The sequence below is a fragment of the Methylomonas sp. 2F7 genome, from assembly GCF_057126975.1.
The window spans coordinates 691,216-921,901 of sequence record NZ_CP195203.1 but is presented as its reverse complement, the minus strand read 5'-3'; the positions used below and the strand labels follow the sequence as shown (position 1 = coordinate 921,901).

The window sequence follows — 230,686 nt, the reverse complement described above, 5'->3', positions numbered from 1 at the left end:
CTCGACCGCCGCCCATCGACGAATCGACACCGGCATGCCCAAATTGATCGTAAGCCGCACGCTTTTTGGGGTCGGACAAAATCTCGTATGCTTCCTTAACCAGCTTGAATTTCTTCTCCGCCTCTTCCGGATTGTCCTTATTTCTGTCGGGATGAAATTTCATCGCCATCTTGCGATAGCTCTTCTTGATCTCGGCTTCGCTCGCGTTGCGATCCAGTTCCAGCAGTTTGTAAAAATCTTCTTTTGCGGCCATTTAAATGTCTTAGGTATTATTATTCAGTGTGGATATATTCAGTTATAACCGGCCCAACCAATAATCGGGCCTTCTTTTTTTATGTGAAACCGCCAAAACTTGTACGCCGGCGTGATCATCCCTAAAGATAATTCGATAAGGAAACTTAAGCAGGGAAACCGCCCGGATGTTAGGTTTTTGCTCAACTCGACAACGTCCCGGCATATTGGCAAGGCTAATCATAAAACTCTCAAACTCCGCCAAATAAGCAGCACCTAAACCCGGCTGCCTTGATTCGTAAAATGCGATAATTTCTAAATGTTCATGCTGAGCGCCGGGGTGAAATCGATAATTCATTTCAACAATAACCGCGCTTTAGCGCTGACTTCCTCCGCAGAAATTAATTCGACCAAACCTTGATCTATTTCATCGGCGCGTCGTTGAGCTTCATCCAGCCAAGCTTCACGCAATTCAGCATCTGAGAGGTTTTCTAAGCTTAACAATAAATTATGAGCCAGTTTGGCGCGTTCCGCCGCAGGAAGATGAAGCGCTTCGCTTTCGATTGTCGAGGTATCCATAAATGCCACCGTTTAAATTCAAGAAATCAGTATGGACCAACGTCATAAAACCCATCGTTCGCGACCCACATTATCAGAAAGGTATGCGATGTGCACCCTACCTGACTTAAGAAGAAATTAGTTCCATAGCTATTTTAATTGCAACCGACTTAATCACATCAAAAGTCATCGAGCTAGACTTATTCAATATTGTTGACTTAGTTTTTTCCCAAATATTATTATTTCTTATCGAATCAAGAAAATCGTGACCAGTCCATGTAAGTCGGTGTATATCAAAGTGACAATGCGAAGAGCCTAAATACGGAAGTATTTCAGCATCAATTAACTCGGCTTCCTTTAAAAGCTGTACGTGATAGGCAATTATTTCAGATTCAGTTCCATCAAAATCTGATGCACGCAACGTCTTGCCGGCTACTAATCCCTCGGTTTTAAGTAAAATGTTTCTGATTATTTCCCAATCTCTTTTCATAATATTCTAACCATGAGGATGCTAAGCAAGTAGAATAGGTAAATCAATCTTACCCAAGCCTGTAAGGTGCAAACCGCTATGGCTTCAGAAACATTTTACTTAAATACGCCATCTATAAACTTGTAAATGGCGGACAGCTTTCGCCATCCGCCTTGTATTTACATCTGTTACTTCTTATCGTCCTTAACTTCTTCAAATTCCGCATCGACCACATTGTGATCATGCTCCGCGGCAGCTTCCGCAGCGCCTGCGGCATGTCCGGCCTCAGCACCGCCTTCCGCGCCTTTCTGGGCATAAACGCGCTCGGCTAATTTGCCGGACAGTTCGGTCAAGGCATGGGTTTTCGCTTCAATCGCATCTTTATCGTCAGACTTAATCACCGCCTGCAGATCTTTGATCGCCGATTCGATAGCCGATTTTTCGTCGCCGCCGACTTGGTCGCCCAATTCCTTCAGGGATTTTTCGGTGGCGTGGATCATGCCTTCCGCCGAGTTACGCGCCGAAACTAATTCTTTCAGTTTCCGGTCTTCGTCGGCATGTAATTCGGCATCTCTCACCATGCGTTCGACTTCTTCATCCGACAAACCACTGGAGGCTTTAATCACGATGGACTGTTTCTTGCCGGTGGCTTTGTCTTTGGCCGATACGTTCAAGATACCGTTGGCGTCGATGTCGAACGACACTTCGATTTGCGGGATGCCGCGCGGCGCTGGCGGAATGTCCTGCAAGTCAAAACGACCCAAAGATTTATTACCCGCAGCAACTTCCCGCTCACCTTGCAACACGTGCACGGTGACCGCAGTTTGGTTGTCGTCCGCAGTCGAGAAGGTTTGCGAGGCATTGGTCGGGATCGTAGTGTTTTTCTCGATCAATTTGGTCATCACGCCGCCCAGGGTTTCGATACCCAAAGACAGTGGCGTAACGTCCAGCAACAATACGTCTTTGACGTCGCCGCCCAATACGCCGGCTTGAATTGCCGCACCCAGAGCTACCGCTTCATCGGGGTTAACGTCTTTGCGTGGCTCTTTACCAAACAACTCTTTAACGAAGGCTTGCACTTTCGGCATCCGGGTTTGACCGCCGACCAAGATCACGTCGTTGATTTTAGATGTCGAAATACCGGCATCTTTAATCGCTTGCAAGCAAGGGCCTTTGGTTCTTTCGATCAGCTCGTCCACCAGCGATTCCAGTTTGGCGCGGGTCAGTTTCACATTCAAATGTTTCGGACCGGAGGCATCTGCGGTGATGTAAGGCAGATTGATGTCGGTTTGTTCGGCTGATGACAATTCGATTTTGGCTTTTTCCGCTGCTTCTTTCAGACGTTGCAGCGCCAATGGATCGTTGTGCAGATCGATGCCGCTGTCGCGTTTAAATTCGCCAGCCAGGAAATCGATGATCCGCAAGTCAAAGTCTTCACCGCCCAGGAAAGTATCGCCATTGGTGGCCAATACTTCGAATTGGTGCTCGCCTTCGATTTCGGCAATTTCGATGATGGAAATATCGAAAGTACCACCGCCCAAATCGTAAACCGCGATGGTAGTGTCGCCTTTCGGTTTGTCCATACCAAACGCTAACGCGGCAGCGGTCGGCTCGTTGATGATCCGTTTCACATCCAGACCGGCAATCCGTCCGGCGTCTTTAGTCGCTTGACGTTGAGAGTCGTTAAAGTACGCAGGCACGGTGATAACCGCTTCGGTCACTTCTTCGCCCAAAAACGCTTCCGCGTCTTTTTTCAGCTTCATCAGCACCCGTGATGATACTTCTGGCGGCGCCATTTTTTTACCGTGACATTCCACCCAAGCGTCACCGTTGTTGGCTTCCATAATTTTATAAGGCACCATTTTGATGTCTTTTTGTACCGCGTCTTCTTTAAAACGGCGGCCGATCAAGCGTTTGATCGCGAACAAAGTATTCTCAGGGTTGGTCACCGCCTGACGTTTAGCCGATTGACCGACCAATACTTCGTTGTCGCCGGTGAAAGCGATAATGGAAGGCGTGGTGCGCGCGCCTTCGCTGTTTTCGATAACCCGCGCGGTGCCGTTTTCCAGAACTGCTACGCAGGAGTTAGTGGTTCCTAAATCGATGCCGATCATTTTGCCCATTGATATTCTCCAGACTTGATTTGGTAATAAATTAAAAAGTTGTTAGCGATATGCGGTTGATCGTCTTAATTTCAAGCCTGCTCATCGATTTTTGCGCTATCGGCTGGTTTATCGTCGGCTTTGGCCACCACCACCATGGCAGGGCGCAATAAACGGCCGTTCAATACATAACCTTTTTGGAAGACGTTTAACACGGTATTGGGTTGGGCGGTGGCGCTGGGTTGCATCACCATGGCCTGGTGCAATTCCGGATTGAACACTTGACCGATGGGGTCGACGGTTTCGATATTAAACTTGGCAAATACCGACTCGAATTGTTTGATGGTCAATTCGCTGCCTTCGCGCAATTTCACTATTTCCGGGCTATCGCCGGTCGCCGCTTGCAGGCCTAATTCCAGACTATCCAAAACACTCAGCAATTCTTTCGCAAATTTCGCCAGACCGTATTTGCGTTCGTCGTCCAAGTCTTTTTGCACGCGTTTTTTTAAATTTTCCATCTCGGCCATGGTGCGGATGGCTTTATCCAGATTGGCCGCAGCCTGTTGCTGGGCTTGCTCCAGTTGTTCCTGCAAGGCTTCCACAGTGACTGCGGCGCCGGCGCCAGACGCTTCGGTTGGCTGTTCGTCCGCGTCGATTGGCTTGGTTTGTTCCAAGACTTCGGCGATCAAATCGCTATCCGATTGTGGTTCGTGGCTAGATTGCTGATGACTCATTACTTACTCCATGGTTCTAAATTTTTTTGTTGGCCTAACGATAGGGCCATTTATTTCGGATTCAAGGCCGCGCCCAATAATTTTGCCGTCACATCCACGAACGGAATCACTTTTTCGTAAGCCATGCGGGTCGGTCCGATCACACCCAACACCCCAACCACTTCGTCATTCACTGAATAAGGCGCCGTCACCAGGCTACAATGATCGAATGCGCTATAGCCGGATTCTTCTCCAATAAATATCTGCACACCTTCGGCCTGTAGACACTGATCCAATAAATGAATGACGCCACGCTTTTGGCTAAAAGCTTCGAACAACTGCTTAAGACGCTCCATGTCCGACAACTCGGAAAAACCCATTAGATTGGTTTCGCCGCTTAATACATAATCGTCGTTGGGCTGTTCGCTGAAGGTAAGCTGTGCCATGTTCACCGCGTCCATCATGCCTTGATTGACCTGCCGCTGATCGTGTTCCATCTCCCGCACGATCAAATCGCGAATTTTCGCCAAGCTGCGGCCGGAATAAACCGAATTCAAATAGTTGGCAGCCTGTTGTAATTCCGCAGGACTGAATTGCTTGTGGGTATGAATAATTTTGTTGTGCACTTCCTGGTCGTCGGTGACGAAAATCACCAACACCCGGGTATTGGACATCGGTAGAAATTCGATGTGCCGCAAGGTGACGCTTTCTCTGCGCGGCAAAGTCACCACGCCGGCCATCCGCGTCACGTCCGACAGCAATTTAGAGGCCTTGCTCAACACGTCGCTAGCCTTATCCGCCTCTCCTTTCAAGCCATGTTGCAGTTGATCCAATTCGCTGGATGCCAAAGGCTTGACGGTTAACAAACTGTCGACGAATAAACGATAGCCGCTCACGGTCGGTACTCGGCCGGCGGAAGTGTGCGGGGAATGGATCAAGCCCATCTCTTCCAGATCCGCCATCACATTGCGAATACTGGCCGGACTAAGCTTTAGCTGCGGATCTTTAGACAACAATCGCGAACCAACAGGCTGGCCGTCCTGGATATACCGCTCAACCAAGGTTTTCAATAAATACAGCGATCTTTCGTTTAAATCTTGTCCGCCAGCCACGTCATCCCCCAAATTCCGTTAGCACTCGATATTGGTGAGTGCCAGACAGCAAAGCTATCAGCTGGGTCCAGCATTGTCAACGGCTTGAACAGGTTATCAATAAACTAAGCATAGCCTGCACATTCAAGGGCTGGGATTGAATCTCCGAAACACCAATCTTATCAAGAACTGATAGACGGGCAGTTTTTCCGGAACTGCAATTTTTAGACGCATCCTCGATATTGTCCAACAACGGGCAATAAAAAACCCTGCAAGCCTTGCGACTTGCAGGGTTTTGATTCGATCTAGCGTTTGGTTATCCGGACTGTATAACGGGAACGCAAACTGACAATAAACCGCTACTGCCAGTGATCTCAAGCGCCCATTTGGGAGAAAGACAACACATAGTAGCTGTAATAGACAACGACAAAAAACAACAATACATTCAATAACTTTTCCACTCTACTGTATTGCTCTTGTTGATATTTTTTACCATTTTTTATTCTCATTTTGTCCTCCTGTCGCATGAGCATCCAAAAATTCAAAGCCGGTTAATTAATTGGCGGTAGCTGATTAACGACTCATACTGTTGCCGATCCAAGCGCCCGCGGCGGCACCGATGCCGGCTCCCAACGGATCGCCCTTACTCATCTCGTAACCCGCTACACTACCTAACGCGCCGCCTACCAAGCCCTGAGTGGATCGTTGGTCGTTACTGTTGTAGCGCGGTGCAGGCGTCGGTGCCGGGACGTATTGCACAACCCGCTCCGGTACATACACCCGCTCGACCTCGACGTACCGGTCATGGTGGTGATGTTTGTGATGACCTCGTCCATGCCCATCAGCCATTGCTAACGGCGAAACCAACAGACTAATTACAACGACACTTGCCACTCTAAACATAAATCCCCTTTATCGAGAATAATTCATCTATGAGTTGATTCTAGAGCGCAATGTTTAAGTCTTGATTAGGAAAAGATTAAGAACAGATGAAGACAGCAAAGCCAACGCTGACATCGCCAATTTTTGTGAACTGTGCACGCTAAGCGAGCGCTGGAGCCGCCAATAGCCTTGCTTCCGAATACTCGGCAGCGTGCGAATATCCGGAAACTGACAATCAATAAAGCTAAAAGCTGTAAGAAATTTCCCCATAAACCGTGCGGCCGGCTTGTTGGTAAAACGCCGAATACTCCCTATCCAACAAGTTATTCACCGAAAACGACAAGTCGATATTCTTCGTGGCCTGATACGCGATGCGGGTATCAACCAGAAAATACGGGTCGTAGCTACCCGGCACATTAGTGTATTGGTCCAGGTTCTGATCGTTGAAGTACGGCTGACTGACATAGCGGCCAATGATGCCACCGCTCCATTTGTCATATTTAACGTCCAGTGCGCCGCTAAACATGGTTTCCGGCAATTGCACCATTTGCTTACCGACGATTAACGGATTGGCGGTGTTTTCGGTGATGATCGAATCGTTCAGCGTGTACGTGCCGTTGAAGTGCAGCCAATCCCAATACAGTTTCTGCCGCAACTTAACTTCCACGCCTTCCACCTCGGCCTTGCCGGCGTTCTGCCTTTCGGTGAGGGTTTGCAGCAATCCGGGGATCGGAATTCCGCTTTTGGCGTAGATCAGATCGCTGATGTAATGATGAAAATAGCTGGCTGCTATAGTGGTGCCCTCGATAGGCTTAGCCTCGCCGCCCACTTCCCAGGAATGCATGGTTTCCGGTTCCAAGTTCGGATTGGGTTCGGTCAGTACCGTTGATGTTTGCGTGTTGCCGTACAACTCGAAATTGGTGGGCGGACGAAATGCCCAACCAGTGGACGCAAACAGCTTGTAGCCGTCGACTGGCAACCAAGTCAGGCTAAACTTGGGATTAAACTGTCCAACCGAGCGTTCCTGATAGCTGCGGTTCACTGCGGGACTGGTACTTTGATTCAAACCCGAGGTCGACCAATCGTCATAACGCACCCCTAAATGCGCGATCAGATTGCTCATGATCCACAGTTCATCCTGCAAATAGGCCGAATAGATACTGGACTCACCGCTACCAAAAGCGGTACGACTGGTGATCGAGTCCCAGTTACGCCAGTTCCCTAGCGCATAGCGCGATTGGCCTTCCAGCTCGGCGTGCGTGGCGCCAAAGCCCACGGTCAGGAAATTGCGCTGCGCCCAAAGAAAAGGAAAACGCAATGCCACATTGCCGTCAATCCGGTTGCTGGGCGTCACCGTCAACTGACCGGTGCCGCCGCTTAGCGAATCCGAGGTAACGTTGGCGAACGGCGAGTAAGTCTCGTGTTGCATGTATTGGAAGTCGATATTCAACTTCACATCATGACCAAAATCGTGCTTCAGATGCGTGAAATAACGCCGCGTGTCTTCGATTGACGGCAAGGAATGCAGGAATAATTGTTCGTAGACGTTGTAACGGCGACCGTCGATATTAATATTGTTGCTGGGATTGCCGACATTACCGATACCTATCGCCAGTGGACTGCCGTTGCTACGGGTCAAATAACTGTTATAGCTACCGGTATCGCTAGTTTCGCTGCGGCTCCAACTCATGCCGCTGTCGATTTGGGTGTTGGGCGTCAGATCATAATACAGATGCAGCGACGCGTTATTTTGCTCCCAGGGGCGCCTGCCCTTGTCGCCGATCAGATACACCGGGGCGCCCTGGTTGTTGATGGTCGGCGTTGCGCCTAACACCGGCACCGACGCACCGTTGGTGGCCGTGGTGCTGCGCGCGACCGTGACATAATCCGAGACCGCCCAATTGTCGCTATCCATATGGTTAAAGGTTAATGAAATCCCTAAACCGTTTTCGAAGCGGTCCCGATAACGGCCCTTGATGCCCCATTGATCTACCGCCGCGCCGCCAGCACCAAACGACAAGCGGCCCTCGCGTTTGGTCGGCACCTTGGAGATCACATTCAATACCCCGCCCATCGCCCCGCTGCCGTACAAAGCCGAGAACGGTCCCGGCACGTACTCCACTTGCTGGGCGTCGTCCATGTTCAGGATATTCCAATCGACGTTGCCGTTGCTGCCAGTATTGACCGGCAGACCATCGATTAAATACAAGGAGCGGTTAGTGCCGCTGACACCGTGAAAACTTGAAGACGCCACGCTGGATCCAGGAAAGTTAGTACCGTAAGCACTCCCGCGCAAATACACCCCCGGCACGTCTTTCAACGCATCGCCGATACGTTGGGTCAGGCGGTTTTCAGTATTATCGGTGGTGATGATACTGACATTGGCCGGGGCCATCGCCGCGCTCATTTCCGAGCGGGTAGCGGTCACCACGGTTGCACCCAACGTGTCATCGTCGCCGGCCGATTTGTCGGTCTTCACGGTTTCGGCTGACCCCGCCGCGGCTTGATCGTTTTCTTCCGCCAGGATTTGAGTGCTGTAGGCCAAATTGCTCAAGGCCAACAGCGTTATTAAAGATAAACGAGACAAAGTACTCCTCCTGTAATCAACCGCCAAACGAGATGGCTGCTTATGGTTTGTTGGATATATTTTTAATTTTTCTTACATCAAGCGCGGACCAGCCCTCGAATTTCGTCTATCAAGGCGCCACGCCGTTATTCATATAGGGCCTAAGTCGGCCCCTAAATCCCCTGTAGCCGTCATCCCCGCGAAAGCGGGGATCCAGACTTCCGACTTTCCTGGGTTACCGCCTTGGCTGGAACGACGAAACCAAAGTTTTTCTAGTCGACCTCTAGGTTTTTTGCTTGTGTTGCTCCCAACTGCCGCGCAGATAACCGGCAACAAATAACAGCAAGATCGCGAAACTCAACCACCAACTTTGCGCCGAACTCAACGGTTGCTGTTGCTCGGCGCTGTCGCTGGCGGCTTTTTTCTCTTCCATCTCATAGCCTTCCAAAGGCTTGGCGACGTCCGGCGCGGCTTGCGCTTGAGCCTGCGGTTGCTGAGCAGGTGGCGACTGTTGAGATTGAGTGGGCTGCAGTGGCGTTTGAGCCGCTGCCGGTGGCTGGGCTTGCGCGCCCGGTGCGGCAGCCTTGGTGGCTTTGGCTGCATCCTGCTGTTCGGCCAGTTTGGTGATTTCCGGGCTGCTGCAAGTGTCCTTGTTGCAAGCTACGCCGGCTTTGGCAATGACTTCCTTGTTAACTTGTTCCAGCTTGGCTTTCACCGCCGGATCGGCTTTCCAGTAGCCTTTGTTGATCGCTACCAACATCCGATCCACCATCGCTTGGTAGGCCAGCAGGTTGTCGGCCTGTTCGAACTTTTTCTGGATATCCAGCTGGTATTTGTCCTCGACATAGGTCTCGTACATCGCTTGCCATTTTTCGGCACCGACCGCTTCCGGCACCGTCACCTGCCAGCCCCACAGGTTTTCGGCTACCATATTGATGAAGCGCGCACCGGAGTAACCTTCCTTCAACATGGATTCAATCCATTTCGGGTTCAGGTAGCGGGTTTGCATTTCCCGGCCTTGATAACGCTCCAAGGTTTCGGTTTTAGCGGCAGTGGGATCAGACAAATCGGCGACCAACACTTCTGGCGTTTTTCCATTCACCTGCCTTGCCGCCATTGCGGTGCCGCCCAGATATTGGAAGAAGTCGTCACCGTCCAGCGTGGCGTAGACGTTGCTGGAGCGGCTGTGAATCACCGCGTCGGTATCCTTTAACGACATTTTGAATAAGTCCACCGCCAGCGTCGCGTCCTGGCTGGCTGCTTCCCCCCAATGGCCGCGGCCGTAGACATGATGCATGCGGTTGAAGAACACGTCGGCCAGTTGCTTTTCGTCGGTCCAGGTGTTGGACAGCGGAATCGCCCGATCCAAATTGGTGCCGTAGGCACCGGACGGCACGCTAAACAAGCGGGCCGAAGCCATGTCCAACGCTTCCTCAGCTTTCATTCCGCGCTTGACCAATTCGGCCTGGGTTTCCTGGATATGCCGGCGCAACGGGTTGTCCGGCTCGTCTTGTTCTTGAGCCTTGGTTTCGGCCTGATCCAACAGCTTGATGACTGAGGCGAACAAATCCCGATACAAACCAGACGGAATGATGGTGACATCGACACGCGGCCGCCCCAATTGCTCGCGAGCAATCATGTCCACACCCTGAATACGCCCCCGTTCGTCCCAATGCGGCTTCACGCCCAACAGATGCATGATTTGCGCTTCCATCACGCCTTCGTGGCGCGAGCTTTCCACGCCCCACAAATTGAATACCAGCCGCTCCGGATAGTGGCCGTGCTGCTTTTTGAAATCGGCGACCACTTGCTCCGCCAGTCGTGCGCCTTCGTTATAAACCGACTCGCTGGGAATCCGCGACGGATCGAAACCGTACAAATCCTTGCCGGTCGGCAACGCGTCCGGGTTACGCAACGGGTCGCCGCCGCTGCCGGCTGCGATATAGCGGCCGGCCAGCGCATCCATCAGCGCGTCCATTTCGGCGTTGACGCTGTCGGCTATGATGTTGGCCATGGCCTGGATTTTCTGCTTGCGGGCCTCACCTTTCAGCTTGGTGTCGCGCGAGACGATGGCTTCGGCAAAACGCAAGCGGGTTGCTTCGTCCGGCGCCTTGCCAAAGGTATGCAAGCCCATCGGCACTTTTTTCTCGCGGATTTCCTTCAAATAATGTTCCAGCTCTTCCAGCTGGTCGCCGGTTTCGGCGCGTTGCATTTTCAGGTCTTTCAGCAGCCCGGCCTTGCCGGCGATCTGGTTGATCTCATCCAGCCTGATCTTTGCCAGCTGTTCGCTTTTTTGCGCGGCGACGTTGTAGTCGTCCAGTAAACCCGCCAGCTTAGCCAGTTCCGGATTCAGATCGGCTTTGTCCAACGGCGGCGTCATATGCGAAATAATCGTCGCCATCGCTCGGCGCTTGGCCTGCAAGGCTTCACCCACGTCGTCCATGATGTAGGGGTAAATCTGCGGCACGTCGGCCATCAAAATCTCGCCTGGATCGGCGGCGGTGAAGCCGACTTCCTTACCTGACAGCCATTCGTGCGTGGCATGCGTGCCCAAATGGATCATCGCGTGTGCGCCAAAGCCTTTTTGCAGCCATAAGTAGAACGCGACGTATTGGTGGTGTGGCGGCATGGTCACGTCGTGGTAGAGTTTCTTGATGTCCTGCTCCCAGCCGCGAGACGGTTGCGGAGCCAGCAGCAGATTGCCGTATTGCAGCGCCGGTAGGATCAAAAAGCGCTTGCCCTTGGCGTCGGTCCAGGCGCCGATCTTGCTGTCTTCCGGTTTGCCCCACGACTTCAGCATCGCCGCCTTGAAGGTTTCCGGCAAGGTGTCGAACCATTTTTGGTAGTCTTCGATCGGCAGCAACACCGCGCGGCCGCTGGCGGCGGCTTCGGCAATCGCGCCGGGCTCCCAGTTGCCTAGGTTGATGCCGTGATTTTTGACAGCGGCTTTCAACGCTTCGCCATCTTGCGGCGCATTGCCCAATTGATACCCTTCCTTACGCAGTCTCTCCAAGATTTGCAGCAACGATTCCGGCAACACGTTCAAATAGGAGGCGCCGATGTTCTCCTTGCCCGGCGGGTAGTTGTAGTACATCAAGGCGACTTTTTTGTCGGCGTTGCCGGTACTGCGCAATTTCACCCACTTGTCCAGGCGGTCGGCGTAGCGGGCGATGCGTTCCGGGATTGGGGTTTCGCGGACGAAATCCTGACCAGTGGTTTTGTCGTGCACGCTTTCCTTGCTGGCGACCACGGTCGGGGCGATTTCGCCGGCGAATTCCGGTAGCGCCACCTGCCAAGCCCGCTCCATCACGTCCAGACCGGTGACGGACTCGGTCCATTGCGTCTGGCTTTGGCTATTCAAGGCAATGCCGTTTAACACCGGCACCCCCAAACGCGTCAGCGTCGGTACGGTTTTGTCCGGGCTGGCGCCGATCTTCAAGGCTAGCGCGGCGATGGCTTCGACCCGGGATTTGCCGTCGGCATTGATCAGCATTTTTTCCAGAGTTTTGTCGTAGGGGTAGCCGAACACCGGCAGTACGTTGTAGCCTTTGGCCTCCAGATTTTCGGCCAAAGTTTTTACCGTATCGGTTTGCCCGGACAAAGCCGAGGAGCGATAGAACAAAATGGCTATCCACGGTTGGCCTGCTTTGAAACCCGCGTAAGCTTTTTGGTAGCTATCAAAATCGGCGAACAATTGCTTGCTGCGCACGTCGAAGGCGCCGATTTCCGGCTGGGCTTGCGGCGGCGCGATGTCGGCCTGGACGTTTTTGAATTTGGCCAAGGCCAGCCGGATCATGTTGGCGGCATTGTCGGCGCCGCCCGCCGACATATAGGCTTGCAGGGCTTTGTCCAGTTGCAGCCCGTAATCGGCGAAATCGGCGTCGTAACTCAAACCGACCGCATACAGCTTGCCACCGTTAGCGGCGATCTGTTTAAAGACGTCGCCGCCTTCGCGCAGAATGCCGCGGCCGGTGATTTGCGCCAACACTAAGTTAGATTTTTGCAATTCAGCGTTATCGGCTTGCGCGAGTTTAGAGCTGGAATAGACGCGGATCGACACGCCTTTTAACAGCGGATCGTTTTGGAGTTTGGCGGTCGCTTCGACGGCAGTTTGTGAATCCAAATCGCCGAGAATCAGGCTCAAATTCAGTGTCGCCGACTCGGCAAACACCCGCCCCGACAGCAACATTAAGCCAAGCGCCAACAGATAGGCCCACATTTTATTCCGGTACATAAACCACCTTACCGTCGTTCAAGCGATAGGCGGTACCCAAGCGTTCGCCGGAACCGCTGAGTTTACGGTCGGTAACTTTGGATACTTTGATTTGCGAGCCTTTCTTGCTGACGATTTCCATGGTGCCATCGGCATTTTCCTTGGTCATCGTCACGGTCGATTCCGGGTTCATGAGATCCAGCATGTTGTAGGCCATAAACAAGGCAACCATCATGCTGACGATGAATACCACGCTGGCATCGAACAGATTGGCGACGCCGGCAATCGGGTCTTCCAGCGGTTCGCTATTGCGATGCAAACTAGAGCGTCTCAGATAGCGCATGGCCGTCCTCCTCGATTGCCAAGTCTTGCGCATCCAATACCCGACTGGCGGCCAGTTCGGCCAGATGGCGCATCGCCGCAAAATCGGCACGCAGCCATTGTTCGCGTACCAATGCCACCAGATAGGTAATCACGCCGCAACCTAAACCGGTCACGGTGGCGGTAAACGCGGTGACCATGCTGCCGGCCATGCTGGGAATATTGCCTTGCGCCAAGGCGGCCAGGGAAATACCCATCGGAATCAAAGTGCCCATCAAGCCCAGCGCCGGCCCCAATTTAATAACAAAGCGAACTTGATCGAGCTTGATTAATTGCCGATGTTCGTGGGTTTGCAGCAGCAACTCCAATTCCACGTCCAGCGGCGCGGCATTGGCGCGTTGCTGGCGCCCCAGCGCGACGGCCAGATCGAGATTGAACAAGCGCACGGTGCGCGAGCCGGCCTTGCGTCGTTCCAGCCATTCCTGCGCCAAACGACCGCAGACATAGACCGAATAAGCGGCCAGCAAAGTGACGATCAGCAATACCGGCAGGTAGAGCGACGACGAGATCATGTACAGAATTTGTTCTAGCATATGGGTGAGTTCCACGGCCTTCCTCCTCTATAAAATTGTTGTTGTTTTATTAAAAAATCTTTTTTACTCAGACGCTTACCTGAAAACCCATCACCGCGTTACCCAAACGACAGGCAATAGCAATCCGTGGCCCGGATGAACCATTTTTTTGGATCAGGATTGAATCAGGCCAGTTTAGGTGGCCTTGAGGCAGCAACTGCGGGCTTGGATCCCGCCATTCGGTTGTATTTACAGCATGGTTCGCTCCACCAACCAGAACGCGCCCATCAAGCTGACGGCAATCGAACCGGCTTTTAGAAACTTCTCGGCAGTCTCGACTTTATTATTCAGCCACCAGATCATCGGCAACACGATAGCGGCGACGGCGATTTGCCCGGTTTCTATGCCTAAATTAAACGACAACAAAGGCAGCAAGATGCCGGTATCACCGGAAGAAATGTCCATTTCCTGCAAGACTCCGGCAAAACCGAAACCGTGAATCAAACCAAAGCCAAAGGTCAGCCAGTGCCGACCCTTGGGATGGTCGCCACGGATGATGTTCTCCACACCCACATAAATAATCGTCGCGGCGATGAACGGCTCGACGAAACTGCTGGGCAGCTCGATCAAGTTAAGTCCGGCGCAGGCCAGCGTGATGGAGTGGGCTATCGTGAAGAAAGTGATGATTTTCAAAGCAGGCCAAAAGCTGTGAGTGACCGCCAACAGCGCAAACAAAAACAGCAAATGGTCGTAACCGGTGACTATATGCTCGATGCCCAGCTTAAAAAAATCGCCAAACGCCGCAAACGGAGCTTGGGGGGACTCCCCCGCCGCGTTGGCGATGGGTAAACTGATTTGATCGTCGTGTTTGCCCAGCATTTTCTCGGTAAGCGCTTTGCCGTTGGCATCCCTGACCGTCAAATACTGCTGATGGCCGTCGGGCAGCAAAGCCAAAAACTTCGACTGTAGCAACAAAGCTGTTTGCACATGCGCCGCATAGTGCAGTTCCACCCGCGCATTATTTTGATCGTCGAAACTGACCTGCCTAGGTTCGCTAGGCTGAACATCCCGGCTATCGACACTGACGCGCAGTTGCGCGGCCAGCAGTTTGGCAATCGCTGGCTTGGCCGCTTCACGCTCAGCATCGGTCACCTCCGCGTCCAAATCGCTATCCATCGGCGCGAAGGCTTCGATGTCTTGCAAGGCAAAGGTCACCTTGGCATCGATTTGCGCGGGTTTAATCGTCACATCCAGCGAGCTCAGGCCCGGCGGATGCGCGCAAACCCAAGCCGATTGGCACATCAACAATGCCGCCATCAGCCATCTACCATTTTTAAAGGTGCGAAATATCATCAGGCTGTCCTTAGAAATTGACCGTGATGGTGCCGCGTACCATGCGCGGCTCTACAGGATGTTTCATTAGGCCTGCCCCGGCGACGCCGTTCGGATAGTTATATTCGTAGTTGTAGGCAATATCGTTGCTTTGCGAACCCAGGATATTGAAGATATCGATCTCGAACTTGTATTGCTTTTGCTTATAGCCCGCGCCCAGGTTAACGATATTGGTATCGCCGGCCCAAACATTGCCCGATTCATCCAAGGGTACGCTGCCGAAATGCCGAAACCGCAAGGTGCCGAACAGGCCGTTGGGCGCTTCGATCAGGGCGCCGGCACTGATCACCCGGCCCACCGAATTAGGGATGAACTTATTGGTGGCGCCGTCCGGGGCTTTATTAAATTGCGCCGTGGTCAACGCATAGTCGGCGTCCAGCGTCAGCCATTCAGTGGGTTTGTAATAGTTGGTAAACTCGATACCGTAACGTTGCGATTTACCATTCACTTCGGTAGTACCGGCATCGCCGACGAACACCAACTCTTCGCTGGATTGCAGCCACCACAAGGCAAAGGTACTGTTCAAACCGGGGATGATATTCGTGCGGGCGCCAACCTCGCCGCCGCGCGACCACGCCGCCGGACGAATCCGTGGACTAACCGCATTGCCGTCCGGGTCCAAATCGGTGCCGGTCACTGGATGTACTTGCAGCGTGGTGCCGCGCGCATCGTTGGAGTGATAGCCGTAACCGATATTCGCGAAGTATTCGGTGTTGTACCAGGGGCCGACCACCAGACTCAGCTTCGGACTGATCATGGCCTTGCCACGACTGCCGGAGTTGGCAGCATTGGTCTCGGCTGTGCCGCTGCCGCTAGCCAAAACCTCAACCTCATTATTGATGAAATCGCCGCGCAAACCGGCGATGGTGCGGACTTTATCGTGCCAGTGGGTGGTGTTTTTGAAATAGGTGCCCACGGTGGTCACGCCGACATTGCTCTTGCTGACAGTGTTGACGATTTGCCGAGCTTCGGTTTCGTACAAACCTAAATCCATGATCTGGTCGTTGCGAAATTGCAGGCCGATGCTGTTGTCCATTTCAAAACCGAACAGCTTGTTGTAGCGGGTATGCTCGAAATGACCGCCGGTTTGTACTCGGCGCTCGGTTTGCAAAATCTGGTCGCCACCGGCGCCGCGGGTAAAGCCGCTGAAATTGGAGAATAAATTCAAATCGGTATAGACCGCGTAGATATTCGCGTCGTTTTTCCAGTTGCCGCCCTGGTTCCAAAAGCTGGCCGAGGCGCTATAGCGGTTGGTCTCGCCGCCGTCGGTTGGGTCCATGCTGCCGTACAAACCGATGGCGCCGCTATCAATCGCGGCTTGCGGGATCTGGTTGGTGGCAGTCCAGCTGTTGGTATAGGCTTTGCCGTTGATTGCCATGCCCCAATCGCCGCGATCCAGCGTGTAGCGCAATTGGCCGTTAAATTTCTTCGAATCTTCCGGCACTTCCCAAACGCCGTCGTACAGATTGAATTCACCGGCATAGAGCAAATCGCCGTCGCCAATTTTATGGGAATTGGCCACCAGCGTTCGGTAGTAATCAAACGAACCGGCGGTAAATTTGGCGATACCTTGATCCAGCCTGTCCATACTGAACATTTTGGCGTAACCGGCCGCCGAGAAGTCCCCCACTTCCGCGTAATACGGGCCCTTGCCGTATTCGACTTTTTTCACCAGCTCCGGAATGATGCTGTTGATGTCCATATAACCTTGGCCGTGGGCGTGGGTAGTCATGTTCATCGGAATACCGTCGACGTAGGTCGTAAAATCGGTACCGTGGTCCAGGTTAAAGCCGCGCAGGAAGTATTGGTTGGCCTTGCCGGAGCCGCTATGCTGGGTGGCGACGGCACCCGGCACCACTTCGACCAATTCGCCGTTACGCGAGAACGGCCGGTATTCGAATTGCTTCTGGCTGACTTCGCCTTGCGAAGCCGACGGTGCAATACCGATCAAATTCTTGCCGCGGCCGTCTTCTTCCACTTCCACCGCGCCCAGCTCTTCCGTGTTATCGGCTTTGGCCTTCACCTTGGCTTTAGCCGGTTTGTCGGCAGTATCGGTAGCTTCGGACTGCGCCTGTTGTTCCGGCTGCTCTGTGCCGGGTGCAGCCTGGAGCGTCGCGCAGCTTAGGCCCAAAATGATTTCCAGGGCGACAATCAAAGGTTTCTTTTTCATCATTGCGGTATACGGATTCATTTCAGCTCCTTTACTGACCGTTAACAGGTGTTAGCGCACAAAAGACATGGGCACAGCGGACGTGGGTTAGGGTGTGCATTGCTTTCCTCATAAGTTGAATATGTGGTTGATTGTTATTGTTATGTTTGGAACGGGAAACACTCGGTCGAGCGGTTTTACTGACATTGCAAACGGCAAGCTAATTCGGCTTACCGGAAGCACATGAATACTGAAAATGCCGCCTGTAAACTTAGCGTCGGCGGTTAAGTACGATAGAAATTTAGTGGGGCAGAAAAAGCTGCCACGAGCGGATTGCCAGGTAAGATCTTGATTACGAACGGCGCAATCAGGCCTGGAGTATTCGAGCGTTTGGGTATGGAGATTGCCGCTATGAGGTTGGGCAAATTTCGATTGAAGATCAGACTCTTCAAGGAATGAATTCGGGGTGTTGCAGGAATTTTGGAGCGCTTGCGGGGCTAAAACACTGGAAACGGGCGGCGAAGTGAGGCCGACGCCGTTGCTGAGCAACTGTTTGCCGGGGGTGTGGTTGACATCCCGATAGTAATGCTTGAAATCCAATCCGGCATCGACCAGATGATCGCCATCGAATATGGCCCTATCCCGGCAAATAGCCAGCCCCTGAGCAGGCTCGGTTTTGGCCAGCAGCTGATGACTGTTTGGCTTATCTGTAGCATGCGCGGTGCTGATCAATAACTTTAATTCACTGTAAGCGCTGTGTGATCGGACACTGCCTAGCTGGTCTCGACAACATTTCGATTCGGCATCGAGTATTCGCTGCCGGGAGAACGCGTTATCATTCCCTGCCCCTCCTGCAATCTGCATGGTCAGCCAGAACGGCGCGGTTTGCTGCAAACCGGAATCGTGAACCAGTTTGACAGACGCATTCAATTGACCTTCATCAAGGGAATCGGCAGATTTAGCCAGCGCCGCATTGGCGAACATGGCCGTCAACAGGCAAGTGGCACAGAACACCACCAATTTGGCTACCAAGATGCCGGCGCCATGCAGCAGCAAAGTCGCCAGCATGAATCCCAAAGTGTATGAAATCAGACTGGCCGAGGTGGATATTTCCTGACCGTGCGCATAACCGTGGAAAAACGCAAAAAACGCCACGATCAACACGTTGACTTTGGCGCTGAAACGCACCTTGCGGGTAATCAGGACGCTGAATACCGCGCACGATAACAGGATGATGCCTTCGACGCTGGGCAGCGCGATACCTGCAGCGCCGGCCAAACCGCCAAGACTCATCACCCCAACGAAGGCCAGCGGCAGCATCCAGATAGCCTGTCCGCGCAATTGCGCAGCCCAGATACCGACGGCCAGCATCGTCACCAAATGATCCCAACCGTTCAATGGGTGGCTAAAACCATTGCTCCAGCCGATACTATCGAAACCGACGATTTGCTTACCCAAAAACGCCAACAACAAAACCAAAGGCAACCCAAAAGACAGCAGCTTACTTAGCTTACGTCTGGCAGTTGATTGTTTGTTAAGGAGGTTGGCTGGCATGGTGCGGTGATGGATTAGTATTTAGTCTGATTAAATGTCGGTTAAAAAATAGCCAATAGAATTTGCGGAATTATGATACTGGTTTTTATGTGATGAACCTAAAACTTTCTTGCGCGTGGCCGGCAGACCTAGTTGCCAAACCTGACACTCCAAACTGCTTACGTCGAAGCCATTTTCGAACGATCAACGCCGAGGGCCTTGCCGCCTACTTATAGCGTTTCGCCATTTCGCTTAATGGTTTGGCTTTAATTTTACCGGCATGCCCAGCGGAACCGAATGCTTCGTAACGTGCCCGACAAAGCGTCTGCATGGCGTCTCTGGCGGCCTGATAAATCTTGCGCGCGTCCAACTCCGCAGCATTTTCCGGTTGGGCGACAAAGCGGCGAATCGCGCCGGTGGAGGCCATGCGTAAGTCGGTATCGATATTCACTTTACGAACGCCGTATTTAATCCCTTCTACAATTTCCGCAACCGGTACACCATAGGTTTCTGCAATATCGCCACCGTATTGATTGATGACTTGCAGCCAATCTTGCGGTACCGAACTGGAGCCGTGCATGACAAAATGCATATTCGGCAGACGCCGTTGCAGGGTTTTTAAGCGACTGATCACCAACACTTCGCCGGTGGGCGGCTTGCTGAATTTATACGCTCCATGACTGGTGCCTATGGCCACCGCCAGCGCATCGACTTGGGTTTGTTCGACAAACTCCACCGCCTCATCGGGGTCGGTCAGTAAGCGGCTGTGATCCGAATCCTGCTGATTTTCCAACGAACCCAGGCAACCGATTTCTCCCTCCACCGAGACCCCACAAGCATGCGCCATGCTCACAACACGGCGGGTCACCTCAACGTTGTAGTCAAAAGAAGCCGGAGTTTTCATGTCCTCCAGCAAAGAGCCATCCATCATCACCGAGCTAAAACCGGATTGAATCGCCTGGGCGCAGATGTCGGGCGAAGGCCCGTGGTCTCGGTGCATCACCACCGGAATATGCGGATATTGCTCGACGGCAGCCAATATCAAATGCCGCAGAAATACCTCGCCGGCATAACGATTCGCCCCAGCCGAGCCTTGCATAATCACCGGACTGTCGCAGGCATCGGCCGCCTGCATAATAGCCTGCACTTGCTCCATGTTACTGATATTGAAAGCCGGCACGGCAAAGCTATGTTCCGCCGCGTAATCCAAAAGTTGTCGCAATGATATTAAAGCCATATTCGGCTCTCCTTAGCTTTGATTTATAAAAAGGAAAACTCTAAAACCCAACTTGATTGATAAGCTGCTTCAGTTAATTCAAAGGCACTTCCCGTAAGTCGTTATTTCGGCAGGGATTGCCGAAATCCAGATTGCATGGACAGCTCGAAGCTCGCCATCCATGGCAGAGGATGCCCGGTATCCCCGCGAGCATGACGGCGTTTTTTTGGTTTGGCTGGAACAGCTTGCCAATTAGGAAACCCAATGCCGCTAAATTAAAGCTCTTCCCACCGTTGAAAAAATACCCACTGGCCATAAACGGGAGCGGCGGGGATTTATTTAGAAAATCTCCCCTGCCCCTCTTTTTAAAGAGGGGATTGAACAACGCAAAGCTTACGAGTATTGGGGATCGAGCCAGGCAGTCTCTAAAATATCCGCCACCCCGGACACCGTCATTCTCGGTTCAGAAGCTCTCTGCGTCGCGGCGAATCAGGCGCTTGTTTAGAGCCTGCCGACTAATGCCCAGCAAACCGGCGGCAACACCCTGATTGCCTTGGGCGCGCTGTAATGCTTCGGCAATCAGCGCTTCTTCGGCTTCCTTCAAAGTCGGCAAACGCTCCGGAAACTGGCCGGTCAAAGCGGTCAGTCCGTCCATTGCCTCGCCATCTGCATTCATCGGCGCTTGGTCGGCAATGGCCTCCTTGAAGCTCTGCAAGGACAACACCGCGCCCTGACTGCGGGCCACAGCATCGAAGGCCATGCCTTCGAGTTCGCGGATATTGCCGGGGAACGCATAGTTATGCAACCACTGAAATAGCGCTGGCGGCACGCTGGGCGCGGGCTTACCCAGGCTGTCGGCGGCTTTTTCCACGAAATGCAGCGTCAGTTGCGGTAGATCTTCACGGCGTTCGCGTAGCGGCGGCAGTTGGATATGATGGGTCCGCAAGCGAAAATATAAATCCTTGCGAAAAGTGCCGAGTTCGACCTGGCGTCTGACATCGCAATGGGTAGCGACGATAATCCGCGCCCGGTTTTGCCGAGGCCGATCCGCACCTATTGGGTAAAACGAACCATCCTGCAATAGGCGCAACAGCTTGACCTGCGAAGCGATGCTGAGGTCGCCGATTTCATCGAGAAAAAGCGTACCCTCGCCGGTACTGGCGAGCAAACCGTCGCGAGCCCGTTCGGCGCCGGTGAACGAGCCCTTGGCATGGCCGAACAGCGTGTCGGAAAACAGCGTATCGTCCAAACCGGCGACGTTGACCGCCACCAAGTCGCCCGCTCGCCCGGACAGCCGATGCAAGGCCCGAGCAATCAATTCTTTGCCGGCCCCTGTTTCGCCTGTGATCAGCACCGGCTGCGGAGAGGCGGCAATGGCTTCGATGTAACGAAATATCGCAAACATGGCCGGGCTTTGGGTAACGATGTCGGCAAATCCGCCGGGTTCGTGCGGGCTGTTGGTTAACAGGCGGTCTTTCAGCGACAAAAACTCCGCGCGCAGCACCCTGGCCTCCACAGCCCGCCGCACCGCAGCCACCAGACAATTTTGCTCCACCGGTTTTAGCAAATAATCGCTGGCGCCGCTACGCATACACTGCACCGCGATTTGCAAATCGTTGGTAGCGGTCATCATGATCACCAGGATTTCCGGATACTCGGCGGCGATCTGCTCCAATAGCTCCTTGCCGGACAGATGCGGCATGGTTAGATCCAGCACTATTACGCCGATGGACCGGGTTGCCAGCAAAGGCAGCACCGCCCGGCTGTCGTCCAGTGTTAACACCTCGGCGAAACCGGCGCTACGCAATACCAGACTAGCGCTGTGCAACAATTGCGCTTCGTCGTCCACCAGCAGGATAGGCAGGTTACCGAGGTCTTTACATTGCATGATTCGCTTCCATAGCTGGCACCGGATTTAGCGGAAAAATGACCCGGGCGCAGGTGCCTTGACCCGGCGCGGATGAAAAACTTAAGCGGCCGCCCTGGGCGCGCAGCAAAGAGGCGCTGATCGCCAAACCCAGCCCGGTGCCGCCATTGGCCTGCTTCGTGGTAAAGAACGGGTCGCACAGTTGCTCGATATGCTCGGCGGCGATACCAATCCCTTCGTCGTGGACTTCCACACACACGTGCCCGCCGTTGTCCAGCAGTTTGGTGGCAACGCTAACAGACTTTTGCGGGTCCGGAAGTGCTTCCAGTGCATTGATCAGCAGATTGACCAGCACTTGCTCCACCTGCTGCGGATCACCGTGCAACAAGGGCAAAGCTTCAGCCAAATCGGTTTTGAAATGCTGCGTTTTTTGGTCTATCAAATGTTTCAATAAGCGCACTGCCCGTTCCACCACCTCATTGATAGCAAAAGACACTGAGGCCTCCGCACTTTGCGGGCGCGCATAATTTTTCAGTTCGGCGACGATGCGTTCGATACGTTTTGCGCCATCGTTAATGTCATGGATCAGCACCGCCGCACTATTACGCATTTCGCTATAAGGCAAACCGCCCAACGAAAACTCACCGCTCGCCTGATAGCGATCTTCCAGAATTTCCAGCGCATCGCTCCAAATATCGGCGAGCAAACCGGAATTAAACAAAATCAGTTGATTGGGGTTATTGATTTCGTGGGCGACGCCGGATACCAAGGTACCTAAGGCCGTCATCTTATTAGCCTGGATGAGTTGCAGTTCTTGCTGCCGGGCTACTTGTTCCAAGTGTTTACGGGCACTAATGTCGCGGATGATGGCAGTCAGATAGCGCTCGGTGCCGCGCGTCCAACTGGATAGCGACAATTCGACCGGAAACTCGCTGCTGTCCTGCCTTAAAGCTATCGAATCCAGCATCGGGCTATTGAGTCGATTTATCTCCCCTTCTTCCCGAATTTGGTCGAAAAAGTCTGGCGACGGGTTTGCCAGTAACTGCTGAAATGGCTGCCCCAACATCCGGTCGGCCTTAAACCCAAACATTTGGTGCGCGCCCTGATTCCAGGAAACGATGTTGCCTTGCATGTCCACGGAGATAATCGCTTCATGGGCTGAGTCGGTGATGGCGCGCAGCCGGGCTTCGCTTTCCCGCAACCAGGATTCCGCTTGCAAGCGTTCGTTGGTTTCTAGTTGCAAATTGGCGTGAGCCTTTCGTAACGCCAGTGTGTTCGCCCTGAGCCGTGCAAATTGATACAGCAAATACGCCAGTAGGACCACAGCGACCAAATACAGCGCCAAACGATAGGCTCCGGCTTGTTGCTCCACACTGTCGCTGTATTGGCGCAAGGCTTGTTGCAAGTCATCAACCCGGCTGACGATAGGCTGGGCAATGATCTGCCGTAATAGCGTATCCACCTTGGGCGAGACTTCTATGATCAGCCGGCCGTGGGCAATCAACAGCCGATTGTCATCTGACAGCGAAGCAAGCCCGGCCAACCGATCAAGCTCCTGCTGGATTTCGTTGGCTAATTCCGGCTGCGGGCTGTCCATGAAACTGAACATCAAGCGCCATAAATTGCCCAGCTTTGCGCTGTCAGCGGGCTTTGCTGCGGCCCGCAAGTTTTTACCGATCTCGTCGAAGGACATCACCGAATTGCGCAGCAAGGCATTGTCCGATTTGAGATACTCGATTTGCACCAAGCTATCCTGGACAGTCGCGGTGAGCTGGTCCGCGAATTTACCCATTAGTTTTTCGGCGTCAGCATTTGCCGGTTGCAATTCGGTTTGCAAACTCTGCGATAGACGCAGCAGCTCCTGACCGGCTTTGGTTAGTGAATCGTAGTTAGCGAGCAGACCGGCACGGGCCAGCAAAATATCGCGCATCAATTCGGCATCGCGCAATTCGATGATGCGCAGCGTAGTTTGCAGGCGGTTACGCCTTTCCAGTTCCGGACTGGCGCTTTGTAGCCAGAGATAGGTCAAGGCCAGCAACAGACCGGCGACGATCAGCCTGGGCTGCCAGGAAATAGCAGTCATGGATTGGTTGTGTTCTTGACGACCAAAGCCTTGCCAGCATATTCCCCGGTCAATGTCCGCAGAAATTTGACGATAGCATCGCGCTGTTTCGCCGCCAGCCGTTTACCTAATTGATGCTCGGCCATCGTATCCACCGCCGCTTCCAGATTGGCGGCACGACCATCATGAAAATATGGCGCTGTGACGGCGACATTGCGTAAACTGGGCACCCGAAACACGCCCCGATCCCGCTCGTTGCCCGTCACGCTATAACGCCCCTGATCTACCGGGCCCGGCTGGCCTTGCGGTGCGCCGAATATGCCGAACTTCTGGAATAAATTGCCGCCCAGATTGACACCCTGATGGCAGGCCACGCAACCCAGGGCATTGAATAGTCGATAACCTTCTTGCTCGTCGCTATCGAGTGCGTTTATTTCGCCGCGCAGAAAACGGTCGAAGCGCGCATTGGGCGTAATCAAACTGCGTTCGAAATTGCTCAAGGCATCGACCACATTGGCTTTGGTCAATCCGTCCGGATAGATCCGGTTAAACGCATCGACATAATCAGGCACCGCGCGCAGACGCTCGATCAACTCCGGCCATTTGGCATTCATGATTTTCGGATTGAGCATGACTTTTTCGGTATGCGCCTCCAAAGTGGTGACTACCCCATCCCAATTGAAAAAGTAGTTAAAGGAAACGTTGAACAAGCTGGGAGTATTGCGCAGCAGCGAAACACCGTCCGCCGATTCGGCGCGGACCTTACCGTCCATGCCGCCGCTGTCTAGCGGATGACAACTGGCGCAAGAGCGCTGACCTTGGTCGGACAGTTTAGGATCGCGGAATAAGCGCTGCCCCAACACCACACGCGGTGTATTTAAGTCCACCGTGAGCGGCAACGGTGCCAGCGGTTCCGGCGTTTGAGCTTGCGCGGCAACCGATAAGGCTATCCCTATACATCCCGCTAAAAAAAGCCCAGGATTACTTTTCTGCGTCATTTTTACTGATGTCAATGCTTGATTTATCAATCCGATCTTCATTCTATCCTCGATTGAAATAGCGGTAAGCCTAAATTTCGCACTGGCTCAACTGCCTTTTGCGCCGCGAGTCCGCCATATTTAAGGCCCGGGCAATAGCTATGCTAATCCTCTCCAAAGCCACCCAGCGACAAAAGTTGCTGAATAATCGGTTCGGTCAACCGCCCTCCGTCGCTAAACGCCTCGCATCGCACCGCTTTCAAGCACTTTAGCTGCAACTTTCGTCGCACCCCTTCGCCAGCACAATCATGCGAGAAAAAACACTAACACACTGATTTTAAAAAATTATTTATAAAAAACATTCCTGGCACGCTACTCGCATTGTTAGAGACAGAAGCTGCCAGCAGTTTCTTTACCCGAGACCAGTTCTCCGCACTTTAACCAATTTAGGAGTATCCCCATGCAAACCAAATTAATCCCCATTCTGGCCATTTCCACACTATTTGCCGCCAACGCCGACGCCGCAGCCTTCTCGTTTAGCACCGGCAATTCGGATTACAGAATCGCCACAGGTGCGCAAGCCAGCGGCGGTAGCAAAGAAATAGAATCAGCGGACGATTTCGTGTTGACGCAACACACCCAGCTAAACCAAGCCACCTTCACCGGTTTACTGGCCAACGGCGCCACGCTCGGCGACATCGCCAACGTCAATGTAGAAATCTACCGGGTGTTCGGAAAAGATTCGGTCAATCCGCCATCCGGCCGCGTCCCGACCCGTGTCAACTCACCTTCAGATGTGGCTTTTTTGGGCCGTGACTCGGCCAGCAACTCGCTGAGTTATAGCATCACTTTACTCAATGGTAACGTCTCGGCCGCCAACTCGGTAATAAACGGCATCCATCCGTTGCCCGATCAAACCACCGGCGGCGAAGGTGCGGTTTCCGGGCAGGAAGTCAGATTCGAAATTAATTTTAACGACGCCATCTCACTGGCGGCCGACCATTACTTTTTCGTCCCGCAGGTGGAATTGAAAAACGGTAATTTTCTCTGGTTATCTGCCGCCAAACCGATAGTCGGTGGCACTGGCCCGTTCACCCCTGATCTGCAATCCTGGATACGCGATGAAAATCTGGACCCGGACTGGCTGAGAATCGGCACCGACATCGTCGGTGGCACCACCTTCAACCAAGCCTTCTCGGTATCCGGCGTTTCCGCGGTACCGCTGCCCGGCGCGACCTGGCTGTTCCTGAGCGGCATGCTGGGGGTAATGGGTTTGGGTAAACGTCGAAAAGCCGCCGCGTAAATCATCCTGCGCTCCCTTCCTTCCTACCTGCCATGCCGTTGGCGATCATCTTGCTGGCGGCATGGTTTTTTTGCCTAGAAAGCTACTCAGCGATGCCAAGAAGACGTTTATTTATTTGCTTGCCACAACGTAAAAAAGCCGGCACTTGGCCGGCTTTCTGATCAGAACCTCTTACTTTACGAAGAAGCCGATCTCAGCGGGTGGTAACGGTTGGGGATTAAGGCTTACCATATTAAGCCTGCTAACCGCGCTATTGAACAGGTCGGGCAGAGGGCCGGGTTTTGGTCCTTTCCAAAAACCGGGGTAAGTAGTTCCGCACCAACTGCCGGATACGTTTTGCAGTTCTTCAGCATTCAGAACTCTGAAACTTTGATTTAATTGAGCGTTCATTTGACTGGCTCCTTTGAAATATCGAAAAATTACCACCTGTAAAAAGGTGGCTCCAAACCGCAAGCCGAACCGATCATCCTTGAAACCGATCACGAAGGCAGGACGATGCAGCTGGCTATTGCTCGTGACCGGAAAGGTCCATTTTCTGCCCAGAGCCAGAAAGTAAGGCCTATTTCTATCCGACCGGCAACGAACGTCTATCAGTCCTGTCATCAATCCCTGTGATGTCGGCATAGTCACTGTACGACTGCCGCACCCTTAAATCTGTGGAAAAATACCTGCTGCCGCCGGCAATAGTCCCTAGCGTCCCAATTACCCTGCTCTGACCATAATTTCGAAAGCTTTCGGTTCATCGAGTAACATTGATACAGTCGCCCTGAAGCGGTGCTGGCCCCTAAAACACACAGGAGAAAAATATGCAGCAGTTTATTTTCGGTTTATTGATAAGCATTGCAGCAGCCACCGCCAACGCCCTGCCGCCACCGGAGGCGAGATCGTTGCCACTGGAAGAGATAAGCCTGGAGCACATCAATATTCAAGGCCAGATCCAAACCTGGCGTTTACATAAGGTATGTATCGACGGCCAAGCCTATCTGCTAATCACCGGCGCCACTGGTCCGGGCGGCATCTCGGCGGCGTATAAGGACGGCAAACCGGAACAATGTCAGATAAACGCCGCCGGAAAATAACGCCTAATTATAAAAACCCTTCAGCATGTCAAAAATCGTCATCTCGAGGGTTTGCCGAGATCCAGAAGCCAAGGATGGCAAGCGTCGAACACCTCCATGTGATCTGGATCCGGTAATCCCTGCCGGAACGACGTTGTCGCTGAAGCAGCTTTATAGCCCGGAAATAACTGCTTATCGAGGCCAAAAAAAAGATGTTATGAAAAAAAGCGGCGGCGACTGCTGGGTAGAGATTTAATGGCTTTTGGCAAGGATCCATCTATTACCCTTGCCCACCCACAGCCCTTACTTGGCTATAAACCGCGCGCAGCAGATACCCTGATGCAATGCTACGAAACGCCTCGTCATTCATCAGCCGGACAAAAAATATCTTCGTTACCGTCCATGCGTTCAACAAACAAGTTTTCTAGTTGCTTATTAAACACCGGTGCAAAATTCTCCAGAGTGTTGGCCATCACCGCCTGCCGCAATTGCTCATTGGCGACGGCTGTTTCTCTAACTTGATCAAAAAACAGTTGGTCGGCAGGCGTAAATTCAGTACCAAAGCGTTCATTCAGTTTGTCCACCAAAGTCGATAACTCCACGTCTTCATCCGGTTGGCCGGTGCCAACAGCTGTTGGATGTTGCTGACATTGGATGCACCTCGTTGTGCTAGTTGAGACGTCCGTAGTCTGCGTTGGATTTTCGGGCCGATTTACGCCGTTTTCCTGTTTTGAATCACTCAAAGTCGGCAAGCTGTAAGCCATTGATATTTAATAAATAGATTTTTAGTGTACGCTCGATAAATTTACATAAACCCAGTAAATTCGCATAAAGCGAGCTAAGATGGTTTTTGGCCTTTTTTAACGATTTGGTGAATTCGTTGACGAGTTAATTTGGTGCCATCCTCGAGTTTGCGAAAAGCCGTTTCCTGCTTTTTTAGATTGGGACCGCCGCATTGATCAATGAGAAAAGCGATAGACTTTAGAATTTCTGCCTTTTCCATAGAGCCGCTGGAAAGATAAAGGTAAGCCCGACAAATCTCTTTGTCGCGCTGCTCGGTTTTGGCGCGTCGATTCTTTGCAGCTATGCGCGCTGCATTTTGGGCGCGTTCGATTCGGCCTTTTGCGTCGAGTGTCATATATTATTGAGAAGTCGGTTCTAGCGGTGAAAGCAATGGGCTCATCTTGTTGATGTTAGTGCAAGCCGGTTAAACTAGGATTTTGCCGCTTTACTTTGGTTGTCGTCGGATAAGCCGCTAAATATTACCAACATGCGCTACGCAGCAAGATTGATGCTTAATCAGGGACTACCAACTCACCTACAAAATGGATTTTCCGCTATGAACCAACAAGAAGTCTTTAAAGTTCCTATCTGGCTGGCCTGGCTCAATCATACGGCGGTCAAATTCCAGCGCCGTCGCCCAGATCATTTGCTATTGCTATGAGAATGCAGCGAACGGCATCAGTCCGAACTGCACAGCAATTAGACTGGCTGATTTACCCTTCTCACCCAAAACAATAAACATGACCGCAACCCTCAACATCAACACTATTCGCTCGCGCGCCGCTTCTTTTGCCAAGGACTTTGCCGGCGAAACCTACGAATCCGGTTTTGATCAAAAATTCGTCAATCGCCTGTGCTGGGTGTTTGGTATCTCCGACTATCGACTAGTGGATTTTCAGACGAGAGTGCAGAAAAAGGGTGGTAGAACCGGCCGTATCGATGCCTTCTTGCCGGGGAAATTGCTAGTGGAAATGAAGTCTGGCAACCAAAACTTGGATAAAGCCTATGTGCAAGCCAGCCAATATGTTCAGGCCATAAAAAACGACGATGAGTTGCCCCGCTATGTGTTGGTCAGCGATTTCGCCAACCTACATCTGTACGACCTGCAAACCAAAGCACCTCGGCTTGAAATAAAGCTGGCGGACTTTCCGCAACACATTGAGCCATTCCTGTTTCTGGCAGATTACGAAGCCATTGCCGTTCAGGAGGAGCTGGCCGCCAATGAGAAAGCCGCCGACAAAATGGCTGGCTTACACGATGCCATCAAAGCCACCGGTTACGAGGGCAAGGATCTGGAGACCTATCTGGTCAGGTTGCTGTTCTGTCTATTTGCCGACGATACCGGTTTATTTGGTGAAAACGGTCGTTTTCTAAATGTATTGATCAACCATGCCAAAATTGACGGTTCCGATTTGCATGGCGCTTTGTCCGGGTTGTTTGACACGCTCAACAAGGCCGAAGATAAGCGACCCAAAAATCTACCGGAACATCTGGCTAGCTTCCCCTACATCAACGGTGCCTTGTTTCAAGACAGTTTGGCGCAATGCTACTTCGACGAAGCCGCACGGAAAACCCTGATCGAATGCGCCCAACTGGATTGGAGCAAAATCAGCCCGGCTATTTTCGGCTCATTGTTTCAAGCCGTCATGCACTTTGATGACGAAGCCGGCAAAGCTAAAACCAAAAAGCGCCGCGAATTCGGCGCTCACTACACCAGCGAAGCCAATATCCTCAAGGTGATACGCCCGCTATTTTTGGACGATCTGCAAGTCGAATTCCAAAAATGCCGCAAGGACAAAAAGAAGCTGGCTGCCTTTCAACAAAAGCTCGCCAGCCTCAACTTCTTTGATCCGGCCTGCGGCTGCGGTAATTTTTTGGTGATCGCCTACCGTGAGTTACGCTTGCTGGAAATGGAAGTCATCGAAGCGCTATGGGGCAAAAAGCTCAGTGGCCATCTTGATGTCGACACCCTGATTCTTTGCAACGTCAACCAATTCCACGGCATCGAAATCGATCCGTCCGCCGCGCAAATCGCCACCGTCGCGTTGTGGTTGACCGACCATCAAATGAACCTCAGGGTACAACAATTCGGCAACTATTACAGCCGGATTCCGTTGGTCAAAAAGGCTAATATCGTTTGCGGCAACGCCCTGCAAATCGATTGGAACAAGGTGCTACCGGCGGAACAATGCAGTTTCGTGATGGGAAATCCGCCGTTTTTAGGAAAAAAAGAACAATCTCCAGCGCAAAAAGCAGACCTTGAACCTTTGTTGAAAACGATCAAAGGCTCTGGTGTACTTGATTATGTCACTGGATGGGATGTAAAGGCCGCTGTCTATATCCAAGAAAACAAGAGAATACCCGTAGCATTTGTTTCTACCAATAGTATCTGCCAAGGCGAGCAAGCTGGGGTACTGTGGCCTTTTATGCTGTCGCAAGGCTTAAAAATTCATTTTGCCCACCGTACATTCCGCTGGAGTAATGAAGGTAAAGGCGTAGCTGCGGTTCATTGCGTTATCGTCGGTTTTGGTTTGGAGAAACTCAATCAGTGCTATCTATATGACTATGGTGATGATATTTCGGGTGAACCCAAAGTAATTGCAGCAAAAAACATCAATCCGTACTTGGTCGATGCATCGGATATTTGGGTTGAAAAACGAACTAAACCAATTTGCAAAGTTGCAGAAATCAACAAAGGTAGTGAGGCTACCGACTTTGGTTTTCTAGTTTTATCGCCAAAGAAAAAAAAGGGAGTTATTGGTAAAAAAACCTCAAGCAGAAAAATGGGTAAGGCGCTTTGTGGGAGGTGATGAATTGATTAACAACCTGGAGCGCTATTGTCTTTGGTTAGTCGGCATAGCTCCGAATGAATTGAAAACCTTACCGGAAATCGCTCAACGTGTTGAGCAAGTTCGTAAAACGCGCTTGGAAAGTGGAAAAGCCAGAACACGTGAATGGGCGCAGTATCCAACTTTATTTAGTGAAAACAGAAAACCTAATACCGATTATTTAGCAATTCCAAAAGTTTCATCTGAGCGCCGAAAATACCTGCCAATTAGTTTTGTTGAGAAACATTGGATAGCTAGTGGAAGTTTGTTAGTTGTGCCGAATGCCACACTATATGAATTTGCCATTTTGCACTCTAATATGCACAACGCCTGGATGCGAACGGTTTGCGGGCGAATGAAAAGCGATTATCAATACTCTGCTGGGATTGTTTACAACAATTTCCCGTGGCCGGAAAATATTACCGAAAAACAATATCAAGTTATTCAGGTCGCCGGCCAATCCGTCTTGGAGGCGCGGAAGAATCACAAAACAGCAACACTTGCCGATCTTTACGATCCCGTCACGATGCCTCCCGACCTGGCAAAGGCTCATGCACAACTCGACAAAGCCGTCGATGCCGCCTACAGCTACAAAGGCAAAAAAGACGACGCAGAACGGGTAGCGTTTTTGTTTGGCCTATATCAGGCACTGACAGCAAAAACAGACAGGGTCGCTAGCGGCGACGCAGCGGACTCAACGGATATTCACGCCGAAGCAACGCCCAAACCTAAAGCTGCCCGGAAACCAAAAAGTGCCTAATCACCTCTGCCACGCAGACGACTGGCTCTACTTCGTGGAAAGCCAAGTCAATAAATCGTTACCCGAACGCTTGGAGCTTTTGCCGGGTCTTCGGGCTCGTTTCGGCAATCTATTACGCGATGAAATCGTTTCCGTGATGCTGGAGTTTGACGAACGACAGTATGTCGTTGCAATTGCCGCCATTGGGGATTCCGTCATTAACAGGCCAATCGACCATTACATACCCGCTCAATTGCTGAACCGTCCCGATCCGTTTGAATGGCAAAGCTTGTTACCGGTTGCCCATGAATGGGTAATCGCGCTGGATGGCGTTGATGCGGCCCACGAGTTTGGGTTGTTTACCCGGCATGCGCTGGCGCTTATCGAGCGGGTTAGTAGCAATTTAGAAGAGTCGGCGTATGAATACACACAAAAATCCGGGCAGTTTTATGTGTCCTTGGCCCAAGACATGGGAATGGAATTTGCCCCCGCCATCCGGAAAAAAATCGAGGCGACAGTTCGCGCGCAATACAAGGCCAACCCGGCTAATGATATGGCGGGTGAATATCCGGAGAATGAATGGCAGGAGTTGGGAGCCATGCTGTATGACGGCTCACATGTATTATTGGAAGCGGGATTAGAGCAACTGCGGAGTGCGGTTTACAGCAAGATTAAGGCATTATCCAATGCTGAAAAACTCACGTTATGGTTTGGGCTTTGTGAAAACCAGGAAGAGCGCCTTGGTGGCCGCACATTGGCGGACGATTTCAATGTTCTGCACGATACCGATACGTTTGATCCGTTTCTTGAGTCGATATGCGATGACTTGCAGTCCGCCATGCAATCAGACTGGGAAAAGCGGCTCCGTGAAATCGAAGCTAGTGACTTAGAAATCGATGAATAGTCATTCATTACATCCTAAGAAGATTCAAATACCAAAGGGAGCGCCTACTTGTCAGCCACCCCATGGTGGTTATAATACACACCATGAATAGCAGACAACTAATCAAGCTTCTCGAAGATGATGGGTGGACGCTGCGTAGCGTTAAAGGCAGTCATCATGTCTTTGTTCACCCCGTTAAGCCGGGGCATTTGACTGTGCCGCATCCAAAGAGCGATTTAGGCAAAGGGTAGGTAAGCAAGCTGTTAAAACAAGCGGGGTTGAAGGTATGAGATTTTTTGTTGCGATAGAGCCTGGTGATGAGGATCATGCTTTTGGCGTAGTGGTGCCCGATTTGCCGGGTTGCTTTTCGGCAGGCGACACCCTGGACGAGGCATTCGAAAACGCAAAAGAAGCCATTGATCTATGGTGCGAAACAGTTATCGAAGATGGTGCAATGATTCCACCCGGCAAAACGCTAGCGGAACACCAAGCAGACCCAGAATTTGCCGGTTGGGTGTGGTCTATCGTAGAGGTACCGGTAGAACGGTATTTAGGCCCCGCCGAGAAGGTCAATATTACATTGCCAAAGCTGTTGCTGACTCGTATTGACGAATACGCCAAAGCTCACGGCGCTACCCGTTCCGGGTTCTTGGCTCAAGCCGCGCGGCAGGCGATGCGCTAAACCTTATCCTTGCTTTCGGAACGGTATCACTTGGGCCCCGGCCTTCAAGCTATCGAGGTAATCAGCCCAGCTCTGCATCATCCGCCGCCGTTCTTCGAGGTATTGCGCTCGATTATAGGCAGCCCTTACCTGGTCACGTGGAGCGTGAGCCAATTGTCGTTCAATAGCATCCGGTGACCAACCTTGTTCATTTAGCAGGGTTGATGCCGTGGTTCTGAAGCCGTGTGCTGTCATTACGTCTGAATCATAACCTAATGATTTCAGTGCCGTTCTGATAGTGTTATCCGACATTGGCCGTCCATCGCCCCGGCTGACGGAAAGACATACTGCCCACCACCTGTGAGCGTTTGGACGGCTTCCAGTATGGCAATAGCTTGCGTTGATAACGGCTCGATATGATGACAGTCTGTTTTAGACGGGCCGCCATTCCCGGGCCACTAAATCAACATCAGACCAAAGCATTTGCCGGATTTCGCCGGGACGTTGAAACAACAGCGGCGACAGCCTGAATGCCGATTGCACTACAAAGGTGCCCTGATAGTTGCTTATATCCCTGAGCAATTGCGCTACAAGTTTTGGGTCGATAATTGCAGCGCGGTGTTTAACCTTTTGCGCCGGTATCTGTTTGGCGACAGGTTGCGCTGGGTCGTATTCAGTAAAGTTATGGACAATGGCATAGGCAAATATTGAACCGATTTCAGCGTGGAGCCGGTTGGCCGTTTCAAGCTGCTGTTTATCAATCATCGGCTTTAGCACTGCCAATATTTCAGACAATTTGACTTCCTTGATTGGCTTATCCCCTAGCAATGGCAAAGCTAAGCGTTCAATCCTGCTGGTTTTTTTGGTGTGGGTTTTTCGCTGGTAAGGTGGGCGATAGAAGCCAGCCATTGCCGGGTAATATCCGCAACGCTATTCAATATCGGCAAACCTTCACTAACGCGTTCCTCATTAGCCTTGGCAAGTTGCTTGGCTGCTTTCGCTTCTTTTCTGATTTCGCCGGGGTCTACGCTATTAGCTATTTGTTCGCGCGCTTCTTCGGCCTTGCGTCTGGCATTCTCAAGGGTTGTATCAGGATAAGCCCCGAAAGCTATTTTTCTCCGCTTGCCATCGAAGGAGTAAACAAAACGCCAAAGCTTAGTCCCTGTTGCTCCAACGAATAGGAACAATCCGCCACCGTCGTTGATGGTGTAATCCTTGTCTTTTGGCTTAGCCGACCTGTAGACCGTGTCTTTATTGAGATTAACCGCCATTTTGTTACCTTCGCCCCTTCAAATTGTTACCTTTTTTCAGGAATTATAGGCTCGGTAACAAAAAAGGCACCACTTTTAGGTGTATGTCCCTGTATCTAGCTGCATGTCGCTGGACAATAAAAAACCCGCTAAGCCAGATAACTTGCGGGCTTTTGCACTTCTTTGCACTTCCGTGCATTCTCAAATGGTACCGACGGGCGGACTTGAACCGCCACGACTTGCGTCACCACCCCCTCAAGATGGCGTGTCTACCAATTTCACCACGTCGGCTTAATTTGTTGCTAACTTACTTTGCCGCTGGTTTTTCTACTTCTTTGATAGCCGGCGCGTCAGGTAAGGTAAGGTCCTGAATTGGCAAGCTGCCGTCTGCGGGCATGCCTTGTGTTAGCGGCACATCAGACTTAACCGGTTCAGCAGCAGGTGTCGAATCCAATATGACGTCGGTTTTTTTGCCTTGATAGCCGCTTAATACTGCCAAGCCCAAGCTGGTAATAAAAAACAAGGTGGCGAAAATAGCAGTGGTCCTGGATAAAAATGAGGCAGAACCTTGAGCACCGAATACTGAACCGGATGCGCCACCGCCGAAAGTCGCACCGGCATCGGCGCCTTTTCCTTGTTGCATCAGGACCAAGCCCACGATGCCTATACCCAGGAAGATATGAATAATTATTATAATTTGGTACAACATAAAGACCTTAATCGGATGAAACTAAACCGAATGGCAAATTTGCAGGAAGCCTTTTGCATCCAGCGATGCGCCACCCACCAAACCACCATCAATGTCGGGCATAGCAAACAAGCCTTTTGCGTTATCTGGCTTGACGCTACCGCCGTATAAAATTTGTACTTTTTCCGCGATTACCGGATTTCTATCGGCAATCCGTTGACGAATGTACTTGTGTACTTCTTGCGCTTGCTCATCGGTCGCCACTTTACCGGTGCCGATAGCCCAAACGGGTTCGTAGGCGATCACAGCGATTTCGAATGCTTCGATGCCTGCGGCGGCGATCACGGCATCCAATTGCTCGTCAACCACTTGGAAGGTTCTGTCTTGTTCGCGCTCTTCCAGCGTTTCACCAACACACAGCACAGGCACTACACCTTTGCTTAGGGCTTGGCAAAAACGTTTGGCGACTGATTCATTGGTATCGCCGTAGTAGCTGCGACGCTCGGAGTGACCAACTAATGCATATTTGCAGCCGACTTCGCTCAGCATTGCCGCTGATACTTCGCCGGTATAAGCACCGGACGCTTGGTCTGCAACATTCTGCGCGCCAAGTGCTATAGGGGATGCAGCCAAGACGCTACGAATATCTGACAAATAGACGAATGGAACGCAAACCGCGACTTCTTGCTGAACATTACCAAGACCATCAGCTAAAGCTTGAGCAAGTTTTTGCCCATCTTCCCGAGAGCCGTTCATTTTCCAGTTACCCATAATCAAAGACCGACGCATTACATCCTCCGAGCTAAATAAGACCGCATATAATATCGAGTTAAACCTTTTAGTTCAAGCCGGAATCGCTTTCTTGACATCGGCGGCCAGTTGATTGGCAAACCTCACCACCTCGTCTTCGTCAACGCCTTCGACCATCACTCTGATCAAAGGCTCGGTGCCTGAGGATCTGAGCAATACCCTGCCCCGCTCTCCCAGTTTTTTCTCTACTGCTTCCACGGCTTTTTTGATGCTGTCGATCTCTTCGATTTTGACTTTTTTATCGATTCTGACGTTAACCAACACTTGCGGATATTTGCTCATGCCGGATTTAAGCTCGTTCAGGCTTTTACCGGTGTGTTGCATTTCCGCGAGCACTTGCAAGGCGGAAACGATGCCGTCGCCCGTGGTGGTTTTATCCAGACAGATGATATGTCCGGAGCCTTCGCCACCCAGCATGCCTTTGTGCTCCGTCAACATTTCCATTACATAACGATCGCCGACGTTTGCGCGCAACAAGGGCACACCGACGGCTTTCAGCGCATGCTCCATACCCAGATTTGACATCAGGGTGCCGATCACGGGGCCGAACAGCTTGCCTTCTTCTAGGCGTGATTTAGCAATGATGTAAATCAACTCGTCGCCATCGACGATTTCGCCTTTGTGATCGACCATGATAATCCTGTCGCCGTCGCCATCCAGTGCTATGCCCAGATCGGCGCGAAACTCGAGTACTTTAGCGGCCAAATTTTCCGGCTTGGTGGCGCCGCACTCGTCGTTGATGTTCAAACCATCCGGCTCAGCACCAATCGTAACCACCTCGGCTCCGACTTCGCTGAATACATGCGGCGCAATGTGATACGTGGCGCCGTTGGCACAATCGATGACGATCCGCATGCCTTTAAAGTCCAATTGCGGCGGCACGGTTGCTTTACAAAATTCGATGTAGCGACCGGCGGCATCGCTGACCCGTTTGGCTTTACCTAATTTTGCCGATTCGACAGTGGTCATAGGTGTATCCAGATATTGTTCGATCTGATGTTCTACCTCATCCGGCAATTTGGCGCCGTCCACCGAAAAAAACTTGATACCGTTGTCGTAGTAAGGATTGTGGGAAGCGCTGATCACGATGCCAGCTTTGGCTCTTAAGGTGCGGGTCAAATAAGCAATACCTGGCGTAGGCATGGGGCCTAACATCCGAGTATCTACGCCAGCCGCCGACAAACCCGCTTCCAGAGCAGACTCAAACATGTAGCCGGAAATGCGTGTGTCTTTACCCACCAACACAAAGCCACTGCCTTCTTTTGCAAAGACCCTGCCCGTCGCCCAACCCAGCTTTAGCATAAAGTCGGCAGTGATGGGGTATTCTCCAACCTTGCCGCGAATACCGTCGGTACCGAAATATTTTTTTGCCATACTCAAAAACTCTCTTAACTAAATCCCAAAAAAAAGAGAGGCCGGAGCCTCTCTCGCTTTTGCCGTTAAGGCATCAGCCCTGCTCGGCCGCGCCTCCGATGGACGGATCGGTATCTTTCTGATCCCAATGATCGCTTTTGATACCTCCGCTGGAAGACGGGGTGTCGTCCCAACCTTTTGGCTCTCTCACCGGCTTTCTTTCCATCAAATCATCGATTTGATATTTATCGATGGTTTCGTACTTCATCAAGGCATCCGCCATTGCATGCAGAATGTCTTCGTTTTCTTTCAGAATCTTTTCCGCTCTTTCATAATTTCTATCAATGATAGACCGGATTTCTTCGTCGATGGTGTGAGAAGTCTCTTCCGCCACAGATTTATGTTGGGTGACGGAGCGACCCAAGAAAATCTCGCCTTCTTCTTCGCTGTATGCCAATGGTCCAAGACGTTGCGACAAGCCCCATTTGGTGACCATGTTTCTGGCCAACTCGGTAGCACGTTCGATGTCATTGGAAGCACCGGTGGAAACTTGTTCCCAGCCAAAAATCAATTCCTCGGCAATCCTACCGCCGTATAAACTGGAGATCATGCTGTCTAATTTACGTTTGCTGGCACTGTATTGATCGCGTTCCGGCAAGAACATCGTCACACCCAACGCACGGCCGCGCGGCATGATACTGACTTTGTAGACAGGATCGTGCTCAGGTACCAAGCGACCGACGATAGCGTGACCGGCTTCGTGGTACGCAGTCATTTTCTTTTCTTTCTCGTCCATCACCATGGAACGTCTTTCCGCACCCATGATCAGCTTGTCCTTGGCTTTTTCCAAATCAACCATGCTGACCAAACGCTTGTTATAGCGCGCGGCGAACAAGGCAGCTTCGTTAACCAGATTGGCTAAATCGGCACCGGAAAATCCTGGCGTACCTTGCGCAATGTATTTGATTTTGACATCGTCGGCCGCCGGTACTTTTTTCAGATGCACGTTGAGGATCTGCTCACGGCCTCTGACATCAGGCAATCCCACTACCACTTGACGGTCGAAACGACCTGGACGCAACAAAGCCTTATCCAGCACGTCGGAACGGTTGGTAGCCGCGATAACGATAATACCTTCGTGACCTTCGAAGCCGTCCATCTCAACCAGCAATTGGTTCAAGGTTTGTTCGCGCTCGTCGTTACCGCCGCCTAAACCGGCGCCGCGTGAACGACCAACCGCATCGATCTCATCGATGAAGATAATGCACGGTGCATGTTTTTTGGCCTGTTCGAACATGTCGCGCACCCTGGAAGCACCGACACCGACGAACATTTCCACGAAGTCCGAACCGGAAATAGTGAAAAACGGCACTTTCGCTTCGCCGGCAATCGCTCTGGCCAACAAGGTTTTACCGGTACCCGGAGGACCGACCATCAAGGCGCCGCGCGGCACTTTGCCACCCAGCTTTTGGTATTTCGCCGGGTCTTTAAGGAAGTCGACCATTTCTTCGACCTCTTCCTTAGCCTCGTCGCACCCCGCCACGTCAGCGAAAGTCACCTTGTTCTGATCCTGATCCAGCATCCGCGCTTTGCTTTTACCAAAGCCCATCGCGCCGCCACGACCACCCACACCGCCGCCTTGCATTTGGCGCATGAAGAATACCCATACAGCGATCAGCAACAAAATCGGGCCGAATGACACGAATATTTGCATCAGCATGGAAGGTTCTTCGGGGGGCTGAACGGATATTTCCACACCGTTAGCCAACAAATCGTCGATCAAATGCGGATCGTTAGGCATATAAGTCTTAAACTTATCGCCGGAGACCATTTTGCCTTTGACAGTATTATCGGAGATCGCAACCTGCTGAACTTGTCCAGCTTTGACAGCGTCGATCAATTGCGAGTACGAAAAAGTCGCGTCGCTACGAATCGCCCGCGACCCGAAACTGTTGAATACAGCCATCAACACTACGGCGATGACCACCCACAAAATTAAATTTTTAATCATATCGCTCAAGTTACGCGCTCCGGCCTGGATTGGCCTCAAAATTTAAAAACCGAGTAATTGTATCAGGACTACTCGCATCCCACCGCCATCATAGCCCTATGAACGGCGACTATCGCATATTTATTTAAAACCTTTCGCCAAAATATACACTTCGTTACTTCTGGGCCGCGAAGCTTTCGGCTTTCTAATCACCACACTGCTGAACTGCTGACGCACTTGATTATAGTATTCATCAAATCCGGCGCCCTGAAACATCTTGATCAAAAACGTACCGCCCTTAGCCAATATATGTTGCGCGGCATCCAGGGCCAATTCGCCCAGGTAAATGGCCCGTGGCTGATCCATTTCCCGGCTACCACTCATATTGGGGGCCATGTCCGACAATAACAAGTGAACCGGTTCGCCATCAAGCACTTTATAGAGTTGCTCAAGCACTTCGTCTTCCCGGAAGTCGCCTTGAATAAAATCCACACCGTCAATAGGATCGATAGCCAACAAATCCAGCGCAATCACCTTATTTTTTTTACCGACGATTTTGCTGACATATTCCGACCACCCGCCCGGTGCGGCGCCTAGGTCAACTATATTAATACCAGGTTTTATGATTTTGTCTTTTTCTTGGATTTCTATCAGTTTGAACACGGCACGAGAGCGATAACCCATTGCCTGTGCTTTCTTGACATACTCGTCTTGGAAATGTTCCTGCATCCATTGCTGGCTACTTTTGCTGCGTGCCATATTTTCTATTCGTGTAAAATTGCCGGGTTTATAAAGTTAAGGAAACAGAGTGAATCCTATTCAAAAGAAAAAGCTGAAAGCTCAGGCTCACCCACTTAATCCCGTGGTGATTATCGGCCAGGCCGGCTTGACCGACGCGGTTATTAAAGAAATTAATGTGGCGCTTGACGCTCACGAGTTGATCAAAGTCAAAATTCGCGCGGAAAGAGATGAGCGTTCCGCCATTAGAGAACAAATCTGCGCCCAAACCAAGGCCGAACTGGTGCAATCGATTGGTCAAGTAGCCGTTATTTATCGTTTGAACCCAAAAAAATAAAGCCAATGGGGAGGCGCTCCTCCCCATCAACCAATCAGCTTAAATATACTGAACCGAGAGAATCTCGTATTCGATATTGCCACCCGGCGCTTTTACCGTCACGACATCTTCCACTTCCTTGCCGATTAATGCCCTGGCAATCGGCGACCCCACCGAAATGCGGCCTTCCTTGATATTGGCCTCGTCTTCGCCGACGATCTGATACGTCACCGTCTTGCCGGAATCGAGATCCTCGATTTCTACTGTCGCCCCGAATACGACTTTGCCGTTGGCTTCGGTTTTTGTGACATCAATGATATTGGCATTGGATAACTTGCCTTCAATCTCCGCGATCCGCCCCTCGGCAAAACTTTGCTGCTCGCGCGCCGCGTGGTACTCCGCATTTTCTTTTAAATCGCCGTGTGCACGCGCTTCAGAGATAGCCTGAATGATACGCGGTCTAACCACGGTTTTAAGTTCTTCCAATTCGGCGCGCAATTTATTGGCACCCACCACTGTTAGTGGAAACTTTTGCATTTACTGCTCCCCTCTTGAATTCAAATTCATCCGTTAAAATGTTTTGTGCAAGTCTTGCAGACAATTCACATCGCCCGCATCGAGTTCACCCAAGGCATAACAAGCCGCACGCGCACCCGCCATCGTCGTGTAATAGGTAACTTTGCGCTGCAAGGCTTCGCGACGCATCGTAAACGAATCAGCCACGGCTTTAACACCTTCGGTGGTATTGACGATTAACTGCACCTCGCCGTTTTTAATCATATCCACGGTATTGGGCCGACCTTCGTTGACCTTGAAGATTTCCTTGCAAGGAATGCCGGCTTCTTTCAACACCCTGGCCGTACCGCGGGTCGCGACGATTTCGTAGTCTTTGGCAATCAGCATTTTGGCCAATTCCGGCAACTTCGGTTTGTCGGCGTCGCGGATACTAATCAAAACTTTGCCGCTGTGGCTCAAATCCACGCCCGAAGCACGTTGCGATTTGGCGAACGCTTCGCCGAAAGTTTTACCAACCCCCATCACCTCACCGGTCGATTTCATTTCCGGCCCCAACAACGGATCGACGCCAGGGAACTTAATGAATGGGAACACCGCTTCTTTCACCGAGAAATATTCCGGAATACGCTCTTCGGTGATGCCCTGTTCTTTCAAGGATTTACCGACCATAACCCGCGCGGCGATTTTCGCCAGCGGATAACCGGTAGCCTTGGACACGAACGGTGCGGTACGCGAGGCGCGCGGATTGACTTCCAACACGTAAATGGTTTCCCCTTGAATCGCAAACTGAGTGTTCATCAAACCGCGCACACCCAGCGCTTCGGCCATTTTCGCCACTTGCGCACGCAATTGATCCTGCATATGCGCGGGCAAATCATAGGGCGGCAAGGAACACGCGGAGTCGCCGGAATGTACGCCGGCTTGCTCGATATGCTCCATCAAGCCGCCGATCAACACGGTCTCACCGTCGTAAATCGCATCGACGTCCATTTCCACCGCATCGTCCAGGAAGCGGTCCAGCAGAACCGGCGAATCGTTGGATACGCTGACCGCTTCTTTCATGTAGCGACGCAAGCCTTCCTCGTTGAATACGATTTCCATGGCTCTGCCGCCCAGTACGTAAGATGGACGTACGACCAAGGGATAACCCAGCTCGCGAGCGGAATTAACGGCTTGCTCGACCGAACGCGCAGTGGCGTTGGGTGGCTGCAACAGATTCAGGCGCTCCAGCAATTTCTGGAAGCGTTCGCGGTCTTCGGCCAAGTCTATGGAATCGGGCGAAGTGCCGATAATCGGCGCACCAGCGGCCTCCAAGGCCCGGGCCAGTTTCAACGGTGTTTGTCCGCCGTACTGGACGATCACACCCTTCGGCTTTTCCAGCTCGATGATTTCCAGCACGTCTTCCAGGGTCAAGGGCTCGAAATACAAACGGTCAGACGTATCGAAGTCGGTGGAAACAGTTTCCGGGTTACAGTTGACCATGATGGTTTCATAACCATCTTCGCGCAGCGCCAACGCGGCATGCACGCAGCAATAGTCAAACTCGATACCCTGACCGATTCGATTCGGACCGCCGCCCAGAATAATGATTTTTTCTTTATTAGACGGATTGGCCTCGCATTCCTGTTCGTAAGTCGAATACAGATAAGCCGTATCGGAAGCAAACTCCGCCGCGCATGAATCGATACGCTTGTAAACAGGACGCACGCCTTTCTTGTGGCGCACGCTACGCACTTCCGATTCCTTGGTTTCCAGCAGTTTCGCGAGGCGTCTATCGGAGAAGCCTTTGCGTTTCAGACGCAATAATTCTCCCGGCTCCAGCGTTGCCAGGGTCTTGGTGGACAAGGTTTTTTCGGTGACAATCAAATCCTCGACCTGCGCCAGGAACCATGGATCAATCTTACAGGCCTGATGAATATCTTCGAAACTCAAACCGCTGCGAAAGGCGTCAGCCAGATACCACAAGCGCTCAGGACCGGGATAACGCAACTCCCTAAGTATAATATCCTCGCTGTTGGCATCGCTTAGATCGGCGATTTCATCCAGACCATCCACACCCACTTCCAAGCCGCGCAAGGCTTTTTGCAAAGATTCCTGAAAAGTACGACCAATCGCCATCACTTCGCCGACCGACTTCATCTGCGTCGTCAGACGGTCATTGGCTTGCGGGAATTTTTCGAAGGCAAAACGCGGCACCTTGGTAACCACGTAGTCAATAGACGGCTCGAACGACGCCGGTGTCGCACCGCCGGTGATTTCGTTGCGCAGTTCATCCAACGTGTAGCCCACAGCCAATTTGGCCGCGACTTTGGCAATGGGGAAACCCGTAGCTTTGGAGGCCAATGCCGACGAGCGCGACACCCTGGGGTTCATCTCAATGACGATCAAGCGGCCGGTATCGGGATTGATGGCAAACTGCACATTGGAACCACCAGTATCGACGCCGATTTCCCGAAGTACCGCCAACGAAGCGTTACGCAGAATTTGATATTCCTTGTCGGTGAGGGTTTGCGCCGGGGCGACGGTAATCGAGTCGCCGGTGTGCACGCCCATCGGATCGAAGTTTTCGATCGAGCAGATAATGATGCAGTTGTCCTTTGAGTCGCGCACCACTTCCATTTCGAACTCTTTCCAGCCCAGAATGGATTCTTCGATCAACAATTCGCTGGTCGGTGATAAATACAGGCCACGTTCGCAAATCTCGATGAATTCTTCGCGGTTATAAGCAATACCGCCGCCGCTGCCGCCCATCGTGAAGGAAGGACGGACTACCGTGGGGTAACCGACTTCTTCTTGTGCCGCAAACGCTTCTTCCATGTTATGAGCGATTTTGGCTCTGGACACTTCCAGACCAATGCGGGCCATTGCTTCATTGAACAGCGCGCGATCCTCAGCCATGTTAATGGCTTCCTTGGTCGCGCCTATCATTTCCACGCCGTATTTTTCCAGTACGCCGTGCTTGTCCAGCGCCAGCGCGCAGTTCAACGCAGTCTGACCACCCATGGTCGGTAACACTGCGTCAGGACGTTCCTTTTCAATGATTTTTTCGACGGTTTGCCAATCGATAGGCTCAATGTAAATCGCATCGGCCATATCCGGATCGGTCATGATCGTCGCCGGATTGGAGTTAACCAGAATCACCCGAAAACCCTCTTCCCGCAAGGCTTTGCAAGCCTGGGTACCGGAATAATCAAACTCGCAGGCCTGACCGATGACAATCGGTCCGGCGCCCAGTAATAAAATCGATTTTATGTCGGTTCTTTTTGGCATATCACTCTGTATAAAACTTAAGCGGAACGAGGCTGGTTCATCAAATCGATGAAATCGTCGAACAAGGACTCGACATCGTGCGGACCGGGACTGGCTTCGGGGTGACCCTGAAAACTGAAGGCCGGCACGTCGGTACGGGCGATACCTTGCAAACTACCGTCGAACAGCGAAACGTAGGTTGCTTTTAAATTGGCAGGCAATGAATCAGGGCTGGCCGCAAAGCCGTGATTTTGGCTGCTAATCATCACCCGACCGGTTGCCAGTTCTTGCACCGGGTGGTTGGCGCCGTGATGACCGAATTTCATTTTCTCGGTTTTTGCGCCGCTGGCTAAGGCCAATAACTGATGCCCCAAGCAAATGCCAAACACCGGTACTTTTTTATCCAAGATGGTTTTAATCGCCTCGATGGCATAAGTGCATGGCTCCGGGTCCCCTGGGCCATTGGAGAGAAATACACCGTCGGGATTCATTGCCAAAACCGTTTCGGCTGGCGTAGTAGCCGGCACAACCGTCACCCTACAGCCGCGATTGGCCAGCAAACGCAGGATATTGCGCTTAATACCAAAATCGTAAGCCACCACATGCTTGGTCAAATCAGGCGCTTGCTTATGACCTTCACCGAGCTTCCAGACATTTTCGGTCCAGACATAGGCTTGCGCGGTAGTCACTTCCTTCGCCAGATCCATGCCTTTCAGGCCCGGAAAGCCTTCGATGGCTTGTTTCGCAGCGTCTAAATCAACGGATTCGCCAGCAATGATGCAACCGCGTTGCGCGCCTTTGTCGCGTAGCAAGCGGGTTAATTTGCGGGTGTCGATATCGGCAATCGCCACCACTTTATGCTCGCGCAGATATTCCGGCAGGGTTTTCGCGTTACGCCAGCTGCTGGCCAGCAAAGGCAAGTCGCGTATCACCAGACCACTGGCAAACACTTTTGCCGATTCGTCGTCTTCAGCGTTGGTACCGACATTGCCTATATGCGGATAGGTCAATGTGACGATTTGCCGTGCGTATGACGGGTCGCTGAGTATTTCTTGATAGCCGGTCAGTGCCGTGTTAAAAACCACTTCTCCCACGGAACAGCCGTCGGCACCGATCGAAATGCCGTGAAACACTGTCCCGTCTTCTAGTACCAGTAATGCAGGTTTGTTCAAGATTGGCCACCTTAGATGTAGAAAACGGGATAAGTCTTGCGACTCATCCCGTTCCTGATAGATAAAAACTTGAGTGATTTTACGAAATTATGGCTGTTTGGTCATTAACAATTTTCTAACTTGGTGCGTCGCTAAGATTCTGATCGTTCACAAAGACGCTGTATTTATTGCCAATTCCACCTTAGCCGGACTGCCCGGGTGCCAGCAGCCACTGCAACGGGCTATGCAGGGACAACAGGTTCATTCAGTGTTCGAATTTGCCGATTTCAGCTTTCAGTTTTTCTTGCTGTTCAGCCGTTAACAACATAAAAATCTCATGATCAAGCTTGGATTTTTCCAAAGCCATCTGCTGATGCATAGCGGTAGATTTCTCAAGCAAGGCTTTGGTCTTTCCCTCATCGTAATCTGCGGAAAAGCTCAAAGCGTGCAATTCGCCTCTCAATGCATGCTCTTCTTTAAAACGGGCCTGCCCGTCGCCGAATCGGGTCTTCATTAAATCTTTGATATCGGCTTCCTGCTTTTCGCTGAGATCAAGTTTCTTCAAATACCGCGGCAAATGTTGCTCGCCGTCCGCTTCGCCGAACATATGCATCGGCGGTTTGCCGCCGCCGTGGTGTTCGCCATGCGGTGGCTGAGCCATCGCGGTTAAGGGTAACAAGCCGAGTAACAATACTATTTTTTTCATAAAAAATGCCTCAAAAATGATGATAAACATAAGGACAAAACCTGTTCGATTTCGTCGTAGTCAGTATTTCAAATCAGAGGTTAAGTGCTGTTAGTGCCGTGTAAAATCAGGTAAACCCCGCTGGTTGTCGGCGGAAGCCGGGGCTATGATGATGACCACACAGCCAACGAGCGACAATCATGCACAAAGTGTTAATTATCGATGACGACGTAGAACTGGCCACATTATTCCAGGAGTATCTGGCGCAGGAAGGTTTTGCGGTGGACGTCAGCCATACCGGCGCATCCGGACTGCAACATGCCCTATCCGGCGAATATCAACTGGTCATTTTGGACATCATGTTTCCGGATATCAAAGGCACCGAGATATTGACGCGCATCCGCCTGGAAAGCAGGGTTCCGGTACTGATGTTCACCGCCAAGGGCGATGATGTGGACCGAATCATTGGCCTGGAATCCGGCGCCGACGACTATGTCCCCAAGCCTTGCACGCCCAGAGAACTGGTCGCAAGAATCCGCGCAATTTTGCGCCGAACCCACCCTGCCGCGAATGTATTGCAAGGACCGATTGTGGCCGGCCCTTTACAACTGTGGCCGGAAAAACGCAAAGCCGTGTGGTTTGAACAAGACCTGAACTTAACCAGTACCGAATTCAATTTGCTGGAAACCTTGGCCAGCCAGGTAGGCCGAGTCGTCAGCAAAAACGAGCTCTCCGAAAAAGCCCTGGGACGGCCACTGGCACGTTTCGATAGAAGCATCGATGTGCATATGAGCAGCATCCGCCAGAAACTCGACAACCAGCCGGACGGCCGCTCTTACATTCAGACCGTGCGCGGCCAAGGCTACCAGATGGTCAAGGAATAAGATGGGCAGATTGTTCTGGAAGTTTTTCTTTGCGTTCTGGCTGGCGTTGTTAACGGCGGGCATTGGTGTGGGTACCGCCGTTTGGCTCAGACACTCCGCACAGCAAAACCTGTCGTCCAAGCAAGCCGATGTCGTCGATGTCAGACGCGCCTCGCTGGTCAAGCTGGCCGCCAGCACCTTACCGCATGGCGGCGTCAAGGGCCTACACGACTTTATTCAGACCTTGCAAAACACCCGCTTTCCACCGATATACGCGTTAGACGATACGGACCGGGAGTTGTTGGGCAGGCCGTTAGCGGCAGAGGTATTGCAACAGGCCCGAGCCTTACATCGAAAAAATGCCTACCCGGATGCCATCCAAATGATTTCGGCCGACGACGGTCACCGTTATCTGCTTTTTGTACCCTTGCCCGAGCACGGTTTTGGCGACCTGTTCAGGCCGTCATTTCCGGGTCATCCCGGACTACCTCCCTTTGGCTTCGACGGCGCTATGCCTGGAGATCGGCCGCCCCCGCCGAGCGGTAACCCGGAGGAGCATAGCCCTCGCCCGCACCGCGAACCGCCCGCGCCGATTTTACCGATAATCTCCGGCTGTTTGGCCAGTCTGCTGTTCAGCGGACTGTTGGCCTGGTATTTCGCCAAACCCATTCGCAACCTGCGCGATGCGTTTAGCGCTGTGGCTCAAGGCCGGCTGAATACGCGAATCGGTAATGCAATGGGTAGACGGAGCGACGAATTGGCGGACCTGGGTCGGGACTTTGACCATATGGCGCAAAAAATCTGCTCGCTAATCAGTGCCCAGCAACATCTGCTGCACGATGTGTCTCATGAACTGCGCTCACCGTTGGCGCGTATCCAAGCCGCTATTGGTCTAGCCCAACAACAACCGGAAAAATTGCCGGCTACGCTGGAACGTATCGAACGCGAATCGCAACGCATCAGCGATTTGGTCGGCGAATTATTGATGCTATCGAAGCTGGAAGCGGGCGTTGCGCCAGGAAAACTTGATCTAATCAATCTCGACGACCTAATGGCCGACATTGTCGCCGACGTGCGTTTCGAGGCGGAAGCAAAGCGTATCGCAATGAGCTATCACGGCGATATTGACGTGATAGTCGAATGCCAAAGCGAACTATTGCATCGCGCTATCGAAAACGTGCTGCGTAATGCGGTGCAGCACTGTAAAGCCGAAGGCACGGTATTAATTGCCGCCGATTTTGATAGCGATAATCGTCGCTTAAGAATTCGGGTGGACGATGACGGCCCTGGGGTACCCGATCAGGATTTGACGGCTATTTTTCAGCCGTTTTTCCGTAGCGGACAAGCACAAAAGCCGCACAGCACCGGCCTGGGACTCACCATCGCGCATCGCGCCGTTGAGGCGCATGGCGGCAGCATCAGCGCCAGCAACCGGCCGCAAGGCGGTTTAAGCGTGCTGATTGAGATCCCGTTTCCAACCCGGCAAGCAAACCAGAGGTAAGTATGTTTAAATTCAAAAAGTGGATGACAGCCCCGCTGATCGCTTTACTGTCGGCATGGGCACTAAGCGCGAACGCCGACCCGTTTCACCATCACGGCGGTCGGCATTTTGGCGGCCATTTCCGTCCGGGTTTTGGCTTTTACTTTGGTGCGCCACTCTATCCCAGACCGTTTTACCCGGCTTATCCTTACTACCCGGCGTATCCGTATTACCCGCGGGAAATTATCACCGTACCAGTGCAACCCCCGGTCTATATTGAACGCGAGCGCAGTCAACCCCAGAACGGTCCCTTAGCCGAAGGCTACTGGTATTACTGTAACGATCCGGCCGGCTACTATCCTTACATAAAAGAGTGTGCGAATGGCTGGCAACAAGTCGAGCCCACGCCGCAAAATTAAAGGGAGACCGCAAACATGAACACTAAAAAGAAAATGGCGGAAATCTGCGCGGCACTGGCCTTGAGCGGCTGCGCCCATATGCCCTCCGGCCCCAGCGTAATGGCGCTGCCCGGCACTGGCCTATCGTTCGAACAATTCCGCCAGGACGATTATCAATGTCAGCAATACGCGGCCGGGCAAGTCGGCGCCACGCCGAACCAGGCCAGCGCCGATAGCCAAATTGGCAGTGCAGCGGTCGGCACGGCAGTAGGCGCAGCAGCCGGCGCCGCAATTGGTGGGGGCGGCGGAGCGGCAATCGGCGCGGGCTCCGGTTTAGTAGCCGGGACTATCGTCGGCAGCGGCGAATCAAGACGCTCCGGCTATGCCACTCAACAAGGTTACGACAATGCCTATGTGCAATGCATGTATGCCAAGGGGCACAGAGTACCGGTATCCGGGCAATTTTCTTACCAATCGCCAGCCCCTAGAACGGCGCAACCGAGCATTCCGCCACCACCGCCCGGATTACCGCCGCCGCCACCGTATCAGTAACGGTCAAGAAGAGCTTGCGGAGCTAGAAAGTCATCCGCAGGCCCGCTTCCAGGATATGGTCAGAAATATTGGCTTGACCTAAGCGGGTTTCGTAACGCACGAATCCGGATCCGCCATTGGGTAATGTTGCACTAACCGAACCGCCGAGGTTGAGGTAATCGCGGTCGGGTTCGCCGGTCTGAATCGTAAAATTGCCCTGCCCTGGCTCGGCCTGCGCCAAACGCATGTGGATCAAACGATTGTCGTTAAGGTATTGATGCTCCCATTCCACGCGAGCTGCCGGCGTGAACACCCCCCATGGCGTGCTGAGCGCATAACTGATTTGGGTACCGAGATTACTGACGAAGGAATGATTGATCTGCTCCCCGGTGATGATGTCGAAGCCGTTGCCGCTTTGCTCCTGATATCGGGCGATGTTCATGCCCAAATACTCCAAACGCAGATAAGGGCCGATGGCCCATTCGTCCCAATTAAAGTCTTTGCCGCCGCTCAAGGCAAAACCGTATTGATTGCCGGTGGTTGTAGACGTGGATTGGCCGGCGAAGCCGGAATAAGCATATTGGCGATTGAAGGCATAGTCATTAGCGCCATAATTTCCCACCCAATCCAGATAAATATCCTCGGGCAAATAATAGCTACCGTAAATCGCACCCAGATAGGTATCGCTACTCATATTACCGGCTGAATCGGCGTACTGCGTAGAAGAGTGCGTGTAGTTAAACGCCGCGCCAACCACCAATTTATCGCTAAGCCGATAATCCGCTCCGCCCGTCACGGTGCGCGCTTGCGAATCGAAGCCGCGATCCCAGGCGTCACCTTGCAGATTGGCAAAATTAAACCGGGTTTGCAAAAACAGACCCAACGGCGAATCGCGGAACAACTCGTCATCGCCGGCCGCGCCGCCTAGCCCCTGAGCGCCCAAGGTATTGGCGGATAATTGGATACCGTTAAAGTTAACCGACAATGGCGCACTGCCGCCGCCAGCGCGTAAACTCGCCAACCGGGTGAGCGGACCATCCATGCGCGTCGCCCCCAATTTCACCGGCCCGGCCATCTGGCTCGGCACTTGATCGGGAGTCAAAGCGGCAACAGCACTGGTTTGCTCCTCCGGACTGAGCGCCTGTAGTTGCAAGCACCGGGTAGCCAAAATGCCGCTTGGAGTAGTGCAAGCCTCGTTTAGGGCTGGCGCAAAGGTCTGTTGATTAAAGGTTAATTCCGACGCGGTAGTAGTCTCTTCGGCAAAAGGCTGCAAGCTCCAGGGCGCCAATTGCCCCCTACCGCCACCAAAACTGCGTATCGCCCCCAAAAGATACTGATTTTCGGGCAAAGTCGGATCTACGTAGATATTGTAATCGCTGCTGATGTTGCTTAATTGGTTTACACCATCCGCCAATACCAGCCGGCTGGCATACAGCGCAGCACCGGGCGTGCTATTGCCATCGATTAACTGCAAGCCGTTGCCGCTCGCCACTGTCACCGACCCCCAGGCAAAATTATTGATCGCACCGCTGGTGGTTTGTCCTTGGTCGCTGCCCGTCAAGCTCATTGCGTGTTGCGTGGCGTTGGGTCCGCTGAAAACCAGATCGGCATTCGCGGTATTCCATAGCGTATTTTGCGTACTGGCATTATTGAAATCACCGGTCACAATGAAAACATCGCCGGCACCGCCCACCAAATAGCCGCTGGAACCTATCGAAAGATTGTTGAACTGATTGGTCGACGGATCGCTCTCATAGCGGCCGTTATTCGTAAAGTTGCCGGTAAAAGCCACCGAGGTGTTAACCGTTCGAAAAACACCGTCGTTACTGACATTGCCATCAAACCGATGCGTATGGGTACCGGAAATATCGACGCGTCCTTGCGCACTATTATAGAAATCGCCGGCCCCGGTAATGAGTCCGGTTTGCGCCAGATTGAATTGGCCGTTATTGCTGATGGTCCCGGTATTGTTAAGCACGCCGTGATTGCTGAAAGTACCCTGATTACTCAGTTGTCCGGCATTGCCGAAACTACCCTGATTAACCAGTTCGCCGACGTTTGTCAGCGTATTGCCGGTAACATTGTCAATGCTGCCGCTATTGACCATCTGTCCAGCATTCTCAAGTACGCCTTGATTGTTGATGGCGCCAAAGTTGGAGAAAACCCCTGAACTATGACTGAGCGTGGCACTGTTATTGATCAATGTGCCGTGGTTGCTGAAATTGCCGCCGGTGCTGTAATAGTAACCAGGCAGCGTGCTGAAGCTGTCGCTGGACGTAATGGGACTCAGCGCTAAGGGTGTAACAGTAACCTGGAACGGCGCGAAACCGGAAATGCCATTCTGATCTTTTCCGAACCCACCGGCAGTATTCGGTTGGTAAACAAAATCCAGCGTTGCGCCAAGACCAATAAAGTAAGTGCCAGGAGTTTTAGGGGCAGTGAGTTGGTTCGAGAAGGATCCGCTTTGGCTACCAAAACCGGGATAGATTACTCCCGAGAAAAAGCCCGCAGAACCGGCTTGAGCCGGGGCAATCCAAGCGTTATAAAGCTGGATGACGCAGCCTGGACAATAACTGGTATCGCCTTCCTGGATGTTGTAACTACCAGCCAAATTGACGCTGGACCCCGAACCTACCGTTGCCGAATTACCGGCAAAACTGCCCCTGCCCACGCCGGCAAAGGACGGTTGAGTAATGGTGATGTTGCGCCCAATCACCGACCACGTCACGTCGGACGACAACGAATCGGCTAGCGAAGACTCCGAGGCGCAAGCCAGCAAAAACCCAATCCGCATTGGACCATTTAATTTCATCGCACTATTAATTTGCTACGCGCTTGGATTGTGGGATTCGGACAAATCTGCGCACTAGATTAGCCGAAACATTCAACAAAGCAACCGCATCGCTCCGGTACTCTAAACGATGCGGAACATGACAATAATCTACAAAGACCCCAAATAAGCCGCCACAGCCTTGATGTCATCATCACTGAGTGACTGCGCCAGGGCATTCATTTGCGGCGCCTTGCGCGCGCCTTTTTTAAAATCGGTCAGCTGTTTGGCCAAATATTGCGGGTGCTGTCCGGCCAATTTCGGCACCATACCCATACCTTGCGCATTATTGCCGTGGCAACCCAGACACATTGCAGCTTTGTCTTTGCCCAATTTGACCAAGTTGGCGTCGCTGCTACCGGCCGATTTGCCGTGCAAGCTGGCGTAATATGCAGAAATATTTTGAATATCAGTATCGCTCAAACCTGACGCCAACGGCTTCATTACCGGGTTTTCGCGCTGGCCGTTGCGGAATTTATTCAGCTGGCTCTCGATATACACCGCGCTCTGCCCCGCCAGACTGGGCCATAACGGGCTGCTGCTGACGCCGGCCGCACCGTGGCAACCTTGGCACGCAGCGGCTTTCGCCTTGCCCGCTTCAATATCCGCCGCGTTGACGCCGGCGGCAAACAGCCCCAGCATGACGATATACTTGATTTTATGATATTTATTATTCATCGAGATCACCCTTGGTTGGCTTGTTGTACAATCCTGGCGACATAATGCGCTATCAGGCTTCTGCATCATAGTCAGGCAACATTGACTAAGCAAACCTAAAATTTCCTCAACCCACTCGAACCAAAGGAATAGGCCATGTCGTGGTTGCTATCACTTTTTAATCAAGATTCCGTACCGCACACACTACTAATTATCAGTTTGGTAGTGGCTAGCGGCCTGGTTTTGGGCAGAGTATCGCTGGCCGGCATCCAACTGGGTATTGCCGGCGTATTGTTTTCCGGACTACTGTTCGGACATTTCCAGTTCACTATCAATCCGGAAGTCATGCATTTTTTGCGCGAATTCGGCTTGGTGCTGTTCGTCTATGCAATCGGATTGCAGGTCGGCCCCAGTTTCGTCAGTTCGTTTTTTCGTTACGGCTTGCGCCTGAACGGCATGGCCGCCGCGATCGTGATACTGGGCGCCTTGATTACGGTATTGATCAGCATTTTAGGTGATATTCCCATGCCCGTAGCGGTGGGCCTGTTTTCCGGCGCCACAACCAACACCCCGTCGCTGGCCGCCGCCCAGCAAGTATTGAGCGGAATTGCCGGCATCGATAGCGAAACCTTGAAAATGCCGGGTCTGGGGTATGCGGTGGCCTACCCATTCGGTATCGCCGGCATCATTCTGGCAATGCTGTTAAACAAACGCCTATTTAAGGTAGATATTGCAGAGGAAGCCAAAAGTTTTGCCGACAGACAGCAGCAAGATGCGCACATCCCAATCTGGAAAGATTTACGGGTGGAAAACCCCAATCTAAACGGTTTGACGCTAAGCCAAATTCCGTTTTTCGAAGGCATGAACGTGGTGATGACACGGATTCTGCACAATGGTGCGGTGGATGTGGCCGGTCAGGAAAGCCACTTGGCAATTGGCGACACCATCCGGCTGGTCGGCGAACGCGAACCCTTGGAACAACTGAAAATTCTGATCGGTCCGGAATCGGATATCGATCTGAAACAAATTGCCACCAATTTGCAAAGCAGACGGCTGGTAGTCACCAATAAATCAGCGATCAATCAAACCGTTGGCAATCTGTGCATGCTTTACGGCGTCACCATTTCCCGGATTCATCGTCCCGACGTCGAGTTTTCTCCCACCAGCAACGTGCATGTGCATTTTGGCGATGAATTGAATGTCGTCGGCAGCCAGGAAGCGCTGAACAGCATCGAAAAAGCCCTGGGTAACTCGCTGGAAGAACTGGCTCACCCGCAAATCATGCCTATCTTTATCGGCATTTCGCTGGGGGTGTTATTAGGCAGTGTGCCTATGTATTTGCCGGGCATTCCCTCGGCGGTCAAACTGGGCATGGCCGGCGGACCGCTGCTGGTAGCCATTATGCTGAGCAGAGTCGGCAACTGGGGGACGATGACTTGGCATTTACCGAAAAGCTCCAACATCATTTTAAAAGACATCGGCATCGTGTTGTTTCTAGCCTGCGTCGGCTTGCACTCCGGCGATCAATTTGTCGAGACGCTGGTGAAAGGCGACGGTTTTTACTGGATGGCCTGCGCGGCGATGATCACCTTACTTCCGCTCCTGATCATCGCCGCCGTGGGCCGGATAGTCTACAAACTCAACTTCCTGACGCTTTGCGGCTTGCTGGCCGGCAGCATGACCGATCCGCCGGCTTTGGCATTTGCCAACAATCTCAGCCCGGCGGCGGCAGTGTCGATGGCCTATGCAACCGTTTACCCCTTGGTCATGATTCTCCGGATCATTGCCGCGCAGTTGATTATTTTGTTGGTACATTAAAACCGACTCATTTGTCTGATGGACTGGTTCGGCGGCTAAAGTCGCCGAAGCTGTCCAAACTCCTGCTGCGATGACATCGACCTTAATCGTCAAGTACCAGAATCTGGCTCCCTGCGATGGCGAGCTGTACCTGCTGCAAGCTTTCTACCCACAAACCATCGCAGACAATTACTTCAACAGCCTGCGGCAAAACCTGGCCTGGCAAACCGAGCAAATCCATATCTTCGGCCGCTGGGTGGAGGTACCGCGCTTGATGGCCTGGTATGGCGACGCAGGCGCAGAATACCGTTATTCCGGGGTCGATCACCAACCCTTGCCCTGGACCAACGAGCTACAAACCTTACGCAGCGACGTCGAAGCTGTTTGCCTACAACCATTCAACAGCGTTTTGGCCAATTTATATCGCGATGGCCGCGATTCGATGGGGTGTCATGCCGACAATGAAAAAGAACTAGGACCAAATCCGCTGATTGCTTCGCTGAGCTTCGGCGAGACGCGCTTGCTGCGTTTCCGCCATGCCCGCAGCCGCACGACGCTGGATATTGAGCTGAGTCACGGCGACTTGTTGATCATGGCCGGCGAGTTGCAACACCACTGGCGCCACGAACTACCCAAAACTCGCCAAGCCAAGCAAGCCCGTATCAATCTGACTTTTCGGCGGATTGTGTCAATGCCCACTTCGCCCGCGCTATCCGCAGCGCGTTAATCTTATCGACCAACAGCTGCCTGACAGTCTGCTCCGCCGGTAGCTTGCTGGTTACCCTGGTATTATCGCCATCCAGTTTCACCAGAAAATCATCGTTTTCGCCAAACACGCTAACCATATCCCGATTGTCGCCGCGCCTATGAATGATGTATTTGGGTGAGGCTTTCGCTACGCCGAACAATACCCCATTCCAATCCGAATAACATTGCTTGCCGGCGATCAAACCCTGCAAACTATTAAAGACATCAATTTGTTGATATTGATTGTTTTCCACGCTTGCCGGCTGATAACCATCGGCAATCACTAAGGGCACTTTTGCCGAAGCTTTATACTGACCATATAACTCAACCTCGGCTTTTTTTAAGGGCGTCATCGAATGATGGTCGCCGACAATAATCAAGAGGCCATTCTTGAAAAAGCCGTTATTTTGTAGTTCTCGATAAAACCGGCCTATTTGCTTGTCGGTATAAGTAATGGCCGCTGATTCGGATTTTTCCTTCGTCTCCGGATTAATATACGGATGATGACTACTAACCGTTTTGATAAACAGCAAAAAATTATTTTTTTTATTTTTATCGATCCTGTCCAAGGCTCTTAAATATAGCGCCTCATCCGGCGCGGCCTCAAAATGAAACCGTTCCCATTTATCGTATTCCGGCTGATCGTGGCCTTCGATATAATCAAAACCTACGCTTTTTGCCCAGACTCCGGTATTGCCGAACTCCAAATCCGCGGTGGTTAAAAACTCGGCTTTATAACCGTGCTTTTTAAGGATATTGGGTAGGGAATCTTTTATATTATAAAAACTATAAAACGACGTACCGCCGTCGTCGGTATAACTGGAGGGCGGATAGAGCGGCTGCAAGCCAGTCAGCAGTGCGACTTCGCCGTCTTCGGTTATAAAACCATTGGCGTAAAAATTCTTGAACGCTTGATGTTGGCTAGCAATCTCGTCCAGATTAGGCGTCCAATCGTGGATGCCGGAGAAATACCGGCTTTGATAAGCGGAAAGCGACTCTACCATCAACATAATAATATTCTTAGGTTGAGCCGGCTGAGTTTGGCAGTTTATATGCTCTTGAAAACTAAAAGTATCGACATAAGCGGCGCTATACGGCGCAGCCTCAGACAATATGGTTAAATTATAATCAATGACATTTTTATAAATCCAGGCATGGGCGTATTTTTCATTATCGGCAAACGCGGCCGCCAACGGCAAACCAAGAATTAAGAAGATGGGCCACTTTTTGACATGAGGATTTACGGATTTAAACCTTACCCACGAAAAATATAAAGGTATAGCCAAGATTAATACGCTAAGCGCAAGCACACCAAATTCGCTTAAACCGTAAATTTGCTGAATATATTTGTACGAATAATCCGCATATTTTATGGCGTCGCCCAAAGCCAGATGCGTATTGAAATTAACGATAATGGCGTAATCGATAATATAAACCGCAAACAACAGCACAGCCGCCAAGCGTAATGATGCCGCCAGCCAACGCATCATAGTCGGCAGCAGCGATAAATACAGTAATATTAAAATACCGCCATAAATCACGGCATCGTTAAATAAAACCTGAGTAAATCCCAGCAAACGGGTACCGGTATAGTGATAAATGAAATTATCGACATACCAGCCTTTCAGCAGCAACGGCGCCACCAAAATAAGCAACCAAACAATCTTTCTCATGCTTGGGAAACCGCTGAAAATGGCGTTGGGATTAATCGCGCGTCAACTTCAGAAAATGAAAAATATCGACTTCAATCACGCCGAATGCGGCGATCCACAGCAGCGCATCGTAAGCATCCAGCCACTCTGACTGCATCAGCCAAGCCACGACCATACCGACTAAACCCGCAAATACAGCGAGAGTGATCAACCAAAACAGCTGCCGGTGTCGAGCAACCAAAGTCGGCCAGCGCACTTCCAACTCGAGCAGCACAATCAACCCAAACCAGAGCAGAGAGTTGAGCACATCCAACCATTCGTTATCGCGGACGTAGCTGCCAAATACCAAGGCAATCACCACAATCAACACGTTCCTCACCGCGTGCAAGGTCGTCTCATTAAACGGCGCGGCCTTGACGGTTTCCAGTTCGAACATCACCAACAAGATCACCCAAACCAGCGCATCAACCGCAGTGGTCAGCGTATCGACCGCTGCGTAAATACCGATATTCAGCGTCAACAAGGCCAGTATCGCCAGTTTGAATTTGGGGTAAGAAAGAAAAAACTCGGCGTTGGGCATAACGGTAAGATTAAGTGAGTCCGACGGCAAACGCCAAACTGCTCGTATAGCGATGGTTTGACGGAAAAGACATGAACCATGATGACAACCCGGCCGGGGCCATCATGGTCAACAGGAATTATTTAACGAAACAGGCTTTTTCCGCTTCGGCGTCAGCATCTTTCAACTTGGTGCGCAAATCCTTGGATTGTTTAGGATCGCGAAACGCAGCACCGGCCTCGCCAGGGGTTTTTTGCATCTGGGTAAAGGTTTTGGCTGACTCGTATTCTTCGAAACTGAGTTTTTCAGCAATTTTATCGATTTTGCAGCCGCAGGCATATTGGCTGATATAGGTTAAGCCGCCGTGCTTGGCGACGCATTCCAGCACATATTCCACGCGGTCGCGGGTGGGATAGTCATTGACCAATACCGCCGGCTCGCCTGCGGCGGCCTGCGGCTTTGAGTTTTCCTGGGTAGTGGCACAGCCGCTTAGCAGCGTTACAACAGCGAGAGTAGCGAAGAATGATTTTTTCATGATGCTCGGTTTTTATCGTTGTAGGGATATTTATTGTTCGGCGGCGAAGTCGACAATCTGTCGCAGTTGCGGGTTCATTTCCTTGGCGAAGTTATTCAAGGCCGGATTGCCAGTATCTTCCGGTAATAAATGCGTCCTGACGATGGTTTTGCCTGCGAATTGGTAGGTCACCACATTGCAGGGCATATAGCCTATCGCGTGCGGGGTGATTTCCAGCACCACTTTTGCCAACGTCAGATTGCAAAACTGTACCGTATCGTATTCTGGAAAATTCGTGGCCCCTCTATCGCGGATCACCTTCCCCACACGACTATGGCCGGTAATGCGAAAGTTATGTTCGGCAATCGCTACTTCCAGTTCGGTCAATACTTCGTCGTAGGGTTTGCTGGTTTCCACCTGATAATACGTCACTTCTTCGGTATGCTGAGACTGCGCAGCACAACTTGCAATCAACGGCAGGCTTGCGAAAATGACGGCTCTTTTAAACATCGGCAAAGCTTACCATCATGAACGGGCAAAACAAAGTGAGCGGCGCAGTGCTGGCGGGCGGTATGGCCCGACGCATGCAGGAGCAAGACAAGGGCTTGATGTTGTGCAATAACCGGCCCTTGGTTAGCTACGCACTGGCCGCCATAATGCCACTGGTCGACGATTTGTTGATCAGCGCCAATCGCCATCAAGACCTCTACCGGCAATTCCATTACCCCGTCATCAGCGATGCCGAACCAAGCTTTGACGGTCCGCTAGCCGGCATTCTGGCGGCGATGCAGGCCGCGCAACATGGGATATTACTGGTAGCGCCGTGCGATTCGCCGTTGGTTGCAAGCATGCATTTGCAACGCTTGCTCGACGCATTAATTAGCCAGGATGCGGACATCGCCGTGGCGTTTGACGGCGAACGCCTGCATCCGGTTTTCGCCGCACTGAAAACCAGCTTGCAAACTGATTTACAGAATTACTTGCGCAGCGGCGAGCGTAAGTTGCAAACCTGGTTTCACCGGCATTCGCTGGTCGAGGTAGATTTCAGCGATACACCGCACATCTTCGTCAACATCAATACGCCGGCGGAATTGTTGGCGGTCGAGCAATCGTTAGCCGAAATCTTGCCTTAATAGCAAGTTGATATTAGCCGCTCAGTGCACCGCTTTTTCACTGCTGACGATTAACAGCGCTTCTCCCGAGCGATTACCCAAAACCGTTGCATGCATGCGTACCGGGATAATTTTCTGATCCTTGGTAATGCGTTTGGTCTTGATACTTTTCACGCCGCCACCGACTATCAATTCCTGAATCAACTGTTGAGTAATGGCCCGTTCATCCTCCGAGACGATCTCTGTAAACGTCATACTGGCTGCATCCAAGCTATCCCAGCCGTATAAGGTTTCGGCGCCCTTATTCCAAGCCGTAATTTTACCCGACACTTCAAATAGAATTATCGCCTCATCGGTGTCCATCACTATCGTTGCCAGTTTTTGCAAACAATTTAAACATTCCTGTTTTTCAACTTGATGTTGGTGAACGTAGTCGCGCTCAGTCAAAGCGATTAACTCTCTGGCGGAGTTCTCCGCTTGAAACATGCAAGCCGACGCCGAAACGTGCACCACCTTTCCGGATTTGGTTAGCCGTCTGGCCTGAAAAGACGGCAAGGTGTTACCCACTTTCAGGTTGTTCAGACCTTGCTTCGCAAAATATTTTTCCTCTTCCGGAATTAAATTGTAAAAATTCATCCCCAGCGCATCGTGCGCCGACCAACCATAGAGCTTCTCGGCGGCGTGATTCCAGGTCACAATGGTACCGTCCGGATCGAGCAAGGTGATCGCATCATTGGAAAACTGTACAAACTTGGCCAGCCTCAGCGTTTCTTGCTCCTCACGCTTATGCAATTCCAGTTGCGCACTTTTCAGCTGATTGATGTCCACAAATGTCAGAATGACACCGGCATTGACTTTAGCGGAAACTACATAGGGAATAACCCGCAATAAATACCAGGTACCATTTTCCAGCTGAATTTCTTGATCAAAACAGTTGTGCCTATCATTGACACTTTTAACCACTGCAATCACATCCAGATTTTTAATGGTATGGGTTAGATGGTAAAACGGTCGCCCGAGATCGGTTTCCAAAATATGGAATATCGACTGTAGTTTCGGGGTAAAACGCCTGATATCCAGATTCTCGTCTAAAAACAAGGTAGCGATATTCGTACTATTGAATAAATTATCCAAATCGTTATTCAATAAGGTCAGTTCGACTATCTTGCCCTGGTGTTCGGCGTTAACGGTGTAAAGCTCTTCGTTAACCGATTGCAATTCCTCATTCGTACTCTGCAATTCCTCGTTACTCGCCAACAATTCTTCGTTGGTGGCCTGAAGCTCTTCGTTGGAGGTTTCTAATTCTTCCACCGTGGCTTGCAGGTTTTCGCGGGTAAATTGTAATTCTTGCTCCAGATCGATGATGCGTTGTTTGGCATCTAAATTGACATCGTAGACCAAGGTTTCCGTCTCGCTGAAACAGGAAGGATCGACCGTCTCCGTGATCATCGCCGCCACTAAGATTTCTTGGCCCTTCTTACCCGGCAGAGGTTTAAATTGCAGTCTAAACGTCCGCAAACTGTCCTGCTCTCTGACCCGAATATTGGACAACACAATTTCGTTATTCGTTTTTAAGGCTTTTTGAATACCTGTGGAAATAGGTATGGATAAATCTTTTTTGACAATTTTACTGACATTACTCACCAGTTTGCCGCTGGGATAACTCAAATAATCCTTAGAGTCTCCGAAAATATGGGATATTTCCATATTCTCGTTGATTATCATCGTAAACGGCAATACATCATTGGATATTGCCCTGATAAACCTATCCAATACTCTTTCTTCCTGGCCACTAAGCGCATTCGATGAGCGCACAGAAGTCGGATACGGCGAGTAAGTCATTAAAGCACTGGGAGATGCAGTAAAACCCAAGGATTTATATTTGCCTTTAGAGCGATATAGTTTTGATTTGGCACTTGCCACATCGAAATACTCACCCATATCGCCTATCGTTTCACTGGTACCCAACACCAACAAGCCGTCCTTTACCAGAGAAAAGTTGAATAACTCCAATATTTTCTTTTGCAATACCGGCTGTAAGTAAATCAACACATTTCGACAGCTGAGTATATGAATATTGGTAAACGGCGGATCTTTAATCAGGTTATGCTGGGCAAACACCACCATTTCCCGAATTTTCTGGCTGACCTGAAAATAATCTTCCCGGCGAATAAAATATTTTGACAAAAGCTTAGGTGGAATATCCGCGATAATACTTTCCGGATATTTGCCATTACTGGCTTTCTCGATGGCCGTAAGATCGACATCCGTCGCAAAAATCTTCACGCGAAAATAATGTCCGGAATACTCCCGGTATTCCGACAACAACATCGCCAAGGAATAAGCTTCCTCGCCGGTGGAACATGCGGTCACCCAAACTCGCAACTCATCTTCTTGTAATAATTTGACGACTTTTTTCAACCAATGTTCGCGAATATCATCAAATACGTGCTCGTCGCGAAAAAAACTGGTAACGCCTATCAACAATTCCTGAAATAAAATCAAAACTTCGTGAGGATTTGTTTGTAATAAGTTTAAATATTCTGATATATCTTTTAAATGATTGATAGATATGCGCCGCTCAATGCGTCTAACCACCGTATTGGGTTTATAAAAGGTAAAATCGATTTTGCACTTTTCCCTAAGAATCGAAAAAATCCGCGTGATGTCGCTATCGTCGGAAGAAACGATATGCTTTTCCTGCAAGGTGGCATAGGGATGCTTAACAAAAGCCAACAACTGATCGGGCATCTTCTCCGGCGGCAAACTAAAATCCGCCAAACCGGTAGCAAAAGCATTCTTGGGCATACCGTCGAATTTGGCGGAGTTTTCATCCTGCACCATGACCATGCCGCCAAATTCCTTGATGGCGCGAATACCACGCGTGCCATCACTACCGGTGCCGGACAAAATAATGCCTACAGCCAGTTCTCTGGCGTCCTCGCTCAAGGAGCGCAAAAATATATCGATCGGCAGATTAATCCCTTTGCTGGGGTCTTGCTCGGCCAGCAACAGCTGATTGTGAAACACCGTGACGTTTTTCCGGGGTGGAATCAAGTAGACGGTGTTACGCTCGATTTTCATACCGTCCTCGATGCGCTTTACCGGCATAGCAGTATGTTTGGACAATAGTTCAGCCATCAAACTTTTATACTGCGGTGACAAGTGCTGAATCACTACAAACGACAAGCCGCTATTGGCAGGCATATTCTTGAAAAATGCCTCAATCGCCTCCAAGCCTCCGGCGGAAGCGCCGATCCCGACAATGTACTGCGGCGGCACTTTTACAGTGTTTTCATTATCCATAAAACCATGTTAGTTAATATCAATCGTTTAAATTAATAAAGCCTCTGGACAACTTTACCCGTCACGCTGCGACAGTACACTCAAGTCTTATTTGCGTCTGTTTTCACGTCGCTAATATCTGTGATAGTCACGATTAATTTACGCGTCTTCAAATCGAACGATTCGCTCGCCGTATCGCTACCGTCATCCGCATTACCTTTGATTAAAGCAGGGAAAGCAAAATTCTTATCCCCTTGCAAACGCAGCTGTAAACTTTTATTGGTTGGCGCTTTGAAAAAAGCGTCAAAACGGTGAATAAATATATTCTTGTCTTCTTCGAAAATCAGCTTGGAAAAATGCGTTTTCTGCAATTTACTGGCTTTATAGCCCAACATATCTGCAAAGGTATGATTCGCTTGTTCTATGAAGCCTTGATAATCTAGGGTTATAATACCCACTGGAACACAATGGTAGGTAAAATTTAATTTATTATTTAAGCGAGACAATTCAAATTGCGCTTTTTGCAGCTCTTCATTCTGCATTTGCAACTCAATTTGATAAACTTGTAAATCATAAAATAAACGTTGAATTTCTTCCGGCGTAATACTACTGATTTCTTGAGGCGTAAAATCTATAATTTTCTCCGCCATTTCTTTTAATTTAGCAGCATGAGAATCTAATGTCATAACGGCATTTCCTTATTAATCTATTAATTTTTTGAACAATTTAGCGGAAAAATTCTAGTTCCCACTATTTATACTCCCTATCGATTCGTCCACTTCTACCCTCTTCGGATTTTACCGATACCCTGCTGGCAACTTATTGACTTAAAACAGCCTGATTCAGCACCCAGCCGCCCAGCGCACTGGGATTGTAGTACAGAACATATATTCGAGCGCTTGCTACGTGGTGTTTGCCGGCCTCAATATCCCTATTTTTTGCTTGAAAATTTATTTCAAGCGGTGAATTTTTTTGGTTCCCGAACACATAAACCGCTTCCTTTTCGGATCAAACACCAGGAAGCACAACCTAGTTTTCCGCAAATTAGCAGCACTGGCAAACACTACAAATTAGTGGCGTTAAGGTCCGGCTAATCAAAGGTTGTGTCATTTACGCCGCATTATGCTAACGTAATTTTCTTTTTGCTTGGAACCACGATGAAACGAACGACTCTCGCCATCATTCTGACATTCTGTTCGTCGGGTGTTTTTGTCCAATCAGCCTTTGCACTCACCACGCCGGCAGAGCAGGATAAATTGCGCATTCATACCAGCATGCCTCGCAGAACCAGCGATTCGCTGTTTTCATACACGGCGGAATGGCGTATCGACGATGGAGAGCTGTATCGCTCTACCGGCTTGAGCTTTCTCAATGCACACAAATTTGATGATGCGACACAGCCTCACGCGGTCACAAAAAAACTGCTCACATCGATGAAGGACGGCATGATACAGCTGGATCCGAATTGGCGCGGCATCACCATTACCCAGCCGCCGGAACAAGCAGAATTAATCATCGCCAACAAAACCGGCTATTCGTTGACGACGATAACAGTGAGAGATTACAGCAACCAAGGCTTGCGTTTCGATCTTGCCGATAAAAACTTCAACGCCGACGGCGTGCAAGTGGCTTTTGATCTGGTGTTCAGTGCGGATGTGGAATATCTGGACGGCTTTTCCTCGAAAAAAGCTCTCACCGCCTCGCAAGGCGAAATCGAGATTAAGATAGACGACCAAAAACCGATTCATATCAAAACCGACGGCAAAACCACTCGCGAGCTTGAGCAAGAAATCGCCAAGCAGTTAAGCATCTCTCAACTTGCTGAAACACCGCTGTATCCTGGCATGGTCAGCAACGATACCCGTAACAACAAGCCATTCGATGGCAGCGAAGTGCAATTTTTAAATCTTGCCGCCAAATCGATTGCCATTGACATTACCGACCCCGCCTTGGGCGTACTCGCCAAGTTCAAATTCAAAGACGAAAATCATTCGGTGAAGGTCGTGGAACCGCGTTTCATGCTTGGCGCGTTGGCCTTGACGGTACTTTTAGCCATTGTCTATTTTCGGCGCAAAAACCAGCAGAAATCGATATAACAGTTCTAATCTCCGGGTGGCCGCCAGCGCACGCGGCCACCCGGCTTAAGGTTTAAATCAATGCCCGGAATGTTCAGGCTGCTTATCGGTGACGCTGGTTCTACGCAAAATATAGCGATCCGCAAGTTTGCCGGTGAACCGGTTGCCGCTGTTATCCAACTGAATCAACGCATCTTTTTCAACCAGATATTGCTGCGACGTTGAGCCATTCTTTGGCGTCAAAACCAGAGTATTGGCTTTTTCGCCAGGGGCAAACTTACCCTTTTCAGTAAACTCCCGTTCCGATTTCCCCAAAAACTGGGTCATCAGCAGATAACTGCTGTTTTTGTTCAAGGCCAGTGTGGTTTTCACGCCGATACAGTCGGCACAAGGGGTTAAGCCAGTATAAATCCCTGGCCAATCCATACTCTTGTGTTCGTGATGAACATCCTTATCATCAGCCCCAGCCGTTTCGGCAAGCGCTGGATTAAATGCAGAAAAAGCAGCCATCACCAGAAAAATGACCAGATTTTTTTTTAATTTTGATTTAACTGTTCGCATATTTGCTCCTGAGCAAACCATCGCTAATAATAATTATTGAGTAGGTACCACGCTGGAAATCTTTTGTGCGCCGGCGTTCATTCGTGAAAAGCCGCCAAGGCAAAAACGGCCTGTTAACAACCAATGAGCATCTTTTTTACCGACCTTCATCAACTGATCGACGCACACAGTTGCTCTATAAAGCCCCGCTTACAAACACAGATGATTCCAACCGCCTATTGTGGCATAGCTGCAAAGGATTAACTGATTTCATATCGCTAAAGCCCCCCATTAAGCAATCAGCCAACTGCGCTAGAGGGCTAATAATCGGCGCGCAAACCGTTCGTTAACACTCGTCCGTACAATACCCTCACCAAAAATTAAACCTATTCGTGCGCTTTACCAGTATCGGCTGGGACATTTTTGTGCACCAACCCGGACTTTTCGCAGACGTTTTTTGACTGAACACTTAAAAATTGGACCGTATTTCACCGAATATATTTTTGGATGTTACATTGCCGCCCGATTAGAAAATTTAATCGTTTATTACCGGTACCAAAACGGTAGCACTATTTTTACCCCGAGACGCCGCTAGGCGATCTCGCTTCAGTAAGTTGGCTCGGTTGGTGTGCTTGCTGAAGTTAAACTCCAAAGGTGACCGATATGACTACTCATATCCTTAAAAAACCCAAAACTCTGGCATCCGCTATTTCCGCCGGACTACTTTTTTCCACAATGGCGTTTGCCGCAGATACGTCCCGCCTGATCGGCAAGGATCTCGACCAAAATCGCGATCTGGTTGCCACTGTGATGCAGGGCCGCAACTACACGGTACAAATCGACGACCAAGGAAAAATCAAACAAGTCATCGACACCGGCGCCAACGGCGACGGCAGCGATCCGCTTTCAATCGCCAGTAACGCCTCTACTACGCCGTCTAACACAGGTGGGATGGTCGAATTGCCGGTCAATTATCAAGGCCAATACGCTATCGATATGCTGGGTGCCGATTTGCCCAAAGTGGCGTCAAATCATGGTTTGACACCGGAAAAATTCAAGGAAATGTTGACTCAAGACGAGACGATGCGGGTCGACGGTAACGGCAGAGTATTGTATGTGGACAATACCGCCGATCAGCAAAATCAAACGCAAGCCGGCAATCTGGTCTCGCCCAATAATGTCGCCGGCACAACAGGCACCAGCAATCCGCCGGTACCTATAGCATCGAAAGCGGCGCTGGCAAACGCCTTTGTATTGCACAGCAAGCCTGGTGCAAGCAAAACCATTTACCTGGATTTCGACGGTCATATCGCTCAGGGCACTGCTTGGTCAGCCTCTACCATCAACGCGCCAGCTTACGATCTGACCGGCAACCCCAGTGTTTTCGACGATACCGAGCGCAGTAATATCATTAGCATGTGGAATCGGGTCGCGGAAGATTACATCGCCTTCGATGTGGACGTGACTACCCAACTGCCGACTAACGATACCTTATTCCGCACCAGCGCGGCGGATACCAATTATGGAATACGCGTGGTGGTCACCAAAACCGTATTTAACTGCGGTTGCGGCGGTGTTGCCTATGTCGGCGTAGTCAATTTCGTCAACAACGCTTATTACCAACCGGCCTGGGTGTTCCAAGACGGCTTGGCAAATAACGAAAAATACATCGCTGAAGCAATCTCTCACGAAGCCGGCCATAACCTGGGCCTGCAACACGACGGCCAAAATCCTAGCACCGGCTATTACACTGGCCACGGTACCGGCGTCACCAGTTGGGCTCCAATCATGGGCGTGGGCTACTATAAAAATCTGACGCAATGGAACCCAGGCAGCTATCCAAACGCCAACAATCAACAGGATGATATTGGGACCCTTGCCAGTTACGGCATTCTGGCTCGAAGCGACGATTACGGTAATACACCAAGTACAGCAAGCTCTCTGAAAAATATCGGTACTGCCACTGCACTGAATATTCAAACTTTCGGCGTCATCGAAACATCAACCGATACTGATATTTTTGTGGTCAGCACTGGTGGCGGGCTTATTAACTTGACAGCCAGTCCGGCAGCGGTAGGTCCAAACCTGGATATTAAGCTGACTTTGTATAACGCCAGCGGTGCCGTGGTTGCTACCAACGCGCCGGAAACCACTTTAACGGCCGCAATCAACCAATCGGTACCGGCAGGCACGTATTATTTGGCTGTAGCAAGTTCAGGTCGCGCAGCAATCAGCGGCGACGCGGGCTACCCGGTTTACGGCAGCTTGGGGCAATACCAGATCACAGGAAATTACGTGCCAGCCGGCACAGTCCTGACAAAACCTCCAGTTGGCAGCATATCCGCCTCAACTTTGTCAGGCCCTGCACCGTTAACGGTTAATTTCTCGGCCAATAACACAGTTGGCAATGGCAACATCACCAGTTATCAATGGTCATTTGGGGATAACACCAGCGCGACCGGGTCGAATCCAGCCCATACCTTCACGACAGTGGGCACCTACACCGTTAAATTGGTGGTTACCAACCAATATCAATTAACCGACACCAAAACGGTGCAGATTACCGTCAGCGCACCGCCTCTGCCAACCATGTGGGTGTCTACAATAGGTATGTCAATCGTTAAAAGCACCAATGTCCAGGCCAGAACGACAGTAAGATTGATCGACTCTAAAGGCAAACCGGTGCCAAATGCGACGGTTGTGGGAGTTTTCAGCGGCTCAATGACCGGCACCATCACCAGTAAAACCGACGCGAATGGCATCGTTATTCAATCGGCCACCACCGCTAAGCGAACTGGCGGTTCAGCTACCTACACACTAAAAAGCATTGCCGCGACGGGTTACACCTACAACCCAAGCAAAAATGTCAGGTCGGTTATAAGCATGACTTGGTGAGGCACCTCTCCCGAAAAAGGGGGCGCTTACCCCCTTTTTCATAGCCCTTCGGACCCCATCGCCACTTAGCTGGCTAAATAAAAAGCCTGTAGCGTTTAGCTACAGGCTTTTTCCTTTGCGCGATTGCCAACTCTTTAAAACGGAAATACCGAAAGATTTAAACCTATCATCGCGACATTAAGCACAAATCCGTAGTTAGCCATGGTTTTGCGGAGTTTCGACTTGAACATCGCCACGGAAGCCAATCCTAAGCCGACCAGATCCATCACGATAAAAGACACAACTAAGAAGCGTAAGCCATCGCTGTTGGACACGCCATCCGTAGCCGCATAGATCGGAAATAAAATAAATAACCAGATCACAAAGTTACAAGCTGCAAGCAATAACGCCGCATTCGAAAACCCGAGTAATCGATATTTCACATGACGGGGCGGTGTTTCTTGAAATTCGTTGATCGGTTGATTCATTGTGGCTACCGCTGGTTAGTGATTCGGCACGGACTCTTGCAAGCACTTTTCCGGTATTTCATGCTTGCGGGTCGTGGTAATTTTTATAAGGTCTAACTATCTATTTGCACCAAATAGTGACATGCCGACTTCGCCATTACCAGTTTTTTGGCTTTTTGACATACGCATCGGAGATTTCCAACCGCGCAGGGTTTCTAAATCTCCCGCTCTCCATCGTATTCCCCGCCCCATTAAAAGCCGAGGCCATTCTCAGCAAGCTTTCAGCCAATCCTCCTCTAACAATTCGTACCACTGATTTATCGCTTTCGATTAGTCCGAAGCTAAGGGTATGATTACCCCAGCAATCAGATGGTAAAGTCATCGGTAAGAATGACAAAGCCCCTGCTGTTCATGCCGTTGGTTGCCAACATAATTCCTATCAAAACGCATACAAGAAGGAAGGATATGAACAATCTCTCTGAAGAAGAACGTAAAGAAATTCTGCAAAGCGCCCCAATCGGCACCTGGGCATTAATGCTGATCGTCAGCGGCGGCATGGTGATAGCTTGGCTGCTGATGTATTACGGGGTGTTCTTACCTCGTGGCCATATCGGTTAGGGGGTCCAATGCATATTCATCAACTGGAAAAACAGTGGGCAGCTATTGCCCTAATGATCGCGGGACTATTTGTAGTAGTCATTTTATCTTCCGCATTATTCCATGGCATTCATGCCCCGAGTAATGTTGAAGCCATCGATTCGGCCAAACTGCATCTGTCGGCAGAATTTGCCGAAGATAAGCTCGGGGTGCAAGAGCATCCCGACGGGAGCATCACTGTCCGTATGGTGGCCGGCCGTTACGGGTTTTACCCTAAAGACCTGGTTTTACCCGCAGAAACCAACATTACCTTCCGCTGGGTCAGCCTCGACGTCATTCATGGCGTGCATATCCCTATGACCAACATGAGCACGATGATTGTGCCCGGCTATGTCGCGCAAGTCAAAACCCTGTTACACCATACTGGCGACTATCCGCTGCTGTGCAACGAGTATTGCGGCATGGGCCACGCCCACATGTGGAGCAATATTAAGGTAGTCGGCAAAGCGCAGTGGGAAGCGCTCAACAAACAAGGGGGAGTAAATCATGGATAACGTAGCGGAAAAAAAACTGGCGCTGACCCATTTCTGGGTGGCGTTTGGCGCGTTCGCGTTGGCCTGTGTAATGGGCGGCTATCAAGTCATCGAACGTAGCGGCTTTTTCAAAATTCTGGAATCGCGGGAAGTGTATTACGCATCGGTCAGTACTCACGGCGTTTTGATGGGTTTTGTACTGACAACCTTCTTTATCATGGGTTTTGGCTATTACGTAGCCACCAGCAGCTTGAAATTGCCGGTCTGGAATAAAACCTTCGCCTGGACCGGCTTCGGTGTGGCATTAACCGGCGTGGTTCTGGCTGCATTGCCGTTGTTAGGTGGCGCGGCCTCGGTGATGTTTACCTTTTACCCGCCCTTGCAAGCGCATCCTTTGTTCTACATAGGGGCAACCTTACTGGTGGTGGGCTCCTGGTTTTGGGCCGTGACGATGATCGTCATGTACATGCAATGGAAAAAAGCAAATCCTGGTAAGCCGGTGCCGCTGGCAATGTTTGCCACCACTGCCAACGCAATATTATGGCTGTGGACCAGTGCCGGGGTAGCCGCTGAAGTATTATTTCAATTGATTCCCTGGGCTTTGGGCTTGATTGACACTATAGACCCCGGTCTGGCCCGGACGCTCTTCGCTTGGACCCTGCACCCCATCGTCTATTTCTGGTTAATTCCTACATACACCGCTTTTTATACCTTGGTACCAAAGCAGGCTGGCGGCTATTTGTTCAGTGACATCATGGCGCGTGCCGCCTTTATTTTGCTGGTGGTCTTCAGCCTGCCGATCGGTTTCCATCATTTGTACATGGACCCGGAACAGAATCACGGCTGGAAGATTTTGCATGCCATCGGCACATTCGTGGTGACCTTGCCGACCTTTGTTACCGGCTTTACGGTGATTGCCTCACTGGAAATTGCCGGTCGTTTGCGCGGGGGTAAAGGCCTGTTCGGCTGGATAGCCGCCTTGCCTTGGCATAATCCGATGGTACTGGCGATTATCCTGGGTTTGTTGATGCTGATCTTCGGCGGCTTCGGTGGCTTGGTCAACGCCAGCTACGCGATGAATGCCATGGTGCATAACACCGCCTGGATTTCCGGTCACTTTCACCTGATCTTCGGCGGCACGACCATTATCATGTATTTCGGGATTGCTTATTACTTCTGGCCGGTTTTGACCGGCAAGCCCCTATTTAGCAACTCGTTGGCTACCACTCAATTGTGGACCTGGTTCGTTGGCATGGTCATCATGACCACGCCTTGGCACATCTTGGGCTTGTTGGGCCAACCGAGACGCATCGACAGTGTCAATTACAATAATTTATTGACCTTGTCATGGGAGCCTTATGAAGTAACCATGATATTCGGCGGCCTGATCCTGATCTTTTCTGCGGGATTGTTGATGTATAACCTCTATAAAACTCAAACCGGCACTGAAGTATTCAGCGGTGAAGTCGAATATGCCGAACAGTTCGACAGCCCTGACTACTTGCCCGGCTACCTAAACAGCTTCACCTTATGGAACATCGTGATAGGCGTATTCATGCTAATTGCCTTCGGCTATCCGATCCTGCAATTTTTCTTGATGGAAACCTTTGGTTCAGGCAGATGGGGGGTCTGATCATGAAAAAACTCATTTTAAGCGCAGCATTATTGTTGCCAAGCGCCGCGTTTGCACAACCGTCGTCGCAAGTCGCCTGGACCGCCGATCAGTTAAATTTCGTGAAAGCCGGCAACCCGCAAAAAGGCGAAGCACTGGCCAAGACTTGCAACGCCTGTCACGGCGAAAAAGGCATCAGTACCTCGGCGGCTTTCCCGTCACTGGCCGGGCAATTGCCAACTTATTTATATAAGCAATTGCAGGACTACGCTGACGGTAGCCGGGATAACGCGATGATGTCCGGTTTGGCTAAAACGCTCAGCAAACAAGACGCCGCCGATTTGGCGGTATGGTTCGGCTCGCAAACACCAGCGTTCCAATCAAAGACTGTCATGGTCTATGAAAAAGCCGAAACTCTGGTTAAAGGCGGCAGTAGCGAACGGGTGTTGCCGCCTTGCGAAGTGTGTCACGGCGGTGACGGCAAGGGCCAAGTGGTCGACATTCCAGCGCTGTCCGGCCAAAATGCGGATTACATCTCAGCCACACTGCATGCATTTAAGGATGGTACACGTCACAACGACATCTACAGCCGGATGCGCATCATCGCGCAAACCTTAACCGACGAAGAAATCAGCGAACTGGGTTATTACTACCAAAACATCAAAAAATAGTAATATGCTTGGCACGGGAGGCAAGGCTTTTGCCTCCCGCTTAAAGCCTTGCTCGAAGCGATAACTTTCCCAACAACCCGGATTGCAACTATGCCTGATCGCAACGAAACACCCGTTAAATATGCCTACAAAGGCGCTAATCTGATCAGTTTCGGCCTCTCGATCAAACTGCTGTTCACCGGTTATCTAACCACAATAGCCGCCGGTTATTTGATGGCATTAATCCAGATTTTGTTTACCCACGGTATGGCCGACGGCAAATTCGGTTTGTCGATGGACGATATTGTTTACAGCTATTATGGCGACCGCTCCGGTTCGGTATTGGAATCCAAACTAAACGGTTCGATGAAATACAACGCGCCTGAACAGGAGCGCTTCAAAATCATTCAATGGGTCCGGGATGGCGGCGACGAAGCGGTTTACAACAAGGAAATTAAACCCATCATCGAGCAATTTTGCACTGGCTGCCATGGCGCCAATGCCGGTTCGCTGCCCGATTTCACCAAATTCGAAAACTTAAAAAAGCTGACGGAATCGAATGAAGGCGCAACGTTTCAATCGCTGACACGGCTATCGCATATCCATTTGTTCGGCATCAGTTTTATTTTTATGTTTGTCGGCATCATTTTCAGCTTTAGTACTGGGGTACCGTGCAAGTACAAATATCCCGCTATCGTGATGCCCTATTTGTTTCTACTGATCGATATCGCCTCGTGGTGGCTGACTAAACTCAATCCACACTTTGCCTTGTTGGTGCTTTTTGCCGGCGCAGGCTTGGGCGTTTCCTTCGCGTTTATGTGGACCGTGTCCATGTATCAAATGTGGATACTAGGCGGCATACTGAAGCAATCGGACCGCCGCAATGCGATATTGCGCGATTAAGTACTGAGTTGATTGATGGGGCGCCGAAGAATTTCTAAGCGCCCACTTTACGATAACAGGCGGCAAATTTAATCGGTAAGTTGTTCCGCAGTCGCTAGAATTTTCACTAAATCGTCATTCTGGCTATCGAGTATTTCCAGACAAACAGCCTCATCCAAACCCAGCAATCCCGGCACGTCTTCCGGACACACCTGGTTCGATGCGTCGCCTATGCCTAAACGTCCCAACAGACAATCGCTATAAAACGTCAACAAATTCAGTTGGTGGTTTTCGCCGCGATAGTAGGGGTTGTGATGGTGATAGACAATATCGGTAATCATGCGCGGCATCGACCAGACATTCATCAGCCAAGCGCCGATTTCGGCATGATTGAGGCCGAAGGCAAAAGTTTCCAGATTGAAAATAGCCAGACTAGGGTTCGCGTTGATCAAGCCGCTCAAATAACTAAATTCGTCAGGAAAACGATGACCCAGCAATGGGAAACCGATATTGTGCATCAAGCCGGATAAAAACAAGGCTTGCGGCTCCGGCCGTGCGGCGACAGGCATAACGGCGGCCAACTGCGCCATCAAGCGGGTGCTGGCCAATGCATGGGTCCAGAACATCCGCGTGCCTATCTGCCCTTCCTTGGGCGATTTCAACGGTGCCAGCACCGCCAACCCCAAAGCCAAATCCAATACAAAATCAAACCCCAACACGCGAGTGATCGCATCATGCACGGTCGTGATCTGACCACGATAACCGTACAGAGCTGAACTGGCCCAGCGGGTAATTTGCGCTGTTAATAAAGGGTCGAGTTCGATGATGTCGGCTAATTTACGAGCATCCGCACTTGGATCGGCGATCAGGTTCAATATGCGCAGCGCGCTGCCGGGCAAGGGCGGCAAGGCTTTAATCTGGGCGATAGTCTCGCGCATATCGCGCGGCGGGGTCAAACCGTTGCGTTGCCGGCTACCAATGTTATCAAGCGTCCAGTTTATCAGGTTAGATTCCATCATTGCTCCGCCGCTTAATTCAGATTGAGTCGGTTAAGTTTACGGTACAGCGTTCGTTCACTGATATTCATTTCCGCCGCTATCAACTTGCGATTCCCCTGATACTTGCTGATCAAACTATTGATAAACTCCGCCTCGAATTGCGCCATGCTGTTAATCGGTAGGGGATGCGCATCGCCACTTGCCTCACTGGCGGCGGCCGACTCAACGCCGCCTTGGCGCTGCATGAAATGAATGTCGGCTTCTTGAATACTCTTGTCCTTACACAAGCCGGCCGCCAATTGCAGACAGTTTCTCAGCTCACGGATATTGCCGGGCCAGGCATATTGAATAAGCTTGATTAAGGCCGATTGCGTAATCGCATAGCCGCCATCGGCCTCGGTGTTTAACTGCGCTAAAAAATGATCGATCAATAAGGGCAAATCCTGTCTACGCTGCCGCAGTGGCGGTACTTCGACCGGAAACACCGACAAGCGGTAGAACAAATCTTCGCGAAACCGGCCGGCTTTGACCATGTCGGCTAAATTTCTATGTGTGGCGGAGACCACTCTGACATTGGCTTTTTGCATCGCAGTGCCACCTACCCGCCGAAATTGACCGCTTTCCAGGGCTCGCAATAACTTGGGTTGTTGCGATAGCGGCAGATCGCCAATTTCATCGAAGAACAAGGTGCCATTATTGGCTAATTCGAACAAGCCTTTTTTCGCGGATGTCGCGCCGGTAAAAGCGCCCTTTTCATGCCCAAACAATTCGCTTTCAAATAACTCTTCGCCGAGAATCGTACAATCGACAATCACAAAATCGCCATCCGCCTGCCTGGAATGGCTATGCACAAATTCGGCGGCCAATTCTTTACCGGTGCCTGTTTCACCAAGCAATAATACCGGTGCTTGCGTATCGGCCGCCTGTTGCAACCGGGTTTTATATTGTGCAAACGCCGCTGACTTCCCGATCATGGCCGGTGCCTCGTCGCCTTTAGCCGCGGACCTTTTTAATACGGTTAACGTTTCGCCCAAATATAAAGTCGCGTCGGCATCCAGCAACGGAAAACCGCGCGCACTGAATGAGCGCTGGGCACTAGTATCGCTGGTGTCGGCAAAGATACCGGCGTAGGCTTCCAGAGTTTGAAACAAACGCTGATGGCGGCAATTGCGGTTTTCGGCGCAGCACGGTTGACCGACCAGATTCTGTCGCATGACGCCAAAACTATGTTCCCAAGCGCGATTCACTGCCACGATGCGTAAATCGGCGCCGATGATGATCAGCGGCAGATCATGAGTTTCCAGCAACGATTCCAGCGTAAAAGCACTTTGCGGCATAAATTCCTATCAATGTTTTCGGTGTTGTCAGCGTATTAAGGGCCATTTTAACCAAAAACGGCCCAAACCAAGGCCTAAAGCCCTTGGCATGGATGTTGTAATACCGCTAAGGATAACTCATTCATCATCATGGAACATCTATGAAAGTTGGCCACCTGCCGATAAGAATGCGCCTATGTTTTAACCCTAGGGCAAGAGAGGCAGCATAACTATAGACGGAGATGTGTCCACTTGGAGGGGTACATCAAAACCGGGATGGCGAGAATGAGCGTCTCATTCATCCGGCAATGATCAAGTCTCACAGTATTCGGACCGCGGCTACATACCGCAATCCGTTAAAGAAAAGGGGGGTGTTCAAGAATTTCAAGAAAATACAAAAGACGATGGGCAACAACGATATTACAACCATTGACCTAATACTGAAGTGCCGGGGCTTACTATCCGAACAGGGCCGGCAACCGGCCCCGCAAAGTTTTTTTGAATGGCGCGTTTTTTTACATCTGCGATTGCAGATAGTTTTGAATACCGATTTTTTCGATCAGCTCCATCTGGGTTTCCAACCAATCGACGTGCTCTTCTTCGTTTTCCAGAATATGCTCGAACAACTCTCTGGTGACGTAGTCGTTGATGCTTTCACAATAAGCAATCGCATCTCTTAATAACGGCAAGGCCAGGTGCTCCAACTTAAGGTCGCATTCCAGCATTTCCTTGGGATTTTCGCCTATCATCAATCGGCCTAGACTTTGCAGATTAGGCAAGCCTTCCAGAAACAAAATCCTCTCGATCAATTGATCGGCGTGCTTCATCTCGTCAATGGATTCGTGATATTCCTTTTCATTCAGCTTTTGAAAGCCCCAATTTTTAAACATCCGGGCATGCAAAAAATATTGATTGATGGCGGTTAATTCGTTTTCTAACGCTTTATTTAAAAATTCGATAACTTTTTTATCGCCTTGCATGTCAAATCTCCCGGGTTTTAGTGATTAGTTGTGCATCATTGGCAGCCTGCAATAGCCGACATGCATTTTTTCTATCCAAAATTTGCGTAATGTCCTTGTTACATTTACCGCAATCGCCACCGACGCCGAAACATTTAACCAACTGTTTCCGCGAACATAAGCCGCTGTCTATAGCAGCATCGAGCTGACTGTCGGTTACCGCTTTGCAGACACAAACGTACATGGTCTATGCCACCCGCCTGCGCTGGACTTGCGCGGGATCGGCGGTGATTTTACGATAAATTTCTACTCGGTCGCCTTCCTTGACCGGCGCATCCAACTTTGCCAGTTTACCGAAAATCCCGACTTTTTGGCTTTCCAGATCGATCTCCGGATACTGCGTCAACACGCCGGACAATTCGATAGCTTCGGCAATGGTACTACCCTCCGGCACTTCCAGCCGCAACCAGATTTGCCTGTCGGCCTGCGCATAACATACACCCACATTCATAGTTTACGCTCCTTCTTCCAAGACAATCGCATCAGTAATGATAGGTTCGGTAATTTTGGCTGCCGCTTTCCGGTCCAACAGCCGCTTCAGCGCCACCATGAAACCCAGCATGATGAAACCACCCGGCGGCAAAGCCATCAGCAAAAAGCCTTTGTATTCCGGAATCAAAGTGGTTTCCAAAAACCGGAAACTTTCGCCCAACAACACAGACGCATTGGCGAACAAGGTGCCAGCCGAACTAATCTCCCGCATGGCTCCCAGCACCACCATCGCAGCGGTAAACCCCACACCCATCATCAAGCCGTCCCACATCGACGGCATCACCGGTTGTTTGGAGGCAAAGGCTTCGGCCCGGCCGAGAATGACGCAGTTGGTAACAATCAGCGGAATAAACAAGCCCAGCACCTTATGCAATTCGTGCATCCAGGCGTTCAGAAAAATATCCACCAAGGTTACCAATGCGGCAATCAGCAACACGAAAATCGGGATACGGATTTCCGACGGAATCAGATGCCGGCTCACCGACACGGCGGCATTGGATGCCACCATTACCACCATGGTCGCTAGGCCCATGCCCAAGCCATTGGTCGCCGTCCCGGTTACCGCCAGCAACGGGCACAAGGCCAGATTCTGTGTCAGCACCACGTTATTGTCCCACAGGCCGTCGCGGGCGATTTTTCTATATTGTTCTGAAAACAGAATCGAAAGATTCATAGCAAGGTCTCCTTGCAGAGATGTTCGTAAGTTTGACTTCGTGTCGCTATCGCGACGAATATTTGAAGTCGGTTCTCGCACCGACAAGCGAGATACTTTTCTTTGCTTGTCCAAAGAAAAGTATCCAAAAGAAAAGACACCCGGATGCCGCTTATTCCCTGCGCTCCGAAGCTTTTGAACGTGGTTGCCGAAGGGGCTTACGCCCCTTCGGCAACGTGCGGCATCCATGCCGCCCCCCTACGGGCTGATCCGTTCAAAAGCTCCGGTGCTCGGCGCGGCATACGGGAAAAAACCTTCTCCACCGAAAATAATTGCCATACATTGAATAAGCGTTATTTCTCAGCCAACAATTCCGCCTGATGCACCTTATAAAACTCCAATCCCCGCTTGATTGCCTGTACGACTTTGCGCGGCGTAATCGTCGCCCCACTAAACTGATCGAACACGCCGCCATCTTTTTTTACCGCCCATTGCTCAACGGTCAGGTTATTTAAGGATTTGCCGTTGAAGGACAGTACCCATTTGGACTTGGTCACTTCAATCTTATCGCCCAGCCCCGGTGTTTCGACATGAGCGATAACCCGCACTCCTAGGATTTCGCCTTTGCTGTCGATACCCATCACCAAACTGATCGGCCCGGCATAACCGTCAGGTGCGACGAATTTAAAACAGACCGCGTTAACCAAACCAGCCTTTTTAGCCAGATAGACCTCAGTTTGTTCAGCGCCCAGATTGGCATCGGCAGAAGGCAGCAGCACGCTGTCTTTCAACAAATTATTATCGTAAAGCTCTGCCGGAACCACTTGCTCCAAATTAGCCTGTAGATCTTCCTGCAAGCGCAGCTCAATTACCCCGCGCGTCGCCAGATCGGCCACACCTAATAAAATTGCCGCCAACAGTGCGAATCCACCCAACACGCCGGCCTGATACTGTAATAGCGGTCGCAGCTGCTCCAAATTTCCTGGTTCCAGCCACACGGCCAGTTTTTGCCTAAAGTTACTCACGGTACGCAAGGCGTACTCTACATATTGGTTCGCTTTAGGGGGTGATTTCGCGGGTTCGGAATTCATAGCCTGTCTCAGGAATTGGAAATATCGAGCGGCTTGCCGTTACGGTAGCGGCCATAAATTCTCGGACGAATGTAATGATCGATCAGGGGCGTGACTGCATTCATTAATAAAATCGCAAAACCGGTGCCTTCCGGATAGCCGCCCCAAGAGCGAATCACAAAAATCAATAAACCGCAGCCGGCACCGAAAATCACTTGGCCTAGTGGCGTGTTAGGCGAAGTGACGTAATCCGTCGCGATAAAAAATGCCACCAGCATCACCGCACCGGAATTCAAATGCACCCACGGTCCCATATAGTGCTGACTATCCCAGGTATGAAATACCGTCGACAACAGAAATATGCTCAGCAGTAACGAGACTGGAATGTGCCATTTGATGACGCCCTGCCGCATCAACCAGATACCGCCGGCCAACAACAATAACGAAGAGGTTTCCCCCAGACTACCGCGCTCCCAACCAAGAAACGCTAAAAACCCAGAGTACTCGATCAAACTGCCGGGCAACAGCCGGTTTTGCGAAAACTCGGTCTTGACCCAACCCAACGTCGTGGCGCCGGTCACCGCATCGGGATTCTCCAAACCGCCAAAGGTTATTGCCAAGCTATCGATCACGCCGGGCCCGATGAACAGCGGGGATACGTTGGCCCAGGTAGTCATCTCGATGGGAAAGGAAATCAGCAAAGCCACCCTGGCCAGCATGGCCGGATTGAACAGGTTTTGCCCTAAACCGCCATAAACATGCTTGCCCAATACAATCGCCAACGCCGAACCTACGACGCCTATCCACCAAGGCGCCCAAGGCGGCAAGGTCATTGCCACCAGCAAACCGGTGACTATCGCCGAGCCGTCGCGCAGATAAGGCATCGCCGCCACGCCTTTCATCTTCAAACACAAACCTTCAAAAGCCATCGCCGACAATACAGTTACCGCCAGCAAATACAGCGCTGGCCAGCCGAACAACAACACACCGCAGGCCGTGGCCGGCGCCAGGGCAATAATGACCAAGCGCATGATTTGATCGACGCGGCGGGTAGCCGCAACGTGAGGCCCGCTAATCGGTTTATTACTCATACGGTTTCCTCTGCTGGCGCTGCTTGCGCCTGTTGTGCGGCAGCCAGACGGGCGGCCCTGGCTTCCTGAGCGCGCAGGGCTTCCGCTTCGGCTTCCAATCTAGCTCGTTCCATCCGATTATTTCTATCCTCGACTAAACGCTTGGTTTGTTCAGCTTTGTGCTCGGCTTGTTGGCGTTTAACTAACTCGCCGGAAGCGAATTTAAAGTAATGCACCAAGGGTATATTCGACGGACAGACATAAGAACAACTGCCACAGCTAATGCAGTCCTTTAGGCCCAAATCAACCGCCGAGTCTAATTGATTGGCTTTGATGCGGCTGGCCATTTCCAAGGGCAACAAGCCTACCGGACAAGCAGTCACGCAACTGGAGCAACGAATGCAAGGCTGTACCGGCGGTTCGTCAATATCTGCGGCGGACAGAGCCAAAATGCCATTGCAGGCTTTGACGACCGGCACTTCGGCCAACGGCAACGCATCGCCCATCATGGGTCCGCCCATCACCAAGCGAGCCATTTTCGATTTTTCCAATTCGCAAAACGCCAGCACTTCCGACATCAACGTACCGATGGGTACTTCCACGTTTCTGGGCTTGGCGACGGCGGCACCGGAGACCGTAACCACACGGCTGATCAAGGGCTGCCCCAAACATATCGCTTGATAGACTGCGAAGGCGGTGGCGACGTTATGCACCACTACGCCGATGTCGGTGGCTCGGCCATCGGCGGGAATTTCCTGGCCTGTCAGATAACGCAACATTTGCCGGTCCCAGCCCATCGGGTAACGCGTGGGCACTTGGGCCACGACGATATTGGCAAAATCCCGGCTGGCCGCCTGCATGGCCACAAAAGCCTCGGGTTTGTTATCTTCGATTCCCACCAAGGCCTTAGGAGCATCCATACCGCGCAACATTAACCTGATACCGGCAACGATTTGTTCGGCGCGCTCCTGCATCAAGCGGTCATCGCAAGTCAGATAAGGCTCGCATTCGCCGGCGTTGATCAAAAGGGTGTGAATCTTGTTTTTGCGGCCCAAACTGAGTTTGACCGCCGACGGGAATACCGCCCCGCCCAAACCGACCACGCCGGCGGCGCCGACGCGTTGACAAATTTCTTCCGGTTCGAGTTGAAACGGGTCTTCCGGCACCACTAATTCGGCCCATTGTTCTTTCCCGTCGCTTTCAATCACCACGGTACGTATCGGCAAGGCAGACGGATGCGGGGCCGGAAAATCCTTCACATCAGCGATAACGCCCGATGTTGGTGCATGCACAGGCGCCGAAATGGTGCCTTGACTATAGGCCAGCAATTGTCCCTTCAATACTTTTTCGCCGACTTTAACTACGGGCTCGGCAGGCTTGCCGACATGCTGTTGCACCGGAATGTACAACTTCTTAGGCAATGGAAAATCGGTAACAATGCTGAGCGGAGAGGTTTCGGATTTGTGCTCTTCAGCGTGGATGCCGCCGCGCAAGCGGGGATTCTCGAACAGGGCGAACATAGGTGTCTCCGTCTCAGGCGGCCAGCGGTTTGGGCCAGCGCCAGTTGCGCAAGGTCACTTCAACAGGGTGCATTTGCAGACATTCGGTAGGGCATACTTCCACGCATTTTTTGCAACCGATGCAGGCATCCGCTACTACGGCGTGGATCTGTTTTGGTGCGCCGACGATGGCGTCGGTAGGACAAACCTTGAAGCAGCGGGTGCAGCCGGTGCAGGTTTCTTCGCTAACCCTAGCCACCATTGCTTCTTGATCTTGCGTTTGGCTTAAGTCGACATCAACGCCCAGTAACTTGGCGAGCTGTTCGACGAGAGACGTGCCGCCTGGCGGACACAATGTGACAGGCGCCGCACCCGACACCAGCGCTTCGGCGGCTGGCCGGCAGCCGGGAAAGCCGCACTGACCGCATTGCGAACCGGGCATTAAGGCTTCGATGGTTTCTATTAAAGGGTCCGATTCCACCTTCAGATATTTGGCGGCAATCCCCAAAGCCACGCCCAGCAACAACCCTAGCGATGTCAAAATAACAATGGCAGATAAAACGTACATGATGTGCCTCTTATTTGCTGTAAAGCCCCGCGAATCCCATAAACGCCAGCGACAGTATGCCGGCGGTGATAAATGCGATGGGGGTGCCGGAAAAAAGCGCCGGTACTGCCATGAGCGCTAGGCGTTCACGTAGACCGGCGAAGAGCACCATCACCAGGGTAAAACCCATTGCCGAACCAAAGCCGAACAGCAGGCTTTGCACGAAATTGTATTTCTCTTGGATGTTAAGCAGTGCCACACCCAAAACCGCGCAATTAGTCGTAATCAGCGGTAAAAATATCCCTAAAACCTGGTACATGACCGGACTGGTTTTGTGTATCACCATCTCGGTAAACTGCACCACTGCGGCGATCACCAGAATAAAACCCAGCACTCGCAAAAAACCGATATCGAACGGTATCAATAAGCGATGTTCCAACACCCAACTGGCCGCAGAAGCCAGGGTCAAGACAAACGTGGTCGCCAAACCCATGCCCAATGCGGTATCCAGCTTGTTGGAAACCCCCATGAACGGGCATAAACCTAAAAACTTGACCAACACGACATTGTTGACCAAGGCCGTACCCAATATCAGTAGTAAGTATTCGCTCATCGTTTTAGACCCGGTGTTTTGTAACAAGACAGCATCATTTATGCCAATGCTGCGAAACCCCCACAACTCCCCGATTTAGTGCAAAGCCAGGAGATTTAGCGCCAACATCTCTGTCCTAAAAAACACAGAGCTGAAACAAGTCCGCTAAAATTTGTCGTAAACCATACAAATAGCCGGGATTTTCCAACAGCAGCTAAGCCGAAACGCATTTGGCTCTCAAATTGCATGTAGTTTTCCAACTTAAGCCTAGAAAAACACGCGAGAACCATTTGCCATGACCAAATCCACCCCTGACTACCTGCAAGGCCAGATTGAGATTGATACGGCCGATATGCTATCGCCAGCCCAAAATGCCCTCGGGCAATCGCTCAAAGGCGGTAAAGCCTCTAAAACCCTGCCGTTTTCCTTATTCGTTAAGGCTGTGGAGCAGGCGCCGGTCGCCATTTCGATTACCGATAAAAAAGCCAACATCCTTTATATCAACCAAGCCTTCACCGATGTAACTGGTTACAACGCCGCTGAAATACTGGGTAAGAACGAATCCGAGCTGTCAGACAAGTCTACGCCCCGACAAATTTACTACGATCTGTGGCATACCATCTCCCGCAAACAGGTGTGGCACGGCCAACTGATAAACCGTCAAAAGATGGGTCAGCGTTATCTGGCCGACCTGACTATTGCGCCGATGTTCGATGACCGGGGCGCCATTAGCCACTACATAGGTATGCACCGCGACGTCACCCAGGCGCATTACGCGGAACAGCAGGTCAGCAACCAGAAACAGCTGATCGAATCGGTGTTGAACGCCTCTCCCGTAGCAATGGTGGTCATGGATAGCGACAAACGCGTTGTCCTCGACAATCAGATGTACAAAATGCTGATCAGCGAACTGGACAAGAAGGAACCCGCTTTATTTTTCCTGGAGGCTCTGGAACAGGACATGGGCGACCTGTGGGGCGAAAACATCGACAGGCAACAAGGTTTCGCCAATCGCGAAGTACGGATTGAAAGTGCCGGGCTCAAAGGTACGCGCTGGTTTTCCTGCTCCGGCAACTGGTTTATTGAAAACGATGTCTGTGCAGACAGCTTCTTCGCCAGGCAATCCAAGGACTATTTGTTGCTGACGATTAACGACATCAGCCCCTTGCGCCGGCAGCAGGAAAAGCTGCAGATACAGACTTTACGCACCATGTTGGCGGAAGAAGAACACATTCGCAGCATCCGCGAAACTCTGCTGGGCGCAATGCACCAGATTCGGCAGCCGTTGAACCAGATCCACGCGGCGATTCAAATCATGACCCAACGCAATGACGCCAACAACAGTCCGATCCGCGACCTGTTGGGCCAAGTGCAAAAAATGGGGGAAGAAACGCTCGCCACATTGCAACGCTGTGTGCCGGAAATTCCGGAATCGGCAGTGGTGCCTGTCAATTTGAATCAGCTGCTGCACGAAGTCATGCTGCTGTACAGCACCAAATTTCTGGCAAACGGCATCGTAGTGGATTGGCTGCCCAACCCGGTGTTACCGAATATTTTGGGCGCCGAGAACAAGTTACGCATGCTATTCAAACAATTGATCGACAACGCGGTCAATGCGATGAACCGGGCCAGCAGCCAGGAACGCATCATCAAAATCAGCACGACTATCGAGCATGATTGGGTGTGCGTCTCGGTAGCCGATTCCGGCCCCGGCATACCCGCCAATCAACGGAGCAAGGTGTTCGAACCGTTTTTTACGACAAATCAAAGCACGGCCGGCGTCCAGGCCGGCATGGGACTGGTCATGAGTAAGGAAATCGTCAATCAGCATAACGGCATGATAGAAATCGACCCGCAATATAAAAACGGCTGTAGTTTTAAAATCCGCTTTCCCTGTCAAAAAAACCTAGCCATGGTGAACATCCATGAGTGATCGTTTATTACTGGTTGAATCCGAGCTGGATACCCTGTTTCTGGTCAGTCAATTGCTGAATAGCACGCATGACTTACGCACCAAACTAAAGGGTATTCTGGAGATTTTGCACAAGCGTAACGGCCTGCATTTCGGCATGATTACCCTACGCGATGTCGATGACGACAGCATGAGCATTTGCGAGATCTACGGCGACGGCATAGACCGTTCGGTCCGTTACCAACCGGGTGAGGGACTGGTCGGCGCTATCCTCGACGAAGGCAGCACCATCGTTGTGGAGCGCATCGCCGACGAACCGCGCTTTTTAAGCCGCTTGGGCGTGTACAACCCTGATTTACCGTTTATTGGCTCCCCACTGGCCATCGAGCAAGGCGAAGTGGTCGGCATTTTGGCCGCGCAGCCTTGTACTTCGACGTTTTTGGGCGAGCGTGCCCGCTTCATGGAAATGGTCGCCAATCTGATCGCCCAAAGCGTGAACATGTTGCGAGTGATGGAGCGCAAGCAAAACGAACTGGCCAGCGAACGCGATTACTTAAAACAAACGCTGGTCAAAAATTACCGCTTCGAAAACATCATCGGTCATTCCGAGCCGATGCTGAAAGTGTTCGACATCATCCGTCAGGTGGCCAAATGGCATACCACGGTGTTGATTCGCGGCGAATCCGGCACCGGTAAGGAAGTCGTCGCCAGCTCGATACACTTTAATTCGGCCTGTGCCAACGGCCCGTTTCTTAAATTGAACTGCGCGGCGCTACCCGACACGTTACTGGAATCCGAATTATTCGGCCATGAGAAAGGCGCTTTCAGCGGCGCAATCGGCCAACGTAAGGGCCGTTTCGAATTGGCGGACAACGGCACACTATTTCTCGACGAAATCGGCGAGATTTCCGCGTCTTTTCAAGCCAAGTTATTGCGTGTGCTGCAAGAAGGCGAATTCGAGCGGGTCGGCGGCGTCCGCACCCTGAAAGTAAACGTCCGCATCATTGCCGCTACCAACCGCAATCTGGAGCAGGAAGTAGCGGAAGGCAATTTTCGGGAAGATTTGTATTACCGCTTGAACGTGATGCCCATCAATATGCCGCCGCTCCGTGAGCGCATCGAGGACATCCCGGAACTAGCCAGTTTTCTCTTGAACCGAATTTCCCGCCAGCAAGGCGGTCGGCCCCTGGAAATCAAGGAAAGCGCGATCCGGATTTTGATGAAACACGATTGGCCGGGTAACGTCCGCGAATTGGAAAATCGCCTGGAGCGCGCAGCGATTATGAGCCAGGAAGGGATTATCGACCGCGACGTCATCGCCAGCACCGGCCTGGAAAACGAAATCGGCATCAGCCGCACCCCACAATCGATCAAACACATCGATCTGCACGACGAGAACATGGACGAACGTGAGCGAGTGATCGCTGCGCTGGAGCAAAGCGGCTGGGTGCAAGCCAAGGCTGCCAGGTTATTGGATATGACGCCTAGGCAGATTGCTTATCGGATTCAGACTTTGAATATCAACGTCAAGCAGATTTAGAAAACCTGCCACTTACTTTTGTCAGAGACAGTAGGGGCGACTTCAATCGCCCCTGCCCACAAGATGCATGATTTAAAGCTTTTCTCGGACTATTCGGTAAATTTGCTCGGCAGCCTGTTCGCCGGCTTGCAACAAAGTATCCAGCTCGGCGAGCTGCGCTTCGGCAAACGGTCTGTCCTTCAAACTCGCGGCATTGATTTGTACATTCAGCGCCGCGCTTTTTAATCCGGCATAGCCCGCCATCACAGCAACACCGGCATCGCTGATTACACCCAGGTTGCCGTGTTCGGCAGCCACCCGACTCAAATCGATAGCCTTGGCACAGGCTTTGGCGCATTCCAGCGGCACTAGGGTAGCTTCTCTTAATACCGCTTGGATTTGCCCGGTGCGCAGAGTTTTCTCGTCGTCAGTGCTCTTAGGCAAGCCGTAACAGGCCATCAATTTGTCGAACACATCGACATCGGCTTTAATCATACCGATCAAGGTATGCCGCAAGGCTTCTGATTCGGCCAGCAAGGCCTGCATCTGCGCTTCCACCGCCGCGTATTTGGGTTTACCGATGGTCAGGTGACAAACCATGCTGGTCAAAGCCGCCGCTTGCGCGCCCATCACCGCCGCCGCACTACCACCACCGGGGGTAGCTTGCTTGCTGGCTAATTCGTCCAGAAATGTTTCTACCGATTTATCTTTGATTTCGCTCATCGCCAGTCCCTTAATTTTCTCGGCGCCAAATGGTGTTACCGCCCGCCACATCCTCCAAAACAATGCCCTGCGCCTTCAATTGATCGCGAATTTGGTCGGCTTGCGCCCAGTCTTTGCTGGCCTTGGCCTCTTTTCTGGCGCCGATTAGCTGTTCAATTTCTGCTTCACTAAGGCCATCGACTGTTGCGCCGCCTTGCAGAAAACTGTCTGGACTTTCTTGCAACAAGCCCAAAATGGCCGCTAACTGCTTCAAAGTCGCGGCCAGCACAGTTTTGTCTTCGGCTTTGTTCAATTCGCGCGCTAAATCGAACAGCACCGCCAAGGCAACCGGCGTGTTGAAATCGTCATCCATCGCCTGCTCGAAACGCAGAAGGTAGTCGGCATCAATGGTCACCTCGACAATCTCGACGCCTCTCAAGGCAGTATAAAGACGCGTCAACGCCACGCCGGCATCGTCGAGCTGTTCATCGGAATAATTCAGCGGGCTGCGATAATGGCTGGAGAGAATAAAGAAGCGAATCACTTCCGGGCGATATTGCTTTAACACCTCACGCACGGTAAAAAAATTACCCAAGGATTTGGACATTTTTTCTTCGTTAACCCGCACGAAACCGTTATGCATCCAGTAATTGACGAAGGGTTCGCCAGTGGCGCCTTCTGACTGAGCGATCTCGTTTTCGTGATGCGGAAATTGCAAGTCCATGCCGCCGCCGTGAATATCGAAATGATTGCCCAGGCAGCATGTGGACATTGCAGAACATTCGATATGCCAACCCGGCCTACCCTGCCCCCAAGGCGAATCCCAATAAGGCTCGCCGGGCTTGGCCATTTTCCACAGCACAAAATCCAGCGGGTCGTGTTTGGCGGTATCGACATTCACGCGCTCGCCGGCCTGCAAATCCTCGATATTTTTACCGGACAATTTGCCATAGCCGTCAAAGCGGTTTACCGCGTAAAACACATCGCCATTGCTACCGACATAGGCAAAATCACGCTCTATTAATGTCGAAATCATCTTCACGATGTCGGCGATGGATTGCGTGGCTTTGGGTTCGATATCCGGCGGCAACACCGACAAAGCCCGCTCATCTTCGTGCATCGCTTCGATAAAGCGTTCGGTCAATGCGGTAAACGCCTCGCCATTCTCGTTGGCTCGCTGGATAATTTTGTCGTCGATGTCAGTAATATTTCTGACATAGGTAAGCTGATAACCGGCATGCCGCAAATAACGGGCGACCGTATCGAACACCACCATGACCCGCGCATGGCCGATATGGCAATAGTCGTAAACCGTCATGCCGCAAACATACATGCCGACTTTGCCGGGCTGCTTGGGAATAAATTCTTGTTTACTTCGGGTTAGCGTGTTGTAGATTTTCAGCATGTCGATGGTAGATGGATGCAGCGAAACATCTGGCAATCTATCAAGATTTCGGCTTCTCTTTCAAGATAAAAACACATAGAATTCGCGGCTTGCAGCGAGATTAAGGAGCTTTTATTGCGCACCACCCTGGTTTACCTGATGCTGTTTTTATTCTCAACCCTTTCATTTGCAACAGAAAATAAAATGTCAAACACACATAGCAAAGTCAAATTAACCACTTCACTGGGCGACGTCGTCATTCAATTGGAAGACGAAAAAGCGCCGGTTTCCGCCGCCAACTTTTTGGCCTATGTAAAACAGGGCTTCTATTCTGGCACCATTTTCCACCGGGTAATCCCAGGTTTTATGGCGCAAGGCGGCGGTTTTGACAGTTCTTTTAAGCAAAAAGAAACCAATGCACCGATCAAGAACGAAGCCGACAATGGCCTAAAAAACAAACGCGGCACCTTGGCAATGGCTCGCACTAACGATCCGCATTCGGCTACCGCGCAATTTTTTATCAACTACAAAGATAACTCGTTTCTTGACCATACCAGCCCAAGCCCCAGCGGCTGGGGTTATGCAGTATTCGGTGAAGTGGTCGAAGGCATGGATGTAGTCGATGCCATGGCCAAGCAAGCCACCGGCAATCGCGGTCCGCATCAGGATGTACCGAAAACTGACATCGTCATCGATAAAGCCGAAGTTATCGAGTAACGATTAGCGGTTTCCGCCGACTACCGGCGGAAACCGCTCTTACTTAACGTGAAACAAGACGTACTCTTCATATCCGACCTGCATCTGGCCTTAGAAAAGCCTGAGATCACCCGGCGTTTCCTTAGCTTTTTGCAGCAGCGGGCTATCGCAGCAAAATCCCTGTATATCCTTGGCGATTTATTCGATGCCTGGATCGGCGACGATGACAGTACCCGGCCTATCCCGGCCATCAAAAAAGCGCTCAGACAGCTTGCCGACTCCGGCACCGAAGTTTTTCTGCTGCAAGGCAACCGTGATTTCCTGCTGGGCCAAAAGTTTTGCCAGGAAACCGGCCTCCGTTTGCTGGACGAATATGCGACGATTGAATTGGGCGGCCAGCGAATCTTGCTGACCCACGGCGATTTACTGTGTAGCGACGACCTGGCCTATCAGACCTTTCGCATTAAATCACACAGCCCGGAATGGCAACAAAATGTGCTGTCCAAACCCTTATGGCTGCGGCTGATAGCGGCACGTTGGTATAGGTTCCGCAGTTTTTATCACAAACGCGGCAAAACGCTGGACATTATGGATGTCAATCAAGAGTCGGTGGCGGGATCTCTGCGTAAATATGCCTGTTATACATTGATTCATGGTCACACACACCGGCCGAGACTACACGAATTTATGCTTGACGGTTTGCCGGCCAAACGTTACGTGCTGGCGGATTGGAAACCGGATGGAGCGGAGATTTTGTGCTGGAAGAACGACGACTTTCAAACAGAATCGGTCTGATCTAAGCACAAAAAAACCGGTAGCGATTTAACAGATTCCAGCGACCTGCGTTTTCTAATCTCAAACCCGCTGATACGTCACTGCCAGACACTACCGGGAATTGACTTACTATCTCCAAAAAGTGGGACTAAATAGAAACCAACTAGTTCACTCGGCATATGATTTTACTTGGTCAATGCCCACTCGCGTTGTTCCAGGCAGAAATTAAGCGCTATGTATGCCGGTACCTGTCTGTCAAAGTGTAAACAACTGTTAATTCACGACGACGCCCGCATTCATGCTAAGTTAGACTAAACTTTCCAAGCTGTGCCAATTAAGGCCCCATAACTCCTCTTGCCATGAAAAACCAAACACTGTATCTCTTGGCGCTATATATCGGAATATCCACCATCGCCACCAGCCATGCCGATGAAATTAACCTCCCCGACATTCTTACCCGAGTCAAACCCGGAATAGTAGCCATAGGCACTTATATGCCAACACGAAACCCGCGTGCGGTTTTCCTGGGCACCGGCTTCGCCGTTGCCGACGGCAGAAAAGTGGTTACCAACGCTCATGTAACGGCAAAAAAACTAGACGAAGAGCACCTCGAGCGTTATGCGGTTTTTTATCGCCACGAGCAAAAAGAGCAAATGCAAATTGCCGAACTGACCGTGACCGACGAAGATCACGATCTGGCACTTTTAAAGGTAGACGGCGGAGTATTACCCGCGCTGGAAATCGGTGACTCCCTGAGAGTGCGGGAGGGCGAGCAATATGCATTCACCGGTTATCCTATAGGTATGGTGCTGGGTTTGTATCCTGTCACCCACCGAAGCATTATTGCGGCTATCTCGCCGAATGCCATACCGGCAATCGCCACGCGACAGTTAAATGTCAATATGCTGAAGCGGCTACAGACGCCTTTCAATGTGTTCCAATTAGACGCCACTGCCTACCCCGGCAACAGCGGCAGCCCCTTATACGACATCAATTCCGGAAAAGTTATTGGTATCATTAACAAAGTCTTTGTACAGGGGAGCAAAGAAAATGCCATATCCAATCCCAGCGGCATCACCTATGCTATTCCCGCTGAACATATCAAGACGCTTCTAAACCAGAATGCCGTCAAATAGTTATTATTCAGGAGTTACACGGTAGCCGTATATGATAAGAATTTTTCGACATTACATTTCCACTGCCTATCTGTGGTTGCTCATGGCGGAATCGTTAGTGTTTTATTTAGCCATGTATTGCGGCGCGGGCCTAAGATTTTTATACACAGCGTCCTGGTACTCCCAACCCGAGCTTGCCGCCTCAGCAACGGTTTATTCCATCGTATTCATCGCTAGCTGCTCCGGCCTAGGCTTATATCGGAAAACACTGGATAAAGAAGAATACAATATCCTACAGCGTATCAGTTTCAGCTTCGCCGTTGCGGTATTCATACTGGCTTTCATCTATTACATCATTCCGGATTTGATGCTGGCGCGTAGCGTCTTGATTTCCGCAATTATTTTTTCTTTTGTGGGCTTGCTGTTAACACGTTATTTATTTTATCGCTTCGTCAATCTGGATAATTTAAAACGCAGAGTGTTAGTGGTGGGTTGCGGCCAAAGAGCCGGAGAACTCAGCGTCGTTAATTCCAGCTATATTTATAGAGGATTTGAAATAGTCGGTTACATCACGCTGGAGGACGAACCAATAAGCGTGCCCCATGCGATTGCGCTCAACGAAAAAATCAGGCTAACCGATATTGTCGAAGCCGCTAACGTCGATGAAATAGTTATCGCTGTGGATGATCGTAGAAAAAAGCTGCCCGTTGAAGAACTGTTGGATATAAAAATGTCCGGCGTGCAAATCATGGACTTGCAAACCTTCTACGAGAGAGAGCAACGATTGGTTTTTCTAGAGGCGCTGAGCCCTAGCTGGCTGATGTTTTCCGATGGTTTTGTGAGCGGCGGACTGCGTCCTATCGTCAAGCGCAGCTTCGATATTCTAGCCAGCCTGTTGCTACTCTCCGTAAGCTGGTGGCTAATGATCCTCACCATGCTGGCAATCTATATCGAAAGCGGCTTTGGAGCACCGGTTTTCTATCGACAAAAACGTGTCGGCTACCGAGACATACCCTTCGATGTCATTAAGTTTCGCAGTATGCGTATCGACGCTGAAAAAAATGGCGCGCAATGGGCGAGCCAAACCGATGATCGCGTGACTCGCGTCGGCAAAGTGATTCGTAAATATCGGATAGACGAGCTGCCTCAGCTGCTAAACGTATTAAAAGGCGATATGAGCTTTGTTGGCCCGCGCCCGGAGAGGCCGGAATTCGTTAAAGGCTTTGAAGAAAATATTCCCTACTACAAAGAACGGCACCGGGTAAAGCCAGGCATTACCGGCTGGGCGCAATTGTGTTATCCCTATGGAGCCAGCGAATACGACACCCGACAAAAACTGCAATTTGATTTGTATTACGTCAAAAACTACAGCCTGTTTCTGGACTTGACGATAATGCTGAGCACGGTGGAAGTCATTTTGTGGGGTAAGGGAGCAAGATAATTTCTTGGCTCTGTAGTAAGAGAAACTAGCAATCAGCTTCACAATCTAAAACTACAATTTTTAACTGGCTTTACTAGTTTAATTACTCGCAAAAACTAAATTCATTCGAGGCCTGCAAAAACCTCTTAACCTTAAAAATTTACCAATTTCCGGCGAGGTGAACATGGCCAGCTGTAAACAATGCTTGATTTCCGATGCAGTACCCGAAATAACCCTGGACGCGAATCGCGTTTGTAATCTTTGCCGGGATTTTAATCCTCAAGACCAAAGACAAGAGGAAGAGAGCCGCAAGGAGCGAGAGCTCGACCTGGAAAAGGCGCTACGAGACTGTAAAGGTCAAGCGGAATATGACTGCCTAGTGCCAGTCAGCGGCGGTAAGGATAGTCTTTATTTGCTTTACAAATTAAAGGTCGAACACGGTCTAAAAATCCTGGCATTCACCACCGATATTAATATTCCTCCAATCGCCTGGGATAATATCCGGCGCACACTCGGTAAACTCGACATTGACCATCTGGTATATCGCCCATCCGATAACTTCTACCAAAAGGCTTTTCGCTATCTCTTAAAACACCAAGAACCGAGAGGCGCCGTCTACACAGTATCGTATGTCTATGCCCCGCTATTCGAAGGCGATGCAATCAAACTCGCCATGCAAAAAAACATACCGCTAATTCTTGCCGGATACTCGCCCGGGCAACCCGAACCGGAAAGAATGCTCTACGAATTCTCCAGAAAGCTGATTTGCGAAGTTGACTGGACGCCGCCGGCATTGAAAACCTGCGGCGAATTCGATGAATATGAATTGTCCCGCTTCTTCAATCCCAACAACTTCCCCAAAGGTACTCTGTTTCCACGCTATTTAGCCCCTTATCATGCTTGGGAATATAATCAGGAAGAAGTGATGCAAAAAGTGGTCGAATTGGGCTTGGTCAAGTCAAGTAAGCACGCCAGTCCGATCTTTAGCAACTACCCGATTAACTGGTTGCTAATGTACTCCGACTTAAAACACTTTGGCTACAATCCTTATCTGCCGGAATTCGCCGCGTTAATTCGTGAAGGCAAAGCCAATCTGAAAGAGTGGAAAATTTTAATCCCGTTGGTCGACTTTATGATCAAAAACAAAGTCTTCTTGGGCAAGGATGTCAGAACTAGTCTAAATTGGTTGGGAATGTCGGAACACGAACTAGCTATTACCGAGCCTAAAGGGGCTTACGACCCGCCTGTATGACTTAAATGGAGACCGTATGAGTCGATATAAGACACTTCCCGATTTATTAAAACTCAGAGCGAAGGAACATCCGGACGAGACAGCGCATTGGATTCTTAATACTGATGGTACTTGGCATGCGATAAGTAACTTAGAGTTTTATCGGAAAGCGATGGATTTATCCTGGAAACTCAAAGACCTTGGCGTTAAAAAAAATCAAGTGGCAGCGATCATGGCTACCACCTCGCACGATTGGGAACTAGTCCATCATGCCTTTTTAGCAATGGCTGGGATTGTGGTCGGTATCGATCCGAACGAGAATCCCGACCAGTTAAACGCCATCGTAAAAATTGCAAATACTAAAATACTGGCAGTAGACCACATCGAATACTTGGGTAAGTTTCAAGACCTTAGCCAATTCGAAACCATTATTGTGTTTAATGCTGCCCCATTGGAGGATCAACCAGATAAGCTTAAATATATAGACCTCTCCCTGACCGCAACAGGCAAACTCAACGACACTCCGCAACCCGATATACTTCAGCCTTCGGATATCGCCACCATCCTTTTCACTTCAGGCACTACGGGAACCCCAAAAGGCATAGCCTATCGACATGATCAAATCATTGCCGCTATCGACGCAATATTGCAAACTTACCCTGAGTTAAACCATCAGCCGTGTCATTTAGCTTGTTGGCTGCCGCTTTCCAACCTTTTTCAACGTATTGTAAATTTATGTGCTTTAGCAGGCGGAGCCGAAGTCTACTTTGTGGAACAGCCGCAAAAAATCATCGAATACCTGCCAACAATAAATCCGCACATATTTATTGCCGTTCCGCGTTTTTATGAAAAACTTTATCAGGGATTTGAAACTAAGCTAAATCAACAACCGCAGCTTATTTCTCAATGCCTACGATATTCCCTTAAAAAGGGTGAAAGCCAAACTGCTATCGGCTTGCTCTTCCGAACCGCCAATCGCCAAATTTTTAAATCATTTACCGCCCTTTTTGGCAAAAACATAAGGTATATGGTGAGCGGATCGGCAGCCATGCCACTATGGTTGTTACATCGCTACCAAGCCTTGGGTCTGTTGATTCTAGAGGCTTATGGCCTGAGCGAAAATGTGGTGCCTATTGCCGCAAATAGACCTTCGGAATACCGTTTTGGCACGGTAGGCAAGGCCTTACCCGGCAATACCATAATCTTGGCGGAAGATGAAGAACTACTGGTTAAAGGCATAGGCGTTTTTGATGGCTACCTTGACGACCAACACCCGGAAAAGAGTGCCAATGAATCGAAATTCCTTCCGACAGGTGACTACGCAAAAATCGACACACAAGGCTTTATAAGCTTGACTGGACGCAAATCCGAAGTTTTTAAAACGTCAACCGGTAGAAAAATAGCACCCGTTGCGATCGAGTCGGTACTCCAAAACAACATGGCTGTAGAGCATGCTGTTGTTTTTGGCGAAAACAGAAAGTTCTTGGTTGCTTTGATAACCGTTGGCGATTCAAATATCATTAAAGACCAATCTATAACCACTTATGCGCAAAAAGTCGCTATCAATCTAACGGCGGCCATTGCCGGTCTACCTGAATATAAACGCCCGGTCGGCATCATTTTTTCGTTTAAGACCTTGTCGGTTGCTGAGCAAGAGCTAACGACAAACCTGAAGCTTCGGCGTAAAAATATCCGACACAAATACGAAAATTGGATAAACGAACTTTATAACTTGTTGGAAGACCCAAAATCGACCCTCCATTCCCAACCAATTTCAGCTAGTCCCGATATCGTGCTATTGAAACTTTAGTTTCAATTACAATACAGATCAGCTAAAAATTCACCACTACTGCGAAAGCGGTGATTCTGGATTTTTAGACGTCGGCAATATTCAATCCATCAAGGAGTGCCCTCATATGGCAAAAAGAATTTTTGTTACTGGTGCCACGGGTGCAGTCGGCAGTGCCTTGGTGCCCTTACTTTTGGAGGAAGCTGATAACTTCGTGTGGCTGCTGATCCGCGCTGAATCCTCTGAGCATTTAAAAAATCGTCTCGAAGAACTATTCCTTTTTTGGAATCTGGATAAGGAACAAGAAACAAGCGCCAGACACCGTGTCATCGCTTTACAAGGCGATGCCGATCTTGAAAAATTTGGAGTATCTGAAAGTGTTTACACCGAAATATCTAGCCAATGTACCCACATTATTCATTGTGCGGGCGTTGTAAGAATGAATTTGCCCTTGGAAGTGGCCAGACACCATGCGCTGGGCTCCGCAAAAAGCGTTGTAGAACTTGCCCTAGCCTGTCAAGCGTCGGGAAATTTACAAAAAGTTGAATATGTCAGTACCGTTGGCGTTGCCGGCAAAATGTCGGGGGTCGTCCCGGAAACTTGGATCACCCAACCGAGGAGCTTTCACAACACCTATGAGCAATCCAAAGCCGAGGCCGAAGATTATCTTCGCCAAAAAATTGAACTTTACAATTTGCCGGTAACCGTTCACCGGCCCAGCATGGTTGTGGGCGACTCAAAAACCGGAAAGATTATCCACTTTCAAATTTTTTATTACTTGTGCGAATTCATTTCAGGATCCAAAACTCATGGCCTGCTACCTAATTTAAAAGACGCCACGCTTGATACAGTGCCGGTAGATTATGTCGCACGCGCGATCCAATGGAGCGCCGATCAGAGGACGGTTGCAACGAACAATATCCTTCATCTTTGTTCGGGTCCGCACCTATCCATGCAATTGATCAATTTGCAAAATTTGGTGCGCGACAAGATGCGTGAAGTTGATATGCCTTTGCCGGCTGTTATTGCCGTATCGTCAGTATTTTTTACAGTACTTCTGCGAGCGATGATGCCAATTGTTAGTCAAGCTACTTTGCGCCAACTAAAAACCGTTCCGATTTTTCTTGATTATTTGGCTGATAGGCAGATTTTTGGCAACGATAAAACAATCCATCTGTTTCAAGTAAATGGTGGTCCAGACTTGCCGCCGGTTAAAAACTGTTTGGAGCTTGCTATAACCCATTATTTACAAACTAAAACGGGTAAAAAATAAACTCTCGTAACGCCAGCGGCCAAAATCACTCTGCATTAGGAAACAAGAGCAAGCCTGTCGGGAATTTTTACATCTGAAATTCTTAAAAAAATAACTTATTGTTTTATAGGTATTTTTTATATGGCACGCTTTCTGCTTTAAGTAAAACGTAAACCAACACTCTTAACAACCCATTAAATCAGGAAATTTTATGAAACACTCAATTGCAAAGCTCACATTGGTGGGCGCACTAATCGCACCAAGCGTATCTTTTGCTGCCAGCGTCGGCGGAGTAACTTGGAACGAGGCTAGCGGCTTCGACTTTACTATGAATGGCACAATCTGGGAAACAGAAGCTAACGCTGTTGGCGATGTCGTTAACTTTTACGGCACTGTTTCAAATGTCAACGGCGCAACAAATTTCGTTGCTCTTGGTGCAGAGCTGAGCTATTCCGGTTCATTTACTTTGTCTCAACAAGGTAACTTCGACGGCGATGCTTTCGGCGAAGCGATTTTCAATGCGGCGACCATGACGTTTTATTATGATTCATCCGCAGATTTCGATGCATCAAATTTAGCCTCAGCGACAGACGGTAACATCTGGCTGACACTGACCGGACATAATTACGACGCATACGGCTTGGGCGCTGCCTTCTTGGGTGCTATCTATGCTGATTTGAATGGCGCATCCATTACAGCAATCGGTGACACAGGTAGCGGCTACGGCGCATGGGACGTGTTGGGCGGTCAAGCAGCACCATTCTTTGATACAAATACAATCGCTGCTATCAATGGCGTCTCAGTTGGCGCGAGCAATGCAGACTTCACATTCTCCGACAGCTTTCAACCATCTGGCGTTCCTGGTCTGCTGACCGGTACTGGTGAACTAAGGGGCAAAACTGGTTCAGTTCCTGAGCCAGGCTCACTGCTTTTGCTGTCTGTTGGTTTGTTGGGAATGGGCTTACGTAAAAGCTACCGCTAATAAATCTGGCGGGATACATTTGCTATAACGCAATTAATCCCGCTTTTTGTTAAAGCTTAAAGAGCCACTTAAGTCCTTAAAAAACTTAGGTGGCTTTTTATTGGCTTGCTACATGTACATGTCCTAGCCACTCTCATACATACCACGCTATATTGAAATGGTCTAATAATCCCGGACACTTATAAAGGCAGAATTTATACTGCTAGCGGAGGTGACCATGAGTAACGACAAAAAATACAATAGATCCAAATACAGCCTGGAATTCAAACAAAATGCCACCAGACTGGTTCTGGAAAAAGACTACAGCCAGCAACAAGCGGCCGATCATCTGGGCATATCGCAAAGTGATCTTGCCCGGATTTGAAGGACACTAAACTAAGGGATTTTTTTAGCTACAAATACTTCCGGGCTGACATAGCCCAATTTGGAATGAAGCCATCTTCGATTGTAATACACTTCGATATATTCGAACGCTTGGTACTTGGCTGCTGATCGGGTTAAAAACCGTTCACCATGAATCGCTTCGACTTTAAAGCTGTGGTTCCAACTTTCCATGGCGGCATTATCATAGCAATCGCCTGTCTTGCTCCTGCTACAAATCAATTGGTGTTTGGTGAAAAGCTTCTGATAAGCGGCAGAGCAATGCCGACTCCCCGCTCCGAATGGACAACCACACCTTTTGGAATTTGTTGACGCGATAACGCCATGATCAAGGCATCACAAACCAGCGTTGCCGTCATTCGCTCGCCGATGGCCAAACCGATTACTCGACGTGAATAAAGCTCAAGCACCACCGCTAAATACAACCAACCTTCTTCCGTCCAAATATAGGTGATATCCGACACCCATTTTTGATCAGGGCCGTATGCCGTGAAATTTTGTTCCAACAGATTCGGTGCGGTAATCCCCCCCTGAAAAAAGCAGCGTTTAAAAGTAGAATTTTCTCGTAACAGACGAAGGAAGTTTTACATGAAGACCTCACGATTTAGTGACAGCCAGATTCTGGCGATTTTGAAGCAAGCGGACGCCGGCACGCCAGTGCCTGAGATTTGCCGGGAACACGGTGTTAGCTCTGCCACGTTTTACAAATGGCGTTCCAAATATGGCGGCATAAATGCGTCCTTGATGGCACGCCTGAAAGAACTCGAAGACGAAAACCGGCGACTGAAGAAAATGTATGCCGAAGAACGGCTAAAGGCCGAAATTATCAAGGAAGCCTTGGAAAAAAAGGCCTAACGCCATCTTGCCGACGCGAGATGGCGCAAACCCTGTTGCAAGCTAAGCGGGCCAGTCTTCGGTTGGTGTGTTCGGCTTTAGGCATCAGGCAGAGCGGTTATCGCTATCAGTCTAAGCTCTCGACGGAAAACGCCGAGATTGCCGACTGGCTGAGGCGTCTGACGGACACCCATCGCACGCGGGGCTTTGGATTGTGCTACTTGTATTTGCGCAATGTGAAAGGCTTTCGTTGGAATCACAAGCGGGTCTATCGGATTTATCGAGCACTCGAACTCAACCTGCGGATCAAGCCTAAAAAGCGTTTAGTGAGGGAAACCCCGCAACCCTTGGTTGTTCCGGACCGCATCAACGCCGTTTGGTCGATAGATTTCATGCACGATCAACTGGCTGATGGGCGCGCGTTCCGCTTGCTCAATGTCATTGATGACTTTAATCGGGAAGGCTTAGGGATAGAAGCGGATTTTTCGTTACCAACGCTGCGGGTCACCCGCACCTTTGATCGCATCATCAAGCACCCATAGGGCATAAATGGCGCGGAAAACCTGACGCCATTCGCTGCGACAATGGGCCGGAATACATCAGCGAGACGCTAAAAACCTGGGCCGAGCAACAGGGAATCCAGATCAACTATATCCAACCGGGCAACCCGTAACAGAATGCCTACGTTGAGCGCTATAATCGAACGGTGCGTTACGAATGGCTGGCTAAGTATCTGTTTGACTCAATCACCCAGGTTCAGGATTTTGCCCAACGCTGATTATGGACCTACAATCATGAACGGCCCAACATGGCTATTGGCGGCATCACGCCAAAACAAAAGTTGGCACTCGCCGCTTAACCTCTACTTTTAGACTCTGCTCAAAATGGAGGGATTACCGTGCGACCAGTATCGAGTGGTTTCTGTTCGTTATCGCCTTGTATTTCTTAGCCGCTTTCGCTCTACAGTCATAGCTTCGCATGATTCTGGCTACGCGGTGTCGGCCCGCTGATTTGCCTTCGTCTTTTAGCCGTTGTGTAATTCTGGGCTAACCAAGACGGCCTTTCTCATCCTCAAAAATACGTTTAATATCATTGGCTAGCCATTTATTGGCTTCGCCTCTGCGGAAAGCGGCTTGTGTTTCCAGAGTCGTAGTAGCCACTCCGTGAGACCGCTAACAGGCGACACATGAGACCCATGAGACCCACAGGAAATTGATCTTCATTGGCTTTGATCATGGCGTACTTCACTTGGGCTGTTTGGCAAACTACCCACAGGGCATAAATACGCTGCCGCCTTTTTTAAAAAGGCGACTTCCTCTTCCAGTCGGGCGTTTTCTCGTTTAAGCCGCGCCACTTCGGCTTGCTGTAGCGTTGATCTTCGAAGGGCTGTCCCGTTTGGCGACTTTTGGCTCGCCAGTTGTACAGCATCGATTCGGCGAGCCCTAAATCTTTGGCCTTCTTTGGTATGCCATCCTTGTCGGCACGCTCCAGGGCCTGTTCTTTAAACTGCGCGGTATATTTGTTGCGTACAACGGGGATCTTTGATTTGTTTTCAGCTTTCATGATTTTCCTCGGGGTTAGAGATTACTCTCTTAGCCGAGTGTCCGATAGATGGGGACAAGATCACTCTGATCGAATTCGAGCGGGAGTTTTCGAAACACGCTGCCTAAACCGGTGTCCGGTTTTTATTGACCATTTCAGCCGCTGACAGACCGATAGGGGCAAGTTCAATAGCAAGAACCTATCCCGACTTTTTCCATCAAAAGATGTACAAGATTTCTTAATGTTTTTGGAGGCGCAGTTATCTTAAATCTTGCTTAACAAAAAACCTGAACATCCGCCAAACCGAACCAAATCCCATTAATGCCAATAAGCTGTATATAAAATTCTTTATCGTCAAGTATTCTAAAATATATTGAAGTCGCCCAGTGTCGACATCTTCTTTTCTTGCGAAATTACGTTGAGAAAAGTCAAGTATAACCTTGGAATTAGTATTGGAATCTTGATTTTTACTACCCCCATCGCCGTCAGGTTTCCCAGTTATCCCAAGACTGCTCTTGAAAACCATCATAGCATTCAGATTCTCATCCACCCCGATAAATTGTTGTAACTTTCCCAACAAACTGCTGCTACTTAAATCATACCCGACCATGCTAGCATATATTCTGTCATCAATATCTTTAAGATCGTAATACGTCCAAACTAATTTGCTATATATTCCTTCCCCAAGACCATCTCGTACTTCATCCAGGAATTTTTTAGACGAAAATACATCATCGGAGTAATTGTAGTTTTCTATACCCCCAACAAAATTGGTATCAAAAAAATCTCGAATAAAAAAGGAATCCTGCGTAGTTTTATTAATTTTTTCCTGCTGACGAAATATAGGTCGTGAAATCGAATAATCATCAACAGCGGGTTCGCCCGGAGAAACCTTGCCTCTGATGTTTTCGACGCCTATTTCATGATCATGGATTTTAGCAATATCTTTTTTAATACCAACCGAACTTAGAATATCTTTAACACCATCTGGAGCTGATTGAATCTTCTCTTTGTCATCTTTTTCTTTAACATTATCTACGACAAGATCAGCCTGAACACCCATCGCTACCACATTAGTAAAGAATATGCTCAACAATGCCATCAGCATAAGTGCGAATGGAAAACCTCTAAATATCATGCAAGACTACCCAATCGCAAAAATACATATCAATTTAAAAAACAGAATAAAAAATTAAAATTGCCACTTGGCAAACAAAAGAACGACTAAGTACTTCATTACACGCCTCTTTGACTATTTAATTGCGATGAATATCTTGACGCAACTACGTTACGAAAAATCATACACAGCGGAGCCTGAGCCATAAAAACCAATGAAATCAGCCCAAAGTGCGCCACAAAAAAACGCGCCTTTAATATATCGCCAGAAATTAAATGACTTCTATCAGTACTTAACAAAAATTGCATAGCCGAAAAAACAGTATCATATTTTAGAATAAACTGTTCAGTCCCCCAACTTAACAACTGATAGCCTAACCAAAAAGAAATTATAAATAATAATCCGATAACAATAATGCGCCGATTTTTATTAAAAACTGATAAAAACAAAATGGACGAACCTAGCCAGCCGACCAGAAAAAAATAAATACCAATACAGATGACCGAGAAAGAATAGCCACTATTGATCATTAACTCTGTTAGGTTGTCCGTCGCAGCTTCAATAACCACGACCCAATACCCAAATGGCAGTAACAAAACTATCCAAAACAAACCCAAAATAAAAAGCCGCACCAACTGTCGGGTTGAAACCACCCAAAAAAGCGCCGCATGAGTGGCTATCAATGAGATTAAGGAATAAACACCAAACAAACCTAAAAACCGAAACGCTAGCTCTAGCTCTGCGGGGACACTCAAAATTGGGGATCCCAACACATCATGTATACTTTCTAGGGGAACAATAACCCTTACCAATATCCATGCTATCAGCGTATGTACTGCTAAAAAACGAGCATAAAAAAAAACTTCTCCCCTATCGTTTTTCAATATATTCATCAAAGAAAATAGCGGATATGCAAAGCACCAATAAATCAATATAGCTATGCCTAAAGCACTGACGATTCGGTATTCTTTCGAAAATAACTCCCTCACATTGTAAGGCATAGCCTCAGAGCCACTGACAAATATCAACGCACCAAAAGTCACAAATACAGATACCACTGCCAGCAAAAATAGGAGACTCCCATTGGTGTAGCTTGTTTTATTTATTGGACGACTCACGGGAGCCGAGCCTTCAGTAAAATTAGTCTGCGATCTTGAAATCGTAAACAAAACCTCATTTTCCAGCTTGTTTTTAGACTCCGGCAAAGAAGGTTTATTCAATTGCAGCAGTTTGACCACCGAATAACCGAGATATCCTCCAAAAGACTCTAAAATAACATCTGTGATATCAACATTTTTATTTGGCAAAAACAATTGCACAAATTCAATGCTCAAAGCCGTCAAAACTATTACTGCTAAGAAAATGATGTTTACTTGATGACGGCCAATAACAGACAGAAAAGCATACCCCCCTATCAATCCAAAAGGCATAAAAAATAAAATTTTATGAAAAACCTCTGTAATAGCTCTGAATTCCGTACCATAATAATAAGCGTAAAAAGGTACTCTAAAAAACTTATCACTCCAAGTTGAAAGCCTTATATAACTCCATTCAAAATCGTAAGGGTACAAAAATACAAAGCCGACAACCAATACCCATAAAAAATACGCTAAACACGCATATAAAACAGTGAATCTATGATAAGTTTTCAAACCACTACTGCTTCCAACCAAAGCAAGTCTATTTGAATCTAAAACTATCAATTGCACGCCAATAAAACCACCCACCAACGCAAGGAAAATGTCCGTAACATCGGTAACCCTGCTGTATACAAACAGTTGGAAAAACTCAATTATAGCTGCCGAGAAAAAAACTCTTTTTAATAGATCGCCTTTACCCAAAGGCTTCAACTTATACCATAGCCAAGGAATTGGCAGCCATAATATGACGTCAGACAAGCAATCATATATATCTCGAAAAGCGTCTCCTTTTAACCCAAAAAATGGCAGTAAAATAACGCGCCCTTCATGCCATTTATGATAAAACTCAACAGGACTTAGGGTTAAATCCAGCGGCATGACACTGTAAAAAAACATACACCCCAAGTAGATTTGCAAATAGGGAACTGAATTGGTTTTATTTATTTGCCAATTTTCCAACCAATTGACAAATCTTTCACCAAGAATCCACCAAGCAAAAACACCAATAATGGCTCCCAAAGTTTCGGCTATTATGTCGTTTAAGGACACTGTTCTGGGAGGAAAAAATAACTGAGCAAACTCAATAGTCGAACAAAGCAAAAAACTGCCTATCAATACAAAAAATGACGACACGCACCTGCCAAAAATTTGTTGTTTTAGGGAAAGCATACCCAGCCAAAGAAAGGCAAGCGGTATAAATAGCAGAATATTGGCAACCCAATCTGCTCTTGAGGCAATACCCAGTGTCAAATACTCAATATTCTGAAAACGAAACCAAGCATCGCTTAACGAAATACTATTAAATTGCCATGGCACCAAACTGCCATAAACGACAAAAATCGTATAAACAACACAAGAAATTAATAAGCTATTTTTCACAAAAAACTTGGCTCATTGATATTGGCTTTGAAAAGCGGCTACAAAATTGCTCAACTGCTGGTATGGAATATGATTAATACCTGCCGCTGCCTTACGGCCGCCACCGGAAAATAAGGCACATAACACATCTGCGCCAACTTTATTATTCAATGGGGCTCTAACACTAATTTGATAACCTCCCCTTTGATTGTTGCTAACGATTGCGTGAGCCCTATCCGGGTACTGATTAGCCAGTTGATTCCCCCACACACCAGATACCCGCCTTGCCCATTTTTCATCGGGCAAAATATATACCGAGATGCTGTCTGTCTTATATTCAGCGTCAACTTGTGCAGCTAGACGCATATCCTCGTTATAACCATTAAATAATTGCTGACAAACTTCCGCCTTATCTCTGATAAAGTCAAACGGCGATATATAACCTTCCAGCTGCCTATAGAGCATATCCGGAGCAAAATATAGATCATCGATACACGTACCGTAAGCGTTGTAATTGATAGCGATTCCCAGTTGCTTTAGTTGAAGCAATTCTTGGGCCGTTAAATTAAGTAACTTAGCGGCTTCGCTTGCCGAAGCATCCAAATTATCACCAAAAGCCCCTGTCACAGCCCACTCGGTAAAGCGTTGCTTTAAATGTATGTTCATCAATAAACTTGTGCAAACATTCGCATCAGTGCTTATTAAAGAGGTTAGACCCTGGTGAACTGGAATTTCACCTGCATAATGGTGATCCATGTAAAAAATACTGACACCTTTGTTAAGGAGTTCGCACAGAGGCAGGCGATTCTTATCGAGAGAGATGTCTAGCACAACTATCTGATCGCCTACTTCAGCGCAAACTCGACTTAGCAAATCGATGTCGCGCTTGACCCCCGTAACAAGTGTCGACTCCAAGGGACAAGCCAGGCGCAACTGTAACAACGCACAAATACCATCCGCATCGCCATTAAATACGTCGATATTCACTTTACATTTCTCTTTGAGTAGGAGCGATAACACCACGCAGTTCGAGCATGTTCATCACTTGATCGGCACACATTTCCAACTCATAAATCCCGGTATCTATTATCAAATCGGGTTTTTCCGGCACTTCATACGGCGAAGATATACCGGTGAATAGCTTGATATCGCCTTGCCGCGCTTTTTTGTATAGGCCTTTTACATCCCGCTGTTCGCACACAGACAAATCGCAGTTGCAGTAAATTTCGATAAAATCGCCGTGCGGTACCAAATTTCGCGCATACTGCCGTTCGGCCCGGAAGGGCGAAATAAAGGCAGTTAACGTTATCGTACCGGCTTCCAGCATCAGTTTGGCGACTTCGGCAATTCTACGGATATTCTCCTGCCGGTCTTGATGACTAAATCCCAGATCGCCACATAACCCTTGGCGAACGTTATCGCCATCCAACACAAACGTTCGACACTTTAATTGATGCAAACGCTCTTCGACGGCATGAGCCAAGGTTGACTTGCCGGCCCCGGACAAGCCGGTAAACCACAAAATAGCGGATTTATGCCCGTTTAGTGCCTCTCGGCGACTACGCGTTACCGTGGCATGATGCCAAACAGTATTTGAGCTTTGTTTATCCATTTAATTGAACTCCATAATTGTTCCACCAAGACTACTTCATCGCAGGCAAACGATGCAATCCTCTTCAACAAATCCGGAAATCTCTCCGATTGCTTAAGCTTCTGCTTCATTCCCGGATTTCGCGGCAAGGATGGTCACAGAATATTTAAAAGCCAAATTAACAATCAGGACTTACTCCCAAATCAACGCCATCAACGATTTTCAAGAACATTCCTCTAACCGTCGTTAATCCGCGCGTTTTCGGGTATCATTTGCCGCCTTTTTCGACTAGCTTGGCTTTTCATGCGAATTGGCCCTTACGAACTTCCCAACCAAGTATTATTAGCACCGATGGCGGGCATTACAGACGCGCCGTTTCGGCAAATATGTAGCGAATTTGGCGCGGGCCTCACTGTGTCGGAAATGGTGATTTCTAATCGCAGCTTGCAACATCACCCGCGCACTCTGAAAAAGCTCGATTACAACGGCGGCGTTAGCCTGCGCTCGGTACAAATTTTGGGTACCGATCCTCGGCAAATGGCTGAAGCGGCCAAATTAAACCAAGACCGAGGCGCGCAGATTATCGACATCAATATGGGCTGCCCGGCAAAAAAAGTTTGCTCGGTGGCGGCGGGTTCAGCGCTGCTGAAAAATGAGTCATTAGTGGCTAAAATTTTAGATGCGGTAATTAATGCAGTGGAAATTCCGGTAACCCTGAAGATTCGCACGGGCTGGGACTTAGCCAATAGAAACGCGCCAAGCATCGCCAAGATTGCTGAGAGCTGCGGCATTCAAGCGCTCACCATCCACGGACGCAGCCGAGCCTGCAAATTTAGCGGAAATGCCGAGTACGACACGATCAAACAGGTCAAAAAAAGCGTCAGCATTCCGATTGTCGCCAACGGCGATATCGATAGCGCCGCCAAAGCCAGGCAGGTCTTGGCATATACGGGTGCCGATGCGGTGATGATAGGGCGAGCTGCACAAGGCAATCCCTGGATATTTAGCGACCTAGTCGCCCATCTCAGCAACACCACATATTCACCACTTTGCTTGACCGACATCAAAGCCGTCATTAACCGACATCTGGAAAATTTATACAGTTTTTATGGCAACGACAGTGGTGTTAGAATCGCCCGCAAGCACATCGGCTGGTATTTCGATCATCTCGGCGCTTTGCCTGCCGACCAAAAGACTGCGATTAACCAAGCCCAACACGCTGCGCGGCAACTCGCGCTCGTCAATGCCTCTTTCAATTTGCTGACACCACGAGCCGCCTAGATGGGAAAACACCTTACACATAAAGTCACCGGCAGCGAGCAAACGCTGTCTGACCATGTCCGTCATTGCGTCGAAGACTATTTCGCCCACCTAAACGGGCACGATTCCAGCGGCTTATATCATTTAGTGTTAGCAGAAGTGGAAAGACCTTTATTGGAAACCACACTGAAACACTGCGATTACAATCAAAGCAAAGCCGCGATTATCCTCGGCCTCAGCCGCAGCACCTTACGCAAAAAACTTGAACATTACGGCATAGGTTAATTTCCACCCCATCTTTTTACCCTTTCTTGAGGTTTGCATGAATCCCGCTTTGGGCATAAATAAAAGAGTGACCCGCGCCTTGGTCAGCGTCTCCGACAAAACCGGTATTCTGGAGTTTTGCCGGGAACTAAACCACCTGGGCATCGAGTTATTATCCACCGGCGGTACGGCTAAACTGCTAGCCGACAATAATATTGCCGTTACTGAAGTTTCCGACTACACCGGCTTCCCGGAAATGATGGACGGCCGCGTTAAAACCCTGCATCCCAAAGTTCATGGCGGCATTCTAGGTCGGCGCGGCATCGATGACGGAGTGATGGCCGAGAACGGCATCAAAGCCATCGATATGGTGGTGGTGAACTTGTATCCGTTCGAACAAACCGTCGCAAAACCCGATTGCGACCTGGAAACCGCGATAGAAAATATCGACATCGGCGGCCCAAGCATGATCCGCGGCGCAGCCAAGAACCATAACGACGTGGCTATCGTTGTCGACCCTATCGATTACCCGAAAATTTTGGCCGAGTTACAAGCTAATGCAAGCGCCCTAAGCCACGATACCCGTTTTAAATTGGCGCTAAAGAGCTTCGAGCATACCGCGCGTTACGATACGATGATTGCCGCTTACCTCAGTAAAGTCCTCGATGGCGGTGATTTCCCGGAAACTCTAAATCTGCAATTCCATCGCCTACAGAACATGCGTTACGGCGAAAATCCGCATCAAAATGCAGCTTTTTATGGCGAAAAAAATCCACCGGCTGGCAGCATCGCAAGCGCCAAGCAATTGCAAGGCAAAGAACTGTCTTACAATAATATTGCCGATGCCGATGCGGCATTGGAATGCGTCAAAGCATTTAACGACCAACCGGCCTGCGTGATCGTCAAGCACGCCAATCCCTGCGGTGTCGCGGTAAGCGGCGACATTTTTGACGCCTACAATCTGGCGTACGCGACCGACCCGACCTCTGCTTTTGGCGGCATCATCGCTTTCAACCGCGAATTGGACGAAAATACCGCGGCGGAAATCGCAGGACGCCAGTTCGTCGAAGTCATCATCGCGCCGGCCATATCAGCGGGTGCGCAAGCGGCGTTGGCCAAAAAGCAGAACGTCCGGGTCCTGGAGACTGGCTATTGGCCGAATACCGATGAATCAGCCCTAGAGTTTAAACGCGTCGCGGGCGGTTTGTTAGTTCAAGAGAAGGACATCGGCAAGATTAGAGCTGCCGATTTGAAAATAGTCAGCAAACGCGCACCGACTGAACAAGAATTGGCAGATCTACTATTCGTCTGGAAAGTCGCTAAATTCGTCAAATCCAATGCCATCGTTTACGGTAAAAACGGCCAGACCGTCGGCATTGGCGCCGGCCAAATGAGTCGGGTCTATTCGGCAAAAATCGCCGGTATCAAGGCCGCCGATGAAGGCTTAACCGTGCCGGGCTCGGTAATGGCCTCCGACGCCTTCTTCCCATTCCGCGACGGCATCGACGCGGCAGCGGCGGCAGGCATAACTGCGGTAATCCATCCAGGCGGCTCGATGCGCGACGCAGAAGTGATCGCAGCGGCTGACGAGCACAATATTGCGATGGTATTGACTGGCATGCGGCATTTCAGACATTAATACGGGACAACCTAATATGAACATTTTGATCGTAGGTAGTGGCGGCCGAGAACATGCCTTGGCCTGGAAAGTCAGGCAATCCGCACAAGCCGACAACGTCTACGTTGCGCCGGGTAACGCCGGTACTGCCCTGGAACACGGCATAAGCAATGTCGATATTCAAGCCGACGATATCGAAGGTTTGCTGAGTTTCGCCCAGGCCCGAAACATAGAACTAACCATTATTGGACCGGAGGTACCCTTAGTTAAAGGCATAGTCGACCGATTTTCCGCCGCAGGTTTGAAGTGCTTCGGGCCGACGGCTCAAGCAGCGCAGTTGGAGGGCTCTAAATCGTTCTGCAAGGATTTTATGATCCGCCACAACATCCCGACAGCCGCATATAAAAGCTTTACCGAAGTCGAACCGGCCATCGCTTATATCCGCGAAAATGGCGCCCCCATCGTCGTGAAAGCTGATGGTTTGGCTGCCGGTAAAGGTGTGGTCGTCGCCCAGTCTGAACAACAGGCGATAGATGCCGTCCAAGATATGCTATCCGGCAATACGTTTGGCACGGCCGGGCATCGGGTAGTAATTGAAGAATTTTTGGATGGCGAAGAAGCCAGTTTTATCGTCATCGCCGACGGTTTGCATGCCTTGGCCATGGCCACCTCTCAGGATCACAAGGCTCGCGACAACGGCGATCAAGGCCCCAATACCGGAGGCATGGGGGCTTATTCTCCCGCACCTGTCGTGACGCCGGAGATCCACCAACGTGTCATGGATGAAGTAATTTTGCCCACCCTACAAGGCATGCGGGAAGATGGTAACGAATATACCGGCTTTCTCTACGCCGGCCTGATGATAGGTAAGAGCGGTAGTATCAAAGTATTGGAATATAACTGCCGCTTTGGCGACCCGGAAACGCAACCGATTATGATGCGTTTAAAAAGCGATTTAGTTGAGCTTTGTCTGGCGGCCATAGACAAAAATCTTGATCAGACGGCTACAGAGTGGGACGAACGCCCCTCATTGGGTGTGGTGCTGGCAGCGGGCGGCTACCCCGACGAGTATGCCAAAGGCCATCCGATCAGCGGCTTGCCAAACGATATCAGCAGCGAATACAAAGTATTTCATGCCGGCACCATACAAGTCGGCGACCAAGTAGTCACTGCGGGCGGCCGAGTATTGTGCGCCTGCGCGTTAGGCGACAGCATCGCTCAAGCTCAACAAAAAGCCTACGAGCTATGCCGACATATCGACTGGCAGGATGTGTATTTTCGAACGGATATTGGTTTTAAAGCGATTAGATCAGAAACCATTTAACAAGGCTTCAGAATAAGGTAGGTAAAATGTAATCCGGCCGATAGACCGGATTACATCGTGACAGACAACTTAGGCGTCGCCTACACGCAGTACTTCGAGTTTTATTTTCGCCAAGCCCGCTTGGATGAAACCAAGTTCGCTGGCTGCCCTTTTGGACACATCAAGCAACCGTTTATTGGCTTTGTGAGCGCGGCTATTTATCCGCAACTCCACACTACGATTATTGCTAAGATTAACGACACGCACCAAAGAGCCAAACGGCAGGCTCGCATGAGCCGCAGTTAATGCGTTTTTATCATAAAATTCACCGTTTGCTGTCCGCTGACCATGCATTTTGTCGCTGTAATACGATGCGACGCCGCTTTGTTCAAGGGAAAGAAAACCGTTCCTTTCTGTTTTCGCTAAACCTACAGAGCTAAAAGACGCTAGACTCGCTGAAAGCAATAAAATTGCCGTCAATTTCGTTTTTCGCATCCTACCCTCCTTACGTTGAGTATTGACAGGAGGTTTGAGGTTATCCGAATAAAAACGCTTTGACAAGCTTTTTTCGTTAGCCTACAGGTTTTACAAATTGTCAATAACTATTTTTATGCCAGCCAAAACTATCTTAAAACTGCTAAAAACAGGGCCTCCAGCATAAATCTCAACTTATAAACCAACACTTAAAAAAAGAAAAAAACTTGTTTAGTCACAGCGACCTTGGAGATGTAATACAGACAAAACAATGCACCACCGAAAGCCAACCAGCGAGTACGTCCCGATTGGCGAATCGCCAAAATCCCCAAGCCTATGTAAACCAGCAACATCAATAATTTGGCGACAATCCAAGCAAATTCGCTTGATAACCAACCCCCTTGAAAAACCAAGGCAAATCCAGTCAACAAGACCAAACTCGCAATAATGTGCGGACTAATTTTTAGCCATTTCTGCTCCAACAGAGCTGGCTTTAATTCGGCGAGCGCCACTCGACCGATAAAACTGATAACCAAAACTGCCACGAAAAGAAGATGTATATGTTTAAGCATGAATACCCCCTAGTTAATTAACGATTGTTTTCCCCGTTCCACCCGCTCGAACAGCACACTCGGCGAGAACAAACAGGCTGTCAGATTTAAAGCTCAATCCTATCATGCAACCTGCGCGATGACCGAGTTTACAGCCCCCCCTTCTTCATCGCATTGCCGAACACCCCGACAAGCTACGCGGATTCCCCACGACATTCCTCGACTTATGCCCCGCATTATCGACTTAGGGTTTGTTGACTTTATGCGTCACAAGCCGCGCCGAATCAGATATTCAACAACTATAGCGCATGAAGACAGGATGACTTTCTATCAGAAGAATCCGGTAATCATTTGATTTTATTAGAAATAAAAAATAAGCATAGAACAGCAAGATTAATCGCAAAAATATTGTTTTGACACAAAACAGTTTTGAGTGTAAAAAATGCACCGTCGACCAACAATAATACTAACTTCGACATACAACTCGAGTTGCCCCTTTTAGGGCTAATTATTACAACAACAAGATGAGGATTATAAAAATGGCTGAACAAGAAAAAGACAATACCTTTACTGTAGTTGCTGTCGTTACTGCAATTGCTATTGCCGGCGTCGTTATGCTGAAAGCTGACGAAACCAAACATCTTCAATACGGCGGCGAAACTTCTGCCCAAGCTGAAGCTCAAGTTTTGGCAAAGCACAAAGACTTTAACAATGACGTTTTAAGCCAAGCAAAATAATTTTTGCTTAGCAACTTAGGCGCCATCCGAAATTTCGGTTGGCGCCTTTTTTATGCCCGCAAGTTTCTCACTACGTTTCTGATAGTTCGCTTTTTCAAGAACCCGCCCTAATGTAGAATTGAACCTTTTACCAATTCTATTTCACCTAAAAGATGGACGTTATCCAACGAATTGCCGAAGAACTTTCAGTCAAGCCGCAACAAGTTGCAGCCGCTGCAGCCCTGCTCGACGACGGCGCCACAGTGCCGTTTATTGCTCGTTATCGCAAAGAAGTAACTGGCGGCTTAGACGACACGCAATTGCGAAACCTCGAGGAAAGATTGATATATCTGCGGGAGCTTAACAGCCGCCGCGACTCAATTCTCGATACCATTCGCTCGCAAGGAAAGCTTACGCCGGAACTGGAAAGAGCAATACTCGACGCCGACACCAAAACACTGCTCGAAGATCTATATCTCCCGTATAAGCCCAAGCGCCGCACCAAAGCGCAAATTGCTCGCGAAGCCGGCCTGGAACCATTAGCCGACGCCATTCTTGATAATCGCAGCGCAATTCCCGAACAAATTGCAATTAACTACATCGATGCTGAAAAAGGTGTCGCTGATGTCGCAGCAGCCCTGGACGGCGCTCGACAGATCATCATGGAACGCATTTCGGAAGATGCCGAACTACTAACAGAGTTGCGTGAACGTGTTTGGAATAAAGGTATCCTGCACTCTAGCGTCGCGACCGGCAAAGAAGCAGAGGCAGCAAAATTCAAGGATTATTTCGACTACAGCGAAGCGATCAACAAGATTCCATCACATAGAGCCTTGGCCCTATTCCGCGGCCGTAACGAAGATTTACTGTCTTTAACCCTGAAACCGGCAGAATTGGATCAGGAAGAACATCAGTTATTCGCCCAGTTCGTCAGCCAACGCCTGCAAGTGAAAGACACAGCAAAACCCGCCGATGCTTGGCTAGCCGAAACCGCTCGCTTTGCCTGGAAGATCAAGCTGTTTACCCGTATCGACATGGATCTAAAGTTACGACTGCGTGAAGCAGCCGAACAGGAAGCCATTCGTGTGTTTGCCAGCAATTTGCGTGACTTGATGTTGGCGGCGCCAGCCGGCCCGAAAGCAACCATGGGCCTCGATCCCGGCATTCGCACTGGCGTCAAAGTAGCTGTTGTTGACCCCACCGGCAAATTGTTAGCGACGGAAACCATTTACCCGCATCAACCTAAAAACCAGTGGGATCAATCGATAGCGGTTCTGGCTAAATTGATTAAGCAGCACCAAGTACAGCTGGTTAGTATCGGTAACGGCACTGCTTCTCGGGAAACGGATCAATTGGTTGCAGACTTAATGAAGCAACATAAAGAACTGTATTTTCAGAAAATCACCGTTTCCGAAGCTGGCGCGTCGGTGTATTCAGCATCCGAATTGGCCGCCAAGGAGTTTCCAGATCTCGACGTATCGTTACGCGGTGCGGTATCGATAGCACGCAGACTACAAGACCCATTGGCCGAGCTGGTAAAAATCGATCCAAAATCAATAGGGGTTGGCCAATATCAACATGATGTCAACCAAGTGCAACTGGCTCGTATGCTCGATACCGTGGTAGAAGATTGCGTGAACGCGGTCGGCGTAGACGTAAATACAGCATCGGTAGCTTTGCTTAAACAGGTATCCGGACTAAGCAGTAGCATCAGTGAAAACATTGTTGCGTTTCGCGATGCCAATGGCCCGTTTGCGAACCGCAATCAACTAAAAAAAGTACCGCGCCTGGGCGATAAAGCGTTCGAACAAGCCGCCGGCTTTCTCAGAATCATGACCGGCGACAACCCGCTTGACGCCTCGTCCGTTCATCCGGAAGCCTACCCCGTGGTCAATGCAATCCTTGATGATACCGGCAAGTCAATCCGCGACTTGATCGGTCAAAGCCAATTTTTACGCAGCCTGAATCCGGCAAACTATGCCAACGCAAATTTTGGCGTTCCCACCGTCTCGGATATTTTGCAGGAGTTGGAAAAGCCAGGCCGCGACCCACGCCCGGAGTTTAAAAGCGTACAATTCAAGGATGGGGTCGAAAAAATTACCGATCTAGAACCCGGCATGACACTAGATGGCGTCGTGACCAACGTCGCCAATTTCGGTGCTTTTGTCGATATTGGCGTACACCAAGACGGCTTAGTGCATATCTCGCATTTGGCGGACGACTTTGTCAAGGACCCGCGTAGCGTGGTAAAAACCGGCGATATGGTAAAAGTACGCGTATTGGAAGTCGATGTGGCACGCCAGCGTATATCTCTGAGCATGCGGAAAAACGTCGACGCCAGCGATATTGTTCCAAAAGAAAAGCCGCAAAAAACAGCTCATAAGCCTAAACCGCAACCCGTGCTACAAAACAGTATGAGCAATGCATTTGCCAAGGCATTGAAAAAGTAAACAGTTCAGGGCTCTGCTATACTTTTTAGAGAATGCTGGCCGAGCCGGTTAATCCGGCTCGGCCAGCAGATCTTACATCCGTTCTAATATACAGGATAAGTCATGAAACGAAATACCCGCACCCTGGCCACTGTTTTATTGGCAGCCTTCCTATTGACCAGCTTGCCAACCCAGGCGGAAGAGGCCGAAACCTACGGCGCAACCTTCGGGCGAAAATTGACCACCGGCTTGGCGAACATAGCGACATCTTCTCTGGAAATACCGAAAAACATTATTTTAATCAACAATCAAAGCAATGTTATTTACGGCTTTATCGGCGGTACATTTAAAGGATTATTGAACATGGGCGGGAGAATCGGCGTCGGTGTGCTGGATTTGGTTTCCTCGCCAATCCCCACGCAGCCTATCGTCTATCCTTTATATGTTTGGGACAATTTCAACGCTGAAACTACGTACGGCAAAGCCTTCCGCCCCAGCAATTAATCGCATAATTTTGTGGTGGAGCGCTCGCCGACTCCACCATTTCATCAAGCAACCATTTTCAACTCGCTCATACCGTTAGCTTTTTTTACCAATTCGATCTGCGTTTTAATGCGCTTTTTGACCGCTTCGACATGAGAAATGACGCCAACCGTTTTACCTTGAGTTTTCAAGCCTTCTAAGGCACTCATGGCCAGATATAAGGCTTCCGCATCTAAATTGCCAAAGCCCTCATCCAGAAACAACGAATCGATAGCCTTGCCATTGTTGGCAATCTCGGATAAAGCCAAGGCTAAGGCCAAACTCACCACAAAGCTCTCGCCGCCAGACAAGGTTTTCGGCAAGCGACGCAGGTTTTTTTGCTTGGTGTCTTCAACCTCCAACGCTAACCCGTTATCGCTGGCTAAACTACGAATATAGTAACGCCCGCTCAGTTTTTCCAAAATTCGGTTGGCTTGCGACAACAAATTATCTACCAACAACTGTTGAATACGCCGCCGGAAACCACCCTGCTCGTCGTTAATCAACTTCATTTCCGCTTCGGCTTGCGCGTGTATCACCAATTGCTCAGCCAAAAGCGCCTGGAGGCTCTGATGTTTTTCTTGATAAGAAGATTGTTTATCCAGCTTAGTATCCAACGTAGCCACTTCTTGTTCGGCAATATCGATTTTCTGGGATAGCTGACGTTGCATTGCTAAAAGATCCGCTTCGTTTAAGTGGACCGGCGCAACGGCCAACTCATTTTGTAAATCAGCGGATACTTTGGCCATTTCTTCGCCAATTGCAGCCAATTGCCGATTTTGCTGCTCCAGTGTCTGCTCTATTTCCGCCCGTCTATCGATCAGCTCTAAAGCCGAGCGCAAGCTGTCTACGTCAGCAAAAACGCCACCCGCAATTTTATTAGCCAGTACTCGCCGCATTGCATCCAGTTCGAGTTGCTGGGTAGCTATTTGTCGCTCCAGTTCTACAATGAGTTTTTGCTTCTCCAAGATAAGCAAATGCAAACCCAGCGATTCTTCAGTTTGCAAGCTACTCAAAGCGTCTGCCATCTGTTCCTGATAACTGGCTATTTTTGCTTGGCTAGCGTGCAGTCTATCTTGCAAGCTAGCAATTTCCTCCAGCAAGCCCTTCTGACGCAACTCTCTGATTTGGTAATCCTGGCGCCGGGTATTGAGCTTATCGAAGACTATATTTTCTTTGCCTTTTCCAGGTAGCTTCTCACCCAATAGAGCCAACTGCTTTTCAAGTTTATCGACAAGCGCTTTTTGTTCCGCCGTGCGACTAGCGAAAAGCTGTTCGGATTCGATGTATTCCTGCGGCCGATTACGCCAGGTCGTATCAAGCTGCTCCACCGACGCCGTTAGTTTTTCCACCAAAGCTTGCTTGGCTTCTACTTCGGCCGTCCACTTAGCCACATTACGCTGCAACTGCGCGTGATCATTGACCAGGTTTTTGATTTTCTCCAACTCCTGGGCTTCTGCGTCCCACAAGTGCTTTTGCAACGACAAATTGTTTATGTCCAACTCTGCACTGACGACATTTAAACGGTTACTCAAAACCAACCATTGCGAGCGCATTTGCTGCAATCTTTGCTGTCGCGCTGACAATTGTGTGCCTTGCTTTTTTGCTACTGCCAACTGGCCGGAGACACTATCAATCGCAGCTTTTAAAGCCTGCATCTTGCCGCGCTGGTCGACTAAGGCCTTTTTAGAGTTGGTTTGGATTGGCGGTTTAGAGACATAAGGATGATCTAATGAGCCACATAAAAAACACGGTTTACCGACAATCAACTTGCCACGATCACCGCTAAATTTTTTCAGCAATGCTTCATTAAGGACAGCTTGCTCCAGTGCTTTGCCGATATTCTCTTCACGGTCCATCTCGTCTCGCAGCGCATCCAATCTGGCTTGCAAGCGGGCCTCATCGGGCAGTTCCGACGTTTTATTACGAGAGAACCAACTAAAAAAACTTTTTTTGGTAAATTTGGCGTTAACCGCAGCCAGCGAGTGTAGCTCCTGAAAATCATTAACCCGTGTTTGCTGTTCTACCAGTAATTCCTTCAACTCCTCGAAACTTTTGCCTTGCGCCAACTCCAGCACGGTTTTGCGTGCAGCTTCAATACGCTCACTCAATTCGGCAACCGCAGTTTTAGTATCGCGCAAAGCTGTCTGGTTTTTTTTCAGCGCCGCTGTCGTGTTTTTAGTCCAATTGGCTTGTGTCTTCTGCTTACCGGCCAACTCCGCCAGTTCTGTCCGGAGATTACGTAACTGCACCACGTCGGGAAAGTCAGACTGCAAACTAGCGTCCACCTGATGTTCTTGCAACCAGCCGTCTATTTCCGCTAGACTGGCCTTTCTTTCATCCAATTGCAGTTGCAGCGTTTGCGCCAGCTCGGTTTCACGCGGCAACTCCAGCTTCAGATCACCCACTTTCAACTTCAGCGCGTCGATGGCCTGCTTTTGTTCCTCCATGGTCTTGCCATTCAAGCCTGGGGCGATTGCGTTACTGACATCTTCACCAAGTTGGCGCTGTAGCGCATTCAGCTCCTGACGATATGCATCCAAGGTCGCCTGACTTTGGACAATCTGCCCCTGCTTACCATCCAATAAAATTACTTCTTCGCGAAACTGCGTCGCTTGCTGAAAGTCGGCAATTTTCTGTAAATCGTCTTGTAACAGCTTAATGTGCGCTTCTACTTTTTTTGACTTTTCGAGAAGTTGTCTTTGGCGGCCTTCAAGTGAATGAATGTTCTCGATTGTCAGTAGTTGCTGTTGCAACTGCTTTTGTTGGATTTTTAACTCAGCAACTTGATCCTTGAAATCCTGTAAGTCTTGCTCACCAGCTTGCAAGGCCTCCGGACTGAGTAAAGGAATCAGATCAATATCCTGCTGTAGTTGCGTTAAACGATTAAGCGATTTATGAAAGTTATCTTCGGTCCGTTGCCGATACTCAACATAGATGTTGGTACCGCTGATTTTTTCCAGAATATCCATGCGCTCGCTATCAAGCGCATTCAGAAAAGCAGCAAAGTCGCCCTGCGGCAAGACCATGGATTTGCTGAATTTATGAAAGTCCATGCCCGTCAACTCGGCAATTTTGGTCCGTACTGTATTTGGTGTCCTGGCTAGTAACTCCGAATCATCGCTTAGCTTAGTCAAGCTCATTTCCGGCTGTAAGACCTGATCTTGATTAGCGTCAGCCGGCCGTTTTACATGCCAAGAGGAACGAAACCTCTCGCCATCCAAAGCAAATTCAACCTGTGCGAAGCTATCGTTTGCCTGCTTGGTGATTACATGCTCGGCAGGCTTGTCGAAACGAAATGTTTCACCGTATAGGCCTAGCGTGATGACATCGAGGATACTGGTCTTGCCGGAACCGTTGGGACCAGTAATAGCAAACACACCACTGTCGGCAATAGGTCCCTGGTCGAAATCGACTCGACCTTCGCCTTCCAGTGAATTGATATTTTTAAAGACTATATTGAGTATCCGCATAATCCCAGGCCTTGGGCTGTTCTAACTAGCTGAATGCCAATTCACCGCTAAAAGAGCGTTGTCGATGAACCGGGGGCAAAACAAAGAGGTATTTTAGTGAATTTAAGCCGGGACTGCTCGACAATAACAAGACCGAAAGCTGATGTTTACTTTAAGGCTGCAAATTCGCTTGTAGGGAGACAATGATATCGCGAAGTTTTTGAAATTCTTTTCTGTCAGCTCCGTTTGCCACGCCGCGAGACTCGGCTTCACGCATCACCTGTTCCGCCATATCGAATTTCTTGAGCACCAAATATAAATGCGCCTTTTCGGCGTAGAAATACATTCGGTCTGGAGACATCGCAATAGCCTGATCGACCCCTTCCCAAGCTTTATCAAGCCGCCCTTGAAAGAAATTCAGCTTGGCTTTAATAATATGCATCATGGGCTTATCAGCAAAATCAGCCTGATTCAAGGTGCCATCTACCCACTCCAGAACATCCGGTGCCATGTTAATGCACATTGGATTTTCATTGAGCACACAGTTAGCGGCGGTCCGAATCGTAGTCATGGTACGTAATGTGTAGGTTCGATTTGCTATCCGCCTCAAAATCTCCTGATGAACCAATTTCTTTAAGGCTTGCATGTATTTTTTGTTTAAAATCAAAGGGTCATCATAATATTTTGGCAGGGGAACGTCTTGGCTATCTGGATTGAAGTGATACAAATCGAGCAAACTATTTAACTCGATAAAAACATCGACCAGCGTCGACATTTCAAAGGTGTCGAGCTGCGAAGCGATTAAAAAATACCGATAGCTTTCCTCATTTGCCCCGTACTTTAGCTCCAGAACTTTTGCATACGCACTGGTGGCACGCAGCGACGCTGGGTGATTGCGCATTTCAAAATAGCTAAAACTATTCGCATTAGACCAGACCGCTGATCGGGTATAGGTTGCAAAGGCCAGGCTGATTGTAATGCAAGCATACAAGACGTTGAGCAAACCATTGGAAATTTTTCCTGCGAGCCATTGATACAGTAAAGCTACAAAGCCAATCACAATACCAATACTGGGCAAATAATTACGATGTTCATAGACCAACTCCAGTGCAAATACACTGGACTCCATGACATGCCCTACAAAAAACCAAAGTATCGCAAAATTCAAAAATGCTAATCTTTTTCGGTGACAGTTGTATAGAGCAACTGCAATTAACCCGACAACGCCACCTATTGCCAGTACAGTATTAAAGGGCTGAAACAGGTCTGTGCTCAACGGAAAATCGTCATGCGCCAAGCTTAGTTGGGTGGCATCGGGATAGATAATTAGACCCAGGTAGTAAAACAAAACTCTAGCCTCAGTCATTACTCTTTCTGTGATTGAAAAATCCCTGATCAGGTAGCTGTTTAATAAGTATTGTGGATTAATGATTAAGTAAGCCACTCCCAATAAAACCGGAAGAATCGTGCTAACTGCGTAATACCCGTATACTTTATTGCGGGCTGCCGAAGGGATGGTTGGCAAAAGAGTCAATTCGGCGATAAAGATCAGGGCAGGCAACAGCAGGGCATTTTCCTTACTTAATACACCTAACACGGTGCCTAGTGCACAGCCCGATAGCATTAGAATGATACCAATAGGTTTATCGGCTTGAAATCTACCTTTTAAAAACAACAAAAAACCGCTCAACATGAATAAGCAAGACATGCTGTTCATCCTCTGCACTACGTATAACACCGAAGTGAGTTGCAGGGGATGTAATGCCCAAATTGCGGCGGATAGAAACGCTAATTTTCGTGAGGGAAAAGCTGGAGACACTGCTTTAAAAAGTAGTCGACTCAGAAAAAACACCAAAAAACTGTTGATGATATGAAGTCCAATATTAGTGAGCTTAAAAGCGGTCGGACTGAATTGCTGTCCAGAAAAATAATAATTGAACGCAAAACTTAGACTAGCTAGAGGACGCTTAAAAGGCCCGCTAGTATTAGCACTCCATGCGGCGGACAATTCCTGGCTATTGAAATGCTTCAGTAGCACGCCACTGTTATCGACAATATTTGGATAATCATCCGCTAGAAATGGACCTGCCTTACCAGGATTGTAGATAGCAATCACCGCCATGGCCAAAACCAGCAATATCAAGCCAGTCGACCAAAATAGCGAGGGCCGAACCAGCCATTCCACTAATCGCTTCATTACGGATAAAGGAAAATTGATACTTTCAGTAAACTTTACAAAAAACAAAGGGGGCATTCGCCCCCTCTGCACCTTTCAACTTATAGAATAGCTATCAGGATTTAGGCTGGTATTTGGGGTTGACATTACCCCAAGGAGTGGTTGAGTTTGGCTGCGTTGTAGACCATTGCATTCCAGAGCCGGTATTGCATGTGCCGTGATAAACAACAGTTTGACCACTATTGACCGAGGTACCAATTTGCTTATATGAAATAGACACACTTGCACCCGTGCCGCTCGTACCGGTAAACGTTACCGCACTAACATATTTCCCTGTGATTGCTGTTGCTGTATTAAGCCCAACAGAACCGTTAGTCAGAGAACTAGTCAGAGTTTGTTCGCTACAAGCCACACCACCAGCTGTCAGCGCCGGCGAAGCCAAGCTAGGACCTTCGGATACCTTGGATTTAACGGTGTAATCTTGGTAAGCCGGAATCGCGATAGCGGCCAGAATACCAATGATGGCGACCACGATCATTAACTCGATCAAGGTAAAACCTTGTTGTACTTTTTGCATTTGCTTATTCATAACCACCTTCTTTTTTATGATGAACGGGATTTAAAACTCTTAAAGATATAAACAATTAGCATGCCAACTACTTGCCCAACAAGATTAAAGAATGAAATAAAGAATATTTCACATATCTTTCAATAAGCTACAAAAAATGCTTTCTATAAAAAACCATGACAATATGGAAATATACCTGTAGCCACAACCCTATAAAGCAAGTAGTTTTTGTTCATAACTGACGTTTTTTGTCACTCTCTATAAATCGCTAGTTAATACGGGGATTGTTTGACTACAAACCCTTACCGGCAAACCAAAGCTCCAGCATCATCAACATCCACACTAAATCACCGTAATAGGCGGCATGCACACTTTGATGCATCTCGATAGCATGATCCAAAAAGTCCGGTTTAAAAAACTCGCGCCGCTTCAAATCATTTATTGCGCCATAAGCCAGTTGCTTAAGCGGCTGATGGTCCTTCAGCCAAACGCCGAAAGGCAACCCAAAGCCGTGCTTAGGCTTATTGATAATCCGCTCCGGAAGGAAATCCATCATGGCCTGTTTGTAAAACCAGCGCAGTTTTTGTCCACGCAACTTGTCATTCGAGGGAATTCGGCAAGATAAGTCGAGAATGCGTCGATCCAACAAGGGGTAGCAAACTTCAACACCTGCCATTTCGCACATTCTATTGACTTTGACCAAATCGTTATCGTGGAGCGTATTTTTCCAATCCAGATACAACATACGGTTCAAGGTACTAGCAGACTCCGGCCGCCAATAGTCTTCCCTAAACTGGCGCAAGGGCGCAGAAGTATCAATTTCCGCTAAAAAATCAGCTTGAAAAATGTCTGCCGCAGCATGCCTATGCAAAAAATTGTAGTCCTGTAAGCGGTCTGGCATCGCTGCGTTCGCTTGATCAATATAGCGTTTTGCCTTAAACGGCAACTTCTGCTTAGCTATGACGTCTGGCAGGGCATTTAATGTCGCTTCGAGGCCGGCGCTGAGAAATTTTGGTAAGCGGTGATAATTCTCAAACAACATTTGCTTGGCGTAACGCTCGTTACCCGCAAAAATCTCGTCCCCACCATCACCCGCAAGCAAACGGTCAACACCGTGATCCTTAGCCAACTTCGCGCAATAATACGCTGCCAAGGCCGACGCATTCCCAAACGGCTCATCGTAGTAAGCCGCTATTGCCGGCACGGCATTAACGGTATCCTCGGGAGTGACGTAATACTGGTGTTGCCGCGTATTGAAACGTTGCACTGCAATATTGGCGTACTCGATTTCATCATAGCCGTCAGCGTCAAAACCCATCGAAAAGGTTTTCGCCTTGCCTGGAAATACCTTAGCTAAGGCTCCCGCAACACTGGAACTATCTAGCCCGCCACTCAGAAACGCACCGGTGTTGTCTTCGGTATCGGCCATACCTCTAACCGCTTCGATCAACTGCTGCTGCAATTCCAGGCCGGCTTGCTGCAAATCGCAGGATTGCTCATGAAATACCGGCAGCCAGTAGCGTTTTAAGCTGATTCGTCCGTTGTGATAAACCAGGCATTGCCCGCCTTCCAGCTTTTTAACCTGCCGATAAATCGTTGTGGGGCTGGGACAATGATTGAGATAGATGTAATCAAATACCGCTTGCGGCGCAATGCCGTTACTGACCTGAGGATGACGCACTACAAAATCAGCACTTGAGCCAAATATTAGGCCGTCGGCAATTTCTGCGTAATAGATGTTACTGAGACCGATCGGATCCGTAGCCAACATCAGCAGTTGCTGATTGGTATCAATAAGCAGAAAGGTATCAGCTTCCGGCAAACCGACTAAAAAATCGACGCCGCGACTTAAATAGGCGTCCAACAAACCCTGTGAGCAACCTAATCGCGAACCGGATTGCGGAGCAAGCAACAACGTCCCATTACGGTCCGCAATATCGGTCGCGGTGGTTGAAAAGGCATAATTCTGACCATGCCGAACACTAAATGTCGAATCTGCCGCCGTCATTTGCCCCAGCAAGGCGATAGATTCATCTTTCTGGAGACCGCTCCCCATCCATCCCGCAAATTTTGTCATAGTGGTAGGTGTAATTAAGCCTTGACGTGACTGATCACATAACGGAACTTTCCTGAGCGTTCCTTGGGAATGTAATCAGTGTATTCGATCTTGATAGTAACTGCTTGTCCCAAACGTTTTTTAAATTCGTCGATGATTTTTTGTTCGTAAGTAGCTTGATATTTAAGGGTTTTAACAATTTGTACGGTAGTTTTATCCAAACTATCCTGGGTGATTTTAAATGAATCAACGCCTTCTAAATCGCGCAGCACATAAATCAATGCCAAGCCATGTAATACCGTTCCATCCTGAGCAACTACAAAGTCGGTGGTTCGACCTTGAATCTCCTCCAGTACTGGTAATCCGCGCCCGCAGGCACAAATTTTATCCGACAATATTCCCATATCGCCGGTACGATACCGAATAAATGGAAAATCTCTGGTCGCCATATGCGTAACCACAATTTCACCGAGCTCTCCATTAGGTAAAAGCTGCCCTTGTTTGTCTACAATCTCGACGACAATGTCTTCAGCGGTAATATGCATACTGCCTTCGGGACACTGATGCGCGATAAAGCCGGCATCACGCCCACCATAACCATTCGCGACCGGACAAGCAAACACGCTTTCTATTTTTGTCCGCTGGTGATCATAAAGCCGTTCTGATGTCACGAAAGCCACTTTAATCCCCAAATTATTCAATGCCACGCCCCTCTTCTCAGCATGACTGGCAATGTGAGCCAATGCGGAAGGATAACCAAATAACATTTTCGGGCGAATCTGCTGGATTTGTCGAACAAAGCCGTCCAACTTTTCCGACGACATTTCGAACGCCGGAATCAGATGCGTACGCAACAATTTATCGCGTAACAGGCGAATTTTATCCTGCGCACCTAGTTCAATTGGAGACCCCCAGATTACTGCTTCCGGATCGCCTATATCGACATCCCACCAACGGGTAGCTCGCCATTTTGCCGCGACATCATGACTAACTCGGCGGCTACCTATGTAAAAAATCAATGGCTCTCCACTGGAACCGCCAGTGTTGAAACGCGCGAGCCTTAGAGCATCGTCGGCTTTCATTTCATCAAGATGTTGCCTGATTTCCGGCTTACTCAACAACGGTAGCTCGGCTAATTGTTGCACACTATCGATGTTCGCCGGCTCAAACCCCAAGTTAGCGAACAACTGCCTGTAGTAAGGCACATGAATTTGTACGTCTTGCAGAAAAGCGCGTAAATGTTGCAATTGCAACTGTCTAATCTCGTCGGGTTTTAGCCACTGACTGCGCTCCATGCCGCGCCTAACCTGGACGGTAGTGTGCTTTTTTAAGGCTTCGTGAAGCGGAAAGATCACCGTTGAACAAAAAGACGTATAAAAGCTCATGACTCCACCAGTTTTTTGAATTCCGCCAACAAAATATCCACCCGCTTATCCCAAGAGTTATCAGCCGCATAATTTACAATAGCTTGCCGGCCCCACTGCCGCTGCAGAGCATCATCAAGCGCTAACAATAATGCCTCAGCATCCCCAAACGGCACGATAGTGCCCAGCGCTTTATCAGCAACCACCTCGCGATTGCCGCCAACATCGGTGCTAACCACCGGCAAACCGCAAGCCATGGCTTCCAGAAACACGTTTGCCCAACCTTCGTTAGCGGTCGCTAGCACGAATATGTCAGCCGCCGATAAGGGACCATGCAATTGTTCGGCAGGCATCGCCCCCAGAAAACGAACATGCTGACGAAGATTAAGCGTTTCAACCTGCTGCTCCAGGCGATTACGAATATCGCCTTCCGGACTGGCGCCTCCAACGATCAAGTATAGCAATCTCGGATATTTTTCGATTAATGCCGGCAAAATTTCGATCACCCGATGGAAGCCTTTTCTATCAACCAATCCGCCGACCGAAATCAAGACCTGAACGTCTTCAGGAATTTGCCAATGTTGCCGAGCCTGTTTCTTGTCGACAGGAAAAAACTTTGCGGTATCGATGCCGTTGCCCACCACCCGGATTTTTTCGGCGTCGGCCCCCAAATTAACCACATGCCGTTTTAAGGAATCCGATACCGAAAATACTCGGGCGGCATCGCTGAGGGCTTTCAATAGTCGTTGGCGACGACTGGGTATTTTAGACAACGGTACTTCCGTACCGCGCAACGTAATGGTGACCGGCACCTTAAACCGTTTGCCTAGCAGCGCAGCGGCATAGCCGTCCGGGTAAGCAAAGTGTGCATCGATCAAATTAAACGCAAAGTGCTTTTTTAATCGATAGCAAATTGCCAAGCTGCCAAGCGCCATAAAAAAGCCGTCCCAGGAACGCCCTACGCCAGGTATCGATAAAAAGCGTGGAAAATACACTGAGATACCGTCTTGATCTTCGTATTTATCCGGTTGTGGCCGGTAATCGGGTTTAATCCGTTGAATCAGGCTTTGCAGTGGAAACCAGGGAACCGGCGAAATGACAACCAAAGGGCAATGACGAGCCACTTTGGACATACGCTCGCGAATAAAAACGCCTGCGTTAGGTCTGACTCGACTGGGATACAAAGAACTGAAAACAATCAGTCTTGGCGAGTTATCTGCCATCTTTACCCGCCATTATCCGGCCGTAAACAGCTTGATAATGACTAACGCTTCGCTCCCAATTGCGCTCATCTTCGACATAGCGTCTGCCGGCGCGCCGAACTTGGTCCCATTGATCTTGCTGATTTAGGGCCGCCAACACCGTTTGCGCCAATGCTGCTTTATCGCCAGCCTTGAATAGATAGCCGGTTTCCCGGTCGCGAATCAATTCGTGATGCCCACCGACATCGGACGCCACCAACAATCGGCCTTGGGCCATGGCTTCCAGCGGTTTTAAAGGGGTCACCAGATCGGTTAAGCGCATCGCCAAGCGCGGATAAACGAAGATATCGACCAGATTGTAATAGCGCTGCACTTGATCGTGAGCAACGCGTCCGGGAAGGATTACCCAATCCCGCAAGCCCAACTCCTCAATTTTCTGCACAATCTGTTGCTGTTGCGGCCCACCACCCACTAACAACAAGCGCACATTTGGCTGTTGTTCGATAATCGCCGGCAACGCATCTAACAATAGCAATAAACCCTCGTAGGCATAAAAAGACCCAATAAAGCCGAGCACGATTTTGCCACTCAAACCTAGTTCTGCTTGCAAACTAGGCTCTGCGGCCTCGCCATAGGTAAACTTATCGATATCGACGGCGTTGGGAATCACGGTAATTTTTTCCTCAGCGACTCCGCGCCCGATAATATCTCGGCGCAAACCTTCGCAAATAGTCGTGACGGCATCAGCATGCTTAAACACGTGCGTTTCCAAAGCCTTGGTCAATCGGTAACGTAAACTGCCTTCTTGAGTGGTGCCGTGATCGACGGCCGCATCCTCCCAAAATGCCCGGCATTCGTAGACCAACGGCAGCCCATATTTCTTAGCTACTTTTAATGCCGCAAGCCCGTTCAACGCGGGCGAATGGGCGTGCAGAATGTCCGGCTTGATCTGCGGAATAATTTCATCCAACCGTTCCGCCAACGACTGTACGATGGCCCACTGATTTAAAACCGGCAGTTTCGCTGCCAAACCTTGCGGGATAACAGATCGATAAAAGGTAAGTCCATCAACGGTTTCAACGGAAGCTTCCGCGACTTGATGTTTGGCGGATGTGACGTGAAACGTCTCCCATCCCAGTTTGCGTTGTTGTTCGAGAATCGCACGAGTACGGAAGGTGTATCCGCTGTGCAAAGGAATGGAGTGATCCAGTATATGTAATATCTTCATGTCAAGAACGGGTTAAGGAATGTTCCTATTGGCAACTTGCCTGGTTCGACATGATTGCCATAATTTATGTTTTTTTAGTATTGTCGGCCAGCCGAAACCAAGCCTTTCTGATTAAATGCGGCACTAGTATATGCAAGGGCATTTTTAACCAATGCGAGCGAAGAAACAACAGCCAACGAGCAAAGCCGGTCAGGCTATCCGCGCAGCTACGATGGTGTGGCTTTAGGGCTTGCAAGAAAAGATAGTCCATAACTCGGTTTTTTCCGCGCCCCGCATAGATAGTAGAAGCCTCAATGGCACTATCAGGAATCGGGGTTCCCAATATTTTAGTGGCGTAGCGGAGGGCGTAAAACAAGGGCTTACCCAATCCCAACATTTCTGCTCGATTATGCAGGTTGTCCCAAAAACCCGGATCGTTGCCACTAAACTCGCGGAGAAGCAAATCTATATCGCTCAAATCGCGCAAACCATTTTCAAACTCTCCGCCCCAGAATAAATGGCTGGCGCTATGGAGAACCATATCTTCAGGGGCCAAAACCCAATAATCGGTATCGGTTATCTTAACAGCGGCTTTTAGCAACAACTCGGCATCGGGATATAAATTGCAGGTTTGCGGGAGTATATTGTGATGAATATCCAGCGAAGTCCCACGCTTGATATGCCTAAGTGGCGGCAATTCATGCATCCACCGCTCGTAATAGCGCCGATCATAATTATCCATGGATTCAGGAAGCCATCCATGCCATTTCAAGGCGTCTTTAACCGTTTTCAACTGATATTTAGGCACCAATATGTCGATGTCGCTGAATACGCGTCCCATACCAGCATTCAATCCGGATGCCGAATAAGCGGTGCCTTTCAACAAAATCAACCGAATATTCAAAAGCTTAAAGACCTGCGATAGGTTATATAGTTCCCAATTGACGATGCGTTTTTGAGACAACCAATAAGTCTCAGCTGACTCGAGATGATAAGAAAAATGCTGTGGCGGGTTGAACAATCGAAATTTTTTCCAGAAGAATGCCAGTCTGGACAATACTCCGGCACTCCTCGCTTGCCTTAACAACAGCTCCCAATCGGAATTCGAATCAATACTATCCTTTGCCTTGATCATCAAGTATTCATTCAACAAATCAGGCATCATGCGACTCTCTACCGTACATCATCCAATAATTGCACAAATAAATCAGATGCTTGGTTAAAGTCGCCATCGTAAATGAAATCATACGCCTGACAACTGTTTACCAGACCCACCATGGTTTCAAAACCCTGAGTACCTAGTACACTGTAATTGAATGAAAGGTCCGCCAGCCGCATGAACGCCTCGGCCTTTGCCACCGCGGATAAACTCAAGGATGATTCTGCCTGATATTTCGGAAATACAACCAAGCATGGCAGGGCGGTTTGGTCAGCTTTTGACACAGAGTCGGTGGGTGGCTTCATCAGGCAAACCGATCCTTTCAAAGTATCGTGAACAACAGGACTGAATTGGCAAAATGGAAAAGTATCCGCTACCACCGATATAGATTCGTTTTTCAAACTAACCGGACGCGGAACGGGAACAACATAACCGGTTGCGCGATCCACCAAAGTCAATTCATCAGATAATAGTCGCCAACCGTTGTTGATTAATGCTGCGCACAATGTGCTCTTACCTGACCCCGGCGCACCAGGTAAAATTAATGCTTTACCGTTTCGTTCCACTACGGCGGCGTGAACGATTAGAAACCGGTGTGAGTAGCCGGATATACACCAGTTCAATCCCCATTCAAAAAATGGAAATGCCTGCGCATAAGGCAAAGGCTTGAAAGGAATAAATTGATCAAAGGCAAATAGCACCTGTTTGCGAAAGAAACGTCTTACGCCCACTGGCTGAATTAAGCGAACATAAAAGTCGCAAAAAGTATCTGGGGGCAATATCGCATAGTCAGAGTAAAGCTCGAGGATACCTTGCTGAACTGACGATATAGCAGAATGAATTCTAATTGAAAAAGGACCAATCCTGACGACAAATTGCCCGGACGCTATCAAAGATGAAGTGGAATTAGGTCCGCTCAAAATATTTATATATTTTCAACAACATGAAGGCTCTGCAATACGCCTAACATGCCCGCTAAAGATTGCTGATCAACTCTCTGTAACCCTGCATTAATAGCCATACCTAGCAAGGCTGATTCACAAATCGGTGCTTGGGATTCCATAATCGTCAATAAAATTAAGCTTGCCGCCTCATCTAAACGATGAGTTTCTCCACTACCGTGATGAAATACTACGACCTGCTTATCAAGCAATACTATCTGAACAGGAAAACTTGAGGAAAGAGTCCAAGCCACAAATTAAAGAGGAACCAGACTTCTAAGTAACTCCTTAGCCGCTTCAGAATTAGAAACTAACAAACTCCCGTCATAAAAACTGTTTGCTGAATTAATTCCCAGAAGGTAAAGTTTTTTGATGTCTTCGGCGCTTACATCAGGTATTAAACCTAAGCTAGCGTTGAGATAATCAACACTAGCGGCTCCCCGGATGTCCACACTAGGGCTATAAAACAATGTTTCAAAAAACGTGGTCGCGGCTGATGCCGAACCAAATACGGATGAAAAAGTAGTTGCACTATAAGTTTCAGTGGTCTTTCCTGAGCTATCTACATTGACGCCGGTCTTAGGAAAGTTATTGACTATCAGTTGACACATCTTGATTTGGGCGGGTGTTGAAGCGTTTACCCAACTATTAGCTTTATAATACTTGTAAGTATAGTTAGTGGTATTTTTCGGCCACGATTTATTAACCAAAAAAGGATTGATCCTCGCGGCGATCCAGTCGTTGATATTTGGATGGGTGCCTGACTGAGTATTTACATCAATGGTATCGACATTACCCCTCCAGGCTAAAGCTGTATGCCCGGCCCTACAAACCGACATGTCCTCGGAATGACTTGACACATTGCCTGATTGCACTCCTGAGATAGTACACTGATACACACTGCCTAAAGCTGTCTTACTTGTGAGCGTCATTAAAACTGGCGCGATCACCCCGGCTTTCGCGAAAGATCTTCTGGATTTATCAAGTGATCTACCAACGTTCTGGGATTCTTCTGCAGTACGTTTCTTTTCATCTATTCTGTTCATCTGGAACCCTCTTAAATTAAACTTTGAATTGGTTCGCACTCTAGCAAAATACCTTGTATCTGTCTATTGCACACAGGTACAGATCCAGAATTTGAAAGTCGATCATTTAACTATTTCGAAGAAACGCTTCAAACATCAGCAATGACCAAATCGACGCGCTGTAATCGCGCAACCCGGACTGGTGTTGACTAACCAAATGATGCAAATAAGCCTCATCAAACCAACCGGTACTTTTCAGGGTTTCTCCCAACAATGCCTGCTGAACACGCAGCTTTAACGGCCCTCTAAACCAACTACTCAATGGCACTGCAAACCCCATTTTGGGCCTGTAAAGAATATCACTGGGCAAATAAGGTTCCAACGCTTTCTTAAAAAGATATTTACCTTCTCGCCCATGTAGCTTTAAATCGGGCGGCAAGGTCGCCATCCATTCGACTAGTTTATGATCCAACAGAGGTACTCGCACTTCCAGGGCATGAGCCATACTTGCCCGATCAACTTTAGTCAGAATATCGCCAGCCAGATAAGTTTTTAAATCCAAATATTGCACCATTGACAATGGATGATCAGGGGCTTGCTGACTATACCGACGGAATACTTCAATAGCTTGATAACCCTGCAACTCGCTCTTTAGACTATCGCTAAATAATTGGCTGCGCATGCCGTTGGAGAGTACCGACACACTATGAAAATAACCCGCCATCGAGTCTCTACCAATAGACTCGAGCGTGGTCTTCGCCCTCAATACCTTTGGCGCCCAATCCAGCTTCGGATATACCTTGCCTAAGGTAGAGAACAAAGGCATCCGCAACGCATCAGGCAATAATGCCCTCATCCTCTCTTCATAGGTATGCCAGCGATAGCGCCGGTAGCCAGCCAGATTTTCGTCGCCGCCATCGCCGGACAACACCACCGTCACCTGTTTCTTGGCCAATTCGCAAACCCGGTAAGTAGGTAACGCAGAACTGTCGGCATATGGCTCGTCATACAAACCGGACAATTGATCAATCAAACTAAAGTCTTCGGGATCGACTTGTTCGACTCGGTGTGCGGTGTGGTAACGGTCCGCAATCTGAGCAGCAAATTGCGCTTCGTTAAATTTAGGATCGCCGAAGGAAATCGAACAAGTATTGACCGGATCTTTGGATAGTCCCGCCATCAATGCCACTACGCCACTGGAGTCAACGCCGCCAGACAGAAAGGCCCCCAACGGCACGTCAGCGACCATTCGAATTTTCACGGCTTCTCGCAAGCGCTCGATTAACTCTTCACCGGCTTCGGCTACGTTGCCCGCAGAAGCTGTCTGAAATTTAACGTCCCAATATTGTTTAGGTCGAAAGCCTTTCTGCCCTCGTTTAATCGTTAGACAATATCCGGGCTCAAGCTTATAAACACCTTTATATATGGTTTTTGGATCGGGAATATACCCAAAGCCGAAATAGTCTTCTACCGCAGTAGGGTCAACATTTTTAGGCAGTAAAGGGTGTTGTTTCAATGCTTTCAGTTCGGAACCGAAAATGAACTGACCGTTACTTAATTCGGCATAAAACAGCGGTTTTACACCGAGACGATCTCTGGCCAAAAATAATGTTTGCCGCGGCCTATCCCAAATCCCAAATGCAAACATGCCGCGCAAGCGTTCCACGCAAGACTCACCCCAAGCTTGCCAAGCATAGAGAATGACTTCTGTATCGCAATGAGTCCTGAAGCTAAAGCCCAATGCCTCCAATTCTTCTCGCAATTCCGGAAAATTATAGACTTCGCCGTTATAGGTCAGTACCACATTGCCATCCTGACTATGCATGGGTTGCTGACCGCTGGACAAGTCAATAATGGACAGTCTGCGATGCCCAAACCCCAAACCAGGCTCGGTATGCAAACCGCCTTCGTCTGGCCCCCGGTGAAACTGGGATTCGTTCATCCGCGACAACAAATTGCGGTCTATTTCACTAGCACCTGTAATATCGAAAATACCGACTATGCCGCACATATGAGTTCTCTCTGAATCATTTACTGCTTGTCATAAACTTGCCGATAGCGGTTCACCATGCTATCGATTGAAAATTCCGCCTGAATCCGCTGAAGCGAAGCTTCGCCTAAATGTCGCCGTTTGCCGTCATCCAGCACCAACTCGCGCATTGCAGATGACATGCCCTTTACATCCTCTTTTTCTACCAGACACCCGGTTTTTCCGTCCAGCACCAGCTCGGGGTTGCCGCCGACTCGAGTGGCGATAACCGGCAAACCGCTAGCCATCGCCTCCAATATAGTATTGGAAATACCTTCCGCCTTTGAAGGCAATACGAAAATATCAAGGCTGCGCAAAATTTGGGGAATGTCGTCACGCTCGCCGGGTAACCAGGCTTTATCGATCAGGCTGGCGGTATTTAACAATTCAATCGCTTCTGCTCGCAAAGGCCCGTCACCAATCAAAATCAAACGGGCAATTTGGGCAAATTCCGGAAAGTTTTCACAGGCATCGATAAATGCCCTAACCAGCGTCAATTGATCTTTCACGCCGTGCATGCGTCCAACTGTACCAATCACCAACTTTTGATCCAAATTCAGCGAGCAACCGTCCGGTATTTGTCTAATTCCGGAACGAGGATAAAACGTTTTGGTATCGACGCCGTTACAGATGCGCGTGATTTTATCTGAAGAAATGCCCACTCGATTCAGCAGATAATCCTGTAAATGCTGCGATAAGGGAATGAAGCGATCAATGATTGAACCCAATATGCGCCGCAGCCATTGATACTTGATATTAGTGCCGTCCGGATCGAAAACATCCCAACCATGCTCGCCATGCACCCGGTAAGGCACGCCGGCTAACAACGCGCAAGCCTGATATTCGATTGCCGCTAAATTACGGGTATGCACGATAGCGGGTTGCCATTGTTTCAACAAGCGATAGACTGTATAAAACGATGCCCAATCCTGCCCTGGTCGCTTATGCAACTCATGGACAAGCACATCTTGCCGCTTAATACGTTGGCTAAATTCGGTGCTATCCGCCAAACAGATAATGGCGTGCCGGTAATTGTTTTCCGGCAAATTGTTAATGATATTGACCAGACCGTTCTCCAGCCCGCCAATGCCAAGCCGATAAATGATGTGCACGATTAAGGGCGGCAACTGTCTGGACATTTAAGCAGACTCGCCCTCTAACAATCGGCACAAGCGTTGGCCGTTTTGCTCCCAACTGAAATCGCTTTCTACATAGCGGCGATTGACGTTAGCGGATTCGACCGGCTGCTCCAAAAACCGTAAAACTTGGTTGGCAAAGTCTTCCGGAGCGTCGGCTATCGCCACTTCCAAATTCGCCCCGCCCGGAATGCCTTCCATAGCCGCCGAGGTAGCCACTATCGGCTTGGCCATCGCCATGGCTTCCAGGACTTTGTTTTGAATGCCTCTGGCGATCCGTAAAGGCGCAACGACAACGTCCGCGTAAGCAACATAGGGCCTGACATCGTCAACCCGACCGGTCACAACTACGGCGGGATCTTTATCCGCCAGTTGCAACACTTCTTTGGCAGGCTTGGAACCCACTATGTAAAAATATACGTCAGGCAGGCGGTTTTTAATAATAGGGAACACCTGCTCGGCAAACCATTTGACCGCATCAACATTGGCCCAATAATCCATCGCTCCCGTGAAAACTACAGCCCGCTGCTTGGCCGGGAAGGGCATTTGCCATGACAAATCCGGATCGAACCTATCCGTATCCACTCCGTTGTTTACAAAACCAATTTTGCTTGCCGATTCAGGCGCCAACGTTTTGAACAAACCTGCTTCTTGTTCGGATACGAATATTGTCGCATCGGCCCTACCGGCGATACGGCGCTCATAAGTCAACAATTTCTCGGCTTCTCGCCGATAGATCCAACTTGCGGGCCAATGCTTACTAAGCGCATATTGCCGCCACTTGTCGGAATCGACATCGACAAAATCGGCCACCCAGTGCAAGTTTGTATATTTCTCAACATATTGCGCCATTGGCGACGAAAAGATCATTACCCGCTCGATACCCTGTTCGTGGATAGTCTTATCTACCCATTCCTGCAATTCGCGGTTACGGTAATACGGCAAACTCAAGGCTTCTCCATTCAGCAAGCCTATCAAACTTTTAATTTTACCTATCTTCGGATTTAATTCGATACAGCGAGTATCTGCACAGAAAGACTTTAAGGCGTCGATATGTTGCTTATCATCAGGGTCATCGATAAAGGTACCGAGGAATATCCGGTATTCGACCGCCAAAGCGAGCAAAAAATGAAAAGAACGAATTTTATCGCCCTTATTAGGTGGATAAGGAATACGATGGACTAAGTAAAGTAATTTAGGCTTTTCCATTAGCCTAAGTCCTTGGCAAGCCAAGGGCCGACCAGCTGACTAACCGGCAAAGGCAAGCGCTTCCAAGCCGCAATAAACAAGCGGTATTTAGGATTGAGCGGATTGATTTCGGGTATTTGTTTCGCTTTAACCAAATCAACCTCGTAATAGAGAGGTTCCGGTTCGAAACCCCAGTGCTTTTTAAAGCGATAAGAGCCTGTGCCAACTTTACTGCGACCGTAATCGAAAACCCGGCATCCCTTTTCCACCGCACGCCGCATCACTTCCCAATACATGAAATCGTTGCCTTTCAAATCACGGGCCGCGTCGGTGCCGCCGCCGTAATAAGGCAAAACCTCGTCCTTAAAATAAAAACTCATCACACTGGCGACCAGCTGACTTTCGTGCTCTATCGTTAGCACCTCGCAACGCTCGCCGAATACATCCTGCAAAATTTGAAAATATTTTTTCGGAAATACCGGAGTGCCCAGGTTCCTGACACTTTCAGAATAGGCGCGGTATAGACGTTCGACATTGTCGTCTATGACACTTGTAAGACCGGCTTTGATGCCAGCCCGCACCATAGCCCGCTGCTTGCGTGGGATTGCATTTAGATTTTTTTCAACGTCTGGATCGAGTTCTTTTCTAAACGTGACATAGAGTTCTTTATGCGGCCAATCAGGATGCTTCTGTTGCCGATTTCTCATTTCCAGACTATCCACGCCCAATTCCCTGGCCAGTTCTTGGGCTTTGGTTTGCAACGCTGCGAAGGCTTCATCATTGCTCGCGACAATTCCGCCATAAACACAAAACGCGTTTGACACCAAAGAATTGCCAAATAACAAGCTATTGACATGGGTCAAAGGCAAAATACCGGTGATTTCGCCACCTTGTTCTGCGTAGAAATAGTAAGTATCGTGGCCGAAGGCTTGTTTAATTACCTGCTGCCAAGCTGATAAATGAAAAAAGCTGCCATCGGCCGCAGCCATGACATAGTGATCCCAACGCTCTCTTTGGGCTGGCTCAAGTAATTTGATCATGACTAACTATGATGATTTGTCTGTTTGTTTGCTTAGAAACACATTCTGCATGGTGTCCCAAGCAAAATCGGACAGTAAACTGTTAAGGCGATTTTGCATTCGACCCAGATTCAAATAATGTCTGAAACGAGTTTTAAACGATAGATCATGTTGCCGCGGCTGTTCAGGATCTATTTCCCAAGGGTGAAAATAAAAAATTCCAGACTGATTTTCGTGTTTATTGAGGTGGCTGTAAGCCCACTTCGAAAACTGATAGGGATACAATCGAAAAAATCCACCGCCACCGCAGGGGACATTACGATCCAGGATTTTCAAAGTAGTAATCGGTATTTCTAAAAGTTTGGGTGCGTTATCCGGCCTGTAGGCGAAGCGGGGAGCGCTCGGCATACCGTATAAATCGTGTTTTACGGGATATATACTGGAACTGTACTGAAAGCCCTCGTCTTCCAATACCTGAAGCGCCCAGAGATTCTTAGCGCCTATCGAATAGCTAGCGGCGCGATAACCCACAATTGGCTCACCGCCGATGTCTTCGAGAATCTGCCGGCTAATTCTAAGATCTTCCCGGAACTGTTCCGGTGTTTGTTCGGTTACGCGGGTATGTTGATAACCGTGCGAAGCGAGTTCGTGCCCTTCATCGACAATCCGCCGAACCAGCTGCGGATAACGTTCGGCTACCCAGCCCAAGGTAAAAAAAGTGGCTTTTACCTGATGTTGCTCAAATAAATCCAAAATCCTCTGGGTATTCTGTTCTACCCGGTGCGGCAGAGCATCCCACTGACTACGCTGAATATTCGCCTCAAAAGCCGAGACCTGAAAATAATCCTCGACATCGACCGTCATGGCATTAACCCGTACAGGCAAATTCATATAGCCTTACCCTGCCAACTCATAACGACGCACAATTTCATCGACGATGCGACCAGCGGCTTTACCATCCCAATATTCCGGGACTCGGCCACTTTTACCACCAGTGAGCAAAATATCATCAACGCATTGCATGATTTTAGCCCGATCAGTTCCCACAATAGTATTAGTACCCTCGGTGATCGTGATCGGCCTTTCGGTATTTTCCCGCAAAGTCACACAAGGTACACCCAATGCGGTGGTTTCTTCCTGTAAACCACCGGAGTCAGTCAAAACCAATTGGGCGGATTGCATCAAACCGAGCATTTCCAAATATGCCACCGGAGGCAACATAATCACCCTCTGTTGCGGCAATATTTGCAGCAAACCCGCTTCCACAATTTTTTGCTGTGTACGTGGGTGGACCGGAAATATCACCGGGAGTTTTTCACTGATATCCCCTACCACCCGAACCAAGCGCGCCAGTGTTTCGGGGTCGTCAACATTAGAAGGCCTGTGTAGCGTTAACAAGGCATAAGCTTTTTCCGAAACAACCTGCTTAGAACCGTATCGCAGCAATGTTTCCGCCAAAGAAGAGGCTTGTTGGCAGTTAGCCAGAAGCGTGTCGATCATCACATTACCGGTAAAGCATATCCGCTGTTCGGCAATACCTTCCTTAATCAAATTGTCCGCCGCCGCACGTTCCGTGGTGAATAGCAGGTCTGAGATTTGGTCTGTCAAAATCCGGTTAATCTCTTCCGGCATTTGCCGATCATAACTTCTCAAACCGGCTTCAACATGGATCAATGGAATATTTTTTTTAACTGCGACCAACCCGCAGGCGATGGTTGAATTGACATCACCCACTACCAACACGGCAAAAGGCTTAACCTCATCCAAAACCGGCTCAAACCGCAACATGACATTTGCAGTCTGCATTGCATGACTGCCGGATCCAACACCCAAATCTTTGTCAGGTTCAGGAATACCGAGCTGTTGGAAAAAAGTATCTTTCATGGCTTGGTCGTAATGCTGACCGGTATGCACCAAATAAGGTGTCACCAAATGCCTAACTGCTTGTAACTGCCTAATAATTGGCGCCATTTTCATGAAATTAGGTCGCGCGCCAACCACGCAAACCAAGACTTTAGGGAACATTTTTGTTAATCCAGGGAGGTTGTTGTATCGCTGTAAACTGCATCCATATCCAATTGCAGCAAAATAGCTTTTCTAAGCAGCGCTTTTTCTTTATTCAGACTGTTTCTAAGATTGGTGACAAGATCTTCGAGTCTGGCAATCCGATGCTCGAGAGACTCTGAATCAGCACCACTGAAACGATGTAACGGAGGCATGGAACTCTCATACTCCTCGTCAGCAACCTCGAGCAACATTTCTTCCTTAACCTCGACGATAACTTTAGTTACTGCCTGTTCGTCCAACAGCTTCAACTCTTCCAAATAACCGAACAACAGCAGACGGTCACACAAGGAATTAATGCGTCTAGGAATACCTCCACTAAACTCGTGAATAGCCTCAAAAACACTTGGCGTAAACTCAGGAGTCCCAGACCAACCAGCAGTTTGCAACCTAAAAAGTATATATTCTTTGGTCTCTTCCAAATCCAACGGATCAAGCTGAAATGTAGAGACAATGCGCTGCTTTAGCTGCTCCATATCCGCAGAGTAAATGGTGCGTTTCAATTCGGGTTGCCCAATCAAAAACACCTGAAAAACAGGATTGCCATTAACATCCAAATTGGTAAGCATACGCAATTCTTCCAAGGATTGTTTTGGCAAATTCTGAGCTTCATCGACGATTAAAAGCAATCGCCTTCCTTCTCTGGCTTTTTCAGCGATAAACTTTTCAAACCCAGATAATAAACTGGCCTTATCCGTCAGAGAAAATGAAAAACCAAATGTCGATGCCGCCATCCTCAAGGTGTCTTCGGGACCCACTTGAGAAGTCATCATCACCCCAATTAACAACTTCTCTTTGTTCAAATTTTTTATCAAACTCTTTACCAGCATAGTTTTACCCGTGCCAGGCGAGCCTATAACGAGAACAAAGCCCTCACCCTGCGTCAAGCCGTAATGCATATAAGCTAAAGCACGTTTATGTACAGAGCTTTGGAAAAAAAAATCTGGATCAGCGCTAAGCTGAAAAGGCTTTTGGGTGAGATTATAAAATCCGTCGTACATGTATTTTCTGTTTAGAATCGTACGTTAAAATTAGCTGTCGCCCGGTTCTCAACATAACCATCAAATTGAGAGGAATTAGATATTTGATTGATATGTCGAAACTCGAGCCTGGTATCCATTAATAAAGGCCGTCCCAGATTAATTGGAACGCCCCTACTTACACCCAAAGCGACATCATATCGAGAATTACTGGACAATTCGCCATCCGTATGTTGCCAAGAAGGACGTAGATAAAGGTCCATTCTCGGAGTAAACTGCCATTGCCAACTGCCCGTAACGCCGTATGACATGTCCTCTCCTGAACGAGCTTCGTATGTTCTACGTTCATTAAATACCGAAGCGGTATAACTGCTCTTACCGGTTTGGTAGGAAAAAGAAAGGTTTCCACGCTTTCTAATAATCACGTCATTTACCAAATCAAACGGATTCAAAACTAGCTGGGTATTGTTAAAATTGGGCCCTGGAATCAACGACGATCGTCCGGTAACAGGATCAGTCGGACCAGGGATTAGAATTCCCCGTGAAACTAAATCTTGAGTATTTACCACCTGAGTTAAACTGCCCGAAGCATCCCGAAGGAAAAAACCCTGCTCGGCGAACAATTGTTGCAGCGTCGTTGTCTCTTGGGAATAATTAAATCCAATAGTCAGCTGCTTAGCTCGATAGTTAAAATTTGCATCCCAAGAATCGCCAGTGTTTAACCCAACATCTTTATTACGATACGTAATGGTCGAACTAAGATTTTCCGATGGATTAAATTGCAACGTAGCATGCTTGTTATTACCGATACCAACCTCAAGTGAATACCACTTGCTTGGCGTCCATTGCCCGCCAACCGTATAAAAAAAACCATTACTTATGCTGTTCGTCGAGGTTTGAAAATCGTTATTTTCAAACCCTACCTGTCCAAAAAGGTTGAATTTATTATTGATATAATATCGGGCATTACCTTGGTATTGTTCAAATCGAACATCTTGTCCGGCAGCCCTACTTTGCTCTTGGGACGAATAGTTCAATCCCCAGTTAACTCTATTAAAGTAACTGCCGCTGGACAATCTAGCCTGACGCGTAATAGTATCTGAATCAGACACTAAACTAGACAACTGCGGTGTGACTGAAGACCCATTCAAATTCTCAAAGGAAGATTTACTATAACCGACTTTAGCTAAACCCGTTGCAAACTGGCCAAAACGAGGTGTCCAATAGGGTGAAACACTAAATGTCTTTACTTCAGTCCGACCACCGTTCCCAGAAATATTATCGGTCGTAACAAACGAATTACTAATATTTTGTTGACTAATTGAACTTGCAGTTTCCAGAAAAAGAGTGTTACGAACGGCTTGATACAAAGAATTCATATTAAGCTGATGATTTATATCTATAGCATCTCTACCACCCGCATTATAGAGACCTTGCATACGATAATTTAAATTGAAATTACTCCAAGGAGAATCTCCATACAACGAAACTCCAGGACTAATCTCAGTTACAAAGCCACTTTTTTTGTTATTTTCAGAAAGCGTCAAATTATCAGAAAATATTTCACTCGCCGATAAACTTGGACTAAATCTCCAATCAAGCGCTTTCGCAGCGCTAGAATGTAAAACCATGCCTACACTTAAACCAGAAAGCAAAGTGGCTAGAGATAAACCGGAAAGACGATTACTGTCACAAATGTCCATATTTCCCATAACTATAATTGTGACCGTATATATCTATCTCTTTTCTTGTTTTGTTCAGAAGGGTCATAACAACATCGCAATTACTAAGCTTCGCAACCGACTCATTAACCACGCTCTGAGGGGTTACTTCCGCCGCGATCACCAGCACTACTTGACCTACAAGTTCTGCAAGTATTTGGGCCTGAGTAGCAACTAACAACGGAGGCGAATCAAAAATAACAATTCGATCTTTGTATCGCCGACTCACTTCTTCCGCAAACAAATACATCCGTTGACTTGATAACAACTCTGTCGAGTATTTATGTCTTTTACCCGCCGTAATTAAACTAAGATTTGGAAGATCTGTTTTTAGTAAAATATCCGAAAAAGTGACTTTATCATCTTCTAGATACTCTATTAAGCCACGAGGGCTATTAATCCCCAATTGTTTTGATATACTTGGCTTTTCTACATCGGCATCTATAAGCAAAACTTTTTTATCTCTTTCGTTAGCGATGCTCAAAGCCAAGTTAATTGAAACGAATGTTTTACCTTCCCCAGGCAAACTGCTGCAAATAAGAATTAAATTAGAACGATTAATACCATTATTTTCCGCGCCCTGTATATTGTTTACCAAAGGTCTCTTAATAACCCTAAACTCTTCAGCTAGCTGAGACTTTGCATTATTATTATCTATAAAACCATTTTCAGCCAAACCAACCCAATCAACAACAACTTGTTGCTCGGGCGAAAATGCGCGGGAAGATTCTCGCAACCCAACCGATTCTAAATTGCTTTCGCTGACACCCAGATCAGGTTTACTTGTGATAGCCGACTCTTGACTATTATTTTCCACAACTAACCCTTGGCTCCCTGCCTTTTTCAGCGCATTCTCTATAATGCTCATATGCTTACCTGTTTAATACCACTTTACTTTAGTATCTCAAATATCATGATACCGATATAGCCACTTAGCAGTATTGCAAAAGTCGAAATAAGTAACCAGTCAATATTATTAGTCTGACTTATGCCCTGTGAGGTAAGAGACACACTACCTAAGGATGGTAGCCCGGTCACAATCCTTACTTGTCTTGTTGACATGAACACTGGTCGTATAAAATAAACCAAAAACGCGACACCGAATCCTAAAATCACCCCAACCAAAAGTGCGAAAGAGTAAAATAATTTTCTATTAGGGGAACTAGGTTTGTTGGGCTTACTAGGGGGATCAGCAATTTTGAATTTCAAACGAGATGTCTGGTCGTCAACGCGTTCGGTAATGTGAGCCTGTTCACGCCGATCAAGTAACTCAGCGTACTTACCGCTTATCGTTTCATAGTCCCGGTTAAGATTTTTCATTTCCGTTTCTATGGTCAATCTTTCATTCAAGCCTTCTTCAAGTTTTGCTATCCTGTTTCGAATTGATTCAACTAAAGTTTGACTAGAAGCAACTTCAGCCTGAGCATTGTCAAAACCCATTTTTAACGCCTGAACGTAGGGATTCGCCATTTTCTCTGCCCCAATACTTTCGGAAAGACCTTCCTGTATATCTCCGCTTGCTTGTGTCTGACTCGCCTTAGTTTGATTCTCTTGAGTTTTCAGCGTCTCAATCAACTTATCAATTTCAATTATTTCTGGATGGCGCTCGGTATATTTCAGCAACAATTCAGTGCGCTTATCTTTCAGCGATTCTATCCTTGCATTATCTGCAGATACTTCCTGAGTGGATGTAGGTAGCCCCCAGTCTTCTTCAGACTCTTGGATCTCAGCAACCTGCTCCGCTAATACATTTCGTCGAGAAATAGCTTGATCTAGAGCCGTGTTGGCATCTAAATACTGTTCCTTCATTTTCTGCAAACTCTGAAATTGATCTGAGCCGTTGAGTAAATCTATGTTTGCGCGCTTGAATTCTTCTTTTGCTTTTTCAGCATCTTGCAGCCTAATCTCGTATTCTCGTATCTGCTGTTCGATGAAACGTTGCGCATCACTTGCGTCAGCCAATGCCTTCCCCTCAGTTTGTTCTGAAAACACGGTAAGAACAGCCTGGACCACACTCTTCGCAACTTCAGGATCTTGGGAAGTATACGCAATATCGAATATATCTCCTCTGCCTCCGGCAATTGTTATGTCTTTCTTGAGTTTCTCAATCAATTCCGTAGCAGATCCTGAGCTATCCTGCGATCTACTTAGTTGAGATAGCGCAACAATTTTTTCCAGATTAGGTCTCGTAAACATTAGCTGCTGAATTATTCTGATCAGCGCAGATATATCAGGCTCTATAACCATCCCTCTCATGAGAGGTCTAATCACTGTGGCTGAATCAATATGAACTTTGGCTTTAGATTCAAATTTATCGGGCATCATAAAAATGTACGCCCAAGCAGCTGAACAGACAACCAAAGCGAAAACGATGGCGAGGCGCTTGTACTTTAAAGTACCTTTCAAATAAAAATAAACTTCGGAAAGATCTTGCTGCATATTAACTAGCCGTTGTTTTCAATCTAAAATTAATGGGGATACTACCTACAGAAAAAGTCAAACTACCTAAAAATACGCATCGGGAATAATTAAAATGTCCCCAGGCATCATCAAGACATTAGCTGACAAATCTGTATCATCAATCAGGTCGTCAATCCTTACTCCAAAAGGCTTCAATTCTCCATTCACGTCCCTGATAACACTGGCTCTATTGCCATCAGCATATTGGTTCAGACCAATTTGAATAATAACATCCAATAACGTCATCCCCCTCTCGTATGGAATGGATTTACCCTGGTAACGTCCTACGCCACCACCACCGGCTCCACCACCACCGCCACCGGCTCCACCACCAATTCTCCCAATAACCCTGATTTGCTGAGTGCTAATCCCTTTGAATCCGCTTACCATAACAACCACCTGCGGACTCTTGATATAGGTCGAAAGCACCTTCTCAATGTCCCGAGCAAGTTCAAATGGCGTTTTACCACTGGCCAACAATTCTTCTACTAGAGGAACGGTTATCTTTCCATCCGGACGAACGGGTGCTGAAGTAGATAACTCAGGGTTACCCCAAACAAAAATGTTGACACTATCACCGGGCCCTATCTGATAAGTATAATCAGCAGCCTGTTGCACATCCTCAAGCAGAGGTTGGGAACAACCAACAATACTAGAAACAAGGACAAACTCTATCAAACAGTACAACAACTTTTTTTTAAATATCGGCATATTCATAATCTAAGTAGTTACCCCAATTACCTGCTCAATTCTCTACTTCTTCAAGGATTTTTTTTGCGTTATCTTTACCAGAAAAACTTCGTTTTTGCTTTTCAGACATACTAATAGCTTGTTTAAGCTCACTTATTGCAGTCGCTTTATTACCCGCATTCATGTGTGCAACTCCTAAGTGATATCTAAACTCAGGCAGTTTAGGCTCTTTTAGAATCAAGGACTGTAATAACTTAAGTCCCTCCTCATTACTACCAGCTTTAATTAATGCCCAAGCATATGTATCTTGAAAATAGGAATTCTCGGAATCTTTAAATACTTTTGCTAACTCCATACCTTGACCAATCTCGTCGCGACTGTTTGACTCCACCAATAATGATGCTAAATTGTTAATAGCTAATTTATTGTCAGGATTTTTATCGAGCACTGATTTATACGCCCTGATTGCATTTTCCTTTTCGTTTAATTGCTCATACAAAGCAGCCAGAGCCATAGCTAATTGAGGATCATCTGGATTGACTTCCAATCCTCGCAAATACACATCTTTAGCTGAAGAAATATTTTTATTCATCATGGCCTCAACCCTTGCTAGAGCGAGATAAATAGATACTGCCTTTGGAGTGTGTTTAATCTGATCCGTCAGCAGCTTTTTGGTTTTTACAAAATCATTATTTGCAATATATATATCACTCAAAGCACCGACTGCATTTAATTGATCAGGATACTTCAAATGATGCTTTTCTAAATAAGCAACAGCCTTATCTCTTTGCCCAAGAGCCTCGTAAGATCTAACTAAATTAATCAATGAATTTAGATGATTAGGATACTGTTGTATCAATCTGTCATACAAGCTAATTGATTCAGAATACTTACCTTTACCCTGCAAAATATTGGCTTGAAGATATATAGGCATCGCCTTATCTTTAGAAAAAAGTGCTAGCCGCTGAATAGCCTCTTGGGCGCCATCCCACTTTTTCTCCAAAATATCCAACTCAGCCTTACTGGTAAGCAGTAAAACATCGTTTTGTTTTATCGATAACGCCTTTTCAAGATATTGTCTAGCATTTTCATTTTGCCCAGCCTGTATGTAGTTACTATATACTCGAGAAAAGGCCGTCAAATTGGCTGGATTAACTTCTAAGGCCTGCTTAAAACTTTTCTCAGCCTGTTTCCGATCTTGTTTTATCAAATAGGCATCACCTAACAAGGAATAAACATCGTCTACATTAGTTTTGTTCCATATAAGCTTATTCAGAAACTCAATGGCTTCATCCGTTTTATTTTGAGCCAGCAAAAAGCGACCTTTAAGCAAATTTGCCTGAATCAATTCTGAATTAACACTAAGAACATCTCTCAACGAGCTTTCTACAGCACTAAACTGCTTTTCCGTTAGCGCAATTTCCGCAAGAATGACTTTAGCTGACAAGCCTGCTTCGTTATTCTTCTCTAGCTGAACAACTTGTTCCAATCCTTCTTTACCAGTCTCAGCATACCCTGACGCAACCATCCATTTCGATAGCTCTAACAACACCTTAGGTTGCCCTTGATGACGGTTAAGCATAGCCTTGTACTCTGGAATAACCCGATCTTTAGCACGAGCATTTAGGAATTCGATCAAAACGATTTCAGGTTCGCTTTTATCATTTGATTTTTCAACCATTTCCCTTAATAGCCTCTCCGCCTCCTCAAGCTTATCAGTCATCGAGTAAATGGAAGCCAAACTCAATTTAAAGTTACTAGCATCCGGGTATAACTGAATAAGCTCCTCATACCCCTTTATCACACTATCTATATTATTCAGCCCTGCATCGAGTTTAATTTTAAATAAACGCAAAGGAAGGTTTTTAGGCTGTTTTTCCAACGCTCTATTTACCAATCCCAAGGCTTGATCTATTTCATTTTTTTCAGCAAGTAAAGCCGCCTGCAACGACAACGCCTCAACATTATCCGGGCTGTCCTTCAAAACAAAATCAACTATTTCCGCTGCTTGATCTTTTTTCAACTGCTTAATATAAACTGATGCCTTGATCAATTTTGCATCAGTATTGCTTGAATCACTTGCCAAAACTGACTCAGCTTGCTCCAATGCTTTCTCCAAATCTCCGAAAACGATATCGAGCTTACCCAGTTTTATTTTTGCGGAAGTCAAACTTGGCTCTAATTCTAAGGCCCTAATTAGGTTTTGCCGCATAGACTTGAAATTATTATTTTTTTCGTCCAATAAGGCCATATAGAAATAGGTCTCACCAAACTTATCGCTGCTTTGGCTAGACGTCTTCAACTCCAGCAAGGACTTATCAAACTCCCCTTTTTCAAAAAACTCCTTACCTTTTTGCAAATGACTCTGAGCAGCCTCCTCCGGAGAGGAACATGCCGCTGTTTGCAATAAAAATGAGCATGCGAGCACTACGGAACTGATTATTTTTTTCATCCTATTACCAAAACCTCGATATTTTATCTGGCTACCTATTAATCGCCGAGAAATATATAATTACATTCGATCCCGTCATATTAACTAACAATATTTTCTTTTATCCAGGAATATAACTCTAACAAATCGGGATGCATATTTCCCAAAACAGCCTGAGTAGTAATGAAATAAGGCGCACGTATTCCATGATAGTCAATATCCTTACCAACTCGTTGAAAATCTATACCTGACCGATGCATCAAACGCGGCAAGAACGGCTCCATCATTGCAAACACATTTGTACGCCCATCAACCTCTGTCAGGACTGTGGCAGCAAAAAAACAAGCAACTGCTATTGACGAAAAAGTCCTCTGCTCTTGAGGCGAAAACTGTAAGCCGTTAATTTCACCGAAACGCGTTAGAGTCTCTCCAGTACGTCTACGAAACGCCCCATCCACAGCTAATCTGGATATTTCGCATACTGTATTTCTCTGAAGCTTTAAATTATCTATAAGCTTGCTATCTAAACTAACTCCACAGTATTTTTCTAACGGCAATGGATTATTGTGTCGTTCTCCGATAGCAGGAACCATTCTTACACAACCAGCCGGGATACCAGTTTGCAAATGCGTAATCAAACAGTGGCGGGAATATTGATCGTATTCGTCTACTTCAAGGCGATTAGCAAAACGTTCAACAGGCTCATATTTAAACTCTTCACAATAAACACGATATCTTACTTGAAAAACAAATTCCTTTTGAGCGTCACTTTCAGCGAGACCCACCTTGAAGTAACGGCTAAAACTTTCTGCCAGTGATAACTTAGGCCCCACATCCATCTTGCCCTCTCATTTTCACGAGCATCATCCAACTACAAATATTTATCGATGTCATGTGCTTTAATTCCCCATGCCAGTAAATGCGCTATTCGATCATTTGCTAATCCCAAACGATTAGACATAGCTTGAAACAAGCCTTTCAAAAATAAATAACCCTGCACCGGATGATCGTCCAAGTAAACGCTCAACATGTCACTACGAACTTCAAGTAAACACACATCAGTCAATGAAACAACAGAGGCCGTTCTCTCTCTGGGCTCGTACAAACAGACATCTCCAAATACTGCCCCAGCCTCTAAATCACAGAGGCCGGGACTTATGCGCCGATTCCCATCCAGCTCTGCACCACCTAACACTCTAACAACACCTTCTTCTATGAGAAATAATGTGTTTCCTTGCTGGCCTTTTTTAACGATAGTCTGCCCCGCACTTAGGCGATATCGTTTCCAGCCGGAACCGTCGGAGAATTGCGCATTAGTTAGTACGTCACTAAATAATTCTTTCATGTCCGCCTGAATTTGCAAAGTAATGATCCTACCTACTGCTTATAAGGTCGTATAATAATTAACGTAGTATAAAAAACACTTAAAATCGACACTAAATGCAAAGCTACATTTATTACAGCTACTTGAGCGCAGCAATCGCTTATGGTTTTTTACTTTTATACGCTTGCTTTAGGAAAAACTGGCATCTGCCTTTCATAATAGCAGTTTTGTGCTCTTTAGCATGGTGCACAAGCGTGATAATCGCCACAAAAAACAGCCATTTCTTCTTCGCTGACACGCTGCCGTACGAAACTCTCCGCAATGCATCTTGGTTTTTGCAGCTTGGAGCACTGCTATCCAAACAGATATACAACGATCACAAGCAAATATTTAAGTCGAATGTTAGTGTGGTCGCTACCCTAACTATCGTGCTGGTTTTAGGTATTGAGATCTTCCCTGGCTACCTAACCCTAATCCGAGAACATCTGAACGTCGATCCTCGTTTCGCATCGCACGTTGTATCCGCTGTATTTGGCCTCATCCTGGTTGAGCAGCTTTACCGCAGCACCCCCCTGAAGCAAAGGTGGAATCTCAAATTTCTGTGTATAAGCCTTGGCTCGCTATTCGCGTTCGATTTGCTCGTTTACAGCAAATCACTGCTATTCAGCAGCTTAGACTTCGAGCTCTGGCAGTCACGAGGTGTAATTAACGCACTCATGACACCACTTTTAGCAGTCACATTGACCCGACTAAAGCTTAACAGCCAAAGTACAGAACTGACAACACCTCGCAAAACTATTTTTTACTCAACGATCCTGCTAGGTTGCGGCATCTATTTAATCCTCATGTCGTTTGCCGGTTTTTATATCAAACGCGCAAATACCGAATGGGGTGAGGCTGCACAAACTCTGTTTATTTTCCTCGCCATTCTCCTGCTGATTATCCCGTTTACATCCGGAAAAATACGGGCGATCTCCAAGGTGTATTTTAGTAAGCACTTTTTTCACTATAGCTACGATTACCGAGAAGAGTGGCTCAAGATCAGCAAATCGCTGGCAAAACTTGAGTCGCTTGAGGAACTGAAAGGATTCATCATAACCACTTTGACGGACTTAGTAGAAAGCGCAGGGGGCGGTTTGTGGTTAAAAAACGATCAAGGCCATTTTTTTCTAGCCGCAGAACAAAACCTCAAACTCACTCCACAAGAAATTGAATATCTCCACAACATAGGCGACCTGCCTCAATATTTAGCTAACAAGCAATGGGTCATCGATTTTTTCGAACTCGCTCATGCTCCAGAAGTGTACGATGATATAGATCTATCGCCGTGGTGCTACGAAGATAGCCAAGTGTGGCTTATAGTGCCGCTATTTCACCTAAACAAACTTGAAGCTTTTGTCGTGTTAACTCAGGCACGCGCGCCACGCAAACTTGACTGGGAAGACCACGATCTTTTAAAAACTGTGGGAATGCAACTTGCCAACGCTCTCGCTCTGAACCGGACAAGCGAAGAACTCGCCAATAATCGTCAATTTGAAACTTATCACCGCCTTTCAGCATATTTGGTACATGACCTCAAAAATCTGGTGGCCCAGATTTCCCTGATCGTAAAAAACGCGGAAAAACATAAACATAACCCGGACTTCTTCGACGACACCATAGACACGCTAAATAACGTAGTCAAAAAAATGCACCATATAGTCGAACAGTTAAAACAAGGCGAGACCAACACAACCACAGCCAATACCTTCATTAATTTGGTGGAATTGGTTAAAAACATCGCGCAACAGCATCTCGGCACTCCGCCATTGCAGATGGAAACCACACTCAGCGAGTGTTTCGTGACGGCCGACAAAATCAAACTTACCAATATCTTGACTAATTTGGTTCAAAACGCCCAAGACGCCATAGCGACAAGCGATGGATGGGTTAAGCTTGAATTAACAAAAAACCAAGACTATGCTGTCATCAAAATTATCGATAACGGTATAGGCATGGACCAACAGTTCATTGCTGAACGCCTATTCAAGCCGTTCGATACGACAAAAGGCAATGCCGGAATGGGTATCGGCGCCTACGAAGCCCGCGATTACATTCTAAAGCAGTCTGGAAATATCCGGGTTGATAGCAATCCAGGCCAAGGCACTGCTTTCACCATTCAATTACCACTAGCTCAGCGAGTTTCCGCAAATCAAGGAAATAATGATCACTTCTAAAGTACTGTTAATTGTTGAGGACGACCTAGGCTTACAAAAACAACTGAAATGGGCCTTCGAACAATACGAAGTAGTAATTGCAAGCAATAGAGATGAAGCAATAGCAGCACTTAGACGATATACGCCAAGCGTCGTTACCTTGGATCTCGGTTTACCACCCGACCCCACCAACGCCACTGAAGGACTCGCCACTCTCAAGGAAATCCTCGCATTAGCGCCAGCCACCAAGATAATCGTGGTAACTGGCAATGATGACCGCGCAAATGCTATTCATGCAGTAGCCTTAGGCGCTTATGACTTTTATCAAAAGCCGGTAGATCCGGACGTCTTGGGCCTAATCATAGAAAGAGCGTTTCAACTCGACGCATTGGAGCGCGACTATCACATATTGCAGCAACAAAAGCCCCTGACGGGCGTGATCGCCACCAGCCCACAAATGCAGGCGGTCATGCGGATGATTGAAAAAATTGCACCTACTCAAGCGACCGTATTGCTAATCGGCGAAAGCGGCACCGGTAAGGAGCTAATGGCAAAAGCCTTGCATCGCTTAAGCGCACGCGCCTCTCAACCTTTTGTAGCGGTGAACTGCGCAGCCATACCAGAAACATTGTTAGAGAGTGAATTATTCGGCTACGAGAAAGGTGCATTCACCGGCGCGGTAGCACAAACTAAAGGCAAAATCGAATATGCGCAAGGCGGCACATTCTTTTTGGACGAAATCGGCGACCTACCTTTTGCGTTGCAAGCAAAATTGCTGCGATTTATCCAGGAACGCGTGATAGAACGGTTAGGGGGTAGAAAGGAAATTGCCGTGGATGTGCGCATCATATGTGCAACACATCGCCATTTACCCGATCTTATTGCACAAGGTAATTTCCGGGGCGACTTATATTACCGGCTCAGTGAGATCGTCGTTGATATTCCTCCTTTACGCGAGCGCGAGGGGGATATCATCACGATAGCCAATGTACTGTTACAACGCTATTGCCGCGAAAACAATTCCAAGGAAAAGCATTTTTCCCACGACGCTGCTCGTGCTCTTGAAGCTTATAACTGGCCCGGCAACATTCGCGAGATGGAGAACAAAATCAAACGTGCCGTCATTTTATCCGACAACAATTTCGTCACCGCCGAAGAGCTGGAAATTGGTACCGATAACGACAAGTCTATGCCGCTGAATCTAAAGTCGGTAAGAGAAGCGGCAGAAACGATCGCCATCAAACGAGCTCTGACCTACGCAGACAATAACATATCCGAAGCAGCTAAATTATTGGGCGTTACCAGGCCGACCTTGTACGGTTTATTTGAAAAATACGGACTGCAAGCTTTGCTGCGTAATCATACTGATGAACACCAGGAATGACATAGAAGGCCTGACCAGATAGTTCCAGGGGAGGGTTTTACGCAACGGATTTAAACGGATAAATCAGATTCTCGATACATAAGAAATAACCCCGATTTGCTTTACCTGGCGCCCGCCCATATCGACAGAAACGTCATTTGTAATATCCGAATATAAGCGGAAATCGTGTCGGTAGTCCTCAAACCATAAGGAATTTTCCAACACTTGCTTTGTGCTCAAACAATAAAGCAGACGAGTACTCTGAGGACTGGCATCGCCTATTTGCTGTATATCAAACCCTTGTTTTTTAACACTATATGCCAGTGCCGGATTGGATAACATATACCAATGCTTAATGCCCTGCCGGAGAGAATAAACAGCCGCCGCCCGATACAGCCCCCACATTATGTCTCTATTGATATTGCGGTAATCGTGCAGAAAACTAATTTTGCGATTTTCTTCAGGTGCGTCTATAGCCGGATTTCTGAAAGCAAACCGCTTTGCGTCCTTAGTAACGCATAGTCTGGAAATTTCAACGGAATTTTTGTATCTGCCGCTAGGTATACGTTCAGATGTAATGCTACTTTCTTGAAACGGAAAAACGTGTCCTTTGGGCTTGACCATCCTCAACCCGCCCAACCACTGCTGCGTGTATTTATGCCTGACTAAAAAATGAATTGCGCTTTTATCCCATTCGTCGATTTCTTGCTGCGCCGGAAACCGCTCCGTATCGTCGAAGCCTATTTCATCGCAATAAACCCGGTATCTGAGTTGATAATGAATTTTTTTACTTTCCGGCGTATCAGCTAAAAATACCTCGAAACAATGATCGAAAGACTGCTTCTGTCGATTCAAGATACACCCCACCCTATAAACAAATATTCATAACAAGTTCAAATAGCTATAGCCACTTTGTCTCGTTCCGCAGGTAAGGATGGTATAGCAAATCGAGTCAATTTCAAGCTAAATTGTAAAAAAAACCGACACTCGCTGATTAGATTTTTTAATTTCCTCGTTCTGTCTAGCTCGCATTCCAGCGTAAATCCAGTGTAAACGGATAGTCTTTATTTAACTCCTCACTCGGTAATTCCAACACGGTGTCCGTCGGCGTATGACCGTGCTGCCAAAAACGACTAACCCTGCGTCCTTCAGCTTCGTAAGCATTAACCGGCAGCGTATCGTAATTGCGGCCGCCCGGATGAGAGACGTGATACGTACAACCGCCGATAGACCGGCCGTTCCAGGTATCAACCAAATCGAATACCAGCGGGGCCTGCACACCGATAGAGGGATGCAAGGCCGACGGCGGGTTCCAAGCCCGATAACGGATACCCGCCACCAGCTCTCCTTGCTTGCCGGTGGCCTTTAACGGCACCCTGCGACCATTGCAGGTTAAGGCATAGCGTTCACCCATCGCCCCACTAAGCGACACCTGCAAGCGTTCCACCGAGGAGTCGACATAACGGGCGGTGCCGCTGCTGGTAATTTCTTCACCTAACACGTGCCATGGCTCAATAGCCTGATACAGATCCAATTGCAGATCGTTAACCCGCAGACTACCGATTCTAGGAAACCGGAATTCCAAAAACGGCGCGAACCATTCTGTCTTGAATTCGTACCCCGCGGCTTGCAGATCGCGCGCCACATCGTAAATATCGCTGGCAATGAAATGCGGCAACATAAACCGGTCATGCAATTGCGTCCCCCAGCGCACCAAGGGCTTCTTGTATGGCTCGCGCCAAAACCAAGCAACTAGGGTTCGCAGCAACAGCATTTGCATCAAACTCATTCGTGCATGCGGCGGCATTTCGAACGCACGCAACTCCAGCAGACCAAGCCGTCCGGCATCGGTACCCGGCGCATAAAGCTTGTCGATACAAAACTCGCTGCGATGCGTATTGCCGGTCATATCCACCAGTAAATTGCGGAACAGCCTATCAACCAGCCAAGGCGCGGCTACTTCGCCCTCCGGCATTTGTTGGAAGGCAATTTCCAGCTCGTACAGACTGTCATTGCGCGCTTCGTCGACGCGCGGCGCCTGGCTGGTTGGACCGAGAAACAAGCCGGAAAATAAATAGGACAAGGCTGGATGATGTTGCCAATAGGTGACCAAGCTGCGCAACAAATCCGGCCGCCGCAAAATCGGACTATCGGCCGGCGTAATGCCACCCAATGTCACATGATTGCCGCCACCCGTCCCAGTATGCCGGCCATCCAGCATGAATTTCTCGGTGCCAAGCCGTGTCAGCCGGGCCAGCTCATACAAAGTGGTGGTGTTATGCACCAGCTCTTTCCAACTGGCGGCCGGATGAATATTCACCTCTATCACGCCAGGATCGGGCGTCACCGGCAAACGGGTCAGACGCAAATCGTGCGGCGGCTGATACCCCTCTATCACCACTGGCATTTTCAAAGCCGCTGCCGTGGCTTCTACCGATGCGATAATATCCAGGTAGTGCTCCAACTCGGTAGTGGGCGGCACAAATACATATAAGCGGCCTTCACGGGTTTGCACCGACAAAGCGGTATGCGGCACCCATTCCGGGTCGTGCGGCATCTCATCGTCGGCCGCGTCCATTTCGGTCGGATGCAATTCCTGCTTTGCCATTTGACTGTAACGACGGCTAACTTCCGAATCAATATCGCCCAAAGGTTCCACCGGTTCGTAAAGACTGCGTTCATGGGGGTGATCGCGCTTTTCGAACGGCACCCAAGGCAAACTGTTCAAAGGTAAACGCAATCCCATCGCCGAATCGCCCGGCACCAGGAACATCTCCCCGCGGCGGAATTCCCAAGCGCTACTGTTCCAAGCGCTGGCCTGATAGCTCCAGTGCAAAGGCAAAACATAACCGACCGGCGCGCCGAGATCCGCGCTGAGCAATTTGGCCAAGCGCTGGCGCTCCAAGTCGTCTTTTAAATCGACTTGCAAAGGATCGAGGTTTTTCGGAACCAAACCCTCCTGTAATAAATAGTAAAGAGGGTCTTCGAAACCCGGCAGAATGAATTCTCCGGCCACACCCAACCGCTTGACCAGATCACGGATAAAAGCTTCCGCCTGCTTGATGTCGAACCCATAATCGCGGGTCTCATCCGCCAACAAGGCCGGATTCTTCCAGATCGGCTTGCCGTCCTTGCGCCAGAAACACGCCAACTGCCAGCGCGGCAACGGCTCGCCCGGATACCATTTGCCCTGACCGAAATACAACAAACCGCCCGGCGCAAAGCTGTCACGCAAACGTCTGACCAGTTTTCCGGCCAACTTGCGTTTTTCCTCGCCGTCGGCATCGGTGTTCCATTCCGGCGCATCCATGTTGTCGATGGACACGAAAGTCGGCTCGCCGCCCATGGTTAGACGTACATCGCCCGCTTTCAGCTCGGCGTCCACCTTTTCGCCCAGACGCTCAATGTCTGTCCATTGCCTATCGGTGTAAGGCTTGGTAACACGCGGATCTTCATGGATGCGGCTAACGCGATTGGAAAAACCGAAAGTAGTCTCGGCCTTGCCGATAAAGCCGCCGCTGACCGGTGCTGCACTGACATAGTCGGCGGTGCAGGCTAACGGAATATGGCCTTCGCCGGCAAACAGTCCGGACGTTGGGTCAAGACCAACCCAACCCGCACCCGGGATGTAGACCTCAGCCCATGCATGTAAATCGGTAAAATCGTGATCGGTACCGGAAGGGCCGTCCAGCGATTTCACATCCGCTACCAGCTGTACCAAATACCCCGATACAAAACGCGCGGCCAAACCCATGTGCCGCAGTACCTGTACCAACAACCAGCCGGAGTCTCGACAAGAACCCAGCTTTTTTTCCAGGGTTTCTTCGCAACTTTGCACACCCGGCTCCATGCGGATTGCATAATTGACGACCTGATTCACAGCTTGATTGATGCCCACCAGAAAATCGACGATACCTTGCTTGTCCCAATTCAACCCGGCCAGAAAGGCTTTCAGTAAAGGGCCATGCTCACGAATTTCCAGATACGGCGCCAGTTCCTTGGCCAATTGCTCCGGATAGGAAAACGGATAATGTTCGGCATACTCTTCCAGAAAAAAATCGAAGGGGTTGATCACCGTCATGTCGGCGATCAAATCCACCTCTATCGAAAACTCGGTGGTTTTTTCCGGAAACACCAAGCGCGCCAGATAATTACCAAACGGATCCTGCTGCCAGTTAATGAAGTGCTTGTCCGGTTTGATGGTCAATGAATAGGCACTGACCGCAGTCCGTGAATGTGAAGCCGGCCGCAGCCTCAGCACATGCGGAGTCAACTGGACTGGATGATCGTAGTGGTAACTGGTTTTGTGGTTGATCGCGACTCTGATACTCATGCTGACACCGCATTGGCTGCTTCACTCTCTGCCTGCAACAAGCGCAGATTTTCCTCTACCCCGGCCGCGTGCGTTAATTCAGCAACATTCTGCTTGGTGAAAAAACCGTCGAAATTCCCGAAACGTTGTACATATTCCACAATCAACGAGGAATGCTCGGAAGCGCTGGAAAATATCTGTTTTAGACCTTCCTCGCGCGAACCGATGACATCCAACAGAAAATCCTTGCCCCTAGCCCGGATAGCCTGCACCACATAATCGATATTGGCTAAACCGTTGATCTCGCCATCGGCCACTTCCAAAGCCACATGATGCAAGCGCGGACCATAGTTACGCACGAAACTCTCGGTCGGCGACGGCAAGCCCACCAGATGATTAACAAAATACGGGTGATTGGCAGCGGTAAACACTTTGGCCGGGCTAATGCGTTCCTCGGGATAATGGATGCTTTTGGTTACATTGGTCGAAGAATTCTGATTGGCAATGTCGTAAGACCCCCAATAGTAATAGCTGGAGAGCGTCAAATATTCCAAGATCGCCACTTCCCGATTCTGACTATAAACCCGGGTGGCTAAATGATCGATGGGGCGGATCAGTTTATCCAGCCCTAATTCTTCCTGAATTTCCTTGGCTTGCAGGTAGCCGCGATTCACTTCGTCGAGAATGATGCTGTTTCCCAAAGCATATACTCGGATGTCCTCCGGCGGCCTTTCCCAGTAAGCGACGATGTTATGGGTATATGGCGACGGCTTGACGATCGCCATATTGCCCGGCAATTCCAGTTTGCGGATTTGATCCTGATTGAAGAAGCGGATTTCCCTGGCTTTTTGCTGCTCGACCACTTCGTGCAAATTGCTGACCCGGAAAATCTCGCCCATATAGCGTGAATTGGGCTTGTGGGCGCCGATCGGATACACCTCGTTCAGACTGCGGAAGATGTCGCCCCGACCGGGTGCACGCACTTCCCGCACCAACAAGTCCGGCGAATTCATATCAATCCGCAACACATGGGTCCAATGGCTCTCTGACTCCAAAGTCACCAGATAGTGGTAAGGCGTCATTAACGCCAATTCGCTGACATAAGCCGCCGAACAACCCGGCTCCACCGTCAACATCAGCGCGTCGATTTCGCGGATCATTTCGGTCAGACCGGTACGATCCCGGTTTTCCAGCAATTTGACCAGAAACTCGTCAAACCAGGGCGAATTGGCCTTGTCGCCCTGCTTGGGGTGGATCAGTGAATTTATCATCCGTTTACCTCTAACTCTATTTGTCCGTTAGGCTGAATCGCCAAAATGTCCTTTAAACCGTCGGCAAGTCACATATTTCCGATGCGGTTCAATCAATTGTTTATTCCGGCCCGTTTAGAAAAGCCCGCTGAATTTCCCCGCCAAGCGCATTGTTGCGCAAAATGAAATCCTGCAAAAACTCATGCAAGCCAATACTAAAAATGTCGGCCATCCGCCCGTAATGCAACCGCGCATGATTTTCGCCGGCTAACCGCAGACATTCCATGCCCCGCTGCCGGCACAGCTGCTCCAAAATAGGCGCCAACTCATCGTAGCATGCATGTAAGGAACGCGGCATGTCATCGCGTAACACCAATAACTCCGCCACTTTCCAGGGCTCGATGGTGTCCCGAAACACTTTTTGATAGGCCTCGAATGCCGATACAGAGCGCAGCAAGGAACTCCATTCGTAATAGTCGACCTGTGCTTCCTGAGCATCAACAGCCGGCAACAGCAATTGGTACTTGGCATCTAAAAGTCTCGCGGTATTGTCGGCCCGCTCCACAAAGCTTCCCAAACGCACAAATTTGTAACTGTCATCGCGCAGCATGGTCCCGAAGGTAACACCGCGAAACAGGTGCGAGCGGGATTTCACCCAGTCGCAAAATTCGCAAATATCGGCTTCGTTCAGACCCTGGCGAATCCGTTGCCTTAGTTCCAGCCACAAGGCGTTGACGGTCTCCCACATCTCCGAAGACATCGCCACCCGCACCGCCCGCGCATTTTCTCGCGCCGAGTTAAGGGCGCTGACGATACTGGACGGGTTACGCTCATCCAGAGCCATGAAGTGAATTACATTGGCGGCAGTATAACCGGAGTAGTTTTTCTCGAAAGCCTCGATATCGTCGGCAATCTGCACCGGGGGTTTCCAGCGTGCGGTTTCGTCGTAGGCGCTATTTGCTACCAATGACATCCGATAGGTCACGTCCAGCACCCGCGCCATGTTCTCGGCGCGCTCGATATAACGCGCCATCCAGTAGAGATGATCGGCGGTGCGGCTCAGCATGGTGCGTCTCCATTCAATACCCAAGTGTCCTTAGTGCCGCCGCCCTGCGAGGAATTGACCACCAGCGAACCTTCCCGCATCGCCACTCGGCATAAGCCACCCGGCACCAGCGTGGTGGTTTTGCCGGACAACACAAACGGTCGCAAGTCCACATGACGCGGTGCCACCCCTTGTTCAACCAAAGTCGGACAAGTCGACAATGCCAATGTAGGCTGAGCGATGTAATTGTCGGGCTCGGCCAAAATCCGCGCCCGAAAATCCTCGATCTGCTGTTTGGATGAGGTTGGACCCACCAACATGCCATAACCGCCGGAACCCTGTACTTCCTTGACCACTAGTTCCTCCAGATGCTCTAACACATATTTCAAATCGTCAGGATTTTCCAGCTTATACGTGGGCACGTTGGACAGGATAGGCTCCTCACCCAGGTAAAAACGCACCATATCGGGTACATAGGTATAGGTGGCTTTGTCGTCTGCCACCCCCGTGCCAATCGCGTTAGCCAGCGTGACGCCGCCGTTGCGATACACCGAGACCAAACCCGGCACACCGAGCATAGAATCTTCGCGAAACGCCAGCGGATCGAGAAAATCGTCGTCGATGCGCCGATAAATCACGTCAATGCGCTTTGGGCCTTCCGTGGTGCGCATGAACACCGCATTGTCCTTGCAAAATAAATCCTGGCCTTCCACCAGTTCTATACCCATTTGCTGGGCCAGAAATGCGTGTTCGAAGTAAGCACTGTTGTAGGCACCGGGGGTTAGCAGCACCACGGTCGGATCGTAAACGCCGGGCTGCGCCACCGCCCGCAAATTGTTCAGCAACACCTGCGGATAATGCTCGACCGGCGCTACCGCATAACGGCGGAACAGTTCCGGGAACAGACGCATCATCATCTTGCGGTCTTCCAGCATGTAGGAAACCCCGGACGGCGTGCGCAGATTGTCTTCGAGCACATAAAATTCGTTCTCGGCGGTACGCACGATGTCGACGCCGGCGATATGCGCATAAATGCCGCCCGGCACGTCCACGCCCTGCATTTCCGGCCGATACATCTCGTTTTCCAGAATACTGGCGGGAACGATACCGGCTTTGATGATTTCCTGATCGTGATACAGATCGTTCAAAAACGCATTCAACGCCGTTACCCGCTGTATCACGCCGGCCGACAATACCCGCCATTCCGTGGCGGCCAGAATGCGCGGCACGACATCAAACGGAATCAGCCGTTCGGCGCCGGCCTCGTCGCCGTACACGTTGAATGTAATTCCCACCCGCCGGAACAGCATTTCCGCTTCGCGGGACTTTTGCATCAACTGGGCATGATCGGTACCGCTCAGCCACTCCGCGAATGGTTGATACAGGCGCCGGACGCTACCGGTTGAAGTGCGCATTTCATCGAAAAAAGTATTTATATTCATGACCATCCTTCAGCAATCCACATGCCAATCTCATTAATGTCTATTTATCAAAAAGTTAAATCGCCGCTACGTCGCCCAAACCGCATTACGCACCACATCAGTGCAACACTCTCCGGCAAGCGCCCTGAAAACGACCACAGCAGTTCAAACGCCATTGTTATTTCCGCACACGTTGATTATTGTGGCCGCCTTAAACCAGCAATTGCGGCGAGGTCAGACTGATGCAAACAGCTTTTTGTACCATCTTCGGTGAAGTACTATTCGACAACTTTCCAGACGGCAGCCGGCTCCTCGGTGGCGCACCGTTTAATGTCGCCTGGCATCTGCAAGCTTTGGGCCGGCCTGCCCTGTTTATCAGCCGTGTGGGGGAAGATGACGCCGGCCGCGAAATCCTCGCGGCCATGCAAAGTGTCGGCATGACTCGATCCGCGATGCAGATCGACGCCGATCATCCATCCGGCAGCGTAGCGATCAGCATAACAGATGGGCAGCCCAGCTACCGGATTCTGGACCAGCAAGCTTACGACTACATTGATGCAGAGGCTTTCCATCATCTCCGCAAACAGGGCTTGCTCTATCATGGCAGCCTAGCCTTGCGAAACAGCGTTTCCAGGCAAGCCTGCCTCGATTTGCAACAAACCTGGAGTGGCCCGGTGTTTCTGGATGTCAATCTGCGCGCGCCCTGGTGGCAAACGAATGAGGTCTTGGAATGGATAGCCGGGGCGGATTGGTTGAAACTGAACGATGAAGAGTTGGAATTGCTGCTGCCCGGCGAGCAGAGCATTAGCAACAAGATGCACTTATTGCAGCAGACTTATCATTTAAGCGGCGTGGTACTTACGCGCGGCAGCCAAGGCGCGATGGCGTTAGATTCAAAGGGTGAGTTGCTCGACATCGCTCCCGACAATAACATCGAAATTGTCGATACGGTTGGCGCTGGTGACGCGTTTGCAGCGGTTTTGTTAGTGGGGATTACCGAAAACTGGCCTATGCCTGCGATGCTAAAACGGGCGCAGGATTTTGCGTCCGCGTTGGTAGGTCAGCGCGGCGCGACCGTCGCTGACCCAGCCTTTTATCAAAGATTTATTGACGCGTGGCAATAACAAAAAACGACATGTCTTGCGCCTCTGCTGCACTCATCAAGACTGTTGTCTGGCAGGCACGCCGTCCGACCAATCGTCGGATTGAGCAGAGAAAAACTTTTTAAATGGCGGCATAAAGCTGGCGGTGATCGGAATCGAATAAAAACAGTACATCGCCGCCGCTTCGCCGGTACTGACTCCGAAAAACCATTGCGGCATGAACAAGGTCATCAATGCCCCAAAGCAATGATAGATCCCGATGCGCCAATTGTTTTTCCAAACAAAAGCGCTGAACGCCAATGCAAACAGCGAGCCATGGGTCACCAGCAAACCAAAGGCGCTGGAGATCGCATAACCGATGTGGTAAATGCCCGTAAACAGGCAAGAGTTCATCCGGCCGATGAAGTTAGGGTCTATGTCAAACAGCTGCCAGTCGTTCGGCAAGCGGGTCAAAATCAAAAACAAACCACTCAAGGAACTGCCGACAATAAAGGCTTTCTTCAAGGCTTTAGGGTCAGACGAATAAGTCGCCAAAGCCGGCATGATCGCAAAGGCTTGTAAACTGATATGCACCGACGACAGTTCGCTCAAAAAAAGGTTGGTGCCATAACCGCACTGGTCCGCCACCGGATAGGCGAAAAACTGAATGAACTCCATCAAGGAAAAATGGAAGATGGCATAGGCACGGGCCAATCTGACCCAAAAGGTTTCGTCTTTATCCAGAAAAGTCACACTCGATGCGACCAGGCCTGCTACGCCCAATCCCAGCGACATATTGGCGCTAAAACACATGGTTAATCCGTCATTTAAATTTTTAGAAACGGCTCGCGCGCAACTGCGATTGCCGGTTTAGTCTATTGGTTTCGGTCATCTTTACCGGAAGGCAAAGATACACGTAGCGGCGTTTTATTGCAGCAATTTTGTGGAAATACCAAGATGACGGGCCGAGGCAACACCAACTTAGCGCGGCCGATTGGCTAACTCAATCTGTTCTATCAACTGTTCGGCGCCATCCAACTCTCGATCATAAACGTCGGTACGATAAGCCTCGCTATTCAGCGTAACCGAGGATGCCGATACAGAAGTTTCTGCTTTCGCGATGTTGATACGGGTTAATGTAGACAGGCCGGGCTGCAAGGGATTGGCCTTGAGTTCCGCGGCATCCAGCGCGACGCGTACCTGCATGCGTTCGGCGATATGAATAAAATTACCGGTGGCATTATCGGTCGGCAACAGCGCAAAGATACTGCCGGTGCCAGGGTTAATGCCCTGCACCCGGCCGTGATAAAGCCGGTCGTCACCATAAGCGGCGACGCGAATTTCCGCCTTCTGCCCCGGCCTAACCCCAGCGATCTGGCTTTCCAGGAAGTTGGCTTCTATCCAAACATCGTCCAGCGGCACGATAGCTAGCAAGGGCGCGCCAGCCTTCAGATTATCGCCGACTTGTACCTTGCGCTTAGCAACGCAACCCGAGACCGGCGCGACCAGATTGCGCCGCTGATAGTCCAGATAAGCCTGGCGCAAGCGGCTCTTGGCTTTTTCCACGGCGGGATGATTATCGATGCCGGAATCCAGCAATTGCGCATCGATACTGCTTTGTTCGGCGCGAATTTCTTTAATCGCCGCGTCCAGCTCGCGGACCTTGTCCTGCGCGGTTTGCAGTTGCTGATCGGAAACCGCGCCGTCCTTGGCCGCCGCGTTGAAGCGCGCCAAATCGTGATTGACTTGTTCCAATACGGCTTGCTTGACCAACACCCGCTGCGTCAAGGTCTCGGATTTGGCGCGCAAACTGACAATATTCCGCACCGCCTCCGCCAGTTCGGCCTGCGTTTGCTGCAAGGCTATGCCGGCATGCACGCCATCCAGCCGCACCAACACCTGGCCTTTTGCCACGCACAGCGTGTTTTCGGCCAATACTTCCACCACGGTGCCGTCGGTCTGTGTTTTCAGCGTAATTAAATGCCCGGCCACGAAGGCGTCGTCGGTGGCGATCCAGTCGCGATGCGCCAGCCACCAATACCCCAGATAAGCCAATCCGGCCAGCAATAAGGCCAAGGTGACGCCTTGCAAGCGGCGCCGGCGTTGGCGCAGAATTTCCCGAGGACGAATTTTTTTTGGCATGTTTGCGGTCATGGCATTGCGGGTTTAGTGTCGCTGTAGCCGCCGCCCAGCGCCTTGATAATATTGATCTCGGCTTTGTGGCGTTCGCCCACCAGAGCCGCCAAGCGAAACTGTTGTTGGTAGACCTCCAATTTGGCCAGACTCGGCGCGGCGCGGTCAGACAAGCCATGACTGCGTAAACTGTCGGCCAGCTTGTCAGCGGCTAATGCGTCGGCCAGGCTTTGCCGCTGGGCCACCAGGCGCTCATCCAGCTCGCGCCAGCGGCTCAGCGCATCCGCCACCTCCTGCACCGCATGCACCAAGCTGCGGTTGTAACGCTCGACCGCCGCGTCATAAGCAGACTGCTGATAATTCAAATTGGCACGCAAGCGGCCGCCTTCGAAAATCGGAAACTCTATTGACGGCCCGACCGCATAAGCCAGGCTGGAACCTTGCAACAACACATCGCTCAAGCTGACGCTATGCAAACCGGTGAAGGCCACCAGATTGACGTCGGGGTAAAACGCCGTCTCGGCCACCTTGATTTCCTCGGCCGCCGCCTCGGCATGCAAACGCGCCGCGCTAATATCGGGACGATGCGCCAATAAATGCAAAGGCAAATCCACCGGTAGGGTTAACGCCTGGTCAACCTGACCTGGTTCGATAACGATGCCGGCCCCCCAATCCGCACCCTTTCCGGCCAGCGCCGCCAACAGATTTTTATTTAATTCCACATCGGCGCGTGCCGCAGCCAAACCTTGCTCGGCGTTAGCAAGAGCTATTCGAGCCTGCAATATCGGGGCGTCGGCGGCCAAACCGGTCGCCAGACGCGTCTGTTCAAATTGCAACAACGCCTGACGCTCGGCGACGATACACTCAGCGATGCCTTGTTTTTCGCCGGCCGCCAGCAGCTCGAAATAAGCCCTGGCCACGGTAGAGGCCAACAATAGTCGCGCATCGGCCAATTCCGCCGCAACCGCCAGCGAGCGGCCGACCGCGCCTTGCAGGGCCGCCGCGTCGCGCCCCCAAAAGTCCAGGTGGTACCGCAAGATCAGGGGATTGATCAGCATTTGCCGAAAATTTTCACCGGCCAGTTTGGCTTGCACGCTGTTCGCGGAGAATCGTTGCGCCGAGAAGCTGACATTGGCATCAACCGTCGGATACAGCTCGGCAGCCTGCGCATCGACCATCGCCTGCGACTGCCGCAACCGGGCTGCTGTGGCCTTGAAATCCGGATTATCGGCGAGCGCGGTCATTATCAAGCGCTGCAATTCCGGGCTGGCGAAGCGCGTCCACCAATCCTGCGCCGGCCAGACATCGCTGCTTGGGAAACTACCGCGGGCGACAGCGACGGTGTTTGTCATTTCGGGCATTGGTAATAGGCTGGCGCGTGGAGTTTCTTCATCGCCGAACCGGGCGCAGCCTGCTGAAAAGCTCGCCGCCAAGGTTAACGCAATCAGTCTGCGGGCAGACATCAGGCTTCCTCCGCGAGCAATTCCTGAGTTTCCCGGCGCAACGCCTGCTCGACACTGACTTTCACCGGCGTGCGAGTCGGGTGCGCAAACCAGACCAGCGCCGCCATGCCGACAAACAGGCAACCTGCCAACCAAAAGGCATCGTTCATGCCGTGCAGAACCGCATCTCGGCCGGCTAGCTTGGCATATTTGGCCAAAGCCGCCGTCTCGGCGAACCCCAACGAATTCAGTGCAGCCAGCGCGGGATGATCAGCCAGTTCAAACACGCCATGATTTTCGGCAAAGCGGGTCAGATGCTGCGGCACCCGCCGGTACAACACGATGCCTTGTACGGCAATGCCGATTGCCCCGGCGGCTATTCGCATCAAATTAGCCAGTTCCAGTGCCCGCCATTGCCGCTCGGCCGGCAGGCCGTGCAGTAATAAGGCGGTCATCGGTACGAAAAAACTGCCCAGGCAGGCGCCTTCCAGTAATTTCGGCCAGAACAATTGCGCAAACGAGTCCGGATCGTCGAAACGGCTCAACCAAAAATAGGTGGCGGCAAACCCCAGCAAATTCGCGCTCGCTAACAGCCGGGCATCGCAGCGTTTGACGATCTCGTGAAGGACGCTAGCCATCGGTTTGGCCAAGATGGCCATCGGCAGAAACACCAAACCGGCTTCCCAGGACGAGTAACCGAAAGCCAGTTGTAACTGTACGATTAACATAGACAACAAGCCTTGAAAACACAGAAAACCGGTGAATAAAATGAAGACGCCGATGGCGAAATTGCGCTGGGTAAACAGGCGAATATCCAGGAACGGCCGGCGCACATTCAATTCCCAGACCACCCAGTAAATCAGCGTAACGCCTATCAACGCGATTAAGCCCTCGATATAGGTCGAGTGGGTCCAATCCCAGTCGTTGCCCTGATTCAACAAAGTTTGTAAACCAAACACCAGCATCGCCAACAAGATAAAGCCGACGCTATCGAAGCGCTGCCAGGACCGCCGGTGACCGCGCCGATATAGCAGCGCGCCGACGATGCCGGCAATCGCCAATGCCGCTGGGATGTTGAGCCAAAACAGCCAGCGCCAACCCAGATTATCCGCTATCCAGCCACCCAAGGGCGGGCCGAAAGTGAACGGCGTCAACGTAAATATGCTCCAGACGCCGATGCCGAGCGATTTACGTTTATCGGGATATTCCTTAAGCAACAAGGCCTGCCCCAAGGGCAGCGTCAAACCGCCGGCAAAACCCAGCACAATGCGCCCGGCCAGATAGCTATAAAAGCCAGTGCAATACGCGCAAATGAAAGAAGCCACAGTAAAAGCCAGGAAGGCCGCGACGAAGGGTCGATATTCGCCAAAGCGTCGCGCTAACCAGCCCCCCACCGGAAACGCCAGCGCCAGCGCTATCATGTAGTCAGTCTGGGTCCAAGTCGCAAAACTGGGCAGCACGCCCAAGCCGCCGGCTACTCTGGGCAGCATGGCGATGTAAGCGCCGGCATTGAAGATCACCAGCGCATGCCCGAAACCCAGACACAGATTAAACAGCGTAAAACGCCAGCCGCGCAGGCGTTTTTGATAGACCACACTCATCCGATTATTGGCCCAGTCAGCACGCTAAGATTCATCGGCTTGAGACGGCATGCGCAGACCGATGTCACCCAAGCTTTGCCGCAACAGCGGGACCGCCATATCGCCAATCAATTGCTTAAACGCCGCGCCGTCGTCATCCAGGGAGGCAAGCGCCTGTTCGTCAACCTTAAAACTCTCCGAAAGCGTGCGGGCGATAACGTTGCGCGACACCGGATCGATGAGCTTGATCATTAGCTGCAAAGAGGTTTGTCCCTCGAAGATTCGATACCTGCCAACCCCCACCTCTATCACCGCATCGTAGCGGCCCATCGCCACATAATCGACTGGCGTGGCGTTCTGACCGTACCAGGCCTGAATCGCCTGATGCCAATGTTGCAAACTGGCGTCGCCCGCCGTCGGCAACTGATAATACTCAAGGCTCAATTCCCCTTTACGATTTTCCGCAGACAGCAAACCGCGCAGTTTCTGAGCCGCAGCCCTGGCCGGTGTCCAAAGCAAATCGGCACTCGCCGAACCGCCCGCGGCTGTTGGCGCTGCCTTGGTCATCGAATCCACATCCGCCGTATGAGTGTCACTGACCATGCCCGCAATTTGGATGCCGCCAGGGATTTGATAAAGCTCCGTGGGCAGCGCAAAACCCAAGGCCATGTTTTCGAAATGTCGATAAGCCGGATCGCGGCGCTCGATCAAATCCGGTATTACTTCCAGCGGCGGGGCTTGCACCGGCACAATCAAGAAACTGTGCAATTGATCGATTTGTGACGCGGCCGGCTTAATACTCGGCGCCGTACATGCCACCAACAGCCATGGCAAAGCCAATCCCATCAGGACTTTTTTATGGTCGGCAAATAGCCAGGTAAACGAACATTTTGAAGTTTTCATGATTTCCTCCGCGCCAGTGAATGCCATCGAATCGATACATTACTAAGATGGCACTATAAAAACCGCTTTGATATAAGACAAGCGATATTTATTGGACTTTAATATCGACAAATGCAATATTAAAACCATGGACATCGATCAAATCAGAACCTTTTTAAGCGTCGCAGCTAACGGCAGTTTTTTGGAAGCCGCCAATCGCTTGTACGTGACGCAATCCACCGTCAGCACCCGCATCCAGCGCCTGGAAGCCTATTTGGGCGTCACGTTGTTTGTCCGTAATCGCTCCGGCGCCACCTTGACCTTGCCAGGCCGGCGTTTTTTGCGGCATGCCAAATCCTTACTATTAACACTGGAACAAGCCCGGCACGACATTGGCCTGCCCAGCCGGTTTCGCGGCAGCATCAGCATTGGGGCGCGGATTGCCTTGTGCGAAACCTTGTTGCCGGAATGGATAGGCGCGATAAGACAGGCTATGCCGGATATTTCCATCCGTAGCGATATCGGTTTTGAAGAAGACTTGATGCGCAGTTTGGTGGAAGGCGCATTGGACATCGGCTTGATGTACACCCCCCAGCACAGCCCTGGCCTGCAAATCGAACATTTATTCGATGAAACATTGGTGCTGTTGACCACCGATCCCAAACAGCCCTGGCCAAACGACGATTACATTTATGTCGATTGGGCACCCGGGTTTTACGCCCAGCACAGCAATAGTTACCCCAATCTGGAACGGCCGGCGCAGGTGGTCAATATCGGCTGGATGGCGGTACAGCTGATTCTGGCACAAGGCCGTGGATCGAGCTTCCTGCCGGTGCGCCTGGCCGAACCACTGCTGCAAGCCGGCAAACTGTTTCCGGTCGCCGACAGCCCGCAATTCAAATTACCGGCATATATGGTGTCGCAGCGCGATAACGATGCGCCGGTTTTGCAGCAGGTGCTGGAACAGATCCGCGCCTTAGCGGTACTGGAACGACAAAAGGTTTACGCGCTTCCAGATCAATCCAAGGTTGCCGACGCGACATGAAACGCATCGGCATGGATGTCCTGCAAGGCCGCACCCTGTAAAAACGCCTGGCGTTTAGTTTGATGCACCATGTCCGGATGGCCGCACAAATATAGGCGCCAACCTTTCAGACTGGGCAACAGGGTCATTGCCACATCATTGGCTCGACCCTTGGCCACGCCGTCAGGCGCGTCGCCGCGTGATATACACGGCGTGTAGTGAAAATTAGGGTACTGGCTAGCGAGATCCTGCATTTCCTCCAGCCAATACAAACCGTCCATCTCGCGGCTGCCATGAAACAGATGGATCGCCCCCTTATGACCGTGATGCAGAGCTTCGCTGACAATCCCGGCCAAGGGCGCCAAGCCGCTACCGGTGCCGATCAGTAACAGATTATTCTCTTGGCTCGTGGGCAGGTAGTAGCACAGCCCTTGCGGATCAGAAACCTCTAACTTGTCGCCGACATTCAGTTCCTGGTGCGCCCATTCGCTGAAGCGACCGCCGGCCAAGCGGCGAATATGAAAGCTGAGTTTGTTGGCGTGCAAGCGATTGTTGGCAATCGAATAACTGCGAGTCAAACCGTCGGCGCGTTTCAGATTCACGAACTGACCGGCGTAATAATCCAAGGCATCCTTGCATTGCAAGGTGAGTTGCAGCGTTTCCGCATTCAGCAAACGTTTTTCAATTACCGTCGCTTCGGTAAAAAATTCGGCCAGCGGACTAATGCTGATCGCCATATCCTGCTGCGGATAACACAGGCAGGCCAGGAAATGGTTCTGATGGCGCAACACTTCTTTTAACCCGTCTTGCGCCGCCAGCGGCGGCGGGCCCTGCAAGCTGCGCACCATACAGCTCTGACAGGCGCCCTGCCGACAACCATAGGGGATGTCGATGTTTTCGCGCAGACACGCGTCCAGCACGGTTTCACCAGACTCGCAAATAATGTCGCGGTCGTTCACGCTGAGTTTATACAAGTTCATCCCCTACTCCAGCGCCTAGCGGTCCAACACGTCGTTACGCGTGCTTTCGGCAATAGCCGCGACTTGATTGATCAGCTCTTGCGGCACGTTCAGCTCTTGTAAGGTAGCCGCCAGATCCTCGACCACCGCGTCAAAATGCGAATCGTCCAAACCCAGTTTTTTTACCAGATGCGCATGGGCCTGACGCATATCGGCGCCGGAATAGTTATTAGGACCGCCGAAGGCCATGGTTAAAAATGACTTTTGTTTGGCTGCTTGCTTGTCCATATCGGTGTTATCGAAAAAGCGGTTGATGCGGTGATCGCTCAAGACTTTGCGATAAAAAATATCGACGGCTGCATTAACGGCCGCTTCGCCGCCGAGTTGTTCGTAAAGAGTTGCCGTGGTTTCGCTCATGATGGTCTGCCCTTGGTTGCAAATTAAAAATGCGGCTGTTCAAAGCCGAGCGCAGAGTAAGCGAAAAAAAATACTTTTGCAATATTTTTATTATAAAAGTTATTTATATGGCAAAAATAGGATTGCAGTGCTTTGCCTGCCAGTTGATCCGGCGTAGAATGCCGCATCCCTTATTTCCGACCACCCCACATTCACATGGTCAAACTCACCGGCTCACGCCAGGAACAAATCTTAAAATTACTGCTGTCCAGCGCGGCCGGTATGAGTATCGACGAGCTGGCCGCGCAATTGGAAATCTCCAGAAACGCGGTCAAACAACATCTCACCGGTTTGGAAAAAGACCAATTGGTTGCAGAAGCGGCCCTGAACAGCACCGGCGGCCGGCCTTCGCGCAATTACACGCTGACCGAACAAGGCCGTAACCGCCTGCCCAAGCAATATCCCTGGTTCTGCAACTTGTTGCTGGGCGAGTTGAAAGCTGAACTCGGTGAAACGGCTTTGCGGCAAATGCTGTGGCGTATGGGCGTTAATCTGGCACAGTCGCTGGCCCCGCAATTCAGCGGCAAAGACCCGGCACAAAAGCAAAGCGCGCTGGTGGAATTAATGCAATCGCTGGGTTATCACGCCGAAATGGATACCGAACAAGCGCAGCCGACCATTAAAGCCGTTAATTGCGTTTATCACGATCTGGCCCAGCAACATCCGGAACTGTGCGAATTCGACCGCGCGCTGATGTCCACCCTGTTGGACAAACCCATCGAGCAAACCGCTTGTATGGCCTTACAGGATTGCGCCTGCAAATTCAAAATCTGCAATGCGGGTGCGTGAGCCAACTTGCCAACTAATCCAAACAGTTGCAACAATCTCCGGCTTTTAGCTCAAGCTGCTTAGCACAATACGAGGGTTTTTCTAAGCGGCGGCTCTCAGTGGTACAATGTCGGCTTCCAGAATGACTTTTTTGAATTGCGACCATGAGCCAACCTTTCCGTACGACAATCAGCCTGTTTAGCGGGCTGCTGTTATTGTTAACCGCCTTCTCGCTGCAAGCCGCCAGCCCGATTTTCACCCCCGCCGCCCCTAGCGTCGCGGCCTCCAGCTATTTCTTGATGGACTTCGATAGCGGCCGGGTATTGGCCGAAAAAGATGCCGATAAACGCGTATCCCCTGCCAGTTTGACCAAAATCATGACGGCCTACGTGGTGTTCCGCGAACTGAAAGCCGGCCACTTGACGCTGGACGAAAAAGTCACCATTAGCCAAAACGCCTGGGAAACCGGCGGATCGAAGATGTTCGTGGAAGTGAACAAACAAGTCGGCGTAGAAGACTTGCTGCAAGGCATGATCATTCAATCCGGCAACGACGCCAGCGTGGCCTTGGCCGAACACGTCGCCGGTAGCGAACAAACTTTTGCGACGATGATGAACGAACAAGCCAGCCGCCTGGGCATGGCCAACAGCAATTTCGAAAACGCCACCGGTCTGCCCAGCCCTAACCATTACAGCTCGGCGCATGACCTAGCCACGTTGGCCCGCGCGGTGATTAAAGAGTTTCCGGAATACTATCGCTGGGACAAACAGAAAGAATTTACTTACAACGGCATCACGCAGCAAAACCGCAACCTGCTGTTATGGCGCGACCCTTCGGTTGACGGTTTGAAAACCGGTTTTACCGACGATGCCGGCTATTGCATGGTTGCCTCCGCCAAGCGCGAAGACATGCGGCTGATTTCTGTGGTCATGGGTACCGCCAGTGCTGGTGCCCGCTCTAACGAGAGCCAGTCCTTGTTAAATTACGGTTTCCGCTTCTTCGAAACTCATCGCCTTTACGAAGGCAATAAACCGCTGGGCGAAGCTCGGGTCAGAAAAGGTGTCACGTCCAAAGTCCCGGTCGGTTTACCGGAAGACCTGTATGTCACTGCCCCGCGCAAACACTTTAATGAATTGAAAGCCGAAACCCAGATCGACAAGGCCGTATTCGCGCCGCTGAATAAGGGCGACACCGTCGGCAGCCTGAACATTTCGCTGGCTGGCGAATCCATACTCAGCAAACCGCTGGTCTCCTTGGATGCGGTAGCCGAGGGCGGTATTTTCCGCCGACTGTACGATGCCGCCATCGGTTTGCTGGAGAAAGAATGACCGAACAAGTCTATCTGAACGGCGCTTATCTGCCATTAACCGACGCGAAGGTGTCGGTGCTGGATCGCGGTTTTTTATTCGGCGATGGCGTCTACGAAGTGATTCCGGCTTATAAGGGCCGGCTGTTCAGACTGGAAGACCATATTACTCGGCTAAACAACAGCCTAAACGGCATCCGTTTACCGTTGCCGCATAGCGTCGCGGACTGGGAAGGGATTTTCCGGCCACTGCTGGCGGATGACCGGGATCAATATATTTATCTGCAAGTCACCCGCGGCTATGCGCCGAAACGCGATCACGGCTTTCCCGAGCAAATCGTACCGACGATATTTGCGATGAGTGCGGAAATCAAGCCTTTCGCCGGCCGGGTCGACGGCATCAAGGCGATCACGCTGGACGACACCCGTTGGCAGCTCTGCAACATCAAAGCCATCACTTTGCTGGGCAACATTCTGCTCAGACAGGAAGCGCTGGATCAAGGCTGCGCGGAAGCGATACTGGTACGCAACGGTTACGTCGTCGAAGGCGCGGCCAGCAATCTGTTTGCAGTGCTGGACGGCGAACTGATCACACCGCCAAAAAGCCATGAAATCCTGCCCGGCATTACCCGCGACGTGATTCTGGAACTGGCGGCCGCGCATAATATCCCGTATCAGGAAGACATCATCGCACTGGAAGCGCTGCACAACGCCAGCGAAATTTGGGTTGCCAGTTCCACCCGCGAGATCGTGCCGGTTATCGAACTGGACGGCCAGCAAGTCGGCGACGGCAAGCCCGGCCCCATCTGGAATCGCATGGACGACTTACTGCAAGCTTACAAAACATCACTGTCATGAGCGAAACCGAAAGTTTACTGGAATTTCCCTGCCAGTTCCCTATCAAGGTGATGGGCAAACATCGTGACGATTTCGACGCTATCGTCGTCGAGATCGTCCGCCGCCATGTACCGGACATCCTGGAAGGCGCGGTCACCACCCGGCCCAGCAAAGGCGGTAATTATCTGGCGGTGACGGTAATGATCGAAGCCCATAGCCGCGAGCAACTGGACGCGATCTACATGGGGTTGACGGCCTGCCCCGATGTGCTGATGGCCCTATAAAACGGACTGATGCCAAGTAAGGCGGCGACCGTCCTGCGTAATTTGGGGCGACAAGACTATCTCGGCGTCTGGCAAGCCATGCAGCAGTTCACCGCGGAACGCGATGGTGACACGTCAGATCAAATCTGGATCGTCGAGCATCCGCCGGTTTACACCCTGGGTTTAAACGGCAAGCGCGAACATTTACTAAAAGCCAACGCTATCGAAATCGTCGAAAGTGATCGCGGCGGCCAAGTGACCTATCACGGCCCTGGCCAGTTGGTCATTTACCTGCTGGCCGACTTACGCCGACTCAACAAAGGGCCACGGCAGATGGTCACCATTCTGGAAAACGCGGTGATCGATACCCTGCGGCAATACGGTATCTCCGCCCAGGCACAACCCAAGGCACCAGGCGTCTACGTCAACGAGCGCAAAATAGCCTCGTTGGGACTGCGTATCAAACACGGTTGCTGTTACCATGGCCTTAGCGTCAATAACGATATGGATTTGGCGCCGTTTGCAGACATCAATCCCTGCGGATACGCCGGCTTGCAAGTGACGCAATTGGCCGATTTAGGCGTTAAAATAAGCACTCAGGAACTAGCCGTGCCGGTTGTGCATCAATTGCTGCAAGCGATAGAAATGTAAGACAAACAAACTCAACAAGCCTCGCCAATAATGCCAGGCTTGCGGAGACTCAAAAACGAACTTAAGTGCCCGGTGGCAATATGACCCTCAACGCCCCATCCCGCTCCACACCAGAAACTCATCAACGCAATGCCGACAAGTTGTCGCGGATTCCGGTGAAGGTGGAAAAGCCCGAGCAAATCTTGCGCAAACCGGACTGGATCCGCATCAAATTACCAACCGGCGACCAAGTCAACCGCATCAAGCAATCCCTGCGCGAGAACCGCCTGCATACCGTCTGCGAAGAGGCCGCCTGCCCCAACTTGAGCGAATGTTTCAGCCACGGCACCGCCACTTTCATGATCATGGGCGATTTATGCACGCGCCGCTGCCCGTTCTGCGATGTCGCCCACGGCAAACCGCAGCCTTTGGATGCGGAAGAACCGGCCAATCTGGCCGCGACCATCGCCGCGATGGCTTTGAAATACGTAGTCATCACCTCGGTAAACCGCGACGATTTGCGCGACGGCGGCGCCAGCCATTTCGCCGCCTGTATCACGGCAGTGCGCAGCCAATCGCCCAGTACCACCATCGAGGTGCTGGTACCAGATTTTCGCGGCCGGATGGATACAGCGCTGGACATCCTGCAACAACAGCCCTGCGACGTGTTCAATCACAATCTGGAAACCGTGCCGCGCCTGTATCTGCAAGCGCGCCCCGGGGCGGATTACCACATTTCCCTAAAACTATTGCAACAACACGGTCAGCGCTTACCCAATGTGCCGACTAAATCCGGCTTGATGCTAGGCATAGGCGAAACCGAAGCAGAAGTGGTCGAGGTGATGAAAGATTTGCTGGCCCACGGCGTCAGCATGTTGACCCTAGGCCAGTATTTACAGCCCAGCAAAGACCATCTGGCGGTGCAGGAATACATCCATCCCGACCAATTCCAGAGCTATGCAGAAATTGCCCGCGAACTGGGCTTTCAACAAGTCGCCAGCGCACCCTTGGTAAGATCTTCTTATCATGCGGATTTACAGGCGGCGGGCGTTGGTAAATAGCTCTACTACCGCCAACGAAGCACCGTAGAGACGCAAAATCTTGCGTCTCTACGAATAAGCGGTAAAACTACTAATTTTAAAGACCAATACCTCACCGAAAGCCTATGAATTCATACAGAACCTTTACTTTGGCAACTACTGTCGTTCTGGGAACAGCGCTAATCAGTGGCTGCTCGTTTTCCACTAGCTCCGAGAGCTCGTCCGACAGCGTAGGTAGCTTGTCCGACAGTTCCGGCGGCATCTTCAAAAGCGCATCCAGCCCTTTTACCTCCAGCTCCGACTCGTCGCGTAACAAGCGCGATAAATACGAAACCGATGTGGCCGACTATACCGCTACCTTCGTGGTATCTAGCAGCGGTACTCTGGACAGTTTTCGCGGACATCTTAGCGAACTGGCCGAAAGTCATGAGATCACCAACTGGGAAACCGACCGGAATACTTACGTAGGCATCGGCCGCGGACTTGCTAAAGCCAAGCTCGGCAAACCGCAAATTTCGGCGTTTACCGAAAGTTTGAGCGATAACGAGCCCTGGAAGAAACAGGCTATTGAAGAAGGTTTGAAAAAATAATCCCGCAGTCCGTCGCCCACTTGGTCATGCCAGTTGCTGGCTTGAAATTCGCAAAGTGGGCGCTGACGCTGGGCTATTGTCTTTGGGTAGCCGTTGCCGAAGCAGACCAAAGTCATCATTTCGAATTCCTGTACATAGACGCCAACGAAGGCAGCGCCAGCGGCGGCCATGCCGCCATTAAATTCGACCGGCAAGTCTTCCATTTTCAGCACGTCGAACCTGGCCTGCTGCGTTTGTATCGCAACGATGCGGCCGCCTTTGAGTTTGCCTACGGCTTTCAGGAGAACCGTAACATATACGGTCACCGCATCGAAGTTTCAGAGGATTTTTTTCAAGCACTACGGGATACATTTAGTCGCCGCCTGCTCATTCAAAATCAGCAATTATCACTATTACAAGCTCTGCACGACGATCAAGCGCTGGTTTCAGGCTTGCAACATCTTGGCTCCGCGCCGCCTCTACCGATAAAAGGATTGGGTTATTTTTTGACGCAATACCGGGCGACTGAAGCGCTCCCTATCGAGGCTGGCAACAGCAGCCAAGCACTACAACAATTGCACGAGGCAATCGTTAACGAGTATGGCGAAGATTTTTTGGTGGCCAAACGCCAACAAGCTTGGCAAACCCTGCAAGCCCTGAAACCGGAGGTGGCGGTTAACCCCACGGTTAACGAACCCTCAGATACTCGCTTTACCGCCACGAACAGTTCGTTTGCCGAACGCTACCACAATCAGTTGCTGAATCTGGCCGCGCTGGATGTACTGCAAGCGAGGCTATCGCCGCGTAGCGAAAGTTTGTTACAAATTCCGGAGACGGCATTCAGACTCAACCCAACGCAACGTGCCAAGCTGCAAGATTTTCGGCAACGTTTGTTTGCCGATTTAATTAGACTGATGCAGAGCCAACGCAGCGACTGGGGTTATCCGCTGCTGGTGGGTATGGCCCGTTTACATGCGTTGGACCATGCCATCGCCTCAGGCTATCTAAGCGTGCTGGACCGCAGCCGCGCGGAAAATGACGACCCGCAAGCCACTATTATCGATGAAGACAACTTGCCGGCAGCGCTGCAATACAGTCAAGAGTTGTTTGCAGCGACGTCCAAACAACTGGACAGCCCCATAGCATTGGATGAAGTTGCTTACTCGGAACTTGAGCTAAGCGCGACAGCGCTAATGCAATTGCATAAGCCGCGCGATGACCAGCAGTCTTTGAAGCTGTTGCCATTGACAACCACGCCGTCGCGACCGGCAGCGGCGGAATTGATTGGTTTACCGCTGCCAATAAACGAACTGGCGTATGCCCAAAACAGCGTCGCGCAGCAAATCGAAACATATCAAAACCAATTGCAATCCTTGTATGGCTATAACCTGCTTAACCGTAATTGCGTCACGGAAATATTTCGGCTCATCAACCAGACGATTTCTGACATGTCGGCTACAGCCGAGGAAAGTAAAAGCCAGGCGTCGCAGCGACTGCTGGGCGGTTACGTTGACGAAGACGACTTGAATATGATTCCGTTTGTCGCCTATGACCAGATAGGAAACGCATATCGACTCAGCACCAGCTTCCAGCGCCGGCCCTACAGAGAACGGCAGCGTCAACTGCGTTACCGGCAGATGCCGCAATGGCAGGTGGATTTACAGGAATCCAATACCCTAAGTTCGAGGATTTATAAATGGAACGGGGACGACGCGGCGTTTTTATTCTTCACTCAAGATCAGCTATGGCCTCGGCCATTGCAGGGCGGCTTGAATCTGGCGATAGCCGGCAGCCAGGGCCTATACGGCTTGTTCAGCTGGCCTTGGGATGACGGGGACAATTTACGCAAAGGCTTGAAAGGCATTATCGTCAGCCTGCCGGAACTGCTGTTCTTTAACATCCGTAAAGGCTCGTTTCCTGGATTGCTGCCGGAGGCAAGCATATATCAGCCTGAGGCTTTTTAACGGGACTACCTGGCGGGTATCGACATAGCCAATCTAACTCTCAGCGGGACGGGGCGAATAATTCGTTGGCGTTTTACCGGACTGCTCTCAGACCTTAGGCAGTTCGGCGTAAAATTTTCGGGCATCAGGCGCGAACGTCAATAAATCTGCCTTTACCACCTTCGGTACTTTGATCGGCTTCTTTAACAACCGTTTGGGCTTGCTGGAACGCTTGCGTGGGGCTGTTTGACTGGGCCTTTTTGACTGTTGGAACATTTGCCCCGGCAGCACTATGAATTTGGGACGCACCTGAATTAATTGACATATATGACATTGGCTACTCTTTTTCACGGATTTAATTGCTACAACTCTACTCGAGAGCGGCCAATTTTATTCTAAGCCCCCTGTACGAGTTGCATGCTGCCTCGCAGTTTCCGAGATAAGTTTTATAACAGGTTCGCAGCATAGCCTGGGCAACTGACCCGAATCGTCCGGCGTCCCGCATTGATCCGTTCTCGTGATGGTTTTGGCAGAGAGTTGGCTGGGAAATCATCAGCCGGTATTCCGCTTATCGACCCGTCCTATTGATTACTGTCATTGCGTTCGGACCAAATTTTTTGAAGCCTGACCTAGACTGCCCTATGACAGGCTCTTTGCAAGCTGTAACAATATTGCGGGTTAAGCGTTGTAGCATCGATCAACGCTTTATGACCGGACCCGCTGGCGCCGCGTTTTGCGGCGCAAAAGGCGGTGGAGTCGGTGTCGTGGTTGCGGCTGGGGTGGCAAAATCGAAGGTAGCGATACAGTTGACACCGCCGATTAGTTCGTCGCTGGGGTTGGGTAAGGTCATGCGCACCGTAAAGCTACCGCTGGCCGGATCGATCAATTGGTCAACTTTGGTGACCGTGGCTTTCACGACTTTTTTGACCGGCAGTTCAGGGCGTACGTCCACTTCCATACCCGGTTGAATCAGGCCAAAGTATTCAGTCGGCGCGATCAACTCAACCCGCAAAGGATTCACTTGCGCCAGTTTCATAATCGCGCGATCACTGACCGACTCGCCGGGCATGGCATAGCGGTCGATGACGATGCCGTCTATCGGACTTTTGATGGTTTTAACCTCCAGTTGTGCCTCGGCCATTTCCAATGCCAGCATCGCCGATTTTTTGCGTTCCTCTGCCTTTTTCAACTCGATTCCGGCTAACACCACTTCGGTTTCGACTTTGTCTTTCTCGATTTGAGAAATAACACTGGTCGTGGCTAAGCTGCGATAGCGGGCTCGGTTGCGCGTGGCGTACTCCAATTTCACTTTCTGATTGCGTACCTCGCTATTGGTCTCGGCATCGGCCTTGGCCTGGTTGAACTTAGCCCATTCCACCGAGGCTTCCAATTGGGCAAGCGGCTGGCCTTTGGCGACGTGATCGCCCTTATCGACCAACAGCGCTTCGACGGTACCGGCAACCGGACTGCTTAGCTCGACGTACATTTCCGGCTTGACCATGCAATCCAGATTGGCGGCAAGCACGGTGCCGCTGAACAGGCCAGGGCCGAGTAGTGCGCGAAAAAAATGGTGGCGTATGGACATGTAAAAGTTACTAATGGATTAATTTGACTCGATTTGAAACGGTCTGATTTTTAACAAAATAGTAAATTCAAGGCCACAGCGTTTATTCAAACTTGCCGGAAAACGCCAAAATACGCGACAAATGCTTGTCCTGTTTGCTTAATTGCCTTCTGATGTTGCGCTGTTGCCGCTCTTTGTAAGTTTGCGGCAAGCGTAATATCAGTTTTCCCAACAGCGCCGGCAAAGCTTGCTGATCTTTAGCCAGACCGGCCAGAGCCTTGAGGATAGCAGACGAATAAAACTCCCGCAGCGCTACATCCTCTAGCGACAGTATCGCTTCGCAGCTACCCGGATCGCCTTGCCGGGCGCAACGGCCGTATAGTTGCCGATCTATGCGCCGAGACTCGTTACAGTTCAACGCGATCACATGCAAACCGCCCAGCTCCGCCACGCCCAAGCCCAATGCAATATCGGTGCCGCGGCCTGCCATATTGGTCGCCACGGTAACGGCATTTAGCTGGCCGGCATGGGCAATAATTTCCGCTTCGTGTTGATCTTGCTCGGCATTTAATACCCAGTGAGGAACGCCGGCCTGCTCCAACCATACGCTGACCTCCAGCGATTCAGCGACCGAACCGGTACCAATCAATACCGGCTGGCCTAGTGAGTGCAACTCGCTGACCCGTTGTAGAAACACGCGTTGCTTGGCTACCTGCGTGGCATAAATCCGCTCACTGAGCAAAATCCGTTTCGACACTCTATGAGTCGGCACTTTTATGCTATGCAAACCATAAACGCGCTGCATTTCCGTTGCTACTTCCCGCACCGTGCCCGAGGTACCGGCCAGTTTGAGATAGCGACTGAAAAAGCGCTGATAACTGATCCTTGCCAGAGGTTCGCGTTGTTCGGAAATCAAGCAACCTTCCTTCGCTTCTATCATTTGCTGCAAGCCTTGTTCCCAGGAGCGATCTTCCATCACCCGGCCGGTAAACTCATCGATGATTTGGACCTTGTTGTCTTTCAGGATGTATTGTTTGTTGCGCTTGAAGCAATACTCGGCGATTAGCGCCTGCTTGACCATAGCCTCCCGCCAGCGCTTGTTTTTCCAACTCGGCCCCAAGCCGATAATCATATCCGCAATAGTATTTTCGCCTTGCGGCGTCAGTTCAACGTCGCGAGTTTTGGCGTCCATGACAAAGTCGTCGTTGATGAACAACGATGAGGCCAGATACAAAGCATCACCATAGGTTTCCGGAGACTCCTGATTCGGCCGGGTCTGGGTGATGATCAGCGGTGTTTTGGCTTCATCGATCAGCACGCTATCGGCTTCGTCGATAATGGCAAAGCATAGGCCGCGCATGATCAGAGCGTTGCTATGCGGCTGCTTGATTTGCCGTTGAATCTGCTTGAATTGAAATTTCAACAAGCCCACATCTTCACCCATTTCAATGCGGTCGCGCAGATAATCAAAGGCAATTTGTTTATTCGTCGTGTGTACGATGGGTTGTTGATACAGTTTTCGGCGCAGCTCAAGATCCATGCCGTCAACCACCGCGCCGGATTTCAAGCCCAGGCGCAGATAAAGCGGTTTCAGAATCTCCGCATCGCGCGCCGCCAAGTAATCGTTGGCCGTAATCACATGCACCGGGATGCCCGCCAAGGCGGCGGTGCAGGCCGGCAACGTCGCCGTCAGCGTCTTGCCTTCGCCGGTTTCCATCTCCGCCAGCATGCCGTTGATCATTAACCAGCCGCCAAACAATTGCACATCAAAATGCCGTTTATTCAGAGTCCGACCGGCGGTTTCGCGAATCAGCGCGAAGGCGCTGATCATCAGCTCTTCGGTCAGACCATACCTGTATAGATTTTCCCGCAGCTCCAGAATAGCGATGGTCAACTGTTGCTCGTTGTAGTTGCTTAACGGGGCAGCAATTTTTTCAACTCGACTGACGATATAAGGCTGGCTGAACCGCTGGTGGTGCAGGCGTTTGTGGATTTTGTCGAAAAATGCCGCCGCGCCTTGTTCGAAATCGCTTAGCCGACTTTCCGGTTTTTGCGGGTAGCTACCAAAGCGCACCCCAGGACGCAGCAAAAGCTCAGACATTGAACTGCCTCAAAAACACCTGGCGTACCCGGCGGTACAGCTGAGTCATAATCGATTCGCCGCCATGGTTGATCCGAACATAGGCGCGCATGCCTATCGGTAGATTTTTCGGCGGCGAGAAGTCCAGATCGACCAAAAAGATTTTTTGCAGGGTTTGCATGTCTTTTTCGTTTTCCGTATTCACGCGGATCTTGCCGCCGCCGGTGGTCGCCAGGGCCGGGCTGGGCAGCGTATTGGTCGCTTCCGGCGCCAGCCTGATAATGTGGGCCGGGTAGTCCCGATACGGATCACTCACCAGGCGCACATTGATTTCCGGGCTGCCTTGCCGTAGCAGGCCAATATTGTCTTGGGTTACCACCATACGGATCGTCGGCGGTTGTTGGTCCATTATGTAGCCGATCAATTCGCCTTGGCGCAAATAGTTGCCGGTCAGGTCGTCGGCATCCGGCAATAAAACATAGCCGGATTTGGCAGCGCTAATCGTCATCGCAGCAGCTTTTTTGTGCAAATGATCCAGTTCGGATTCGGCGACATGTAGCGATTCTTTCAAAATTTCCGCCTTCACCAAATCCGACTCTTTTTCCGCCCGATATTGGCTTTGTAATTCGGCAACTTTGGCGCGGGCGATCTTGGCTTTGGTTTCTAAGGCATCGTCATGCATAGTCAGCAAGACATCGCCCTGATTCACAAACTGATTGGATTTAACCAACAGTTCGCCGATAAAACCCTCTTGCTCCACCTTGATCTGTGCTTCATCGGGTAGCCAGACCACGCCTTCGGCCAGGGTGTAATGCGGAATCGGCAAGACGCCGATCAGCAAAATAAAAAACAACGCCCCCCCTGCCGTAGTCAGCAGCGCCTTGTCTCTTTTCCGACCCAGGCTGGGGCTGGTGAACACAAAACGGATTGCCTTGTACAGCGGTAACACTATCTGCAACGACACCATCAACAAGGCGACGACGACACCCAAGGAGAAAAATTTTTCGGTCAGATAAACACAGACGAACCACAACATCATCAGCCGGTAAATCAGCGATGCCAAACTATAGATGACAAACCAAGCCGTTTCGCCCGGCGCGGAGGCCGGAGACACCGCCTGTTTCAAGTCAAACAAATACCGTTGGGCGAAATAGCCCCAGATTTGGCTTGAGCGCTGGTACAAATTAGGGATACTGAGCGCATCGGCCAGAATGTAATAGCCGTCGTACTTCAATAGCGGGTTGCCGTTAAAAAACAGCGACGACACGCCACCGGTCAGCAGGATGTCGAAACCAATATCCTGGACAAAGCCCGTCTCGGTGCTCAAAAACAAGAATAAACCGAGCGCGGCCAGAAAGCCTTCCACCAAAATGCCGGCGGCGCTGATCAATATCCGGTCGTATTTGTTACGCAGATGGTTGGCGGCTGAGACATTGACGTAAGGCACCGGTATAAACAATAAAAAATTGACGCCCATTTCATGCACTTCGCCGCCTTTCACCTTCATCGCAAAGCCATGTCCCAATTCATGCAGGATTTTGATCAGCGGATACAGCAGGAACAGGATTAAAAAGTTGTAGGGTGCCAAAGCATTCAATTCGAAATGATGGCTGATTTCCTGCCAATTCGCTCCGGCTTGCAGCAAAGCGATCGCGACGACCAGCAGCCAGACCACGCCGAATTTAACGCTGTACAAACCAGCCACTTTGGACACATGTTTGCCGAGAAACTCGTCCGGATCCCACAGCGGTAATTTCAACGACAGTGGGTTCAACAGCCGCTGATTACTTTTCGCACTGTTCCGTCGGGCTTGACGCTCGAACAATTCTTCGGTGTTGACCAAGGCGTCAGTTTGGATCAAATCGGCCTGATGCAATTGTCCCAGCAGCTGAATGAGGTCTTGTTGGCTGGGCGCGTAGTCACCCAGTTGCCGATTCAGGGTGTCGGCAATCTCTTGCACCGTTAACTTACCGTCCAGTAACCCGATAAACTGATAGGCCAGGCTGTTAAAGCGCTGGTGGCGGGCAGTATTGGGGTCTTCCAGAATGTACCAAATCAGGCCGCGATACTCGTGGCGATGGATCTCGATATGGCTGTGTAGCCTGGGCTTGAGTTTGGCGACTCGGTACCAATGCGGACTGAAAAGTTCATTAGCCATGACGCAGCCTCAGCCCCCGTTTCACCAAGACCAAATCCACAAACGCAACCAAGCCAGCATCTCGTGGCTCCATATCCACAGCAAACTGGCCCGACCGGCCGCGATTTTGCCTATGCCTTCCATGCCTGGTCTTAGTAGTTCAGGCGCGTTTTCCAGACTGGCTTCGACGCGGAAGATATTTTTGCCGCTATCGGTTTTGGCGACTGCGGTAATCTTTTGCACCTGTAGCGGGAAGGTCTGGCTGGGCATGCTGGCCAGCACCAACTCGCCTTTTTGGCCTTCCCGCACATAGGAAATCAAACTTTCATCCACTTTCAAAATGATACGGTAGCCCTCCAACGGGGCGATTTTGAACAGGATTTCGCCGCGTTCGACCGGTGAGCCGAGTTTCTGACTCAAATCGCCCTCGATAACCACGCCATCGAAGGGCGCCGCTAAATTGATTTTTTGCAACTGCTGGCGCGTCAGCTCCATTTCCGCGTCGGCCTGATCGATTTGCGCGCTGATGACCCGGACTTTAACCAGATCGCCGCCGGACAGGGCTTCGCGGTATTCGCGGCGGAATTTTTGCAGTTGCCCATCCAGTTTGTTTAGTTCCAATTGCAGTTCCGCGTCGTCCAGACTAGCCATCACGTCACCCTGACGCACCGTATCCCCGGCACGCGCCGAGGCCGACTGCAAAAAACCGGCTATCGGCGCAGCCACCACCCGCTGAATTTTGCCTTCCAACACCGCATCTGCCGTCAGGCGGAAATCACCGCGCAACAGGGCGGAAATCGACAAAAACAACACCAAACCCAGGGCCGTCAACTTCATTTTGAAGTGCTTGACGCCCATCAGTTCGGCTAGCCGTCGTTTAAGCTTGATGCCGATTTTTATCGTCAATGCTTGTTCGTCGAGTTTTTTTAAGGCCAGATAGGGCGAGAGCAGTGCCAAGGCTTGTTGGCAAAGTAGAACGGCTTCCTTATCAAACGACTGTTCTTCGCCGCGCAGCAGGGTAACCGCGCCAATAAACTCACCGCCATGCAGCATAGGTATGGTCAGCAATGAACCATAGCCGTACTTGCGGACAATTTCCTGATGGGCGCGCTGAATGGCGACCGACTTGAGATCGGGAACAACCACGACACTATCCTGTTCGATGGCTTCGTCCATGGCATCGGCGATTTTTTGCAACAGATTGGCCTGCTGATCGAATTGCGCGTTGTTGGAAATCGCCACTACCGTGCTGTAGTTGTCCTTGAATTCGCCTATGGCGACCCGATCGCAATTCAACATGCGCGTCAATTCGGTACCGAGGCTAATCAAAACCTCGCGGTAACTATTTTGCTCGAAACAAGCCGCCAGCAAACCCACTACGGAGCTGTAAAAATTGTCGTTCTGCTGCAAACGGCTTTGAGCCAAACGCCACCACTCCACGCTTTGCTCCAGCGTGGCAAAAACAGCCTCTCGCCGATCAGTAAGGGCATGCTCAAGTTTGAGCACAATCACGCCCAGTAGTACAGAACCGTCAAATACCGGGAGACCGAAGAAGTCGTAATGGCGTTGATCGGCCTGTACTACGTTGGGAACGCAACTTGGTTGATTTTTCTCCAGCACAAGTTTGCAAATAGCGGACAACTCGGCAGCATCGGCGATGTTCTCCGGCCATTTCGCCAACAGCCGCAGTGCTTTGCCATCCGTATCGCTCACCATCAATACCGCAGCCTGAGTTTGCGTCACAATCCGGCAGACAATGTCCAGCCACTGTTGGGCAAATCTAATGCTCATGGCAGAAAACCTCGTCCTGGCTGGCAGAATTCAAAACAATATTCTGCGGACACAACATCAAAAATATTTCATCGAGATGGGAGGCTATTTCTTGACTGACCAGGTCTTTCAAATTGCTGGGGATAGCCGCAAATTGTTGATGGCTATCCTTTAGACCGCTAAGCGCTTTATTAAATTGCTCCGGTTCGGCAAACACTTGCTGAGCCAAGTAAATCAGATAGGTTTCGTTGCGATAATGTGGATCGGTAGTTTCGGGATGCAGGTGGTGACCAATGATGTGCGAATACACCTCGGGTAAACGCCATAAGCGCATCAACTCCGAACCCAATTGGCAATAATCAAAACCAAACACCAGTCGTTCCTGCTCATCAATCGGCAAGCCCTCCTCCCGGCTTGCCATTAATGCGTTCAGCGCCTGTTCCGGGGCTTTCACAAACATCGCCGCGTGGCCGATTTCCAGTAACAGGCCCAATGCAAAAAAACGGTGTCCAGCGGGCAGTCCGGCCAGCTTAGCCAGAGTGCGGCAGGCAATGCCGCATTCGATGGCGTGCAACCAGAACTCTTTCAAGTCCAGAACCGCGCCGGGAATATTGCAAAACGTGCGCATGCACAGACTGCTCAACAGCAAATCATGCAACTGGATGGTGCCTATCAGGCTGATTGCATCGTAAAGATCGTCGGCTTTGCGATTAAAACCAAAGAAGTTGCTGTTGGCCATGCGGATTATGCGAATTGTCAGCATCGAATCGGTTTGCAGCACGGCGACATAATCGCGGATTCTGGCATCCGGCTTTTCCAGTAACCGCCTGATTTTCAGATACACCTCGGGCATCGAAATTTTTTCGGCCAAATCGCAAAGGAATTGTTGTTCGGCTTTCATGCTGGATCAGTTGAACATGAGCTTTTCCATCTCAGTCGCGGCTTTTAAAGCTTGTTCGACAGTGTCGTCCAACTGTTCGGGGTTGAGTTGCAAAATATCCCAAATGTCCCTGGATACGCTCTGCTCGATCGGGCTCATATGCCCGAATATAGATTTTTCGGCACAAGCCCGCACCAGATGCAGCAGAGCGGTTTCCCTGACCTGTTCCGGGGCAAGGTCAGGGGTGGGCTGATAATGCACAATATCTTGAAAATGCGCCGGTAAATGCCATTGCGCCATCAGCTTGGCACCGATCTCCCCGTAATGCATACCCAACAGTTTTTGTTCAGAGATGTGCAGCATTTCCTGGTTATTCCGGGAAAGTTCCATCGCGCGTTTCGCCAACTCAGGGTGCTTTGCGTAAAGCACCAGATGCCCTATCTCATATAACAAACCAATCACAAACAGGCGTTCGCTCTTGGGGATTTTTAGCTGGCTTGCCAACAACCGGGTCAACACCGCCGAGAACAAGCTGAACCGCCAAAAGGTTTTCAGCGGCATGATGTCATTGGGCAATTTTAACGAGGCAATCGCCGAGGTAGCCAGCACCAAGTCATGTAGCTGCCCTATGCCCAGCATGTTGACCGCCCGACTCAAGCTGTCGATTTTGCCTGGAAAACCAAAAAAAGCACTGTTGGCAACTCTTAACACGGCGACGGTTAAGTTGGGATCGCTGGCCACAACTTCGACAAAGTGCTCGATATCCGAATGGGGATCGTCGATCAAATTTCTAACTTTCTGATATACCTCGGGCAAGGAAACCAAACCTTTGATTTCTTGCAAGGTGTGTTCGATCAAATCTGCTTGCGAATTGATCTTGACAGGATCAAGCAAGGGCGTCCCTCCAAATTAGACAGTGTTTAAATCAAGCGGAAGTATAGAACGGAAACCGGAGCTGTAGTAGGGAAACTACCGGTATTCCGTTCGGGCTGAGGTCGTCGAAACCCAAGCTGGTTTACTCTTCGAGGGGTGATGGTATTTAAGGGCGGGGCTAATAAAAGCCACAAGCTCTCCATTTTTTCCATACACCCTCCGACACTTAACCACTGCACATTTTGAGTACGCTTATCTGTGTTCTATTGCGGATTATTTGTTGCAATCACAGAATAATTAAAGCGAAGTCGCTAAACTCTAGCAACATCTATGGCATCCGGTGCCAACGGCGTTCCATGCACATCGGTCAAACTGCAAATTTCAACGCCAATGAATTCAAAGTCACATCTCAAGCACTACCACTCCAAACCGATTCTGGAAGAGTTGGAATCTCGACAGCTGTTCTCCGGCGGCATCGAGGGGCTTTTGACCGAACAACTCATGGACCCCAATGCGACCTACGCCAACGCGACACCGCCCGCCGACACCCAACAGCCCCCCACGCAAACCAGCGCCAGCGAGACCAGCCGCAATGAAATCGTGTTTGTCGATACCCGCGTCCTGGGCTACGAATCGCTATTAAACGACATCAAAAGCAGCGACGTTTCAGACCGCAATCTGGAAATCATTACGCTGGACAGCAGCACTAACGGCATTCAACAAATCACACAGATTCTGGCCGAGCGCGACAATCTGGACGCGGTGCACATTATCTCGCACGGCAGCGACGGCAGCCTGGATTTAGGCAATAGCCAGCTCAACTTCGACACCTTGATTCAAAACCAGACCGACATCAGCGCCTGGGGGGATTCCTTCAACGCCAACGGCGATATTCTGCTTTACGGCTGCAATGTCGCTGAAACGCAGTTCGGCCAGAGTTTTGTCGAGTACCTGTCCGGCATCACCAATACCGAAGTCGCGGCGTCGGAAGATACCACCGGTAGTGCCGATTTGGGTGGCGACTGGTTACTCGAATACCAAAGCGGCGACGTCGAAACCGAAATTGTAGTCAGCGCGGCGGGTCAAAGCGAATGGACTGGCTTGATGGCGGTTACTGCCAATGGCACAGTGACATCTACGGATAGTACCAGCACCAGCCAGCTGACATGGTCGCATAAGGTGAATGCCGGCGTCGACCGGGTACTATTCGTCGAGATTGCCATTGATGACGGCAACGCTGGGGTCAACAGCGTTAAATACGGTGCCGCCGATCTCACCCGCGTCGGACGCACAGCAGCCAATCACGCCGTCGAAATCTGGGCTTTGGTCAACCCCACAGAAGGAACCGATAACGTCGTTATATCATTTACCGGAAATACAGAAGCCGCTGCGGGTGCATCGACCTTTAACGGTGTTAACCAATCGACGCCCTACGGTACTTACGCTGGCAACACCGGCACCACCGGTTTGTTGGGAGGATCAGGCACGGTGAATGTCGCCAGTGCGACTGGCGATTTGGTTATCGACGTGCAGTATTGGAAAGCTATTTCAGCTGATACAACGGGTACCGGGCAAACTTCGCAATGGACCAGCTCTTCCCTATTGTCTACGGCAAAGACTGGCTCTTCCGTGGCGGAAGGCGCGAGCTCAGTAACGATGAGCGGTTCAGCGTTACTTGCTGCCGATTGGTCGATAGGTGCGGTATCTGTCAAAGCAAGTATAAACATCGCGCCTGTGAATACAGTACCCGCAGCACAAACGACGAATGAGGACACCGCCAAAGTGTTCTCATCGGCCAATGGCAATGCGATTACGATAGCCGACGCCGATGCCGGCGGCGCAAACAATGAAATCACCCTGACGGTCACCAATGGCACGCTGACCTTGGCCGGCACCACCGGCTTGACCTTTTTGGCCGGCGACGGCACCGCAGATAGCACGATGACGCTTCGTGGCTCGGCCAGCGCCATCAACACCGCACTCAATGGCTTAAGCTTCACGCCCACTGCCGAATACATCGGCGGCGCGACACTGACATTGACTACCAAAGACTCGATAATGTTGAGTTTGGATATCGATACCGGTCTGTTGGGCCGTTATGCTTTCGAGAACACCGGCACACTGGGTACCGATAGCAGTCCGGCGGCGGGTTACGCGGGCTCGGTCATCAACGGCATAGCGGTCAGTGACGCTACCCGCGGCAATGCGCTGAGTTTGGCTGGTGACGGTTATGTACAAACTACCGGGCTTTATGGCCAGCCATCCAGTGTAACCCTGGCGGCCTGGGTAAACTTGACGTCCGCCGACACTGGGGGCGCGGAAGTAATTTCGCTGGGTGACAACGTGGTACTCCGCCTAGATGCTGGCGGCAAAATCAAAGGCAGTTATGTCGACAGCGGGACTTTCAGATTTACCGAGACGGCTACGACATTGGCCGGAACCGGCTGGCACCACGTTGCATACACCATCGACAGCGCAGCTCATACCCAAACGGTTTATATCGACGGCATTGCCGTGGCTTCTACCGCTTACACCACATCCATTGCTTACAGCCAGGGAAGCAATAGCTTTATCGGCAAACACGGTAACGGCGGCACTACTTACGACTTTAATGGCAAGATAGACGACGCGCGGGTTTACAATCGTGCACTGACTACAGCCGAAATTGCCACGCTTGCTAAGGATTTGACATTAACAGATACCGATACGGTGGCGATCACAGTCGCGGCAGTCAACGACGCACCCAACGATTTATACAGTATCAACGGTGTCGCGGAATCCGATCTGGTGGGCGTTTATGGCTTCAATAATCTTGCCAATCTCGGCCGAGATGATGCCGGCAACAGTGCCCCAATAACCTTTTACGGCAACCCTGGCCAAACCACCGGCCCCAATGGCTCCGGTGCGTTAGATCTGGCCGGCGGGACATCGGGCCAGTATGGTGATATTTCTGGGATCACAACTGGCGGCGCAATGACTTTTGCCGCTTCGGTCAAATTCGATAGCACCGGCGATTGGCAACGCGTGTTCGATTTCGGGCAAACCGATAGCACTGGAATTGGCAACGTCTATGTCGGTCGGGAATGGAACACCAACAACCTCACTTTCACGATCGAGAAAAATGGCGTGTACACCTATCGCGCCACCGCCGCCAATGCCATCACCAATGGCTCATGGTTGCATTTCGCCGCCACCGTAGATGCGACAGGCAATATGAACCTGTATGTCAATGGCAACTTGGCGGCTTCCACAACCGGCGTGGCGCTGGAGACAGGTATTCGCAGCAATAACTTCATCGGCAAATCGCATTGGGCTGGCGACGCGGCATTCGACGGTGCTATCGATAATTTTATTGTGGCCAACGGCGTGATGAGCGCTGCCAACGTGGCGGCACTGTATCAGCAAACCACTGGATTTACGGTCGCCGAGAACGCCGCTAACGGCACCGTAGTGGGCACCGTGGTGGGATTCGATATTGATGCCAGCGCCAATCCTACATACAGTCTAACCGATAGTGCCGGCGGACGCTTTGCCCTAGGAACCGACGGCACCATCAGCGTCGCCGATGGTAGCAGGCTGGATTTTGAAACCGCATCCAGTCATATCATTACCGTGAGGGTTACGGATGCGGGCGGTGCCACGTACGATGAAAACTTCACCATTCAACTGTTGAATGTCAACGAGGCACCGATCATTTCAGGCATCGAAGGTACTGCGCTGGCTTACACGGAGAACGGTCCCGCGACGGCGGTGACCTCAACTCTGGTGCTTTCGGACGTCGATAGCGCCAACCTGGCCGGTGCCACGGTGCAAATCTCCGGCAACTACGCCAGCGGGCAGGACGTGCTGGCATTCACTGACCAAAACGGCATCACCGGCAGTTGGAATGCAAGCACTGGCACACTGACCTTATCCGGATCGGCTACCGTCGCCCAATATCAAACCGCATTGCGTTCTGTTACCTATCAAAACACCAGCGATGCACCGTCCACCACCAGCCGTACCGTAAGTTTTAGTGTTACCGACGGCACGACGGCCAGCAACGTTACCACTCGGAGCATCTCGGTCACGGCAATCAATGACGCCCCAGTCAACAGTCTGCCCGCCAATGGCTATACGGCCATCAATACCAGCAAAACCTTCTCCAGCGCCAATGGCGATGCCCTACAAATTGCCGATGTCGATGCGGCCTCCAGCAGTGTGCAACTGACCTTAAGCATCAGTCACGGCAGCTTGTCGCTGGCCAGTACCACGGGCATGACCTTGGTCAGCGGCGCCAATGGTAGCGGCAGCATGACCTATTCCGGCACAGTGGCGGCAATCAATACCGCACTGAATAATGGTCTGACCTTTACCCCCGATAGCAATTACCGTGGCCTGGCTCAATTGACCATGACCACCAGCGATCAAGGTAACGCCGGTACAGGCGGTACTTTAACGGACACCGATACCCTGGATGTGCATGTCGGCGCCATTGTCGTCACCAACACCTCGGATACTATCAGCGCAGGTGCCAATACCAGTTCGATCAGCGCATTGATTGCCAGCGACGGCGGCGACGGCATCTCGTTGCGGGAGGCGATTGCCGCTGCCAACAATACCGCCGGCCCGAATTATATTTATTTCGGCATCAGCGGCACGTCGGTCCATACCATCAATCTGACCTCAGCGCTGACCATAACCAGCACAATTGTGCTGGACGCCACCAGCGACGATAGTTTTAGCGCCAATGGCAGTCGACCGGCCATTGTATTAAACGGCGCAGGGAACATACAAAATGGCATCCAACTCTACGGCGGCAGCGACGGCAGTACCATCCGCGGCCTGGTGATTCAAAATTTTGCCGGCACCGGCATTGAGATTTCCGGCAGTAACGGCAATACCGTCGCCGGCAACTGGATCGGTCTTAACGCCGCCGGTACCGGCGCGGCGGGTAACTCCGCAGGTATTGGTATTTGGAATTCGGCCAATAACATCATCGGCGGCAGCTCGGCGGCGGATCGCAACGTGATTTCCGGTAATACTGGTATCGGTATCGGCTTGAGTACCGACAACGGCTTGACCACCGGCAACCAAATCAAAGGCAACTACATTGGCACCGATGTAACCGGCGCCAATGCCGTGGGCAATGCCAATCAGGGGATCTGGGTCAATGCCGCCGGTAACAGCATCGGAGGAACGATGGCTGGCGAAGGCAATGTCATCAGCGGTACCACCAACTGGGTGGGCATTCAATTGGAAGCACCCGCCAGCAACACGCTGGTTGCTGGCAACCTGATCGGTCTCAATGCCGCCGGTACCGCAGCAATAGCCAATGCCGCCGGCGGTATTTACGTGCAGTCGGCCAACAACACCATCGGCGGCACAACCGCCGCCGCACGTAACGTCATTTCCGGTAACAACGGCTCTGGCATTACGCTGACCGGTAGCTCAGCTACCGATAACGTCATCACCGGCAACTACATCGGTACCGACATTTCCGGTACTGTTGACTTGGGCAATGCCAATTCCGGTATTACCATCGAGTCAGCCGGCAATACCATTGGCGGCACGGCAATCGGTGCCGGCAACCTGATCTCAGGTAATAATTACTCCGGTATTTTTATCAATGGCGAAAGTGCCGACAATACGGTCGTCCAAGGTAATTATATCGGTACCGATATATCCGGCAATGCCGGCTTGGCAAACAGTTGGGACGGCATTTCAGTGATCGGCGGCGCCGACAACACCGTAATCGGCGGCACCACGGTGGCGGCACGCAACATCATTGCCGGCAATACGGAGGCAGGCGTCTACATCAGCGATAGCGGCACCACCGGTACTGTCGTTCAAGGCAACTACATAGGGGTTAGCACGGATGGTGTGACAGCGTTGGGGAACGGTATTCAAGGGGTTGCTATTGAAAATTCCGCCACCAGTAGCTTGATCGGCGGCACGGCGGCCGGTGCAGGCAATATCATCGCCAACAATGACGTGGGCATAACGGTTGTGGGTACTAGCTCCAGCAACGTCTTTTTAAGGAATAGCATTTACGGCAATACCCGACTTGGCATCGACCTGGGCGACGATGGCGCTACAGCCAACGACGCGGGCGATGTCGATAGCGGTCCCAATAGTCTGTTGAACACGCTGGTGTTAACACGGGCGGTCGTGAATGGCACCAATTTAACCTTGAGCGGCACCTATAACGGGGCCGCAAACAGCTATTACCGCATCGAAGTTTTTTCCGATGCCACGGCCAGCGGCGAGGGGCGGACCTATCTCAATGCGCTGAACATGGCAGTCGGCAGCTCAGGTACCGTCAATATTCAATTTAATTTCTCAGATGCCCGCCTAGCGACTGGCCAGTACCTTACCGTTACCGCTACCCGCACCGATTCCAGTTATTCGACGTTTTACGAAACCTCAGAATTTTCCAATGCCATTGTCGCGGAAACGCCGAACAGTGCGCCGGTCGGACAAGACCAAACGATTACGGTGACCGAGGATACCGCTTACATCTTTACCACCGCCGATTTTCCGTTCACCGATGTCGACGGTGACAATCTCAGCCAGGTTTGGATCGAATCACTGCCCGGCTCCGGCACACTGTATTTGAATGGCGTTGCCGTGCAGGCGTTGGACGCAATCAGTGCCGCGGACATTCAATCCGGAAAATTGACCTACACACCGGCTACCAATAGCACCGCAGCAACCAGCTTTTTATTCAGTATAGTGGACGACGGTAGTAGCTATGGCGGCGGACAAACCCTGGATAGCACGGCCAATACGCTGACCATCAACATTACCGCCGTTAATGATGCGCCGGTGTTCGCTAACCTGAATGGCGCGCCTACCTTTATCGAAAACGGTTCGGCGGTGGTCCTTGACGTCGACGTGACGCTTTTCGATGCCGAGTTGTCCGGTACTAACAATTTCAACGGTTCGACATTGACCCTGGCCCGCCACGGCGGCGCCAACACCGAGGACGCGTTGGCGTTCGACGGCATCACCGTCACGGTCAGTGGCGCCAACGTTTATGTCGGCGGCGTCCAGGTCGGTACCTACACCTTCACCGGCGGGCAGATGGACATAACCTTCGGCGCCAATGCGACCAATGACCGGGTCAACACCTTGATGCGCAACACCGTGTATTGGAACTGGAGCGACACGCCGCCGGCCAGCGTGCAGATCGACTGGACATTCAGTGATGTCAACGCTGGTGCCCAGGGCAGTGGCGGGGCACTGACCACCAGCGGTAGCACCACCATAAGCATTAATGGGGTGAATGATGCACCTGTTATCAATGTCGTTAGCGCTAGAACCACCGATGAAGATGTCGTGAAGCGTTTTTCGGCTTGGATTGGTAACGCCATCACAATCTCAGATGTGGATGCCGATTCCGCAAATCTGGAGATGACGATTTCCGCTATCAACGGCACGGTCACGTTAGGCGGGTTGGCCGGGTTGACATTTTCCGTTGGCGATGGCGCCGCGGATACCACAATGACGTTCCGTGGCACCCTAGCGGCGATTAACAACGCTTTGGATAACATAGATTACATGCCGGACCCCAACTATAACGGGCCAGGCGGTATGGAATTTACGCTGAATGATTTAGGCAATACCGGAACCGGCGGCGGTTTGGTAGCAACTGCGACTCAGGTCATCACAGTCAATCCGGTCAACAATGCGCCGACTGCGACGATTACCCCAGCCAGCTATAGCGCTACCGAACAAACCAGCCTAATCCTTGACGGCACCGGGCTGAATATCGCCGATGTCGATGCGGGCAGTTCCAGCGTGCAAGCGACCGTGTCGGTGGTATCCGGCACATTGACAGCCAGTGCGGGTACGACGGGGGTTACCGTTTCCGGCTCCGGCACCAGTTCCATCACGCTGACCGGCAGCCTCAGCCAAATCAACGATCTGCTGGCCGGTAATGCCAGCGGATCGCTGAGCTATATCATCAATTCCGATACGCCGCCCGCCACCGATACCTTAACCTTGAGCGTTAACGACCAAGGCAACACCGGTTCGGGCGGCGCGCTAACTGGCTTTGATGTCGCCACGATCAACATTACCGCCGTGAACGATGCGCCGGTCAATACCGTTTACGGTGATGGCACCAGCGTGCCGGAAGACTCGGTGATTCAAATGCTCGGCTCGGTCGTCATCTCCGATGTTGATAGCGGTTCGGGAACTGTTACCAGCACCTTGTCGGTAAACGCGGCAGCGGGTGTTTTTTCGGCAACATCAGCTAGCGGTGTCACGATCAGCGGTAGCGGCACCAACAGCTTGGTGCTCTCCGGCGATGTAGCGTCGATCAACGCCTATTTTGCGTCGGCGGCAACTGCGCCGGTGTTTACCGCCACTGCTGACTATAACGGCGCGGTTTCTTTCACTGTGGTGACTACGGACAATGGCAATTCCGGCTCCGGCGGCGCTTTGTCGGATAGCGACACTATCAGCGGCTCGATCTCGGCTGTCGCGGACATTGCAAATGACAGCGTGACAACGAATGAAGATACGCCGGTCACCTTCGACCCTCTGGCTAACGATACCTTTGAGAATTCAGGCCGGTATATTTCGGCTATCGACGGCAACAACATCAGTAGCGGTCAAACGGTCGCCATCACCGGCGGCAACGTCACGCTAAATGCCAACGGCACCTTGACCTTCACGCCCACAGCCAACAGTAACGGCGCCACCAGTTTTAGTTATAGCGTGACATCCGGCGGCGCCACCGAGACCGCAACCGTCTCGGTGACTGTCAATCCCGTCAACGATGCACCGGTGTTAAGTTTTGCCACCGGCAATGTCAGTTACCCGGAAAATGCCGGGGCCGTTATATTGGCGCCCAATGCGACGGTAACCGATGCCGACTTGACAAATTTTGACGGCGGCCAGATGGTGATTGAGTTTAGCGCTAATGGCCAAGCGGAAGATCGTCTGTCTATCCGCAACCAAGGTACGGCCAGTGGACAAATCGGCTTGTCGGGTAGCAATGTCACTTACTCCGGCGTCGTCATCGGCAGTTTCACCGGCGGTAGTGACGGCGCGACGCCTTTGGTCATCAGCTTTAACAGCAATGCCAGCGTGGCCGCTGTGCAGGCCTTGGGCCGTAACATTAGCTATCAGAATGTCTCGGACGCGCCCTCAAGCTTGGTGCGTACCTTGCAGGGATATGTGACTGATGGTGATGGCGGGACCAGCAATGTGGTGTCAGGCACGCTGAGTATCACCGCCAGCAACGACGCCCCAGTAATCAGCAGCGCCAACCTGACTTTGAACGAAGGCGAGACCGTCACCTTATCGGCCGCCAACTTCGGCGTGACCGACCCCGACAATGCCAGCTTTACCTACACAGTTAGCAGTGTGTCCGGCGGCTATTTCCAATTGACGTCGGCAGCAGGTACACCGATCACCAACTTTACGACCGCCCAGCTGAGCGCCGGCCAGGTGCAGTTTGTCGATGACGGGAATGAAGTCGCACCGAATTTTGATGTCACCGTCAGCGACGGTTCGGCCAGCTCTACCACAATGGCCGCCAGCATTGACTATAGTGCATCTAACGACACAACGAATACTTTGCGCGACATCATCACATATAACCAAAAAAATGGTTTAAATGATAAAAATCAGGGAGACAACGCTCAAACGAATATCTCAGCAAGTCACCACGTTCCGACCGATCAATTTGCGGTGGTTGTCGATTTGAACACCCCAATCGAGCAACTAACCCGACAACCAGGCCGAGATAATCAGGCAACAGGCAATCAATTTATCCTAGAACCCAGTGCATGGATTAACGATGGAAATAGCCCACGGTTATCCGGACTGATAGACACTAATAAAAATGAGCAACAACGCAGCAGCGAAAATAGCCGAAAATACCACTTCCAATCCAGAATTCCATCGGTCGATGAATACAGGATTGATAGCCGGACTGCTTTAAGTGAGCAAGAAGAAATGGAGTTTTGGAACAGATTGGAAAACATTCGCAAGCAAATGAGCGACCCTACGGTTGTGGCCGACGCCAATCCGGTAAACATTAAAATCATTCTGGGGACCAGCGCCGGCCTCACTGCCGGATTTGTCAGTTGGATCTTGCGGGCTGGGTCGCTAATGGCCAGCTTTATGTCCACGGTGCCGTTACTGAAACGCTTTGATCCATTGCCTATAATGAGGTCAGTCAAAAAATCAAGGCCGGCAAAAGACCATGAAGCTAATGAGCTTGACTCAGCATCCTCCCACTCTGAAGACACCCGGTGATGATCAGAAACGGTTTGCTTGAGTTTGGGTTTACTATTCCGGCATCGTAGCATTTAAGAGCATGGACACCCTAAAGAAGACGGTCGGACTTTTATTGCCGGCAATGCGCATCAGCCTGGCTTTAGCACTAATCAGTATCTGCTTGCTGTTTACGGCGGAAATGTTGGGATTCATGCCGGATAAATCCAAATTTATGCTGGAGTCGCGCAAACAAGTCAGCGAAGCGCTGGCCATTCAATTTTCCACCATCGCCCCCGATCAAGACCCACACCGCATTGAGCGAATGCTCAATGCCCTGATCAAAAGAAACCCGGAAATTCTTTCCGCCGGAATCCGCTTGCAAAACGACCAATTAATTTTTCAAGTCAACGATCACGTTAAGGAATGGGCCGATTACGATAGCCAAAAATCCACTTCCACCCATTTGGTGGTGCCTATTTTTCGGGACTCGGAAAAATGGGGCGATATTGAATTTAAATTCGCGCCAATAGCCGGAGAATCGGCTTCGGATTTTCTTGAACACCCCAGTTTTAAAATGGCGATATTCTTTTTGGTCGTCGGCTTTTTTATTTACCTGACGTTCATGCTCAGAACCTTGAAAGTACTCGACCCCAGCGCCGTGATTCCCGACCGGGTCAACGCGGCTTTCGATACGCTGGCCGAGGGTGTCATCATCGTTGATGAGTACGAGCAAATTGTGTTGGCCAATAATGCCTTTCTGAAAAAGATCGCCAGCCCCATGGCTGCTTTGCTGGGGAAAAAGGCCTCGCAATTAAAATGGAAAAGCGCCGACGATTCGACTACCGACACCTACCTGCCCTGGCAAACTGTTTTAAAAACCGGCAAAAGTTCGATTGGCGCGCATCTAAAATTGCTTAGCCCTGGCAACGGCACATTTAAATTCGTGATCAATGCATCGCCCATTCTTGGTGGCAACGATGCCGCTCAAGGGGTATTGATTACGCTGGATGACATTACCGAAATAGAAGAACGCAATACCAAATTGCAAACCATGGTCAGCAAGTTGGAGGAAAGTCAGGCTCAGGTTAAAGAGCAAAACAAGGAATTGCACTTTCTCGCAACTAGGGACTCTCTGACCGGCTGTTTAAATCGGCGGGCATTTAACGAACTGTTTGAAAAAGCGTTTGCCGATGCGCTGCAAAACAATTTGGAGCTATCCTGCATTATGGTCGACATCGACCACTTCAAACTGGTTAACGATAATTACGGCCATGCAACCGGTGACGTCATCATCAAATTGCTCGCCGAAATCTTAACCACCAACACCCGCAAAATTGATTTGGTTGGCCGCTATGGCGGCGAAGAGTTTTGCATCGTGCTGCCCGACTTAAGCGTTGACGAAGCCATTACGGTGGCCGAACGGATCCGCTTACGCATCAAATCGGAATCTGTCGCCCGTTACGAGAATGGACCATGGGTCACTGCCAGTTTAGGGGTCGCCAGCATCCTCGACCAACCGGAAGACCCGGGCGAACTCAATAATTTTGCCGATGAAGCCCTATATGTCGCTAAGGAATCAGGCCGCAACCGCGTCGTGCGCTGGCAACGGCAAAACGAATTTGCGGAAAAAGTTAAACCCGACGCACAGCCCGCCGCAAAAAATCCACCCGCAACGCAAACAGATGCAGATAGGGATGATAGCAAAGTGTCCAAATTGCAGCTAAGGGTTGATGAACTTGAACAAATAGCCTCGCAAATCTCGACGGAACTGGATTATTCCAAGCACTACGACAATCTTACCGGCTTGCCGAATCAGGTTTTATTTTACGACCGGGTCAATCAAGTCATTGAAAGAGGTCATCGATATAGCCATTTGGCGGCCATATTTGTGATCGATATCGGTATGTTCGGCATGATTAACGCAACCCTAGGCCGGGTGGTCGGCGACAAGGTTTTAAAAGAAATTGCCGACCGCTTGAACCTCACCTTCAGAAAAAGCGACGACATCTCGCGCTTGACGCTTTCCCGTATCGGCGGTGATGTATTCGCGGTGTTAATTCCGGAATTGTCGAATAAGGAAGCGGTTACCTGGATGGTTGAGCGTCTGATGGATGCTTTAGCCGATCCAATCGATATTGACCGCAACAGTATCTATATTACCGGCCACATCGGCATCAGTGTGTATCCGACCGATGCGAATTCGGTTGATGACCTGATCAACAATGCCATCACGGCCAAAACATTCTGTAAAAAAACATCATCTGAAACCGGCTTTCAGTTTTTTGACAACCAGATGCAGGCACTCTCCATCAAGCATCTGCACTTGGATAAAGAATTGCGCAGGGCCGTTCAGAACCAAGAGTGGGAATTGTTTTACCAACCCAAAATGGACATCGCCACCCAAGCTATCGTGGGAGTAGAAGCCTTGATTCGGTGGCGGCATCCCAGCAAAGGACTACTTGCACCTTTTGAATTTATCGACTTTGCCGAACAACGAGGCATAATTGTTGCTATTGGCGAATGGGTAATCAGAACGGCCTGCCAGCAACTCAAACAGTGGGAGGAGATGGGCTTTATGAATCGCAAAATTGCCGTCAACTTATCCGCGGTACAATTGAGACAAGAGGGTTTTGTTGAAAAAGTCCTGGCAATCATCGCAGAACACCAGATCGCACCAAGGCAATTGGAATTGGAAGTGACGGAAACCACTTTGATGAATAATTTCCAGGCTGCATTGACGGCGTTAAAACGCCTCAGCAGCCGAGGCATTGCAATATCGATTGATGATTTCGGCACCGGCTATTCCTCTTTGAGCTACCTGAAAAACCTGCCGGTAGACAACTTAAAGATCGACAGATCCTTCATCATCGATATTTGCCAAGACGTCAACGATCAAAAAATCGTCAAGATGTTGATCAACATCGCCCATTCCATGAACATGATGGTGATTGCCGAAGGCGTAGAAACCCAAAGCCAGTTCGATATTTTGGCTGAATACGGCTGCGACGAAATTCAAGGCTATTTACTCAGCAAACCCGTCCCAGCTGAGGAGATAGTAAAAATGTTTAGCAAAGCAGGAACGGGAAGAAGCTCGACACCTTTAAGCGGCGATTCCCAAAATTAAATTGAAATCCGTGCTGTTGGTTAGAGAAGCTCTGATTAATGCAGTTTAGAGGTGGCCCCAAACCTTTAAACAGCAATTCCCAAAATTAAAGTGAAATCCCTGCTGTTGGTTAGGCTGCCATTTTGACCGGTGGCAGCAAATCGGTATAGGCCTGATGAGGCTTTTTTCGGTTCAAGCTGGAATGGGGTCGCTTGTGGTTATACCACTCGAAATAATCCAGAATCGAGGCTCTGGCTTGGCCGACGGAATCGTACGCATGTAGGTAAACCCGCTCGTATTTGACCGATCGCCACAATCGCTCGACGAAAACATTATCTCGCCAGGCGCCCCGTCCGTCCATGCTCAACTGGCAACCCTGATTTTTCACGGCATCGACAAACGCCTTGGCGGTGAATTGGCTACCCTGGTCGGTATTAACGATCTCCGGTTTACCATACAGCCGAAACGCCTGTTCCAGCACATCGACGGCATGACAGGCTTCCAGTGTAATCGCGACCTTGGCTGCCAAGACCTTCCGACTGGCCCAATCCACAACCGCAGTCAGGTAAACAAAGCCTTTTGCCATCGGAATATAGGTCGTATCCAGGGCCCAAACCTGATTGGCTCGGTTGATGGTCATGCCGCGCAGCAAGTAGGGAAAGATTTCGTGCCCTGGCGTTTTCTTGCTCGTATTAGGCTTGCAATACACGGCTTCGATGCCCATCCGCTTCACTTGTGCCCTGTGGGTATCAAGGTTTTCACATGCTTACGGCCAGTGGTGATCCCTTGTTCATTCAACTGATCTCGCAATTGCCGGGCGCCCATGAAGGGATGTTTCATGTGCAATCGATCCAGGCGTTTCATGATGTCCAGATCGCGCGCTGATAACGGCTTGGGCAGGTAGTAAACGCTACCTCGACTGATCCCCAACAGGTGCGCTTGCTGGCCAATCGACAGTTTGGATTCACGGTCTATCATCGTTTTGCGCTCAGCAATCCCGCCTTGGTGAGCGCGTTCCCTAAAAAATCGTTTTCCAAGGTCAGTTGGCCGATTTTCGCATGCAGGGCTAGCAGGTCGACTGGCGGTGATTCGGGCTCCGCGGGTTTCCCAAACACCTCGGCAGCCCGTTCGGTCAGCTGTTTCTTCCAGTCGACAATCTGGTTTTGATGAATCTCAAACTCCTGGGTCAACTGCGCCAGGGTTTTATCACCCGTCAAAGCGGCCAAGGCGACTTTGGCCTTGAAGGCCGGCGAATGTTTTCTTCTCGGTTTTTTGGACATCTTCTGCTCCATTGTTTTGTCCTTACGGACGTTCAAAAGTAGCAGGGATTTTCACTTAACCGGCTGTTCAATTTTTCGGGGCCAGCTCTGTTCGGTTTCGGCAATAAAGGCTTGCAGGTCTTCTTCGATAATCAGCGACTGGGTGATGGTATTGGCTTTGACTTCCCGGTAACCCAAGCCATCGCGCAGAAAAGGCACTAAAAATCGGTCTTGCAGGTGTAATTCATTCATCGTCGGTCAGCCATTCCGCTTTGACTTGGGCGATCACGTCATTCAATAAACTCGGACGAATGTGTAAGCTGGATTGGGCAGGTATGGCGGCTAATAACGCTAACACTTCGGCAGGGCTGCGATGTTGTTTGCGCACGGCGCGGATCAATAAACCCAAGGTGCCGTGGGCGTTGATATTGAGGTTTTTGGCGGCCAAACGGGCGGCAGTGTCGTCCGTCAGCAGCAGCGCAATGTTCTGTTGCAAACACAAGGCCAGCGCCTCGCGTTCGCCCCGATGCAAGGTGTATAAAGCCGCGACGGCATTGACTTGCGCCGAGGCCGACAGCATGGACTGTCTGAGCAGCTTTACAGCGGGATGTGATAAAGCCAGCGGCCGGTGTTGTTGCACTTCCCGCCAAACCGCATCGGGGACGATCACGGCGGCGAAATCGCCGAGCACATCCAGCGCGCCCAATTCATCCAGATGGATCAACGGCCCGGCGTCGGCGACGACCAGTGCCAATTTAGTCATCCCCATGCAAGCCCCATTGCACATCTTCCTGGATAAGGGCTTCGGTCAACGCCTCCTGATGGGATTCCAGATAGCGCCGCAGGGCATCGTTGACGATTTCCTGAAAACTGCCGGCCCAACCCTGATGCACCAGGGTTTGCGCCTGTTGGAACAGTTGATCGGGTATTTCGGCTTGTACGGTTTGGCTCATGGTCAGGTCCTCCTAAAGGATGCAGATTTTACCGGTCACGACATCGTTAATCAGGGTTTTGCGCAGTGCTTTCAGGTTGTCGATTTGGGTGTTGATAGTTTCGACGATGGCGTCGATTTTTGCGGTTTTTTCATCGAGATAATCAGCTATGGCTTTTTGTTCTGGAAGATGTGGAGAAAATACTCTTAAATTTTTAATAGTATCTTGGCTAATGTTTGGTTGTCCGCCACCGTAACTCAAAGAAATAATGAAATTTCTTTTTGAGATAAACCAATATAGTAGAAATTTACTACTAATAGTTTTACTTCCATTCAGAACACAACAAGCTTGATTAGTACAACCTTCTATCATCGCAATAGATACTTTACCGATTGTTGCTCCATACATAGCAATAATAATTGACTCTACAGGATAAATTGTCAGGCTATAGTCTTTCAAAGCTTCTTTGGTAACTTTTCTTTTACATATTTCGAGAATACCGTCATTTAGATCGCCTGTATTTATCCAGTTGATCGTACCGTTATCGTAATAAACATCCGATCCAGATTTTGGCGTTGTACCACTACCTATCTGACTAAATGACTGCGAAAGTTTTTTTAATCCCCAATGCGCCGGAATCTCACCAATCCACTCAATCCCGCTGTCTTTCATGGGCACGGTTTTATCCAGCCCGCGTGCGACGTTTGCCGTGCTCGATTTTGGAATCCACCCGAAACCGGCTTTCGATTTTGGCCAAGGCGTAAAGGGCGTCGTTCCAGTCCTGGCCGAAGGTCTGAGTCAATCGCTGGACCTTCTCGCTAATCCTATCTTCCACGCCAAATAGCATGTTGCCGCCGCCGCAGCTGCAGTCGTAAAGCTTTAACAGCTTTTCGGATGGCTGAATCTTGGAGGCGATAATCTCGGCAATCAGGCCGATGACATCATCAGGAGTATATTGCTCCCCGGCGGTTTCAGCGGAAATATCCGCCCATTTGCGCTTGATGTGCTCTTCCAGCGTGGTGATTTCGGAGTTATTGAAGGGCTTGAGGTCAATTTCGCTCCATTCCTTGGTGTAGCCCAGCAGCACGTTTTTGGCTTTCAGCTTGGTGATAACGCCTTTGATGTCCAGAAACTTCTCGCCCTCGCTGGCATCCACGCCCAGCAAATCCTTGGTTTCGCCGTCAAAGCCGTGCAAATAGGCGTCAAAATCAATCTCGAAGGATTTGTCGTTGGCGCAAATATCTTTCAGGGTTTTATGGCGCTCGAAAAGATAGCCGTTGTAACCCTGGCCCTTGTCCCTGATCATGCCAATGAAATCGTCCTGATCCATCTCCGCTAAAGTTTCTGCGCCGTATTCGGCTTTCATGTCGTCCAGCATGCGAATCAGCCGACTTTCGATCATGACCAGGGCAAAGAATGGCATCATGAAAGACGGCCACTCGGACTCTTTAATGCCGCAGCCTCTTAACAGATCGGCGGTTGCCCAGATTTTGGATTCGTATTGCAGGATATTTTGATTGTCGGCCATGGTTCCTAAGTAGATCGTATCCGTTGTTTATGTACAGTCAGGGTGCCGGCTAAATGTACAGGGTTTTGGTGGATTGCGTGTTGCGGCTTTTGAAGAAAGAATCCGCCGGTTTTTAAAGCGGATGAATTCCTGAGGTTGGACTATTCCGGTTCAACAAGCATTAAGCCGCGAATAATGGCGAATCTGCTGCCTTAGCGCAAGGTGAAATCATGAATAGGTGTGGCGCTGGTGAATTCGTTTTAATATGTTGATACGCTGTTTCTCGAAAGTGCAGAGGCGCGCGTCCAGCCTAGTCATGAAGACTATTGGGCACGCCTATCGTCCCAACGAGTTGTAGTGAGCGGGTTACATAATGCAAACCGATTGTTTTCATTGAAAATATATGCCGAAAATCCTGATCATCTACTCAACACGCGATGGGCAAACGCTGAAAATCTGCCAAAGGCTGCAATCGGTTATCGAGCAGCAGTCGCATCAAGTGACTCTGGTGCCGATTCAAGAGGTTGATCGCGTGGCGTTGCAGAGTTTCGATAAAATCGTGATGGGTGCCAGCATTCACTACGGCAATCATGGCCCTCAAGTTCTGGCTTTCATCAACCAAAACCAAACGATTTTGGACAGCAAACCCAACGCCTTTTTCTCGGTCAACGTGGTGGCTCGCAAACCGGAAAAGCAAGCGCCCAATACCAATCCCTACCTGAAGAAATTTCTCAAACGGATACCCTGGAAGCCTAAGCAGCTGGCGGCGTTTGCCGGGAAGATCGACTATCCCAGCTACAGCTCGTTTGATCGGTCCTTGATCCGCTTGATCATGATGATGACCAGGGGACCGACTGATCCGACAGCAGTTGTCGAGTTTACCGACTGGGATCAGGTGGACGCTTTTGGTCTTGCTATCAGTTCGATGGAAATCAGCGATCCTTAATGGCGCCGCCTATATATCAACACCAACATTTATTTACCGCCCCAGCGGTTGAACAAGAGGCGCATTATGGCTGCATTGGCCAAGCGTCGATCAAAGCGTTCGGGGTCGAAATCGCCGTCTGCCCATTCCCGCAAGCGTGCGGCTTCCTCTGAATCCGGTTCCTCTTGCAAGACTTCCAGAAAATCGGCATAACCTTCAACGCCACCGACATCTTCAGGCGGACAAGCCCGTTCGCCATCCAATACCCAGGCTCCGCCTTTGGGATCGTTGTCTAAGTCGCTGCGTATCGCTTCGACGGTAATCAAGTGTTCCCAGTTATCGCCCAGATCGTAGCGATACAGCATCGTGTCGTTGGTCGCCAGCAAGCGATTCAGGTAGGCTTTGCGCTCGTCCAAGAGGGCGTCCTCATCGCCAGGGTCCGGCATGGCATAAACCTTGTCATGAATCTTAAACTGATGCAGGTGAGAGTCGCTCCAGCCAAAGGCGGCCTGAATAAAGTGATGCAACTTCGCCAAGCTGATCCGGCCATCGACTTCCAGTCTGCGCCAAACCGGCGGACGAATTTCATTGGGCCTTAGCTCGATATGCAAGGTGTATAAGCAGGGTTGGCTGGTACTGCTGGCGTGTTTGTTACGAACGGACTTTTGCTCGGTCATTGCGACTCTCGAAATAGTTGATGACTTAAGTTTAACCCCAGGTCAGCAAGATTCGATTCGATAATAGTGATCGCGTGTTTTGATAAAGCGGCATAAACTGCGGGTTGAAGATGATGAAAACTCGTTTCCCGAGTTGATCGAGCGAATTGATAAAACACTGGCCCATATAAACTCATTCACCGCTGAACAAATCGACGGCTCCGAAGACAACACCATTCTGTTACCACGGCATGATCGGACATCAACCTTTACCGGCTTGGCCTACGTGACCGATTTCGTACTGCCGAACGTTTATTTTCACGTCACCACCACCTACGCTATTTTGCGACACAACGGGCTGGAAATCGGTAAGAAGAATTATCTCGGCGATGTGGGATGAAATTGAGTAGAGGGCGCGTTAGCGGACATACAGTTTGCTGAGCTGGGCGTGACATTTCGACCGATTCTGTTGAAAAAGTCCCCTGATATAGGGTTCCTAAAGTAGTAAAATACAGCTAACAGCCACTCAATCATGAGGTGACGCCATGATGGGACAACAATCAGGGATTCAGGAGCAGTTGTTTTTCTGTTTCAGTCTCGAAAACCACATTCCCAAAGATCATCTGCTGCGAGGCATTAACCATTTTCTTGACTTGGGTGATTTTCGTCAGCAATTGGCGGAGTTTTACAGTCCTATCGGCCGACCATCGATTGCTCCCGAACTGATGATCCGGATGCTAATCCTCGGTTATTGTTTTGGCATTCGGTCCGAACGCCGTCTCTGTGAAGAAGTGCATGTCAACTTGGCTTATCGTTGGTTTTGCAAACTGGATTTAGACGATCCTGTGCCGGATCATTCCACCTTTTCCAAGAACCGCCTGGGCCGTTTTCGGGAAAGCCAGGCTTTTCGGCTAGTGTTTGAAACGGTCCTGAAACGATGCATGGCAGAAGGCCTGGTGCGTGGCGAGGGTTTTGCCACCGACGCGAGCATCATCAAAGCCGATGCCCAACGGCAACGTCGAGTAGAAAATGGTGACGACATTGACTGGGGCGATCCCGCTCAAGCAGAACGTCCGGTCCGTGAATATCTCGCGGCAGTAGAAGAAACCAATGACCCCAAAGAGTCCACCCGGACGCTTTCACTGACTGATCCGGCGGCTACCTGGACGGCCGCACCCGGTGGCCCTGCATTCTTTGCCTATTCAACCAATTACTTGATCGACTTGGAAGCCGGCATCATCCTCGACGTAGAAGCCTCAGCGGTCAATAAAGCCGCCGAAGTGGAGGCGACTCGGACCATGATTGATCGGGTAGAAGAGACGTTTGGTCTGAAGCCCGAACGTTTGGTGGGCGATACCAATTATGGTTCAGCTGCCATGCTCGGATGGTTAGTCGATGAAAAAGATATAGCACCACATGTACCCGTATTCGATAAGTCAGAACGCAGCGATGGCACCTTCAGTCGCTCTGACTTTACTTATGACGCGGAGAATAATCGGTATATCTGCCCTGCGGGTAAGCCTCTGAAAATCGCTTGGCGCAGCAAACAGAAAAACCCTTATCGCTATCGCGCCAGCCAATTGGATTGCCAAGCCTGTTCGCTCAAAGCGCAGTGCTGTCCTAACATGGCAAATCGTCAAATCGATCGAAGCCCCCACGAATCGGCTCGTGATGTCGCTCGTGCCATTACCAAAACCGATGCTTATAAGCAGTCACGCAAGGAGCGCAAGAAGGTGGAAATGCTGTTTGCCCATCTCAAACGCATCTTGAAAATGGATAAGCTGCGGTTACGAGGCTTCAGTAATGCCAAAGATGAGTTTCTATTGGCGGCGACGGCCCAAAATCTAAGGCGAATGGCAAAGAGGTTGGCCATCAATGAACCAGTAACCCAATTGATACCCGCATAACGGCAATATAAGCCGTATTTACGCGCCAGAAAGCGAAAAACTCACCTAACGGCTTCTGAAAAACCAAGGCAATCAATCAACACCCTTCCGACTCACACTCAAAAAACCGACTTTTTCAACAGAATCGACCCCTAGCCGACGCTCGGGCACGTCAGCAAATTATGTCTGCTACCGAGCATCAACCAGACATTGAATTGAGAATACAAGGCTTAATATGGCCTGTTGTAAAGTATTGACCAATCTTGTTGGAATCAGTTTGCGGCGTTAGACTATCCAGAGAATATTACTTTAGGTCCGTTCGGTAAATCACATGAAAAGTCTATTCAAAGTATACCTACTGTCCTCAGCGATGCTATTTAGCCAAAATTTGGCTGCCGTAGAGTCATTCCTTGGTTTGACCTTAAACCGATCTTCGATGAACGATGTGTTGCAGATCATTGCAACAAGTGGCGGCACTATTACTGAGAATGCACCTATGGATCGATTTGGGTTAACCCGAGTAATTAGGTTTAGTGGGGGTGCGTTACCCGGAGTACCGTTTTACACCAGCGGTAATTTTCTGTTTGATAAAAACGGCACGTTGTATCGATTTAACCTGGCCGGCCCGCTTTCTGATGCTAATGCCACTCAGGCTTATGGTGCACATGTCAAAACGGTCATCGCAGACAACAAGCTGCTTTCCAAAACCAACGATATTATGAAAGTAGCTCTATCAAACGCAATATTAACCTTCACACTAAATCGAAGCCAAAATATTTTTACTGAAGATTGGCAAGAAAGTCTTGCTTCTTCGCCCAGACAAAATGCCCCAGCGGACCATTGGGCTCTGAATGCCTTTTGCATCAATAACTGTGGCGTGGGGACGTGTAAAGTTTATGTAGGAACTGGCTCTGAAAGCATCGATTCAACAAACGAAGCAGCATGTAACCAAAACGCCCATCAGTGCGTTCAAGATTGTATGGCTGAACATGAGCAATAACACCCATGATGTAAACTAGGCGGCATTTTTTTTCAAAAATTAAGGCCCTGTGTGAAATACAGCGGGTAGCTAAATTTAAGCTTTCCGCAGAGGACGAAATATATATTGATGAAGTTATTGATATTCGATAGCCCCATAAGTACAAAATTTCTAATGTCATATGGAAGATTTCATCAGAATTAGAAGCGAAAAGGAATATCATTGAAAGCTAGACTAGTGCAGATAAATATATACGGATTATTGATAAATACTTATCGAGTTCAACAATTTTGGAGAAAAATATGAATGCAGTCAACACGTTTGGCATAACCTCCATTGGGTTTGTTTTAATTATTTATGGCCTAATTGGTCTAGGTTTATGGTTTTCCCACAAGAAAAAATGGCGTGAAGTCACCATCAACCCCAAAACCAAAGCTCGATATTCTTTTTCAGGCCTTGCCGTGTTTTGGATACTTTATATCTTCATAAATTGGATGAATCATAAATATGATGGCCAGTCGCCAACTGGCGAAACTGCACCTACTTTGTTGTCAATGTTTTTTCCTATTGGGCTTTTATTTTTTATTTGGATTAAATCAAGTCGAATTGCAATGAATCCAGGTAAAGAAGAAATTCTCGCCCACTTTGGTCAAACTAAAGAAGAACGAAGAAATAATATTGAGAAGTTTTTCGATGCTAAGCATGAATTTATCAATACCAGTCATAGCTATTTAAATGTCAAAGGTAATTTAGTTAAGATAAGTGCCCAGCGCAATTTAGCTGTCTTCAATCATAAAGAGCTTAATGCACTCAGAGTAGCGTTTCACCTGCTCAATGAAGATTTTTATACTAATGTAGACTATCTTAGAATAGCTCTTGCTATAGTGGCAGGCGAGCAAGCAGGGCAGCTGACTTATTCAATCAATGGAACGGCATGGAATCAGTTCCCAGAAGGCACTATTAACGAACCACCTGCAGAAATTCTAAAACAATACCTTTCAAGTTTGGGATTTGTAGGTACAACTAGCGTGGTTGATACTGCTTTAGGCCATTTTTTGTCTTTTGCCAAAACACCCACGACATCAAAGTTCTACCTAGAGCTATGTGAAAAGATTGGAATTGGTGATCCAGTAAATAATGTTTATGAGGAGGCCGCTTATGAGCCTGCGGCTGACTAATTTAAGCTCACGCGATGACGAATTTTTTCTTGGCAAGGATGGCGATAAAAATATTGCTTTCAGCGGGCCTGGCGCATTAATAACAATAGGTAGGCCAGGCAGTGGTAAAACGCAATGCCACGCAATGACTAACTTATTGAATTGGTCAGGATCAGTGTTGGTGCTGGATATTAAGGGCGAGCTTTACGACAAAACGCACAAATGGCGTGAACAAAATGTCGGCCCAGTTATTCGCTTTAGCCCCTTTAAAAAACAGACCGCTCGTTATAATCCACTAGCGTTCATTAGCAGCCAGCCAGCAGAAGCTTGGTCTCAAGGTAAATTCCTTGCTGAAATGTTAATACCGTCAGCGGAGGATGAAGGCAACCAGAAGTTCTGGAATGACTCGGCCCGTGAGATTATCGGCGCGGCTATAGCCGCCATCTGTGTCAATTTACAGCCACAAGACCGAAGCTTTGACAAGGTTTTAGACATCGTCAGTGGTAAGGGATGGGCATGGTTGATTGAGCAATTAACTGACATGTCGAACGCTTCTGGTTTACGGGCTGCCGCCAGAACCGTAGCTAATTTTGAAGATCTGCGTGTAAATGAACCTCGGCTGTTTACTTCATCAAGAACAACAGCATATGTAGCGATAAACAGCTGGAGTGACCCCAACCTTGAACATGCCATATCTGCTTCGGATTGGTCTCCCCACGATCTGCATGGCGATAAACCGCTCACAGTTTATATCACCGCATCTCCCCAACAACTTGCAACCCAGCGCAATTTCTTTCGCTTAGTCATTGGTCAGCATATAAACATGCTAATGGATGATCAATTCCTTCAAGACCATGGCAAAGACAAGGTTAAGCGGCAGGTTTTACTTTTGTTAGACGAATTTCCAACATTGGGATACATGAAGCCCATAGAAGAATCAATTGCCTTGGGTCGTCAATACGGTTTACGTCCTTGGTTACTTGCTCAATATGCACAGCAAATTACTAAAGCATATGCCAGTGATGCCGTGATTCAAACCTGCGCAGTACGCTCATATATGAATCCTGATTTTGAAACTGCCAAACAAATTTCTGATGAATTCGGTTACATAAACGATATAAACGGTAGTGGACGCAGACCTCTTCATGAACCTCAAAAAATCGTGGGGCCTGACCACAAGAATACCGTTTTTGTATTTGCAACTAACTGGAAAGCTACTTTGTTGAGCAAAGTTTTTGCTGGAGCGGTAGATGGGCCATTTTCTAGCCGGTATGGGGATTCATAATTAGTAGCAATGGCAAGTGTTGATCTACCCAAGTTTTGTTTATCAATATGGAGTTTTTAATGACACTTCAAGAAATCGATGCAGAAATAAATAAATTAGAACAAGATCGCGATCTTGTGAATACTACATTGGACGAACTGAAATTAAAGGCTGACTCATTAAGTAACTCCATTACTTCAGCTAAACAAAATACCGCTAGTATTTTAGATTCGGCAATACAAGCTAACGAGGACGCATTGAAAAATATAAATGCGCTTATTGGTAATTCAGAAAGAAAATTGTCTGATTTAAATAATCAGATTACAGAGTTTCATATAGAGAAACTAGAACAAGATCGCGTTCTTGTGAATGCTACATTGGACGAGCTGAGATTAAAGGCTGGTTCGTTAAGTAGCTCCGAGGTTTCGGCCCAACAAAACACATCTAGTATTCTAGATTCGGTAATACAAGCTAACAAGGACACCTTGGAAAACATAAATGCACTTATTGGTAATTCAGAAAGCAAATTGTCAGATTTAGATAATAAAATTGCAGAGCTTAATATTAAGCTAGTCAGTGAAACTCCAATTTTATACGGAGATAGCAAGGAAGAACTTTCTGAAACTAGGGTTAAAAATAATGCTAATACAGTGTTGGAAAGTAATAATCCTTCTTTTGCGGAAGATGCACATTCCGGTGGTCTTTTAAGAGCCCTAAAAAAAATAGAACCGGTGTTTAAGTTATTTGAGGCAGTTGAGCAGGTGGTTCAAATAATTCATCCTTCTCAACGCGAATTAATGGAGCATGTCATAAATGAGGCTAACAAGGATCAACCTAAAGTAAAAATGGAAATACCAGATGCAGAAAAATATCAGCCTCCTCTTGTTGAAAAAATTAACTTATCCTCTGACGAAATACTTGCGTTGGAAAATACAGGTATGGTTGTCAGCTCTAGTTCCGGGGCATTATTAGAGGCTAGCCCAAGCAATGATAAAAATCATAACAGATCCAATGATATTGCCGAGGAAGAAGTTAACAATATCCTTGCTAAAGGTTACTCAATAGAAAAGGATAAGGAAATAGAAACAGCAATTCATTCATGGGATGAAATGATGCGAGAGGCGAAAAATAAAACCGAAGAAATAAATCTGAGTCAAAAGAATGATTGGTTATCTCGGTAGTTGACTTAGTCTAACACTAAATGGTGTCCATAATGAATAATAAATACAACAAAATAATAATTGATACCGTAATCGTCATTGCCTCATTAGTTACAATATATGCAGGGTACCAGTACTATTCGATCAGAAATATAGACTGGAAGCCATACTCATCACAAACCTATGGCTACTCGGTTTACTTGCCAGATAGCCCATCCGAAATAACTAAAGATAAACCAGGTGAAGCTATTTTATCACTTCAGAAATTTTCAGACGGCAGCTACTTTGGGGCAAATAAATTAGTATTTTCTGTAACTGTTCAAATTGACAAACCATCAGATAACAACCAAGGTTGATGGCGTTGCTGGTGCATTAACCTCCTCGGATGATGCAAAAGTGATTTATGAAAAACAGCTACCTTTCGATCCTGGACTTCCTGGCATTAATCTTCCAGGAAAAGAGATAAAATTTCAAAATAGCGCCAATGAAAAAGTAGTCAGGGTATTAGGAAAGGATAAGTATGTGTATATCCTGATAGTTTCCTCAGCGCTAGGACAATTTGATCAAGAAGCTGCAAAGCGGTTTTTCGAGTCTTTTAAGGTTAGTTATATTAAATAATATGGTAACGAAAAGAAGAAAGTTAATTAAGATAATTATCGCTACTGTAGCGGTTATTTTGGTAGTTTTTATTTCCGCAATAATACTAATTGATCCTTATGCCTATTCAAAAAAACATATTGGCGATAACTACCCTTCACTTTAATTATTAAGCTATAAAAAATTGATTTATGAGCTATCGAGATAACTGTGGAATTTGCGGTGAAAGCTATAACGATGAAAATTTGCTGACATGTAAAAACTGCAGTACAAGCTTTTGTTATCATTGTGGCGATTGTAGAAAGTCCCTTTGCCAACGATGTATTGATAGTTTATTAATCGATAAAAGCAAAGACGAAAGTCTTGAAAAATTTATTGATGCTGAATAATTATTCCCAGTATTTAGCAAGGCATTCAATTTAATTCTTTTGTCTTTGAATAATTGTCCGGTTTCAGTCAAACACTGGTCATTTATGATTTGAATCTAGGATCAGTTGAATGACAGCTGATGGCCGAACTTGCTCTGACAGGCCAAAATGTTTAGGATTAAATAACCCATTGCTTTGGGTTATTTAATCCTCGATTTACTCATTGAAAAAATCAAGCGCTTACCGTCTCCATCATCTGCGGGTTGTTAGTTTTTCGCCTTTAATACTCGTATCGTTTTTGCACACTCATGCAACTGGGGCGGAATTCTTCGAATGTCTACATGCTGATGTTTTAAAGTGTTTAGTTGATGTATCGCATCACTTGTTTTCCCCCATTGGTGACTTAAATCCCACCAAGGTGCAATGGATAAGGCGTTTTCAACTCCACCAATATACATTTGACCTGCACGGAAACATTGGCCAAGTATCGTAGCAAATTGATCATTTCGAATCGACTCTGCAACGCAAAATACAATCAATGACCTTAGGAAAAAGACGTTATCGCCACGAGCCTGACATTTGGCCAAGTCTTGAATAGCACTATTCAGTGATCCAGCACTAACTTTGGCGGCCCTGAAGGTCGAAGCATAACGTTCCATGTTAGCGGTGGCTACTTCGTTGATATAAAAATCCTTCTCGTTTACCTCAAGTTGGAGTGGCGGCGTCCCCGTGTTTTCCCCTGCAGAAAGTAAAATTCTGAATAATTGCGACGACTTCTTGCAAATACGATAGAAGGTGTTATCGAATCGGATAAGTCCCGTTTCATCGGAATGCGCGTTTCGGATCTGTGCAATTTGATCGGCCCACTGGAAGCCCACCTTTAAATGATGCATTTTGGCCTCGAATTTGGAATGTAAGGCGGTCTACTGCTCAATTTAACCTAAGTCTAGCTAAGATTCTCGGTGTCTGCTTTAGGTGCAATGGGTATTTGTGTCTAGCACAAATGAACTAGCAAACAAACCCTGATAGCCCTGGAACCTGAGCCTAGTTTAGTCGTTCCTATAGTCGTCTCTGCGTTGGTATTACTGTTGCTGCGATTGTTGCTGAGGTCAATATCTAAACTACCAAATGCAAGTCCATGCGTATGTGCGCCAATGATGTGCCAATGCTCATCAATACATCGCAATGCTGGGCGGCGGCTTCGGCAGCGTGCCAGCTGTCTAAGGGCAACGATTCGCTATGGATAGAGCTGGCCCCGAAAAATTGAACAGCCGGTTAAGTGAAAATCCCTGCTACTTTTGAACGTCCGTAAGGACAAAACAATGGAGCAGAAGATGTCCAAAAAACCGAGAAGAAAACATTCGCCGGCCTTCAAGGCCAAAGTCGCCTTGGCCGCTTTGACGGGTGATAAAACCCTGGCGCAGTTGACCCAGGAGTTTGAGATTCATCAAAACCAGATTGTCGACTGGAAGAAACAGCTGACCGAACGGGCTGCCGAGGTGTTTGGGAAACCCGCGGAGCCCGAATCACCGCCAGTCGACCTGCTAGCCCTGCATGCGAAAATCGGCCAACTGACCTTGGAAAACGATTTTTTAGGGAACGCGCTCACCAAGGCGGGATTGCTGAGCGCAAAACGATGATAGACCGTGAATCCAAACTGTCGATTGGCCAGCAAGCGCACCTGTTGGGGATCAGTCGAGGTAGCGTTTTACCTACATGCGTACGATTCCGTCGGCCAAGCCAGAGCCTCGATTCTGGATTATTTCGAGTGGTATAACCACAAGCGACCCCATTCCAGCTTGAACCGAAAAAAGCCTCATCAGGCCTATACCGATTTGCTGCCACCGGTCAAAATGGCAGCCTAACCAACAGCAGGGATTTCACTTTAATTTTGGGAATTGCTGTTTAAAGGTTTGGGGCCACCTCTGAACTGAACCAAAAGCCCTACGAGGCCTTGCTGAGAAAATACGGCGGCAACCAAAACAGTTGCTGGCCGATTTGATCGAGCTGATCCAGGAACGCTGCGGCAGCAGCCGCAACAAGGCCTTGTTCCTGAACGCCAACAAATCCGTGGCTTTGCAGGGCATCAAACTGCACTTGTTCTACACCGGCGACAGCGTGATTCATGACAATGCCTTGTTCGAGCAGAACATTTTTTCGGTGGTGCAGGAAGGAGCTTCAAACTTACGAAGATTGAGACGTTCAAGTTGCGCTAGAAAATACGAGTCGTAATGCCAATTCGGTTTTGCTGAAATTGGCTCTGGTTTAGTGTCGGTGATGTCGCTCATATTGCTTTTCGTTAATTTCTATCAAGTACCGCGAGAAAACTCGCTGCATTGATAATGGGGGTAACACCAACTCGCTGCATTGAAAGCAAATCCCGCTTATCTCCAGTAACAAGAAAGTCAGCTTTGCATTCCAAAGCAATAGCTAATATCGGATTGTCGTCAGGGTCTTTGCATAGATCGACTGCTGGGAGCGATTGGTAAACGAAAGCATTAAGCTTGATTCCGTTTATCATCTGCCCCGCTTCAGCAGGGTTGATAAATTTTTTGAGTTTTGGATAGCGACTGACACGACGAAACTCTTCAAGTTGCCATTCGGATGTCACTAGTTCAAACCGCTTCTTTTTCCAAGCTCTGTAGATTTTATCCGGCGGGGTTTCGGTAGTGATAAGCGCAGCAATCAAGATGCCAGTGTCTAATACGACTCGCATTCAGATCAGTGAGCAGCAAGAGCTTCGTCGATAGAAGAGAGAATCTCGTTCTGATCAAATTGTTTGTTGCGACTTTTCACCTTTTCCGTCACTAGGTCTGCTAAATGCAACTGGACAGCTTCATCAACAAAGTTGGAAATATCCCCTTTTTTCATCCCTGTTCCAGCAAGATAGGTTCTTAGCGCAATATCAGTAGATTCAGGAACGACAACTGACCATCGGACTCTGTTCATTGTAAGCACCTCATGTTTAGTTTAGAGCAACAAGCTGATTATATGCGTTTATGTGTTTATACGCACAATGCTTTTGAATTGCAGCATCACAGTTCTTAGCGCTTTAAGCACTCAAGAGGTCCAAGGCCATTCAGACTTCGATAGCATAGGTTTGTGAAAAATGATCTTTTTAGAGGTTGCTGACTTCAACGATAGCATAACAATGACTTGCGTAACGCCAACACTCATCTGCTTCAACATGTAATAGTGGTGAGTAATGGACGTAATACCGCCATTGGAACGAACTGATCGATAAACCGCAATGAGTCGGTTTTGCTCCTTGAATTCTGACAGAGCAAGTTCGGCCAATTGCGGACTGCTGGTTTTCTCTCGTCAGTGACCGGACTTGAATGAATAGCTGCCTGACAGTAGTTATACCTTAGCTGTAGCTCGTCTCCTTCGACTTCGATGTCGTCAGCACTCGCCGCAAAATGGAAATTAATGTGCAGCTGACTAGCCTCCTGACTCAGCAATTTAGCAACATCACGCACGAGTATGACAAGGTTAACGGGCATTTTCTGCAAGGCATTCGGACGGATGAAATCATGAGTTTTCTCGATGATTTGTCTGGCGCGGCGGGTATTGCTGATGATGGGTTGGACACACTCCTGGACTTGTTGGGAACTGAGCAGACCATTCTGCAGGCCATACTCTATAGCCTGTGTGCCGAGGCTGTCCGTTTTTGGTGTCCGCCAACAGTGCCAAACCTTTGTCGAAGTCAATGTCGCACCAGCGTAATTTATCCAACTCGCCTTTACGCATACCAGTGGTCAACGCCATCAGCACTTTCAAATAAAATTTTCCACCAATGGTTTGTGCGGCCCGGATTAAGCGTGGCTTTTCCTCGTCCGACAGGTAGCGGACAACTTTATTGTCCAAAGTTTGGGACCGGACTTTTTTACAGGGGTTTTCGTCGATGTATTGGTCGGAAACGGTATCGTCCTCTTGCTGCCGGGTGGCAAAATCCATAATGGAGGATAGAACAGCCAGATAACGGTTATAGGTGGCTGCCGCTTGCGAACGTTTAGGTTTGAGTTTAAATCGGATTTCGTCGGGCGTAATGTCTGGCAATAGGGTTTTGCCGAATTGATCTACCCACCATTTTACCAACCGGGCGCGGTCATGGTCTTTACCTGTCCACCACGCCATGTATTCGTCGGCAAGTCTGTCAAACGGGATAGTGCAAGGACGAATACCTTTAGCGTCGTATTCTTGGTGCTCAAGAACAGCACGAGTACCCTAGGTACGGGCATCTTGTTTGCGTCTGAAAGTTTTGGTTTTGATGCCCTTACCAGATTTGGTAAGAATGGTGCGATAACGGGTTTCGCCGTTTTTGAGATCAATCTTGATGATATGAAAATTTAGCATCTGTGTTTCCTCAATTTGAGGTTAAAAACACGACTACCTATAAAATAACTATAGTCGATGGTTTTTAATACACAGTTACTAAGGCCATACTTCCTTGCAAGCCCTTGAATGTAAAACTTATTCAGTGGTGGGTCGTGTGCGATTCGAACGCACGACCATCGCATTAAAAGTGCGGTGCTCTACCGGCTGAGCTAACGACCCCCTGAATGAGCCGCCCATTATACTCAGAAATATTAGCTTTGCAACGACTAATTGTAATAAATACAAAAATAATGCTTTCCCTTCCCAGAAAATGCCGGCCGCTTACTCTTTTACCGGCCTTTTTTCCAGTTTTCTTTGCAAGGTTCTTCTGTGCATATTCAATGCTCTGGCAGCGGCTGAGATGTTACCGTCGTGCTGCATCAGCACTTTTTGCAAGTGCTCCCACTCCAAGCGCTTGACCGATAGCGGATTGTCACTGATAGCTACCGACGCATCGCCTTCGTTTTTGTATAAGGCACTGACAATCTCATCGGCGTTGGCCGGTTTGGTCAGATAATGGATCGCGCCCAATTTGATAGCCTCTACAGCTGTGGCTATACTGGCAAAGCCGGTCAACATGACGATTTGGGTATTGTCATCCAAGGAAATCAATTTCTTGACCATCTCCAGACCGGAATCGAAACCGATCCGCAAGTCGATTACCGCATATTCAGGCTCGGTTTGTTCCGCCAGTTTCATTGCCGTATCGACATCATTGGCGACAGTCACTTGAAAATTGCGCTTTTCCAACGCCGGCTTCAGCACCGAACAAAAGGTGACGTCATCATCGACCAGCAATAAATTGGGCTTATCCATAGGTAATTGGTTCATGCATACTCTCCTTAGCTAATAGCGGCAAACTGATTTCGACGCAGGCGCCGCCCGACTCTAAATTACTGAACTGTATTTTACCGCCGAGCCGCTTGATAGTGGTATAAGTCAAAAACAAGCCAACCCCCATGCCTTGCTTATTGCTCTTGACCGGTTGATGCCCGGCAAACTCGATAAATTCAGCGGGCAAACCTGGACCGAAATCCCTGATTTTCAAGTTTAGTGTTTCTTCATCCCATTCCACATGAAACTCGATGCCCGCATCGACCGGCGATGCCTCAGCTGCGTTATTTAGAATATTGATGATAGAGTGAGTCACGGTACGTTCCGCAATCACGCGCGCATCCATATCCACATTCGGCGAAATAAATAGTTTCAGCCGGGTAGCGGCTTTATGCGTGCGCCACTGGCCCAATACTTCATCGATATACTCGCTCACCAGCATCACCTTGCCGGATTCCGCCCGCATCTCGCCGGCGGAGGCCGACATCACCGACAAGGCTTGTTTGCAGCGATCAATCTGCTGCTGAACAATCACCAGTTTCTGGTGCATATCCGGATAACGATGTTCCGACAACTCTTCCGCCATCTCATGCGTCAAAATGGCAATCGTCCCCAACGGTGTGCCCATATCGTGCGCGGCACTAGCCGCCAAGGTGCCCAGGGATACAACTCGTTCGTCGCGTAGCGCACTCTCGCGGGCATCCGCTAAATTTCGCTCACGTTCTTTCAAGGTTTTGGACAGTTCGACTACGAAAAAAGCTACCAAGCCGGCGCTAAACACAAAACCAAACCACATACCAAATACATGCAGATTGAAATACCGCCTGTCGTTCATCAAATGCATTTGCAGACTCATTTCCGGCGTCATCTCCGCCATTGCCGGATGCGCCATATGCGGCTCCACGGCCGGCAAGGGTACGTTGTAGGCAATCAGCACGGTATAGACGCAGGACGTAATGATTACCATATTCCAGGCATAAGCCTGCGGTAGCATGATAGCGGTAACAATTAAAGGTAAAAGAAACACCCAAATAATCGGGTTTGACGCGCCGCCAGTGAGATAAAGCAAATAGGCCAGCGCCAACACATCCATGCATATTTGCGAAAAAATCTCGTGCTCGGTTACTTCTTCCGGCGTTCTCAGTCGCAGCCAGGTGTATAGATTGAGTATGGAAATCGCAAAAATCGCCAGCCACAACTGATTTTGCGGCAAATTGATACCCAAACCGTTCACCGCGATAAATACCGCTACCGTGACGGCAAACAGCATCAAATTTCTAAGAATGTATAACCAACGCAGGTTTTCGCGAATGGAGATTTCGGCTTTGGGCAGAATGTGTGAAAGCATAGAAACAACACTAAATTGAAGAAAGCACCGCAGCGATATACTACCGCCGCTCGCTTAATAAGGTGGAAAGCCAACCAAACTTGGATGGCGGCCACCTGAGTATTCACAATCGATTTTTGGTAGCAAAACCTTAACCCCGTTTGCTCACCCGATATAAACCCCTACGCGCCTTGGCAAATACGGAATTAAGCTAGCCGCTTAAAAGATCGAAAGAAAATCTACGAGCTAATCTTTCCGGAGCAAACACAAAGGTCTGACGAATCATGCCCCTAAAAAATAGTGCGGCATATCACGCACCGGCCAAACGCCAGCCGCCGTTTTTATCCACCCATCTCATGCTCAGCCAATACCAGAACGTCATGGGCAGCATCATCGCAAACCATTCCCAATCGTCGATTAAAAATAATTTGGCAACCCAGCCGTTGCCATCGAAATAGAGTGGCCAAGGCACACAGTACAGAGTAAAAACAATACTACTCCAGATCAACAGTAACGCACCTTTGCGGGTTTCTATACTGGACAGGGCCAGGAACACCCACAACGGGATTTTATCGGTTTTTTGCATACATCTCTCCACTGAAAAATCTCATACCAACCCAATTAGCGGCGCAACAACCTAACAATAAATGACCAGAAAAGAAAGGAGTTCCTGATCTAATTCGCGAAAACAAACTGCCATATCCAGGCGAGACCATTCACCAACAATTAAACTGTGTTATATAAACCAAGCGCCTGAGCCATTTCCCAGAGCTTCGCCCGATACTCACTCAAGTCACCCTCGACAAAATAAGCCGTAATAGGCTGAAATTTATATATTTTATTAAGTTGGCCCATTATTCGCTTTTCCTAGTGAACTTGCTTCGTGGTTTGCTTTCCGAAAAGCGGTTAGTAGGTCTCTATCCCTGCCATGTCTGCCGCTGGCGTAATTAGCAAATCTCTGAAAGCAAGAATTGCCACACCCGTCGAGAGGCGGGGCCGGAAAGCCACGGTTCTTAAAAATAACAAGAAAGCCGGGTTGCTAGATGTCGTGGATGAGAGCCGTTCGATTTTTAACGAAGCGGCTAATCACTAAGGACATTTTAATTCTGCGCGTACTACTTTCTTTCGAGGGAAATAATGAAAAATTTTGCAAAAATAATAGCTGCATCAACTACTCTGGTGGCGTCTTTAGCCGTATCTCCAACCGTATTCGCTCATAACAGCTACAACCTGGGCGGGTATGGAGACATCAGCCCTACCGGAGGCACTGGCGGACTTCCAGGCGGCACTTCCGGCGGCAATGCCATTGCCCAAACCCTGGCCGGCAACCAAGCCGTTTGGACGAACGGTCCCATTACACCATGGCTGGATTCCTCCACGACCTTGCCATCCATAGGCTATTTGGGATTGCACAATAGGACCACTACACGCATAGTCGAGACCGGCAACTATTGTGGCGGCACCACAACAGCGGATTGTGTCGGCACGGCAAACACCAATACCAATAGCCTGTTAAGACAGGTTTACAACTACAACCACAACGCAGCCAACGCCGGCAATCAGTTACCTACCGATGTTCAGTTTGCGGTTGGCGCCAACTCCTGGCAGGCCGGCGTTTCTGCCGCTAATACCGGCTTGGATTTCGCCAATGTGCATACCAGCACTGGAAGCGGCAATCCGGAAGCTAATTTGCTGACAACCGGTCCGCTGTATTTGAACATTACCTTAGCAGACGATTTGAGCGACATCGCTCTCGGTTCTCAGAAATTGGCATTTTCCGTGTATGGCGGTTGGGCGCAAGGCCCAGGCTTGACTGGATTGACATTACTGACGACGCAATTGGCAGTCAATGCCGGCGACAGCCTGGGTGTCAGTTTAGCTTTGCAAGGTTATCAGTTTAATGGTGCGGGAACAGGTGGCGAATACACCATCGCCATTGGTGACCAAAGCGCAGCCGGCGGCAAATACAAGCTGACACTGACTACCAACGAAGTGGCGCAATATGCCAACAATATCGTGGTCGCGTCTGTGCCTGTTCCAGGCGCAGTCTGGCTGTTCGGCAGCGCCATGGCCGGCTTGATCGGTTTCGGTCGCCGCAAACAACCACTAGCGGCTTAATTGCCAAGCGGGATTGCCACCAGACAACGGCAATCCCCTCGCCAAGCATTGTTTAACGAAAGGCTTCCTCTCATTTATTTCATTCGATAGAGATCCAAAATGACTGCAAACTCACCCTTTAAAAAACTAGTATTAGCGGGCGCCATGGGCGCGCTGATGTCAGTCAGCGGCTTGGCTAGCGCTCACGTAACCTACAATTTGGCTGCCGGCGATACCTTCCCGCCGGACGGTTCCGCCACGGGCCCATGGTCTGATGGCGATCCAGGCTATATTGGCAATTTGCCCGCCACCTGGGTCGCGATGATCCACAACGACGGCGGCGTAGCGAACTCGCAAACCGCCAGCGGCCACGGCATAGGCATGGGCGCCAAAGCTTATAAAGATGGCGCGACTAACTGGGGGCATACCGCCGATTACGGTTTGTTTGAATTGCATGCCGACGCGGAAGTGACTATCACCGTATCGTCGGACGGCTCCAATCTGCGTCCGGCTTTTGGTTTGTGGAGCGGCTGGGATACCGCGGGCAGCAGCAGTCGCCATCAAAGCTACCTGAACAACGGCGCACTAAATCCAATGGCTGCCAGCCCACTGGGCACAACACTGGCTTTGGTTGACGCAAGCGCCTGGACCTTCGCGGCCACTCAAGGCACCACCGCTACCGCGACGCTGACCCGCTTCCTGACCGCCGGTAATTACACGCTGATTTTGGGCGGTTACGACGGCACGGTAGGCGGGGCCAATCTGGCCTATACCGCCACCATCTCCGCTGCTGCGTCACCGGTACCCGTACCGGGCGCGGTTTGGCTGTTCGGTAGCGCGATGGCGGGCTTAGTCGGTTTCGGCAAACGCAAAACGGCAGAAAACGTCTGACGCGTTTCTATGTAACTTAAAGCTGATTTTAACCTGATGTCCTTGAAGACCCGTGTTATTGAGGGCCGGGTTAATCAGTAAAAAATCAGTTCGGTTTCGGTCAAGGACGACCGGGGGCACGGAAGCTCCATTTTTACATCCGCTCTATCCAAGTCTGCTTAACCCAAAAGCTTAACCTACCCTTCCCATTCGCTTCATTCATGCGTAACCGAACGCATCGATATACGGCGCCAAGATCGGCAAAACCGGTTCGTAAAAACTTTCATAGTGCTGCCAACGTGCAACCGAGCGCGAATAAATCGGTTGAGAAACAGCAGCAAAACTCGGCGTGGCAATGTAACGGCCTTTAGCCTTTTCATGAAACGCGCTCACTTCGGCCACCCATTCCAAATCCAATAACGCAAACACCCGGCGAAAACTGTTTTCGAAATCGTTGACGGTATCCTCGTAACGCAATTCCATATAACGCGGCTGAATCATCGGCTTCATGTAAAGCCACAGCGCCATCACGGCGGCATATTGCTTGGCCACACCTTCCCAGCTCAGCAAATTGACTGCCACGCTAGACGGCTTAAACACTTGCTGGAAACAACTGAGACAGACATCGCGCGGATCGCGCAGAGCAAAGATAATCCTGGCCTCCGGAAATAGGCAGCTAATCAGGCCTATATCGATACTATTCAGCGCCACTTTGTCGATGAAGCGTTTATTCAAGGCATCCGCGCCATATTCCTCGCTAACCCGTCGCCAATAGTAAGCGCGCAATTTTCGGACGTCGTCCAAACCAAGCTGGCGGAGAGCAGCTGGAATGTCCTCTCGAAAACCGCTCAACCTTTGCAGCTCTTGAATCAAACCATGAATCAGATCATTTTCATCGGAGGTAAACACCTGGGGATGCGCCGCCAGCACTTGCTCGGTCAGCGTGGTGCCGGAGCGCAGAAAGCCCAGCAAAAAAGTCGGTACCGGCAAACTATCGGCAAAGTCGCTTAGCGCCCATCGATGCAGTAAAGCACTATCAAAGCCTTGCTTATTACGTAGAATCGCGCGAAAAACCTGTCCGGCATCAAGCGAGCTGACTTCAGGTAATTGCTTATACAAAGCCTTTGCTTGTTGGCAAGCCGCAAACGATGCCTCGTATTCTTCCAGCTTATCCAGCACCCCTACTAACTCCTGCAAGGCGCGTGCGGTCTGCTGCATATTGCGATTGGCGGCTACCACATTCTGAAAGCGCTGTTTGGCTTCCGGCAAACGGTTTAAATGCGCTTCCAGCACAGCCAACATGTTATTGCAGGCCGGATCGTCGGGACGTAGTTCGCAGACCTTACTGGCAAAAGGCAAGGCTTCTTCGAATCGATTAACCCGCGTCAAATACAGTGCCCGGTTATTCAGCGCCGCCGGATTTTCAGGTTCCAGCTTAACCGCCAGTTCGGTCAGTTTCAGCGCGGTATCCAGATCGCCCCAGTGATGCAATTGCTCGGCCAGCTCCAGAATAAAACGGATATTGCGGGTTTGCTGGGCGTCAATTTCCAGTTGGCGGGCGGCCTGTTGCAGATAGGCCAAGCCCTCACGACGCTGCTGCTGCCAGCACAATGCCTGCCCCAAACCGGCCAGCGCTTCCGCATGATTGGGCTGGATCGCCAAGACTTGCCGAAACCCATGCAGCGTACCCACCATATCGCGCCGCGCCACGGCCTGCCAGGCTTGCGTTAACGCATCGTTCACGCTGGGTTGAACCGGCCTTGCGGCGGCTTCGGCCTGCTTCAGGCAACAGGCTTTATATTTTTTGCCGCTGCCGCATGGACACGGATCGTTGCGGCCAAATTTACCGTTGCCGGCTGCTGTTGTATTTTTCATATCGTTCCCTGACGAGGCATAGATTATTGGCGGCAATTATAAATCCGCCAGCACTGCCAACGCTTCTTGAATATTGCTGACCGCATGTATTTGCAAGTTCTTCACCGCATCCTTGGGTTTATTGCTTTTGGGGATGATCGCTCGCTTGAAGCCGTGCTTGGCCGCTTCGTTGAGCCGGGCGTGACCATTGGCCACCGGGCGAATTTCGCCGTTTAAACCCACCTCACCAAAAAACACCGTGTCGTAAGGAATGATGCGATCACGCAGACTGGACACCACGCCTATCATGATCGCCAAGTCGCTGCTGGTTTCCGTGACTTTAATGCCGCCGACTACGTTGGCGTATATCTCGTCATTACCAGTAAAAACGCCGCCGTGGCGGGACAACACCGCCAGCAACATGGCCAGCCGGTTCTGGTCCAAACCCACCGCCAGCCGGCGCGGATTGCCGTACTGGCTTTCGGTGACCAGGGCCTGAATCTCCACGAGCAACGGGCGGGTGCCTTCCCACAGCACGGTCACCACGCTGCCGGGCGACGGCTTTTCCGCGCGGGATAAGAACATTGCCGACGGGTTTTTCACTTCCTTCAAGCCGCTGCTTTCCATCGCGAAAAAGCCCAACTCTCCGACGCTGCCGAAGCGGTTCTTGTCGGCACGCAACACTCTAAAGCGCGAGTCGTCGGTGGACGACAACACTACCTGGGCATCGACGATGTGGCTCAAGGTCATCGGCCCGGCTAATGATTGATCCTTGGTGACGTGGCCGACCATGAAAAATGACACGCCGGTACGCTTGGCGTATTGCGTCAGATAACTGGCAGACTCGCGCACCTGCGACACCGAACCCGGCGCCGAATCGGAATCGGCCGTGTACATCACCTGAATCGAATCGATGATCACCACCTTGGGCTGCTCCTCGTCCAAGACTTGGCAAATCTGCTGTACCGAGGTTTCGGCCAACATTTTGATGCCGGCAGTGTTCAATTGCAGACGATGGGCGCGCTCGGCGATCTGTTGCAGCGATTCCTCGCCAGACACATACAACACCGGCAGTTGCTGGGCAATATGACCGATGGCTTGCAGCAGGATGGTACTCTTGCCGGCACCCGGTGCGCCGCCGATCAACACCACGCTGCCGGTAACGATGCCGCCGCCCAGCACCCGGTCGAACTCGGCCAGGCCGGTGGAAATCCGTTCGGCCTGGGCCAGATTGACTTCCGACAACAAACGCACTTCGCTGCGGCTGCCGGCATAGCCGGAGTTATCGCGCGCGCTTTTACCGCTACCCAGCTTCACTTCCTTGATGCTGTTCCAGGCCCCGCATTGATTGCATTGTCCGGACCAGCCGGGAAAATCGGCGCCGCATTCGGTGCAGACGTAGGCGGATTTGGTTTTTTTAGCCATAACGATATTTGATTTCTGGTTGATAAACGTCGCAACAGGCGGTTAGGCTTTCATACTCAAAAAGCCTTTTGTCTGTTGTGTCATTTAAGGCGAAGCCGACAATCACACAATGCACGACAGCCTTGCCTTTCGCCTCATGTCCCGCATTTCTCGGTCGAAGGCCGCCATCAATATGCGTTCGAAGTAAAGCTTGCCGTTGACATAAGGGAAGGCGGCTAGCTGTTCATCCAAGGTTTTCAGGCGTTTGTCGTGGGGTTTGTCCAACACTTCAAACAGGTTGACCAGCAATTGCGCGAGGTCTTGGCCGTCTTCCGCAGTGCGCTGTTCGATGAGTTCCCGAAACTACCGCCGCTCTAGGGCTGGTAGGCGCTGTTGGCGAAACGTGCTTCACCCAAGAAAATCCTCAATCGTCCGAGCAATCTCCGGAAAGGCTTGCAGCACTTTTCGGTCGGCGGTAATCAGTGGGACGTTCAACAGTTTGGCTAGCGCGACGAATTCGCAGTCGTAAGCCGAGCAATCGCTGCCGGCCACTAATTGCAAAACCTGGGCGGATGAGACTTCGTATTCGTTTTGCTGCAGCAAGGTTTCAGCCTGCCGCACAATTCGTAAGGCGTCGTCCAAGGCCAATAGGTTTTTGCGTAGATACAAAGCCAGGACATTGCGAAATTCGCTTTTCCATAGATTGGGTGCAAGCCACTGCGGTTCCTGTCTCAACAGCTGTTCGGCTTGTGCGGATTTTTCGCTATTGAGGTAAAGATAAGCAATCGTGTTGGTGTCGGCAACAATCATGGTCGGCCGGCAGATTTGGCTTGGTCGATGTCCTGGTCGGTTAACAGGTAATGCGCGGTTTTCTCGCGCAGTTGCCGGGCCTGAGCGAGATGCTGATCGACACTGAGCCGATGCGGATCGATTACCCTTTCCACGCAGTAAATGACTTCACTGTTAATGCTGCGGTGGTGCAGTTTCGCTGCGATTTTTAGCTGTTCGTATAAATCGTCGGGGATGTTTTTTAGGGTCAAGGTTGCCATGGCGCTCGCCTAGAAAATCAAATGGGTTCCATTATGGAACCAAATCAATACCTGTCAAGCGGCCGATCAGTAAAACACCCTAAACAAGCGCTGAATCTGCCCAAACTCGTACAAATACGGCTGCGCCACGTCGCGGTTGGCGGCGACGACGATCAAGTCGTGGGAAAACACCGAGGTGTTGTACCAGTTGAAACTGCCGTCGATGACGATGTAATCGTCGATCACGCAGTATTTACTGTGGATGGGCGAGTACGGCACCGGCAGATCGTCCTGGCCGTAAACCAAGCCCACGCGTATCCCGGCATCGCGCAGACGTTGTACGGCCGGTAACAGCGGCCTTGCCAGTTCGTCGGCCATGCTGCGCTCGACGCCGATTTTGCCTTGACGGGCCAAGTGGCCGTTGAACAGCAGTTGCACATCAACACCACGGTCACGGGCCTGGATCAAGGCGTTGACGACGCTGTCATGGTGATCGCCCAGCAAATCGCCGATCAAAAACAAACACAGCTTCAAGGAACGGCGCGCTCTATGAATTTCCGCCAATATAGCGTGATGCGGCCGATAAACCCTGCCATTAGCCATGGTGTGGCGGCCAAAGGTATATAACAAGTTGAATGGGCTGAGCGGGTCGACGCCATACTTTTGAATCACACCGCCGCGCTGGCTCTGGAAGATGTTGTCCAGCAAACGGCACACACCCTTGGAATGAAAACTCATCCCCGATTCCCAGTTGGCCCACCAGCGATCGAAAGTGATGTTGAACGAGCCGATAATGCAATCCTCGTCGTTGAAGATCACGAACTTGGTGTGCATGTCCGGTTCCACTTCGATCAAGTGGTGTTTGGGCGTGCAAAACACGCCAACCAGTTCAATGCCGGAGCGTTTCAAGCGCGCGTAATTCTGACTATTGGTCAGCGTCATCTTCCGCCAATCGACGATGCATTGCACCCATACGCCCTGCTGGCTGGCGTGAATCAAGTGGTTAATAAAATCGCCGTCGTCGATGCAATCCACGCTGACTTTAATGGTGCATAAGCGGTCGGGCTGGCTGTGTTTGGCCGCGATGACTTTATCGATATGATCGTGAATAAAGCGCTTGGGATGATAGGGGTGAAATTGCTGGCCCTTGGTAAATTTGGGCGTCAGTTGCAAGGAGTCGAAATGATGGTTGTACCAATCCACATCGCTTTGCAACTGGCCGGGGTCCAGCTCGTAACTGCGGAAATGGTTGGGCGTGGCCCAATGCTCGTTAATATGGCGCTGCTGCGGATGATTGTCGCGCAACTGGTCGCCGTCCATGAAAATATAATCATGCCGCGAGGCAATGGAATGCTCGCCCAAATGCACGATAAACGAAAACTTGATGCAGCTGATCTTGCCGAATTGCCCGGAGTGCGGCATCACGTAAAAATCCCGCGTCGAGCGCTTGTGCCTATCCCACTGCACATCGTAAGCATCGGTGTCGACGATATAAGTTTCGCAGATAGACTCCCGATACACCTTCAGCACCACCTTCAAATTAGCGGCAATGCCGTGCGACATGTCGAAGTCTATCTTGCCCCAGCGCACGTCGAAGGTTTCCCTAAAATCGTTACCGCGTTGAAAACAACCGCCCAATTTGCCAAATACCGGTTTGGCGTAGTGTTCTGCTACTTGCATATGGTGCTGCCTAATTAAACAAGCTTTATTTTAATTGTAAAATCGCCTTAGCAATTCAGTCTATAGCGGCTCAAAGGTCATCAGATAGCCGCAATGATCGGATACCGGCCCGTAATCCTGCTCGGTGAACACAGTTCGCGCCGAACTGGCCCGCAGGCCGCTGTCTTTGTCCATAAAAATGTAATCGATTCGATAATCGTCGGCCAGATAATCCTGCCAATGCGCGTCGTTAACCCGAAAAATTTGTTGAAACAGTGCTGGGGCGTTGGCGGCCAGATATTGATCTTCATATTGATGGCCGTTGACCACCAATTCGTAACCAGTCGAGCCGGCGGCGATATTGAAATCACCACACAGCAAGGTGGCATCCACCTCAGCGCTGCGTTTGCCGTTAGCCCAAGCGGATAGCCGTTGAAATTGTTGCTGGAAGCCGTCTTCCCACCAACTCAAATGCGCGGAAAACACATCGAGAGTACCGATATACGGCACCTTGATCCGCGCCGACACCACTTTACGGGAATGAATGCTGTAAGCATCGTGACTATCCGACACGTAGCGGGCTTCTTGCTCGGCCAAGGGATGGCGGCTGAGTATGGCCACACCTTCGCGGAATTTGTCAAACCCCAGGTGCGACCAGTCGGTGTAAAGATGAAACGGTTGCGGCAAGCGCTGATTGATAATATTCGCGGAGTTCGACGGCCAGTCGCCGCGACCGTCATTCCAATACTCCGCCACTTCCTGCAAACAGACTACATCAGCGCCAAGTTCGTCGATGGCATTAGCAATTTGCCAGAATTTCCGGTCTTGCTCGTCTTCCTGATAACAATGCAGATTTAGAATCAACAGCCGCAGCGGCGTGCGGCTTAGGGTGTAATTTTGGCCGGCGTTGTTGTCCCACAGCGTCTGCTCCTTACTTTCGCAGCTGATACTGTATTGCAGACGAAACGCCTCCCCCACCCTGATCCGCCCGCTCCACACTTGGGCGAGATGCAGTCCGGCATAGAGGGCTTTACTGGCGGATTTTCTTTGCGCCTGGCGGCGGCAACTGGTCGTATGGCTGTGTTGCCAGTTATCGATAGTCCAGTGGATGGTGACTTTCTCTACCTCCAGAGCGGCGTCTACCGCCAGCTTGATCGGCACGGAATGCTGACCATCCAGAAGTTGTTCGGCATGGCTCAATTGTAGTATCGACGCAGCGCCGGTTAATCTGCCGCCGCTACCCGCACCGCTGAAATAATCGCCATCCTCGTTATTATCCCAATACTCAGTGCCGGCGGCTTGCAGACGCAAGGCAAATCGAATATCGCCGGGTATCTCGGCATGTGGCTGCGGCGGAAACACGATTTCGGCCTGCCAATACTCCCAACCATCTTCCGCCTTACGGTTGAATAAGGCCGGCAAAAAGTGCCAGACGCCGTCTTCGCCGGCCCAGAGCACTTCCACCTGCTTGTGATAATCCAGGTCTGCGACTTGAATCAAAAACAGTAAGGATTGCTGACAGGCCACAGCTTTGCCGGTCACATTATTGGCTACATACAACAATTGGATGTTATTCATAGCTCCCCCTGGAGGTTGAGTTAGGCAGTGCCCGCCACGGGCGTCTGTCTAGGCGGCATAATGGCGAAAGTCAATATCCGGAAAAATATCGTCCATGATCTCCAGCGCCGTCAGATAGCGTTCATCGATACGATTTTTGCGGATCGCATCGTGCAGATAATTAAAACGGGCCAAATGATCGGTAATGCGTTTGCGCGCATAATCAATGGTGGTGCCGGCCTTCATGATAAACGGCCAATCCGAAGACTGCGCCAGCAACAGTGATCGGGCGGCCTGATTTAAAGCGCGCCGCTGCAAATCACTCACGCCAAAGCCGCGCAAATCGCCCGCCAGCTTTTCCATTTCGGCGGCGGCCTTGTGCAATAAGGGATAAATCCAGTCGTTGCTTTCGTTCAGCCAGTAACTGGAATAACCGTGTTCGCCCCAACTGGAAGCGGCCGGCGTAGCCCGCACGTGCTGCAAAGGCAATTCCAAATAATCGCCGCAACTGACGGTCTGGACACCGTTTTCGCTGCTGGCTGCCAAGCGTAACACTTGCTCTAGCCATAAAGGCCCTTCGAACCACCAGTGTCCGAATAGTTCAGCATCGTAAGGCGCGACGATAATCGGCGCTTGCGGCATTTCCGCAGCCAGCGCGTCGATTTGCTGCTGGCGGCGCAAGATAAAATCCTCGGCATGCCGGCGCGCTTTTAGCCTGGCCAGTTCAGGCTGGTAAACCTGCTTGGTTTGCTTGGCGCCGGTGATGCGGAAATACTTGATGCCGGTGTTAATCCGGGTTTCGCCGTCCAAAATATAAGGCGCGATATATTCCAGAGGCAAATCGAAACCGATGTCGCGATAATACTCGCGATAATCGCCATCGCCCGGATAGCCTTCCTCCGCGCTCCACACCTGTCGCGACGACGCCGGATCGCGGCCGAACGCCGCCACCCCGTTGCCGCAGTCCAGCGGCGCATAGACACCATAGCGCGGCGACTGGTCGGCGTCCATGATCGCGTGACTATCGACGAAAAAATAATCTATGCCTTCGGCTTTCAGCAGCTGTTCCAGGCCCGGATAATATCCGCATTCCGGCAACCAAAAGCCGCTCGGCGCAAAGCCGAATTGGCTGTTAAAACTGGCAATGCCAACGCCAATTTGATTGCGCACCGACACCGGGCTGACATTCAACAATGGCAAATAGCCATGGGTGGCGGCCGTAGTGATCAACTCCAGGCAGCCAGCGCTGTGATGATATTGAAACGCCGTGAGCAAATCGCATTGATAGCGTTGCTGATAGCGATGCAAGGCATCCTGAAACCACTGCATATACATCTGTGCCAACGGCTCGAACTGCGGCAGCCGGCGCGTGCGCTCCAACTCCCGTTCCGCCAATTCCAGCCTGCCTTGCAGATAATGCAGATAACGGTTTTGCAGTAATGGGTCGCGCAACATCGTCATCAGTGTTGGCGACAGGGATAAGGTCAGCCGGTACGGCACTTGGTCGACATGCAAGCGCTCCAGCATCGCCAACAAGGGCAGATAACATTCGGTAATCGCTTCGAACAGCCAGTTTTCTTCAAAAAAACTGTCGTGTTCGGGATGATGCACATAGGGCAAATGGGCATGCAAAACGATGCTGAGATAGCCTTTGTTCATCGCGGAGTTAATTTTGTTGGCCGGACGCGGTTACGGCAAGCGCCGAAGACGCTTGGGACGGCGGTATTATAAACTGCGCCATCGTCGGCGACAGTCTTTCCGTCATCGGCGACACTTGCGGTGCGACGGAGGCAGCCTGCGAATACGCCAAGGGGCTGAATTCCTGCTGAGCGTTTAGCCGACCAATCGCTACCTGGTAAATCCCGGCGATGCAGTTGTCGCCGCTGGGTAGCGTAATCTGCTGTTGGCTGTGTTCGGCGGCAACCGGCACATCGAACCAAGTCTTGGCCGAGTCTTGCGGCGACGAGACCGCTTCAGCCGGCGCAGGCCGACTGTAAACGCGCAAGGTCAAAGGCTGGACATCTGGCGGTTCGGCAGGCGGCGTAGACGCCTGTGCCACGTCATCAAGCTGCCAATAGACATGGATATGTTCCGGATCGACCGGCAACGCAACCAACTTGGCGCTTTCAACTTTGGCGGCAGTGAGTTGCTGGCGTGGGGCGAACTCGCGATTAATCTGCTGACTAATGCTTAACAGCTCTTGCGGCGAAAAGCCGCTACTCGTCAACCGCGCCGCGCCAGCTCTAAACCGGCGCGGGGCAAAGCCCCGGCTAATCTCCAGACTAATAGCCCGCATTTCCTCCGCAGAAAGCGGCATGCGGACTTGAGACGGTGAGGAGGAAAAGGCCATCGGCAATGTTAACGGGTCGGGTGACTAGGTTTTATCCTGTGGATAGCGGACATTCCGCGACGTATCGCCGCAGCGACCGGTCTTTATAGACTCTAACCGTTGTCGATTATTTACGCAAGGCGTAGGCCCGCAGCCCCTATATGCAGTAAAATCAGGACTAATTCACAGTTTCTCGGTAAAGGGCATGCACAAACCATACAGTTTAAAGTCAGGGAGTCCCTATCCTCACGGCGCCAAGGTTAGCGAGGGCGGCGTCAACTTCTCCATCTCCAGCCGCCATGCGACGGACGTGGAACTGCTGCTATTTGCCGAGCCTGACAGCATAAAACCCTTACAAGTCATACCCTTACAAAAAGATAAAAACCATACGTTTTTCTCTTGGCACGTCTTTGTCGAAGAACTGCCGGTAGGCACTTGGTATGCCTGGCGCATCGACGGCCCGGACAACACCCGCGAATCGGGCCTGCGGTTTGATCGCGAAAAATTATTGCTGGACCCGTGGGCGCGCGCTATCAGCGACAAATTATGGAACCGCGCCGCCGCCTGCAAGCCTGGTGATAATAGCCATCACGCCATGCGCGCAGTGGTCGTCGACGACCGTTACGACTGGGAAGGCGACACGCCGCTGGCCATTCGTAGCGAAAAAGCCATTATTTACGAATTGCATGTCGGCGGTTTTACTCGCCACGCTTCCGCCAAGGTGAAGCACCCAGGTACCTTTATCGGCCTGATCGAAAAAATTCCTTATCTGAAAAAACTCGGTATCACCCATGTCGAACTGCTGCCCATCATGGCCTTCGATGAGCAAGACGTGCCGCCGCATACCGCCGATCTGGGCTTGAAAAACTACTGGGGCTACAGCACGCACAGCTTCTTTAGCCCGCATCCCGGTTATTGCGTCACACCGGAACAAGGCACGCACATCCGCGAGTTCCGCGATCTGGTCAAAGCCTTGCACAAGGCCGGCATTGGCGTGATCATGGACGTGGTGTTCAATCACACCTCGGAAGCCGGCGCCGACGGCCCGGTAATTAACTTCAAAGGCATTACCGGCAACAGCTTTTATTTGACCGACAAGCACGATAAACGCATCTTTCACGACTATACCGGCTGCGGTAACACTGTCAATGCCAATCACCCGCTGGTCACCAACTTCATCATCAGCTGCCTGGAATACTGGGTGCGGGAAATGCATGTCGACGGCTTTAGATTCGACCTGGCCAGCGCTTTGGCGCGCGGCGAAGACGGCAGCGTACTACAGGATCCGCCTCTGGTCTGGGGCATAGAACTATCCGAACAACTGGCCAAAACCAAGCTGATTGCGGAAGCCTGGGACGCGGCCGGCCTTTATCAAGTCGGCAACTTTCCCGGCTATCGCTGGGGAGAATGGAACGGCCGTTACCGCGACGTGATTCGCCGCTTCCTACGCGGCGACACCGGCATCATCAGCGAAGTAGCCACGCGTATCTGCGGCAGTAGCGATCTCTATCAACATCAGCACCGCCTGCCGATCAGCGGCATTAACTTTGTCACCTGCCACGACGGTTTTACGTTGAAAGATCTGTTCAGCTACAACGAAAAACACAACACCGCGAACGGCGAAAACAATCGGGACGGTTGTAGC

The 230,686-nt window shown here is 49.9% G+C and carries 201 protein-coding genes, 2 tRNA genes, 4 pseudogenes and 1 riboswitch (2 of these 208 running past the window's edge); of the genes and pseudogenes, 71 read left to right on the top strand and 136 right to left on the bottom strand.

What is annotated here, in order from left to right:
• From dnaJ to ACR64Q_RS04245, 19 genes are all read right to left on the bottom strand, one after another.
• On the bottom strand, positions 1 to 253 hold the 5' portion of the coding sequence (gene dnaJ, locus ACR64Q_RS04335; RefSeq protein ID WP_033155573.1) for a molecular chaperone DnaJ. It extends 887 nt beyond the left edge of the window; 253 of the gene's 1,140 nt are visible here — the first part of the coding sequence; it begins with the start codon at positions 251 to 253; its stop codon lies beyond the left edge, outside the window.
• A 42-nt stretch (positions 254 to 295) separates the two neighbouring features.
• Positions 296 to 589 (bottom strand): type II toxin-antitoxin system RelE/ParE family toxin, encoded by a 294-nt coding sequence (locus tag ACR64Q_RS04330; protein WP_313733701.1) that lies wholly within the window; start codon positions 587 to 589, stop codon positions 296 to 298.
• Complete coding sequence (locus ACR64Q_RS04325; RefSeq protein ID WP_313733700.1) at positions 586 to 810, bottom strand: addiction module protein; 225 nt, start codon at positions 808 to 810, stop codon at positions 586 to 588. The genes ACR64Q_RS04330 and ACR64Q_RS04325 overlap by 4 nt, the downstream gene beginning before the upstream one ends.
• A 106-nt stretch (positions 811 to 916) precedes the next feature.
• Positions 917 to 1,279: a DUF2513 domain-containing protein gene (locus ACR64Q_RS04320; protein WP_313733699.1), complete on the bottom strand. Its 363-nt coding sequence runs from the start codon at positions 1,277 to 1,279 to the stop codon at positions 917 to 919.
• 167 nt (positions 1,280 to 1,446) lie between these two features.
• On the bottom strand, positions 1,447 to 3,381 hold the full coding sequence (dnaK, locus tag ACR64Q_RS04315) for a molecular chaperone DnaK (RefSeq protein WP_313733698.1): 1,935 nt from the start codon (positions 3,379 to 3,381) through the stop codon (positions 1,447 to 1,449).
• Between the two features lie 71 nt (positions 3,382 to 3,452).
• Positions 3,453 to 4,094: a nucleotide exchange factor GrpE gene (gene grpE / locus ACR64Q_RS04310; RefSeq protein WP_313733697.1), complete on the bottom strand. Its 642-nt coding sequence runs from the start codon at positions 4,092 to 4,094 to the stop codon at positions 3,453 to 3,455.
• 50 nt (positions 4,095 to 4,144) lie between these two features.
• A complete protein-coding gene (gene hrcA, locus ACR64Q_RS04305; protein ID WP_020485238.1) occupies positions 4,145 to 5,185 on the bottom strand; it encodes a heat-inducible transcriptional repressor HrcA in 1,041 nt (346 codons plus the stop codon).
• 552 nt (positions 5,186 to 5,737) lie between these two features.
• The gene (locus ACR64Q_RS04300) at positions 5,738 to 6,067 is read right to left on the bottom strand and encodes a glycine zipper 2TM domain-containing protein (protein WP_036276311.1); all 330 of its coding nucleotides are present in this window, start codon (positions 6,065 to 6,067) and stop codon (positions 5,738 to 5,740) included.
• 223 nt (positions 6,068 to 6,290) lie between these two features.
• The gene (locus tag ACR64Q_RS04295; protein WP_313733696.1) at positions 6,291 to 8,633 is read right to left on the bottom strand and encodes a TonB-dependent receptor; all 2,343 of its coding nucleotides are present in this window, start codon (positions 8,631 to 8,633) and stop codon (positions 6,291 to 6,293) included.
• Positions 8,634 to 8,895: 262 nt separating this feature from the next.
• Positions 8,896 to 12,846: a cobaltochelatase subunit CobN gene (locus ACR64Q_RS04290; RefSeq protein ID WP_313733695.1), complete on the bottom strand. Its 3,951-nt coding sequence runs from the start codon at positions 12,844 to 12,846 to the stop codon at positions 8,896 to 8,898.
• The gene (locus tag ACR64Q_RS04285) at positions 12,833 to 13,168 is read right to left on the bottom strand and encodes a DUF2149 domain-containing protein (protein ID WP_026147208.1); all 336 of its coding nucleotides are present in this window, start codon (positions 13,166 to 13,168) and stop codon (positions 12,833 to 12,835) included. Before ACR64Q_RS04285 ends, ACR64Q_RS04290 begins: the two co-directional genes overlap by 14 nt.
• Complete coding sequence (locus tag ACR64Q_RS04280; protein WP_313733694.1) at positions 13,146 to 13,754, bottom strand: MotA/TolQ/ExbB proton channel family protein; 609 nt, start codon at positions 13,752 to 13,754, stop codon at positions 13,146 to 13,148. The genes ACR64Q_RS04285 and ACR64Q_RS04280 overlap by 23 nt, the downstream gene beginning before the upstream one ends.
• Positions 13,755 to 13,967: 213 nt before the next feature.
• Positions 13,968 to 15,071 (bottom strand): HupE/UreJ family protein, encoded by a 1,104-nt coding sequence (locus tag ACR64Q_RS04275; protein WP_313733693.1) that lies wholly within the window; start codon positions 15,069 to 15,071, stop codon positions 13,968 to 13,970.
• 10 nt (positions 15,072 to 15,081) lie between these two features.
• Positions 15,082 to 17,301 carry a TonB-dependent receptor gene (locus ACR64Q_RS04270; protein WP_313733692.1) on the bottom strand — a complete coding sequence of 740 codons (2,220 nt, stop codon included), beginning with the start codon at positions 17,299 to 17,301 and terminating at the stop codon, positions 15,082 to 15,084.
• 87 nt (positions 17,302 to 17,388) lie between these two features.
• Positions 17,389 to 18,813 (bottom strand): HupE/UreJ family protein, encoded by a 1,425-nt coding sequence (locus ACR64Q_RS04265; protein ID WP_313733691.1) that lies wholly within the window; start codon positions 18,811 to 18,813, stop codon positions 17,389 to 17,391.
• A gap of 205 nt (positions 18,814 to 19,018) precedes the next feature.
• Entirely contained in the window at positions 19,019 to 20,029 is a 1,011-nt protein-coding gene (gene fba / locus ACR64Q_RS04260) for a class II fructose-bisphosphate aldolase (protein WP_313733690.1), read from the bottom strand.
• A gap of 442 nt (positions 20,030 to 20,471) precedes the next feature.
• Positions 20,472 to 21,896: a sigma-54-dependent transcriptional regulator gene (locus tag ACR64Q_RS04255; protein ID WP_313733689.1), complete on the bottom strand. Its 1,425-nt coding sequence runs from the start codon at positions 21,894 to 21,896 to the stop codon at positions 20,472 to 20,474.
• Complete coding sequence (locus ACR64Q_RS04250; protein ID WP_313733688.1) at positions 21,886 to 23,958, bottom strand: DAHL domain-containing protein; 2,073 nt, start codon at positions 23,956 to 23,958, stop codon at positions 21,886 to 21,888. Before ACR64Q_RS04250 ends, ACR64Q_RS04255 begins: the two co-directional genes overlap by 11 nt.
• A complete protein-coding gene (locus ACR64Q_RS04245) occupies positions 23,955 to 24,935 on the bottom strand; it encodes a cytochrome-c peroxidase (protein ID WP_313733687.1) in 981 nt (326 codons plus the stop codon). The genes ACR64Q_RS04250 and ACR64Q_RS04245 overlap by 4 nt, the downstream gene beginning before the upstream one ends.
• Positions 24,936 to 25,374: 439 nt before the next feature.
• On the opposite strand from ACR64Q_RS04245, the gene ACR64Q_RS04240 reads away from it, so the two are divergent.
• The 3 genes from ACR64Q_RS04240 to ACR64Q_RS04230 all read left to right on the top strand — a co-directional run bounded on the left by ACR64Q_RS04240 (position 25,375) and on the right by ACR64Q_RS04230 (position 27,531).
• Positions 25,375 to 26,217 carry a calponin homology domain-containing protein gene (locus ACR64Q_RS04240; RefSeq protein WP_313733686.1) on the top strand — a complete coding sequence of 281 codons (843 nt, stop codon included), beginning with the start codon at positions 25,375 to 25,377 and terminating at the stop codon, positions 26,215 to 26,217.
• Positions 26,218 to 27,023: 806 nt separating this feature from the next.
• Positions 27,024 to 27,296 (top strand): hypothetical protein, encoded by a 273-nt coding sequence (locus ACR64Q_RS04235; protein WP_313733684.1) that lies wholly within the window; start codon positions 27,024 to 27,026, stop codon positions 27,294 to 27,296.
• Positions 27,297 to 27,321: 25 nt separating this feature from the next.
• Positions 27,322 to 27,531, top strand: a complete 210-nt coding sequence (locus ACR64Q_RS04230) for a hypothetical protein (RefSeq protein WP_313733683.1) — start codon at positions 27,322 to 27,324, stop codon at positions 27,529 to 27,531.
• Between the two features lie 106 nt (positions 27,532 to 27,637).
• Here the strand turns inward: ACR64Q_RS04230 and ACR64Q_RS04225 are convergent, their stop codons facing one another.
• Positions 27,638 to 27,877 (bottom strand): hypothetical protein, encoded by a 240-nt coding sequence (locus tag ACR64Q_RS04225; RefSeq protein ID WP_313733682.1) that lies wholly within the window; start codon positions 27,875 to 27,877, stop codon positions 27,638 to 27,640.
• Between the two features lie 921 nt (positions 27,878 to 28,798).
• On the opposite strand from ACR64Q_RS04225, the gene ACR64Q_RS04220 reads away from it, so the two are divergent.
• The 5 genes from ACR64Q_RS04220 to ACR64Q_RS04200 all read left to right on the top strand — a co-directional run bounded on the left by ACR64Q_RS04220 (position 28,799) and on the right by ACR64Q_RS04200 (position 33,190).
• Positions 28,799 to 30,868: a DNA methyltransferase gene (locus tag ACR64Q_RS04220; protein ID WP_313733680.1), complete on the top strand. Its 2,070-nt coding sequence runs from the start codon at positions 28,799 to 28,801 to the stop codon at positions 30,866 to 30,868.
• Positions 30,816 to 31,646 (top strand): type IIL restriction-modification enzyme MmeI, encoded by an 831-nt coding sequence (locus ACR64Q_RS04215; RefSeq protein ID WP_313733679.1) that lies wholly within the window; start codon positions 30,816 to 30,818, stop codon positions 31,644 to 31,646. The genes ACR64Q_RS04220 and ACR64Q_RS04215 overlap by 53 nt, the downstream gene beginning before the upstream one ends.
• Positions 31,639 to 32,529 (top strand): hypothetical protein, encoded by an 891-nt coding sequence (locus ACR64Q_RS04210; RefSeq protein WP_313733678.1) that lies wholly within the window; start codon positions 31,639 to 31,641, stop codon positions 32,527 to 32,529. Before ACR64Q_RS04215 ends, ACR64Q_RS04210 begins: the two co-directional genes overlap by 8 nt.
• Before the next feature lie 62 nt (positions 32,530 to 32,591).
• Complete coding sequence (locus tag ACR64Q_RS04205; protein WP_313733677.1) at positions 32,592 to 32,759, top strand: type II toxin-antitoxin system HicA family toxin; 168 nt, start codon at positions 32,592 to 32,594, stop codon at positions 32,757 to 32,759.
• A 35-nt stretch (positions 32,760 to 32,794) separates the two neighbouring features.
• On the top strand, positions 32,795 to 33,190 hold the full coding sequence (locus tag ACR64Q_RS04200) for a type II toxin-antitoxin system HicB family antitoxin (RefSeq protein WP_313733676.1): 396 nt from the start codon (positions 32,795 to 32,797) through the stop codon (positions 33,188 to 33,190).
• A 3-nt stretch (positions 33,191 to 33,193) separates the two neighbouring features.
• Here ACR64Q_RS04200 and ACR64Q_RS04195 read toward each other — a convergent pair whose 3' ends face one another.
• The 9 genes from ACR64Q_RS04195 to rlmE all read right to left on the bottom strand — a co-directional run bounded on the left by ACR64Q_RS04195 (position 33,194) and on the right by rlmE (position 40,019).
• Positions 33,194 to 33,481: a tyrosine-type recombinase/integrase gene (locus tag ACR64Q_RS04195; RefSeq protein WP_313733675.1), complete on the bottom strand. Its 288-nt coding sequence runs from the start codon at positions 33,479 to 33,481 to the stop codon at positions 33,194 to 33,196.
• 120 nt (positions 33,482 to 33,601) lie between these two features.
• Positions 33,602 to 34,078: a tyrosine-type recombinase/integrase gene (locus ACR64Q_RS04190; RefSeq protein WP_409521154.1), complete on the bottom strand. Its 477-nt coding sequence runs from the start codon at positions 34,076 to 34,078 to the stop codon at positions 33,602 to 33,604.
• Positions 34,006 to 34,440 (bottom strand): Arm DNA-binding domain-containing protein, encoded by a 435-nt coding sequence (locus ACR64Q_RS04185; protein WP_313733673.1) that lies wholly within the window; start codon positions 34,438 to 34,440, stop codon positions 34,006 to 34,008. Before ACR64Q_RS04185 ends, ACR64Q_RS04190 begins: the two co-directional genes overlap by 73 nt.
• A gap of 185 nt (positions 34,441 to 34,625) precedes the next feature.
• Positions 34,626 to 34,710: transfer RNA gene (locus tag ACR64Q_RS04180), tRNA-Leu, on the bottom strand.
• A gap of 16 nt (positions 34,711 to 34,726) precedes the next feature.
• Positions 34,727 to 35,128: a preprotein translocase subunit SecG gene (secG, locus tag ACR64Q_RS04175; RefSeq protein WP_256608089.1), complete on the bottom strand. Its 402-nt coding sequence runs from the start codon at positions 35,126 to 35,128 to the stop codon at positions 34,727 to 34,729.
• 21 nt (positions 35,129 to 35,149) lie between these two features.
• Positions 35,150 to 35,896 carry a triose-phosphate isomerase gene (tpiA, locus tag ACR64Q_RS04170; RefSeq protein ID WP_313733672.1) on the bottom strand — a complete coding sequence of 249 codons (747 nt, stop codon included), beginning with the start codon at positions 35,894 to 35,896 and terminating at the stop codon, positions 35,150 to 35,152.
• A 54-nt stretch (positions 35,897 to 35,950) separates the two neighbouring features.
• On the bottom strand, positions 35,951 to 37,291 hold the full coding sequence (gene glmM, locus ACR64Q_RS04165; protein ID WP_313733671.1) for a phosphoglucosamine mutase: 1,341 nt from the start codon (positions 37,289 to 37,291) through the stop codon (positions 35,951 to 35,953).
• 73 nt (positions 37,292 to 37,364) lie between these two features.
• Positions 37,365 to 39,281: an ATP-dependent zinc metalloprotease FtsH gene (ftsH, locus tag ACR64Q_RS04160; protein ID WP_026603838.1), complete on the bottom strand. Its 1,917-nt coding sequence runs from the start codon at positions 39,279 to 39,281 to the stop codon at positions 37,365 to 37,367.
• A gap of 120 nt (positions 39,282 to 39,401) precedes the next feature.
• Entirely contained in the window at positions 39,402 to 40,019 is a 618-nt protein-coding gene (rlmE, locus tag ACR64Q_RS04155; RefSeq protein WP_171696153.1) for a 23S rRNA (uridine(2552)-2'-O)-methyltransferase RlmE, read from the bottom strand.
• A 49-nt stretch (positions 40,020 to 40,068) separates the two neighbouring features.
• Here rlmE and yhbY point away from each other — a divergent pair, with 49 nt between their 5' ends.
• Positions 40,069 to 40,335, top strand: coding sequence for a ribosome assembly RNA-binding protein YhbY (gene yhbY, locus ACR64Q_RS04150; protein ID WP_313733670.1), 267 nt, complete (start codon positions 40,069 to 40,071; stop codon positions 40,333 to 40,335).
• 39 nt (positions 40,336 to 40,374) lie between these two features.
• On the opposite strand, the gene greA is transcribed toward yhbY, so the two are convergent.
• From greA to ACR64Q_RS04130, 4 genes are all read right to left on the bottom strand, one after another.
• Positions 40,375 to 40,851 (bottom strand): transcription elongation factor GreA, encoded by a 477-nt coding sequence (greA, locus tag ACR64Q_RS04145; protein WP_020485125.1) that lies wholly within the window; start codon positions 40,849 to 40,851, stop codon positions 40,375 to 40,377.
• A gap of 33 nt (positions 40,852 to 40,884) precedes the next feature.
• Positions 40,885 to 44,100 carry a carbamoyl-phosphate synthase large subunit gene (carB, locus tag ACR64Q_RS04140; protein ID WP_313733669.1) on the bottom strand — a complete coding sequence of 1,072 codons (3,216 nt, stop codon included), beginning with the start codon at positions 44,098 to 44,100 and terminating at the stop codon, positions 40,885 to 40,887.
• A gap of 17 nt (positions 44,101 to 44,117) precedes the next feature.
• Complete coding sequence (gene carA / locus ACR64Q_RS04135) at positions 44,118 to 45,251, bottom strand: glutamine-hydrolyzing carbamoyl-phosphate synthase small subunit (protein ID WP_313733668.1); 1,134 nt, start codon at positions 45,249 to 45,251, stop codon at positions 44,118 to 44,120.
• A 244-nt stretch (positions 45,252 to 45,495) separates the two neighbouring features.
• A complete protein-coding gene (locus ACR64Q_RS04130; RefSeq protein WP_313733667.1) occupies positions 45,496 to 45,936 on the bottom strand; it encodes a Spy/CpxP family protein refolding chaperone in 441 nt (146 codons plus the stop codon).
• Between the two features lie 179 nt (positions 45,937 to 46,115).
• Between ACR64Q_RS04130 and ACR64Q_RS04125 the strand changes: the two genes are divergently transcribed.
• Genes ACR64Q_RS04125 through ACR64Q_RS04110 form a run of 4 tightly spaced genes read left to right on the top strand, consistent with a single transcriptional unit; the run spans position 46,116 to position 49,208 of the window.
• On the top strand, positions 46,116 to 46,799 hold the full coding sequence (locus tag ACR64Q_RS04125; RefSeq protein WP_313733666.1) for a response regulator transcription factor: 684 nt from the start codon (positions 46,116 to 46,118) through the stop codon (positions 46,797 to 46,799).
• Position 46,800: 1 nt separating this feature from the next.
• Positions 46,801 to 48,279, top strand: coding sequence for a sensor histidine kinase (locus tag ACR64Q_RS04120; RefSeq protein ID WP_313733665.1), 1,479 nt, complete (start codon positions 46,801 to 46,803; stop codon positions 48,277 to 48,279).
• Positions 48,280 to 48,281: 2 nt separating this feature from the next.
• Entirely contained in the window at positions 48,282 to 48,677 is a 396-nt protein-coding gene (locus tag ACR64Q_RS04115; RefSeq protein ID WP_026603830.1) for a hypothetical protein, read from the top strand.
• Between the two features lie 15 nt (positions 48,678 to 48,692).
• Positions 48,693 to 49,208, top strand: a complete 516-nt coding sequence (locus tag ACR64Q_RS04110; protein WP_313733664.1) for a glycine zipper family protein — start codon at positions 48,693 to 48,695, stop codon at positions 49,206 to 49,208.
• Positions 49,209 to 49,230: 22 nt separating this feature from the next.
• On the opposite strand, the gene ACR64Q_RS04105 is transcribed toward ACR64Q_RS04110, so the two are convergent.
• Both ACR64Q_RS04105 and ACR64Q_RS04100 read right to left on the bottom strand, forming a co-directional pair.
• A complete protein-coding gene (locus ACR64Q_RS04105) occupies positions 49,231 to 51,999 on the bottom strand; it encodes an autotransporter family protein (RefSeq protein WP_313733663.1) in 2,769 nt (922 codons plus the stop codon).
• 129 nt (positions 52,000 to 52,128) lie between these two features.
• Entirely contained in the window at positions 52,129 to 52,695 is a 567-nt protein-coding gene (locus ACR64Q_RS04100) for a c-type cytochrome (protein ID WP_026603827.1), read from the bottom strand.
• 135 nt (positions 52,696 to 52,830) lie between these two features.
• Between ACR64Q_RS04100 and ACR64Q_RS04095 the strand changes: the two genes are divergently transcribed.
• Both ACR64Q_RS04095 and ACR64Q_RS04090 read left to right on the top strand, forming a co-directional pair.
• Positions 52,831 to 54,492: a putative transporter gene (locus ACR64Q_RS04095; protein WP_313733662.1), complete on the top strand. Its 1,662-nt coding sequence runs from the start codon at positions 52,831 to 52,833 to the stop codon at positions 54,490 to 54,492.
• A 70-nt stretch (positions 54,493 to 54,562) separates the two neighbouring features.
• Positions 54,563 to 55,198 carry an alpha-ketoglutarate-dependent dioxygenase AlkB family protein gene (locus tag ACR64Q_RS04090; protein WP_313733661.1) on the top strand — a complete coding sequence of 212 codons (636 nt, stop codon included), beginning with the start codon at positions 54,563 to 54,565 and terminating at the stop codon, positions 55,196 to 55,198.
• Here ACR64Q_RS04090 and ACR64Q_RS04085 read toward each other — a convergent pair.
• From ACR64Q_RS04085 to ACR64Q_RS04070, 4 genes are all read right to left on the bottom strand, one after another.
• The gene (locus ACR64Q_RS04085) at positions 55,134 to 56,891 is read right to left on the bottom strand and encodes an LTA synthase family protein (RefSeq protein ID WP_313733660.1); all 1,758 of its coding nucleotides are present in this window, start codon (positions 56,889 to 56,891) and stop codon (positions 55,134 to 55,136) included. The two genes, ACR64Q_RS04090 and ACR64Q_RS04085, sit on opposite strands and share 65 nt — an antisense overlap.
• A 31-nt stretch (positions 56,892 to 56,922) precedes the next feature.
• Complete coding sequence (locus ACR64Q_RS04080) at positions 56,923 to 57,480, bottom strand: hypothetical protein (protein ID WP_235048893.1); 558 nt, start codon at positions 57,478 to 57,480, stop codon at positions 56,923 to 56,925.
• 88 nt (positions 57,481 to 57,568) lie between these two features.
• The gene (locus tag ACR64Q_RS04075; RefSeq protein WP_313733659.1) at positions 57,569 to 57,964 is read right to left on the bottom strand and encodes a hypothetical protein; all 396 of its coding nucleotides are present in this window, start codon (positions 57,962 to 57,964) and stop codon (positions 57,569 to 57,571) included.
• Positions 57,965 to 57,994: 30 nt separating this feature from the next.
• Positions 57,995 to 58,453, bottom strand: coding sequence for a DUF302 domain-containing protein (locus tag ACR64Q_RS04070; protein WP_313733658.1), 459 nt, complete (start codon positions 58,451 to 58,453; stop codon positions 57,995 to 57,997).
• Between the two features lie 17 nt (positions 58,454 to 58,470).
• On the opposite strand from ACR64Q_RS04070, the gene mobA reads away from it, so the two are divergent.
• On the top strand, positions 58,471 to 59,076 hold the full coding sequence (mobA, locus tag ACR64Q_RS04065) for a molybdenum cofactor guanylyltransferase MobA (protein ID WP_313733657.1): 606 nt from the start codon (positions 58,471 to 58,473) through the stop codon (positions 59,074 to 59,076).
• A gap of 21 nt (positions 59,077 to 59,097) precedes the next feature.
• Here the strand turns inward: mobA and ACR64Q_RS04060 are convergent, their stop codons facing one another.
• The gene (locus ACR64Q_RS04060; RefSeq protein ID WP_313733656.1) at positions 59,098 to 62,361 is read right to left on the bottom strand and encodes a chemotaxis protein CheB; all 3,264 of its coding nucleotides are present in this window, start codon (positions 62,359 to 62,361) and stop codon (positions 59,098 to 59,100) included.
• A gap of 80 nt (positions 62,362 to 62,441) precedes the next feature.
• On the bottom strand, positions 62,442 to 63,026 hold the full coding sequence (locus ACR64Q_RS04055) for a PAS domain-containing protein (protein WP_026603818.1): 585 nt from the start codon (positions 63,024 to 63,026) through the stop codon (positions 62,442 to 62,444).
• Between the two features lie 471 nt (positions 63,027 to 63,497).
• Between ACR64Q_RS04055 and ACR64Q_RS04050 the strand changes: the two genes are divergently transcribed.
• A complete protein-coding gene (locus ACR64Q_RS04050; protein ID WP_313733655.1) occupies positions 63,498 to 64,436 on the top strand; it encodes a hypothetical protein in 939 nt (312 codons plus the stop codon).
• 57 nt (positions 64,437 to 64,493) lie between these two features.
• On the opposite strand, the gene ACR64Q_RS04045 is transcribed toward ACR64Q_RS04050, so the two are convergent.
• A complete protein-coding gene (locus ACR64Q_RS04045) occupies positions 64,494 to 64,976 on the bottom strand; it encodes a copper resistance protein NlpE (protein WP_313733654.1) in 483 nt (160 codons plus the stop codon).
• Between the two features lie 642 nt (positions 64,977 to 65,618).
• Between ACR64Q_RS04045 and ACR64Q_RS04040 the strand changes: the two genes are divergently transcribed.
• Positions 65,619 to 67,850 (top strand): PKD domain-containing protein, encoded by a 2,232-nt coding sequence (locus ACR64Q_RS04040; RefSeq protein ID WP_313733653.1) that lies wholly within the window; start codon positions 65,619 to 65,621, stop codon positions 67,848 to 67,850.
• A 134-nt stretch (positions 67,851 to 67,984) separates the two neighbouring features.
• Here ACR64Q_RS04040 and ACR64Q_RS04035 read toward each other — a convergent pair whose 3' ends face one another.
• Positions 67,985 to 68,317, bottom strand: a complete 333-nt coding sequence (locus tag ACR64Q_RS04035) for a hypothetical protein (RefSeq protein WP_026603814.1) — start codon at positions 68,315 to 68,317, stop codon at positions 67,985 to 67,987.
• Between the two features lie 444 nt (positions 68,318 to 68,761).
• Between ACR64Q_RS04035 and ACR64Q_RS04030 the strand changes: the two genes are divergently transcribed.
• The 5 genes from ACR64Q_RS04030 to ACR64Q_RS04010 all read left to right on the top strand — a co-directional run bounded on the left by ACR64Q_RS04030 (position 68,762) and on the right by ACR64Q_RS04010 (position 72,591).
• Entirely contained in the window at positions 68,762 to 68,914 is a 153-nt protein-coding gene (locus ACR64Q_RS04030; RefSeq protein ID WP_026147195.1) for a hypothetical protein, read from the top strand.
• 8 nt (positions 68,915 to 68,922) lie between these two features.
• On the top strand, positions 68,923 to 69,447 hold the full coding sequence (locus tag ACR64Q_RS04025; protein WP_020485101.1) for a cupredoxin domain-containing protein: 525 nt from the start codon (positions 68,923 to 68,925) through the stop codon (positions 69,445 to 69,447).
• Complete coding sequence (locus ACR64Q_RS04020) at positions 69,440 to 71,059, top strand: b(o/a)3-type cytochrome-c oxidase subunit 1 (RefSeq protein ID WP_026603813.1); 1,620 nt, start codon at positions 69,440 to 69,442, stop codon at positions 71,057 to 71,059. The genes ACR64Q_RS04025 and ACR64Q_RS04020 overlap by 8 nt, the downstream gene beginning before the upstream one ends.
• Positions 71,060 to 71,061: 2 nt before the next feature.
• Complete coding sequence (locus tag ACR64Q_RS04015) at positions 71,062 to 71,709, top strand: c-type cytochrome (protein WP_036276305.1); 648 nt, start codon at positions 71,062 to 71,064, stop codon at positions 71,707 to 71,709.
• 90 nt (positions 71,710 to 71,799) lie between these two features.
• Entirely contained in the window at positions 71,800 to 72,591 is a 792-nt protein-coding gene (locus tag ACR64Q_RS04010) for a hypothetical protein (protein WP_026603811.1), read from the top strand.
• Positions 72,592 to 72,659: 68 nt separating this feature from the next.
• Here the strand turns inward: ACR64Q_RS04010 and ACR64Q_RS04005 are convergent, their stop codons facing one another.
• The 11 genes from ACR64Q_RS04005 to rsxA all read right to left on the bottom strand — a co-directional run bounded on the left by ACR64Q_RS04005 (position 72,660) and on the right by rsxA (position 81,846).
• Positions 72,660 to 73,589, bottom strand: coding sequence for an HDOD domain-containing protein (locus tag ACR64Q_RS04005; protein ID WP_313733652.1), 930 nt, complete (start codon positions 73,587 to 73,589; stop codon positions 72,660 to 72,662).
• Positions 73,590 to 73,600: 11 nt separating this feature from the next.
• Positions 73,601 to 74,905, bottom strand: a complete 1,305-nt coding sequence (locus ACR64Q_RS04000) for a sigma-54 interaction domain-containing protein (RefSeq protein WP_313733651.1) — start codon at positions 74,903 to 74,905, stop codon at positions 73,601 to 73,603.
• A gap of 494 nt (positions 74,906 to 75,399) precedes the next feature.
• Positions 75,400 to 75,864: a bacterioferritin gene (gene bfr, locus ACR64Q_RS03995; RefSeq protein ID WP_020485095.1), complete on the bottom strand. Its 465-nt coding sequence runs from the start codon at positions 75,862 to 75,864 to the stop codon at positions 75,400 to 75,402.
• A 1-nt stretch (position 75,865) separates the two neighbouring features.
• Entirely contained in the window at positions 75,866 to 76,087 is a 222-nt protein-coding gene (locus tag ACR64Q_RS03990; RefSeq protein ID WP_313733650.1) for a (2Fe-2S)-binding protein, read from the bottom strand.
• A gap of 3 nt (positions 76,088 to 76,090) precedes the next feature.
• Positions 76,091 to 76,354, bottom strand: coding sequence for an RnfH family protein (locus ACR64Q_RS03985; RefSeq protein ID WP_020485093.1), 264 nt, complete (start codon positions 76,352 to 76,354; stop codon positions 76,091 to 76,093).
• 3 nt (positions 76,355 to 76,357) lie between these two features.
• Complete coding sequence (locus tag ACR64Q_RS03980; RefSeq protein ID WP_026603807.1) at positions 76,358 to 77,068, bottom strand: electron transport complex subunit E; 711 nt, start codon at positions 77,066 to 77,068, stop codon at positions 76,358 to 76,360.
• A gap of 332 nt (positions 77,069 to 77,400) precedes the next feature.
• Positions 77,401 to 78,138 (bottom strand): electron transport complex subunit RsxG, encoded by a 738-nt coding sequence (rsxG, locus tag ACR64Q_RS03975; protein ID WP_313733649.1) that lies wholly within the window; start codon positions 78,136 to 78,138, stop codon positions 77,401 to 77,403.
• Positions 78,139 to 78,146: 8 nt separating this feature from the next.
• Positions 78,147 to 79,208, bottom strand: a complete 1,062-nt coding sequence (locus tag ACR64Q_RS03970; RefSeq protein ID WP_313733648.1) for an RnfABCDGE type electron transport complex subunit D — start codon at positions 79,206 to 79,208, stop codon at positions 78,147 to 78,149.
• Positions 79,205 to 80,707: an electron transport complex subunit RsxC gene (gene rsxC, locus ACR64Q_RS03965; protein ID WP_313733647.1), complete on the bottom strand. Its 1,503-nt coding sequence runs from the start codon at positions 80,705 to 80,707 to the stop codon at positions 79,205 to 79,207. The genes ACR64Q_RS03970 and rsxC overlap by 4 nt, the downstream gene beginning before the upstream one ends.
• A gap of 13 nt (positions 80,708 to 80,720) precedes the next feature.
• Positions 80,721 to 81,254 (bottom strand): electron transport complex subunit RsxB, encoded by a 534-nt coding sequence (gene rsxB / locus ACR64Q_RS03960; protein ID WP_020485088.1) that lies wholly within the window; start codon positions 81,252 to 81,254, stop codon positions 80,721 to 80,723.
• Between the two features lie 10 nt (positions 81,255 to 81,264).
• On the bottom strand, positions 81,265 to 81,846 hold the full coding sequence (gene rsxA, locus ACR64Q_RS03955; protein WP_026147191.1) for an electron transport complex subunit RsxA: 582 nt from the start codon (positions 81,844 to 81,846) through the stop codon (positions 81,265 to 81,267).
• Between the two features lie 274 nt (positions 81,847 to 82,120).
• Between rsxA and nifL the strand changes: the two genes are divergently transcribed.
• Together nifL and nifA are read left to right on the top strand one after the other, a co-directional pair.
• Complete coding sequence (gene nifL, locus ACR64Q_RS03950; protein ID WP_026603802.1) at positions 82,121 to 83,758, top strand: nitrogen fixation negative regulator NifL; 1,638 nt, start codon at positions 82,121 to 82,123, stop codon at positions 83,756 to 83,758.
• Entirely contained in the window at positions 83,751 to 85,277 is a 1,527-nt protein-coding gene (gene nifA, locus ACR64Q_RS03945; protein WP_020485085.1) for a nif-specific transcriptional activator NifA, read from the top strand. The genes nifL and nifA overlap by 8 nt, the downstream gene beginning before the upstream one ends.
• Positions 85,278 to 85,349: 72 nt before the next feature.
• Here nifA and fchA read toward each other — a convergent pair whose 3' ends face one another.
• A complete protein-coding gene (gene fchA / locus ACR64Q_RS03940) occupies positions 85,350 to 85,979 on the bottom strand; it encodes a methenyltetrahydrofolate cyclohydrolase (protein ID WP_313733646.1) in 630 nt (209 codons plus the stop codon).
• A 10-nt stretch (positions 85,980 to 85,989) separates the two neighbouring features.
• The gene (gene cysS / locus ACR64Q_RS03935) at positions 85,990 to 87,363 is read right to left on the bottom strand and encodes a cysteine--tRNA ligase (RefSeq protein WP_313733645.1); all 1,374 of its coding nucleotides are present in this window, start codon (positions 87,361 to 87,363) and stop codon (positions 85,990 to 85,992) included.
• A gap of 183 nt (positions 87,364 to 87,546) precedes the next feature.
• Between cysS and ACR64Q_RS03930 the strand changes: the two genes are divergently transcribed.
• From ACR64Q_RS03930 to ACR64Q_RS03890, 9 genes are all read left to right on the top strand, one after another.
• Entirely contained in the window at positions 87,547 to 88,059 is a 513-nt protein-coding gene (locus tag ACR64Q_RS03930) for a peptidylprolyl isomerase (protein ID WP_483823274.1), read from the top strand.
• 48 nt (positions 88,060 to 88,107) lie between these two features.
• On the top strand, positions 88,108 to 88,833 hold the full coding sequence (locus ACR64Q_RS03925) for a UDP-2,3-diacylglucosamine diphosphatase (protein WP_313733643.1): 726 nt from the start codon (positions 88,108 to 88,110) through the stop codon (positions 88,831 to 88,833).
• A gap of 338 nt (positions 88,834 to 89,171) precedes the next feature.
• Positions 89,172 to 89,948, top strand: coding sequence for a S1 family peptidase (locus tag ACR64Q_RS03920; protein WP_313733642.1), 777 nt, complete (start codon positions 89,172 to 89,174; stop codon positions 89,946 to 89,948).
• A 31-nt stretch (positions 89,949 to 89,979) separates the two neighbouring features.
• Entirely contained in the window at positions 89,980 to 91,368 is a 1,389-nt protein-coding gene (locus ACR64Q_RS03915) for a TIGR03013 family XrtA/PEP-CTERM system glycosyltransferase (RefSeq protein WP_026603795.1), read from the top strand.
• Between the two features lie 163 nt (positions 91,369 to 91,531).
• A complete protein-coding gene (locus ACR64Q_RS03910) occupies positions 91,532 to 92,599 on the top strand; it encodes an adenine nucleotide alpha hydrolase family protein (protein WP_313733641.1) in 1,068 nt (355 codons plus the stop codon).
• 16 nt (positions 92,600 to 92,615) lie between these two features.
• A complete protein-coding gene (locus tag ACR64Q_RS03905) occupies positions 92,616 to 94,388 on the top strand; it encodes an AMP-dependent synthetase/ligase (RefSeq protein ID WP_313733640.1) in 1,773 nt (590 codons plus the stop codon).
• Positions 94,389 to 94,494: 106 nt separating this feature from the next.
• Entirely contained in the window at positions 94,495 to 95,640 is a 1,146-nt protein-coding gene (locus tag ACR64Q_RS03900) for an SDR family oxidoreductase (protein ID WP_313733639.1), read from the top strand.
• A gap of 190 nt (positions 95,641 to 95,830) precedes the next feature.
• Positions 95,831 to 96,601: a PEP-CTERM sorting domain-containing protein gene (locus tag ACR64Q_RS03895; protein WP_313733638.1), complete on the top strand. Its 771-nt coding sequence runs from the start codon at positions 95,831 to 95,833 to the stop codon at positions 96,599 to 96,601.
• A 217-nt stretch (positions 96,602 to 96,818) separates the two neighbouring features.
• Positions 96,819 to 96,965, top strand: a complete 147-nt coding sequence (locus ACR64Q_RS03890; RefSeq protein ID WP_313733637.1) for a transposase — start codon at positions 96,819 to 96,821, stop codon at positions 96,963 to 96,965.
• Positions 96,966 to 96,976: 11 nt separating this feature from the next.
• Here the strand turns inward: ACR64Q_RS03890 and ACR64Q_RS03885 are convergent.
• Positions 96,977 to 97,500, bottom strand: a pseudogene (locus ACR64Q_RS03885) (IS3 family transposase); the annotation flags it as partial.
• 70 nt (positions 97,501 to 97,570) lie between these two features.
• Here ACR64Q_RS03885 and ACR64Q_RS03880 point away from each other — a divergent pair.
• Positions 97,571 to 98,675 (top strand): annotated as a pseudogene (locus tag ACR64Q_RS03880) (IS3 family transposase).
• Between the two features lie 34 nt (positions 98,676 to 98,709).
• Here the strand turns inward: ACR64Q_RS03880 and ACR64Q_RS03875 are convergent.
• From ACR64Q_RS03875 to cysC, 6 genes are all read right to left on the bottom strand, one after another.
• Positions 98,710 to 98,856, bottom strand: coding sequence for a hypothetical protein (locus ACR64Q_RS03875; RefSeq protein ID WP_409521208.1), 147 nt, complete (start codon positions 98,854 to 98,856; stop codon positions 98,710 to 98,712).
• Between the two features lie 259 nt (positions 98,857 to 99,115).
• A complete protein-coding gene (locus ACR64Q_RS03870) occupies positions 99,116 to 99,379 on the bottom strand; it encodes a transposase (protein ID WP_026603786.1) in 264 nt (87 codons plus the stop codon).
• Positions 99,380 to 99,617: 238 nt separating this feature from the next.
• Positions 99,618 to 100,496 (bottom strand): hypothetical protein, encoded by an 879-nt coding sequence (locus ACR64Q_RS03865; protein WP_483823273.1) that lies wholly within the window; start codon positions 100,494 to 100,496, stop codon positions 99,618 to 99,620.
• A gap of 98 nt (positions 100,497 to 100,594) precedes the next feature.
• The gene (locus ACR64Q_RS03860; RefSeq protein ID WP_313733636.1) at positions 100,595 to 102,994 is read right to left on the bottom strand and encodes a VanZ family protein; all 2,400 of its coding nucleotides are present in this window, start codon (positions 102,992 to 102,994) and stop codon (positions 100,595 to 100,597) included.
• Positions 102,995 to 103,006: 12 nt separating this feature from the next.
• On the bottom strand, positions 103,007 to 103,960 hold the full coding sequence (locus ACR64Q_RS03855; protein ID WP_313733635.1) for a DHHA1 domain-containing protein: 954 nt from the start codon (positions 103,958 to 103,960) through the stop codon (positions 103,007 to 103,009).
• Position 103,961: 1 nt separating this feature from the next.
• Positions 103,962 to 104,585 (bottom strand): adenylyl-sulfate kinase, encoded by a 624-nt coding sequence (gene cysC / locus ACR64Q_RS03850; RefSeq protein ID WP_313733634.1) that lies wholly within the window; start codon positions 104,583 to 104,585, stop codon positions 103,962 to 103,964.
• 282 nt (positions 104,586 to 104,867) lie between these two features.
• Between cysC and dusB the strand changes: the two genes are divergently transcribed.
• Genes dusB through purD form a run of 4 tightly spaced genes read left to right on the top strand, consistent with a single transcriptional unit; the run spans position 104,868 to position 109,030 of the window.
• Positions 104,868 to 105,845, top strand: a complete 978-nt coding sequence (dusB, locus tag ACR64Q_RS03845) for a tRNA dihydrouridine synthase DusB (protein WP_313733633.1) — start codon at positions 104,868 to 104,870, stop codon at positions 105,843 to 105,845.
• Complete coding sequence (locus ACR64Q_RS03840) at positions 105,846 to 106,109, top strand: helix-turn-helix domain-containing protein (protein WP_020485063.1); 264 nt, start codon at positions 105,846 to 105,848, stop codon at positions 106,107 to 106,109.
• A 37-nt stretch (positions 106,110 to 106,146) separates the two neighbouring features.
• Positions 106,147 to 107,727, top strand: coding sequence for a bifunctional phosphoribosylaminoimidazolecarboxamide formyltransferase/IMP cyclohydrolase (purH, locus tag ACR64Q_RS03835; protein WP_313733632.1), 1,581 nt, complete (start codon positions 106,147 to 106,149; stop codon positions 107,725 to 107,727).
• A gap of 16 nt (positions 107,728 to 107,743) precedes the next feature.
• A complete protein-coding gene (purD, locus tag ACR64Q_RS03830) occupies positions 107,744 to 109,030 on the top strand; it encodes a phosphoribosylamine--glycine ligase (RefSeq protein WP_026603781.1) in 1,287 nt (428 codons plus the stop codon).
• A gap of 69 nt (positions 109,031 to 109,099) precedes the next feature.
• Here purD and ACR64Q_RS03825 read toward each other — a convergent pair whose 3' ends face one another.
• Together ACR64Q_RS03825 and ACR64Q_RS03820 are read right to left on the bottom strand one after the other, a co-directional pair.
• Positions 109,100 to 109,504, bottom strand: coding sequence for a septal ring lytic transglycosylase RlpA family protein (locus tag ACR64Q_RS03825; protein ID WP_026603780.1), 405 nt, complete (start codon positions 109,502 to 109,504; stop codon positions 109,100 to 109,102).
• A gap of 188 nt (positions 109,505 to 109,692) precedes the next feature.
• Complete coding sequence (locus ACR64Q_RS03820; RefSeq protein ID WP_026603779.1) at positions 109,693 to 110,055, bottom strand: SirB2 family protein; 363 nt, start codon at positions 110,053 to 110,055, stop codon at positions 109,693 to 109,695.
• A 518-nt stretch (positions 110,056 to 110,573) separates the two neighbouring features.
• On the opposite strand from ACR64Q_RS03820, the gene ACR64Q_RS03815 reads away from it, so the two are divergent.
• The 3 genes from ACR64Q_RS03815 (at position 110,574) to ACR64Q_RS03805 (ending at position 113,683) form a co-directional block, all read left to right on the top strand.
• The gene (locus ACR64Q_RS03815) at positions 110,574 to 110,771 is read left to right on the top strand and encodes a hypothetical protein (protein ID WP_020485057.1); all 198 of its coding nucleotides are present in this window, start codon (positions 110,574 to 110,576) and stop codon (positions 110,769 to 110,771) included.
• A gap of 152 nt (positions 110,772 to 110,923) precedes the next feature.
• Positions 110,924 to 113,200, top strand: a complete 2,277-nt coding sequence (locus ACR64Q_RS03810) for a Tex family protein (protein WP_026603778.1) — start codon at positions 110,924 to 110,926, stop codon at positions 113,198 to 113,200.
• 102 nt (positions 113,201 to 113,302) lie between these two features.
• On the top strand, positions 113,303 to 113,683 hold the full coding sequence (locus ACR64Q_RS03805; RefSeq protein ID WP_026603777.1) for an exosortase system-associated protein, TIGR04073 family: 381 nt from the start codon (positions 113,303 to 113,305) through the stop codon (positions 113,681 to 113,683).
• A 44-nt stretch (positions 113,684 to 113,727) separates the two neighbouring features.
• Here ACR64Q_RS03805 and ACR64Q_RS03800 read toward each other — a convergent pair whose 3' ends face one another.
• The 25 genes from ACR64Q_RS03800 to ACR64Q_RS03680 form a co-directional block, all read right to left on the bottom strand.
• Positions 113,728 to 117,174: an SbcC/MukB-like Walker B domain-containing protein gene (locus ACR64Q_RS03800; protein WP_313733631.1), complete on the bottom strand. Its 3,447-nt coding sequence runs from the start codon at positions 117,172 to 117,174 to the stop codon at positions 113,728 to 113,730.
• Positions 117,175 to 117,325: 151 nt separating this feature from the next.
• Positions 117,326 to 119,407 (bottom strand): hypothetical protein, encoded by a 2,082-nt coding sequence (locus tag ACR64Q_RS03795; RefSeq protein ID WP_026603775.1) that lies wholly within the window; start codon positions 119,405 to 119,407, stop codon positions 117,326 to 117,328.
• A gap of 37 nt (positions 119,408 to 119,444) precedes the next feature.
• Entirely contained in the window at positions 119,445 to 119,918 is a 474-nt protein-coding gene (locus tag ACR64Q_RS03790) for a pilin (protein ID WP_026603774.1), read from the bottom strand.
• A 271-nt stretch (positions 119,919 to 120,189) separates the two neighbouring features.
• Positions 120,190 to 121,953 (bottom strand): asparagine synthetase B family protein, encoded by a 1,764-nt coding sequence (locus ACR64Q_RS03785; protein WP_026603773.1) that lies wholly within the window; start codon positions 121,951 to 121,953, stop codon positions 120,190 to 120,192.
• A gap of 35 nt (positions 121,954 to 121,988) precedes the next feature.
• The gene (locus ACR64Q_RS03780; protein ID WP_313733630.1) at positions 121,989 to 123,338 is read right to left on the bottom strand and encodes a phenylacetate--CoA ligase family protein; all 1,350 of its coding nucleotides are present in this window, start codon (positions 123,336 to 123,338) and stop codon (positions 121,989 to 121,991) included.
• Positions 123,335 to 124,450: a glycosyltransferase gene (locus ACR64Q_RS03775; RefSeq protein ID WP_483823272.1), complete on the bottom strand. Its 1,116-nt coding sequence runs from the start codon at positions 124,448 to 124,450 to the stop codon at positions 123,335 to 123,337. The genes ACR64Q_RS03780 and ACR64Q_RS03775 overlap by 4 nt, the downstream gene beginning before the upstream one ends.
• Positions 124,451 to 124,529: 79 nt before the next feature.
• Positions 124,530 to 125,747, bottom strand: a complete 1,218-nt coding sequence (locus ACR64Q_RS03770; RefSeq protein WP_026603770.1) for a TIGR04063 family PEP-CTERM/XrtA system glycosyltransferase — start codon at positions 125,745 to 125,747, stop codon at positions 124,530 to 124,532.
• A 64-nt stretch (positions 125,748 to 125,811) separates the two neighbouring features.
• Positions 125,812 to 126,891 carry a nucleotidyltransferase domain-containing protein gene (locus tag ACR64Q_RS03765; protein ID WP_026603769.1) on the bottom strand — a complete coding sequence of 360 codons (1,080 nt, stop codon included), beginning with the start codon at positions 126,889 to 126,891 and terminating at the stop codon, positions 125,812 to 125,814.
• 8 nt (positions 126,892 to 126,899) lie between these two features.
• The gene (locus ACR64Q_RS03760; RefSeq protein ID WP_231499651.1) at positions 126,900 to 127,805 is read right to left on the bottom strand and encodes an HprK-related kinase A; all 906 of its coding nucleotides are present in this window, start codon (positions 127,803 to 127,805) and stop codon (positions 126,900 to 126,902) included.
• Positions 127,806 to 127,810: 5 nt separating this feature from the next.
• Positions 127,811 to 128,038 (bottom strand): hypothetical protein, encoded by a 228-nt coding sequence (locus ACR64Q_RS03755; RefSeq protein WP_155931174.1) that lies wholly within the window; start codon positions 128,036 to 128,038, stop codon positions 127,811 to 127,813.
• Between the two features lie 45 nt (positions 128,039 to 128,083).
• Positions 128,084 to 128,872, bottom strand: coding sequence for a hypothetical protein (locus tag ACR64Q_RS03750; RefSeq protein ID WP_026603767.1), 789 nt, complete (start codon positions 128,870 to 128,872; stop codon positions 128,084 to 128,086).
• A 106-nt stretch (positions 128,873 to 128,978) separates the two neighbouring features.
• Positions 128,979 to 130,862 carry an XrtA/PEP-CTERM system amidotransferase gene (locus ACR64Q_RS03745; RefSeq protein WP_026603766.1) on the bottom strand — a complete coding sequence of 628 codons (1,884 nt, stop codon included), beginning with the start codon at positions 130,860 to 130,862 and terminating at the stop codon, positions 128,979 to 128,981.
• Between the two features lie 20 nt (positions 130,863 to 130,882).
• Complete coding sequence (locus ACR64Q_RS03740) at positions 130,883 to 132,019, bottom strand: TIGR03088 family PEP-CTERM/XrtA system glycosyltransferase (protein WP_026603765.1); 1,137 nt, start codon at positions 132,017 to 132,019, stop codon at positions 130,883 to 130,885.
• A complete protein-coding gene (locus ACR64Q_RS03735; protein WP_313733627.1) occupies positions 132,020 to 133,225 on the bottom strand; it encodes a TIGR03087 family PEP-CTERM/XrtA system glycosyltransferase in 1,206 nt (401 codons plus the stop codon). It abuts the gene before it with no gap.
• Positions 133,225 to 134,244 carry a FemAB family XrtA/PEP-CTERM system-associated protein gene (locus ACR64Q_RS03730; protein ID WP_026603763.1) on the bottom strand — a complete coding sequence of 340 codons (1,020 nt, stop codon included), beginning with the start codon at positions 134,242 to 134,244 and terminating at the stop codon, positions 133,225 to 133,227. The genes ACR64Q_RS03735 and ACR64Q_RS03730 overlap by 1 nt, the downstream gene beginning before the upstream one ends.
• 6 nt (positions 134,245 to 134,250) lie before the next feature.
• A complete protein-coding gene (locus ACR64Q_RS03725; RefSeq protein WP_313733626.1) occupies positions 134,251 to 135,114 on the bottom strand; it encodes an XrtA system polysaccharide deacetylase in 864 nt (287 codons plus the stop codon).
• Between the two features lie 6 nt (positions 135,115 to 135,120).
• The gene (gene wecB / locus ACR64Q_RS03720; protein ID WP_036276299.1) at positions 135,121 to 136,248 is read right to left on the bottom strand and encodes a non-hydrolyzing UDP-N-acetylglucosamine 2-epimerase; all 1,128 of its coding nucleotides are present in this window, start codon (positions 136,246 to 136,248) and stop codon (positions 135,121 to 135,123) included.
• A 5-nt stretch (positions 136,249 to 136,253) separates the two neighbouring features.
• Positions 136,254 to 137,288 (bottom strand): XrtA/PEP-CTERM system-associated ATPase, encoded by a 1,035-nt coding sequence (locus ACR64Q_RS03715; RefSeq protein WP_026603760.1) that lies wholly within the window; start codon positions 137,286 to 137,288, stop codon positions 136,254 to 136,256.
• 11 nt (positions 137,289 to 137,299) lie between these two features.
• Positions 137,300 to 138,970: a TIGR03016 family PEP-CTERM system-associated outer membrane protein gene (locus tag ACR64Q_RS03710; protein ID WP_483823271.1), complete on the bottom strand. Its 1,671-nt coding sequence runs from the start codon at positions 138,968 to 138,970 to the stop codon at positions 137,300 to 137,302.
• On the bottom strand, positions 138,957 to 139,856 hold the full coding sequence (locus ACR64Q_RS03705) for an XrtA-associated tyrosine autokinase (protein ID WP_026603758.1): 900 nt from the start codon (positions 139,854 to 139,856) through the stop codon (positions 138,957 to 138,959). The genes ACR64Q_RS03710 and ACR64Q_RS03705 overlap by 14 nt, the downstream gene beginning before the upstream one ends.
• A gap of 23 nt (positions 139,857 to 139,879) precedes the next feature.
• Positions 139,880 to 141,427 (bottom strand): XrtA system polysaccharide chain length determinant, encoded by a 1,548-nt coding sequence (locus ACR64Q_RS03700; RefSeq protein WP_026603757.1) that lies wholly within the window; start codon positions 141,425 to 141,427, stop codon positions 139,880 to 139,882.
• 66 nt (positions 141,428 to 141,493) lie between these two features.
• Positions 141,494 to 142,165 carry a polysaccharide biosynthesis/export family protein gene (locus tag ACR64Q_RS03695; protein ID WP_026603756.1) on the bottom strand — a complete coding sequence of 224 codons (672 nt, stop codon included), beginning with the start codon at positions 142,163 to 142,165 and terminating at the stop codon, positions 141,494 to 141,496.
• A 28-nt stretch (positions 142,166 to 142,193) separates the two neighbouring features.
• Entirely contained in the window at positions 142,194 to 144,590 is a 2,397-nt protein-coding gene (locus tag ACR64Q_RS03690; protein ID WP_026603755.1) for a tetratricopeptide repeat protein, read from the bottom strand.
• 80 nt (positions 144,591 to 144,670) lie between these two features.
• A complete protein-coding gene (locus tag ACR64Q_RS03685) occupies positions 144,671 to 145,408 on the bottom strand; it encodes a PEP-CTERM/exosortase system-associated acyltransferase (protein ID WP_026603754.1) in 738 nt (245 codons plus the stop codon).
• A 32-nt stretch (positions 145,409 to 145,440) separates the two neighbouring features.
• Entirely contained in the window at positions 145,441 to 145,914 is a 474-nt protein-coding gene (locus ACR64Q_RS03680; RefSeq protein WP_026603753.1) for a Crp/Fnr family transcriptional regulator, read from the bottom strand.
• A 95-nt stretch (positions 145,915 to 146,009) separates the two neighbouring features.
• On the opposite strand from ACR64Q_RS03680, the gene prsK reads away from it, so the two are divergent.
• Positions 146,010 to 148,109, top strand: coding sequence for an XrtA/PEP-CTERM system histidine kinase PrsK (gene prsK, locus ACR64Q_RS03675; RefSeq protein WP_313733621.1), 2,100 nt, complete (start codon positions 146,010 to 146,012; stop codon positions 148,107 to 148,109).
• Positions 148,096 to 149,472: a PEP-CTERM-box response regulator transcription factor gene (gene prsR / locus ACR64Q_RS03670; RefSeq protein ID WP_313733620.1), complete on the top strand. Its 1,377-nt coding sequence runs from the start codon at positions 148,096 to 148,098 to the stop codon at positions 149,470 to 149,472. Before prsK ends, prsR begins: the two co-directional genes overlap by 14 nt.
• A gap of 63 nt (positions 149,473 to 149,535) precedes the next feature.
• On the opposite strand, the gene ACR64Q_RS03665 is transcribed toward prsR, so the two are convergent.
• The 5 genes from ACR64Q_RS03665 to ACR64Q_RS03645 all read right to left on the bottom strand — a co-directional run bounded on the left by ACR64Q_RS03665 (position 149,536) and on the right by ACR64Q_RS03645 (position 157,506).
• Complete coding sequence (locus ACR64Q_RS03665; protein ID WP_313733619.1) at positions 149,536 to 150,306, bottom strand: PEP-CTERM/exosortase system-associated acyltransferase; 771 nt, start codon at positions 150,304 to 150,306, stop codon at positions 149,536 to 149,538.
• Between the two features lie 166 nt (positions 150,307 to 150,472).
• A complete protein-coding gene (locus tag ACR64Q_RS03660; RefSeq protein ID WP_313733618.1) occupies positions 150,473 to 153,784 on the bottom strand; it encodes a transglutaminase family protein in 3,312 nt (1,103 codons plus the stop codon).
• A complete protein-coding gene (locus ACR64Q_RS03655; protein WP_026603748.1) occupies positions 153,781 to 155,034 on the bottom strand; it encodes a hypothetical protein in 1,254 nt (417 codons plus the stop codon). The genes ACR64Q_RS03660 and ACR64Q_RS03655 overlap by 4 nt, the downstream gene beginning before the upstream one ends.
• Positions 155,035 to 155,134: 100 nt before the next feature.
• Complete coding sequence (locus ACR64Q_RS03650) at positions 155,135 to 156,079, bottom strand: alpha-E domain-containing protein (RefSeq protein WP_020485025.1); 945 nt, start codon at positions 156,077 to 156,079, stop codon at positions 155,135 to 155,137.
• The gene (locus ACR64Q_RS03645; RefSeq protein WP_313733617.1) at positions 156,073 to 157,506 is read right to left on the bottom strand and encodes a circularly permuted type 2 ATP-grasp protein; all 1,434 of its coding nucleotides are present in this window, start codon (positions 157,504 to 157,506) and stop codon (positions 156,073 to 156,075) included. Before ACR64Q_RS03645 ends, ACR64Q_RS03650 begins: the two co-directional genes overlap by 7 nt.
• Positions 157,507 to 157,521: 15 nt before the next feature.
• Here ACR64Q_RS03645 and ACR64Q_RS03640 point away from each other — a divergent pair, with 15 nt between their 5' ends.
• Together ACR64Q_RS03640 and ACR64Q_RS03635 are read left to right on the top strand one after the other, a co-directional pair.
• Positions 157,522 to 157,722 (top strand): hypothetical protein, encoded by a 201-nt coding sequence (locus ACR64Q_RS03640; RefSeq protein WP_483823270.1) that lies wholly within the window; start codon positions 157,522 to 157,524, stop codon positions 157,720 to 157,722.
• Positions 157,722 to 158,603: a PfkB family carbohydrate kinase gene (locus tag ACR64Q_RS03635; protein ID WP_313733614.1), complete on the top strand. Its 882-nt coding sequence runs from the start codon at positions 157,722 to 157,724 to the stop codon at positions 158,601 to 158,603. The genes ACR64Q_RS03640 and ACR64Q_RS03635 overlap by 1 nt, the downstream gene beginning before the upstream one ends.
• A 36-nt stretch (positions 158,604 to 158,639) precedes the next feature.
• Here the strand turns inward: ACR64Q_RS03635 and ACR64Q_RS03630 are convergent, their stop codons facing one another.
• From ACR64Q_RS03630 to ACR64Q_RS03610, 5 genes are all read right to left on the bottom strand, one after another.
• A complete protein-coding gene (locus ACR64Q_RS03630) occupies positions 158,640 to 159,374 on the bottom strand; it encodes a DUF5765 domain-containing protein (RefSeq protein WP_313733613.1) in 735 nt (244 codons plus the stop codon).
• A 168-nt stretch (positions 159,375 to 159,542) separates the two neighbouring features.
• Positions 159,543 to 160,703 carry an efflux RND transporter periplasmic adaptor subunit gene (locus ACR64Q_RS03625; RefSeq protein WP_313733612.1) on the bottom strand — a complete coding sequence of 387 codons (1,161 nt, stop codon included), beginning with the start codon at positions 160,701 to 160,703 and terminating at the stop codon, positions 159,543 to 159,545.
• Between the two features lie 8 nt (positions 160,704 to 160,711).
• Complete coding sequence (locus ACR64Q_RS03620) at positions 160,712 to 162,157, bottom strand: efflux transporter outer membrane subunit (protein WP_313733611.1); 1,446 nt, start codon at positions 162,155 to 162,157, stop codon at positions 160,712 to 160,714.
• Complete coding sequence (locus ACR64Q_RS03615; protein WP_313733610.1) at positions 162,157 to 163,737, bottom strand: DHA2 family efflux MFS transporter permease subunit; 1,581 nt, start codon at positions 163,735 to 163,737, stop codon at positions 162,157 to 162,159. Before ACR64Q_RS03615 ends, ACR64Q_RS03620 begins: the two co-directional genes overlap by 1 nt.
• A 24-nt stretch (positions 163,738 to 163,761) precedes the next feature.
• Positions 163,762 to 164,619, bottom strand: coding sequence for a hypothetical protein (locus ACR64Q_RS03610; protein WP_313733609.1), 858 nt, complete (start codon positions 164,617 to 164,619; stop codon positions 163,762 to 163,764).
• Positions 164,620 to 164,710: 91 nt separating this feature from the next.
• On the opposite strand from ACR64Q_RS03610, the gene ACR64Q_RS03605 reads away from it, so the two are divergent.
• Positions 164,711 to 165,643, top strand: coding sequence for a LysR family transcriptional regulator (locus ACR64Q_RS03605; protein ID WP_483823269.1), 933 nt, complete (start codon positions 164,711 to 164,713; stop codon positions 165,641 to 165,643).
• Here ACR64Q_RS03605 and ACR64Q_RS03600 read toward each other — a convergent pair.
• On the bottom strand, positions 165,616 to 166,602 hold the full coding sequence (locus ACR64Q_RS03600) for a 2Fe-2S iron-sulfur cluster-binding protein (protein ID WP_313733607.1): 987 nt from the start codon (positions 166,600 to 166,602) through the stop codon (positions 165,616 to 165,618). The two genes, ACR64Q_RS03605 and ACR64Q_RS03600, sit on opposite strands and share 28 nt — an antisense overlap.
• Positions 166,603 to 166,617: 15 nt before the next feature.
• Positions 166,618 to 166,998 carry a group I truncated hemoglobin gene (locus ACR64Q_RS03595; RefSeq protein WP_020485015.1) on the bottom strand — a complete coding sequence of 127 codons (381 nt, stop codon included), beginning with the start codon at positions 166,996 to 166,998 and terminating at the stop codon, positions 166,618 to 166,620.
• A 195-nt stretch (positions 166,999 to 167,193) separates the two neighbouring features.
• Between ACR64Q_RS03595 and ACR64Q_RS03590 the strand changes: the two genes are divergently transcribed.
• From ACR64Q_RS03590 to ACR64Q_RS03555, 8 genes are all read left to right on the top strand, one after another.
• Entirely contained in the window at positions 167,194 to 167,826 is a 633-nt protein-coding gene (locus ACR64Q_RS03590) for a helix-turn-helix transcriptional regulator (protein ID WP_026603737.1), read from the top strand.
• 143 nt (positions 167,827 to 167,969) lie between these two features.
• Positions 167,970 to 169,133, top strand: coding sequence for a D-alanyl-D-alanine carboxypeptidase family protein (locus ACR64Q_RS03585; RefSeq protein WP_313733606.1), 1,164 nt, complete (start codon positions 167,970 to 167,972; stop codon positions 169,131 to 169,133).
• Positions 169,130 to 169,969 (top strand): D-amino acid aminotransferase, encoded by an 840-nt coding sequence (locus tag ACR64Q_RS03580; protein WP_313733605.1) that lies wholly within the window; start codon positions 169,130 to 169,132, stop codon positions 169,967 to 169,969. The genes ACR64Q_RS03585 and ACR64Q_RS03580 overlap by 4 nt, the downstream gene beginning before the upstream one ends.
• The gene (locus ACR64Q_RS03575) at positions 169,966 to 170,232 is read left to right on the top strand and encodes a YbeD family protein (RefSeq protein WP_064010275.1); all 267 of its coding nucleotides are present in this window, start codon (positions 169,966 to 169,968) and stop codon (positions 170,230 to 170,232) included. Before ACR64Q_RS03580 ends, ACR64Q_RS03575 begins: the two co-directional genes overlap by 4 nt.
• Positions 170,233 to 170,241: 9 nt before the next feature.
• Positions 170,242 to 170,862, top strand: coding sequence for a lipoyl(octanoyl) transferase LipB (gene lipB, locus ACR64Q_RS03570; RefSeq protein WP_313733604.1), 621 nt, complete (start codon positions 170,242 to 170,244; stop codon positions 170,860 to 170,862).
• A gap of 80 nt (positions 170,863 to 170,942) precedes the next feature.
• Positions 170,943 to 171,902 (top strand): lipoyl synthase, encoded by a 960-nt coding sequence (gene lipA, locus ACR64Q_RS03565; protein WP_313733603.1) that lies wholly within the window; start codon positions 170,943 to 170,945, stop codon positions 171,900 to 171,902.
• A 104-nt stretch (positions 171,903 to 172,006) separates the two neighbouring features.
• Entirely contained in the window at positions 172,007 to 172,471 is a 465-nt protein-coding gene (locus tag ACR64Q_RS03560) for a putative lipoprotein (RefSeq protein WP_313733602.1), read from the top strand.
• Positions 172,472 to 172,512: 41 nt separating this feature from the next.
• Positions 172,513 to 174,414 carry a hypothetical protein gene (locus ACR64Q_RS03555; RefSeq protein WP_483823268.1) on the top strand — a complete coding sequence of 634 codons (1,902 nt, stop codon included), beginning with the start codon at positions 172,513 to 172,515 and terminating at the stop codon, positions 174,412 to 174,414.
• Between the two features lie 124 nt (positions 174,415 to 174,538).
• On the opposite strand, the gene ACR64Q_RS03550 is transcribed toward ACR64Q_RS03555, so the two are convergent.
• The 7 genes from ACR64Q_RS03550 to ACR64Q_RS03520 form a co-directional block, all read right to left on the bottom strand.
• Complete coding sequence (locus tag ACR64Q_RS03550) at positions 174,539 to 174,727, bottom strand: hypothetical protein (RefSeq protein WP_152428981.1); 189 nt, start codon at positions 174,725 to 174,727, stop codon at positions 174,539 to 174,541.
• 363 nt (positions 174,728 to 175,090) lie between these two features.
• Entirely contained in the window at positions 175,091 to 175,978 is an 888-nt protein-coding gene (locus ACR64Q_RS03545) for an efflux RND transporter periplasmic adaptor subunit (protein WP_313733600.1), read from the bottom strand.
• A gap of 82 nt (positions 175,979 to 176,060) precedes the next feature.
• The gene (locus tag ACR64Q_RS03540; RefSeq protein WP_313733599.1) at positions 176,061 to 178,058 is read right to left on the bottom strand and encodes a preprotein translocase subunit SecA; all 1,998 of its coding nucleotides are present in this window, start codon (positions 178,056 to 178,058) and stop codon (positions 176,061 to 176,063) included.
• Entirely contained in the window at positions 178,051 to 180,195 is a 2,145-nt protein-coding gene (locus ACR64Q_RS03535) for a biotin/lipoyl-binding protein (protein WP_313733598.1), read from the bottom strand. The genes ACR64Q_RS03540 and ACR64Q_RS03535 overlap by 8 nt, the downstream gene beginning before the upstream one ends.
• 21 nt (positions 180,196 to 180,216) lie before the next feature.
• Positions 180,217 to 181,965 carry a GAF domain-containing protein gene (locus tag ACR64Q_RS03530; protein ID WP_313733597.1) on the bottom strand — a complete coding sequence of 583 codons (1,749 nt, stop codon included), beginning with the start codon at positions 181,963 to 181,965 and terminating at the stop codon, positions 180,217 to 180,219.
• The gene (locus ACR64Q_RS03525; RefSeq protein ID WP_313733596.1) at positions 181,955 to 182,845 is read right to left on the bottom strand and encodes an HDOD domain-containing protein; all 891 of its coding nucleotides are present in this window, start codon (positions 182,843 to 182,845) and stop codon (positions 181,955 to 181,957) included. The genes ACR64Q_RS03530 and ACR64Q_RS03525 overlap by 11 nt, the downstream gene beginning before the upstream one ends.
• A gap of 6 nt (positions 182,846 to 182,851) precedes the next feature.
• A complete protein-coding gene (locus ACR64Q_RS03520; RefSeq protein WP_313733595.1) occupies positions 182,852 to 183,718 on the bottom strand; it encodes an HDOD domain-containing protein in 867 nt (288 codons plus the stop codon).
• 369 nt (positions 183,719 to 184,087) lie between these two features.
• On the opposite strand from ACR64Q_RS03520, the gene ACR64Q_RS03515 reads away from it, so the two are divergent.
• Both ACR64Q_RS03515 and ACR64Q_RS03510 read left to right on the top strand, forming a co-directional pair.
• Complete coding sequence (locus ACR64Q_RS03515) at positions 184,088 to 193,951, top strand: DUF4347 domain-containing protein (RefSeq protein ID WP_313733593.1); 9,864 nt, start codon at positions 184,088 to 184,090, stop codon at positions 193,949 to 193,951.
• 61 nt (positions 193,952 to 194,012) lie between these two features.
• Positions 194,013 to 197,036 (top strand): EAL domain-containing protein, encoded by a 3,024-nt coding sequence (locus tag ACR64Q_RS03510; RefSeq protein ID WP_313733592.1) that lies wholly within the window; start codon positions 194,013 to 194,015, stop codon positions 197,034 to 197,036.
• A gap of 109 nt (positions 197,037 to 197,145) precedes the next feature.
• Here the strand turns inward: ACR64Q_RS03510 and ACR64Q_RS03505 are convergent.
• From ACR64Q_RS03505 to ACR64Q_RS03480, 6 genes and pseudogenes are all read right to left on the bottom strand, one after another.
• Positions 197,146 to 198,295 (bottom strand): annotated as a pseudogene (locus ACR64Q_RS03505) (IS3 family transposase).
• A gap of 51 nt (positions 198,296 to 198,346) precedes the next feature.
• Positions 198,347 to 198,526, bottom strand: coding sequence for a hypothetical protein (locus tag ACR64Q_RS03500; protein WP_026603720.1), 180 nt, complete (start codon positions 198,524 to 198,526; stop codon positions 198,347 to 198,349).
• Positions 198,519 to 199,037, bottom strand: coding sequence for a PIN domain-containing protein (locus tag ACR64Q_RS03495; protein ID WP_026603719.1), 519 nt, complete (start codon positions 199,035 to 199,037; stop codon positions 198,519 to 198,521). The genes ACR64Q_RS03500 and ACR64Q_RS03495 overlap by 8 nt, the downstream gene beginning before the upstream one ends.
• Complete coding sequence (locus ACR64Q_RS03490) at positions 199,030 to 199,227, bottom strand: ribbon-helix-helix domain-containing protein (RefSeq protein ID WP_026603718.1); 198 nt, start codon at positions 199,225 to 199,227, stop codon at positions 199,030 to 199,032. Before ACR64Q_RS03490 ends, ACR64Q_RS03495 begins: the two co-directional genes overlap by 8 nt.
• Before the next feature lie 12 nt (positions 199,228 to 199,239).
• Positions 199,240 to 199,878 carry a restriction endonuclease subunit S gene (locus tag ACR64Q_RS03485; protein ID WP_026603717.1) on the bottom strand — a complete coding sequence of 213 codons (639 nt, stop codon included), beginning with the start codon at positions 199,876 to 199,878 and terminating at the stop codon, positions 199,240 to 199,242.
• 10 nt (positions 199,879 to 199,888) lie between these two features.
• Entirely contained in the window at positions 199,889 to 200,734 is an 846-nt protein-coding gene (locus ACR64Q_RS03480) for an N-6 DNA methylase (RefSeq protein WP_026603716.1), read from the bottom strand.
• A 382-nt stretch (positions 200,735 to 201,116) separates the two neighbouring features.
• Between ACR64Q_RS03480 and hemG the strand changes: the two genes are divergently transcribed.
• Positions 201,117 to 201,659, top strand: coding sequence for a menaquinone-dependent protoporphyrinogen IX dehydrogenase (gene hemG, locus ACR64Q_RS03475; RefSeq protein ID WP_026603715.1), 543 nt, complete (start codon positions 201,117 to 201,119; stop codon positions 201,657 to 201,659).
• A 29-nt stretch (positions 201,660 to 201,688) separates the two neighbouring features.
• On the opposite strand, the gene ACR64Q_RS03470 is transcribed toward hemG, so the two are convergent.
• Positions 201,689 to 202,315 carry a plasmid pRiA4b ORF-3 family protein gene (locus tag ACR64Q_RS03470; protein ID WP_026603714.1) on the bottom strand — a complete coding sequence of 209 codons (627 nt, stop codon included), beginning with the start codon at positions 202,313 to 202,315 and terminating at the stop codon, positions 201,689 to 201,691.
• Positions 202,316 to 202,394: 79 nt separating this feature from the next.
• Here ACR64Q_RS03470 and ACR64Q_RS03465 point away from each other — a divergent pair, with 79 nt between their 5' ends.
• The 8 genes from ACR64Q_RS03465 (at position 202,395) to ACR64Q_RS03430 (ending at position 209,358) form a co-directional block, all read left to right on the top strand.
• On the top strand, positions 202,395 to 202,694 hold the full coding sequence (locus tag ACR64Q_RS03465; RefSeq protein WP_026603713.1) for a DUF1993 family protein: 300 nt from the start codon (positions 202,395 to 202,397) through the stop codon (positions 202,692 to 202,694).
• A 145-nt stretch (positions 202,695 to 202,839) separates the two neighbouring features.
• The gene (locus ACR64Q_RS03460; RefSeq protein WP_313733591.1) at positions 202,840 to 204,201 is read left to right on the top strand and encodes a transposase; all 1,362 of its coding nucleotides are present in this window, start codon (positions 202,840 to 202,842) and stop codon (positions 204,199 to 204,201) included.
• 310 nt (positions 204,202 to 204,511) lie between these two features.
• Positions 204,512 to 205,180, top strand: a complete 669-nt coding sequence (locus ACR64Q_RS03455) for a hypothetical protein (RefSeq protein WP_026603619.1) — start codon at positions 204,512 to 204,514, stop codon at positions 205,178 to 205,180.
• 281 nt (positions 205,181 to 205,461) lie between these two features.
• Positions 205,462 to 206,337 (top strand): hypothetical protein, encoded by an 876-nt coding sequence (locus ACR64Q_RS03450; RefSeq protein WP_026603618.1) that lies wholly within the window; start codon positions 205,462 to 205,464, stop codon positions 206,335 to 206,337.
• A complete protein-coding gene (locus ACR64Q_RS03445) occupies positions 206,318 to 207,601 on the top strand; it encodes a type IV secretory system conjugative DNA transfer family protein (RefSeq protein ID WP_026603617.1) in 1,284 nt (427 codons plus the stop codon). Before ACR64Q_RS03450 ends, ACR64Q_RS03445 begins: the two co-directional genes overlap by 20 nt.
• Positions 207,602 to 207,660: 59 nt before the next feature.
• Positions 207,661 to 208,761, top strand: a complete 1,101-nt coding sequence (locus tag ACR64Q_RS03440; protein WP_026603616.1) for a hypothetical protein — start codon at positions 207,661 to 207,663, stop codon at positions 208,759 to 208,761.
• A gap of 32 nt (positions 208,762 to 208,793) precedes the next feature.
• On the top strand, positions 208,794 to 209,096 hold the full coding sequence (locus tag ACR64Q_RS03435; RefSeq protein ID WP_155931155.1) for a hypothetical protein: 303 nt from the start codon (positions 208,794 to 208,796) through the stop codon (positions 209,094 to 209,096).
• Entirely contained in the window at positions 209,065 to 209,358 is a 294-nt protein-coding gene (locus ACR64Q_RS03430; RefSeq protein ID WP_026603615.1) for a hypothetical protein, read from the top strand. The genes ACR64Q_RS03435 and ACR64Q_RS03430 overlap by 32 nt, the downstream gene beginning before the upstream one ends.
• 613 nt (positions 209,359 to 209,971) lie before the next feature.
• Here the strand turns inward: ACR64Q_RS03430 and ACR64Q_RS03425 are convergent.
• The gene (locus ACR64Q_RS03425; RefSeq protein WP_026603634.1) at positions 209,972 to 210,598 is read right to left on the bottom strand and encodes a hypothetical protein; all 627 of its coding nucleotides are present in this window, start codon (positions 210,596 to 210,598) and stop codon (positions 209,972 to 209,974) included.
• 441 nt (positions 210,599 to 211,039) lie between these two features.
• Between ACR64Q_RS03425 and ACR64Q_RS03420 the strand changes: the two are divergent.
• Positions 211,040 to 211,413, top strand: a pseudogene (locus tag ACR64Q_RS03420) (transposase); the annotation flags it as partial.
• A complete protein-coding gene (locus tag ACR64Q_RS03415; protein WP_155931158.1) occupies positions 211,352 to 211,570 on the top strand; it encodes an integrase core domain-containing protein in 219 nt (72 codons plus the stop codon). The pseudogene ACR64Q_RS03420 and the gene ACR64Q_RS03415, both read left to right, overlap by 62 nt.
• Before the next feature lie 79 nt (positions 211,571 to 211,649).
• Here the strand turns inward: ACR64Q_RS03415 and ACR64Q_RS03410 are convergent, their stop codons facing one another.
• The 10 genes from ACR64Q_RS03410 to ACR64Q_RS03365 form a co-directional block, all read right to left on the bottom strand.
• Positions 211,650 to 211,832 carry a hypothetical protein gene (locus ACR64Q_RS03410; RefSeq protein WP_313733589.1) on the bottom strand — a complete coding sequence of 61 codons (183 nt, stop codon included), beginning with the start codon at positions 211,830 to 211,832 and terminating at the stop codon, positions 211,650 to 211,652.
• On the bottom strand, positions 211,829 to 211,993 hold the full coding sequence (locus ACR64Q_RS03405) for a hypothetical protein (protein WP_313733588.1): 165 nt from the start codon (positions 211,991 to 211,993) through the stop codon (positions 211,829 to 211,831). The genes ACR64Q_RS03410 and ACR64Q_RS03405 overlap by 4 nt, the downstream gene beginning before the upstream one ends.
• Before the next feature lie 11 nt (positions 211,994 to 212,004).
• Entirely contained in the window at positions 212,005 to 212,421 is a 417-nt protein-coding gene (locus ACR64Q_RS03400; protein WP_026603629.1) for a putative toxin-antitoxin system toxin component, PIN family, read from the bottom strand.
• Between the two features lie 5 nt (positions 212,422 to 212,426).
• Positions 212,427 to 212,654, bottom strand: a complete 228-nt coding sequence (locus ACR64Q_RS03395; RefSeq protein ID WP_036276278.1) for a ribbon-helix-helix domain-containing protein — start codon at positions 212,652 to 212,654, stop codon at positions 212,427 to 212,429.
• A 582-nt stretch (positions 212,655 to 213,236) separates the two neighbouring features.
• Positions 213,237 to 213,842, bottom strand: coding sequence for a tyrosine-type recombinase/integrase (locus ACR64Q_RS03390; protein ID WP_313733587.1), 606 nt, complete (start codon positions 213,840 to 213,842; stop codon positions 213,237 to 213,239).
• A gap of 90 nt (positions 213,843 to 213,932) precedes the next feature.
• Entirely contained in the window at positions 213,933 to 214,061 is a 129-nt protein-coding gene (locus tag ACR64Q_RS03385) for a hypothetical protein (RefSeq protein ID WP_313733586.1), read from the bottom strand.
• A gap of 125 nt (positions 214,062 to 214,186) precedes the next feature.
• Positions 214,187 to 214,262: transfer RNA gene (locus ACR64Q_RS03380), tRNA-Lys, on the bottom strand.
• Positions 214,263 to 214,364: 102 nt separating this feature from the next.
• A complete protein-coding gene (locus ACR64Q_RS03375; protein WP_026603562.1) occupies positions 214,365 to 214,913 on the bottom strand; it encodes a response regulator transcription factor in 549 nt (182 codons plus the stop codon).
• Positions 214,891 to 216,264 (bottom strand): ATP-binding protein, encoded by a 1,374-nt coding sequence (locus ACR64Q_RS03370; RefSeq protein WP_026603561.1) that lies wholly within the window; start codon positions 216,262 to 216,264, stop codon positions 214,891 to 214,893. Before ACR64Q_RS03370 ends, ACR64Q_RS03375 begins: the two co-directional genes overlap by 23 nt.
• A gap of 289 nt (positions 216,265 to 216,553) precedes the next feature.
• The gene (locus ACR64Q_RS03365; protein WP_313733585.1) at positions 216,554 to 216,829 is read right to left on the bottom strand and encodes a hypothetical protein; all 276 of its coding nucleotides are present in this window, start codon (positions 216,827 to 216,829) and stop codon (positions 216,554 to 216,556) included.
• A 377-nt stretch (positions 216,830 to 217,206) separates the two neighbouring features.
• Positions 217,207 to 217,287, top strand: a riboswitch (cyclic di-GMP riboswitch).
• Positions 217,288 to 217,380: 93 nt separating this feature from the next.
• Here ACR64Q_RS03365 and ACR64Q_RS03360 point away from each other — a divergent pair.
• Both ACR64Q_RS03360 and ACR64Q_RS03355 read left to right on the top strand, forming a co-directional pair.
• Positions 217,381 to 218,361 carry a hypothetical protein gene (locus ACR64Q_RS03360; protein ID WP_313733584.1) on the top strand — a complete coding sequence of 327 codons (981 nt, stop codon included), beginning with the start codon at positions 217,381 to 217,383 and terminating at the stop codon, positions 218,359 to 218,361.
• Between the two features lie 99 nt (positions 218,362 to 218,460).
• Positions 218,461 to 219,231, top strand: coding sequence for a hypothetical protein (locus tag ACR64Q_RS03355; RefSeq protein ID WP_155931150.1), 771 nt, complete (start codon positions 218,461 to 218,463; stop codon positions 219,229 to 219,231).
• Between the two features lie 198 nt (positions 219,232 to 219,429).
• Here ACR64Q_RS03355 and ACR64Q_RS03350 read toward each other — a convergent pair whose 3' ends face one another.
• From ACR64Q_RS03350 to ACR64Q_RS03310, 9 genes are all read right to left on the bottom strand, one after another.
• Positions 219,430 to 221,085, bottom strand: a complete 1,656-nt coding sequence (locus ACR64Q_RS03350) for a tetratricopeptide repeat-containing sulfotransferase family protein (protein ID WP_313733583.1) — start codon at positions 221,083 to 221,085, stop codon at positions 219,430 to 219,432.
• A gap of 36 nt (positions 221,086 to 221,121) precedes the next feature.
• Positions 221,122 to 222,489 carry a DNA repair protein RadA gene (radA, locus tag ACR64Q_RS03345; protein WP_313733582.1) on the bottom strand — a complete coding sequence of 456 codons (1,368 nt, stop codon included), beginning with the start codon at positions 222,487 to 222,489 and terminating at the stop codon, positions 221,122 to 221,124.
• Positions 222,490 to 222,591: 102 nt separating this feature from the next.
• Positions 222,592 to 222,819, bottom strand: a complete 228-nt coding sequence (locus ACR64Q_RS03340; RefSeq protein ID WP_313735064.1) for a type IIL restriction-modification enzyme MmeI — start codon at positions 222,817 to 222,819, stop codon at positions 222,592 to 222,594.
• Between the two features lie 57 nt (positions 222,820 to 222,876).
• The gene (locus ACR64Q_RS03335) at positions 222,877 to 223,278 is read right to left on the bottom strand and encodes a type II toxin-antitoxin system VapC family toxin (protein ID WP_313733581.1); all 402 of its coding nucleotides are present in this window, start codon (positions 223,276 to 223,278) and stop codon (positions 222,877 to 222,879) included.
• Entirely contained in the window at positions 223,275 to 223,517 is a 243-nt protein-coding gene (locus ACR64Q_RS03330; RefSeq protein ID WP_313733580.1) for a FitA-like ribbon-helix-helix domain-containing protein, read from the bottom strand. The genes ACR64Q_RS03335 and ACR64Q_RS03330 overlap by 4 nt, the downstream gene beginning before the upstream one ends.
• Positions 223,518 to 223,583: 66 nt before the next feature.
• Positions 223,584 to 225,176: a phospholipase D-like domain-containing protein gene (locus ACR64Q_RS03325; RefSeq protein ID WP_313733579.1), complete on the bottom strand. Its 1,593-nt coding sequence runs from the start codon at positions 225,174 to 225,176 to the stop codon at positions 223,584 to 223,586.
• Positions 225,177 to 225,236: 60 nt separating this feature from the next.
• Positions 225,237 to 226,733, bottom strand: a complete 1,497-nt coding sequence (locus tag ACR64Q_RS03320) for an endonuclease/exonuclease/phosphatase family protein (protein ID WP_313733578.1) — start codon at positions 226,731 to 226,733, stop codon at positions 225,237 to 225,239.
• A 48-nt stretch (positions 226,734 to 226,781) separates the two neighbouring features.
• The gene (locus tag ACR64Q_RS03315) at positions 226,782 to 228,371 is read right to left on the bottom strand and encodes a glycoside hydrolase family 57 protein (RefSeq protein ID WP_313733577.1); all 1,590 of its coding nucleotides are present in this window, start codon (positions 228,369 to 228,371) and stop codon (positions 226,782 to 226,784) included.
• Positions 228,372 to 228,378: 7 nt separating this feature from the next.
• Complete coding sequence (locus ACR64Q_RS03310) at positions 228,379 to 229,029, bottom strand: DUF4912 domain-containing protein (protein ID WP_483823267.1); 651 nt, start codon at positions 229,027 to 229,029, stop codon at positions 228,379 to 228,381.
• Positions 229,030 to 229,246: 217 nt separating this feature from the next.
• Here ACR64Q_RS03310 and glgX point away from each other — a divergent pair, with 217 nt between their 5' ends.
• Positions 229,247 to 230,686 carry the 5' portion of a glycogen debranching protein GlgX gene (gene glgX, locus ACR64Q_RS03305; RefSeq protein ID WP_313733575.1) on the top strand. The gene runs 759 nt beyond the window's last position, so 1,440 of the gene's 2,199 nt are visible here — the first part of the coding sequence; its start codon is at positions 229,247 to 229,249; its stop codon lies off the right edge, out of view.

What these genes read in the sequence shown, in the direction of transcription:
- ACR64Q_RS04330 (WP_313733701.1), bottom strand. Translation starts at nt 589, where the DNA reads ATGAATTATCGATTTCACCCCGGCGCTCAGCATGAACATTTAGAAATT.
- ACR64Q_RS04325 (WP_313733700.1), bottom strand. Translation starts at nt 810, where the DNA reads ATGGATACCTCGACAATCGAAAGCGAAGCGCTTCATCTTCCTGCGGCG.
- ACR64Q_RS04320 (WP_313733699.1), bottom strand. Translation starts at nt 1,279, where the DNA reads ATGAAAAGAGATTGGGAAATAATCAGAAACATTTTACTTAAAACCGAG.
- dnaK (WP_313733698.1), bottom strand. Translation starts at nt 3,381, where the DNA reads ATGGGCAAAATGATCGGCATCGATTTAGGAACCACTAACTCCTGCGTA.
- grpE (WP_313733697.1), bottom strand. Translation starts at nt 4,094, where the DNA reads ATGAGTCATCAGCAATCTAGCCACGAACCACAATCGGATAGCGATTTG.
- ACR64Q_RS04300 (WP_036276311.1), bottom strand. Translation starts at nt 6,067, where the DNA reads ATGTTTAGAGTGGCAAGTGTCGTTGTAATTAGTCTGTTGGTTTCGCCG.
- ACR64Q_RS04290 (WP_313733695.1), bottom strand. Translation starts at nt 12,846, where the DNA reads ATGTACCGGAATAAAATGTGGGCCTATCTGTTGGCGCTTGGCTTAATG.
- ACR64Q_RS04285 (WP_026147208.1), bottom strand. Translation starts at nt 13,168, where the DNA reads ATGCGCTATCTGAGACGCTCTAGTTTGCATCGCAATAGCGAACCGCTG.
- ACR64Q_RS04275 (WP_313733693.1), bottom strand. Translation starts at nt 15,071, where the DNA reads ATGATATTTCGCACCTTTAAAAATGGTAGATGGCTGATGGCGGCATTG.
- ACR64Q_RS04270 (WP_313733692.1), bottom strand. Translation starts at nt 17,301, where the DNA reads ATGAATCCGTATACCGCAATGATGAAAAAGAAACCTTTGATTGTCGCC.
- ACR64Q_RS04265 (WP_313733691.1), bottom strand. Translation starts at nt 18,813, where the DNA reads ATGCCAGCCAACCTCCTTAACAAACAATCAACTGCCAGACGTAAGCTA.
- fba (WP_313733690.1), bottom strand. Translation starts at nt 20,029, where the DNA reads ATGGCTTTAATATCATTGCGACAACTTTTGGATTACGCGGCGGAACAT.
- ACR64Q_RS04255 (WP_313733689.1), bottom strand. Translation starts at nt 21,896, where the DNA reads ATGCAATGTAAAGACCTCGGTAACCTGCCTATCCTGCTGGTGGACGAC.
- ACR64Q_RS04250 (WP_313733688.1), bottom strand. Translation starts at nt 23,958, where the DNA reads ATGACTGCTATTTCCTGGCAGCCCAGGCTGATCGTCGCCGGTCTGTTG.
- ACR64Q_RS04245 (WP_313733687.1), bottom strand. Translation starts at nt 24,935, where the DNA reads ATGACGCAGAAAAGTAATCCTGGGCTTTTTTTAGCGGGATGTATAGGG.
- ACR64Q_RS04240 (WP_313733686.1), top strand. Translation starts at nt 25,375, where the DNA reads ATGCAAACCAAATTAATCCCCATTCTGGCCATTTCCACACTATTTGCC.
- ACR64Q_RS04235 (WP_313733684.1), top strand. Translation starts at nt 27,024, where the DNA reads ATGCAGCAGTTTATTTTCGGTTTATTGATAAGCATTGCAGCAGCCACC.
- ACR64Q_RS04230 (WP_313733683.1), top strand. Translation starts at nt 27,322, where the DNA reads ATGTCAAAAATCGTCATCTCGAGGGTTTGCCGAGATCCAGAAGCCAAG.
- ACR64Q_RS04220 (WP_313733680.1), top strand. Translation starts at nt 28,799, where the DNA reads ATGACCGCAACCCTCAACATCAACACTATTCGCTCGCGCGCCGCTTCT.
- ACR64Q_RS04205 (WP_313733677.1), top strand. Translation starts at nt 32,592, where the DNA reads ATGGTGGTTATAATACACACCATGAATAGCAGACAACTAATCAAGCTT.
- ACR64Q_RS04200 (WP_313733676.1), top strand. Translation starts at nt 32,795, where the DNA reads ATGAGATTTTTTGTTGCGATAGAGCCTGGTGATGAGGATCATGCTTTT.
- ACR64Q_RS04195 (WP_313733675.1), bottom strand. Translation starts at nt 33,481, where the DNA reads ATGTCGGATAACACTATCAGAACGGCACTGAAATCATTAGGTTATGAT.
- ACR64Q_RS04190 (WP_409521154.1), bottom strand. Translation starts at nt 34,078, where the DNA reads ATGGCTGGCTTCTATCGCCCACCTTACCAGCGAAAAACCCACACCAAA.
- ACR64Q_RS04185 (WP_313733673.1), bottom strand. Translation starts at nt 34,440, where the DNA reads ATGGCGGTTAATCTCAATAAAGACACGGTCTACAGGTCGGCTAAGCCA.
- secG (WP_256608089.1), bottom strand. Translation starts at nt 35,128, where the DNA reads ATGTTGTACCAAATTATAATAATTATTCATATCTTCCTGGGTATAGGC.
- tpiA (WP_313733672.1), bottom strand. Translation starts at nt 35,896, where the DNA reads ATGCGTCGGTCTTTGATTATGGGTAACTGGAAAATGAACGGCTCTCGG.
- glmM (WP_313733671.1), bottom strand. Translation starts at nt 37,291, where the DNA reads ATGGCAAAAAAATATTTCGGTACCGACGGTATTCGCGGCAAGGTTGGA.
- ftsH (WP_026603838.1), bottom strand. Translation starts at nt 39,281, where the DNA reads ATGATTAAAAATTTAATTTTGTGGGTGGTCATCGCCGTAGTGTTGATG.
- rlmE (WP_171696153.1), bottom strand. Translation starts at nt 40,019, where the DNA reads ATGGCACGCAGCAAAAGTAGCCAGCAATGGATGCAGGAACATTTCCAA.
- greA (WP_020485125.1), bottom strand. Translation starts at nt 40,851, where the DNA reads ATGCAAAAGTTTCCACTAACAGTGGTGGGTGCCAATAAATTGCGCGCC.
- carB (WP_313733669.1), bottom strand. Translation starts at nt 44,100, where the DNA reads ATGCCAAAAAGAACCGACATAAAATCGATTTTATTACTGGGCGCCGGA.
- ACR64Q_RS04130 (WP_313733667.1), bottom strand. Translation starts at nt 45,936, where the DNA reads ATGAAAAAAATAGTATTGTTACTCGGCTTGTTACCCTTAACCGCGATG.
- ACR64Q_RS04125 (WP_313733666.1), top strand. Translation starts at nt 46,116, where the DNA reads ATGCACAAAGTGTTAATTATCGATGACGACGTAGAACTGGCCACATTA.
- ACR64Q_RS04120 (WP_313733665.1), top strand. Translation starts at nt 46,801, where the DNA reads ATGGGCAGATTGTTCTGGAAGTTTTTCTTTGCGTTCTGGCTGGCGTTG.
- ACR64Q_RS04115 (WP_026603830.1), top strand. Translation starts at nt 48,282, where the DNA reads ATGTTTAAATTCAAAAAGTGGATGACAGCCCCGCTGATCGCTTTACTG.
- ACR64Q_RS04110 (WP_313733664.1), top strand. Translation starts at nt 48,693, where the DNA reads ATGAACACTAAAAAGAAAATGGCGGAAATCTGCGCGGCACTGGCCTTG.
- ACR64Q_RS04105 (WP_313733663.1), bottom strand. Translation starts at nt 51,999, where the DNA reads ATGAAATTAAATGGTCCAATGCGGATTGGGTTTTTGCTGGCTTGCGCC.
- ACR64Q_RS04100 (WP_026603827.1), bottom strand. Translation starts at nt 52,695, where the DNA reads ATGAATAATAAATATCATAAAATCAAGTATATCGTCATGCTGGGGCTG.
- ACR64Q_RS04095 (WP_313733662.1), top strand. Translation starts at nt 52,831, where the DNA reads ATGTCGTGGTTGCTATCACTTTTTAATCAAGATTCCGTACCGCACACA.
- ACR64Q_RS04090 (WP_313733661.1), top strand. Translation starts at nt 54,563, where the DNA reads ATGACATCGACCTTAATCGTCAAGTACCAGAATCTGGCTCCCTGCGAT.
- ACR64Q_RS04085 (WP_313733660.1), bottom strand. Translation starts at nt 56,891, where the DNA reads ATGAGAAAGATTGTTTGGTTGCTTATTTTGGTGGCGCCGTTGCTGCTG.
- ACR64Q_RS04075 (WP_313733659.1), bottom strand. Translation starts at nt 57,964, where the DNA reads ATGAAAAAATCATTCTTCGCTACTCTCGCTGTTGTAACGCTGCTAAGC.
- ACR64Q_RS04070 (WP_313733658.1), bottom strand. Translation starts at nt 58,453, where the DNA reads ATGTTTAAAAGAGCCGTCATTTTCGCAAGCCTGCCGTTGATTGCAAGT.
- mobA (WP_313733657.1), top strand. Translation starts at nt 58,471, where the DNA reads ATGAACGGGCAAAACAAAGTGAGCGGCGCAGTGCTGGCGGGCGGTATG.
- ACR64Q_RS04060 (WP_313733656.1), bottom strand. Translation starts at nt 62,361, where the DNA reads ATGGATAATGAAAACACTGTAAAAGTGCCGCCGCAGTACATTGTCGGG.
- ACR64Q_RS04055 (WP_026603818.1), bottom strand. Translation starts at nt 63,026, where the DNA reads ATGACATTAGATTCTCATGCTGCTAAATTAAAAGAAATGGCGGAGAAA.
- ACR64Q_RS04050 (WP_313733655.1), top strand. Translation starts at nt 63,498, where the DNA reads ATGAAACGAACGACTCTCGCCATCATTCTGACATTCTGTTCGTCGGGT.
- ACR64Q_RS04045 (WP_313733654.1), bottom strand. Translation starts at nt 64,976, where the DNA reads ATGCGAACAGTTAAATCAAAATTAAAAAAAAATCTGGTCATTTTTCTG.
- ACR64Q_RS04040 (WP_313733653.1), top strand. Translation starts at nt 65,619, where the DNA reads ATGACTACTCATATCCTTAAAAAACCCAAAACTCTGGCATCCGCTATT.
- ACR64Q_RS04035 (WP_026603814.1), bottom strand. Translation starts at nt 68,317, where the DNA reads ATGAATCAACCGATCAACGAATTTCAAGAAACACCGCCCCGTCATGTG.
- ACR64Q_RS04030 (WP_026147195.1), top strand. Translation starts at nt 68,762, where the DNA reads ATGAACAATCTCTCTGAAGAAGAACGTAAAGAAATTCTGCAAAGCGCC.
- ACR64Q_RS04025 (WP_020485101.1), top strand. Translation starts at nt 68,923, where the DNA reads ATGCATATTCATCAACTGGAAAAACAGTGGGCAGCTATTGCCCTAATG.
- ACR64Q_RS04020 (WP_026603813.1), top strand. Translation starts at nt 69,440, where the DNA reads ATGGATAACGTAGCGGAAAAAAAACTGGCGCTGACCCATTTCTGGGTG.
- ACR64Q_RS04015 (WP_036276305.1), top strand. Translation starts at nt 71,062, where the DNA reads ATGAAAAAACTCATTTTAAGCGCAGCATTATTGTTGCCAAGCGCCGCG.
- ACR64Q_RS04010 (WP_026603811.1), top strand. Translation starts at nt 71,800, where the DNA reads ATGCCTGATCGCAACGAAACACCCGTTAAATATGCCTACAAAGGCGCT.
- ACR64Q_RS04005 (WP_313733652.1), bottom strand. Translation starts at nt 73,589, where the DNA reads ATGATGGAATCTAACCTGATAAACTGGACGCTTGATAACATTGGTAGC.
- ACR64Q_RS04000 (WP_313733651.1), bottom strand. Translation starts at nt 74,905, where the DNA reads ATGCCGCAAAGTGCTTTTACGCTGGAATCGTTGCTGGAAACTCATGAT.
- bfr (WP_020485095.1), bottom strand. Translation starts at nt 75,864, where the DNA reads ATGCAAGGCGATAAAAAAGTTATCGAATTTTTAAATAAAGCGTTAGAA.
- ACR64Q_RS03990 (WP_313733650.1), bottom strand. Translation starts at nt 76,087, where the DNA reads ATGTACGTTTGTGTCTGCAAAGCGGTAACCGACAGTCAGCTCGATGCT.
- ACR64Q_RS03985 (WP_020485093.1), bottom strand. Translation starts at nt 76,354, where the DNA reads ATGAATGTGGGTGTATGTTATGCGCAGGCCGACAGGCAAATCTGGTTG.
- ACR64Q_RS03980 (WP_026603807.1), bottom strand. Translation starts at nt 77,068, where the DNA reads ATGAATCTTTCGATTCTGTTTTCAGAACAATATAGAAAAATCGCCCGC.
- rsxG (WP_313733649.1), bottom strand. Translation starts at nt 78,138, where the DNA reads ATGAATTCCGAACCCGCGAAATCACCCCCTAAAGCGAACCAATATGTA.
- ACR64Q_RS03970 (WP_313733648.1), bottom strand. Translation starts at nt 79,208, where the DNA reads ATGAGTAATAAACCGATTAGCGGGCCTCACGTTGCGGCTACCCGCCGC.
- rsxC (WP_313733647.1), bottom strand. Translation starts at nt 80,707, where the DNA reads ATGTTCGCCCTGTTCGAGAATCCCCGCTTGCGCGGCGGCATCCACGCT.
- rsxB (WP_020485088.1), bottom strand. Translation starts at nt 81,254, where the DNA reads ATGTACGTTTTATCTGCCATTGTTATTTTGACATCGCTAGGGTTGTTG.
- rsxA (WP_026147191.1), bottom strand. Translation starts at nt 81,846, where the DNA reads ATGAGCGAATACTTACTACTGATATTGGGTACGGCCTTGGTCAACAAT.
- nifL (WP_026603802.1), top strand. Translation starts at nt 82,121, where the DNA reads ATGACCAAATCCACCCCTGACTACCTGCAAGGCCAGATTGAGATTGAT.
- nifA (WP_020485085.1), top strand. Translation starts at nt 83,751, where the DNA reads ATGAGTGATCGTTTATTACTGGTTGAATCCGAGCTGGATACCCTGTTT.
- fchA (WP_313733646.1), bottom strand. Translation starts at nt 85,979, where the DNA reads ATGAGCGAAATCAAAGATAAATCGGTAGAAACATTTCTGGACGAATTA.
- cysS (WP_313733645.1), bottom strand. Translation starts at nt 87,363, where the DNA reads ATGCTGAAAATCTACAACACGCTAACCCGAAGTAAACAAGAATTTATT.
- ACR64Q_RS03930 (WP_483823274.1), top strand. Translation starts at nt 87,547, where the DNA reads ATGTCAAACACACATAGCAAAGTCAAATTAACCACTTCACTGGGCGAC.
- ACR64Q_RS03920 (WP_313733642.1), top strand. Translation starts at nt 89,172, where the DNA reads ATGAAAAACCAAACACTGTATCTCTTGGCGCTATATATCGGAATATCC.
- ACR64Q_RS03915 (WP_026603795.1), top strand. Translation starts at nt 89,980, where the DNA reads ATGATAAGAATTTTTCGACATTACATTTCCACTGCCTATCTGTGGTTG.
- ACR64Q_RS03910 (WP_313733641.1), top strand. Translation starts at nt 91,532, where the DNA reads ATGGCCAGCTGTAAACAATGCTTGATTTCCGATGCAGTACCCGAAATA.
- ACR64Q_RS03905 (WP_313733640.1), top strand. Translation starts at nt 92,616, where the DNA reads ATGAGTCGATATAAGACACTTCCCGATTTATTAAAACTCAGAGCGAAG.
- ACR64Q_RS03900 (WP_313733639.1), top strand. Translation starts at nt 94,495, where the DNA reads ATGGCAAAAAGAATTTTTGTTACTGGTGCCACGGGTGCAGTCGGCAGT.
- ACR64Q_RS03895 (WP_313733638.1), top strand. Translation starts at nt 95,831, where the DNA reads ATGAAACACTCAATTGCAAAGCTCACATTGGTGGGCGCACTAATCGCA.
- ACR64Q_RS03890 (WP_313733637.1), top strand. Translation starts at nt 96,819, where the DNA reads ATGAGTAACGACAAAAAATACAATAGATCCAAATACAGCCTGGAATTC.
- ACR64Q_RS03870 (WP_026603786.1), bottom strand. Translation starts at nt 99,379, where the DNA reads ATGAAAGCTGAAAACAAATCAAAGATCCCCGTTGTACGCAACAAATAT.
- ACR64Q_RS03865 (WP_483823273.1), bottom strand. Translation starts at nt 100,496, where the DNA reads ATGATATTTAGAGGTTTTCCATTCGCACTTATGCTGATGGCATTGTTG.
- cysC (WP_313733634.1), bottom strand. Translation starts at nt 104,585, where the DNA reads ATGGATAAACAAAGCTCAAATACTGTTTGGCATCATGCCACGGTAACG.
- dusB (WP_313733633.1), top strand. Translation starts at nt 104,868, where the DNA reads ATGCGAATTGGCCCTTACGAACTTCCCAACCAAGTATTATTAGCACCG.
- ACR64Q_RS03840 (WP_020485063.1), top strand. Translation starts at nt 105,846, where the DNA reads ATGGGAAAACACCTTACACATAAAGTCACCGGCAGCGAGCAAACGCTG.
- purH (WP_313733632.1), top strand. Translation starts at nt 106,147, where the DNA reads ATGAATCCCGCTTTGGGCATAAATAAAAGAGTGACCCGCGCCTTGGTC.
- purD (WP_026603781.1), top strand. Translation starts at nt 107,744, where the DNA reads ATGAACATTTTGATCGTAGGTAGTGGCGGCCGAGAACATGCCTTGGCC.
- ACR64Q_RS03825 (WP_026603780.1), bottom strand. Translation starts at nt 109,504, where the DNA reads ATGCGAAAAACGAAATTGACGGCAATTTTATTGCTTTCAGCGAGTCTA.
- ACR64Q_RS03820 (WP_026603779.1), bottom strand. Translation starts at nt 110,055, where the DNA reads ATGCTTAAACATATACATCTTCTTTTCGTGGCAGTTTTGGTTATCAGT.
- ACR64Q_RS03815 (WP_020485057.1), top strand. Translation starts at nt 110,574, where the DNA reads ATGGCTGAACAAGAAAAAGACAATACCTTTACTGTAGTTGCTGTCGTT.
- ACR64Q_RS03810 (WP_026603778.1), top strand. Translation starts at nt 110,924, where the DNA reads ATGGACGTTATCCAACGAATTGCCGAAGAACTTTCAGTCAAGCCGCAA.
- ACR64Q_RS03805 (WP_026603777.1), top strand. Translation starts at nt 113,303, where the DNA reads ATGAAACGAAATACCCGCACCCTGGCCACTGTTTTATTGGCAGCCTTC.
- ACR64Q_RS03800 (WP_313733631.1), bottom strand. Translation starts at nt 117,174, where the DNA reads ATGCGGATACTCAATATAGTCTTTAAAAATATCAATTCACTGGAAGGC.
- ACR64Q_RS03795 (WP_026603775.1), bottom strand. Translation starts at nt 119,407, where the DNA reads ATGCCCCCTTTGTTTTTTGTAAAGTTTACTGAAAGTATCAATTTTCCT.
- ACR64Q_RS03790 (WP_026603774.1), bottom strand. Translation starts at nt 119,918, where the DNA reads ATGAATAAGCAAATGCAAAAAGTACAACAAGGTTTTACCTTGATCGAG.
- ACR64Q_RS03785 (WP_026603773.1), bottom strand. Translation starts at nt 121,953, where the DNA reads ATGGGGAGCGGTCTCCAGAAAGATGAATCTATCGCCTTGCTGGGGCAA.
- ACR64Q_RS03780 (WP_313733630.1), bottom strand. Translation starts at nt 123,338, where the DNA reads ATGAGCTTTTATACGTCTTTTTGTTCAACGGTGATCTTTCCGCTTCAC.
- ACR64Q_RS03775 (WP_483823272.1), bottom strand. Translation starts at nt 124,450, where the DNA reads ATGTCCAAAGTGGCTCGTCATTGCCCTTTGGTTGTCATTTCGCCGGTT.
- ACR64Q_RS03770 (WP_026603770.1), bottom strand. Translation starts at nt 125,747, where the DNA reads ATGAAGATATTACATATACTGGATCACTCCATTCCTTTGCACAGCGGA.
- ACR64Q_RS03765 (WP_026603769.1), bottom strand. Translation starts at nt 126,891, where the DNA reads ATGATGCCTGATTTGTTGAATGAATACTTGATGATCAAGGCAAAGGAT.
- ACR64Q_RS03750 (WP_026603767.1), bottom strand. Translation starts at nt 128,872, where the DNA reads ATGAACAGAATAGATGAAAAGAAACGTACTGCAGAAGAATCCCAGAAC.
- ACR64Q_RS03745 (WP_026603766.1), bottom strand. Translation starts at nt 130,862, where the DNA reads ATGTGCGGCATAGTCGGTATTTTCGATATTACAGGTGCTAGTGAAATA.
- ACR64Q_RS03740 (WP_026603765.1), bottom strand. Translation starts at nt 132,019, where the DNA reads ATGTCCAGACAGTTGCCGCCCTTAATCGTGCACATCATTTATCGGCTT.
- ACR64Q_RS03735 (WP_313733627.1), bottom strand. Translation starts at nt 133,225, where the DNA reads ATGGAAAAGCCTAAATTACTTTACTTAGTCCATCGTATTCCTTATCCA.
- ACR64Q_RS03730 (WP_026603763.1), bottom strand. Translation starts at nt 134,244, where the DNA reads ATGATCAAATTACTTGAGCCAGCCCAAAGAGAGCGTTGGGATCACTAT.
- ACR64Q_RS03725 (WP_313733626.1), bottom strand. Translation starts at nt 135,114, where the DNA reads ATGAATTTGCCTGTACGGGTTAATGCCATGACGGTCGATGTCGAGGAT.
- wecB (WP_036276299.1), bottom strand. Translation starts at nt 136,248, where the DNA reads ATGTTCCCTAAAGTCTTGGTTTGCGTGGTTGGCGCGCGACCTAATTTC.
- ACR64Q_RS03715 (WP_026603760.1), bottom strand. Translation starts at nt 137,288, where the DNA reads ATGTACGACGGATTTTATAATCTCACCCAAAAGCCTTTTCAGCTTAGC.
- ACR64Q_RS03710 (WP_483823271.1), bottom strand. Translation starts at nt 138,970, where the DNA reads ATGGACATTTGTGACAGTAATCGTCTTTCCGGTTTATCTCTAGCCACT.
- ACR64Q_RS03705 (WP_026603758.1), bottom strand. Translation starts at nt 139,856, where the DNA reads ATGAGCATTATAGAGAATGCGCTGAAAAAGGCAGGGAGCCAAGGGTTA.
- ACR64Q_RS03700 (WP_026603757.1), bottom strand. Translation starts at nt 141,427, where the DNA reads ATGCAGCAAGATCTTTCCGAAGTTTATTTTTATTTGAAAGGTACTTTA.
- ACR64Q_RS03695 (WP_026603756.1), bottom strand. Translation starts at nt 142,165, where the DNA reads ATGAATATGCCGATATTTAAAAAAAAGTTGTTGTACTGTTTGATAGAG.
- ACR64Q_RS03690 (WP_026603755.1), bottom strand. Translation starts at nt 144,590, where the DNA reads ATGAAAAAAATAATCAGTTCCGTAGTGCTCGCATGCTCATTTTTATTG.
- ACR64Q_RS03685 (WP_026603754.1), bottom strand. Translation starts at nt 145,408, where the DNA reads ATGGATGTGGGGCCTAAGTTATCACTGGCAGAAAGTTTTAGCCGTTAC.
- ACR64Q_RS03680 (WP_026603753.1), bottom strand. Translation starts at nt 145,914, where the DNA reads ATGAAAGAATTATTTAGTGACGTACTAACTAATGCGCAATTCTCCGAC.
- prsK (WP_313733621.1), top strand. Translation starts at nt 146,010, where the DNA reads ATGCAAAGCTACATTTATTACAGCTACTTGAGCGCAGCAATCGCTTAT.
- prsR (WP_313733620.1), top strand. Translation starts at nt 148,096, where the DNA reads ATGATCACTTCTAAAGTACTGTTAATTGTTGAGGACGACCTAGGCTTA.
- ACR64Q_RS03660 (WP_313733618.1), bottom strand. Translation starts at nt 153,784, where the DNA reads ATGAGTATCAGAGTCGCGATCAACCACAAAACCAGTTACCACTACGAT.
- ACR64Q_RS03655 (WP_026603748.1), bottom strand. Translation starts at nt 155,034, where the DNA reads ATGATAAATTCACTGATCCACCCCAAGCAGGGCGACAAGGCCAATTCG.
- ACR64Q_RS03650 (WP_020485025.1), bottom strand. Translation starts at nt 156,079, where the DNA reads ATGCTGAGCCGCACCGCCGATCATCTCTACTGGATGGCGCGTTATATC.
- ACR64Q_RS03645 (WP_313733617.1), bottom strand. Translation starts at nt 157,506, where the DNA reads ATGGTCATGAATATAAATACTTTTTTCGATGAAATGCGCACTTCAACC.
- ACR64Q_RS03640 (WP_483823270.1), top strand. Translation starts at nt 157,522, where the DNA reads ATGCCAATCTCATTAATGTCTATTTATCAAAAAGTTAAATCGCCGCTA.
- ACR64Q_RS03635 (WP_313733614.1), top strand. Translation starts at nt 157,722, where the DNA reads ATGCAAACAGCTTTTTGTACCATCTTCGGTGAAGTACTATTCGACAAC.
- ACR64Q_RS03630 (WP_313733613.1), bottom strand. Translation starts at nt 159,374, where the DNA reads ATGTGTTTTAGCGCCAATATGTCGCTGGGATTGGGCGTAGCAGGCCTG.
- ACR64Q_RS03625 (WP_313733612.1), bottom strand. Translation starts at nt 160,703, where the DNA reads ATGCCAAAAAAAATTCGTCCTCGGGAAATTCTGCGCCAACGCCGGCGC.
- ACR64Q_RS03620 (WP_313733611.1), bottom strand. Translation starts at nt 162,157, where the DNA reads ATGTCTGCCCGCAGACTGATTGCGTTAACCTTGGCGGCGAGCTTTTCA.
- ACR64Q_RS03615 (WP_313733610.1), bottom strand. Translation starts at nt 163,737, where the DNA reads ATGAGTGTGGTCTATCAAAAACGCCTGCGCGGCTGGCGTTTTACGCTG.
- ACR64Q_RS03610 (WP_313733609.1), bottom strand. Translation starts at nt 164,619, where the DNA reads ATGAAAACTTCAAAATGTTCGTTTACCTGGCTATTTGCCGACCATAAA.
- ACR64Q_RS03600 (WP_313733607.1), bottom strand. Translation starts at nt 166,602, where the DNA reads ATGAACTTGTATAAACTCAGCGTGAACGACCGCGACATTATTTGCGAG.
- ACR64Q_RS03595 (WP_020485015.1), bottom strand. Translation starts at nt 166,998, where the DNA reads ATGAGCGAAACCACGGCAACTCTTTACGAACAACTCGGCGGCGAAGCG.
- ACR64Q_RS03590 (WP_026603737.1), top strand. Translation starts at nt 167,194, where the DNA reads ATGGTCAAACTCACCGGCTCACGCCAGGAACAAATCTTAAAATTACTG.
- ACR64Q_RS03585 (WP_313733606.1), top strand. Translation starts at nt 167,970, where the DNA reads ATGAGCCAACCTTTCCGTACGACAATCAGCCTGTTTAGCGGGCTGCTG.
- ACR64Q_RS03580 (WP_313733605.1), top strand. Translation starts at nt 169,130, where the DNA reads ATGACCGAACAAGTCTATCTGAACGGCGCTTATCTGCCATTAACCGAC.
- ACR64Q_RS03575 (WP_064010275.1), top strand. Translation starts at nt 169,966, where the DNA reads ATGAGCGAAACCGAAAGTTTACTGGAATTTCCCTGCCAGTTCCCTATC.
- lipB (WP_313733604.1), top strand. Translation starts at nt 170,242, where the DNA reads ATGCCAAGTAAGGCGGCGACCGTCCTGCGTAATTTGGGGCGACAAGAC.
- lipA (WP_313733603.1), top strand. Translation starts at nt 170,943, where the DNA reads ATGACCCTCAACGCCCCATCCCGCTCCACACCAGAAACTCATCAACGC.
- ACR64Q_RS03560 (WP_313733602.1), top strand. Translation starts at nt 172,007, where the DNA reads ATGAATTCATACAGAACCTTTACTTTGGCAACTACTGTCGTTCTGGGA.
- ACR64Q_RS03550 (WP_152428981.1), bottom strand. Translation starts at nt 174,727, where the DNA reads ATGTCATATATGTCAATTAATTCAGGTGCGTCCCAAATTCATAGTGCT.
- ACR64Q_RS03545 (WP_313733600.1), bottom strand. Translation starts at nt 175,978, where the DNA reads ATGTCCATACGCCACCATTTTTTTCGCGCACTACTCGGCCCTGGCCTG.
- ACR64Q_RS03540 (WP_313733599.1), bottom strand. Translation starts at nt 178,058, where the DNA reads ATGTCTGAGCTTTTGCTGCGTCCTGGGGTGCGCTTTGGTAGCTACCCG.
- ACR64Q_RS03535 (WP_313733598.1), bottom strand. Translation starts at nt 180,195, where the DNA reads ATGGCTAATGAACTTTTCAGTCCGCATTGGTACCGAGTCGCCAAACTC.
- ACR64Q_RS03530 (WP_313733597.1), bottom strand. Translation starts at nt 181,965, where the DNA reads ATGAGCATTAGATTTGCCCAACAGTGGCTGGACATTGTCTGCCGGATT.
- ACR64Q_RS03525 (WP_313733596.1), bottom strand. Translation starts at nt 182,845, where the DNA reads ATGAAAGCCGAACAACAATTCCTTTGCGATTTGGCCGAAAAAATTTCG.
- ACR64Q_RS03515 (WP_313733593.1), top strand. Translation starts at nt 184,088, where the DNA reads ATGAATTCAAAGTCACATCTCAAGCACTACCACTCCAAACCGATTCTG.
- ACR64Q_RS03510 (WP_313733592.1), top strand. Translation starts at nt 194,013, where the DNA reads ATGGACACCCTAAAGAAGACGGTCGGACTTTTATTGCCGGCAATGCGC.
- ACR64Q_RS03500 (WP_026603720.1), bottom strand. Translation starts at nt 198,526, where the DNA reads ATGAATGAATTACACCTGCAAGACCGATTTTTAGTGCCTTTTCTGCGC.
- ACR64Q_RS03495 (WP_026603719.1), bottom strand. Translation starts at nt 199,037, where the DNA reads ATGACTAAATTGGCACTGGTCGTCGCCGACGCCGGGCCGTTGATCCAT.
- ACR64Q_RS03490 (WP_026603718.1), bottom strand. Translation starts at nt 199,227, where the DNA reads ATGAGCCAAACCGTACAAGCCGAAATACCCGATCAACTGTTCCAACAG.
- ACR64Q_RS03485 (WP_026603717.1), bottom strand. Translation starts at nt 199,878, where the DNA reads ATGAAAGACAGCGGGATTGAGTGGATTGGTGAGATTCCGGCGCATTGG.
- ACR64Q_RS03480 (WP_026603716.1), bottom strand. Translation starts at nt 200,734, where the DNA reads ATGGCCGACAATCAAAATATCCTGCAATACGAATCCAAAATCTGGGCA.
- hemG (WP_026603715.1), top strand. Translation starts at nt 201,117, where the DNA reads ATGCCGAAAATCCTGATCATCTACTCAACACGCGATGGGCAAACGCTG.
- ACR64Q_RS03470 (WP_026603714.1), bottom strand. Translation starts at nt 202,315, where the DNA reads ATGACCGAGCAAAAGTCCGTTCGTAACAAACACGCCAGCAGTACCAGC.
- ACR64Q_RS03460 (WP_313733591.1), top strand. Translation starts at nt 202,840, where the DNA reads ATGATGGGACAACAATCAGGGATTCAGGAGCAGTTGTTTTTCTGTTTC.
- ACR64Q_RS03455 (WP_026603619.1), top strand. Translation starts at nt 204,512, where the DNA reads ATGAAAAGTCTATTCAAAGTATACCTACTGTCCTCAGCGATGCTATTT.
- ACR64Q_RS03450 (WP_026603618.1), top strand. Translation starts at nt 205,462, where the DNA reads ATGAATGCAGTCAACACGTTTGGCATAACCTCCATTGGGTTTGTTTTA.
- ACR64Q_RS03445 (WP_026603617.1), top strand. Translation starts at nt 206,318, where the DNA reads ATGAGCCTGCGGCTGACTAATTTAAGCTCACGCGATGACGAATTTTTT.
- ACR64Q_RS03440 (WP_026603616.1), top strand. Translation starts at nt 207,661, where the DNA reads ATGACACTTCAAGAAATCGATGCAGAAATAAATAAATTAGAACAAGAT.
- ACR64Q_RS03435 (WP_155931155.1), top strand. Translation starts at nt 208,794, where the DNA reads ATGAATAATAAATACAACAAAATAATAATTGATACCGTAATCGTCATT.
- ACR64Q_RS03425 (WP_026603634.1), bottom strand. Translation starts at nt 210,598, where the DNA reads ATGCATCATTTAAAGGTGGGCTTCCAGTGGGCCGATCAAATTGCACAG.
- ACR64Q_RS03410 (WP_313733589.1), bottom strand. Translation starts at nt 211,832, where the DNA reads ATGAATCACGCTGTCGCCGGTGTAGAACAAGTGCAGTTTGATGCCCTG.
- ACR64Q_RS03405 (WP_313733588.1), bottom strand. Translation starts at nt 211,993, where the DNA reads ATGAGCGACATCACCGACACTAAACCAGAGCCAATTTCAGCAAAACCG.
- ACR64Q_RS03400 (WP_026603629.1), bottom strand. Translation starts at nt 212,421, where the DNA reads ATGCGAGTCGTATTAGACACTGGCATCTTGATTGCTGCGCTTATCACT.
- ACR64Q_RS03395 (WP_036276278.1), bottom strand. Translation starts at nt 212,654, where the DNA reads ATGAACAGAGTCCGATGGTCAGTTGTCGTTCCTGAATCTACTGATATT.
- ACR64Q_RS03390 (WP_313733587.1), bottom strand. Translation starts at nt 213,842, where the DNA reads ATGGCGTGGTGGACAGGTAAAGACCATGACCGCGCCCGGTTGGTAAAA.
- ACR64Q_RS03385 (WP_313733586.1), bottom strand. Translation starts at nt 214,061, where the DNA reads ATGCTAAATTTTCATATCATCAAGATTGATCTCAAAAACGGCGAAACC.
- ACR64Q_RS03375 (WP_026603562.1), bottom strand. Translation starts at nt 214,913, where the DNA reads ATGAACCAATTACCTATGGATAAGCCCAATTTATTGCTGGTCGATGAT.
- ACR64Q_RS03370 (WP_026603561.1), bottom strand. Translation starts at nt 216,264, where the DNA reads ATGCTTTCACACATTCTGCCCAAAGCCGAAATCTCCATTCGCGAAAAC.
- ACR64Q_RS03365 (WP_313733585.1), bottom strand. Translation starts at nt 216,829, where the DNA reads ATGCAAAAAACCGATAAAATCCCGTTGTGGGTGTTCCTGGCCCTGTCC.
- ACR64Q_RS03360 (WP_313733584.1), top strand. Translation starts at nt 217,381, where the DNA reads ATGAAAAATTTTGCAAAAATAATAGCTGCATCAACTACTCTGGTGGCG.
- ACR64Q_RS03355 (WP_155931150.1), top strand. Translation starts at nt 218,461, where the DNA reads ATGACTGCAAACTCACCCTTTAAAAAACTAGTATTAGCGGGCGCCATG.
- ACR64Q_RS03350 (WP_313733583.1), bottom strand. Translation starts at nt 221,085, where the DNA reads ATGAAAAATACAACAGCAGCCGGCAACGGTAAATTTGGCCGCAACGAT.
- radA (WP_313733582.1), bottom strand. Translation starts at nt 222,489, where the DNA reads ATGGCTAAAAAAACCAAATCCGCCTACGTCTGCACCGAATGCGGCGCC.
- ACR64Q_RS03335 (WP_313733581.1), bottom strand. Translation starts at nt 223,278, where the DNA reads ATGATTGTTGCCGACACCAACACGATTGCTTATCTTTACCTCAATAGC.
- ACR64Q_RS03330 (WP_313733580.1), bottom strand. Translation starts at nt 223,517, where the DNA reads ATGGCAACCTTGACCCTAAAAAACATCCCCGACGATTTATACGAACAG.
- ACR64Q_RS03325 (WP_313733579.1), bottom strand. Translation starts at nt 225,176, where the DNA reads ATGCAAGTAGCAGAACACTACGCCAAACCGGTATTTGGCAAATTGGGC.
- ACR64Q_RS03320 (WP_313733578.1), bottom strand. Translation starts at nt 226,733, where the DNA reads ATGAATAACATCCAATTGTTGTATGTAGCCAATAATGTGACCGGCAAA.
- ACR64Q_RS03315 (WP_313733577.1), bottom strand. Translation starts at nt 228,371, where the DNA reads ATGAACAAAGGCTATCTCAGCATCGTTTTGCATGCCCATTTGCCCTAT.
- ACR64Q_RS03310 (WP_483823267.1), bottom strand. Translation starts at nt 229,029, where the DNA reads ATGCCGCTTTCTGCGGAGGAAATGCGGGCTATTAGTCTGGAGATTAGC.